Origin of the sequence: Staphylococcus sp. LCT-H4 (genome assembly GCF_001866145.1) — a bacterium.
Taxonomy (GTDB): Bacteria; Bacillota; Bacilli; order Staphylococcales; family Staphylococcaceae; genus Staphylococcus; species Staphylococcus succinus.
The window spans coordinates 1-230,686 of record NZ_MODY01000003.1; the positions used below are offsets into that span (position 1 = coordinate 1).

The following is a 230,686-nucleotide window of genomic DNA, read 5'->3' on the forward strand; positions in this document are numbered from 1 at the left end:
TTAGAGCAAAATGATAGAAGATTTTTAAAAGATATTCGAAAAGAAGATTTAGTACCAACAATTAATGGTAATTTAAATAAACAGAATACTTATGATAAATATGTCATTTGCAGCGATGAGGTACCGTTATATTACAATGAAACGAGCAGGATAGATGAACAAAATATTAATAAAATAAACGTGAAAGATAAGATGATTACATCACATCCAGAAGTCTCTCGAAACACAGTACCAGAACAGTTAACTATATTAAACTTATTATTAGGGTTAAGCAATATACTATAGATCTGAAGAACGGTGATTGCTACTATTGTATTACTTTAGGCAAGATGGAAAAAATAAGGAAAACTAGAAAAATAGCCTGTCTTTACATGAGACAGGCTATTTTTCTAATTTACTAAGAGTAAAATTTATTTAATGAAAGTAGTATGTTTTTGAATTAAATTGAGTTTAGTAATTTAAGGTGAATACAACGTTAGGCGAAAAATAGAAATAATATATAAAAATGTAGGGATGCTATATGCAGGTAGGAAAAATGATAAGGATAATAATCCAGTATATATTTGATTGGTTTTCCAATTTAAGTGATTCATCTTTAATATTGTTGGTGTCGTATATAATGATGTATCAATAAAATTTTTTGAAGTTTTTAGCCGTTTTACCGGGTCAAATTATATCAAGTGTCAACTATCCCGAACACTCACATTCTCTCATTCAATCCATCTTATCCAATTTTGCTCATACTCCACACAACAAGCTATCTCGTACCGATTATATAACAACACACATGACATGTTGTACATAAACCATATAGTTATTGTATTACGAATAAAATATAGTAAAGTCATGATAAAAAGTGGTGTATTATAATAAGCCTTTTATGATAATAGAAAAGGGATAGCAATAATAAACCCCACTTTATTAAAAGTGAAAGGCGGGTAAATTTGATAGATATGTATATATTGTAAAAAACAAAACAGATAAATAAAATTAACAGTTAAACAAGTTTTGGGGCGTTAAAAGTCCCTTTAAGTATAACGGTAATGTGTTATGAGTCATTGATTTTCTATGTGCTAACTATGAGACATACAACTAGAAATCAAGATATTTTTACCTTGTTTGAAATAAAATATAATTAGTTGCATAATCGTATTGTCATAAAATGATTCTTGTAGTAAGCTATAAATAATAAGAAATAACTTATGCTCAATAAGTGTACATATGTATAGAAGTAACATATTTTGTATTGAAATGAAATATAGTGATTTTACTAAACGTAATCACATTATTAAACGGAATTGAAAATATAATAAAGAAAGAATTAAACATAATTAATTAAAATATTGAAATCTAAATTAGAGGTAGTAATAATGGAAAAAAAAGAAATACTGTTAAATATTGTGGCTGAGTTAAAGAATCAAAAAAATGATGAATACATAGAAAAGATAGCTAAAAATATGAATTTTAATTACAGTGTCCCAGAAGGTGTTGCTATATCTTTTACATCACGTGAACTTGATGATAGCTTTTTTGCGAATACTGATATTAGATTAATCACTTTATATATTATGGAAGCGTTTAAAGTAATGGGTAGGGAAGAAATGCTTAATAAATATGTTCTAAAAGGTGAGCAACAAGAAGCTAAGCAATTTGATTTTACAGCTTACAAAAAGCAAGATGAAATTCAATTGCCCTATGAGTTTTCTCCGGCGTTACCAGTAAATGATGTTTATAGTACTAAGATGTCTGTTAAAGTAATTTCTGACTTTGTAAATAGTGGTATTATTAATTATAATTTTGATATTCAACGTGAGTCCAAATTGGAAAAAAGACTATCTTCAGTTGTAAAGATTCCAACGATCAACCAAAAAAATGTAAATGAAATAACAAAGCATCTTTTAAATGGTACATTAAAGGAAAGTACGTTATATTTAAACGCAGCTCCAACAACCTCAGACAGTGGAGATGAGCTGATGTATGATTCTAATGACCATAGCTTAATTGTTACTGAAGGTACACGCATAGATGTATTAGATGGTTATCATAGATTGTTAGCGACACAAAAAGCTTTTAGAGAAAATCCTACTATAGGTTTTGAATTCAATGTAGTATTTAGTAACTTTACAACTTCTGAAGCAATTAAATGGCAAGCGCAACATAGTAAAGCTACATCTTGGTCTAAAAATAGAGTGACTGAAATGCAACAAGAAACAAAATCTGCTAAAGTCGTTAAAGCTATAAAAGATTCTGATACAGAGTTTGATGAATTGATTTATACAGGACAATCAAGACAAGGACTCAGAAGTTCTTTAATCACGTATAACCAGTTAACCAAAGTGATTGATGAATGTTTTACAATTCAAAATAGAAGAGAAGAAGTAAAAATAGCTGATGACTTAAGTGGAATCTTGTTAATGATAAACGAAATTAAGAAAACAAATAAAACATTACGATCACAAATGTATATAAACGCTTTCGTTAAATTATATAAAGATGACTATAATAGCGATATTAAAAAATATATGGCTTTTTTAAATAATGTCTTAGAATATTCATATGATAAAGCGTATGATTTCGTGCTACATGAAAAACAAGATGCACAAGCTAAAAAAGCAGCTTACAATAAATTAAAAGAACTAGAACAAATGCTATAAGGTTAAAAGAAAATGAGGAGAGATTGAAAATGGCGTTTTATAACCACTTTTTTAAAGAAGAGTTTTTAAGTACTGTTTCAGAAAAAAACAGATATTACTATCGCTCATTATTCAATAGAAGTGCAACTTTAGAACAACAACTAAATAAAGACTTATATAACTTTACAGATGCAGAAGTAGAGATATTTTTATATAGTATTAATACATCACAAAAGAATACATTAGTAACTTATCTTAATCAAGCTAAAAACTATTGTGAGTATGCCATTGAAAAAGGTGGAAAGATTAGTAACATTAACGTATTCAAATCTTTTTCATATGGGTCGCTAGACAAATATACAGCTAAGCATAAAATGAAGCACCTTTCCAAAAATGATTTAGAAATTGCTTTAAAAGATATTGTTAACTCAAATGATTTTGCTTTGTACGTTGCGTTATTTGAAGGTGTAGGTGGTTTTGAATATACAGAGCTCTCAGAACTTAAAATTGACGATGTTAGAGAAGCATATAATAAACCTGTAGAAGATGGGTACGTCATAGAGTTAAGAAGTGAACAGAAGCATTCTAAAGAAATTAAAACTAGAAAATTAACTGTCACTAAAAACCTATTGAAATATTTAGAGCAATCACATGCACAAAAAACATATCTCTTAAAAAATGGGGCTTCTGAGTTCACTAAAAATGAAAGAGATATTATAGATGGTTCATACGTATTTAGGAATGTGACTACAACGAATAGACCAGATGGTAAAATAGATAAACAATTTATATATCGTAAAATCAAAGTGTTAAGTGAAGCAACAGAGGGAGAGATATCATCTATATCTACACTTATAAACTCCGGTGTCATTTACTATATGTATCTACTTGCAGATGAGGATAATAAAATAGATGTCAAAGACTTAAAATACGTAACTGATCGATTTGGTTTATCTGTGAATTCGCTATCACCACATTCTTCTTATAAAACGTTGGCTAAGAAACATAAAGAGGCATTAGAGGTTAATTATGGTGCTTCTTTTGCTAGTATATAAACCCTAAAAGTATTTAAGCTCATATTTAAAATATTGTAGATAGCTTGACTATTTTCGTTACAATCAGCTTGGTTAAATAATAATGATTGTGACGAAAATTTCTAATGAAGTGAAGTGTTTTTAATTTTTTTGATAAAGTGTTCAACTATACTCATTCAATGTTAAAGTTTATAGTCATTAAATAAACTTTTATGAGAATTTTTAAAAACAAAATATAGAATTAATTATTGTTAAATATAAGGATAAAAGGAATATTCCGAAAATTGAAACGTATTACAACATTTGATTGTTTACAGTGTAGTTATTATAAGTTATTGTTAATTAAAGTGAGAGGAATGGGTAACCTCTCCGCAAAGTTTTTCAGACATTCTATTTTTGGAGACGATTATTATACATGGGTACAAATTTTTTACATATGTTATAATCTAGCGTTTCCTAAGCTGTAAGGTATATACCTTACAGCTTTTTTGTATTTAATAAACGCTTTTAAAACACTAAAAACAAAATATGATATAATGGGAAAGTCAATTTATCTGCTTTTTATAACTGCAATTACATCAACGATTGTAACTTTCGTCTGCGCATCAATGCGTTCCTTCCTCAAGGGTTTACCCAATAATACATTAATTATACGTATTTAAAATACTTTTTAATTTATTTATATAGCTATTTTTAAGTTGTTCAGGATAGATGATTTTCACATGTTCACCTAATGAAATTAAATATTGCACCATATAAGTAAGTTCGTCTTCGTTATAGCCTCCAGTAATATAAGGGACATCATCAATATACACTAATTCCATATTTGGATAATTTTTCTTATGATATAATTCTACGCCCAAAGAGGTTAGCTGACACCTAAAAGAGATATTATGGTATGTATCTTCATAGTTAGTTTGAAACTGTTCTAACGCTTCTCTCGAATAAGGCGTAATTTCATGATTCTTGAATTTTAAAGCAGTGATATAATCACAGCGATAAGTTCCCCATTGTTCATTATTAATATCATACGCACTACAGAACCAGATGCCATTCCTATAAAACAGATCATAGATTTGAATATAAGTTGTTATATTTTTATGTTGCGTATAAGTTATTGAAACCACGTATTCGTTCATTATAGAAATTAATATATCAGATAAAAATGGGGATTTATTAATAGGGGCTATATTATAGTAATAAATGTAATTTAAAACTTTAGAAATATCTTGTTTCTTATTAAATGGTAAAGTAGCGAATAGTTTTTCTTTAATTTGAGTATAAGATTTTTCAAAAGGGGTGCTGGATAATATATCTAATGCTTTAAGTGCAAAAAAGATAGCTAATATTTCATCATTGCTAAAATAAACAGGAGTCAATAAATTTTGAGTAATCAATTTATATCCGCCATAGCGACCATTTTCAACATAAATACCTAGTCCCATAGCTTCAAGTTCTTGTATATCTCTTAATGCAGTTCTTTTGGATATATTAAACGCGTTCATAATATCTTTTAAATGAAATGAAGATTTATCACTTAAGAAAATGAGTTCTTGATTTAATCGCTCAGATTTTTTCATAATTTCTCCTTTAATGGTGTCGTATTTAGGCACCATTGAATTTTATACTTAGTTTATCAAGTAAGAAGGAGAATGTATATGCAAACATTAATCATTAATGCTCACCCAGATTGTGAAAATAAAGGTAGCTTTACTTATAAATTACAAGAGTTGTTTTTAGCAAAATATAAGGCTGAATTTCCAGATGATAACCCTGAAATATTGAACTTATACGCAATCAATTTACCCCGTATAGAAACAACAGAATTATTGCATATTTGGAATAAACAGCGTAACCAAGAAACATTAAGTGAAAAAGAAAAGGAAATTGAAGTCATTACTTCCGGATTATTAACCCAGTTTAAAAATAAGCACCGTATAGTCATCATTTCACCACTGCACAATTTTAACGTAACATCTCGTTTGAAAGATTACATGGATAATATATTACTTGCACGCCAAACGTTCCAATATACGAATGAAGGTTCAGTTGGATTAATGACTGATAATTATAAAGCGCTATATCTACAGGCTAGTGGATCAATATATACTAACAATGATCGCTATACTCCGCTTGAGTTCTCATATCAATACTTAAAAGCTATGTTTGAAGACATCATGGGCTTTGATGCGTTATACGTAGCTCGTGCTCAAGGGACAGCGATTTTACCAGAAGAAGAAGTTTTAGACAGTGCGAAAGAAGATTTAGCAAAGGTTTTCGAAAAATTTTACGATAAGCAACTTACTTTGTAACATTTAATAAAAATAATAAATAAAATTGAAGCAGAGAATTAACATTTGAACTTCAATGATCGATAATAAATTATAAAAAACCAACCTATGAAAGGTTGGCTTTTTTATTTTAATAAGGTTATAAACTATGCTTTTTTTCTGAATTTATTCAGCATAATTATGCTGATACCTAACATCAATACAAATGTACTATACAAAGTATGTTGAAAAGGTATAGATTCTCCGGATTCTGGTAGTTTATCTTCTGAATCTTTCTCAATCGTAAGTTGTTTACCAGACGGTGTAGTAATTTCATTATTTTCTTGTGCTAACTCATAGTCATCGAGTTTTAACGTACCAGATGTTTTAAAATCATTAGCATCTTTATCTCCAAATAATAATTGACCATTGGATTTATCCACTTTTATAATTTTTATACCACCGACGCCTGTAGATTGATATGTTGGAATAATATAATACGAATCTTTATCTTCCACTTCTCCTGTAGGTCTTAGTCCTTTATCTTGATAGTGAAATGTTTCGGAAACTTTCTCAATGGCATCATTTTTTAATTCAGTTTCACCCTCGACTGATGCTTCGATAGGATTATGTGTCAAAAACATTGTCGTTGCTAAAAGACTAGAACTAAGTGTAAAGATTTTTTTGTTCATAAAATAGTTACCCCTTTCTTTTAATGATTTAAGCATATCATAAGTGTATAAATAAATTAATATGTATAAATACATTAACAATATTCAAAGATTAAATTTACAATATATTGTACTAAGTTATACAAATTTAAAGAAGTAAACAATTTATGAGGTTAACTGCTGACGTACAAGAATGATAGGTGTCGTACTGTTGTATTAAAAATAGCTATAGCTATATTAGTTTAAATAATCTTAGTAAATACATTTCAAAGCATCAGAAAGCACCCCTCTAGGTAGAAAGGGATGCTCGAGAAATTATGAAATGTGTAGTATAGAAAGTTAACGCTGACAAGCAATAAGGAGTAATGTCCTTTTATGCTAGATTGATACTGAAACCTAGTACAATTTTGCTTTCGCATAATGATTAGACTGTTAACCCCAACAGTCATTAAAACCATGTGAAAGCTTAAACTTGAAGGTAAGGACAGGAACGGTTAACCTGCCCTTAAATACACCGTATCATTAATTGTTAAAAATACAATGGCAAGCTATATAATTATACATAAACTTAATAGTGCGAAACACAGAATTTACAATATCGTGTAGCACAAATAGGTATGCTGATGAAAAGGTTGTAAAATTTTTGGTTTTTAACAGGTTATGCTATAACCAATACCTCGCATAAAGATGTTCACAACAAATCGTATTTCTTATACTAAAGTACCAATCTAATAGCATTTCTTTAATGATAAGTGGAGTGAACAACTTGTAATGACACCTTCTCATATCAATTATTAATCATAAGCAGGTCATTTATTAAATAAAGGGAAATGTAACTTGATGCATTGAGATATAATCAGCTATTTCCTATTAAAAATTATATTTATTATTGTCTTGATGTGTAGGCTCAATGTACGATTTATTGTTTAACAATAAGAATAGTCAAATTTTGAAGTTGACAAAATCGAATTATACTTGTACCATACTAATTAATTACTTTCGCAACACAAGTTGCCATTTGGAAGATAACGTAGCATATATGTCATGTAGCAAGAAGAAAGCTAATGGTTGATGAAAATTAGCACTACATATATAGTGAATTGGGCTTTTAAATGAGATTAAAATTATAAATAAAGCAATTAAAGTGAACAGAATCTGTTAACTAAGGTGGCACCACGGTAACGCGTCCTTACAGTATGCGTTATTGTGGTGTTTTTTTGTTACAAAAAAACAAAATGAAGTAAGTGATGAATGGGTAGCAACAGAAAGTTAGTGGTTGATGAAAACTAACACGCACATCTACTGAAATTGGGTTTTGTTGGATTACAAATGAAAATGAATGAGTGAGTAGGTCAATATATCGATATGATGATATATCTACTAATTTAGGTGGTACCGCGCGTCAGCGTCCTTAACAATTATTGTTATAGGATGCTGATTTTTTTATGAGGAGGAAAGTAAATGAAACTACAATATCAAAAATTAAATGCAGAAGTAACGCCAGAAGCATTAGCAAGATTAAGAGAACAAAAAATCGTTTTGGAAAGTTCAGACCAATCTAAACTTAAAGGTCGCTATTCAATTGTTATTTTTGACACATATGGTTCAATTACATTGGATAATGAACACATGGTTGTGCAAACACCGAAGGAAACCCAAGTAGTCACAGAAGAGCCATACATCAAAATGAAAAAACTCATCGACGATTATAAAGCAGAAATAGCAGACGAAGCATTAACAGACTTACCATTTATCTCAGGTTTTGTGGGAACATGTAGCTTTGATTTAGTAAGACATGAATTTCCAATCTTAAAGGAAATTAATTTAGAAGACCATACACAACATGATGTTAAGTTTCACATGGTAGAAGATGTGTATGTCTTTGATCACTATAAAGAGCACCTTTACGTAATTGCAACAAATTTATTTTCTGGCCAGAGCGAGGATCAATTAAATGCACGTGTCAATACACGTATAGAAGAATTAAAACAAATCAATATCTATCCATCATATATAGAAAGTGAACAAAATGAAAAAGTTATTGAATCTAATATAGCACCAGAACAATTTATGGCAACAGTGAGTAAAATGAAAGCACTTATTCAACAAGGAGATATGTTCCAAGTCGTACCATCTATTATTTATAGTTATAAACATTATTTTTCTAGCCAAATACAACAATTGTCATATCAATTATATCAAAATTTAAAAAGACAAAATCCAAGTCCATATATGTACTATTTAAATATGGATCATCCGATTATAGTCGGAAGCTCTCCTGAAAGTTTTGTAAAAGTACAAGGTCAAACTGTAGTGACTAATCCAATAGCTGGAACAATAAAGAGAGGTAAGAATGAAGCAGAAGATCGGGCAAATGAAGACAAACTAAAAAATGATGAAAAGGAACTGAGTGAACATAGTATGCTTGTTGACTTAGGTAGAAATGATATTCATAGAGTATGTAAAATCGGGACATCCACAATAGAAAAATTAATGACAATTGAACGCTATGAGCATGTGATTCATATTGTCAGTGAAGTTACAGGCAAGTTGAAAGAGAATTATTCACCGATGTCCGTCATAGCAAGTTTATTACCAACTGGCACAGTATCAGGTGCACCTAAACTCAGAGCTATTCAACGTATTTATGAAGTTCAACCACATAAACGTGGTGTATATAGTGGAGGCATTGGATATATTAATTGTAATCACGATTTGGATTTTGCATTAGCTATACGAACAATGATGATTGATGAGACTTATATTAATGTACAAGCTGGCTGTGGTGTGGTTTACGATTCAGTTCCAGAAAAGGAACTTGAAGAAACAAAACTTAAGGCAAAAAGTTTATTGGAGGTATCACCATGATATTAATCGTCGATAATTATGATTCATTCACATATAACTTAGTAGATATGATTGCACGACAAGAAGAAGTCATCGTTAAATATCCAGACGACCCAACGATCTATAATTTAGATGTAGAAGCACTTGTTATTTCGCCAGGTCCAGGTCATCCTATGGATACAACGCATCTAGAACACATCATTGAGCACTATCATCACAAACCTATATTAGGTGTATGTTTAGGATCACAAGCATTAACGTGTTATTACGGCGGTGATGTGATACAGTGTGAAAATATAAAGCATGGTAAAAAAGATCAAATGAAAATTGTAGATGAGACATTGTTATATAAAGATATTCCAGAATATTCAGAAATAATGAGATACCATTCACTTATGAGTAACCCTGATACTTTCCCAGAAAGTTTAAAAGTGACGGCGCAAACAAAAGATTGTATACAGTCTTTTGAACATAAGATAAATTTACATTTTGGTATACAATTCCATCCTGAATCGTTTGCAACAGAATATGGTACTCAGATGATTAACAACTTTTTAACAGTAATGAAGGAGGTCAGAGACAATGGTGCTACAAACACAGTTGAAACAACATAAACCGTTAGATCAAAAACAAATGGATGAATTTATAGATATACTCATTGCTAAAGATATAGACGATCAAATGAAAATTGAGTTGTTAGAAGTGTTTTCTGAAAAAGAAATCACCCAAGAAGAATTAACATTTATTTCTAATAGTTTGATTCGTTCGATGTATCCTCAACAACCATATTATCCAAATAGCATGTGTGTATGTGGCACCGGAGGAGATAAATCGAATAGTTTTAATATTTCTACTACAGTTTCTTTTGTTATTGCAAGCTCTGGCGTACCTGTGGTTAAACATGGAAATAAAAGCGTTACTTCTTCATCAGGGAGTACAGACCTATTAAATGAAATGAATATTAAAACAACGTCAGTGAGTGATACAGCCGAAAAATTAGATAGTAATGGATTAGTATTTTTAAGCGCAACTGAAACGTATCCAATTATGAAGCATATCCAGCCATTAAGAAAAGCGTTACGTAACCCAACCATCTTCAATATTACTGGTCCAATCATCAATCCGTTTAAACTAGACTACCAAGTTATGGGTGTTTATGAAACATCGAAATTAGAAAAAATAGCACAAACATTAGGGGATTTAGGGCGTAAAAAAGCAATTGTATTGCATGGTGCTAATGGCATGGATGAGGCGACATTATCAGGTGATAATATCATTTATGAAGTGAATGACCATGGAGAAATTAGTCATTATACATTGAATGCTCAGGATATAGGTTTAAGTTATGCCTCTAATGATCAACTTGTTGGAGGTACACCTCAGGAAAACTTAATCATCACCAAAAATATACTGAATGGCACAGATCGCAGCGCTAAGAGGGATGTTGTAGTCTTAAATGCTGGGATTGCCCTTTATGTTTCAGAACAAGTTTCAACTATTCAAGCAGGTGTCCGCAAAGCTCAAGAATTAATAAACACAGGACAAGCTTTACAACAATACAACAAAATGGGAGGTAAGACATATGACTATATTGGATGAAATTGTAGCATATAAACAAACATTACTAGCACAAGGATATTATGAAGAAAAGTTAAAATCTTTAAATCATATAGATATATCGCATAAACCTAAATTCCAAACACTGATGGATCAATCGGATCAGTTAGCAGTCATAGCTGAAATTAAATCTAAAAGCCCTTCTTTAGATCAATTACCGGATAAAGATTTAGGACAACAAGTTCAAGATTACGAAGCTTATGGTGCGAACGCAGTTTCAATATTAACTGATGAAAAGTATTTCGGAGGTAGTTATGAACGTTTGCAAAAATTAACGACTGAAACATCGTTACCAGTATTATGTAAAGACTTCGTAGTAGATTCTATACAAATCGATGTCGCAAAAAAAGCTGGTGCTTCAATTATCTTACTTATCGTTAATGTGCTCAGTGACGAGCAATTAAGCGAGTTATATGATTATGCCACTGAACAAAACTTAGAAGTATTAGTCGAAGTACATGATAAAGCAGAACTTGCACGTGCATACAAACTTAATCCTCAAATCATAGGGGTAAATAATAGAGACTTAAAACGTTTTGTTACAGATGTCTTGCATACTAATGAAATATTAGAAGATAAAAAACAAGGATATTATTATATTTCAGAAAGTGGTATTCACACTAAAGAAGATGTCGAAAATATAGTTAAATCAGGCATTGATGGTCTGCTCATTGGTGAATCTTTAATGAAATGTGATGATTTAAGCCAATTCTTACCAAGCTTAAAGTTAAATAAGGTGCAGCAATGAAACTAAAGTATTGTGGATTTCGTACACTAGAAGATGTGAAAAAAGCAAAAGACTTAAATATCGATGCTATGGGCTTTATCCATTATCCTAAAAGTAAGCGATATGTTGATATCTCCACCATTAAACAACTTACAGATATTATACCTAATGATAAAGAGAAAGTAGTTATCGTTGTTAACCCTGAGTATAATACTTTGATACAATTAATAGAACACACCACCCTCACTACCATACAATTTCATGGTAATGAAACGTTAGAATTAATTCATGATATTAAGTTATATAAACCTACAATTAAAGTTATTAAGGCGTTGCCTGCAACAGATTATGAAACATTGGTGAAAGAAATTGACTATTATAAAGATAGCGTAGATCAATTTATCTTTGATACGCCATCATCTTCGTATGGTGGTACAGGTCGAACATATAATTGGGAACAGTTGAAACCCATTCAGCATATTGATTACTTAATTGCAGGTGGTATTAACTATGAACATATCAAAACAATCGAAGCATTAGATTTATCACATAGTGGTTATGATATAGCTAGTGGTATAGAAACAAACAATGAAAAAGATAGCGCTAAAATGCAATTAATTGTTGAACATGTGAAGGGAGAAAATAAATAATGATGAAAAATATACAGACAGAAACGGATGAATTTGGATTTTTTGGTGCATATGGTGGCCAATTTGTACCTGAAACGTTAATGCCAGCTGTACAAGAGTTAAAAAAAGAGTATCAAAAAGCGAAAGTAGATCCAGAATTTCAAAAAGAATTAGATGGTTATTTAAAAGATTATGTAGGTCGTGAAACACCACTTACCTATGCAGCATCGTATACTGAAAAACTTGGCGGTGCAAAAATTTATTTGAAACGTGAAGATTTAAACCACACAGGCGCACATAAGATAAACAATGCTCTAGGACAAGCATTGTTGGCTAAACGTATGGGTAAAAATAAACTTGTTGCGGAAACTGGAGCAGGACAACATGGGGTTGCTAGTGCTACTGTTGCTGCTTTATTCGATATGGAACTAGTTGTCTTTATGGGTGAAGAAGATATTAAAAGACAATCCTTAAATGTTTTTAGAATGGAATTGTTAGGTGCAAAAGTTGAACCGGTGACGGAAGGACAAGGTACATTGTCTGATGCAGTTAATAAAGCGTTGCAATATTGGGTAAGTCATGTTGAAGACACACATTATTTATTAGGTTCTGCGCTTGGCCCAGATCCATTTCCTACGATGGTCAGAGATTTTCAAAGTGTGATAGGGTCAGAAATCAAGACACAAATTGTTGAGAAAGAAGGCCGGTTACCAGACGCAATTGTTGCATGTATAGGTGGAGGTTCAAATGCAATAGGTACATTTTATCCATTCATTCAAGACGATGTGAAATTATATGGTGTTGAAGCTGCAGGAGAAGGCTATGATAGTAATAAGCATGCGTTAGCGATTAATAAGGGAAAAGAAGGCGTACTACACGGCACTAAAATGTATTTAATACAAGATGATGATGGGCAAATTGAGTTAGCGCATTCTATATCTGCTGGCTTAGACTATCCTGGTGTAGGGCCAGAACATTCATATTACCATGATATTGGTAGAGTAAAATACGAAACTGCCAGTGACCAACAAGCGATGGATGCACTAGTTCGCTTTACAAAAGCAGAGGGGATCATACCAGCGATAGAAAGTGCACATGCATTAAGTTATGTAGAAACGTTGGCACCAACAATGGATGAAGAAGCAATTTTAGTCGTCACTGTTTCCGGTCGTGGAGATAAGGATATGGAAACAATTAGAAATTATATGAGAGAAGAAGGTGAAACGCATGCGTAAATTATTTATTCCTTATGTAATGGGCAATAAAGCCTTTATAGAAAATGTGAAAACATTAAGTGATGCTGGAGCAGATATTATAGAAGTTGGGGTGCCATTTTCGGATCCAGTCGCAGATGGACCAGTTATCATGGATGCCGGTAGCAAGGCGATAGAAGAGGGCGTTAATGTTCAATATATATTAGATAAGCTAATGAAACATAAATCCTCTATATCTAGTGACTACGTTTTAATGACATATTATAATATTATTAATTTCTATGGAGAAGCAGAATTTTTAGCAGCCTGTGAAGCAGCAGGTGTTTATGGTTTAATCATTCCAGATTTGCCACATGAACTCATACAACAATTAAAGGCAAGGCATCCTGAGCGCAAAGTTAAGTTAATCTCGTTGATAGCTATGACAACTTCTGATGAACGTATGAATGAAATTGCTAAGCATGCGGAAGGATTTATATATACCGTTACTATGAATGCAACTACAGGAGAAAATGGTAAATTTCATCCCGAACTGAAAAATAAAATAGCACATATTAAAGCAATTGCTAATGTGCCAGTGGTTGCTGGTTTTGGTATTCGTACACCAGAACATGTATCCGATATTATAGAAGCTTCAGATGGGGTTGTAATAGGCAGTGAAATCGTAAAACGCTTTGCCAGTGATACACAAAAGGATACAGTCAAATACTTAAATTCAATTAGAACGGCACTTAATCAAGCAAACTAAATCAATTTTGTATGAATAAAATTAGTACATTCAGGGTATACAATGACGAGAGAATGATTAGTAAGACTGTAAATGTTAACTGGTCGAGTGTATTCTCTTATACTAAAAAAGAGGTGAAGGATTTTGAGTAAAAAAGTCTTATTCATACTAACAAGCAGAAATCAATATGATGATGGAACACCAACAGGATTATGGTTAGAAGAGGCAAGTGAGCCTTATAATATATTAATAAATGCAAACATTGATGTAGATATTGTATCTATTGAGGGCGGTGAAGTGCCAGTCGATCCTAATTCTACACAAAATGGAGAATTAGAGAAATATGCTCAATTTGCCGATAGCATTAAACAAGTACCTAGTTTAGGTGAAGTTAACACTTCAGAATATGATGCGGTATACTTACCTGGTGGACACGGAACTGTTTTTGATTATGCACATAACCAAAAATTAGCTTCAATGCTTGCAGATTTTAAATCAGAAGGTAAGATTATTTCTTCTGTTTGTCATGGACCAAGCGCATTTGTTGGTGCAAAAGATAACGAAGGAAACTTCTTGATAAACGGTGTAACGTTAACTGCGTTTACAGATGAAGAAGAGCGTGCAATGGGCTTAGAAGACAAAGTACCATTCTTAACACAATCAGAATTAGAAAATCAAGGCGCTAAATTTATTACAAAAGATAACTTTGTAGAGCATGTGGAAACTGATGGACAATTTATTACGGGTCAAAATCCACAATCAAGTGTTGCAATTGGTGAAGCATTACGCAAAGCATTAAGCTAACCATCATAAAAGCCTTTAATGAAGCATTAAAAAATTCTGAAATACGAAAACTGGAAAACAATATTGTTTTCCAGTTTTTCTTCTATTATAAATAATATTCAAGGTGTATAGAGTTAATAAGAATAACGCATTACCATACATATACTAAAATTTAACATTATTTTTAGTGGCTTATTCTTTGTTAATACGAAAGTAATGATATAATAAAGAAATACATAAAGTTCATATCAACCTGTGTTTTTCATAGGTGATGTATGTGCTATTGATTTAGTTTTATAAATGATTATTGTATAATAATTAAGATTGAAGTTTAAAGCTCGAGTTAAAGAACTATAGACAAATAGGAGTATATAAAATGAAATTTACGAATTTAACTGCAAAAGAGTTCGGGACATTTACAGACAAAATGCCAAATAGCCATTTCACGCAAATGGTGGGGAATTATGAATTGAAAATTGCAGAGAGTACAGAAACACATTTAGTAGGTATAAAAAATAATGACAACGAAGTCATTGCCGCTTGTTTATTAACTGCAGTTCCAGTTATGAAATTCTTCAAATATTTTTACACAAACCGTGGACCGGTTATTGATTTTGAAAATAAAGAACTTGTACATTACTTCTTTAATGAATTATCCAAATATGTTAAAAAGCATAACGCTTTATATTTAAGGGTGGATCCATACTTAGCATATCAATATCGTAACCATGATGGAGAAGTGTTAGAAAATGCAGGACATGACTGGATTTTCGACAAAATGAAGCATTTAGGATATAAGCATCAAGGATTTTTAACAGGTTTCGATCCTGTGATTCAAATCAGATATCATTCAGTTTTAGATTTAGCGGGTAAAGAGGCTAAAGACGTTTTAGCAGGTATGGACAGTTTACGTAAACGAAACACGAAAAAGGTACAAAAAAACGGTGTTAAAGTAAGATTCTTAGAAGAAGATGAATTACCGATTTTCCGTTCATTTATGGAAGATACTTCTGAAACGAAAGACTTTGATGATAGAGATGATCGTTTCTATTACCATAGATTAAGATACTATAAAAATCGTGTTTTAGTACCATTAGCTTATATGGATTTCAATGAGTATATAGAAGAGTTAAAAGCAGAGCGAGAAGTACTCAGCAAGGATATTAATAAAGCGATTAAAGATATTGAAAAGAGACCGGAAAACAAAAAATCTTACAATAAGAAAGATAACTTAGAACAACAATTAATCGCAAATCAACAAAAAATTGATGAAGCAAAAGCATTACAACAAGAACATGGCGACGAATTACCAATTTCAGCAGCTTATTTCATTGTTAATCCTTATGAAGTTGTATATTATGCTGGCGGTACATCTAATGAATTTAGACATTTTGCTGGTAGTTATGCAATACAGTGGACTATGATTAATTATGCTTTGGACAATAATATTGATAGATATAATTTCTATGGTATCAGTGGTGATTTTACAGAGGATGCAGAAGATGCAGGTGTAGTTAAGTTCAAAAAAGGATTTAATGCTGATGTCGTTGAATATGTTGGTGATTTTATTAAGCCGATTAATAGACCAATGTACAAAATATATACGACTTTAAAAAAATTAAAAGAGAAAAAGAAATAAACATAAATAATAGAAGGGAACTAAGCTAGAATGAAATTTACAGAGTTAACTGTCAAAGAGTATGACAATTTTGTACAGAATCCAGCATTAGAAAGTCATTACTTTCAAGTAAAAGAAAATATTGCGACAAGAGAAGAAGATGGATTTCAAGTTGTTTTATTAGGCTTAAAAGATGACGATAATCAAGTTATTGCTGCTAGTCTTTTCTCTAAAATCCCGACAATGGGAAGCTATGTTTATTATTCAAATCGTGGACCAGTCATGGACTATAATGATCTAGGTTTAGTGGATTTCTATTTACGTGAATTAGATACTTATCTACAACAGCATAATTGTTTATATGTCAAAATGGATCCGTACTGGATTTATCAAATTTACGATAAGGACATCAATCCGTTTCCAAATCACGACAAAAACGATGCATTAGTTAATCTATTCAAATCACATGGTTATACACATCATGGTTTCACAACTGAATATGATACCTCAAGCCAAGTAAGATGGATGGGGGTATTAAATCTAGAAAAAGAAACACCTACATCTATTAAAAAACAATTTGATAGCCAACGTAAACGTAATATTAACAAAGCAATTAATTTTGGGGTTAAAGTAAGACTGCTAACTAGGGAAGAGTTTGGCATATTCTTAGAATTGTATCGTGAAACAGAAGAACGTACAGGCTTTGTATCAAAAACTGACGACTATTTTTATAATTTTATCGACAATTACGGAGAAAAAGCCTTAATACCTTTAGCGTATATAGACTTAGATGAGTATATCAATAATACTCAAGACGCTATTTATGAAAAAGAGGCGCGTCGCGATAAAATGATGCAAAATGAAAATAAATCAGAAAAACAATTGAAAAAAATTGCTGAACTGGATAAACAAATAGAGCATGATAAAAAAGAGTTGTTACAAGCTAGTGAATTAAGACAAACAGATGGTTCAATATTAAACTTAGCAGCAGGGGTCTACTTTGCAAATGCATACGAAGTAAATTACTTCTCCGGTGGTTCTTCCGAGAAATATAATCAATATATGGGACCTTATATGATGCATTGGTATATGATGAACTATTGTTTTGATCATGGTTATGCACGATATAACTTCTACGGTTTATCAGGTGACTTCACTGAAAATAGTGAAGATTACGGTGTGTATCGTTTTAAACGTGGATTTAATGTTCAAATAGAAGAGCTTATTGGCGATTTCTATAAACCAATTAAGAAAACAAAATATTGGTTATTCAATACACTCAATAACATTAGAAAAAAGGTAAAAAAATAGAAATAAAGAAAGCACGCTGATGATAGTAATCATTAGGTGCTTTCTTTATTAATGTGGAACTTAATTCTTAGGTGTTAATTCTAGTTGCGTTCCACAAGTACAAGTATAGCATAGGCTTAAGTTATTGCAATGGTGCTATATTATGAATTTTTTATAGTAAAAAATATTATTATAATTTGATGATTTTAAATAAATTTTTATAGAATTATATTAAAAAACGTTCTGATAAATGCTACAGAGCGTTTTTTAATAACATAAATACAGGTGTCTATATTTATATTATGTAACCCTATATAGTACTTTGCAAGTTCAAGACAAAAATAAAGTAGTAAGGAAAGACCTATAAAAAATAAATAAGTTGAAGTAATAATAAAGCGATATTCCTCAGTGATTAGCACGTTAAAACATGTTTTAACGTGCTAATATACAGCGTTGAGTGTCTTTAAAGACGCAATGACAGCAATTTTCAGGATCGTAAGTTAGCGTAGTGTTATTAATATAAAAGTTAATAATCACAGCATTAATATTTAAGTATAATTGGACAATTTCAATTATTATTTACGATAATCGATGATATTTTATTAATTACGTGGTTTTACATTATACTTATATAGATGTCTATAACTATGTTATGTAACTTATATATAAATAATACCTTTATTTCAAAAACTTTTAACTAAGGACAGTACTTTTAGGTACAATTTATTACTTTCCCAGTTAGTAAGTTCTATGTGACTTGATTGAACGCTGAGATTTGGATTTGTGAGCATCTGAAAGCATTTTGGTTGATGAGTGTATGTATATTGTATCCATATGTATTTGTATCTGTTGGCTAAGCGTTTAGCTTAATAAGATTTTTGTATCGTTATAGTTGTTTAAGTACGTAAGTTCATATTAGATAATAAAACGCAGAGATTTATGGAATGTTGTTAATTATAGCATTGTATATTTAAAATTTCATTTTAGTTTACATAATATATATTATAGGAAGTTATATGTATATTGGAAAAGTGCACTACGATATCATTAATTTAGCAACCTACTTCTTCATAATAAATTAGAAAATCATTATTCATATATTGCTCGTAGTTAATTTGCTATAAACTACATATATTCAGAGGTATATATAATGTAAGTTCTATTTGATGTGTTAGTATATACGACTATCGCTATACATTACATATATACTTGGGATGTTTTATAATTATAGAGCTACTCATATATAAAGTATTTAAAATAACTAAAATACCTAATTGATAACTTTTATCAGTTAGTATATAATTAAATCTTACTATAAGGAGGATTTAAATGAAAAGATTATTGCTAATTATATTAAGTTTGTCTGTAGTATTGGCAGCTTGTAATACTGAGTCAAGCGAAACAACCAAACGCGATACTGTAAAGATTACACATACATATGAGTTTAAAGATAAAAATAAAGATCATAATAAAGGACAAATAAAAAAAGAATCTATAAATGTGCCTAAAAACCCTAAGCGTGTTGTTGTTATGGATTATGGTGCTTTAGATGTTATGAAAGCACTTAAACTTCAAAATCGTATAGTTGCAGTTGCTAAAGGACAAGGTGCATCTTTCTTGCCGCAAAGCTTAAAAGAATTTAAGAATAATAAGTATGATAATCTTGGTAATCCTGGACAGCCAGACTATAATCAATTAGCTAAAGCGAAACCGGATGTGATTTTTGCATCATTTAGGCAAGCACATACTAAAACGCTTGATGAAATGAAAAAAGCTGCACCAGATGCTAAAATAGTTTTTGTCAGCCCTAATAATGATGATTATATAGATTCTATTAAGAAAAACACTAACAATATCGGACATATATTCGGTAAAGAAAAAGAAGCACAAAAACTTACAACACGTTTAGATAATAAAGTTAAACAAACTAAAAAAGTAATCAATCAAGACACTGCTTTATTTTTAAATGTTGATGACAAAGGAATTAAATCGTATGGTTCTTCAGGAAGATTTGGTGGTTTCCTGAATAAAGATCTTGGTATTAAACATGCTGATAGCAAAATGAAAGCAAATTCAAGCGGTATACTAATATCAAATGAATATTTAGAAAAAGTAAATCCAGATAAATTATTTGTAATTAATCGCTCAACAGATTCTAACAAGCAACAAAATGACATACCACAGGCTTTGAATAATTCTGTGATCAAAAATGTTAATGCTATAAAAAATGAGGATGTCACGCCTTTTGAAGCTAATGCATGGTTCTTCGGTGAAGGTGGTATTGATTTAACAATTAAGCAATTGGATCAAATTAAACATGCATATATTTCTGATAAATAAACACTAAAAAAGAACTGCTGATACAAAATCAGCAGTTCTTTTTTAGTGTTTATAATGCTCTAGTTCTTCTTGTGGTATTCCCCCACGTTTACGAATTTCTTTATTTAGCTTCTTCTCTCTTCTTTTGCGTCTCCAATTACGTGTGAAATACCAAATTAAGAAACTTATAATTAAGCTTAAAACGGCCATAAATGCTGCAAAACCTAATAAAGGTTCATAAGTTATATCTTCAAAGTTAGGTATTAAGAACGCAGCTATAGCTAGTACAATAAAAGTAATTATTGCTGGAGTAAACCATTTAGTTAAAATAAGATTATAAAACATAGTCAACAAAATTACAGCAACTATAGTAATCCATAAAAAATTAGGCATATCAAATATTGTCATTTATAGTGCTCCTTATTTTATATTATCGAAATTTTAATTGTGTTACTTTCATTTTACTATAAAAATATATTAAAAGCTTCCGTCTTCAGTAGTATGATTTAATATTAGAATAATAGCGAATACACGTCAATATTATTTAACGCCTTCCCCACTTTCACTTGTTAAACATTCGATTGTATTTTATAAGTGATCTTCCTGTATAATCAGAGATGTATACACTACAAATGTACAGGAGTGAAGATATGACTAAATCATTACCGCTAAGAAATAACGTTCCTATAAATGAAACATGGGATATTACCGCGTTATTTGATTCAGATGAATCGTTTTATAAGCATTTAGATGAAGTTTTAACAAAGGCAAAAGCATTTAATTTACAATACAATCATAAATTGAATGATATTACTATAATTGAAGAAATGTTAAGTATGTATTCCGAAATATTAATTCAATTAGATCGCATGGCCAATTATGCAGAATTACGCTTAAGTGTTGATACAGCAAACACCGATGCTCAAACTTTAAGTGCGAAATTGTCTACGACTTATGGCAAAATCGCAAGTGAGTTATCATTTGTTGAATCTGGAATATTAGCGCTTTCTGACGAGTTATTCGAGACATTAATTGAACAATCTAACTATCCTCATTATTTAACTAAGCTAAAAGAGAAAAAGAAATATCAACTATCACCAGAAGTTGAAAAAGTTTTAGCTAGTTTATCCCCTATTTTTGAAAGTCCATATGAGTTGTATGGTACTACAAAAATGTTAGATATTGATTTTGAGTCTTTCGAACACCATGGTCAAATGTTTCCGTTAGATTATGCTACCTTTGAAAATGAATATGAAGATAATGCAAATGTAGCATTCAGAAGAAAAAGTTTTCAATATTTTAGTGATGCGTTAAGTAAATATCAACATACTACTGCTGCTACCTATAACATGCAAGTACAACAAGAAAAAATTGAAGCAAATTTAAGAGGCTATGACTCTGTAATAGATTATCTCTTGCAGGAACAAGAAGTTACACGAGACATGTTTGATCGACAAATTGATATAATCATGAGCGATTTAGCCCCTATTATGCAAAAATACGCAAAACTCATCCAACGTGTGCACGGGCTTGATGTCATGAATTTCGAAGATTTAAAAGTCTCAATTGATCCAGGTTATGAACCTGAAATTTCTATTAATGAATCCAAGGAATATATCTATGGTGCATTGAATGTACTAGGTAAAGATTATATCCAAATGGTTGAAAAAGCTTATACAGATAGATGGATTGATTTTGCTCAAAATAAAGGTAAAGAAACAGGTGCATATTGTGCTAGTCCTTATGCAACTCACTCTTATATATTTATTTCATGGACTGGAAAAATGGCTGAAACATTTGTCTTAGCACATGAATTAGGTCACGCTGGACACTTTACTTTAGCTCAAACACATCAAAATTATTTAGAATCTGAGGCTTCCATGTATTTTGTAGAAGCACCTTCAACGATGAATGAAATGTTAATGGCGAATTACTTATTTGAAAATAGTAAAGATGCTCATTTTAAACGTTGGGTAATAGGATCAATCGTTTCTAGGACTTATTATCACAATATGGTGACTCACTTATTAGAAGCAGCATACCAGCGTGAAGTATATACTAAAGTAGATAATGGTGAGTCCCTAACAGCGCCAGTACTTAACCAGATTATGCGTGATGTCTATGGCCAATTCTTTGGAGATAGCGTTAAACTTACAGATGGTGCTGAATTAACATGGATGCGTCAACCACACTACTATATGGGACTGTACTCATACACATATTCAGCCGGACTAACGATAGGTACTGTTATGTCACAACGCATCAAAGATGAAGGTCAGCCAGCCGTAGACGCTTGGTTAGATGTCTTGAAAGCAGGCGGTAGTCAATCTCCGGTTGAGCTAGCAGCTATTGCAGGCATAGATATTCGCACGGATCAGCCACTCAAAGCAACAATTGGTTATATTGGTAAGCTTGTGGATGAATTAGAACAACTAACAGATGAAATTGAAACTAAACATTAAATGAAAATAAAGCATCAAGACTATTGAGAGCTTATAGTTCTCTAAGTCATGATGCTTTATTTATGTTTAGGGTTGTTTTATTTATCATAGGATTCATAACGATTACCTGTAATAAAGTAATAAATATTTTCAGCCACGTTAGTGATATGATCGCCTATTCGTTCCAATTGTCTAGCAGCCAAATGTGCTTGTCCTGCCACAAAAGGATCGTTATCAATAAGGTAAGTAGTATTGACAATGTTTTTATATAAATCATCAATATCTCGATCTCGTGCAATGATTTCTTTTATTAATGTTATATCGTTATCATTTATGGCATCATTTAAATCTTTAAGCATTAAAAGTGCAAGTTTCCCCATCGTATTAAGTCTAGTAAGTACGTATTGATCAATGATTTTAGCGCGCAATCTAATCTCAGCTAAATTAGCTGCATTATCACCAATACGTTCTAAATCTGAAGCTATTTTCAATGCAGCCATCATTAAACGTAAGTCAGTAGCGATAGGCTGTTGTTTAGTAATGAGCATAATCACTTTTTCATTGATTTGAGTTTCCATTTCATTGATTTCTTTATCTTTAGCAATTGTTTCACGTGCATAATTACGATCTTCTTCACTTAACGAGGTTAAAGCATATTCAATATGATAATATACTTGAAGACCAAGTCGACGTAAATCTTTAATCAGTCCGTCTAGTTGGCCTTCGTATTTTTGTCTAATAATTGTCATTAGAATTTATCCAAATCTACCTGAAATATAATCTTCAGTTTGTTTATCAGATGGATTAGAGAAAATTTTATCTGTATCATCATATTCATTTACATACCCGTTAAGGAAGAAAGCTGTTTTGTCAGAAACACGTGCAGCTTGTTGCATATTATGTGTAACGATTATAATTGAATATTTCTCTTTTAAGTCTTGAACAAGTTCTTCAACTTTTAAAGTTGAGATAGGATCTAAAGCAGATGTTGGTTCATCCATTAAAATAACGTCAGGCTCAATTGCTAAAGTACGCGCGATACATACACGCTGCTGCTGTCCGCCAGATAAACTGTAAGCATTTGTGTCTAAGCGATCTTTTAATTCATCCCAAATTGCTGCGCCACGAAGTGATTTCTCAACAATTTCATCTAAAACTTTTTTGTTTTTAATACCATGAATTTTTGGACCATACGTAATATTATCATAAATTGATTTTGGAAACGGATTAGGTTGCTGGAACACCATACCTACGTTTGTTCTTAATTTTTCGACTGAATTTTTATCATCAAAAATATTTTCATCACGATATAAAATTTTTCCTGCAGTTTTAACAGAAGGTACAAGTTCTACCATGCGGTTGAGTGCTTTGATATATGTGGACTTTCCGCAACCTGATGGTCCGATGATGGCCGTCACATTATTCTCTAAAATGTCTAAGTTGATATTCTTTAAAGCATGGTTATCACCATACCATAAGTCTAAGTTTTTTGTTGAATAAACAATTTTCTTATTGCTATCTTTATTTGTATTATGTTCTAGATTCTCAGTATCAATTGTTGCGATGGGTGATGTTTCACGATTCGTATGTGTGTCTAATTCTGATTTATCGTCTACGTTTATTTTATCAGTCATAATTAAAACTCCTTTTTTAAATACTAGTTACAAAGTGTGCAGTAACTTTGTAATTCCCAATAACTAGCTTTGATTTAATATAGATATATTTAGAATTTTTTGCTGTATTTATTTCTTAAGAAAATTGCTACGGCATTCATTAATAATAAAATGATCAGTAATACAATGATTCCTGCTGAAGCAACGTTTTGGAACTCTTCTTGTGGTAATTTAGCCCAGTTATAAATTGCCATCGGTAAAGCTTGAAATTGATCAAATACACTTGATGGTAATTGTAATAAAACAGTCGGTATACCGATTAAAATTAATGGTGCTGTCTCACCTAATGCACGTGATAATGCTAATATAAATCCTGTTAAAATACCTGGAATAGCAGCAGGTAATACAACTCTGCGTATTGTTTGCCATTTATTACCTCCTAAACCATAAGAAGCTTCTCTAACAGAATTAGGAACTGCTCTAATCGCTTCTTGGCTGGCTACGATAATAACCGGTAAAATAAGTAATGACATTGTTAAAGCGGCAGCTAGAACTGAATTACTGAGTGCCAACGATTCGATTCCCATACCGCGTACAAAGATTGTCAAACCAAGTAGCCCAAATACTACTGAAGGGACGCCAGCTAAATTAGAAATGCTGACTTTGATAAAGTGTGTTAAAGCATTGTCTTTAGCATATTCTTCTAAGTAGATTGCTGTTCCTACACCTAAAATAATAGATATTGGAATAATAGTAATCATCAACCAAATTGTACCCATTAAGGCCCCTTTGATACCGGCCATGGATGGTGTTGATGAAGAAAAACTTGTGAAAAATGCTGGTGTTAAATGTCCTGCCCCTTTGATGAGTGTATCTATGATGAGTGCTGCTAATACGAGCAAGCCAATCATTGTACAAGCAAAAAATGCCCATTTATTTACCTTATTCGTCGTTAACCTTCCTGAGAGTTTCTTTTCTACAGTTTTTTGATCAACAAGTGTTTTGTTATTTGCTTCAGCCATAATTAATACTCCTCTCTAAAGCGTTTCGTAATCCATTGAGAGATTAAATTCATCGCTAATGTAAATAAGAATAATGTGAAACCTACTGCATAAATACTATAGTAAATGTCTGATCCGAATGTTGCATCCCCTGTTGCAACTTGAACAATATAGCCAGTCATCGTTTGTATAGAACCTGTTAAGTCTAAAGATGCAGTTGGCGTACTACCAGCAGCAAGTGAAACAATCATCGTTTCACCAATTGCACGAGAAATCGCTAATACAATTGAAGCCATAATTCCTGAAGTAGCAGCAGGTAATATCACTTTTGTAGCAACTTCAAACTTTGTTGCTCCCAAACCTAATGCACCTTCACGCATTTTGTTTGGAACAGAAGACATGGCATCTTCACTCATACTTGAAATTAATGGAATTATCATTATGCCAACTACGATACCAGGACTAATAGAATTAAAACTACCTAAGTCAGGAAATATAGAACGTAAGATTGGCGTTACAAAAGTTAATGCAAAGAAACCAAATACAATTGTTGGTATACCAGATAATATTTCTAAGATTGGTTTTATAATACTTTTTGCACGTTTAGATGCGTATTCACTTAAATATAATGCTGCGCCAAGACCCAATGGCACTGCAACGATTGTTGCAATAAGTGTTATTTTTAAAGTTCCTAGTATCAATGCCCAAATACCAAATTTAGGTGTTGATGAAAATGGATTCCATTCTGTAGTAAATAGAAAATCTGCAATTGAAACACGTGTGAAGAACGTGATAGTTTCTGTTAATAAAGTGACTATAATCCCAACTGTCGTTAATATAGAAAAAATTGCAATGATTCCTAAAATAATAGGAACAATTTTATCGCTCATCCCATTTTTCTTAGCGTTATTTTTTGCAATCATTTCGCTTACAGAGAGTTTCTTACTCGACATATAATTACCTTCTTTCTCATAGACTCCCAATTATTTAAAAAAAGGTTGGGAATGTTCGACATCTATGTTGTAGTCAAGTTTCAATGAAATACTTGAGTCTAATAATTAGATGAATTGAACATGGAACAGAAAAGCAAAGTGATAGATAAACTGTCATTTTGACTTCCCTATTCCAGAATCCCAACCTTTAAGATATAATGTTATGTTTATTTGTCTTCTTTTTTGTCGCTATCCTTATTGTCACTTTCTTTACCGATGATATCTTTTAACTTATCTTGTTGTTCAGAGTAGTCTTTCTTAGGTAATGCAACAAACCCTGCATCTTCTGCGGCTTTACCTTTATCATCTAGGATAAATTTCATGAATTCTTGGAATCCTTTATTCTCTTTTAATTTCTTCTCATTAGTATAAATATATAATGGTCTGCTTAATGCGTATGAACCATCTTGGATTGTTTTCTTAGTTGGTTCTGTCAGTTTGCCTTTATCATCTTTGATTTTAACTTCTTTTAATTTATCTTTGTTTTGTTCATAGAAGTTATAACCGAAGTAACCAATACCTTGTTCATTTTTTTGTACTGATTGCACAATTACGTTTGTATCAGCATTTTTTTCTGCTTTAATATCACCTTTATCCATAATTTCTTCAGTGAAGAAGTCATATGTTCCGTGTGATTGGTCGGGAGAATATGCTTTAATTTCTTTGTCAGGCCATTTTGGATTTACATCTTTCCATGATTTTGCTTCTCCTGAGTAAATTTCTTTCAATTGTTCTTTTGTTAATTCTTTAACAAAGTCATTTTCTTTATTAACGGTAATTGTTACACCATCTTGTGCGACTTTAAATTCATCATATTTAATACCTTTATCATCTAATTTTTTCTTTTCTTCATCTTTTATTGGTCGAGATGCATTTGAAAAATCAGTGCTTCCAGAAAGGAATTTTTCAAAACCGCCACCAGTACCAGAAGTACCATTTGAGACAGTTACATCTTGATTATCTTTTGCAAATTTTTCATTTAGTTTTTCAATGATTGGACCTACTGTTGATGAACCATCGCCTTTGACTTCCCCTTTTGCATTGTCTCCAGAACCTGATCCAGCGTTACCGCCACCACAAGCGCCTAGTAAAAGTGAAGCACCAACTACTGTAGTACCAAATAATTGCCATTTTTTCATTGAAACATCCTCCTAATAGATAAATAACCCATAAGTTATATGTATTTCTTACAGTTCCTATCTTACATTCCTTTTATTAATTGATAATGTAATTAATGTAAATGTTTTGTTAATTTGCTATTGACAACGCTTGCAAAGAGAGAATTAATAATATTTTTATTGTAAATAAAAGCGTTAAAGAGCTTGAAAAGAACTATTTTGTATAAACTAATATATGTAAAAAATAAAAAACCTGAAAAATTGCTACTATAATGTAAGTAGAATTTTTCAGGTTTTTATGTTCAATTACCTTATTAAATTAATGAGATTTCGTTTATTAGTAAATTTAACATATATTGCTTTTATAATAGAAAGAATTAGCTGTTTAATCTGTCCCAACCTTTTTTAGTTAAGGCGATTTTACCAGTTTCTATATTAATAATTTTATTTTTATAAAGGTGTCCAATAGCTCTCTTGAATGAACCTTTACTCATGTTAAAGACTTCTTTAATCGCATCTGGACTAGATTTATCCCAAAACGGAAGTTCACCTTCATATTCTACGAGTAGGTCAAAGATATGCTGTCCGTCTTCATCCAGTCTTTCATGAGCAAGTGGTAAAAATGAACCGTTTAATTCACCTTTTTCATTATGCCCAATGATACGAACTTTTACATTTTCGCCGAGACGTGGTTCTTCTTTACGCTCAGATTCATGAACGAAAATTTTATATCCATCTTTAGATAATAAAAATGTACCAATTCTTAATAATCGATATGGTCGTGCTTCGATGATTTTATTTTGTTTTTCTTCATCATGTACCGGTGAGAACTTCTGCTCAACGATGGTTTCTGTTGCTAGTCTTGCAAACATATTCTTATCTCTATCAATACGTAACGTTACGAATAATTCGTCGCCTTGTATTGGCCATACATCTTTTACTTTTGGTAAATCTTCCCAAGGTATTAATACTTCTCTTGGCAAGCCTACATCGACATGTGCACCGTCGCGATCAGTTTTCAAAACTTTTACAAAGGCGTATTTATCAGTAGTTATATCAGGCATATTTTGTGTTGCAAATAAATCACCTGATCTATTTGGGTAAATAAAGAAACTATATTCTTCCCCTATTTCTAATTCATCTTCATCTTTTATTTCGGATTGATTGAGTTTAACGTCTTCTCCGTTAGGTCCTTTTAACTTGTATGTGGATCCTTCTAATCCAACAACTTCAAGAAATTCTATAGAACCTACAATATCTTTTTCTTCTTGGGCCATACTTTTCTCCTTCGCACATGTATTTATTCTTACTTATTATAACATGCATAGAAGAAACAAGCATCACTCCATCGAGAATGGTCGAAACTCATGCATATATGTGTTATAATTTGTCCGGTAGATTAACGAAAAGGAGTAAATTCATGTTACAAGTTACTGATGTAAGTTTACGATTTGGCGATCGTAAGCTATTTGAAGATGTAAATATTAAATTTACAGATGGCAACTGTTATGGCTTAATTGGAGCTAATGGCGCTGGAAAATCAACATTCTTGAAGATTTTGTCTGGTGAGTTAGATGCTCAAACTGGTCATGTTTCCATGGGTAAAAATGAAAGATTAGCGGTTTTAAAACAAGATCACTTTGCTTATGAAGATGAGAAAGTTATAGATGTTGTTATTAAAGGGCATGAGCGTTTATATGAAGTAATGAAAGAAAAAGATGCAATCTATATGAAAGCTGATTTCAGTGATGAAGATGGTATCAGAGCTGCAGAGTTAGAAGGCGAATTTGCTGAAATGGATGGTTGGAATGCTGAAGCAGATGCGGGTTCCCTACTATCAGGTTTAGGCATAAGTGCAGATTTACAAGATAAAAGTATGTCCGAATTAGAAAATAACCAAAAAATCAAGGTGTTATTAGCGCAAAGTCTATTTGGTGAACCAGACGTTTTACTATTAGATGAGCCTACCAATGGATTAGATATTCCAGCAATGAGCTGGTTAGAAGATTTCTTAATTAACTTTGAAAATACAGTAATTGTTGTATCACATGATAGACACTTTTTAAATAATGTATGTACGCATATCGCTGACTTAGATTATGGAAAAATTAAAGTTTATGTTGGTAACTATGATTTCTGGTACCAATCTAGTGAATTAGCTATGAAAATGGCTCAAGATCAAAACAAGAAAAAAGAAGAAAAAATTAAAGAATTAGAAGAATTCGTTGCGCGTTTCTCAGCAAATGCATCGAAATCTAAACAAGCAACAAGTCGTAAAAAACAATTAGAAAAAATAGAACTTGATGATATTCAACCTTCTTCTCGCCGTTATCCATTTGTTAAATTTACACCTGAACGTGAAATCGGTAATGACCTATTATATGTTGAGAATGTATCAAAAACAATTGATGGTGTAAAAGTATTGGATAATATTTCATTTACTATGGATCCTAATGATAAAGCAGTGTTAATTGGAGATAGCGAATTCTCAAAATCAACACTATTAAAAATCTTAGCTGGTGAAATGGAACCAGATGAAGGTTCTGTTAGATGGGGTGTTACGACGTCACGTAGTTATTTACCAAAAGATAATTCAGACTACTTTGAAGGTATGGATACGAATCTTGTAGATTGGTTACGTCAATATGCACCTGAAGATGAACAAACAGAAACTTTCTTACGTGGATTCTTAGGACGTATGCTATTTAGCGGTGAAGAAGTTAAGAAAAAAGCGAGCGTATTATCAGGTGGAGAGAAAGTTCGTTGTATGTTAAGTAAAATGATGTTATCAAGTGCTAACGTATTATTATTAGACGAACCGACAAACCATTTAGATTTAGAAAGTATTACAGCTGTTAACGATGGCTTAAAATCATTTAAAGGTTCTATTATATTCACATCGTATGACTTTGAGTTTATCAATACAATTGCTAACCGTGTAATTGATTTAAATCCTGAAGGCAGTGTATCAAAAGAAATTTCATATGAAGCTTATTTAGAAGAATCTGGTCTTTTAAGTAAAAAATAATATGTAAGTCATATATTAATAAAGGTCTAATATCTTTTAAAAAAGGTATTAGACCTTTTTTAGTTAGAATAACGAGGTCCCCTGTCCTCTCTTAATAGAATGTATTCTTCCCCGTTCATATTAACCCCTATTTATAAAATAAAGCTTATAATATATAGTCTATATGATTACCTAGGCTAATTATTTTGATATTATATTTTAGAATTATATAATTATTATTAACAAAGTAATAGGAGGAATGATGTAATGGAAAATTTAAATATGTTAGATGGTCAAGTTATGCCTCAAATTGGGTTCGGTACATATAAACTCAATGGTACGCATGGGGTTCATGCTATTATAAATGCATTGAAACAAGGTTACTATTTATTAGACACTGCTTATAACTATGAGAATGAAGGCACTGTTGGACGTGCAATAGCTAATAGCCATATTTCGAGAGATCAAATCATAGTTACCTCTAAACTACCAGGTCGTTATCAAGATTATGACGCAGCATTAACTGCAATTCAGGAATCTATTTATCGTCTGAATGTGGAATATATTGATTTATATTTAATCCATTGGCCAAATCCTAAGCAAGAGAAGTACATTGAAGCATGGAAAGCATTAATTGCTGCTCAAAAAGCGGGATTAATAAAATCTATAGGTGTTTGTAATTTCTTACCAGAACACATTGAAAGATTAGAAAAAGAAACGGGTATACTACCAGCAGTGAATCAAATTGAATTACATCCTTACTTCAACCAAAAAGCAATGATACAATATCATAATGAGAAAGGTATCATTACACAAGCTTGGAGTCCTTTAGGTCGTGCTTCAGAAGTAATCAATGATAAAGATATTGCAACAATTGCTGAAAAATACAATAAAACAATACCGCAAATTATTTTGAAATGGCATGTGCAAAATGGCGTAGTACCTATTCCAAAATCCACTTCTATTTCAAGACAAATTCAAAATAAAGATATTTTTGATTTTTACTTAGAAAGTGAAGATTTAGATAAAATAGACGCTTTAACACAACAAGATGGTCGCCTAAAAGGACAAGATCCTGCAACATACGAGGAGTATTAATGACAAAACAATAGTGAAAGCCTTTTTTGTGTGAGGATATAGTGGTAATTTGCACTTTAATAGTGAAAAAGGTGATTGATTTGTTATATTTTCAGTAAATTTAAAAAACTTTGCAAAAAGCAGTTTACAGTATATAACTACGTATGTATAATATGTAGCATAAACAAAAAAATTAAATAAGTTTTTGATGAGGCGCATCAATCATTAGTAAATATTAGAAGAACCTGCCTGCTAGCAGCTAATTTTGAAAGGGTGAGATGCCGAAACAGTTATAATAGCAGCTTATAACAAGTTGGACTTTATGGTTAAGAGCTAAGAGTCTGTCATTATTTTAAAATAATGGAGTGCATCACTTGTATATATATTATAGAACAGGTTCGCATTCCGGACTTGTTCTTTTTTATATTACTGTGATTCTCCCCTATTCATTGAGGAGGATATAGAATTGGAAAGAAGTGTTTTGAAATTTGGAGGTTCTTCTGTAAGTGATTTTACTAAAATTAAAAATATAGCTGAAATGTTAAGTCGTAGAGTTGAGCAAGGTGAACAACTTATAGTCGTCGTAAGTGCGATGGGTAAAACAACTGATCAACTTATGGCTAACGTGTCGTCGTTGACTTCACAACCTAAAGATCAAGAACTGGCATTACTATTGACCACGGGTGAACAACAGACAGTATCATATTTGTCTATGGTACTTAATGATATTGGTGTTAATGCAAAAGCGATGACTGGTTACCAAGCAGGAATAAAAACAGTTGGACATCATTTGAAAAGTCGTATTGCAGAAATAAATCCTGAAACATTTGATCATGCTTTTATAGATAATGACATCTTAGTTATTGCAGGATTTCAAGGTATAAATGATGATTTTGAACTTACTACGTTGGGGCGTGGTGGTTCAGATACTACAGCGGTTGCATTAGCAGCTAGTAATGGTACTGCTTGTGAAATATACACGGATGTAGACGGTGTTTATGCTACGGATCCGAGGTTATATAAAGATGCCAAACGACTCGAATATGTTTCATATGAAGAAATGATGGAAATGAGTGCGTTAGGTGCAGGTGTACTAGAAACTAGAAGCGTCGAATTGGCAAATAATTATAATATTTCGCTGTATTTAGGAAGAACACTATCAAATGTGAGAGGAACATGGATTATGTCACAAACAGAATTATTAGAAAAAAAAGCAGTTACTGGTGTCGCATTAGACACACATATGATGCATGTTACAATCAGTTATCCCCTGCCTGATAACAAATTACTAACTGCATTATTCAACAAATTGGACGCAGGTTCCGTGAATGTTGATATGATTTCTCAGATAATTAACTTGGAAGGATTGCAATTATCCTTTACTATTAAAGATACTGATGCTGTACAAATTACAACTATCTTAGAATCATTAACTGAAGACTTTAGTGCTTTAGATTTTAAAATTAATGAAGCATACGTTAAAATTTCATTAATTGGCTCAGGAATGCGTGATATGTCAGGTGTAGCATCAAAAGCATTTATTACATTAATTGAAAATGATATTTCATTTTATCAGACAACCACCTCTGAAATTAGCATTTCATGTGTGATCGATGCAGACAATGGTGAACGTGCAGTTCGTAGCCTTTATCAAGCTTTCGATATCTGAATTTTCGAAATATAATCAAATTTAATAAAAATAATAATTGGAGTGTAGTGGATATGACAAAATTAGCAGTAGCAGGTGCAACAGGATTAGTAGGAAGAAAAATGTTAGAAACTATAGATCGTAAAGAAGTTCAATTTGACGAATTGGTATTATTTTCTTCAGCACGTTCAGCTGGTCAAGAAGTTGAATTTCAAGGTGAGACATACACAGTAAGAGAATTAACAGAAGATGCAGCAAATGAGGCTTTTGATTTTGTATTAATGAGTGCCGGTGGAAGTACAAGTGAGCACTTCTCCCCTATTTTTGAACAAGCAGGTGCAATAGTAATTGATAATTCTAGTCAATGGAGAATGACAGAAGGCATTGATTTAATTGTTCCAGAGGTTAATGAACCTATATTAGATCGCAAAATTATTGCTAACCCAAACTGTTCTACAATTCAATCAGTAGTGCCACTTAAATTATTACAAGAACAATATGGTTTGAAACGTGTTGCTTATACTACTTATCAAGCTGTTTCTGGTTCTGGTGTTAAAGGTAAACAAGACTTAGCAGATGGTCCAAGTGGTAAGGCGCCTGAAGCATATCCACACCCTATTTATAATAATGTATTACCTCATATTGATGTATTTCTCGAAGATGGTTATACAAAAGAAGAACAAAAAATGATTGATGAAACACGCAAAATTTTAAAAGATGATGATTTAAAAGTAACAGCGACTTGCGTTCGTGTACCAGTACAAGATAGTCATAGTGTACACATGAGTGTTACTTTAGAAAAAGATGCCACTGTAGAATCAATTCAAGAATTATTTAGTAAAGATGAGCGTGTAGTATTAATAGATGACCCTCAAAACAATGAATATCCTTTAGCAATTTATTCTACTGGTAAAGATGAAATATTTGTAGGACGTATTCGTCGTGATGAAACTTTAGATAATACTTTCCATGTATGGTGTACTTCAGACAACTTATTGAAAGGTGCAGCATTAAATGCAGTACAAATACTTGAACAAGTTATGAGTCTGAAAGGAGTAAAATAATATGAGTCATATTTTTGAAGGTGTAGGTGTTGCTTTAACAACACCATTTACCCACAATGAAGTAGATTATGATGCACTAAGAAGACATTTAAAATATTTAGTTGAAAATAATGCAAAATCGATTGTAGTTAATGGTACAACTGCAGAAAACCCAACTTTAACAGAAGATGAAAAAGAGCATATTTTAGAAGTAGTTGTGAATTATATTGATGGACGCATCCCAGTCATTGCAGGGACTGGTACAAATAATACTCAGAAATCTATTCAAGCTTCTGTTCGCGCACGAGAACTTGGAGCAGATGCAATAATGCTGATTACTCCTTATTATAATAAAACCAATCAACGTGGTTTGATTGAACACTTTACTACAATAGCCAATGCAGTTAAATTACCTGTAGTGTTATATAATGTGCCATCGCGTACAAATATGACCATTGAAGCTGAAACAGTTGAGACTTTAAGTCGCAATGAATATATTATCGCTATTAAAGATGCAACAAATGATTTCGACTATTTAAAAGAGTTGAAACAACGTCTTGATTTAGACAATTTTGCACTCTACAGTGGTAATGATGATAATGTAATTGATTATTTCGATAAAGGTGGACATGGTGTCATTTCAGTCGTTGCAAACGTTATACCAAAGGCTTTTCAAGCTCTTTATGATAATAAACAAAGTGGAAAAGATGTTGAATCACAATTCAAATCGATTCAAACAGTGTTAGATGCTTTATCTGTAGATGTAAACCCTATTCCTATTAAAGCTTTAACAGCTGTTGAAGGTTTTGGTGGTTATGAAGTGCGTTTGCCACTAGTACCGTTAGAAGACGATGATCGTAAAGTATTAGAAAGTGTATATGAACAATTTAAAGCAGGTGACAAAGCATGAAGATAGTACTTATTGGTTATGGCGCGATGAACCAACGTGTGGCAAGATTAGCTGAAGCAAAAGGACATGAAATTGTGGGCGTCATTGTAAGAGATGTAAATAAATCTTACCCCTACCCTACATTTGAACGTATCTCAGATATCCAATCAGCAGATGTAGCTATAGATTTTTCAAACCCAGAATTATTATTACCGTTATTAGATGACGATTTCAAATTACCTTTAGTTATTGCTACTACAGGAGAAAAGGAAGAAATCATTAATAAACTTAAAACGTTAAGTACACAAATGCCAGTATTTTTCAGTGCAAATATGAGTTATGGAGTGCATGCGCTTACTAAAATATTAGAAGCAGCTGTTCCCCTATTACAAGATTTTGATATTGAACTTACGGAAGCGCATCATAATAAAAAAGTAGATGCTCCAAGTGGTACACTGGTTAAACTATATGATGTTATTGAATCATTACGTGAACAATCTGTACCAATATATGATAGACATGAAAATAATGACAAGAGAACACAAGAAGAAATTGGTATTCATTCAGTTAGAGGTGGTACAATCGTTGGACAACACGATGTACTATTTGCAGGAACTGATGAAACAATTGAAATTACACATCGTGCTCAGTCAAAAGATATCTTTGCTAACGGCGCGATTGGTGCAGCAGAAAAGTTAATTCAAAAGACAAACAATTATTATACATTTGATAACCTATAAAATCTAAGGAGCGTATTTAATTATGGAACAACATTTAACGGCAGAAGAGATTATTCAATTTATAAGTGATGCAAAAAAATCAACACCACTTAAGGTATATGCAAACGGGAATTTTGAAAATGTAACCTTCCCTGAAACTTTCAAAGTATTTGGTTCAATAGATTCAAAAGTAATCTTTTGTGAAGCGGATGAGTGGAAGACATTTTATGAAGCGAATCAAACAAGTATTGAAGAATTAGAGATTGAGATGGATCGTCGTAATTCTGCGATTCCATTAAAAGATTTAACAAATACCAATGCACGTATTGAGCCAGGTGCTTTTATTCGTGAAGAAGCAGTTATTGAAGACGGCGCTGTTGTGATGATGGGTGCAACGATTAATATTGGTGCTGTGGTAGGCGAAGGGACTATGGTAGATATGAATGCTACACTAGGCGGACGTGCAACAACTGGTAAAAATGTACATGTTGGTGCTGGATCTGTGTTAGCAGGTGTTATTGAACCACCAAGTGCATCTCCAGTAATTATTGAAGATAATGTCTTGATTGGTGCTAATGCAGTCATCCTTGAAGGCGTTCGTGTTGGTGAAGGTGCAGTTGTAGCTGCAGGAGCTATTGTAACTCAAGATGTACCTGCTGGTGCAGTTGTTGCAGGCACACCTGCTAAAGTAATAAAACAAACGAGTGAAGTAGATGATTCAAAACGTGAAATCGTTTCTGCTTTAAGAAAATTAAACGACTAGATATCATTTACAATGTTTTCGTGCCATGCATGTAAAAACATTGTAAAGCAATTAATGATTAACACATATAAACATTAATATGGGAGGTTAAAGACGCGACAAAGCCTTTTTATCAGGCAGTAATTGATAATTTAAGTGTCATTTATGATGATCAATTACTTATGTCTCTGCTTAAGAAGATATATGAAATTCATTTCATATACTTGCATAAGTTGTCTTTACCTCCCAAATTTATAATATTATACATTTGAAACTATAGTTATATACATATGACTTTCATATCATAGACTAACAAAGATAAATGAATAAAATTAGAAGGATTTGATTTTAATGAATGAACTTGAATTCGTAACGAAACATAGACGTCATTTACACCAACATCCAGAATTAAGTTTACACGAATATGAAACAACAACATATATCGCTGCATTTTTAGATGAAATAGGAGTGAGTTATGAACGCCCTCTTGATACTGGTTTAATTGCTTATCTTCCTGGAAATGGTGAACATACAATTGCGTATAGAGCAGATATCGATGCCCTACCTATCAATGAAGAAAATGAAGTTGAATATAAAAGTTTGGTAGATAATGTGATGCATGCTTGTGGCCACGATGGTCATACAACGGCGCTCATGTTATTTGTGCAACGTTGTAAAGATTTGGCAGATGCCGGCACATTACCACAAAATACTGTATTTATTTTCCAACCTGCTGAAGAAACAGGTGGAGGTGCAAATCGTTTAATTCGTGCTGGAGCATTTGAAAAATATCCTATTGATGCTATATTTGGTATTCACGTTATGCCATTTGAAAATGAAGGTCAAGTTGTTATAAGAGATGAAGAGATTACTGCGAGCGCTACAGAATACAGATTCTTTTTGAATGGTCTTTCTAGTCATGTGGCGGATAAAGAACAAGGACATTCTTGCGGAGAAGCCTTACAGCATGTATTGAGTCAAGTAGGACAAATTCAACAGTACCATTTAAGTGGTTTGAAACGAAATATTGTACATATGGGACATTTTAAAGCGGGAGAAGCGATTAATACAGTTCCTAGTAACGGTTATTTAGAAGGAACCATCAGAACCTATGATGTTAAGGATTTAGAAATTGTAAAAGCGCAAATGCTGAAAATCGCAGAAAGTGTAAAATTATTGTTCAATGTGGACTGTGAAGTGAAATTTGAAGAAGGATATCCTCCTACCTATAATGATGTAAAACTAAGAAAGCATGTAGAACATGGTTTGAAAGATGCTGGGTTTGAAATTATTGATAAACCTACCCCTTACCTATTTGGAGAAGATTTTAGTTTTTATAGTCAGCTTGCACCTAGTTATTTTGTGTTTGTCGGTATACGAGATGAATCGAAAGGCTATGTTACAGGATTACATACGTCTCATTTAAATTTTAACGAACATATGCTAATTAAAGTTGCTGATTATTATGAACAAATTTTAACATCGTATAGTGAGGTGCGTGAACAATGACGGCCACTTGGTCTGTTGACACAGAAGAATTTTATAAAAATGCAGTGAATGTCGCGCAAGACAACTCAATTATGGCAGTGGTAAAAAATAATGCTTATCACTATGGATTAGAGTTTGCAGTCACTCAATTTCTACGTGCTGGTATACAAACGTTTAGCACAACTTCATTAAGAGAAGCCGTAAGAGTTCGAGAAATTGCTCCAACAGCAACAATATTTTTGATGAATGCCGTATATGATTTCGATGTAGTTAGAGACAATCACATTCATATGACTTTGCCCTCGCTCGATTTTTATTATGAACATTATGAAGCATTATATGATATTCATATACATTTAGAATTCGAGAATTTATTACATCGTTCTGGATTGAAATCTGCTGATGAAATGAGACAAGTACTTTTACATCATAGACATAATGAAAATCCTAATAAAATGATTATTGCCGGATTATGGACGCACTTTGGTTATGCGGATGAATTTGACGTACCTGATTATCATATTGAACGCACAGCATGGTTAGAAATTGTAAATACATTGCTAGATGAAGGTTACCAATTTCCAATGATACATGCACAAAATAGTGCAAGTTATTATCGTGAAGGTGGTGTGTTGCCTAATCATACACACGCACGTATTGGCATAGCGTTATACGGCTCAAGACCTTATAGTACTATAGATCATTCTATGATTAAGCAAGCTTTAACAGTTAAAGGTAATATCATTCAAATACGAGAAGTAAATGAAGGAGATTATTGTGGTTACAGTTTTGCATTTGAAGCAACACATAATCATACAAAATTAGCAGTAGTTGATGTTGGCTATGGTGATGGTATACTTAAATCAAGGGCGCAATTCGAGGCATTAATTCATGGTAAACGTTATCCTATTCGTGCATTAATGATGAGCCATATGTTTGTTGAAGTAGATGAACAAGTACATGCACAAGATGAAGTAATACTATATAATGATGATATACGTGTTGATGAGTTTACATTTAAAGGCGTGGGTGCAAATTCAGAACAATTAAGTGCGATGAACCACGACTCACTAATAAAGGAGTATAGATAAATTATGGTAATTGAATATAATAATAATGGCGAGCTCACTATGGGAGGTACGAGCCTAAAAACTGTAGCACAAAGTTTTGGTACCCCTACTATTGTATACGATGAAACGCAGATTCGTACGCAAATGAGACGTTTTCATGAGGCTTTTAAGAAGAGTGGTTTGAACTATAATATTTCGTATGCTTCTAAAGCATTTACTTGTTTGCAAATGGTCAAATTGGTCCAAGAAGAAGGCTTAGAATTAGATGTGGTCTCAGAGGGTGAGTTGTATACAGCACTGGAAGCTGGATTTGATCCTCAACATATACATTTTCATGGTAATAATAAGACGAAACACGAAATTCAATATGCTTTGGAAAGCAAAGTGGGTTATATCGTTATTGATTCTCTTGAAGAAATAGACCTTATTGATCGTTATGCTAGTGACGTTGTGAATGTTGTTATTAGGTTAAACCCTGGCGTTGAAGCACATACACATGAATTCATACAAACTGGCCAAGAAGATAGCAAATTTGGATTATCAATTAAACATGGCTTAGCAATTGAAGGTGTTCGTAAAGTTAAGAACTCTAAACGTTTGAACTTAAAAGGTGTTCATTTCCATGTAGGTTCTCAAATTGAAGGTACAGAAGCTATGATTGAAACAGCGAGATTAGTTATTCAATGGCTCAAAGAAAATGATATTGAAGTTGAACTTATTAATTTAGGTGGTGGCTTTAGTATAAAATATGTTGAAGGTGATGTCAGCTTCCCTATCGAAGATGGTATTGCTGAAATTACAGAAGCTATAATATCGATTGCTAAAGAAACAGGTTTCCCTATTCCTGAAATAGGTATTGAACCCGGACGCTCAATAGTTGGTGAAGCTGGTATTACTTTGTATGAGGTTGGAACGATTAAAACCATACCGAACGTGAACAAATATGTTTCGATTGATGGTGGTATGAGTGATCATATTCGTACTTCGCTTTATGATGCGAAATATGAAGCGCTACTCGTTAATAGAAATGATCAAGCGGATGAAACAGTTACAATTGCTGGTAAATTGTGCGAATCTGGAGATATTATTATTAAAGATGCTAAGTTACCAAGCACTGTTAAACGTGGAGATTATTTAGCAATATTATCTACAGGCGCTTATCATTATTCTATGGCTTCAAATTACAATCAAATGCAGAAACCTTCTGTATTTTTCTTGAAAGATGGTAAAGCACGTGAAGTTATTAAACGTCAATCTTTACGACAACTCATTATTAATGATACAAAATAAGTGAATATAAATTAAAACCCGATTAACTATAAAAGTTAATCGGGTTTTATTATATGTATATATTTAATTGGATTATTTTATATAGTACATCTATGGCTATTATTGGAGCTTCTGTTACAGTATTGAAAGCATACCCATAAGTAAAGCGACTTACTTAAAAAGTAAATCGCTTTACAAAAAAGAACCTTTAACAAGGTTCTTTAAATAGTCAATATTTCAATTTATAATTATAGTTTAGCAACGTTTGCAGCTTGAGGACCGCGGTCGCCTTCAACTACTTCAAATTCAACTGATTGACCTTCTTCTAATGATTTGTAACCTTCTTGGTTAATTGCTGAGAAGTGTACGAATACATCGTTTTCTCCTTCAACTTCGATAAAACCAAAACCTTTTTCAGCGTTAAACCATTTTACTGTACCTTGTTTCATAAGTGTGAAACCTCCAAGACTAAAATTCATTCAATATGCGTTATTCGCATATTACAAAAAATACAATTATTCATACGAATCTTGAATTACAATATCCTTTGCAATATGGAATAAAACAATTGCTTAATTAGAAGTATACTACATTTTAATGGAAATTGCAATATAAATCTGAAAAAACAATTTATTTAATATTTGGTAAATCATAATATACTTCATTATTATTTAAAACAATAAAACTATAGAATATTTGCAAATCTTCATCGCAGTCTTCACAAAAACCTAGTTCACAATTGTTATAAAATGCATGAATATTGTGTTTACCTATTAAGAAATTATCATATTGATTCTTACTTTTTGAAATTAGCGATTGATATTGATTTAACATTTCTTCATAAGTTTCAAAATCATACTGTTCGACAATATGATCTGTCCAATCACTAAATAACCACCAGCCCTCGTAGTCAGCTCGAATTTTTGCAACTGTCCACATGTTTGTTTCACCCTTTCATAGTTAACTCAAAATGAATTTTAAGACATAGCGGTAGTGTCTTATATTTTAAGTAAATAGAACAAGTCGATCATACCTATGTATGCAATACATACAAAATCATCTAATTAATTCCCCCATGTTTTAATTAGAGATAAATAAAAACGATTTATAGATTTCCTATAATTTTATTAGAGTCGCACAATTTGCCTATGTGTAATATTTTAACTAGATAATATACAAAATCAAGTTATCCGTCTCATACTTTTGGCCTATAGACAATTCATCTTTAAACTCAAATATTAGTTTTGTAGCGTGAAATTTCGTATAATGTTAATTAAGAGGTGATTATATGCAATGTAAACACATTAAAATATTTGGGATGGTACAGGGAGTTGGATTTAGATATTATACGGAAAAAATTGCTCGAAAGTATAATATAGTAGGTACTGTTGAAAATATTGATAATTATGTTGACATTTACGCTCAAGGTGATGAAGCGTCACTAGGACAATTTATTACAGCAGTTACTGATGGCGCATCTCCTGCATCACACGTTGAAGATTATGCAATAGAAGAAATTAACGTTGATCATTCATGGAAAAAATTCAAAACAATATAAAGGAAGATGAAATTGAGATATAATATTTCTCGTATATTTGGGACAATCACTGCTTTTCCAGCAGCTGTTATTGCTTGGTTTGTAAGTGTATATGCTTTAGATATATATATGCTTTTTGACCTAGCTATTTCGGCAGGAACATTTTTAGTGTTTTACTTCCCTACCCAACGTCTAACTTCTAGAAAATACTTGAATGAAATTGGTTTATCGCGCCGAGATTATCATTTTGTAAATAGTCAATTGAATAGTGCCCAAGATAAGAACAGAAGAATTATGAAGTCATTTGTTAAGGTGAGATCGATTAAAGATTTTAGACAAGTGAATGATATATACCGTATTTCACGTGCAATATACTTTGCCGTAAAACAACAACCTTCTTCGTTTTTTAAAGTTGAAAGTTTCTTCTATTCCCATATTGATAATGCACTAAATTTAATTGAATCATATACGAGGTTATCTAAATCACCTAAAAAGTCTAAAGAAGAGAAGCAAAAACTTGAGCAAACACGCATTACTTTAGATGAGGTTAAGAGAACTTTAGTTGCTGATTTGAAAAGGATAAACGCTGAAGATTATAGCAAGTTAGACATTGAGATGGAATTAAACAAAATGGAGCAAAAAAGACGTAAGTAATTAAGTATTATGAATGGAATGGAGTGGAATTGAATGAGTAGAGAACAAGACATTATAAATTCTCACCCATTGGACAAATATATTGATGAAGCATCAGCCGACAAAACTGATATCATCAACAAGACAAAACAATTTTCACAAGAAGATCAAAAGAAAATTGATCAGATTAGTGGAGAGATAAAACCAATGGATAATGATAGTTTATTGAATTATGGTACTCAAGCACAATCGAGTATGTCTCAATTCTCACATCGTATTTTAAACGAAGTGAAAACGACAGACGTGGGACCTGTCGGGGAATCACTTAATGGTTTAATGAGTAAATTAAAATCAGTGAATCCAGAAGAACTTAATCCGGAAAATCAATCAAAATTAAAACGCATATTTAGACGAACAAAAGCTTCTGTCAATGAGGTGTTCTCTAAAATGCAATCTGTCGGTTCACAAATCGATCGGATCTCGATTGAATTAGATAAGCACAAAAACAACTTAACAAAAGACGTTGAAATGCTTGATGAACTTTATGATAAGAATAAAGACTACTTTGATGAATTATCAATATACATTGAAGCAGCTAAAAAGAAACAATTTGAGTTACAAAAAGAAGAAATTCCAAAGTTAAGAGAAAAAGCTAAAGCTTCTGGAAATCAAATGGATGTCCAAGCTGCTTCAGATATGGAACAATTCATAGATCGTTTAGATAAGCGAATATATGATTTACAACTTTCAAGACAAATTGCAATTCAAACAGCGCCTCAAATTCGTATGATACAGAATGTTAATCAAGCCTTAGCCGAAAAAATTCAAAGTTCTATACTAACGAGTATTCCTTTGTGGAAAAATCAAATGTCTATCGCATTAACATTAATGAGACAAAGAAGTGCTGTTTCAGCTCAAAAAGCAGTTACTGATACAACAAATGATTTATTGTTAAAAAACTCAGAGCTATTAAAACAAAATGCACTGGAAACAGCAACTGAAAACGAGCGTGGTGTCGTAGATATTGAGACATTAAAAACAACGCAAAATGATATTATTGAAACAATTGAGCAAACACTTAGAATACAAGAGCAAGGTAGAAATAAACGTAAACAAGCTGAATCAGAACTTAATAATTTAGAAACTGAATTACAACAACAATTACTAGAAATGAAAGAAAAATAAGGAACACTCACTGTTTAACAGTAAAAGAAAAGGATGCATCTACTTTTATTAGTAGACGCATCCTTTTCTTTGTATTTATTGAACTGCTTTTATAAAAGTACTCTCGGCTCAAGATAGGTTTGTTTATAATTAATAAACTACAAGTTTCCCTTCATATTTATCATCAGATATGCACAAATTCATAATAATTCACATGAAAAAAGTACATCCTCATTTTAAATGAAGATGTACTTTTATTTTCAGTGATGTGCCTATATTACTGAACCGCAGCAAATAAAATAATAAACTACTTCTTTTTAATCTTTTTCATACACAATTGGAGATTGATGTTTCACAAGTACAGCAACAATATAACCTACTATAGTGAATACGACTGCAATTGGGAACCATTCAAGAGAATATTGTTTTAAAGGCAAGCTATCAATAAAGCTCATTTTAATCCAACCTTGAGTATGAATGACACTTAAGATTGATACGATAGTTACTACGGCTACCGGTATTTGCTGTGCGATTGGTTTTGTAGGTACAAAACGTGCAATTAATATCAATAATACCGAAGTAATCGCTATAGGATAAACAATGCTTAGTACTGGTACTGACATTGTAATTACTGAATTTAATCCTTGGTTAGCTAATATAAAGCTGATTAAAGTGAAAATGACTACATATACTTTATAAGAGATTTTCGGGAAAATTCTATGGAAGTATTCTGCGACAGAAACGACTAAGCCACATGCAGTTGTTAAACATGCAAGCGCAACAATAATACCTAGTAGATACTTGCCCAAGGTACCAAATCCTACACTTGCTACAGTCGTTAATAAGTAAGTGCCGATATTTTGATCATTTGCTGTTAAACTATCTATCTTGTCTTGAGATACTGCCATATGATTTCCAATATAGCCTAGTGAAACATATATAAATAATAAAGCAACAGCTGCAATAATTCCTGCAATAAACGTTTGTTTGAAAATTTGGTTCGCATGTGTAATTCCAGTAGCTTTCACCGCATTTACAACAATCATTGAGAATGCAATAGCTGCAATTGCATCCATTGTTAAGTAACCATTTGTAAAGCCTTGTGAAAAGCCTGTAAACCCAGAAGTAAATGCATCAGTAGCTTGACTATGATCATTACCACCAAAATCAACAAATCCTTTAACAATCATTGCTAATATTGTTATAAGTAATAACGGTGTTAAAAGCGAACCAATGCGATCAACCATTTTGTTAGGATTGATACATAAATATAATACAATCAAAAAGTAAATAACTGTAAATATAAATAATGCTAAATTACTATTAGTGTGTGCAATTGGTGTGACTGTCATTTCAAAAGACGTTGAAGCAGTACGTGGAATTGCAAACAATGGGCCAATTGTAAGATATATAATTATTAAAAATATTACTGAGAATTTCGGTGATATTTTATTTAACGACCCAATATAACCTTGTTTATCTAATGCGCCTACGACTACACCTAATAATGGTAATCCTATACCAGTAAGTGCAAAAGCTAAGATAGACGGCCAGAAATATTGACCACTCTCTAAACCTAAATTTGGTGGGAATATAAGGTTTCCAGCGCCAAAGAACATCGCGAATAATGTAAAACCTATAATCCATGTATTTTTATTCATTTGTCTTTCTCCTTCTAACCTATAAAATAGTATCATCTATTCTATCACGCTTTATTAGATTTAGTCTATATAAATTTCAGAATATTTAAATATATGGTGGTTTGTTTATAAAAAACAGCCTATTTAAAATGATTTTAATAAAAGTTTTTTTAATAAAGGAGATAATAGATTCGGGAGATTTTCTACACCTTCTACAAAAATAGAGTATTGTCCATAAATATTATGAATGGTTTGTTCAATATCTTCAGTGATTGCTTCTTGGCTTAGAAACACATTAAATACTTCTATACCCATTTTTCTGGCTGTTTCTACAGCTTCATAAGTGTCTAAGATACCATCTTGACTATAGTTATAAGCAGAAGGTTCTCCATCTGAAAAGACGATTAAAAAGCGTTGGTTATGTGAACGACGCATTAACCGATCACTGCCAATTCTAATTGCTACACCATCCCGATTATCATCTTGGGGCTCTAATGCCATAATACGCGGTCCATCTTTATCAAATGTTGAATGATCATAAGCAATGATTTCATCAATAACATTAGGCTGCTTGGTGTCATCGGCATCAAAGGCATCTTCATTGAAAGCTAATATTTCATGTTTTACATTTAATGATTTTAAGGTTTCGTGGAAAAGTACAACGCCTTTGATTGTTTCTTCCATCTTATCTTGCATACTTGCTGAAGCATCTACTAATAACGTAAATGTAGCATCAAAGGTCTGACTCAAGTCTTGTTTTTTATAAAACAATTTATATTGATCATCAATAAACCAATTGAGTAAGTTTTTCTGCAATCTACCTTTAGTAAGGTTACGACGTTTATCTTGGTATTCTCTATCTATTGTTTTTTTTATGATTTGTATTAAATCTTTAATTTCAAATTGTACTTCAGATTCTACCTTATGGTAGTCGATGATATAGTTTGGTTGAATATCTGGTCTATTCCATTTGATTTCAACATTTTGGTTAATCCCTTTTAGCGCGAAAGCTTGATTAAGACCGACAGAACCACCTTCATCATTCTCTACATTATCAGTAGACCCTTTCCCCTTTTTGGTTTGCATATCAGTCATGTCATCACTCGCATCACCATCACGCGCAGTGTCATTATCACTCATGACATCACTATTTTCTCCTTCATGCAATTCCATTTCTAGGTAAGCACCACCTTCTGATGCGCTATCTTGATTATTAGACTCTATTTCTTCGCTTACCACTGCTTCATCTTTTTGTTCTTCAGATTGTCCATCTGAATTACTTGCATCTGTTCTCGTGATATCTTCAAAACTAAGTTCCTGTATTGCTTCATAAACTTTCTTCGGTAAATGATAATATTCATTCAACATATCTTCTTTTAAAATGTCATCGATTTGGAACATTATACGCTCAGCTAAATACATATTATCTTCAGAAGATTCGTTGTAGAAAAAGTTTGGAAGATATTGATACATATGAATAAGCACATCATCAATTTGATGATGTATTTGAGGAACATCATAGAAATCTTCTTTTAGAAAAGATTTTTCAAGGTATAAAAATAATAAGTCTGTAAATGTGGCCTTTGTTTTATACACATTAATCTGAGTTTGAGTAAAGTTAAGCCTAGTTTCATTCCTCAATTTTAGAGCATTTGCTGTAGAAGGTCGAGATGTCATAATAGCATTCAAAACACGTTTATCTTCTAGTAATTTAAATAATTGTTGGAAGAATTTAGGATGCTTAAATTCATTATTATGGATGACCTTATTCACCACTTTTTCATCCATCATATGGTAGCCATAAGCAGCGAGCATCACATCGGATTTCAACCCTATAGTTTCTAATGATTTGTTTCTATGAGACCAAAATGCACTTGTCACCAACGTATTATTGATAGGATCGTAATAAGGGAATTTTTGTATTTTCACTTGTGTTTGTTCATTTTTTAGTAATAGACGAGCAAGATCTTGTAGCATCATTACCTGTTTAGCGTCTAACTGCTCATCATTAAATTTTATAAAACGATCACTCATAATAATTATCCCTCACTAAAAATTTAATTCAACCGCATTTAAAATGGCTTGTTGTTCGCGTTCATCTTCTAATTTATCAATAATTGTACGCTTAATTGCGCGTTCAATCGGCATAATTGTTGCTAGATCACTTAAATCTATTAATGCACGAATACTTGCTGCTTCTTCTGAAATTTGACCTTGCTTAGTCATCGTACGTAAATCTTCGTTGAATTTTATAATTGTTTTGATGAGTGATTCATCTTGTAATTGACTTTGATTTTTGATAACTTCACTTAAAATATCACCATCGATATAATCAACTTGAATAACTACGAAACGGTTTTTTAAAGCTTCGTTCATAGGTAATGTACCAATGTATCCTTCGTTAATGGCTGCGATAACATTAAATCCTGGCGCTGCATTGACAACTTCTCCAGTAAAAGGATTTGTTAATTTTCTACGGTAATCTAACACTCCATTTAAAATTGGCAATGTTTCAGGTTTAGCCATATTTATTTCATCAATATACAAAATATGCCCTTCCTTCATTGCTTGTATAACAGGCCCATCAATAAATACGATTTCTTGCGAACCATTTGCATTTGTTTGTATTGTTTTAAAACCAAGTAAGCTTTCTGCATCTAAATCAACTGAACAATTGACTTGATGCATTGGACGTTTTAATGTTTCGCTTAGCGTTTCAGCTAATTTTGTTTTTCCGGATCCAGTTGGTCCTTTGAGTAAAATATTCTTATTTAACTGCATTAGTGATCGAGCATCATTAAAAACAGTTTCATCTTTATTAATATATTGTGCATGCGTCATTATAATTCGCTCCTTAGTCAATTTAAATAGTGTATATTATTTTTGATGCCATTAAAAATAGACTGGGACAACGATACAATATCATATTATGTCCTAGTCTTATTTATATAGAGATGTATTTAAATTATACTTCTTTAAAATATTCTTTGTAATAGCCACCAACAAGGCCAGAATTATCGATAATCTGATAATATTCTTCTGTCTCATTAATCACATCATATTGTTTTCCAACCGTTAGCATATCAGATACTTTGAATTTTTTAGCATCTGTGTGTACTACTTCTACTTTCTTTACGGGTGTATTTGTCTTCCATGTTTCATGTAACATATATGAAAATCCTCTCTTTACTCATTGTTTTCTAAGGTTAATATAAATGTAAGACCACTATGTTCAGTGATACGTAATGATTTTTCACCATCTTGGTCTAAAGTTTGATAAGCAATCCCGATAACTTCAAGTTGTTGTATTGCGTTTTGGAATTGCGCTTTAGATTCAGTAGCAAACTCAATTTGTTCAACAATACCATGTTCCGGCATTTTTATGGGTTCTTCAGTGGCATAAATATGCAATTCTCCACCAAGTCCACCCTCGCCTATACGAAATACTTGAACTTTATAGTTTGCATCTGCATTTGGCGAATATTCTGCAAAAAGTGTGAGATCAAAAACTTTACTTAATATGGATTGAGTTAATAAAAGCTCGTTTACTTTAAGTAAAACTGGACCTAAACCTTGAATTTGGTGAAGTGGGTTAACAGTACTTTCCAGCGAAGGCATACCTAATGGGGCTCCAATATTATGCTCATTAGAAAAAATGTTGAAATATTGATCATTTTGATCGGTAAAATCAAAATATTTATGGCCATTTAAATCTGTTATAGATCCATGCTCAATTTGATGTTGATCTAAAATAGACTTGTACTCATCCAATCCTTCATCACTTGGTACGCGTAAGCCAATATTTTCAATGTGGTTATTAGTATTTGTATAGTTAGGAATTTCTACAAAATGTAAACGTGTACCAGAGCTTAAGTCAGCATCTCCAAAACGTAGCGCTTGTCCCTTGTTTGCTACATTGAGTCCTAATACATCTTTAAATAAATTTTTAGTTTTTTCTAAATCATTTGTCCCTGTGGTAACACTTCTTAGACCATTCATTATATTAACCCCTCTATCTTGTCTTTTCAACCTATTATAACGTATTTGCCCAGTTATTTGTATGATGAAGTTTATTATAGATAATAGTTTCACAAAATTATGACTAATATGCATTGGATATGGTAAACAAATGTATTAAAATAAAGATATATGAGAAGTTATTATTTTTAATACACATATAAAAATAGATTTATTTAAATTTTTGAAGGAGGTTTTGATGATGTCTAGTACTTGGGTCTTATTTGGACTAACTGTATTAATAACGGTATATTCAGGCATTACATTTTTTTCAAATCTGAATAGCAAAACTAAACAGAATGAAGCGAGTTCAGCGAGTAAAAAGAAAAATAATATATATGGTATTATTTTTCTCGTGTTTTTAATCATCGCTATTATTGAGCTGTTTGTATTTATTGCTTAGTATTAAGGTTCATCAGTTTTAAATATTAAAAAACAAGCGCTGTCTACGACTAATATCATTGTAGATAGCGCTTGTTTTTATTATAAATAATATATCAAAGCCATTACTAAACTATAATCATTAACTACTTTTTTTAAATAAGTAGTTAATGATTATAAATGCAATAACAATATAGATGACTGTATAGGAACAGGACAATATAAAGTTTACGTTGAGCATGTATAGTGTGTCTGAGTTCAAGAGGTTCATTATATTATTAATCGGTGGAAATATCCATAATAGCCATTGAGCGACTGGCACTTTATCAATAATCATTTCTTTTGTTAAAATAATAATAATAATAAAAATTGTAAATAACCAAGTATATTTTTTGTTAGCAATAGATGTGTTAGTAACAAAGGCACCCAATAGAATACCCAATGCACTTAATATAATATGTATGACGATACCAATGAACAATAAGTTAACTGTTACATGTTTATCAAAAACACCAACGATGATGGGATATAACAATGTTAAACAGATTAAGATGAAACTAAATAAAAATTGATAAATCATTTTAATCATTAAGTATCGTGTTTTGGTTTTCAGGTGAACGTACAATATATGTCGCTCATTTAGTGTATCTCTATTGAAATTGATAATAGAAATCCAAGTCATTGCTAAAAATAAAAGAATAGCGGTAGAGCCAAAACTGGATAAAACAGTGATATTTTTATATATATAAATACCTACCAGGCATAAAATATATATGAATACAGGAGCTATAAAAGCATATGATTTTAGAAACTTTGAATTTTCATATTTTAAGAAAGAATATAGCATATTATATGTCCTTTACTTCGATAATATCAAAATTATCGTTTATTAATTTTTGAATTACAGTGTTACTTTGAGATTGATAAACTTTAATCATTAATCTATTATTTTCATCACTATTAACACTCTGTATTAAATTCTGTATGTCTGGATGCAATGATTTATGATTAGGAATAGTTATTAACTTTAAGGCTTCCGTCGTTGTAATCCTATTAAATGAATGATCATCTAAATTTAGTGTATGTGTAACAGTTGAATTTTCAATATTATGATCATGTGCTGTTAAAATAATTGTTTTAGTCTTTGACAACACTTTCAAATGATCTATCAAGCGTTTTTCAGAATCGTAATCTAACCCAGAAAATGGTTCGTCTAAAATGATGATCTTAGCATCTGTTAACAAGCATTGTATAATATTCACTTTTTGTAATGATCCTTTTGACAGCTGGTGTAATGGTTTGTTTTGGAAATGCGTTAAATTTAATAAGTCTAAATAAAAACTCATTTTATCAATATTATTATTATTATTATTATTGGCGTTTAATTTATTCATATAACTGAGAAATGCTTGAACTGTTAGCTTAATGTTTTGGGGAAACATATCAGGGGCATAACTCAGTGAATGATGAACAGAAATCTTACCATTATTTGGTGCCATTAAGTTTGCGATCATTTTCAATGTTAAACTTTTCCCTACACCATTTTTTCCCTTTATTAAAGTAATTGAATGCTCAGGTATGTTAAATGAAAGTTTATTAATTATTAAGTTAGTACCTAGGCTTTTTGAAATATTTTCAGCTTCTACAGCAACATTCACAATGTATCATTCCTTTTATTCATTGATTTATTCTGTCATTTTTCGATAAATGAGTTGAACCACACCACTTTTATAAGTATGTGTATGGTGTAAAGCGATATTAAAACGATGATCTATATTTTCGAATAAAGGTTTTCCGTCACCTAAGATTGTTGGGTGTATAGATAAGCGATATTCATCAATAAGATTATGATTAATAAAAGCAGTAATAATACTTGATCCACCATATAACCAAATATCTTTATCGTGAGACTGTTTGATTTTATTTACTGACTTGATGATGTCTCCATTTAAAAATTGTGTGTTTTTGTCATTTGCTAAAGACTGATGTGTAAATACATATTTATCTTTACTATGAATGTGTTTCCACATTACACTATCTCCATTTGAAATATCGTGAGTATCAGGTGTATATGTCCCCCACAAGTCATAGCTTTTTCTGCCATATATAATTGCATCAACTTGATTTAAAAAACCTATAAAATCCATCTCTGGTTCCATGATACACCAATCTACTTCACCGTTTGGTCCTTCAATATAGCCATCTAACGTTACAGCAAGATCCAAAATTACTTTGTTAGTAGAGTTCATGTAAATCCCCCTTATTTAAATCACTTTACATTTATTGTATTGAAGCTTAATTAAAAATACAATAAATATAAAACATAACATTGTTTTTTATCAATTTAAAAATAAAAAGCACACTTCAATACCATTGACTGAAGTGTGTTGCAAAATTTAATTTAAATGCAGTGTTTTTATTAAATAACAAATGGAAGAGACTGTTCTAACTGGGATGATTGCGCAATAGTATCAACCATTGCTATAGAAGTTAATGCATCCTTTGCATGAATATAATGACTAGAATCAGTCAGTATGCAATGGTAAAAATGATTTATGAGTTTGGCATGGCTTGGACCATAATAGGATTTAGTTCCAGTTGCTTTAATATCTTCTAAGATAGGTATTTTATCTCCCTGATTATTTAAACGTGTAAGTATATTATCTTTAATAGTAAATTTTTCATTTTTAAATATAACTTGCAGTTCGACACTTGAATTACCAATACCTGCATTCGTTGCAAAATATAAACCATGGGTCCCATTTTCAAATTTGATTTGTGCAGAAGCTGTGTCTTCAACTTCAACATTGTAATCTAATAGCTGAGTAATACTTCCTTTAATCGAAATGATATCGCCGCAAAGATACTGCATCAAGTCGAGTGTATGGATAGATTGGTTTATCATAACGCCTCCACCAGCTGTTTTCATAACGCCTCTCCATGGTTTGCTAATATAGTAAGATTCAGGTCTATACCAAGTTACTACGCCCTTTATACCTATGGGACGTCCATATATACCACTTTCAACTATTTTCTTTAATTCAATCAATGTATCATTATAGCGATTTTGAAAACAAACACCAATTTTTACATTGGGGTATCGTTGTTCCAATGCTACTAATTCACGTCCTTCTTGGGTATTTAGAGCGAGTGGTTTTTCTTGAAGTACATGTACCCCTTTTTCTACGCACTTCTTAGTAGCGTAAGCGTGTAGGTAATGTGGTAAGCAAACATGTACGCAATCTAGTGATTCAGCTTCAAGCATATCGTCAATATTTGTGTAAAAACGAGAATGTTTAACTGAATGATTTAATAACGGATTGTTATCGCATATTGCAACTAATTGTGCTTTAGGATTTTGGTTAATCGCTTGAATATGAATCGAGGATATATCTCCTAATCCAATGATACCAATGTTCAACATTTTATCATCTCCATTGCTAAATAGTGACCAATCATATTATTCTTCTAAATTCATTTTATCTTGTAATAATTTATAAAATAAATTTGAGTCGACAGGTAATGATACTTCTTCCCCCAGCCAACTGGATAGATAGATTGCATTTACAAGGCTAACTCCATTAATACCATCCCTACCAGAGGCGATTAGAGGAGTGCCATCTATGATGTTGGCAGCAAAATTTTCTAACACATTGATATGTTGTTCACCCCAAACACTTTCAAATTCGATGACTTCTTGATCATAAATATCTTGAAGTTCATTGCCTTTAAAAATTTCAGAAGCTTCAGCCCACGTCATTGTATGATTTATAGAAGTTTCAGATTGTTTTAAGCGTGTAATTGTCATTTTTTTACTGTCTTCAACTAAAATTTTCCCTTTATCTCCAGTTATTTCTAAGCGATCGGTACCAATAATATCGTGTGTGCAAGTAATAAACACACCAGTAGCCCCATTACCATAATCTAAAATTGTTGTAACATCGTCATCGACTGCTATATCTCTTTGATAACCGTATTTAATATTAGCAAATACTTTTTTAGGCAATCCACATATCCATTGTAAAAGGTCAATTTGATGAGGTGCTTGATTTACTAATACGCCACCTGCTTCTTCTGTCCAAGTTGCACGCCAAGAACTTTGGTTATAATAAGCTTGAGGGCGCCACCAAGTTGTTATAATCCAGTTTGTACGTCTTATCTCACCTATTTCACCTGAGTCAATGAGTGATTTAAGTTTTTGATATAAAGGGTTTGTCCTTTGGTTAAAGAAAATTGCAGATGTTACATCTGGTTTGGTATCAGCGATTGTATTAATTTCTCTCACTTTACTTGCGTAGATATCTGCCGGTTTTTCCAATAAAGTATGAATATTTTTTGATAACGCAACTTTACCTATTTCTGTATGCAATAGATGCGGTACAGTTGTTACAATAGCATCGACATTGCCACTCTCCAACATCTCTAGATAATCATCATAAAATGGTATATCAGGATATGATGCTTTACAAATTAATTTCTTCTCTGGATCAGTATCACAGATAGCACCAATAGTTAAATTTTTCACTTTACCTTCACTAATAAACCCAGCATAAGTACTACCTTGTGCGCCAAAGCCTATAATTCCAATCCGTACATTATTCATTCCGCATTCTCCTTTGTTTCAATATCAGCTAAAATTTCCAATAGTGCATCATATTGCATCTTGTAACCTTCAGCCCCATCGTTAACAACATTTTGTATTGTGTCAGTGGAATGCTTAATTTCTAAATCTTTAATGGAATCAAATACAACAAGATGTGGCTCAAGTGTTAAGAAGCCGGTATATCCTTGGTCTATTGCCTGTTGTAATATTGATTTAATTTGCCCGTTGCCTTTCCCACAAACAACATTGGCATTATTCTCGTATACAGCGTCTTTAATATGAATATATTTAATATGGTCAGCCAACAAATCATAACAAGCTTGAGTATTTTCACCACATTGTACAAAGTTTGCAAAATCAAAAATAGCTTTGAAATGTGGCGATCCGACTTCAGTAAGTATCGTATTGCAACGCCTTGCGATATCACCATATATTTCTTTTTCATTTTCATGAAGTAGCGTAATATCGTACATTTTTGCAATGTTTGAAAATTGTTTGAGTTTGGCAATTACCTCGGCTTGATAATCATCAAAATTAGCAGTCTCTGGAATATAGAAACTAAAGATGCGTATATAGTTACATTCTAATACTTTTGCTATTTCACATAAGTTTTTTAAGCTGTGTAATTGAGATTTAAATGCTTCTTCATCATCAATGTAAATTTTACCAATTGGCGATCCAATGGAGGATACGCCAATATTGAATTTTTTTAATTTGGGTAATACATTGCTTTTAATGTTAGTTACCGAAAATTGACTGATATTGTAACCGTCTATACCTCTAAGAGAGATATAACGCATCCCTAATTTATGAACTGTAGCTAGTTGTACGTCAAAATCAGATGATATTTCATCTGAAAATCCAGATATTTCGATATTTTTTAACATAAATAATTTTGCCTTCTTTGCATTTATATAATCATAAACTAAGCATAGATATGATATTGCTGATAAATACCTTGTATAGCATATATTGCTAAAACCATGATTTATAGCCTGATGTTATTAAATAATCGCGACTAACTGTTAAACAGTTATAAGGGTCAGATCCGTATAGCTCATCTTGTTCTACAAAGAAATATTCGCTTCCGTTGTTTAACGCTGATGTGATAATATCTTTTAAGGGTAAAGTGCCTTGGCCCAATTCTGCAAATTGTGTAATCATATGTAACATATAATATATTTTTTCTTGCCCTTCTCCTGGATATTGCGTCATGTCAATTTCACCGATGCGATAATCTTTTAAATGAATCGCGCGAATACGGTTCTTATAATGAGGAATAATATCTATTGGATTTAATCCAGCTCTCCATAGCCAATGAATATCTAATTCAAAACCAAGTTGTTCTGTATGATCACGCATAATATCAAGCATAAATTTATCATCGTAGCGTACAAATTCTAAGTTATGGGCATGATAATATAAATCAATGCCTTCTTTTTTTAACTTTTTAGCATACTTTTCGCAAATGCTAGCAAATTGTAATGTTTTTTCTCTTGATCCCATATAATTAATAGGTAACATGCCTATTCTTAATATTGTACAATCAACAGCATGACAATCTGCAACAATTTTATTAAAGTTATGTTGTAAAGTATCGCCTGGGTATTTTTGAGTTGTTGATATATCTTCAACACCACAGGACATCGCCGCAATATTAATGTTAAAGTCATTAATTGCTCTTTGCATTTCAGATATATTGTGTTCTGTCATTTCTATTTGTGAAACTTCTACGGCATGATAACCTAATGTATCAATACTTCTCAAAACGTTATAAATACCTTTTTCTGCTACTTCTTGTTTGAGCATCATCATTTGTACACCTATTTGTGGTCGCATCATATAACTCACCTTTCCCTAAATAAATGATATAATATACATTATAAATTATTAGAAAATTATGAACATTGTAATTAAGGGGAAAAAGATTGTTTTTTGAGTAGGAGGAACTAAATTGTCATTCACAGGGGATTTTAATGTTAAATTAGATTCTATTTCTTTACCTAATGAAAATGAATATATTGCGTGGCATAAGATTAGTGATGGTCATTTTGGTAATGAATTACATTATCATGATCATTATGAAATATTCTTTTCATTATCTGGAAATATGCTTTACACAATAGAAGGAAGACAATACCAATTAGATGTCGGTTCAATGTTGATAATTGCACCCTATGAGTTTCATCAATTAAATGAACAAATGGATGGACACGCTGAACGTATTGGTTTAAGGTTTGATAGGAAATTATTAGCGTCTTTATCTAATTCAAATTGTCAGCTAGCTGCATGTTTTAATACACAAAATAATGATTTTAAAAGCAAATTACAATTTAAAGAATCAGAGAAACGAGAATTATACTATTTATTACAAGGATTAATTGATGAACAAGATCATCAACGTTTCGGGAAAAAATTAGCCGAGCAATCCTTACTCACCCAGTTTTTTATTATTTTAAACCGAGTGTTTCTTGAAAATACTTCTATAACTGTCATAGATGATCCAGAATCACAACTAGTGAGACAAGTATTAGATTATATGGAGTTACATTACGCTGAACCAATATCGTTAGAAGAACTGGAAAAGAAATTTTATGTGAGCAGACATAAAATCACCCAGCATTTTTCAAAATTAGTAGGATATCCACCTTATCGTTATTTAATACAGAAGAGGTTACAAAGTGCACAGTGTATGTTGAAAAATGGAGAAAGTCCTCAACAAGTTGCAGTTCTATGTGGTTTTAGTGATTATTCTAATTTTTATAGACGCTTTAAAACAACATATGGATGCAGTCCTCGGGACTATTATAAACAACATTTAATTTAATGTTGTTGCGCATTATAAAATTTAAAGGCAGTACATAGGAACGTTTTGATTTTTCTAACTCAGATTTTTAAACGTATGCTAAAGTTTTGCTTAAATTTTTAAGTGCGTTATTGGAATTTATAGTATTTCACGACATATATTTAGCAGTCTTAAGAGCTAAATAAGCTGTTATTTGTTAAATGTACACAGTCTATTATTTACTCAAGCAGTCATGTCATAAATTAGCGTCAATAGACAATGGAAGTCGATGATGATCAATATCAAAAAAGCCCTCACTTCTGGTAGAGTGAAGGCTTTTTATTAGCTATTACGGATTTAGTTATTAAAAGTAATATAATATTAAGTTAGTTGAAGGTATACACGCAAGTGATAAAGCATTAATTAATAAGACTTTTTATTAAATCATGTCTTATTATGTGTATGTAATTGAATTGAAAAATACAACGACGCTGAACGCCGTTGTATTAGGATTAATAAACTATTTTGTGTTGTGGATTAAGATTCTAATAATAAATCTTCAGGGTTTTCAATTAATTCTTTAATTGTTTTCAAGAATCCAACTGCTTCTTTTCCATCAATTATTCTGTGATCATAGCTTAATGCAATATACATCATTGGACGATTTTCAATTGTATCAGCATCTACTGCAATTGGTCGTGTAATAATTGAATGCATGCCAAGTATAGCAGCTTGGCTGCCGTTGATAATTGGGGTTGACATCATTGAGCCAAAAATACCACCATTAGTAATAGTAAATGAGCCATTGACCATGTCATCTAAACCAAGTTTTTTATCACGTGCTTTCTTAGCTAAATTAGCAATTTCGTTTTCAATTTCAGCAAAGTTTTTCTTGTCACAATCTCTAACGAAAGGTACGAGAAGACCATCCTCTGTAGAAACAGCGACACCAATATCATAATATTGTTTTGTAATCATGTCGTCACCGTCAATTTCAGCATTTACTTCAGGATATTTTTTCAATGCTGCTACTGCTGCTTTTGTAAAGAATGACATGAAGCCAAGTTTAGTACCATCATGATCTTTGATGAACTGTTCTTTTTTACGTTTACGTAAATTCATTACGTTAGTCATGTCTATTTCATTAAATGTCGTTAACATCGCTGTGTTATTTGATACTTCTAATAACTTTTTAGCAGCTGTTTTTTTACGACGAGACATTTTCTCACGTATTACAGGTTTAGTTGGATTTTGTTGTGCTGGTTTTTTAGCTTCTTCTTTAGCTGGCGCTTGCTGTGAAGCAGGTTGTTGTTGGCTTTGAGCAATATGTTCTTTTCTAACTACATCATTTGATTGAGAAGCAACTTCTGATAAATCAATGCCTTTCTCACGTGCATATTTACGTGCAGATGGAGTAGCATTAATACGCTGATTATTGTCTTGCTTAGCATCATCATTGCTTTGATTTTGCTCTTCTACTTGTTGTGATTGGGCATCATTTGAAGACGAATCATTTTTCTGTGAATCATCATTAGCTGATGATTCTGAACTATTACTTCCATTACCTTCGCCAACTACTGCGATTGCTTGTCCAACTTCAACAGTATCGCCTTCATTAGCTAGCAATTCTTGTAGAACACCTGCTTCTTCAGAAACTACTTCAACATTGACTTTGTCAGTTTCTAACTCTAAAATAGCTTCCCCTTTTTCTACACTGTCACCTTTTTGTTTTAACCATTCTGCAATGGTACCTTCTGTTATAGATTCTGCTAATTCTGGAACTTTTACCTCTGGCATGCTTGACTTCCCCCTATTTAATATTTGTACTTTGCTCTAGTATCATATTTTGAACGAGTTTGTGAATTTCGCCGTCTCCTTCGGCTGGAGCGGAACGTTGAATACGACCATGATAACTTAAGTCATATTTGTCAGTAGTTAATTCTTTTAGATACGGATAAACGAATGACCATGCGCCCTGATTTTTAGGTTCTTCTTGAACCCAAGCTACATTTTCGACATTAGGCAGTTCATTTAATAATGCTTCGACTTCAGCAACAGGGAATGGATACAATCTTTCAACTGCTACTATGAGAATAGAATCATTTGGATGTTTAGCTAGATATTCTTTTAAATCGATAAACATTTTACCGGAAGCTAAAATAACCTTTTTCACAGTGTCTTTTTCATGATTTTCTGGTAAAATCGCTTCGAATTTACCAGTAGTAAATTTGCTGATTGGATCTGCAACTGTTTTATTACGTAATAAACTCTTTGGTGACATTACAACTAAAGGTCTCATTGACTCAGTACCTAAATTCGCTGCTTGCGCACGTAATAAATGATAATAATTACTAGAACTAGATAAATTAACAATCGTCGCATTATTTTCGCCTGCAAGTTGTAAAAATCTTTCTAAACGCGCAGATGAATGTTCTGGACCTTGTCCTTCAAATGAATGTGGTAGGAATAAAGTAAGACCTGAGCGTTCGCCCCATTTAGCTCTAGAACTAAATAAGAAGTTATCAAAAATCATTTGAGCCATATTTGAAAAATCGCCATACTGGGCTTCCCATATAGTCATACAGGATTTATTTTGAACGTTATAACCATACTCAAAACCAACTACTGCAGCTTCTGATAATGGTGAATTGCGTACTTCAAAAGTCGCCTTTTGGTTTGGTACATGATGGAGAGGTACATATTTATCACCTGTATCAGGATCGTGTAATACTGCATGACGGTGACTGAAAGTACCACGTTCACTATCTTGACCAGTTAAACGAATAGGTGTGCCATTTTGTGTGATAGTAGCAAATGCTAACTGTTCTGCTTGTGCCCAATCAACTAAACCTTCTTCGCTTTCAAATGGTTCATTACGTTTTTCTAATACTTTGTTAAGTTTTTTCAACACTTTAAAATCTGATGGATATGAAAGCATCGCATCATTTATTTTCTTAAGGTTATCAAAACTTAAGTTTGTATCTTTAGTTTGTATAGGTTCAGCTAGACTTTCTGGTTTTTGCATGTCTGGGTTATCCATCTTATCGTTTTTATCAATTTTATCATGAGCAGTACGTAATGTTTTTTGAACGTCATCAAATATAGTATTCATTTGGTCTTCAGATATAATATTTTCACTTACAAGTTGTTTGCCATATAAAATATCTACAGATTCATGTTCACGTATTTCATGATATTGCAATGGGTTTGTTATGGATGGTTCATCCATTTCATTGTGTCCATAGCGACGATAACCAACTAGGTCAATGACAACATCCTTGTGGAATTCTTTTCTAAATGCCATTGCAATTTCTATAGCCTCTATAGTTGCTTCAACATTATCTGCATTGACATGCATGATAGGTACATCATACCCTTTAGCAACATCTGATGAGTATGTTGTAGAGCGACCATCATTGGGTTCAGTAGTAAAACCAATTCTATTATTTGTAATAATATGCAATGAACCACCAGTAGAATAACCATCTAGATTACCTAAATTCATTGCTTCAAAGTTAATACCTTGTCCAGGATAAGCAGCATCACCATGAATTAATATAGGCATAGATTTCTGGAATTCCGTAGAAACCTCACCAGACTGCTCCGTATTATCTTGTGTTGCACGTGTTTTACCAAGTACTACAGGTGCAACAATTTCTAAATGACTCGGATTATTAGCTAGAGATATCTGTTGTTCTATGCCGTAAGACTGAGTCGTTTTCACGCCGCCAAGATGATATTTAACATCGCCAGACCAACCAGAAGTTAATTTTAAACTTCCATCTTGTGGTAAGAATTTCATTGGATCAGTATGCATAAATTCAGAAATCATCATTTCATATGGCTTCTCTAATACATGTGTTAAGACATTTAATCTACCACGGTGAGCCATACCGATTTGAATATTTTGTATACCTTCATCACTTGCTAGCTTTAATGTTTGTTGTAGCATAGGTACTAATGTATCTACACCCTCGATAGAGAAACGTTTTGCTCCTACGAAGTTTTTGTGTAAATATTTTTCAAATCCTTCAACATGAGCTAAATTTTTAAATAGTTCAATTTTTTGTTTGTCATTTAATATTGCTTTGTATGGAGTTTCAATTCGACGTTTTAACCATACACGTTCTTTGTTGTTATTGATATGTGTATACTCAAAAGCAATTGGCCCTTTATAACGTTTTTCCATACGAACAATGGCTTCATAAGCGTTGTCATAGATATCTTTAAAATGCTCAGACACTATGCCAGCTGAGATAGACTCAAGCGTCTCTTGGTCTAAATTGAAGTCTTCAATATTTAATTTTGGAACGTGTTCTCTTGATGGTCTATTGACTGGATAAATATCTGCCAATAAATGCCCGTATTGACGAATATTATCTATCAATCTCATAACACGTTTGATAGTGCTATCACCTTTAGTCACAGTAGTTTGACCATCAGCTTTTGGTGCGATGTTAGCTTCACCGTTTTTAATTGTACTAAATAGGACTTGTAAATCTTCAGGGACTGAAGCTGGATCATTTAGATATATATCATATAAATCTAAAACATATCCAAGATTTGCCCCGAAATTTACAGGTGCCTCGGAAACCTGTTTTTCGTTGCTCATATTACACCCTCCACAAAATAGTTGAAACGCTTACAAATCAATAATATCATTAAATATCCTCAAATTAAAGTGCCAATAGCCTAGATATAAGAAAAAAGCAGCCCCTAATTTAAAATAGGACTGCTTTTTTTATCTTTTATATAATAGTGTAGGATATAATATTTAAAAATAAGCATTAAAATGTAATTTTAAACGTTGTATACTTTCCTAGTTCACTTTCTACGTGGATTGTACCATTGTTAAGTTCAATGATTTTTTTTGCTATAGATAAACCTAGTCCGTTACCACCTAGTTTACGAGAACGTGATTTATCCACCCTATAAAAGCGATCAAATATAAAATCAATGTCTTCTTTGGGAATACCTACGCCGTGATCAGTGATTTCAATAGATATTTGTTTATTTCTAAGGTTGGTTTGAATTTCTATGTGTTTATTGATTTGGTCATACTTCATTGCATTGTCTATAAAAATAATCAGTACTTGTTCTAATTGGTAACGATCAATATTTATATTAAGTGCTTTAGGATAAGCATTAAAGTCAAATGTGTAATCATAGTGAAGTTGTTCTAACGATTTTATACGCGAAGCAATTTCTTGATTAATTTCAACATTTTCCTGTTCACTTGCTGTACTATTTGTGTTGTCTTTAGTTAGCAAGAGCAATTCCTCAACCAATTTAGTTATTCTTTCCATTTCCTCTAAAGAAATATCTAATGATTCTTCTAATATAGCAGCATCTTTTTTGCCCCATCTTTGAATCAAATTCAAATGCCCTTGAATGATTTGAAGTGGTGTACGTAATTCATGTGAAGCATCTTCTACAAATTGGCGTTGTTGGTTAAATGATTCTTCTAATTGGAACATCATTGCATTAAAAGTAACAATTAAATTATCCGTTTCTTCATAATTCGTAGTGAGTTCTACTTTTTCTTGGAAACCATCTCTACGAATTTGTTGCATTTTATTCGACATCAACAATAACGGTTTTGTAATTTGTGATGAAAAAAAGTAACTAATAATAGCAGTAATAAATGTTGCAATGATTCCAAAAATGAGTGCGATAAAGTATAAAGAGTTTACAAGCATGTTGTAATCTTCTAAAGAATGAATGATTACACTATACCCTTGGAACTTTGGTGTATCTATATGTCTAGTTAATACCAAATAATTAGTATTATGGTTCTTTTTTACGGCAATATGATCTGTATCTTTTGTGGATAAATCCGGCGAAAAATTAATAGAATGATCATTAGATGTTTCAGTTATTTTGCTGCCTTGATCATTATATATAATAACTTTCTGAAAAGTACCAAGTGAAGCATTTAAGTCTAGTGGTGTGATTTCTTCAAAACGTTTTGTTTCTATAAGTTTAGCAATATCCTGAGAAGTCCGTTCTGCTTCGTTTAATTCATTGTGACGTAAAGAATTACTTAGAAAAAATATGATGATTAAACTAAAGAAAAAAATGGTTAAAAACGTAATTGTTGTAGTAATCATCATCCATTTAGTTCTTAATTTTCTTTGTTTCACTCTCTAATCACATACCCAACCCCACGAACTGTTTCAATATATTTTTCTTTACCATAGGGTCTTAGTTTATTTCTTAAATAACGGATATATACATCAACAACATTTGTCTCTACCTCACTATCATAGCCCCAGACATCTGCAATAATTTGTTCTCTTTGCAAGACATGGTTTTTGTTCTCAGCTAGTAGATATAGTAAGTCATATTCGGTTTTAGTTAGATCTAGTGATTCACTATCAACAGTAACCTTAAATGCATCTTTATCTATAATGATACCTCTAATATCAATGACATTTTTTTTCGGTTGTCGACGTAACATTGCTCTGATTCTTGCCAATAGTTCTTCAATATCAAATGGTTTAACAATATAATCATCAGCTCCATAATCTAATCCTGCTACTTTATCATAAGTGTCACTTTTGGCAGTGATAATTATTATGGGTGTGGTTTGCTTTTGCCTGATTTGCCTACATATTTCTAAGCCATTTATATTGGGAAGCATTAAATCTAAAAGTATAAGATCATAAGTATTTGATAATGCTTTTTCTAAACCAGGGCGTCCATCATATTCGATATCTACAGAATAATTTTCATGTTCTAATTCAAGTTCTATAAAACGAGCAAGATTTTGCTCATCTTCTACTATTAATATTTTAGTCATTAGCTGCACCTCAATTTCTATATTAAAGGAAAATGTATAATGTAGAAAGTCATCTGACGAAAATGTAAATATTTTGTTGATTTATAATTTTGTAATCACTTGAAATGAGAATGAATATCATTTATGATTAGAACATATCATTTGAGACCAGTGTTTATATGGTAAGAAAGACGAAATAAATAAATTTTCTCTTTCTAATTGACAATGATTCTCAATGATGTATAATGTAATTGAAAGTGATTCTCAATTCCAAACTAAGACATTCCCCCCCACACATATTTTGTTCTTAATTGGAATGATCATTTTCATAAATATCCCCTTTTATATGCCCGTAAAAGACTAACGTTGCGAGACAACGTGAAATATAAAAGCCGGTTTTACATTGTAAAATCGGCTTTTATAATAAATTTTGACACGAAAAAGCAGTTAGATGATTAATTCATCCAACTGCTTTTTTAATATGAATATTATCAATGATTCAATAGGCGTTTAACTTTGCAATTTATGCCTTAATATTAGAGACGATAAAATTACGCAAAAAGCGCCCCCAACAATTCCAGCAATAATATCAGTTGGGTAATGTACACCTAAATAGACACGAGATGAAGAAATCATGACTATAAACAGTGCTGAAATACCTATCATAAAGGCCTTTGATTTACCTTGCAATACTCGGTTTGCAATAAACATTGTACTTCCGAAGAAAGCAGCCGATCCCATTGCATGGCCACTTGGAAAACTGAAACCAGAAATATCAATTAACCTTAAAAGCGTTGGCCTTTCTCTATCAAAAACATTTTTTAATAGAGGGTTTAAAGTACTCGATAAACTCATTGCAATTGCAAAAAATAAAGCTTCTATATTTAGCCTTTTCAACATTAAATAAGCAATTAGCAATAAAGATAAGCATATCATAGCCCATACCTCGCCAATCTTTGTGACACCAAGGAAAAAGGAAGTAGTAATAAAACTTTCTGAAGAATATATAAATTCATATACTTCATTGTCTATCCATTTACCTAATCTCGATTCATGGAAGAATGCAATGATGCCAAATATTAAAGTGAAAATGATAAGTAAAGATATTCTTTTCCAACGACTCATTGCACACACCTCCAACTATTGTTGTGAATCTTTAATGATTTTATGAAATAAGTCTTGACGCGTATAACTTTCTTTATATGTTTGCATTTGCTCAACAATTGCATCACGATTCATCTCAATATCATTTAATTGTTCCATTAATTGTTGTTCAGTTAATGTATCTTCAGGGATTGTTCTGCCAAATCCTTTGCTCTCAAAATTCTTAGCGTTGTCAATTTGATCTCCACGTGATTGATCAAGACCTAATGGGATTAATAGCATCGGAATTCTAAGTGCTAAAAATTCATATATAGCGTTAGAACCTGCACGGCTAATGACAGTATCTGTAATCGCTAATAAATCTGTTAAATCATCTTTAACAAATTCAAATTGCGTATACCCTTCTTTATCAATCAATTTTTCATCTAATAAACCTTTACCTGTAAGATGGATTACTTGGTAAGATTCTAATAATGCATCTAAATTTTGACGAATAATATCATTTAATTTTTTGCTACCTAGACTTCCGCCCATAACTAATAATATTTTTTTATTATCATTAAATTTGGTTAGTTGGTAGCCTCTATTTTTATTACCTGTTTTTAAGTCTTCTCGCACAGTCGCACCCACAAAATCTGCTTTATCACTAGGTAAATATTGTAAAGTATCTTCAAAAGTTGTATATATTTTTTTAGCAAATTTTAGAGATATTTTATTGGCCAATCCAGGCGTAAGATCGGATTCATGTATGATAGTGGGTATTTTTAAAGTTTTTGCAGCAATTACAACTGGAACTGATACAAAGCCACCTTTGGAAAATAATAAATCAGGTTTCTCTTTTTTAAGTGCCTTTCGAGCATCAAAAATGCCTTTTAGAACTTTAAAGATATCTTTGATATTCTCCCATGAGATATACCGTCTTAATTTCCCACTAGAAATTGCATGGTAATGAATATTTGGCAATTGAGATTCAATCATTTCACGCTCTATGCCCTTTTTTGAACCGATATAGAAAGCTTCGTGACCTTCTTCTAAAGCTGTTGGTATTAAGCTTAAATTGACTGAGACATGTCCAACTGTCCCTCCACCGGTAAATGCGGTTTTCGTCATATTAAAACCTCTATTCTTCTAATTTTTTATAATAGGCATAAAAAGGTTCACCTTTATTATATGGGTGATAATCTATTTCTGCTTCGCCTATCTTATTAAAACCAAATTTTTTAAACAGGCCCTGAGCACGTTTGTTGATTGCAAACGTATCTGTCAACATAACATGAATTTGATCATCTAATGCTAGATTTACTGCAAAATCAAACAACTCAGAGGCAGCACCTTTATATCCTGATGCAACTGCTAGCCTATGTATAACATAGGCGTCAGTTCTATCTATTGGCCATTCTAATTTATCATACCACGCTGATTGCTGTTGGTCGACAACTATAAAAGCAATTATGTGAGAATTTTTTTCTAGTATAAATAAAGTTTCAGCAGCTATATCTTCTTCAAAATGTTCCTCTAAAGGATAATGATCGTCCCATTGATTATTATTATCTTGTTTCATAATAGCTTTAGCTTCTTCCACAATTTTCATAATGCTAGGTAAATCGTTAGTTGTTCCAATTCTTATCATTAGGGGTAGCACCTCTTGGTAATTATTGTAGTTTTTTTAAAAGTTTTTGTAGAACTGTATCTTCTTTATTTGCCTTATTAATGAGTTGTTTCGTGAATTGTTCATTTGTCTTTTTATCAAATGTACCATTAATATCTAAGTTGTTTTTCTTTTGAAAAGCCTCAATTGTAGATTCTAAATTGCTATCAAATGTCTTAGAATGATTATCTATGTTATACCCTAGTGCAGATAACCCTACTTTCATCGTTTTAACATTTTTGTTGTTATCACCCAACTTATAAGTTTTGTTATTTGGGATAACATTTAAAGATTGATAAGCAGGTTCACTTATCTTAGTATCTGGTTCGATACCTTTACCGTGAATATAGTGCGCTTTCGGTGTAAGCCACTTCATATTGGTGAATTTTAATAATGAACCATCATCGAATTCTTGGGTAGTTTGTACGATACCTTTACCAAATGTCTTAGTACCGTATACTTTTGCTTTATCATAGTCCATCATGGCTCCAGTAAATACTTCAGAGGCACTTGCAGATCCTTTATTTACAAGTATAGATACTTTCATATCTTTAGCTTCTTTTAAAGCATCATTTGACGCTTGAACTTTTTCTTTACTGTTTCCTTTTTCGAGCTGGACAACAGTATCGCCTTTTTCTATGAATATATTAGCCATTTTAACGGCTTCATCTAACAACCCACCTGGATTATTTCGTAAATCTAGAACAATTTTACGTACGCCATCTTTATGGGCTTTAATTATTGCAGATTTTAATTCTCCAGAGGTGCTATTTTGAAATTTATTTATTGTAAATACACCGATGTTGTTTTGTTTTTTATACTCTACGCTTTTTACATGGATTTTATCTCTTTTAATAGTAATATCATGAGATTGGTTGGAACGTTCTATTGTTAAGGTTACTTTTGAACCTTGTTTGCCACGTACTTTCTTAACGATAGCTTCTAAGGGTTGACCTTTGACGGATGTTCCATTCACTTTCGTAACGATATCTTTAGGTTGAAGTCCTGCTTTTTCAGCTGGAGAATGCTTCATTGGACTAGTGATTTCAATTTTATTATTTTTCTTTTGCATTTCTGCACCTATACCAACAAAATCCCCAGAAACATCTTCATTAAATGATGTCGTTTCTTTTTTAGTCATAAACTCAGAATAAGGATCATCTAAATCTTTAACCATTCCTTTTATTGCAGCTTCAGACAATTTTTCAGAGTCTGTTTTTTTATAATATTCGTTATTAAGGGTTTTATATACTTTTTCTATTTTCTTAACTTCAGTGCGTTGCTGGCTATTTAAACCACTACTCCAATTACTAAATGCAATAGTGGCGAAAATAGTTACTAACACAGTAATCATAATCGTTGCCAATAATAAGAATATAAAATGACTACGCTTAAATTTCACTTTTTTTGTAACTGGTGGTTCTTCATTTATGTCATTTTTTTCGGACATTTCATCACTTCCTAATACTTATGTAAAAATAGTTGCTGGCGCATTAAAATTAAAATAAAAGAGCAGGGATTGATCCTTATTCGATTAATCCCTGCTCCATATATGACACTTTAATATTGTAATATACTTAAAGATATATCTACAAACATGAAATGATTAAAATTTTAGCCATTCTGTATATTCTTCGTATAAATCGTCAAATACGGACATAGAAATTGTGTAGTTACTTTGCGTTTCAATATAATCAGATAAAACATGAAATTCTTTTGCATGTCTTGGAAAAGATAAATCGTCAAAGATTTCTTCTGCAAGCGTGCCTTTTTCATCCTTACGGCCTCTGACCGTTAACACAAATTGATAGAATGAATGATCTTTCATTAGTTCATTGTCACATCAACAATTTTTGTGTCGCCTTTAACTACAGAACTTACTTCAGAGACCGAAATAGATGAAGTATTGTCAGAGTTTGTAATAATAATTGGTGAAATAACTGATTTAGCATTTTCTTTAATATACTCTAAATCAAAACGTAAAATTGGATCGCCTACATTTACTGTATCGCCACTTTCAACTAATATTTCAAAACCTTCACCATCTAATTGTACAGTGTCTAAGCCAATATGAACCAATAATTCTAAACCGTTTTCAGCTTTCAAACCAATTGCATGTTTCGTTGGAAATACGTTATCTACTTTACCATCAATTGGAGAAACAACTTCTCCTTCTGTTGGATTAACTCCGAAACCTTCGCCCATCATTTTCTGTGCGAAAACTGGATCCGGAATATCTTCGATTTTTACATATTCACCTGTAATTGGTGCATAAATTGAGCTATCTTTATTAATTTCTTTACCTTTACCAAATAATTTTTTAAACATAATGTGTTCGCTCCTTATTTTTCAAAGTGTTTTTTTAATTCGCCATAACCTAATTCATCAAGCTTTTCAAACGGTATAAATTGTACTGCTGCTGAATTTATACAATATCTTAATCCGCCACTTTCTTTTGGACCATCGTTAAAGACATGTCCTAAATGACTATCAGCATCTTCTGAACGGACCTCAGTACGCACCATACCCATTGTTTTATCTACAAGTTCAACGATTTCGTCGTCATCTAATGCTTTCGAAAAACTTGGCCAACCACAATCAGATTCAAATTTTTCTTCTGAAGTAAATAAAGGCTTACCTGAAAGCTTATCTACATAAATACCTTTATCAAAGTGATTCCAATATTCATTTCTAAATGGTGGTTCAGTACCATTTTCTTGTGTTACTAAATATTCCATGTCATTTAAATCGTTTTTGTTTTTTTTAATCATTTTGTTTCCCCCAATGTTTTTCGATAAAACCTTTTCTACCTGATCCACGTTGATATTGTTCATAATGTAGTGGATTCTTTTTATAGTAGTCTTGATGATAAGACTCCGCAGGGTAAAAGTTTTTATATGGTTTTATGGGTGTTATTACAGGGCTATTAAATACATCTTGCTCATTTAATTGCTGTATTTTGGCTTCGGCAGCTTTTTTCTGATCAATGTCATGATAAAAAATTGCAGGTTCATAATGTTCGCCACGGTCAAAAAACTGACCTCCATTATCAGTTGGATCAAAAGTTTTAAAGTATACATCTAATATATTTTCAAATGAAGTTATTTCAGAGTCGTAAGTGATTTGGACAGCTTCTACATGTCCAGTTTGGTTCGTACTTACAGTTTCATAAGTGGGATTATCCACATGTCCACCACTATAGCCTGAAACAACACTTTCGATACCTGGATAAGAAGTAAATGGTTTAACTAAACACCAGAAACATCCTCCGGCTAATGTTGCATATGCCATATTAGTCCTCCTATATTTATTTTGTCATAAAGTTACCATTATTTTAAGAGATATGCTATAAAATTGATTGTATATATAATATTTAAGACTAAAGTATTAAAAAGAATGTAACTTATATAGCAAAATTGTATATTAAGATCTTAACACAACTAAACCAATAGCACCTTGACCAGTATGTGTTGTAATGACCGGTGTTGTAACATTTGTATCAAATTGCGTGAAATTGAATTCTTCAGAAAAGTGCTTTTTAACTTTATCTACAAATTCGATAATGTTAGCGTGCGCAATTCCAATAGATTTAATATTCTTGTTGCCAATAAACGTACTTATTTCTTTTTTTAGAAATTGTATACTAGCGTTCTGTGTACGTGAATTATGAACTAACTCAATCTTACCATCAACTAAAGTACCGACAGGTTTAATTTTCATCATGTTACCTATAAGACCTTTGGTTTTACTGATACGGCCACCTTTGATTAACTGGTTTAATTGGCCGATAACGACATAAAGTTTAATATTCTTCTGTAGTTCGACTAACTCAGAAATGATAGTCTCTGTTGGTAAGCCCTCATTATTCCAATCAACGATGTGTTGTATTTGATATCCTAAACCATATGAAATAGATTTAGAATCTATTACGGTAACATTGCTTTCTGTCATTTGGCTCGCTTGTAAAGCTGTTTGATAAGTTCCGCTCAGACCTGAAGTCATGTGAATACTAATAATTTCAGAGCCATCTTTCCCTAGTTCATCATATAGTTCAATAAATTTTCCAATTGCAGGTTGACTCGTCTTTACATCAGCATTGTCTTCGATTTTTTGAATATATTCTTCAGAAGAGATATCAATTTGATCAATGAACGCTTCTCCATCAATAGTTAAATTAAGTGGTACTACGTGAATATCATTTTCTCTTAAATACGATTGAGATAAATCTGAAGTAGAATCAGTTACAATTTTCTTTTTATTCATATTTTTCCTCCTATGAAGTTTCCTTACGTATTAAATGTAAAAAAGTGTGAGGAATCGTATTTTTATCATCTAATTCACCTTTAACCGATGATTCAATTTCCCAATTTTTAAATGTATAAGGTGGGAAAAAAGTATCTCCATTATATTTATCTTCAATGACTGTAATGTACATGTCATCAACTTTATCAATCATTTCTTCAAATAAGGATTGTCCTCCAAATATGAATACATGCCCGGGTAAAGACATAATTTCATCCATTGAATGAATGACATCTACACCTTCATGTTTAAAAGATTTATTTCTTGTTAACACTACATTCTTTCTGTTCGGAAGTGGTTTTCCGATGGAATCAAATGTAGCACGCCCCATAACAAGTGTGTTGCCTGTAGTTAAGGACTTGACATGTTTAAGATCATTAGGTAAATGCCAAGGTAATTGGTTGTTCACCCCTATGACACGTTGTTGATCATGTGCTACAAGTATTGAAAGTGTCATAATTTTCCTCCTTGTTGTTTGAATTTAATATTTTAATAAAATTATACTGCAATTGGTGCTTTAATTGATGGATGCGATTTGTAATTAATGATTTCTAAATCTTCGTAATTAATATCAAATATGGATGCGTCAGTATTAATTTTCAATTGAGGTGCATCAAAGCTATCACGAGATAGTTGCGTTTCAATCGCATTGATATGATTCGAATAAATATGGGCATCACCAAAAGTATGAATAAACTCTCCAACTTCTAAGCCACATTCCTTCGCAATTAAATGTGTTAATAAACTATAACTCGCAATATTAAAAGGAACCCCTAAAAATATATCAGCACTTCTTTGATATAATTGACAACTCACCTTCCCATCTTGTACATAAAATTGAAACATCGTATGACAAGGTGGTAAGGCCATTGTATCAATTTCTGTTGGATTCCATGCTGATACTATATGACGACGAGAATTAGGGTTATGCTTGATTTGTTCGATGACAGTTTTAAGTTGATCAAAACGGTTCCCATCTTTATCTACCCAATCTCTCCACTGTTTACCATATACATTACCTAAATCTCCATATTTTTTTGCAAAATCATCATCGTTTAAGATGTTATATTTAAATTTTTGCATTTCTTCTTTATATAGTACATTAAAAGCTTCATCTGATTGAGCTCTGTGACCAAAATCAGTCATGTCAGGGCCACTATAATCAGAAGAATGAATATATTTTTCAAAAGCCCATTCATTCCAAATATTATTATTATAGTGAAGAAGATATTTAATATTAGTATCCCCTTTAATAAACCATAATAATTCAGTTGCGATTAATTTAAAGGACACTTTTTTTGTAGTTAACAAAGGAAATCCTTTTGTTAAATCAAATCGTAATTGATGCCCAAATTTAGAAATAGTGCCTGTATTAGTACGATCATTTTTTTGCTTTCCTATTTCTAAAATTTCTTCGCATAAATCATGATACGATTGATCAAACGTATTTAGCATAACAGCCACGCGCCTTTCCATTCCATAGTTATTTATATTTATCTTATTTGAATTTGGTGGTAATTAAAAGAAATACCTATTAATTGTGTAAAAATAACTTAAGTTAAATTGAGTATACAACATTTTTAATGAAAACGTTTGAAAAATAAAGAATAACATAAAAAAACAGCCCCCAAAAGCCTTAGCGCTAGTTTCAGGATTTGGGAACTGATTCAAATATTTAGATATTTGAGCTTGAAAAACAATGATTAACTGATTGTATAATTAGCAATGTTCATCAAAAGCATCTTTTATGTCCATGCAAATATCTTGTATATCTCTACCTTCAATATGTTCACGTGGGATAAAGTGTTGCAATTCTTTTCCTTTGAATAATGCGTATGATGGACTTGAAGGGATTTGTTGGATATAAGATCTCATCTCTTCAGTTGCTGCTTTATCCTGTCCTGCAAATACAGTAACTTTATGTGTTGGTTTTTTATCGTTTTGTTCAACCACTGTAACTGCAGCAGGTCTAGCTAAACCAGCTGCACAACCACATGTAGAGTTTATTACAACAAATGTAGTGTCATCTGCTGCTACATTATTCATATGGTTAATAACATCGTCTGGTGTTTCTAGACTTTGAAAATCTCGACCTGTCAGTTCACTACGCATTTGTGTAGCTAATTCGTTCATATAAGCTTCATATGCATTCATTTATAACACTCCTATATTTCTAAGATTATTTCATTACTTATTTCTGTTAGCAATTTGTTTCCAAACAGAGCCTAATGCTTCATCACCATTTTCAATTCTAGAAATAGCCATTTCTATTTGAAGTTTTACATCGTAAGCTGGATCATCTATATGTTTTTTTAAAGACGCTAATTGTTCAGGTCCACCTTCATCGAATATAAACATAGCAGCTCTCCAACGTACAATTTTTTGAGGATCCTCTAAAGCTTTTTCCATTTCTGGTAAGGCTTGTTTGAAACCTAAATCGCTTAAACAATCTCCTGCTGTACGTCTTACTGCAGGACTTTTGTCTTGCAGTCCTTTATATAGATAAGGCAACACAGATTCATTTTCAATCATACCAAGTAGTACAACTGCTTCACGTCTTAACGGTACTTTTTGTTCTTCATTTAACGCCTCACCTAGTAAAGGGAAATCTTGTTCTGTGGGTGTCGGAAATGATTTTAACATTCTAAGACGTTCTTTCCAGTTATCTGCTGCTTGATATTCTTCTAACGTCACATGTTGATATTGTTTTTGAGGTACTACGATGTCTGTTTTTAGTGCTTCATCAACAAGAGACTTTAATTTTTCGTCAGGATAGAGTGCTATGATTTCGTCAAAAACTTCATTTAAGATATCATCTAGCTCCCCATAACGTATGCCTAGGTCTTCCCACTTACGAAGAAAAACAATATTATCAGAATCTTTTTGTGCTGCTAACATACTATCAATAAAAATCTCTGGTAATTGTTTACGTTTTTCTTCATTACTTGTAGTAAGCTTGATTTGATACGGAATACCTTTGAATGTTAAGACTTCTGCTTTAACTTCACCAAAATGTTCATCTGGTATTGGCTGGCTAGCAGTTTCTTCTTCGGCATTAAGCATAGCAGTCACGCTAGGCAAAACATCCTCCCAATCAAATTTAGGTTGCTTATCAACAGCTAAAAAATCCATAACATAAAATATAGATTTGACGCCTTCGATTGCTAATATGTCATTAATAAATTTAGGTTGTTCATCTTTAACTGACGTATACGTATTTGATTTATTGTCTTCCCTTTTCTCACTCAATACAATTTTCATTGTGTTTGGGCTCGGTGTTGGTTCAACACGAATTATTTCCATTAAAGGAACCTCCTTATTATGTTTCGCTTAAAGTAGCTGTAACTTTAGGTATTACTTCGTCCCAATCAAATTCAGGAGATTTATCAACAGCTAAAAAATCCATGACATGAAATATAGATTTAACGCCTTCTACTTCTAAAATATCGTTAATAAATTTAGGTTGTCCTTCTTTCACCACTGTATAGGTATTTGATTTATTATCTTCTCTTTGTTCACTTAATACAATTTTCATTGTATTTGGGCTTGGTGTTGGTTCAACATTTATGATTTCCATCTAAAGGACCTCCTTATTGTAATTCGTTTCCTATTTGTTTAATTTGCTTACCAATAGAACATTCATTTATACAAAAATGATGTGCTTGGGCTTTGCCTTCGTTCTTTCGAATGTGGTGTTTAAGTAGACATTGATTGCAGTAGGTGTTCATTAAATGATCTATTGCACCAATAGCTTCCTTCTCAGAGTAAGTAAGAATAATAGTCACTCTCCTGTATTACTAAAAATGAAGTGAAAGTACATCGTAAATGTACAATAATATGATTTGACACTTGGTCGTATTATATCATTTGTGGCTACGATTGTTTAATATTAAATTTGTGTTTATAACATTTATACAAATCAAATATTATAGAATTGAATGCTTTCTTGCAATTTTATAGTTTTCTGGTAAAATGATGCAGTTGTTAATTTTGCGGTTTCTAAACACCCGCACTATCAAAATTTAGGAGGAACTTAAATTGTTTAATGAAATATTCGGTGTTTTAACTTTCTTTGTAACATTTTTATTATTAATAGCTATGTATCGTCTCTTTGGTAAACATGGCTTAATTGCTTGGATAGCAATCGGAACAATTATTGCAAATATTCAAGTGATTAAAACGGTAGATCTTTTTACGATTTCAGCTACATTAGGAAACGTCATGTTCGCTTCTATTTATTTAGCGACAGATATATTAAATGATATTTATGGACGTAAAATTGCTAAACGTGCTGTGTGGATTGGTTTTAGTTCAACATTAGTTATGATTATTGTCATGCAAATGTCTCTACATTTCACACCTGCAGCAGTGGATACTTCGCAAGGCGCATTAGATGCAATATTTAATCTGGTCCCAAGAATTGCGCTTGGTTCAGTGATAGCATATATTATTGGGCAACATTTGGATGTCTTAATCTTTTCGCTTATCAAGAACGTATTTAGTTCAGATAAGACTTTTATTATTAGGGCATATGGTAGTACAATTTTTAGTAACATTATTGATACGGCATTATTTGTGGCGATTGCTTTTTATGGTACTATGCCAAATGCAGCTGTATTTGAAATATTTATTACTACGTATCTCTTAAAAATAATTTCAACAGTTTTCAATGTGCCATTCGGTTATTGGGCAAAATCAATGCACCGTAAAGGCAAAATACAAAAATTAGATGAAGGTTATTAATAAACACAGAGATTGGTTACATACCAATCTCTGTGTTTATTTTATTTAGTATAGCAATAATTTGATCTTTTAAAAATTCAAAGGTGTGATAGCCCTCTGTATCAAGGAAATGGCCATTATGAGTGATAATTTGAGTTGATACTCCTAATTCATTAGACAAACGCTTAGTAGCTTCTACATCCACTATAGGATCTTCACTAGCAGCAATAGTTACAACGTTTTGGGAATTAACTTTATCACATCGTACATTGGTTTGTTTAATATAGGTATCTAACTCTGGTAAGTTATCAAGGGTTTCATTAAAACCAGATATTAAAAACAACCCTTTAATTTTTGGGGTAAATTGTTGATGGGATAAGTAATTGAGTATGGTAATCACCCCGAGACTATGTGCAACAATAAGTGTGTTTTCATTTAGTTTGTCTTTTAAACGATCATCTAAAGCTGCATACCAATTTGAGGTCTGTGGGTGATGCGTATTAGGCAAATAAATAATTTCTACTTGATAATGATAATACGCCATTTCTTTGGCTAACCAATCGAACCAATGGCTATTTATATTTGCTTGATACCCATGTATGATAAACATATTATTCATTGTATCACCTTCCATTTTCTAAATCCGACTAATAGAGTATGCATTATTTATATATCATAAAAGATTCAGTTAGAAATGCCAAATGATTTGATTATCGAAATATATAGTATATCAATGCAGCATTTGATAAGATGAGAGTATCTTTAATGATGTGGGTGAAAATATGGCGAAAATATATTTTGATGCTGCCACAGCTGGTAATCCGGGTGAAAGTGCTTGTGCAGTTGTGATAATAACAGATGAACAGCGGATACAATACGATACAAATTTAGGAATAATGGATAATCATAGTGCTGAGTGGGCTTCATTAGTTTTTGCATTAGAATGTGCGTTAGAACATAATATTACAACAGCATTAGTTTACACAGATTCTAAGTTAATTGAAGATAGTTTGACTAAAAGACAAGTTAAGAATGAAAAGTTTAAGTATTATTTTAATATGGTGCTCAACTTAGAACCACGATTTGATTTGTTTTTTGTTAAATGGATTCCTAGAAATCAAAATAAAGAAGCAAATCATCATGCTAAAAATGCATTATATAAAATTACTAAATCCAAAAAATAAATATAGCGCATTGATTACATAATAATCAATGCGCTATATTTTTATTCATCTTAACTGAAGTGTGTTGATAAGTATTTACCAGATACATACAACTCATGTTCATTACATACATTTAAAATCTTAGAAATATCTGTTCCAAATTTCATATCTTGTAATAATTCATGCGTGTCCAAAGGAACCTCAGTATGAATTTTAGCAAGCGACTTAGATAATTTGAGGTTTTGCATATCTGCTTCAATTTTCTTTTGTTGGCCTGGTGTAAGTTCATTTAAAGCATCAAGTACGGACTCTACAGAACCGTGACTTTGTATTAATTTTATAGCAGTTTTTTCACCTATTCCCTTAACACCTGGATATCCATCTGCGCTATCTCCCATAAAAGCTTTTACATCAATAAGTTGTAGAGGAGTTAATCCATATTCGCTTTGAAATCTATCAAGTGTATAGCGATTATAAATATTGAAGCCTTTTTTAGTTAACCAAATTTCTACATTAGGATTAATACATTGGAGAATATCTTTATCTCCAGTGATGACATAAACTTGATTGTCCTCTGAGTATTGATGTGCTAGTGTTCCAATCACGTCATCGGCTTCATAATTTTGTACACCAATATTCACAAATCCAAATTGATTAGACACTTCTTTTACATAATCAAATTGTGGAATGAGTTCATCAGGAGGTGCTGGTCTATTTTGTTTGTATCCATCAAACATATCATTTCTGAAGGTTGATTTCCCCATATCCCAACATACAGCAACATGTGAAGGACTAATTTCATTTATTGCTGTGAAAACGTGACGTACGAATCCTTGTATACCATTTGTCGGTGTCCCTGAAGAATTGCGCATAAATTGATTGTGAAGGCTCGTAGCATAATAATGGCGAAATAATAATGCCATACCATCTATCAGTAATATTTTGTTAGACATTTTGTGAAGTACCTCTTTCTTTTTTACAATAATGGTTTTAATTGGGCATTTGTATGTTGTAATTGTTCAACAAGCGCATGATCAATTTCAAATGATAATAATTGTTTAATTTGCTTATGAATATCTTGTTCAAATTCATAGAATCTTGCTTCAGCATTTTGGTTCATCTTAACAACAATTTCTATGAGCGCTTGTCTTAAATCTCCAATGCAAGGCGCTAAAAGGTTAACTGTTGAATAGGTAATTTGCGTTTGTATTTCATTTTGTGTTTTAGCTTGTAGTATATTTTTCTTAGATAAAGATTTTGGTAGTGAATCAATCATTGTAGTTAAATCTAATTTTAAATAGGGTTCATCTAAATTGATATCACTTTTATTAAATTCTGGTTCGAAAAATATGTGAATCTGTTCCAATTTTTGTTTTAAAGGCGCGATTTCAATATGAAGTTGTTCATGGAAGTATTTCTTAACACGTTCAACTAACAAAGATTGTTCTAAATAAAGACGTTGATGTATTTGATCTAAGTATATCTTGGTAGATTGACGTTTTTCTTCAGAAAAATTACTGTTTTTTGTCATCTGTCCATTATAAATCGATTTGACTTCATCAAGCAATTGTAATTTTAATCGTTCATTCAGATGATATATTTGATCTTCGACTTCATTTGACGCACGTTGTTCTGCAATCTGTAATATATCATAACCTAGTACGTTAGACTGATCGTACCGCTTCAATTGTTTTTTACGTTGCTCGATTTGAGCTTGATTGTTCTTTGAGTCTTCTATCATTTGATCAAACGCTTCGGAAATATGCATCAGTTGTTGTAACATTTGTTGTTGCAGTATGTCTTTAGACTCCACTTGAGAAAAATATTGTATGCTTTCTTTAAGCTTTTCAATGCCTTCATTATGAGATTGCAAGGCTTGTCTACTAGAAACAGCAAAAATGTCCGAATCCATATTGACTTGTGTTAATGCATCCCCTACATATTCAATCACATCGTTTAAGTCTTCGTCAGTTTCTGCTAAATCAGTAGCGTTGATAATCATTTTAAACGCTTGGTTTTCGTTTAATTGGTTCATTTCTTTCATATGTTCAATAAAGCGCTTATCATTTTCAGTAAATGAATGATTAAAATAACTTACATATAAGATTAAATCAGAAGAAGTTAATATTTTTTCGGTTTCATTCGTGTGTCGTTGATTATTAGAATGTAACCCTAATGAATCAACTATAATTTTATCTTTTAGCCAATCTAGTGGTAATTTAAGATGTACAGTATTAACGAATGTGGCAAATTCGTCTTCTGCACTCCATTTTTTTATTTCTTCTTGTTCTATGGTATGCGTAAGACCTTGAGAAATCATGTCTTCGTACATGTTGTAGTGATTTTCAATTGCATTGACAAAAGCCAATTTATTTTTTTCCAAAGTCGCTTTAAGTTTACTTGTGTTTTTATTTAAAAATGCTTCTATACTGTCGAAATTTTGATTTTCGATTTCAAAAACTTGATTTAATTCTTCTAGTAATTGTTCACTTGATTTTAATGTAATTTGACTTTCGTTACCATATGATAATTCTGTCATAGCTGCAGTTGTTGGATTAGGAGAACTTACTAAATAATTATCACCGAGTAAAGCGTTAATTAAACTACTTTTACCAGCACTAAATGTCCCAAAGACACCGATTTTCACTACTTTTTGTTCTAATCTTTCTAACGTGTCGTTAATATCCTGCTTTGTCTGAGCAAACAGTGGGATATCTTTAATCAAGTCGAGCGCTTGCTCTATCGTTCTTGTATTATCTTGATTACTGTAGTGTTTTTCAGTAGTAGCTTGATGAGTTGCTTTTATTGAATCTGGTTGAGTTTTTGCTTCATAATTAATTTCAGTACGGTCTATCAATCGATCTAACGAATCATCTATATGAATGTAATAGTGCATATAATTTTGTGTCGCAAGTGATTCTCTAAGATTACGTAATTCGATAAATTTAACATAGTCATTATAATCGTCTTCTTGTTCCGTACCTATATCGTTTGCTTTTGAATATTTTATAGCCTTTTTAAAAAGTGGATCTGATACTTTAGCGATGTATTGTTTCAGTGATTTCATTAAATCATCTGCAAAAGTAAGTACATATTGATTACTAATACTAATTTGCATTTGATATAAATCAGTAATAAGCTCTGGATGGATGGTGTAGTGTTGGTTTAATATTTCATCATTGATTTCAGATGAATTAATAAAGCGAGTTAAGAATGACATATCACCTCTGAGTGGTTGTCTTATTTCTTGATTCACTTTTTCTTGTATATGTCCTACTAAATCATCTAAACGAGATTGTTGTTCTTCGATTGTTTTACTTTTTTTATTGAATAACCCGCCTACTTTAAAATCTTTTGTACGGCTTTCTAAGTAAAACCTGATTTTCTCCCTTGTATCATGAGTCATGATATATGCATTTTCTAAGATAGTTTTGCGCTTTTGCTTTAAAAATTCATAAAGACGTTCAGGATTGTTTAACAGCTTTGCTTCTTCACTTACTTGTTGGTGCTGTTGAAAATTTAAATATGCTTGATCAAAATCCGCTTCAAATATATCGAGTTTATCTAATAAATCTTGTATTTCATATTGTATATAGGATAACTGCTCATCAGTGATAAATGTCACAATTCTATCTACATAATCTTCGATGGACTCTCTGTTGTTATCCTTGTCAACGAGGTAATGAGAAAGCGAGTCAATTTCATTATACTCATGTTCAAATTTAGACACATAGTATATGCGATCTAAATTGATTTCCCATTCTGCAATGGACTTTTCAACACGTGATTTAAAAGTATCGAAACTAATTTCTGCTTCGTTATGTTTATCTATTTGGTTAATCACAAATACAACAGGCACCCCAGCATGATTCAATTGTTTCATAAACTGAAAATTTAATGCTGATTGCACGTGGTTATAATCCACCGTGTAAAAGAGAACATTACTTGTATACATAAATTCTTCTGTGCTGGATTGGTGCGTTGCTACATTTGAATCTACCCCCGGTGTATCTTGTAATGTGAATCCTTTATTGAATTTATCTGAAGGACATTTAATCTCTACAGATTCTACATCAATATTTTCTCTATTCATTTGTTTAACTTCATCATAGTTATTGAGTAATGTATATTGTTTGTTGCTTAAGTTAGCGATAATTCCTTTTTCATCTGTAACGGAAACTATGGCTGTGTTACTAGTAGTTGGTACAGGTGAACTTGGTAATATATTTTCTTCTAGTAGTAAGTTAATGAGTGTAGACTTTCCAGCAGAAAAGTGGCCTACAAATGTAGCAGTATACTGTTCTAAGTATACTTTTTTAATAACTTGATTAATAATATGGACCAATCTTGTATTCTTTGATTTTTCGACTTCTTTTTTTAATTTGTATAAAATATCGAGTTGCTCAGTATTAGACATCATACTATCCCCTTTGTTACTTCTATATAATTATCCTTATTGTATAACAAATCGTTCAATGTCAAAAGTAAGTTTGTTCAATTCACCTGTTAATATATAATTAATAGTACTTTTGCATAAGCAGTTCATTGGTTGAGCTATGCGTTGCTTTTTTAATAAAAACGTCATTCCCTATATTAAGGAATGACGTTGTAAGGATTACATGTAAATTATGTGTTATGCATAATTTATGATTTAGTCACTTCAGATATTAAACTTACTTCCATCTAGGCTTATCAAAATCAGTATTAGGTTTGTTAATACCAATATTTTCTTTTAGATGGAGTGCTGGGTTTTTAGCAATGTTAACAGCTACAGCTGCTACACTCTTTCTTGATACTTCTGTCCCCTTAAATGCTTCATCTTTTTGCGTGATTTCATAATCAATTTCATTTGTATCTGTTAACCATGCTGGTCTAAAAATAGTATAGTCCAATCCAGAATTTTCAATGATATCCGCTGCTTTTTTATAAACCGGAGCATATTCACGCGTATGCTGTTCTACCCATTCACCAAATTTACCAGGTACTTCATTGTATATACCCAAAGATGTAACAAATATAAGTCTTTTAACACGCTTCTCTTGCATTGCTTTTACAATAGTTACCGCTTCTTTGTCTAAATCACCTGATAAACTTGCTAACACAATGTCTACATCGTCCATAGCATTATATACATCTTCATAATTCGTTGCATCCCCTTCACGAACTCTAATACGATCTGACGCATAGTCAGGTAATCTGTTCGCATCTCTCAGGAATAATCGTAAGGTATATGATGTATTTTCTAAAAATGAGTTGATTGCTGCTTTAGAAATTTCACCATTAGCACCTAAAATAAGTACTCTTGTCATCAAATCACTCCTATAATTGTTTGTTTTGATATCGTATTATCATTAAATTGTGCCGTTCACACTTTTTAGTGTCTAGTTCGAATAGCACGTTAGTATTTAATATAACATTATCCTGTTTAAGTCCACACTACTACAGTTAACCTTTTTGCACCAATATTAAACTCAAATTTAATACTTACTATAACGTGGGACATCCACTTATTATATTTAAAACACTTTTATGTTTATCGCTCATTTGAATTTTTGGATTCTCTGCCTTATTGATCATTGGCTATAACGAAAAAATCCCCTGAATGTATAGACGTAATTAACATGAGTTCACTACATTCTATATTCAGGGGAGATACCTATTTTATACATTGTTATTGTATAACAGGGTTTTTGCTTTTTTTAATTTTCAAATATTGAGAAATACTATATATAATAATTCCTAACCAAATAAAGATAAATGTAATTAATTGATCTACATCAAAATGTTCTTTAAATAGGAATATACCTAATATGAACATAATCGTTGGTCCAACGTATTGTATAAAGCCAGTTAAAGATAACGGTATTCTACGTGCACCAGCTGAGAATAAGATTAACGGGATAGCTGTTACAGCGCCAGAGAACAATAGCCAAAATGATGAAATATTCATGCCGAAAGTTAATCCACCATGTTGCCATATGTACCATAAATAGATAAGTCCAGCTGGAGCAGTCACGATACATTCTATAGTTATACTGCTAATGGCATCTATAGGTATAAGCTTTTTAATTAAACCGTAGATACCAAATGAGCCAGCCAGTAATAATGAAACGCCAGGGAAAATACCCATTTTTAATGTCATGTATAAAACACCAATCACTGCAAATGCAATAGCAATCCATTCAAATTTAGTGAAACGCTCTTTTAAGAATATAACAGCGAGTAATATACTAACTAATGGATTGATATAATACCCTAAGCTAGACTGTAACACATGTCCATTGGATACTGCCCAAATAAAGGTGCCCCAATTGATTGTGATGACATAACCTGCTGCAATAATTGCAATAAGCTGGATGGGGTTTGAAAATAGTTTCTGTATATCACGTTTAAAGGGTTCTGTGTTTTTGGTAATCACTACTACAAACAACATGAATATCATAGAAAGTACAATTCTGAATGCCAATACTTCGAAAGGCCCAATATCATTAACTAATTTCCAATATGCAGGGAGAATGCCCCACAAAATGTAAGCACCAAAAGCAAAAATGATACCTTTTTTAAACTCAGTGTTCAAGTGAAACACCACCTTTCACTCACGACTAGTCTCGTGTTTTAATTCTGAGGTTTTCTTTTACCCCAATATTGATAATACGTACATTCAATATAGCCATTAAATAATTTTCTGCGTTTTGTTGCCTTTTTATTTACTAAATGCTCAAACTCAGTACTGCTTGTTAATACATAAGTAGATAAATGTGGATTGTGATTCATGAGTTCGCCTAGGTAACGATACATTTGTTCTACCTCATCACGATCTCCAATACGCTCACCGTATGGAGGATTACCTATTAAAGCAATAGGCTCATCTGTTTCAATAGTTAGCGTATTTACATCTTTGACGCTAAATTGAATAATATCAGCTAAACCAACCTCTTCTGCGTTACGGCGTGCAATTTCAATCATTTCTGGATCAATATCTGAAGCATAAATTTCTAACTTTCGATCGTAATTTGCTTGTTGATCAGCTTCATCTCTCATTTCATCATAAAGTCGATCAGGCATAATGTCCCATGACTCAGAAACGAAATCACGATTGAATCCAGGCGCGATGTTTTGTGCGATTAAGCTCGCTTCAATAGCAATAGTACCAGAACCACAGAAAGGATCGATTAATGGTGTATCGCCTGTCCAATTGGCTAAACGTATTAAACTTGCAGCAAGCGTTTCTTTGATTGGCGCTTCACCTTGAGCAAGTCTATAACCACGTTTATTTAATCCGGAACCTGACGTGTCTATTGTTAATAAAGCATTATCCTTTAATATTGAAACTTCTACTGGATATTTGGCTCCTGTTTCGTTTAACCAACCACGTTCTTGATACGCACGTTTCAAACGCTCTACAATAGCCTTTTTAACAATAGCTTGGCAGTCTGGCACACTGAACAAAGTGGATTTCACACTACGTCCTTGTACCGGAAAGTTACCATCCTGTTCTATAATAGCTTCCCACGGTAGAGATTTTGTTTTTTCAAATAATTCATCAAATGTAGTGGCTTTAAATTGACCAACTACAATTTTAATTCTATCTGCTGTACGTAACCACAGATTACATTTGACGATTGCAGTTTCATCGCCTTCAAAAAATATTCTGCCATTTTCTACAGTTGTGTCATAACCTAGTTCTTGAATTTCTTTGGCAACAACTGCTTCTAATCCCATTGGGCATACGGCTAATAATTGATACATTGATTTGCTCCTTCGTAAATAATGATATGTATTTATTTTATCAAAAGTTTTTTTAAATAGATATGACAATGCAATAACTTATTTATTATAGTTTATTATTACATATGTATACTAAGACAATTAAAAAAGCTCTCCTTTTTGGGAGAGCTTGGGTCTAGTGATGATGCTTCTGTAAGCCATGTTTTGTACCGTTGTACTACTGATGTGTACTAGCTACACTCGTACGCTGGTGGTAACCATCTGTCTACCGATATTTACATTTAAATATCGGTCTTAATTATACGTTGAATTCCGCTAAAAAAGTGCTCCTACCTAATTTGGATTGCTCACTCGAGGGGTTTACCGCGTTCCACCTTTTATATTTCTATAAAAGCTACGTCACTGTGGCACTTTCAAACTATTCTAACCATATTATAATAACTTAGGTTATTTCATTGCCGTCAACTTAATGCCTTGACTTATTGTTTCGTCAAGCACGAACACTACAATCATCTCAGATTGTGTGAGCATGGACTTTCCTCTATATCTCTATAGCGATTACCCGAAACACCATCTTTAAAAGTATAGCATCTTTTAAGTCTTGAAACAAATAAAAATAAGTCAAGTTTTGAATTCTTTCAAAACTTGACTTTATGTAGATGAAACTATATCTACAAATGTCATACTCTTAAATTAAGATATGGTATGTTATTTGCCGAATACTGCTTTTTCTAAGTTAGAAATTCTTTTTAGAATATCTACGTTGTTATTGCTATTATTAGTGCTCTTGCTGGCAGCATTACTATTTGAAGAGAAGTTTTTATTTTCTTGTGGTCTCGATGTAGCTACACGTAATCTTAACTCTTCAAGTTCTTTTTTTAACTTATTGTTTTCTTCTGAAAGTTTTACGACTTCATTATCTAAGTCTGCCATTTTTTGATAATCTGCTATGATGTCGTCTAAAAAAGCATCGACTTCTTCTCTTCTATAACCACGCGTCATAGTTTTTTCAAAATCTTTTTCATAAATATCTTTTGCTGATAATTTTAATGAAACATCTGACATTTTTTCCACCTCATTCAAAACTTTGTTTTTGAGACCACTGCAAGTCGTTGATAAATTCTGTTAATTCATCGAACGTCACAATGTCACAAGTATAGTTTGTTTTTTCTATAAAATCAACTAACATTTGTTTAAAGAATTTCGGGCTAGCTTCTTGTTCCTCATCATAAATCAAAAGTGTTTTATCCGTGTGATCTAACATAAATTGATCGGTTTGCTTAAATTGATGAGGACCTTCGTATGGTGAGTGAAAAACACTATCTACAAAATCTGCTTGTTGAGTAATGTTTTTATACTTTGCCTGATTTTGTTCATTCCATCTATCGCTATGGCCATAAAAAGGAGTAATAATACCAAGCTTTAACTCTGGGTGTGTTGCCTTTAACTCAAGTACTACCTCAGCTGTCCATAACTCTATACCCATCTGTCCTTGTATTAATACCCATTCCAATCCTTCTTCAATCAATTGATTTAATTTATGTGCAATAAATTTTTTTAAATAGGAAACTTCTGGGGCATCATCTTTGAAGATATTGAGTTCAAATGATTTATATCCCGTAACATAAATTGTTTTTATCATAGGCTTCATTCATTTCTTTGAATATAAGTTAAATCATATTGTACTGCTTTAATTTTTTCTGTAAATAATTTTCGACTAGTACGTTTAAAGTGACATTCTACAGATAATGATTCAATGTTAGAAATTAATAGATCAAATTTCTTTTTATTCATGTACTGGAGTTGTAAAATTTGCGATTCATATTTGGCTAACGCATTGAGCGTGTTATCGATATGTTCAGCAAAAGGAATGACAATAGAATAAAAATCATAATCTATTTCGCTTTGTTTGACAGCTTCAAATTTTTCTTGCATAACTTGTACGTCTTTTAATAATTGGGTAATGTATTGTTGCATGAAGTTTCCTCCTACACATCAAATTTACCATAAAAAAGGGTGAACGTCATTTCGTAACTAATTTCCTTTCATATATAGTAGTTAAGATGGTTATGCGTATTACAATATTGTTTAATTCGTAAAAGCACGTTAAAATATACATGGTGTAATGTTAATTACATAGAATGCACATTTCCTATAGCATAGTTTGGAAAAATTCCACAAAGTCAGTTATAATGGAAAAGGTTTTGAATACCAAACTAAAGTGGTGAAGAAACAATGAATTATCCAAATGGAAAGCCATTTAAAGGAAATAAGTCTCAAGTCGGACGAACTTATGAGGATAAACCTAGTAAAATAGACTATGGTGGCAGAGGCATGTCATTAGAAAGTGATATCGAACTGTCGAATAGTTATTATTTGAATCATGGTGTGGCAGTAATACATAAAAAACCAACACCAGTTCAAATTGTAAATGTTCGTTATCCTATGAGAAGTAAAGCTGTGATTAATGAGGCTTATTTCAGAACACCGTCTACAACCGATTATAATGGTATATATAATGGACATTATTTAGACTTTGAAGCGAAAGAAACTAAAAATAAAACTTCTTTTCCATTAAATAATATGCATGAACACCAAGTGTTACATATGGAAGCATGTTATCAACAAAGTGGAATTGTTTTTTTATTAATAGGTTTTAAATCGCTGAATGAAGTTTATCTCCTTCCCTATTCCAAATTCAAATATTTTTGGGATAGGCATAAAAAAGAGATTAAAAAGTCTATAACGGTTGAAGAAATAAGAAAAAATGGTTACTATATTCCTTATCAGTATCAACCAAGATTAAATTACATCATAGCAGTTGATAAGTTGATATTAGATGAAAGTGAGGACCGCGTATGACGGAGAAGAAAAGGACTTCCCAATCTAATAAGAGTGGTGAGTCTGAGCAAAAAAAGAATAGGAATATAAAAAGAACGGTTATTAAGATTATTGGTTTTCTCATTATAGCCTTTATCGTTCTAGCTTTAATAGGAATCTTGTTATTTGCTTATTATGCTTGGAAAGCACCAGCTTTTACAGATTCTAAGTTACAAGACCCTATCCCAGCTAAGATTTATGATAAAAATGGTGAGTTGATTAAGACCATTGATAATGGGCAGCGTCGTGAACATGTAGACTTAGACGAAGTGCCTAAGACTATGAAACAAGCTGTATTAGCTACTGAAGATAATCGTTTTTATGATCATGGCGCTTTAGATTATAAACGTTTATTTGGAGCTGTTGCTAAAAACGTTACAGGTGGATTTGGTTCACAAGGTGCATCGACTTTAACACAACAAGTAGTTAAACGTTCATTCTTAACAGACCAAAAATCAATCGCTCGTAAAGCCCAAGAGGCATACTTATCATACCGTTTAGAACAAGAGTATAGTAAGGATGAAATATTCCAAATGTACTTGAATAAGATTTATTATTCTGATGGCGTATATGGTGTGAAAGCTGCTGCTAAATACTACTTCAATAAAGACTTGAAAGATTTGAATTTAGCTGAGTCAGCATATCTTGCAGGTTTACCACAAGTACCGAATACGTATAATATTTACGATCATCCTAAAGAAGCGGAATCTCGTAAAAATACAGTGCTTTATCTAATGGAGTATCATAATAGAATTACTAAGAAACAAAAAGAAGAAGCACAAAGCACTTCAATTGAGGATAATTTAGTTCAACGTACAGCAAAACAACGTGAAGTAACTAAAGATGAGTCTAACCAAGAGTATGATTCATATATTAACTTTGTTAAATCAGAACTGATGAACAACAAAGCATTCAAAAATGATGATTTAGGTTCTGTACTGAATAGTGGTGTTAAAATTTACACGAACATGGAAAAAGATGTTCAACAAACGTTGCAAGATCGTGTGAATAACGGTAGCTACTATAAAAATGACGATCAACAAGTTGGTTCTTCAATTGTAGATAGTGAAACTGGTGGACTTGTTGCAATATCTGGTGGTAGAAACTATAAAGATATCCAAGATAGAAACTTAGCAACAGATGCACACCCTACTGGTTCATCCTTAAAACCATTCTTAGCATACGGACCAGCAATTGAGAATATGCAATGGGCTACAAACCACGCTATTAAAGATGAAGAATCATATCAAGTAGATGGTGTAGAATTTAAAAACTATGACACTAAGAGTCATGGTACAGTAAAACTTTATGATGCATTACGTGAAAGTTTCAATATTCCTGCGCTTAAAGCTTGGCAATCAACAAAAGAAAATGCAGGCAATGACGCACCGAAAAAATTTGCTTCAAAAGTAGGATTAGATTATGAAAGTGATATTGGACCTTCTGAAGTATTGGGTGGTTCTGCATCTGAATTCTCCCCTACACAATTAGCATCAGCATTTGCAGCGATTGCAAATGGCGGTGAGTACAATAATGCACATTCTATTAAAAAAGTTGTAAAACAAGATGGCGAAACAATTGAATATGATCATACAAGTAAAAAAGCAATGAAAGATTATACTTCGTACATGTTAGCTGAAGTACTTAAAGGTACGTTTGAAGCATATGGTTCAGCTTATGGACATGGCGTTTCAGGTATTAATTTAGCTGCTAAAACTGGTACTGGTACTTATGGTGAACAAACTTACCAACAATATAACTTGCCAGATGATGCCGCTAAAGATGTTTGGATTAATGGTTTCACTCCTAAATACAGTATGTCTGTATGGATGGGCTTTAACCAAGTGAAACAAGGTGGCGTAAACTCCTTTGTTGGACACGACGAACAAGAATACCCACAATACCTATTAGAAGATGTTATGTCTGATATTTCTCCTAAAGATGGAAAAGATTTCAGCAAACCAGATTCAGTGAGTGGCGATGATAAAGACAACTTATCAGTGAAGAGTAATCCAGATGATAATACAACTGATAACAAACCTGAAGGTCAAGGCAGTAGTTCATCTAGCTCAAGTAGCGATGATGACAACGATGATAACTCATCTAGCTCAACTAGTGCTTCAAGTAATAGTAGCAATAATAGTAATAGCACAACTACAAATGGAGCTACGACTCAACAACAAGGTAACAATAGTTCAAGTAACACGAATGCATTAACTAAGTTATTTAACTTAAATGCGATACTTGATACTAAAAAATCTTCATAAATTTCAAACCCGTTTTCCCTAATCATTGGGAAGCGGGTTTTTTAATATACATATTTAATAGCGAATTACTATAACTCAAAAAACTAGCACTCATCATTATTGATGAGTGCTAGTTTTTAATTTAAATATATAATCAAGCTTGAACTAGCTGTGATTGTTTTTTCTTCGTATTTGATAAGAGGCATTCATTTTAATAAGTTCACTTTTTAATGTTTTCATTTGGCTGTATCCCATAAAGTGATATTTACGAGCAATCATATAATCATAACGTTCTTTAAAATTCATAGGAACAACAGCATAATTAGACAAATTACTGAAATCAAGGGTATTTTGATCATTAATTTGTTTAAAGTAGTCAATGATCAAATCAAAATATTGATCCAATAATGATTTGGCTTCTATTGATTTTAATTTTTTCTCTTTAGCATACTGATCCAATGTATGCTCCAAATGGATGAAATCTTCTTTAACTATCATTATTTTCACGCTTCTTTCAAACTAGCTTTATACCGTTTTTGTCCTTCTCTACAATCTTCGAATAATGGACAAACATCACATTTTGGACTTCTGGCCAAACAATGGTAACGTCCAAAGAATATGAGTTGATGATGTGTCTTATTCCAACGTTCACGAGGAACTACAGTACATATTTTGTCTTCTACCTGTCGCACATTATCTTTCCAACGGCATATGCCTAAACGTTTTGATACACGTTCTACATGAGTATCGACAGCTAATGAAGGTTCTCCAAAGGCTACACTCATGACAACATTAGCTGTTTTGCGCCCTACACCAGCCAGACTTTCTAATTCTTTATGCGTTTCAGGTATCTTTCCATCAAATTGGTCAATCAATGATTGGCATAGCTTTTTTATATTTTTAGCTTTGTTTCTATATAAGCCAATCGTGCGTAAATCATTTTCTAAATCAGAAATATCTACTTTTAGATAATCTTCTGGAGTTTTATACTTTTGAAATAGATTTTTAGTCAATTTATTAACAGAAATATCAGTCGTTTGTGCTGATAGTAATACTGCTATTGTTAGTTCAAATGCATTATCATGAACGAGTTCACATTCTGCATTTGGAAACATGTCAGCAATTACATCTATCATTTCAAGTGCTTTTTTATTACTTATCATTTGGATTCTCCCCATTGAGCCAATCAAATTTAGGAACCTTACTTATCGTATGTTTCATTTTAGGTTGTTTAAATTGGCTGCTTATTTTTTTGGAATCTTCAATGGTTTTGACATTATTTTTTTTCCAGTTCAGTAAAATACGATCAATATATTTAAGGCTCATCTTGTTTTGACTTGCTGCTTCGTCTAAAGCTGCTTGTATGACAGCCAAATCATGTTTATCTACATCTAACCATTGATTTAAAGTCTCAATCTCATAAGGTGATAACGGCCTGCCAAAAGCTTGCTCAATTTTCTGGAACAATGTGTTAAATTCAAGTTCTGTTTCATGTTCATCTTGTTGAACATGTATTTGTTGCATAATTTCACTTAATCTATCATAAAATTTATCGAGATTCATATATTCAGTGAACTTACCTTCTTCATCTTTATTAACATTTAATTCTAGCAAATCATGTTGTATTAACCCCTGAATGATAGATGTAATCTCTCTTGAATTTAGGGAAGTTCCTTGTTGAAGTGATTCAATCGATGGTTGCTTATCGGACATTTCTGAAGCATGTATTAGCTTTATTAAAATGACTAATTCCGTTTCATTAAGTCCGAGTTCATTATAATGGTCAAGCAACTCTTTTCTAATCACAACAGGTCTTGTCTTTAATTGTTCTCTATTCAAATTAACACCTCCTATTGTGATGCTATTTTATAAAAAAGCCCAGCCATCATAATGTGTGGACTGGACGTTTTAGTAAAATTCATTAAAAATACTATGGGTATAAACGATTAAGTAAACGTGGGAATGGTGCTGTTTCGCGTACATGCTCTACGCCAGATAGCCAAGCAACTGTTCGCTCTAAACCTAAGCCAAAACCACTATGTGGGACACTTCCATAGCGACGTAAATCTAAATAGTAACTGTAACTTTCAGGGTCTAATTCAAATTCATTTATACGTTGTTCTAATAATGCTAAATCATTAATACGTTCAGAACCACCTATAATTTCACCATATCCTTCTGGTGCGATTAAATCGGCACAAAGAACTGTATCTTCGTTTTCAGGATTTGGTTGCATATAGAAAGGCTTGATTTTAGTTGGATAGTTAGTAATGAAAACTGGTAAATCATAATGATTTGCAATAGCAGTCTCGTGTGGTGAACCGAAATCTTCGCCCCATTCAATATCATCAAATCCCTGTTCTTTTAAGAATTCAACTGCATCATCATAAGTGATACGCGGGAATGGAGTTATAACTTTTTCAAGTTTAGATGTATCACGTTCTAAAGCGTTAAGTTCAAGTTTACAATTGTCTAGTACAGATTTTACAACGTGTGTAACATATTGTTCTTGTACCTCTAAACTTTGAATGTGATCACAAAAAGCCATTTCTGGTTCAATCATCCAAAATTCTATTAAATGACGGCGTGTTTTAGATTTTTCAGCTCGGAAAGTAGGACCGAATGAAAATACTCTGCCGTGAGCCATTGCTGCTGCTTCCATATAGAGTTGTCCACTTTGTGATAAGAAGGCATCTTGATCAAAGTACTTCGTATAGAACAATTCACTTGTACCTTCAGGTGCGCTTGCTGTTAATATTGGCGGATCAATCTTAGTGAAGCCATTATCATTAAAGAATTCATATGTAGCACGGATAATTTCATTTCTGATCTTCATTACAGCATGTTGTTTTTTAGAACGTAACCATAAATGACGATGATCCATTAAAAACTCAGTACCATGATTTTTAGGTGTAATTGGATAATCATGTGCATCCGATATCACTTCAATCGATTTCACTTGCATTTCGTAACCTATATCAGAGCGATTATCTTCTGTAATAGTACCTGTGATATAGATTGAAGATTCTTGCGTGATTTCTTTTGCAAGTTGGAATATTTCTTCCTCTACTTCTGCTTTCGCTACAACACCTTGCATAAAGCCAGTGCCATCTCGCAATTGTAAAAATGCTATTTTACCACTTGAACGTTTATTTGTTAACCACGCACCAATTGTGACTTCTTGGTTAAGGTATTGCTTCGCTTCTTTAATCGTTGTCTTCATAAAAAGTCTCCTATTATATTGTTATCTTCTTTTTTAATCCTTATATATTTTAACAAAATGCATGTATAAGTTCTAGTTGCATGTGTTAACTTTTACGATTGTTCGCTTCATCTTTTTTTAATTTTTTAAGTATACTAGAAAATTGTTTGACGTCGCCTTTCTTTTGGCGATAACTCTCTAATGACTGTTCGAAAAATTGTTTGTAATTACTACGTATTAATCGATCATCAAATGATACAATAATACCTTTATCGTGCTCATTACGTATTAATCTACCGAGGCCTTGTCTGAATCTTGTTACTGCATCCGGTAGTACATATTCTTTGAATGTGGAAGTGAACTCAGATTCCATCAGCCAATACTTTGTATTGTTCTGATTCATGAATGGTAATTTAGCTATCATTACGCACTTGATTCCATTGGATTGGAAATCAAATCCTTCAAAGAATGTACCTGTGCCCAGTAAAATCGACTTATCAAAGCTATTAAATTGCTGCACAATCTTATAATTTTGATTTTGTTGTTGAGTGAGAATTACATAATCCTCAAATTCCGGTAGTTCATTTAATAATTCTTGCACCATGTGCATCATTTTATAACTTGTAAATAATATTAAACATTTGGATTCCACAATATTTACGTATTCTATAACATAATTAACAATTGAACTCACATAATCTTCAATATTTTTATAATTGTATGATGAGACATCATTAGGGACGAATACAGTGGTCTGATTAGGCGACATCACTGTAGTATCAATCTCATATGTGTTAAATGCTACATCTTTATTAAACCATTGTTTAAAATGATCAAAAGAATGGTTGAAAGTTAATGTGCCTGAAATAAAAGTGAGTGATTTAAATTTATCTAACACTTGCTTAGTTAGTATTTCTTTAACGTTATAATCTTTCACATTTAGTCTAATTGTTGACTTCTGGCTTAAATTTTTAATTGATAAATAACTTGTATGATTATTTTTTAAACTTTGTTCCATTGCTTTGAATCGATCATTAATGTATAGCATTTGTTTACGTACAGACTTAATTGTTTTATGACTCATTCCATTGAAAAACTCTAAAGCCATATTTAGTTTATGTGTAATTGCATGTAAGTCATTTAAAATTGGAGTTGCGTCAAAATGATATACAAAATGCAGTTTATGTACTTCATCATCGTGAATATCGGCAGTTTGTATTAAATCAAACATCGTTTTAAACAACTGTTCATTTAAATCATGTATTTCATTTACTGTTGTTTTTAACCCAAAAACATCTATAGGTGGGATGTCTAGCTTTTCTAAAATTCTTTGCTGTTCTAAATGATCGATAGCCTTTAGTAATTTATCATTTTCAGTCTTACCTATGAGCCCAAGCTGATATTTAATGTCTGAGTAGCTTAGTTCATTTGTAACTTGGTTTAAAGCATAGTCAGGTAAACGATGTGCTTCATCAATGATGCAATCATCAAACAATTGATAAATTGAATTGTCATGTGCTGCATGGATTAAGTGTGCATGATTTGTAATACCAATTTGAATATTTTGAGCGTTACGTTTAATAAAATTGAAATAATGGATATCATTGCGTACTGGTACATAAGTTTCAAGTTTTTGATCAAAGTACATTTGTTGTCCGCCTTTAAGATCTAACTCTTGTATGTCTCCTGTCTCAGTTTCAGTAATCCAAATTAATAATTGCATTTTCAAAATAGTGACTTCGTAATTATTTGATTCATCTTTTAAAATTTGACTAATAAGACCTAAGGAAATATAATCGCGTTTACTTTTTATTAAAGTAGCATTAATTTTAAAGTTCAATGCTTTTTTAAGTGCAGGTATATCTTTTTCCAATAATTGGTTTTGTAACAATTTAGTGTTTGTAGAAATCATTACATGCTTACCTGTTTCAATATTGTACATAAGTGATGCAAGTAGATAAGCAATTGATTTTCCGCTTCCTAACGGTGCTTCAATCATCGCCTTTTCACTGTGCATTAATTGTTCGAGAATAATCTCTGATAAATACAATTGTTGAGGACGATACGTCAGATTTAATTCTTTAGTCACTAAGGTATATAATTCTTTCAAAGTACCATTAAAATTTACCGTTGGTGCTTTGAAATCTATTTGCTTTTTATAAATGATTTGTTCAAATTGATCATAAGCATCATCTAGTATTTTATCGTCATGATTACGGACCATTTCAAACAATATATCATGTAAGTCATACTTTAAATTTTTACTTAAATAATATAATTGCTTTAAAGTGTCTAATGGTAATGTTTCAAATTTATTAAAAGCGAGTATCATTAATTGAGCTGTAGTTGCAGCATCTTCATCCGCACGATGAGCATTATTCAATATAATCCCATGCGCTTCAGCTAACTCACTTAATTGGTAACTTTTATCTGTAGGAAAGGCTACTTTAAATAACTCTAAAGTATCCATAACTTTTTTAGGGCGATATTTAATATTACAATTTTTAAAAGACATTTTGATGAAATTTAAATCAAATGCGACATTATGTGCGACAAATATACAACCTTCTATTTGTTTATATATGTCATCGGCAATTTCATGAAAATATGGTGCTTGATTTAGCATTTCTTCTTCTATTGAAGTTAACGCCTGTATAAAAGGAGGAATTTCTAAATCTGTTTTAATCATTGAATGGTATGTACCAATGATTTTATTTTCACGAACAAATGTAATACCGATTTGAATAATTTCATCATATTCTAGTTGATTACCCGTTGTTTCTAAATCCACAACAGCATAACAAGGTTGCGTCATGTCTATTCCTCCTTTCCGTGGTTTTACAATTCAATATCTGCGCTGATTAAACAATGTTGTTCTTTATTTTCATCTATAACAATCAAAAAGCCACTGTTATCAATGTCTAGCGCTTCACCAAAGAATTGTTTGCCATTTTCAGTGAATCTTAATTGTTTATTCCAAATATTTGAGGCAGCAATATATTCTTCACGTATAGATGAAAAAGGTGTATTGAGAAATTGTGTATAACGCTGCTCTATGTGATTAACCAAAGCCTGTAAAAAATAATAACGATTTACTTTTTCACTTGCATGTATGCGAACACTTGTAGCCTTTTGGGATAAATCTTCAGAGAAATCTTCAGGCAAGTGATTCATATTGATACCAATACCGCAAATTACCGCTTCAATGCCATCACTGTTTGCTACCATTTCTGTTAAAAAGCCACATACTTTCTGGCCTTTAATATAGATATCATTTGGCCATTTAACTTCCACCTGTTCATTACTAAACTGTTGTATAGCATCTCTTATTCCTAAAGCCATAAATAAATTAAACTTAGTTATCATATCGAAGGCAACGTTAGGTCTTAGTACAATAGACATCCATAAGCCTTTGCCTTTAGATGAAGACCAAGGTCTGTTAAAACGGCCTTTACCTTTTGTTTGTTCATCGCTTAATATTAAAAATGTATCATTATTCCCAACTAATTTTTGTTTAGCAAGTAATTGTGTGGATTCAGTGGTTTCTAATACCTCAACGTGTTCGAAGACGTTTTGTTCTTTAATCATCGGTAGCACAATGCCACTATACCATTTTTCTGGTAGTTGAATTAACCGATGCCCTTTGTGATTAATCGATTCAACTTTGCATCCTTCTATTTTCAATTGATCAATAACTTTTTTTACAGCTGTACGTGAAATAGACAATTGTTCAGCGATGAATTGACCTGAAATATATTCAGGTTGATATTGATATAACATTTGGATAACATCTTTACTATATTTTGACATGCCTTTTCACCCACTCTATTAAATCTTCTTTAATGTTTTTGACGTCACCAGCTATGACGGCACATTCAATTTGGCGTAATGCTATTTTTACCCATGCGCCACTAGGTGCATCCATCGTTTGTATCAAATCTTTCCCATTAATATTTAACTCTTTTCTAGAAATGATAGGTAATTGCTGAACTACTTCATTAATAGTTATTGTATTTATTATTAATGGAGAAATAGTCACAATGTCATTATGATTGATTACATCTAAATAGGTTAACACTTGTAGTATATCTTCTTTCCCATAATCGTAAACAAATAATTTCAATGCATCTTTATCATGAACTTGTGGCATATAACGTACTAATTGTTCTAGCCTGTGAATACGCCTTTTGTCATTATTACTTATTTTCAATGCCGCTAGTTTTCCATCAATGGCTGGTTGTTGTACTTTTAATAAAGCAACAAACATTTCGAAAGGCAGAGGCATTTCTAGCATAAATCGCGAGATATCATATTCTTTAAAGAAAGGAATGTACTTAAATGCTTCAAAATCCTTCAAATTAGAAAAGCTTTGGGCAACATAACGACCTAATGTTAATTTTTTAAGTTCTACGATAATACGTTCAATGGATAGATGCGCGATATCGGCGATGTGTGCATACATACCTTCATAGGTCTCTTTTTCCAAAGAGAATCCAAATTGAGATTGAAAACGTAATCCTCTAATTATACGTAATGCATCTTCATTAAAACGTTCATCTGCTTTACCCACTGTTCTAATGATGCGATTTTGTATATCTTTTTGGCCTTCAAAATAATCATGTATCTGATAATCAATATCCATTGCGATTGCATTCATTGTAAAGTCTCTTCGTTTAACGTCTTCGTATAAATCTCTTACAAAAAACACTTCATTTGGTCTACGGTGATCGTCATATTCACCTTCAGCTCTAAAAGTAGTTACCTCGTATTGATCATTGTTGTAGACGACATTAATCGTGCCATGGTCCCTACCGATGGGAATGGTTTTATCAAAGATTGATTCAATTTCATCTGGGGTTGCACTGGTTGTAATATCAATATCATGTATTTCTTTATCCATAATATAGTCTCTCACTGAACCGCCTACAAAAAAAGCTTCAAATTGATGTGCTTGCAGTTGTTTTAAAATTGGTTTGGCTATTTCGAATAATGATTTAGTCATTGTTACCCTCTAACATTTTTTTGTAATAATACTCATATTGGTCAGCGATTAAGTCTGATGAAAAACGTGCTGCCACGTCCTCTAACATACGCGATTGCATCGTTTTATATAAATCATTATCAGTTAATAATTTTATGGCATATTCATATGCAGCATCACTATCACCGATGTCCACAATAAAACCAGTTTCTTCATGTTTAATGACCTCTTTAATCCCACCGGCTGTTGAACCAATAGGTACCACGCCAGACTTCATAGCCTCAAGCAAGGTCAGCCCAAAACTTTCTTTTTCACTTAATAATAATACTAAATCTGAAATTTGATAAAATTCGCTCACCCAATCTTGTTTACCTAGGAATAATACGGAATCTTCAACTGAGAGTTCACGCGCTTTTTCTTTCATATCCATGAGTTCAGGCCCATCACCCAATAACAATAATTTAGAAGGCAATGTTTTGTGAACCTTTGCAAATGTATCGAGTATGGTATCAATACGTTTCACTGTTCTAAAGTTAGATACATGGATTAATACTTTTTCTTCCGGTTTGATACCATAACACGCTTTTAATTCCTCACTTTGAGTCGTTGGTTGGTCTGATTTTGTTGGAAATTCATTCTCTCTGACAAAATTATAAATAGGAATGATCTCTTTGTCTGTTTCTATAATATCATTGGTTTGTTGTGCTAAAGATTTACTGACACTAGTCACTATATCACTTTCTTCGATACCAAATTTAATCGCATTTTTTAATGAATGGTCATAACCTAATACAGTGATGTCTGTACCGTGTAAAGTGGTCATAATCTTAATGTTCTCATTACCGGACATATGTTTTGCTAAAATTCCACAAACCGCATGAGGTACTGCATAGTGCATATGTAATATGTCTATATCGTATTCGTTAATAACTTCAGCGATTTTTGTACTTAATGTAATATCATATGGTGGGTATTGAAAGACAGCATATTGATTTACTTCAACTTGATGGAAAGTAATATTAGGTAATGGTTTACGTATCCTAAAAGGAATATTAGATGTTATAAAATGGATATCATGGCCCCGTTCAGCGAGTTTGATTCCTAACTCAGTAGCAATAATTCCAGAACCACCCATGGAAGGGTAACAAGTAATTCCGATTTTCATAAGGTGGAACACCCTTTCTCTATCTTTTAATTATTTTCGTTCAAAACGATTTTTATCACGTGTATTAAATTTATTCATAGTTTCATTAAAACTATCAGTCATGTCTATATCTAAGGAATTGGCAATACATAATAAAACGAATAAATTATCACCCAATTCAGCTTTAATTGTATTTTCAGCTTCTGATGTTTTTTTCTTTTTTTCACCATAATAATGATTGATTTCTCTAGATAGTTCCCCTACTTCTTCAGTGAGTCTTGCAAGGTTGGCTAATGGAGAGAAATAACCTGTTTTAAATTGACCAATATAGTCATCAACTTCTTTTTGCATATCATTTATTGATTTCATATTTATACGCCTCACATTCTAACAATATCTTATATAGTATAGCTTAATTTTAGGCTTCATGCATTATTCCTGCAACAGTTAAACACTATAGGCGTTTGTTAGTTATATTAATGATTGATTTGAGTTGTAGGATTATTCTAAAAATAGAAAATGAATGTATATAGATTATCGCAAAGTGCATGATGATTTGTAAGAAATAAAATCTAACATTTCAATACATAAAAAAACATCCTATTGTTATAAACAATAGGATGTTAAGACATTATTCACTTGATCTAGCAATAAGAATAAAGCGTGCAAGTTCTGCTAAAGCGACTGCTGTTGAAGCAACATAAGTCATTGCTGCAGCTGTAAGTACTTTTTTAGCATGGCGATATTCATTTTCGTTCACAATGTCTAAACTTTGAATTTGTTTCATTGCTCTACTACTTGCGTTAAATTCTACGGGTAGTGTAACAATCGAGAACAATACGGCAAAGGACATAAACGCAATACCTATCCAAAGTGCTGTAGAACCTAATGTGCTTTGTAAACTTGTTAAAATAATACCAGCAAACACTGCTAAGTAACCAATAGAGCTACCTATGTTAGCGAGTGGTACTAATGACGTTCTAAATCTTAAGAAGAAATATCCTTGTGCATGTTGTATTGCATGTCCCACTTCGTGAGCTGCAATCGCAGTACCAGCAACTGATGGTCTACTAAAGTTAGCCGGTGATAGTACAAGTACTTTTTTTCTAGGATCATAATGATCAGTTAGAAAACCTTTCCCTTCGATGACATCGACATCATAAATACCGTTTGCATGTAATATTTCTAGGGCAACTTCTTGCCCTGTCTTACCACTTGTTGATCTTACTTGTGAATATTTTTCATAATTAGATTTCACTTTGTGCTGTGCCCATAGAGGGAGTACCATTAAAATAACAAAGTATACTATCATATAGATAAAAGACAAAAATCCTCACTCCTTTATTAACATTTTACTGTGAACGTTAATGATGGTCAAATATTTTAGACTTTTTAAATCGAGTTAAATATAAATATAATACTAATGGAATGACACTTAATACAAATGCAAGATAAGCTACACTTTCCAAATGACTACCAATAAAATCGTAAAATGGATATTGCATAAATACATAGTCAATCATGTCGTTGTGGAAAACCCAAATCATAGCAACTATAAAGGCAGGCCCTGTTATTTTAAATCGTGGATAAAACAAGAATCCTTCCAATGCCATTATACCATGAGATAAAATAAGCATACATCCAATCATTGTTACTGAATCATATTGAATAAACATCACGATATTCATAATAACTGCCCAAATACCATACTTTATGAGTGATACAAAGGCAAGTGCTTCTATTATTGAGAAGTTTTTGCCAATGATGAAGCCTACTATTGCAATACATAAGAATAGTGATGCTGTTGGGCTATCTGGAACAAATGGTATAAATTGCCAACTTGTGACTTTTAATTGTGTACCATACCAAATATAGCCATAAATAGTCCCTAATATATTACAAATAAGCAGAAAATAAATAATGATTTTGTGATAAATAATCATATGCCATAGCGATGTTAGGTTCATAGTGTCAATCCTTTGTCGTTATATTTACATCTCTTAATTTAAAAGTATTAAGGATTTGAGATAGTTGATAAAATAATTCTTTATCATGTAATTGTAAACTTAAATCAATATTCTCTTGTAAGTGCTTAATAATAGAAGATTCACTTTGCTTTGTTAACGGTATACTATAAATATCTTGCATATACATTGCATAATAAGGAGAGTTTAATAATTGTGCTAATAATAACTCATCAAGCCTAGACTCTCTATGCTGATTTTCATTAAAATATATCTTAATATCGAAAGGTACAGATTGACTTACAACAAAATTGAAAATCTCATCAGTATTTATAAGTTGCTTATCTTTAAGTGTGAGCTTGATACCTTGTTTATCGGTATCAATTACAGCAATTTCTAATGTGTTGTGGCTTGAAATGACTTCGTCAACAAAGTGTATTTGTTGTAAAGCATCTAATGAGCTTTTAATATAATTTAATATCCACACACTAATCCGCGACTTGAAGTCATAATGAAAAAGTATATATTCAATAAATGTTACTTTAGTTTGTTGTAATTGCAATGTATCAGTCAATCTATTCGCCTTCCTTATTTAGAAAGATTGTAACCTTTCAGATTCATCATGCCATGTTTCATTACTTGGTTCAATCTCAAGCAAGTTGTTTAAAATCACTTTCCCTTGATCAATCTGACCGATTTCAATAAGGTAGAAATAGTAGTCACTTAAAAAGGCAGATTGTGTTTGTAGCGTTGGAAAAGCTAATTCATAGAAGTGTTGTGCTTCTTTATCACGTTCTTCATGACCTAATGCATAAGCTAAATGCCACATGAAGACTGGGTCTAAGTCTTCTTCATCGACATATTGTAACAATCCTATTAATGCTTCATAATCTTCTTCTTGTCTATATAAATCACTTAAAATGAGTAATGGTTCTTGGTATGCATTATCAACTTCTAACGCTTGAATTAATAATTGTACGCCTTCATTAGCATCACCATGCTCGATTTCTATACTACCGGTAGATACCATTAATTCTTTATAGAATTGACTTAATCTTAAACCTTCTTTACCAATCTCTATAGCATCAGCATGATTATGTTCATTTTCATAGAGTTGCTGTAAATAGAAGTAACCTTGTAAGAAATCTGGATCTTTGGATAATAATGATTGGATAAGCTTAATGGCTTCTAAAGTTAATTCATTTTTTTCATAAGCGATAGCTTTTTTCAAGTAATCTTCTGAATCCATCTCGTCTTCATTAATCTCATCAAACATTTTAATTGCATCACTGTAGTTACCACTCTGCAAACTACAATCCGCTAAGCGTGAAAAGAGATTAATACCATTTACTTCATATTCACCTGTTTCAAGCACTGTTTCATATTCAGAAGTAGCTCGTAAATATTGTCCATCATAATAAAGTATTTCTGCTAAAGCAAAATGAATGATCGGATCGTTAGGTTCGATTTCTATTGCTTCACTTAATTTATCAATTGCAACTTCTAACATATTTAATTGTTGATATAAATCCGCTTCTAACATTAAACGTTCTGTCGATAATTCTACTTCGTTTAAATATTCTAAAGCCTCATCAGTTTGATTTTCAGACATTAAACCTTCGATGAAATAAATTAATAATTCACTTTCATCAGGATATTTATGGTATAACGTACGGAACACTTCAAGTCCTTGAGGCATTAAACCATAATTATATAACGTTTCACCAAGTACAAAAAGCGCATCATCGTTTGGTGAACTCAACGCTTCATTTACACGTGAATCTAAGTTATCTAATTTTTGCAAGTTGATATCATCTATAAGTTTGTAGATATCTTCCATACTTTTTATCCCTCATTTTCTAATTGTTTTAGCTTAGGTAAGAAACCTGGGAAGGAAACGTTAACTGCATCAAATTGATTAATTGTTAAAGTCTCATCGGTTAATAAGGACGTTATGGCTAGCATCATTCCAATACGGTGATCAGTAAAGCTATCCACTGTTGCAGTTTGTTCTAAGGCAGATGGATGTATAACCATACCGTCATTGGTAGGCTGTAATGTAAAACCTAATAAATTTAACATATTCGCAGTTGTGTCGATACGATTTGTTTCTTTAACTTTCAATTCTTCAGCATCTTTAATAATACTCGTAGCATTGGCTTGAGTACATAAAAGTGCAATGATTGGAATTTCATCAATTGCTCTCGGTACTAAGTCACCATCGATATGAGTAGCCTTCATATTCGGTGAGTATTGTACACGAATAGACGCTGTAGGTTCCGGACCATCAGTTTGATTAAATAACGTAATATTCCCTTCCATTTGTGTCACGATATCAATAATACCTGAACGAGTCGTATTAACGCCAACATTGTGAATTGTAATATCACTGCCTGGTGTAATCAAGCCAGCTACTATGAAATAAGCAGCAGAAGAGATGTCTCCTGGAACATGAAAATCAGCAGGTTGTATATGTTCAATACCGTTAGCTGGCATTGAAATTGTAGATGCCTCTGTTTTTATAGGAATATTAAAGTGTTTGAACATTGTTTCGGTATGATTTCTTGTTGTATCTTTTTCTTTAATTGTTGTAGTTTCTTCAGCAAACAAGCTTGCAAATAAAATTGCACTTTTAACCTGTGCACTGGCAACTTCCATTTCATATGAGATGCCTTTTATCTTAGCTGGTTTAATGATTAATGGTGTGAAATTATCGTTAATGCCATTAATATTCGCTTGCATGAGCCTCAATGGCTTCATAATTCTGTCCATGGGTCTTTTACCAATGGATTCATCACCAGATAAGACGGTCTCTATCCCAAGACCACATAATAAGCCAGCCACTAATCGTGTTGTAGTACCTGAATTACCGGTATACAACACTTGATGAGGTGTATTAAATTGTTTATAACCAGGTGAAGTTATAACAATTTTATCTTCATTAACTGAGATGTCTACACCTAACAGTTTGAATATTTCTACAGTGCGTAAACAATCTTCTCCAAGAAGCGGTTTGTATATCGTGGAAGTACCAGTAGCTAAAGAACCAAGTATGATTGCCCGATGTGTCATAGACTTATCACCTGGAACTTCTAACTCACCTATTAATGGACCATTTATATCAATCGTTTTACTATTTACCATTTAAGCCACCTACTTTTTAAAATATGTTAGTAATGTTGTGTATGCTTGTAGAAGTGCCTCTTTATCTACATGTTTTACTACAGGATGACCAATGCCATCTAATAACACCATTTGTACACCTTGTTGATCATTTTTCTTATCTTTGAGCATTAAATGATAAAGCGTTTCGAAGTCGAAAGTATTTATAATGTCTAAAGGATAATTTAAAGCACTTAAATAATCGATGTAGTGCGCAATGTCAAAATCTTGATTGAGTTGCTGATTAGCTACAATGAATTGGTAAATCATACCAATCATTACTGCGTGGCCATGTGGAATTTTAAACGTATATTCTACAGCATGGCCGAATGTATGCCCTAGATTTAAGAATTTACGTACATTAGTCTCTTTTTCATCCTTGATAATAATATTAAGTTTAGTTTCGATACCTTTAAATATATAATATTCTATTTCATTTAGTGATGCTAAAGCAGTGGCATTTGGAAATTGTGTTTCTATATTTCGCACTGCTTCTGCACTACTTAATAAGGCATGTTTATATACTTCAGCATAACCGCTTAAAACTTCAGAGTATGGTAAAGTGTCTAAAAAGTTCAAATCATAAATGACAGCTTTAGGTCTATAAAAAGCGCCAATTAAATTTTTACCATGTTTAGAATTAATACCAACTTTACCACCAACACTAGAGTCATGCGCAAGAATTGTTGTAGGGACTTGTATAAAATCAACACCACGTAAAAGTGTTGCAGCAAGAAAGCCTGTAAAGTCTCCAGTCGCTCCACCACCAACAGCAATTAGGCACGTATCACGAGTCAATTGTTTACTTAATAATGTTTCCATCATTTCTTCATAAAAACTAAATGACTTGGTTGTTTCCCCTGAAGGAATGACGAGCTTATGTGCGCCATATTCTGTAGTTATAAATTCTAATGTGCTTTTCCAATTAATATCTACGGTAGCGTCGACAACTAAGACTATATCTTGATAACCTTCAATATAATTGTGTAGTTGATCTAGCGCTTGATGTTCTACAACAATTGGATAGTTGTTTGATTTATAAGTAGTTTCTAATTTCATCATTTCACCTAATCACTTTATTGATTTTAAATACAAATTAGTATTCTATGTTTAATAAGCGTTGTTCATCAATTTGTTTTTTTAATTGATCGATATGATTTGAATGGAACTCTTCTAAAATAGCTTTTGCAATTTCAAATGCCACTACATTCTCTACAACTACACTAGCTGCTGGTACTGCACAACTATCAGAGCGTTCTATTGAAGCTTTAAATGATTCTTTAGTATTAATGTCAACTGAATTTAATGGTTTGTATAGTGTTGGGATAGGTTTCATTACACCATTTACAACAATAGGCATACCATTGGACATACCACCTTCAAATCCACCTAAGTGATTCGATCCTCTGTAATAACCATGTGATTCATCATAAAGTATTTCATCTTGTATTTCACTACCAGGTTTTTCTGCAGATCTAAATCCTTCACCGAAACTTACACCTTTAAATGCATTAATGCTCACAACGCCTTGGGCGATTCTGCCATCTAGTTTACGATCATAGTGGACATAGCTTCCAATACCTACTGGCACGCCTTCAATTACAGTTTGTACCACGCCACCAATAGTATCTCCGGCTTTTTTAGCAGCGTCTATCTTGTCACGCATTTGTTGTGCGACTTCATCATTTATTACACGAACATCATTTTTATCGATGTTCGATTTAATAGTTTCAATGTCGTACTCTACGTCATCTTTAATACCACCAATTTCAACGACTCTACTATATAAATTAATATCAAGTTGTTTTAATAGAATTTTTGATACTGCCCCTACTGCAACACGTGCTGCAGTTTCTCTAGCAGATGAACGCTCTAACACATTTCTTAAATCTCTGTGATTATATTTCATGCCCCCAATTAAGTCAGCATGGCCAGGACGTGGTTTAGTGATTACACGTTTCATGTTTTCTTGATCTTCTTCACTAATAGGATTTGCGCCCATAATATTCTTCCAATGTGTAAAGTCATCATTAGTGACAACAAGTGTGATTGGACTTCCTAATGTATAACCATTACGTACGCCTGAAACAATCTCTACACTATCTTTTTCAATTTGCATACGTCGACCTCTGCCGTAGCCGCCTTGACGTTTAAACATTTCTTCATTAATTTCTTCTACTTTAATCTCTAAATTTGCTGGTACACCTTCAATAATAACTGTTAACTGTGGTCCATGTGATTCCCCAGAAGTTAAATATCTCATACTTTACCCACTCCGTTCTTTAGTACTTTAAATTGTTATATGTTCTATATCTTATCATATTCATTTAAGCAAATTAATAGAAAAATTAACAAATCATAAATCTTATGAAAATTCTATCATTTTATCTATCTATAAGTGTAACATTTGTAGTTTCATTTATAATATAAACAAGAGATTTTAATATGGTTGAGAACTTTTTTAATTAACTATTTAAACACATAAGTGATATTTACGCAATCGGCTAGTAACATTGTTTTTTACACTTCGGATAAATGCTTAAGTATTTCGAAATTTTAACATATAAAAAAACAAACTGATATGGATTATTAATATCCAACCAGTTTGTTTATACTTATTATTAAAATAGTTGCTTGTTATGCAATCTATGTATGATTAATTTATTCGTATAACCATGCTTCACGTGATTCTGTATAATCACTTAACTCTTCAGGTTTAAACCAAAGTTTAATTTCTTTATTTGCAGATTCCACTGAATCAGAACCATGTATGATATTTCTACCAACTGTTAAGCCTAAGTCTCCTCTAATTGTTCCAGGTGTGGCTTCAGATGGGTTTGTCTTACCAATGATGTGACGTGAAATATTCACAGCATCTTCAGCTTCAACCACCATTGCAAAAACGGGTGCAGATGTAATGAATTCAATCAGATTATTGTAGAATGGCTTTTCTTTATGTTCTGAGTAATGCTCCTCGGCTAACGATTGAGGTACAGTCATAAATTTTCCGCCTACTAATTTTAGTCCCTTTTGTTCTATACGAGAAATAATTTCTCCTACCATATTACGTTGAACCGCGTCCGGTTTGATCATTAGAAATGTTCTTTCCATTGTGTGTTTATCCCCCTGTTTTATGTATCAATATTAAACGATGTCGTTATACTCAATAAATATGTATCAATATAAAACAACTATCAGATACATTAATATACTAACAGGTAATTAAAGCGCTTTCAACGCTTTTCACACAACTTACACATTTCTTTTGCCAACTTTTTTAATCAGTTTTTTGAATAGTACTTTTGCGCTATCATTTTCTAACTCATCAATTAGGTTTAAAGCTTTATCTAAATACTTATTACTAATACTTAGGCATTGTTGAATGACATCAGATGATCTAACTGTGTCAATACAGTATTTAAACGTTTCTGGGCTACTATTAGGATTTAATTGTTGTATCTGCTGTTTAAACGCACTATTTTTTTTCATTTCTAATAAAACAGGTAATGTAATATGACCATTCATCAAATCACTGCCCACAGGTTTACCTAATTGCTTTTCTGTACTTGTAAAATCTAATATGTCATCTACAATTTGAAAACTCATACCAATGTAATGACCAATCATTTTTAGATTATGGACAGTTTTAATATCAGCACCAGAAGCGATGGCACCTACTTCAGTAGATAATTGAATCAGTAATGCTGTTTTCCGATTAATTCTACGTAGGTAATTAGTGATAGACTGATGCCCGTTGAATTGATCCTGGAACTGAAACAACTCCCCCATGCACACATCTATAATTGAATTAGATATAATTGTATGAACACGATTATCTTCAATGCCTGATATATGTTCAAGTCCTAAAGCGAGTAAGAAATTACCAGTTAGTATAGCTGTGCTTTGATTCCATTTTTTAGCAATAGTAAGTCTACCGCGACGCTTATCACTTTTATCAATGACATCATCATGCACCAAAGTTGCCATGTGTATGAGTTCTAAAGCTACTGCAACACGGTATACATCTTCGTTCATTTCTTTACCAAATTGACTACTTAAAATTGCAACAGCAGGTCTAACGCGTTTTCCTCCTGAAGAAAATAAATGAAAGGCAGCTTCTTCAAGCACTTTATCTTCGCTTTTTATAGCCTGCTCTAATCGTTTTTCGATTTTTTTTATTTCGCTATTCATATTTAACTTTGACACGCTAATCACCTTTGGTTGATTCATTTTTATTTATAGCCAAGGTGCATTGCTGCAACGCCACCTGTAAAGCTACGGACTTTGATATTACTGAAACCTGCTTGTGTAAAGAGTCGTTTTAATTTTTCCTTACCAGGAAAATCAAACGTTGATTGTTGTAACCACTCATATTCATCTTTTGATTTGGCGAAAATCTTGCCAAAAATCGGCATTACAAATTTAAAGTATAGTTTGTATAATTGTTTGAAAACAGGTGTTGTAGGCTGACTTGTTTCTAAACAAACGACCATGCCTCCTGGCTTAAGTACTCTATTTAATTCTTTGAGTGTAGCTAGGTAATCAGGCACGTTTCTCAAACCAAAGCCAATAGTTACATAATCGAATTCATTATCTTCAAAGGGTAGATTCATTGCGTCACCATGAACAAGTTTTATATTGTCCATATCTTTAGTCTTTTCTTTACCCACTTCTAGCATGTTCTCACTGAAGTCAACGCCAGTAACTTCGCCATTGGGACCAACAGCTTTACTAAGTGAGATCGACCAATCAGCAGTGCCACAGCATACGTCTAACGCTTTACTACCTGGCTTGACGTTCATTTCTTTCATAACACGCTTTCTCCATGTTTTGTGTTGTTCAAAGCTAATAATATTATTAAGGCGATCATATTTACCTGATATATTCTGGAAAACATTATGTACTTGTTCTTTCTTTGCTTTATTATCTGCCATTTCAATTACCTCTTTTTTATATTATTTCAGATGCTATACCATCTAAAAATGATTGTATTTCTGTTTCAGTATATTCACTTAAGTAAGAAGGGGGATTTTCTTTTAAATTAGCTATTAATTTATGATTTATTTCTTGTATATTAGCATCAGGTATGTAGCGTTGAATAGTCACAATTGGAAATCTATTTTCCAATTTTAAAATACTATCGCCCATTCGACTTTGGCTTATGTTGCCATTTTGAATAGATGATTTAATTTCGTTTATTTCAACTATGGCTGAACTAATTTTTTTTTGAAATGTTAAGTCATTTAATTTTGCTAATAATGTATAAGAATGCGCACTCAACAAGTCACCAATTAAAATGGACTTTTTAGACGATAATGTCACAGAGACTTCGTCTAAATGGCGCATTGCAGTATCTATTGTGAGGCAAGCTAGTTTAGCTTCTTCAGGAATATCATATGAATCAAGTATCTGACTTAAAATTCTATTGATATATATTGATTCATAATGATTCACACCGCTAAGTCGCTGTGCTATTTGTTTTTCTAATATGCTTAATGTCGTTTCCATGTTCACACCTCACGTTATTATCCATATACATATTAACATTATATAGAGAAAATTAAAATCAACGAAGATTAAAGTTATAAATATTTATGTTATGTGTTCCAAAGGGAAAAGTTTATATTTGATTTGTTGTATGTATGCTTCGTTCGAAAAATTTATGATTATTGAATATGTAATATGTTAGTTATGTACATCGTTATACCGAATCATATCATATTAATATAAGGGATATGTAAATATATTAAAGTTCTGTAGTTAAAAAAGGAATATAAAAAGAAAAAGCCCCTTATAAAAGGGCTTTACTTTAAGTAAAGAATTATTTTACTGCGTCTTTTAAAGCTTTACCAGCTTTGAATGCTGGAACTTTGCTTGCAGGGATATCAATTTCTTTACCAGTTTGTGGATTACGGCCTTTACGTGCAGCGCGTTCGCGTACTTCGAAGTTACCGAATCCAATTAATTGTACTTTTTCACCTTTAGAAAGTGATGATTGAATTGATTCGAATACTGCATCAACAGCTAAACCAGCTTCTTTTTTAGTTAAGTCAGCTTGTTCAGCAACAGCATTGATTAAATCTGTCTTGTTCATTATGAATTCACCTCCCCTAGGGTTTATAATGATATTATAATCATTATGCTATGACTTTAACACAACGATTACTGCTACTGCAACGATTTATGTGTAAAAAACGTTGAAATAATGGGATTTAGATGCCAAATTGTTATATATTTTTTAAATTGTGTAATAATACCTTTTTATTCTGCTTTTTTTCCGCGTCCCATTAAATCTTTGACACTTTCAGTAACGGGTCTATTTTCGAATAAAACGCTGTAAAGCGCTTCAGCGATAGGCATTTCTACACCCTGTTCTTTTGCTAAGTGATAAACAGATTTCGTTGTATACACACCTTCTACTACCATATTCATTTCATTTAGTGCTTCATCTAAAGATTTACCTTCACCTAACTTATATCCTAAAGTGAAATTTCTTGAATGTGTGGAAGTACATGTAACAATTAAATCACCAATGCCTCCTAGGCCTAAGAAGGTAATCGGATCTGCACCTAATTTTTCGCCTAAACGACTAATTTCTGCTAATCCTCTTGTCATTAAGGCAGCTTTAGCATTATCACCAAAGCCCATACCTGTGATAACTCCACTAGCGACAGCTATAATATTTTTAAGTGCTCCACCTAATTCTACCCCTACAAGATCATCATTAGTGTAAACACGTAAATAATCATTCATGAATAAATCTTGCGTTAATAGACTTACCTCAGCATTTTTAGAAGAAGCAGCAACCGTTGTTGGTTGTTTAATCACTACTTCTTCCGCGTGACTAGGTCCTGATAACACGCCAATACCCGCGTTATGAGCTGGCGATATAGAATCTTCTAACATCTCTGAAACACGTTTGAACGTATCATTTTCAATCCCTTTTGCTACGTGTATAAATGTTTTTTTAGATGATAAAAGTGCATCGATTTCAGTGGCCACTTCTCTCATTGCTTTTGTTGGCAATGCCATTAAATATATTTCTGAAAAATGCGTAGCTTTATTTATATCTAAAGTAGCTTCAATTGATACATCAAGTTTCGCTTGTTTCAAGTATTTACTATTCATATGTTGTTCATTAATTTCTGAAACAGTGTGTTCATTTTTCCCCCACATAAGTACTTGATGCCCATTTTCTGCTAATACATTAGCTAGTGCTGTACCAAAACTTCCTGTGCCAAAGACTGTAACTTTAGTCATTAAATCCCCTCCGTTAACTAATTTCTTTTTCTCGGTATAATATGCACTGGTGTGCCTTCAAATCCAAATGCTGCTCTGATTTGATTCTCAAGATAACGTTTATAAGAAAAATGCATTAATTCTACATCGTTTACAAACACTATAAATGTTGGTGGCTCTATCGCTACCTGTGTAGAATAGAAAACGTTAAGTCTTCGACCTTTATCAGTTGGTGTTGGATTCATTGAGATAGCATCAGTTACTACTTCGTTTAACGTTGAACTTTGCACACGTTTTTTATGATTTTCACTAGCTTGTTGAATATATGGGAATAAAGTTCTCAATCTTTGTTTTTCTTTTGCAGAAACAAAGGCAACTTCAGCGTAATCTAAAAACTGAAATTCTTTACGAACTTCATCTTTAAATTTCTTCATAGTATTTGTGTCTTTATCAACTGTATCCCATTTGTTAACTACTATAACTATTGCTTTACCTTCTTCATGAGCATATCCAGCTACGCGTTTATCTTGTTCAATGATGCCTTGATCAGCATCAATAACAACTAAGATCACATTTGAACGTTCAATCGCCTTTAAGGCACGTAAAACAGAATATTTTTCTGTATTTTCATACACTTTACCTTTTTTACGCATTCCCGCAGTATCAATTAATACGTAATCTTGCCCATCATAACTATATTCAGTATCCACAGCATCGCGTGTTGTGCCAGCTACGTTTGATACGATTACACGGTCTTCACCGAGTATTGCATTTACTAAGCTAGATTTACCAACATTAGGACGTCCAATAATGGACAAACGGATTGTATCGTCATCATAAGGGTCTTCTTCTTCTTCTTTAAAGTGTTTAACTACTTCATCTAGTAAATCACCTAAACCTAATCCATGTGACCCAGAAATTGGATAAGGGTCTCCAAAACCAAGTGAATAAAAATCATAAATTTCACTTCTCATTTCTGGATTATCTACTTTGTTTACTGCTAAAACAACTGGTTTCTTTGATTTATATAGCATTTGTGCTACAACTTCATCACTTTGTGTCAATCCTTCTCTTACATTCACCATAAATATAATTACATCAGCTTCATCAATTGCGATTTCTGCTTGAGCTTTAATTTGTGTTTGGAATGGTGCATCTCCAATTTCAATACCACCTGTATCAATAACATTGAAATCATGTGTTAACCATTCACCTGATGAATAAATTCTATCACGAGTCACACCTGGTGTATCTTCTACTATAGATACACGTTCACCTACGACTCTGTTAAAAATTGTTGACTTACCCACATTGGGCCTGCCTACAATTGCTACTATAGGTTTAGTCATAACTAACTTCCTCTCTTATTTAATCTCTATAATTCTATCATAAGGGGTATGTAAATCAAAAGAAATATTAAATACTTGAATGGTGTAATATTAGCGTCATTTTTATTTTAAGTTTTTGCATAAAAATAAATCTTATCCTAAATAAAGGTTAGGACAAGATTTAAAGTTTATAAAACACTTGTATTAAAATTTAAAATCTTTTAATTTATCTCCGAATACGTCACCTAAAGTTGGATTATCTTCTTCATCAGAACTGCTATCCAAATAAGATTTTGTTGTTTCTTTGTCACTTTCGATGACATCTTCTGAAGGTAATGTAGCTTTAATAGATAATGAGATACGTTCACTTTCAATATCAACACTAAGCACTTTCACACTAACAACTTGACCAGGCTCTAATGCTTCACTAGGTGTGCCAATGTGTTTATGACTTATTTCAGAAATATGCACTAAACCTTGAACGCCAGGTTTAATTTCAACAAATGCACCGAAGTCAGCTAATCTTACAACTTTCCCTTCAATAACATCGCCCTCGTTGAATTCACCTTTAATAGATTCGAAAGGACTTGGTAGCGTGTCTTTAATAGATAATGAGATTCGCTCAGAATCTTTATCTATTGACTTAACTTTGACTTTAACTTTATCTCCAATCGCAACTACATCTTCTGGTGATTTGACATGTTCATGTGATAATTCAGAAACGTGAACAAGACCATCTACACCACCAATGTCGACAAATGCACCAAAGTTAGTTAAGCGAGCTACAGTTCCTTCGATGACATCATTTTCATTAAGTGAATCTAATAATGCCTCTTTTTTCTCTGCGTTTTCTAAAGCTTCTACTGCTTTACGACTAAGTATGACACGATTATTTGCAGGATCTAATTCTTCAACTTTTAATTTTAAAATTTGTCCTTCAAAATCAGAAAAATCCTCAATGAAGTCAGTTGAAATTAATGAAGCTGGTACAAAGCCTCTTTGGCCTACATCTACAACTAATCCGCCTTTTACGACTTCTGTAACTTTAGCTTCAATTGTTTCATTATTATCTAATTGTTCTTGTAAAAATTCATATGATTTTTCTGTTTCAAGTTGACGTTTAGAAAGTATATATGCACCTGTCTCATTTTCTTCGTCATACTCTACTTTAGTAACATATGCACCAATTTCGTCCCCAACTTTAACTGCATCACTTGGATTGTCGATATGATGCGTAGAAAGTTGACTTATAGGGATGATTCCGTTAAATTTACTACCATTAACGTGCACAATTACTTGCTTTTCTTCAATTTCAAGAACCTCGCCAGTAACTTTGTCCCCTTCTTTAATATCATTAATCATTGATTCGTTAAATTCTTCAGTCATCTTGTCTGCCTCCTTATTACACTACATAATTATAACATCTTATAATTTGACAGAATTGTCAAGAAATTCCCCTCTATTTAAAGATTGACAATTCTACTTGTTAAAAAGTTGTAATATAGGGTTTTTTCAATTACTAAAAGTTAATGATTTTTACCCAATATTTACATTTATTTATAAATGTAGTTCTAAATTCTTTGAAATAATGTACCTTATTTATATACCCATTAAAAATATAATATAACAAAAATACACAATTTATTATAGAAGTGAGATATTACTGGAAGAAATACGCTTTAAATCCTCAGATTGCATCAACCATTTTTAAAATTTCATTTGTAACTGTGTCTATGTCTTTTCCAGTTGTATCAAGCGTAATTGCATCATCCGCTTTTTTCAATGGTGAAATTTCACGATTCATATCATAATGATCTCGCTCAGCTATTTCTTGTTCAAGTTGTTCTACTGTGGATTCGATACCTCTGAGTTCATTATCTTTTTGTCTACGTATTGCACGCTCTTCCACAGAAGCAATCATATAAACTTTTAAATCTGCATCTGGTAAAACGACCGTACCTATATCTCTACCATCCATTACTATACCTTTTTTCGCAGCAAGTTCTTGTTGTTTCTTGACCGCAAAAGTTCTTACTGGTTCTTTAGAAGCTACGTAAGAAACGTTGTTTGTGACATCATTTTCTCTCAAGTAATCTGTGACATCCTTATGATCTAATATAACCCTTTGGCCTTTACCTTCTTCATAAGTTAACGCTAATTCAGAAGTGTTTATAAGTTGATCAAAGTCTTCAGTTTTATTTTGCTGTAAATATTTATACGTTAAAGCGCGGTACATTGCACCTGTATCTACGTAAATCATAGATAATTTAGCAGCAACGAGCTTTGCTATTGTACTTTTTCCTGCAGCTGCAGGTCCATCTAATGCAATATTAATTAGTTTCATTTCAGTAAACCTTCCTTGTTGTTTGATGAATAATATTTTATCATAAATATGTATTATATTAATAGGAGGAATGCCCGCATGAAAAAACTTCTGGTCATACATACAGGTGGTACCATAAGCATGTCACAAGATGAATCAAATAAAGTTGTGACAAATGAAGATAATCCAATATCCAATCATCAAGATGTCATTAAGCAATATGCTGATGTAACCGAAATAACACCATTTAATGTCCCATCGCCACATATGAATATTCAGTATGTTGAAAAATTGAAAGACATTATTGAGGATGCATCAATAAACAGTGAATATGATGGTTTTGTAATCACACACGGTACGGATACTTTAGAAGAAACAGCATATTTGCTAGATTTGACTATAAATATTTCTAAACCTATAGCAATAACAGGTGCGATGCGTTCCTCTAACGAGATTGGTTCTGATGGATTATACAACTTTATTTCAGCAATTAGAGTTGCAACGAGTGAGGAGTCATTAGATATGGGCGTAATGGTTGTATTTAATGATGAAATTCATACTGCTAGAAATGTAACTAAAACACACACCTCAAATACTAACACTTTCCAAAGCCCTAATCATGGCCCTCTAGGTGTAGTTACTAAAAACAGCGTACAATTTCATCATAAACCATACGAACATTTGATTCTAAATGATATAAATCATAATTTAAATATACCTTTAGTTAAAGCTTATATGGGGATGAATAGTGATGTTCTCACATTTCACAGTGAGCAGAAAGTTGATGGTATTATCATCGAAGCTTTAGGTCAAGGTAATTTGCCACCAACATGTATCGATGGTTTAGATAAGTGCTTAGAAAAAGACATCCCTATCATTCTTGTATCTAGATCATTTAATGGTATCGTCGGTCCGATTTATGCTTATGAAGGTGGTGGCGTTACATTAGCAAACAAAGGCGTAATTTTTTCGAATGGATTAAACGGTCCTAAAGCAAGATTAAAACTTTTAGTCGGTTTAAGTAATGCATTGAGTATGGAACAATTAAAGCAATATTTTGAATCTCAATTATAAAGCATATAACAAAAGCGCCAACCTTTTAACAAATAAAAGGTTGGCGCTTTTGCTTTAAAATATTCTGAATGATACGAAGTACCTTATTCTAAATATTTTTATGATTCTAAAGGTGTTTGCTTTTTGGATAAAATACTTTGTGTAATTATACCACCATGGTATTTACCATTTTCAATAAAAATAGTGTTTGCATCATTACCAGCTGCTATGACTCCTGCTATATAACAATTTTCAACATTTGTTTCATAAGTTTCTTTATTGTAAACGGGTGCAGTGCCAAATGCATTTGTATTAATATCAATACCTATAGATTCCAAGAATTCATAATCAGGATGATAGCCAATCATTGCAAAAACGTAATCATTCGGAATCTCAATGCTTTGATTATCTTGTTCATAAACCACACTATCTTCAGTGATTTTTGTCACATTTGAATTGAATGCCATCTCTATTTTTTCATGACGTACTAGTGACTCAAAATTTGGTAATATCCACGGTTTTATCGCTTTAGGATAGTCTGAACCACGATAAATCACAGTGACATTGGCACCTGCTTTTTCTAATTCTAAAGCTGCATCAACTGCCGAGTTCTTACCACCAATAACAACGACGTTTTGATCAAAATACGGGTGCGCTTCTTTGAAGTAATGTTTAACTTTAGGCAATTCAGCACCTTCAACTTCAAGTGAATTATGATGACCATAATAACCAGTGGCAACAGTAAGGAATCTACATTGATAGACATCTTCTGTTGTTGTAATTGTAAATCGGTTATTAATTTTTTTCACTGTGAGGACTTCTTCAAAAGCATTGATACGCAATTGATGATACTTAACCACAGCTCTGTAATATACTAGAGCCTGATTCCGGTGTGGTTTGCTATCTTCTACTATAAATGGAATATCCCCAATACTAAGCTTATCACTGGATGAAAAGAATGTTTGATGTGTAGGATAATTGTATATTGCGTCTACAACATTTCCTTTTTCAATCACTAATGTGTCTATACCTTTTTTCTTTTGTTCAATAGCAGCACTTAATCCACAAGGACCGCCACCAATGATTATACTTTCAACTGTTTGCATAATTGATTGTCCTCCTTTAACCACCAATACATTATACCAGTAGTTTTAGAAAAACCAAATGAAAGAAGTTGAAATTTTATAACTCTATACTTCTGAGCAATGCACATTTAATTATATATATAGCGCTCTTATCCATAGTTATAAATCATGTTTACAATAATATAAAAACTGCCAACTTTAATCATTAAAAGTTGGCAGTTTTTATAGAAATTTTATTGTGGAATAACTAAGCGTTGTCCATTATGAATGTCGTTACCTTGAATGTTATTCGCTGCTCTAATTTTTTCAACATTTTCTGGTGTACCTTCACCATAGTATTGAATTGCAATTCTGTATAAGTTTTGACCGTTTACAACATGTGTTCTTTGACCAGAAGTGCTGTTTGATTGATCGCTACTTTGTTGGCTATCTTGTGCTTGGCTTGAAGAACTATTGTTTTGAGCGTCTGATTGACTACTTTGACTTTGATCTGTTTGGTTTTGTCCACTTTGATTATTTTGTGTACTTTGTGAATCTGATTGATCAGTTGATCCCCCAGTTGTCGTGCTTTGTGAGTCTGATTGCTCAGTTGAACCACTATTTTCTGAACTTTGCGAATCAGCATTACCTTGGTCAGATGAAGAATTATCAGCGCTACTATTACCTTCTGATGAAGCACTATCAGAATCTGAACTAGTATTGTCATCAGAAGAAGATGCGGCTTTGTCTTTATCATCATTATTCGCTTTGTCATTATCTTTGTTAGAATCTGAATCTTTTGCTTTATCTTTGTCTTTATCTGAATCTGATTTTTTATCTTTATTATCTGCTGTTTTTTGATCATCGTTTTTACTATTATCATCATTGTTGCCAGTTAAAGCCATGCCACCGAAAATTCCGATTGCAGCTAATATTAAAATTGCAGCTAATATAGGTAATAGCTTACCTAATAAGCCACCTTTTTTCTTTTTATTTTTATCATCATCGTTATTGTTGTGGTTACTATTATTTCCGCCGTTACCGCCATTACCATTTGAATGACCTGCTCCAGCAGCGCCTGCACCTGCGGCAGCGGCACCAGCAGTAGCACCTTTTTTATTAGTAGAACTTTTATCTTTATTATTTTGCTCTGATTTTTCTTCTTTATTTGCATCTTTGTCTTTATGTTTACTAGCTGCATATGCACCAGCGCCTGCAGCGGCAGCACCACCAGCTACAGCGGCACCTTTTGTCTTAGAACCTTTTCGGCTATCATCCGAATTCTTATCTTCAGATTCGCGCGAATCATTACCTTTTTGATTGTCTTGTTGACGTTCATTATTTGATTGATTCTCACTATTTTCTTTACTATCTTGCGGCGCTTGATCTTTATGTTTGCCAGCTTCAGATGTACCCGCTCCAGCGGCAGCACCACCTTTTGTCTTAGAGCCCTTTTGATTTGTATCTAGATTTTCATCTTCATGTACGCGTGAATCATTATCTTCTTGATTGTCTTGTGTGTCATTAGATTCTCGTTGACCTTTATTATGCTCATTGTCATCAACTTGTGATTCTTGCTTGCCATCGTGCTTACTAGCTGCATATGCACCAGCGCCAGTCGCGGCAGCACCACCGGCTACAGCGGCACCTTTTTTGCTGGATTCATTATCATTTTGTACATGAGTATCAACTTCAGAATGGTCTTCATTCACATCATTTGTTTGACGTTCATTTTTAGACGTTTGATTTAAGTTGTTATCACGTGAATGATCATTGTCTTCATATTCACTTTGTGAGTTTGATGATGAATGTGCATCTTGATGTTGATTTGATTCGTCTTGAACATCCTCATGTTGTTCGTCTTGTTCAGGCTGTTCTTGTGAATTTTGATGCGTTGCAGTATCACGTCTGCGTTGTCTACGTTGTGCATTTCTAGGAGGAAATTGTTCATCTGATTTATCAGACACTTCCTCTTTTACATTGTCAACTGAGTTGTTAACTGAATCGTTGTTATTGTCTGGATGTTCTTTTGGATCAATGGATTGACGATTTTTCTCAAAATCATCTTTAAAATTGTTGTTAGACAAATTCATCATCCTTCCTTGTTTTTATTTTAAGTATATACTGTTTTACCCTAAAAGGTAGTAAATATGTATATATTTATTTAATATATTTACTTTCATACAAGCCTATAGTTCGTATTATAGCTTGTTTGAAAAAGTGAAGTAAAGTAATAGTCGATTATTCAAACAAATTTTGTAACTTTTCAGTATAATTTATTTTTCTTTTTACTTTTTTACGGTTTAAATGATGAATTGAATGTAATTCAGAATCATTATCGCAGCATTGATTCGGCTTCTCTTCAATAGACTCACCAAAAAACTCCATCATATATGACCTTCTACATTGATCTAAATTTTTATAACCTAGCATTCTTATATACCCTTTACGTTTACGTTGATATGTCGCTTCAAAAATTGTTCTTAGCTGAGAAAAAGAATAGTAGCTATTTAATATTTCTAGAATATCTTGCTTATCTGGAGGTAGAAAAGTACCTATTTCAAAAGCATTGATATCATCAGAGGAAATCATATCCGTAAATAATAAAGTTTCGAGTAAAAAACTGTCATCCGGCTGAAACAGACTAATTGCTTGGCTATGCGTACCATCTCTGCCAGCCCTACCAATTTCTTGCATATAATTAGAGGGGCTTGTGGATAAATGATAGTGAATAATTGTTCGGATATCTTTTTTATTGATCCCCATACCAAAGGCACTTGTGGCAACTATGATAGGGATTTCGTTATTAATAAATTGATGTTGCACCGTGTGTCGCTCTTGATAAGATAAATCACCATGATAAATTCCAGTCAAAAAACCATAATTATAAATTTCCTTTGCTAAGTTTAGACATGTCTTTTTAGATGATACATAAATAATTGTAGGTCCTGTGGTTTCTAATGCTGGTAACAACCACTTTAATTTCTCATCGTCATCAGGAAAATTTTTATGCGTTAATGAAATGTTATCTCTATTCATACTCGTTTTAATAACATGGAATGTTTTATTTAACATTTGATTTAAATCAAATGTTAAATGTGGTGGCGCTGTCGCAGTTAAAGCGAGCACTGCCGCTTTAGGAAATTGATTAATAATTTTACCAATAAGTGCATAATGGGGTCTGAAATCATATCCCCATTCTGATAAACAGTGCGCTTCATCTAAGACAACCATCCCAATATTCAATGTTTTAATAAGTTTGAAATTTTGTGGCTGTAAAATAAATTCTGGACTTAAATAGATAAAGCGGCTGTTTGATAAAGCGTTGATATTTAACCTTCTTTCATCTTCATCCATACCAGAATGAATACAACTGACTTTATGTTCTCCATGTGACTTAAGTTGCATCACTTGGTCATCCATTAGAGATATGAGTGGAGAAATAATGAGTGTGGGTTGTTGTTTTATATATGTAGGTAATTGATAACAAAGACTTTTACCACTTCCTGTAGGCAAAATACCGAGGGTATCTTTATCAGCAATTACACTTTCTATAATTTCTTGTTGGCCAGGTTTAAACGATTCAAACCCAAACCATTTTTTCAGCTCATGTTGTAACATTTAATTCTCCCCTTTCTATGCCAACAATCACTAATTTAATGTTAAAGTAGCTAAGATTTGGAAACAGCGCTTTATATTCGCGTAATCTTTGATTACGGTGTGTTTCATAGTATTTCAAAAATTCTATATAGTTTGTCGTTTCAAGGTAATTTGTATAATCCTTAATATAGCCTTTGATAAATAATTCTAATATATGATCTTCAATTGTATTTATTTTTACTTGTTGTTGCGCAGCAAGTTGCTCAAAATCTAACCCTTGTTGTAATCCTTTATACGTTAGTTCAGTTTTATTTAATATGGTTGGTAAAACGATAAGTTTATGTAAAATTGGGTACTTTTCTTTATTTTCAATAGTATATAATAATGTAACTAAATCGATCATTTCGAGTTCAAATAAGCGCTCTTGTGAAATGTCTTCGATTAAACTGACTTGCTGTCTGGTATACATGCTTTCTTCATACCCCTGTAAATAATAATGTAAATAGGTTGTGCCATTAGTAGTAACGATTGCTTCAAATAATGCATGAAGCTCTTTAATAAAATCCTCATGTAAGTTATTATTAATTATTTCGTTATATACATTTTTAACTTTCTGGTGTACATTACTATGTTGAGTAATAGGTATAAATTGATATATGTTATGTTTAGTATTGGAAATAGTTTGTGTTAAAAGTTGTAATGCTTTAAACGTATTCATCAAACTATCATAGGTATGTCGAGGATGTGTTGTAATACTATCGTTTGGATTACTTTCTGCACTATCTTGAGTAAAATATCGCTCGAATGACGGATATTTTAAGTTAGGCATGCTGTGATATAATGATAGTAATTGTTGGCTACACGCATCAAAAAAGGTTTGATGTGATTTTTTTCCTATGATAATATTAAATATACTTTTTTCTGTTTTATAACTATGTGCGTGAGTTTGTGTAAATTGAATTATATTATACATGTATCATCCCTCATTCTATTAAACGAAAACATTTGAAAAAACTAAAAACAGTGATTACAATGATAATTGTGTTATTATTGTAGCATTTTTGTCAAAGGAGGCGAAGAAATTGGCTAAATATACAATTGTCGATATGGATACATGCATTGCATGTGGTGCTTGTGGTGCCGCTGCCCCTGATATATATGACTATGATGACGAAGGTATTGCATACGTAATACTAGACGACAATAAAGGTACAGCAGAAGTGCCCGAAGAATTATACGAAGATATGGAAGATGCATTAGAAGGTTGTCCAACTGATTCAATTAAGATTGAAGAAGAATCATTCGATGGAGATGCACTAAAATTTGAATAATAACTTTTAAGTTATTATTCAAATTTTATTGGGATTTTACAAGATATCTAAAAGACCTTTAAGACAAACTCTATGGTAGCATAAAGTTTAAATTTGATATAAAGCAACGATATGAGTTAGTGTGCCCAAATTCCATTGGGCATGCTAATTTTTATTTATAAATAAATAGAAGCAGCACTTTAACATAAATGCTAAAGTGCTGCTTCTATTTTTGTTATTGATAGCGCTGATGTATGCTAATTTATTTTGGTAATACATTTTTTAATCGTCTATATAAAATAATAAATATGAACGAAATAATAGCGCCTTTAATGATATTAAATGGTATTACACCTGAAACAATTACTATTTTAATATTTTCAACGACATGGGATAAATTCATTATCATGCCATATAACGGTAATAATACAAAATAGTTTAAAATACTTAATACGATGGTCATTACTAACGTAGCCACAGTTAAACCTGTTATTAAAGATTTCAAATTATGTTTTTGTTTAGTTACGAAATAAGCAGTAATCAAGAAGCTGGTTGCAGCTAAGAAGTTAGCTATTGGACCTACTGGGTCACCTACATTAAATAAAAAGTTCAATAAGTTTTTAATAAATTCCACTATAATACCTGCTACCGGTCCTAAAGTAAAAGTAGCCAATAGCGCTGGCACATCACTAAAATCTAATGTTAAATAAGGTGGTAAAAAAGGTATTGGGAATTTTATAAACATCAATATAAAAGCTACAGCACTCAACATGCTTATTGTAATAAGTCGTTTGGTTTGTTGTTGCATATTCAATTATCTCCTTCCATTCATCTTACACAGAATAGGAGGATTTAACCGCATAACAAACAACCCTCCATCTTCTCCCATCCAGACTATACTGTCGGCTCTAGATTCTCACTAGATCAGCCACTCATTTTGTGAAACATAAGTGGGTCGCAGGCTTTCATTACTGCCGGTTGGGAATTACACCCTACCCCGAAGACGAATATTATAAATTTTATAAATATATCATAGCTTAATACTCAGGTAAAAACAATAGAATTGCTCTAAATATATATAATCAAACATAGAAAACAAAAGAGACATATGACGTTCAACTAAGTGCTAACGAATTAAAGCATAGCGTCCATTATGGTATTACAATAAAAACAGCACCAAAGGTCTGGGTGAGTTTACCAATACCTTTAGTGCTGTTTAGCGTATAAACTGTTATTTATCTGTATTGACTTTAGGCAATTTAATGATAAATTGAGTGCCCTTACTAAGTTCACTTTTAACATCGATGCTACCATCGTGACCATCTATAATCATGCGACAAATGAATAGACCTAACCCAGTTCCTTGTTTACCTCTTTTACGTGAAGCATCTACTTTGTAAAAGCGATCAAAAACTTGTTGTAAATGTTCAGGTGCAATGCCACTACCTGTATCAGTGATGTATAAGATGTTTTCGGTGTCCGTTTCACCACAACTAATAGTAATCGAATCTCCGGGGTCTGTATATCTTGTAGCGTTATCGATTAGATTAGTTAACACTTGCTCTATTCTATCCGAATCATAAAACCAAAGTTCACCGTCTGTATTTGGATTTAAATCAATACTTAATTCCAAATCTAAGGCTAGTTTTTGATATTTGAGTTGCATTTTATTCAATAGTCTATCAATTGGCTGTACTTTTTTATCGACCGTTAGGCCCTCAGCATCCATACGAGCAACATTGAGCAATTCATTTACCAATCTATTAAGACGTTTCGTTTCATCTAAGACAATAGACAATGATTCATGTATTTCATCGGGTTCTGTTACAATGCCATCTACAATTGATTCTGTATATCCTTGTAGTAAAGAAATAGGCGTGCGAAGTTCATGTGACACATTCGCAATGAAATCTTTTTTCATCTGATCCATGTTATGTTCATTTGTCATATCACGTATTACTGCAACAATACCACTGGTGCCATCTGGTTGAATTTGTTCAATGTAACTCGTTATGATTACAAAGTAACGTGTATTTATTTCATATTCTTCAAATTGTGTTTTTTGATCTTTAAACGTTAACTCTTTTTGTCTATCTAATTTATCTAAAGAATAATCATCAAGTATTTGAATAATATTTTGAGCCATGTCATTAGAAAGGATAATCTCTTTTTTATCATTAAAGCCTAATACCCCTTCAACCATTGAATTAATCAAACTATCTCGAATATTTTTGGAAGAAGATAGCGCATCTATATGTTGTTGTATTTCTGAGCTCATTGTATTAAAAGCGCGAGATAATTCACCGATTTCATCCCGAGAATTTACTGGAACGATTTGTGAATAATCGCCTTTTGAAACTTTCAAAGCTTGTGTTCTTAAATTACGTAAAGGCTTAGTAATCCTAGAAGATAAGAAAAAGGCAAATACAGTTGTTATTGCTAAAGATATAATTGCAATGACTAAAATAATAATTGTAATGAGGTTATTTGTATCTTCGAGCGTTTTTAAATCTTGATATATAAACACTCCGCTATAGTTGTTGCCTTTCTCGTTATTTGCATTTAAATTTTTTGAAGGATAACCAATGAGCACATAAGTACGTTGCTGCCCATTGACACTAACTGGCACGTGTTCTGAAATTTGCTTGCCTTCATCAAATACGCGATTGTAATCCTTGTTCGATTTGATTTCTTTGAACATTTTTCTCTTAGTCACATCTTGATTATTATTGGGCATATGTTTGTCATTCATAATAATCAAACCGACTGGTCCTTCGATAAGTTTCCGACTATGTTCAACTGCTGTGGCTTTGTTATCTGATGTTGCAACTAATTGGCTAATCCGTTTAGCATCTTTAAGTAAAGAGTCTTCGGTTTCTTGCGTAAAATAAGACTGTATAAACGTAACTAGCGTTGCGCTAAGTAAAATTAAAACTGTCGTTACTATAAAAATAATAGTTAACCACAGTTTTATAACTACATTATTGAGTCGGCTCATCGTTAGATTTTACCTCAAATTTGTAACCGACACCCCACACGGTTTGAATCATGTAAGCCGCTTCTTCAGACACACGATTAAGCTTCTCTCTTAAACGTTTAACATGAGTATCTACGGTACGCAAGTCACCATAGAATTCATAATGCCAGACTTCCTTTAATAGTTGTTCGCGATCAAAAACTTTGTTTGGCGTTTTGGCTAGAAAAATTAAAAGTTCATATTCTTTTGGTGTCAAATTGACTTGATTTCCATCTGCTAATACCCTATGTGCATCGTTATCAATAACAAGGTGATCAAATTCTATTAAATCACGTGTATGTGGTTCACTCTGTTCTGTATGAGCAACTTGTGTACGTCGCAAGAGTGCTTTAACACGTAATACGACCTCACGAGGAGAAAAAGGTTTCACAATATAATCATCAGCACCAGATTCAAATCCTTCTACACGGTTAGTTTCTTCACCTTTAGCAGTAAGCATGATTATTGGTGTTTCTTTATGCTCTCTTAAACGAGATGCGACTACGATACCATCCATTTCAGGAAGCATCAGATCTAGTAATATACATGAATAATCATGTTCCATCGCCATTTTAAAGGCTTCTTTACCGTCTCTTGCTTCGTGTATTTCAAAAGATTCTCTTTCAAGATATAATTTGAGCAATCTTCTAATTCTATCTTCATCGTCTACGATTAATATTTCATTTGACATACATATGTACCTCCCACACTGCTAACTTTCAAATTCAATCACATTATAGCATATGTTAAACAAGAAAAGTGATTATACACGAAAAGTTTGTGAATTTTTTCTCATTCTATAAAATTTGTTATAAAATATTCACAATTATTTACCGTGTTCAGCTAATTGACGTATCACTTTTACTTCATGAGGTGTTAAAACTCTTCCTTCACCAGCATTAAGCCCTTTTAAATCTAATGGACCAAATTCGATACGCTGTAATTTAGTTACTTCATGACCAAAATGTTCAAACATACGACGTACTTGGCGATTACGTCCTTCTGTAATAGTAATTTCTACAAGTGTAGTATTTCTATCTTTATCTTGATTTTTCACTTTAACTAATGCTGGTTGTGTTTTACCATCTTCTAAATCGATACCATGTTCTAATGCTTTAACTTCCTCACGCATCAAATACCCTTTTAGCTTAACAATATATTTTTTCTTAATTTTATAACGCGGGTGTGTCATAAGGTTTGTAAATTCACCATCATTTGTTAATAAAAGTAAACCGGATGTATCATAGTCTAAACGTCCAACTGGATAAATTCTTGTTTTAATTTGTTTGAAATAATCAGTGACTACTTTTCTACCTTTATCGTCTGATACGCTAGTAATAACTTGGGAAGGTTTGTAGAACAAGATATATATCTTATCTTCTTGCTCTAATCTTATGCCTTCAACATCAATGTTATCTGAGGGTTTTACTTTTGTACCTAATTCTGTAACTACAGACCCATTTACTTTTACCTTACCTTCTGAAATTAAGGCTTCGGCTTTACGACGTGAAGTATACCCACTATTTGCAATTCGTTTTTGTAATCTCTCTAAATCTTTATTCATTATTTTCTCCTTTTTGATTCACTAAATTACTGAAAAATGCTTCTATTTCTTCATCTTCTTCATCAGTAGTTGGCAAATCATCTAAATGTTCAATACCGAATACATTTAAAAATAATTCAGTAGTATAAAGTTGTTGGCTTCTTGAATCGGCTTCATCTCTCGCTTCGATTAATCCTCTTGCAATTAATGTTTTAACAGCACCATCAGAATTTATACCTCTAATCATTTCTATATCACTTCTCGATAAAGGTTGGTTATATGCAATAATGGACAAAGATTCCATTGCTGCTTGTGATAATTTCATTTTTGACTTTTGTTCAATTAAACGTTCTATATAGTCCGAAGCCTCTTTCTTAGTTGTTAACACATAAGTTTGACCAAAGTGTTGAATCACTAAACCATCCGCTTCATATTCAGCAACAATTTGTGACAACGTAGATCGATCTATTTCTAGTATTTCAAGTAATTGTTTTTCTTCTAAGCCTTCATCACCGGCTGTATAGAGTAATGCTTCTAGTATACCGTTATAGTTCAATGCCATAGTTTACTCCTCTTAATATATTGATATCATCAAAACTTTTCAGTTGTTCAATGTTAACAACCCCTGATTTAGACATTTCTAAAATCGCTAAGAAATGCGTAACCACCATTTCTATAGGTTCAGTAAAATTGAACAAACTAAAAAAATTGAACGAATCATGTTGTTGTAAACGGTCATTAACTTGTGAGGTTGCTTGTTGTATTGTAAAAGTTTCTTTACGTATGTCCACAGTTTTTGGGGTATTAAAGTCAACGCGGTTTTTCACTTTTTGATATGCGATGATTAATTCAGTTAAATCAATAGTATTGTCGGGATTCCAAGTTTCATTAGATTCTAAATGTGTTAAATCCGTTGGGTGCTTTGAATAATAGTTGGCGCGTTCGGATTTTTTATCATTCAATATTTCTGTGTATGCTTTGTAGTTTTGATATTCGATTAACCTTCCAACTAAATCATCACGTGGATCATCATCTAATTCATCCACTTCATCTGATTGCGGTAATAGCATTTTACTTTTAATCATAAGTAATTCTGAGGCCATAACTAAATATTCACTGGCAACATTAATCTCTAATTGATTCATGGCGTGAATATATTGCATATATTGTTCAGTTAAAGATTTCATCGGGATATCATAAATATCAATTTCAATTTTTTGTATGAGATGCAATAATAAGTCTAAAGGACCATTAAAAGCATCTAGTTTTACTTCGTACATATTTATCTACCTCATATTGCAAGTTAAGTGCGTATTTCACTAAAATATTATAGCATGTTTACAGTAAACATTTAAATTTGGAGCGGTTTTTATTATGGAAAATGCATTACAAGAATTTTATTATCAATTTCATACCAAGCAACACTACTTTCTATGCCATGATATTTTAGAAGAGGCATGGAAAGAGAACCCTTATTATAGTAAAGATGATGCTGTCGTCAGTTTAATTTTACTGGCTACAGGTTGTTATCACTATCGTCGTGAAAATAATGTCGGTGCAGTCAGATCTTTTAATAAAGCGTTACGTGTGATTAACCATAGTACCATCACTCATCACCTAGGCATCCAAATAGACGCTTATGAGAAAGTAATTCAAACACTAATAACAGCTGTTGAAAAGGGAAATCCATTTCTGCCAATTCAATTACCTTTAACTAAGACTATGAAACAATCTGTATTAGAACGCTATCCTGACTTTACATTAGTCCCTATCAAAGTTGAAGATAGTTATATTGTCAATCATCATCTAGAAAGGGATCGAACTGAAGTACATCAGGCCCGCCAACAAGCATTAAATAATCGACGCGCAAAAAGATAAATATCTACCAACAATTAACATTGTAATTATTAACCATACAATTACCTCGAACATCTTAAAAACACAAAAACACAGACAAGCTATTCGCCGAATAAACTTGTCTGTGTTTATGCACGTGGATGAAATTCATTATACATTTTGCGAATTTGTGATTTAGAAACGTGCGTGTATAATTGTGTAGTTGAAATGTCAGAATGTCCAAGCATTTCTTGTACAGCACGTAAATCAGCACCATTCTCAAGTAAGTGCGTGGCAAATGAATGCCTTAATGTATGTGGTGTTAAAGTTTTGTTAATATTAGCCTTGATACCATACTGTTTAATCATTTTCCAGATTGCTTGTCTGGATAATGGTTTACCATGCATATTTAAAAATAATACATTGGTTACAGTGTGTTTCAATAATTGGGGGCGTATATTTTCCATGTACAGAGTTAAGTATTCAATGACCGCATCACCAAGTGGGACAATACGTTCTTTATTACCTTTACCAAATACCTTAACAAAGCCCATGATAAGATTTACATCCTCTAGCTCAATTTGTATCAGTTCTGATACACGCATACCTGTTGCATATAATAATTCTAGCATTGTGCGGTCTCTATAACCATTGTTTTTTGAAAGATTAGGTGTTTCTAATAAATCAATAACTTCATTTATTTCTAATACATCAGGTAATTTCCTATCATACTTCGGCGTTTCTATTAATACTGTTGGATCTTTAGCAGCGTATTTTTCACGTAAAGCAAATTGATGAAAATTTCGAACTGTAGAGATAAAACGTGCTAAAGATTTTGCAGAAGCGCCTTCGTCGTGCAAATGACCTAGACATTGCTGAATCATTTGTCTATCAACAAAATCTATGTGACTTATTTTTTGGTCTGCTAAAAATGTTTCGTATTTGCGTAGATCTCTTCTATAAGCCCCGATAGTATTAGCACTTAATCCTTTTTCTAGCTGAATGAATTTTAAAAATTCATCAATAATCGTATCCATTTAACCACCTCTATTTATAAAAGCGTATGAATTTCTGTGATTATTTACCTTTGGCTTGGCAATCTGAACATACGCCATGAAACGTAAGACGATGATCTAATATTCTAAAGTTAAAATCATGTTCAACTTTATCTTCGACCTTAGGCAATAAATCTTCTTCTATTTCATCTACTTTGCCACATTCCATACATACAAGATGATGATGGAAATGCTTTGCACCTTCTTTACGTAAATCAAAGCGAGCTACACCATCTCCGAAATTAATTTTATCTACTACTTTCAATTCTGCTAACAATTCTAGTGTACGATAAACAGTAGCTAGTCCGATTTCCGGCGCCTTATCTTTAACTTTTAAATAGACGTCTTCAGCGCTTAAATGGTCTTTTTCATTTTCAATTAGAACTCTCAAAGTCGCCTCACGCTGTGGCGTTAATTTATAAGATGATTGTTGTAATTGTTGCTTCACGCGATTTAATCGTTCTTCCACGGAAGCCTCACTCCCCTACTAATAATTATAATCATTTTAATTTACATAATGATTTATATATAAAATACCAGTAATTGATAAAATACGCAAGTATGTTCGGCACCTTAATTGTAATGATTATAATTAAGTAATAGATGTTGTAAGGCAATAATCGTCTTAGCATCTTCTAATTCCTGGCTTTGTAATAACTTATTTATATTTTTTAAGTGATAAAATTCAAGTTCTATGAATTCATCATCATCTAAATTCATTTCGCCTTTTTTTAAATCTTTTGCTAAATAAATAGATATTTTTTCATTTGAAAATCCTGGTGAACCGTACATTTCAGTAATTAACTCTAAATTTTCTGCAATATACCCAGTCTCTTCTTCTAATTCTCGTTTGGCTGCCTCTTCTCTAATTTCATTTAGCTCTAATTTGCCAGCTGGAATTTCTAGCATTACCTTTTCTGCAGGCTTGCGAAATTGTTTTACAAGGATAACTTCGTTGCTCGGTGTTATCGCACATACAGCAACAGCACCATTATGATACACCAATTCTCGTTTAGATGTCTGACCATCGGGTAACACTACATCATGAACTTCTAAGTCAATAATAGCACCGTTGTAAATAGAATTTTTATGTATTGTTTTTTCGTATAAGTTCATTGCAATCACGTTCCTTTTAATTAATTTGAGTTATTGTTAAGATTAACATGTTGGTTAACATGGGAATAGTAAAATTAATTATCGGTTAATATTTACTTGGAATTACTTTATGATACGTTATCGTATTGATAATAGCTTTTAATACTTAGTTTTTATGAGAAATTTAATCTATTTCAAATGAATTTATGTAATTTTATTATGTTCCTAACCTATAGAATAGTGTATCGAAAGGGGAAAAGACATGCAAAAAAATATATTAAAAAGTGGTATTGAAATTTCTGAAATAGGTTTAGGTTGTATGAGTTTAGGTACAAATTATGCACAAGCAGAACCTATCATTGAACGTGCCATCGAACACGGTATCACTTATTTTGATACAGCGGATATATATGATAAAGGAATAAATGAAGAAATTGTTGGTCAAGCACTTAAAAAATATCAAAATAGAGATGATATTGTCATTGGTACAAAAGTTGGTAACCATTTAGCAGATGATGGTTCAACGTTTTGGGATCCTTCTAAAAAGTACATCAAAACTGCCGTTAAATCTTCCTTACAAAGATTAGGTCTAAATCATTTAGATTTATATCAATTACATGGTGGCACAATTGATGATCCACTAGATGAAACAATAAGTGCCTTTGATGAATTAAAAAAAGAAGGCGTGATACGTGCTTACGGCATCTCTTCTATTCGTCCAAATGTCATAGATTATTATTTAGAGCATAGTGAAATTGAAACATTGATGTCTCAATTAAATTTAATTGATAATAGACCAGAAGCATTATTGAATGCTATCCACGCTAAAAATGTTAAAGTATTAGCGCGAGGACCAGTGTTTAAAGGGTTGTTAACTGCCAATAGCAATCATGCATTAGATAGTAAATTCAGAGATGGTGTTTTTGAATATAGTAATCAAGAATTAGGCGAAACGATTGCTTCTGTTAAAGAGGTAGAAAGCAATTTAACTGGACTTACTTTTAAATATCTTACTTCTAAAGATCCAATCGGTTCAATTATTGTTGGGGCTAGTAGTATTGAACAACTAGATGAAAACATCAACAATTATGAGGCTTCTAAAGAAATAAGCTTCGAGATATTAAAAGCTGCTCGTGGACGCGTTAAAAACTTAGAATATACGCAACACCTTAAATAAACTTAATTAAAAAGCGTTAACACAATTCTGTCTGGATAATAATATTTCCATATAGATTGCGTTAACGCTTTTTAATTTATCATATTACCTATGTGACTAGCCTTTGTTTTTAAAAAATGAAGTAAAGTATTTTTCTAGTAATCTAGGAGCTAATTGATATAGTTTTAACATTCTATGCATCCACTTAGGTTCATTAATTTCATATTTACCATATATCATTCCATTTACGATTTGTTGCGCTAATTTATTAGGTTCCAACATAATAGCTTTATATTTTTGCGCATACATTAACGAAGGGTCTGCTTTTTCATGAAAAGGTGTTGCTATCGGACCAGTATTTACAGTAAGTATATGGTAATTGGGATGCTCAAGTCTCAGAGCATTGAGTACTTGATTAAAAGCAGCTTTACTTGCACCATAATGTGCAGCATAAGCTTGCGTTAAAAATGCAGACTGACTCCCTATGCCAACAATCGTTGGATAAGCGCTAAAATAAGGTTGGATGGTAGCTAAAAGTATATTGAAATTGATGATATTCAATGTGTATGTTTCAGTCATTTCATCGAGTGAATGTTGAGCTATTGATTTAAAATAACCTAAACCAGAACTATAAATCAAACCATCGATATTTTGGTTTTTAAAATAATTTTTGAGATTTAATATTTGTGATTTAGATTGTAAATCGCATTGAATGATGTTCAAGTGCTCAGTGCCGTATTGTACTTTCAGGTCATCTAATTTGTATGGATTTCGTGCTAATATTGTTACATAAGCTTTTTTATTTAATAAGTTACATAATATCGAGCGTCCTAGCCCGCTCGTACCTCCAGTTAATACATAATGCTTACCTATCATTGTTATCCCTACCCTTTATCGGTTTATACATATTATAAGTGAAATATCAGTAATCTGTCATGTCTTCAATGAAAATATTAGCCATATTTCAAAACTATGTTACGATAGGAACATAAAAACTTAGAGGAAGTGAAAAGTTCACATGAAACTAGTATTTTATGGTGCTGGTAATATGGCACATGCAATATTTACAGGTATCGTAAATTCAAAAATTATTGAATCTAACGATATTTATTTAACAAACAGGTCTAATGAAGTTGCACTCAAAGCGTATGCTGATGAATTGGGTGTCAATTATAGTTATGATGATGAAGCCTTACTTAAAGATGCTGATTATATATTTTTAGGCACTAAGCCTTATGATTTTGATGCATTAGCTGAGCGTATTCAACCTTATGTAAGCGAGAAAAATAAATTCATCTCTATTATGGCTGGATTACCAATGAGTTACATTCGTGAGCAACTGGGTTCAGATAATCCGATTGCGCGTATTATGCCTAATACAAATGCACACGTAGGCCATTCTGTAACTGGAATTAGTTTTTCAAGTAATTTCGGACCGAAATCCAAAGATGAAGTAGACGATTTAATTAACGCCTTTGGTTCAGCAATTGAAGTATCTGAAGATCATTTACATCAAGTAACTGCAATTACTGGAAGTGGCCCTGCATTTCTTTATCACGTATTTGAACAATACGTAACAGCAGGCACACGTTTAGGACTTGAAAAATCACAAGTTGAAGAATCTATCCGTAACTTAATTATTGGAACGAGTAAAATGATTGAACGTTCAGATTTAAGTATGGAACAATTACGCAAAAACATTACTTCTAAAGGCGGCACAACACAAGCTGGTTTGAATGCACTTTCGCAATATGATTTAGAAAGTATATTTGAAGATTGCTTGCGTTCTGCAGTAAATAGAAGCGTTGAATTAGCAAGTCAAGATGAAGATTAAGCACTTTAAATAAATTTATAACAAATAAAAGCTGATGAACACGTTTATGGTGTTCACCAGCTTTTATTTGTTATATTAAGTCAGTTATTTAAAATGACCAAGCATCAAAATCTTTAACAAAGATAAACGGTGGTGTCGAAGCTTTTGCCTTTAAAGATTGACTAATCGCTTCAACTTCAGTTGCTGTATAACGATTACTAATATGTGTAATAAGCGTATACCCTACATGAGCTTCTTCTATTAAATTAAATACATCATCTATATGACTATGATGGTAATTATTCGCTAACATTTTGTCACCGTCAATATATGTACTTTCATGAACCATAACCGTCGCATCACGAGCGATTAAAAATTCATTTCTACATGGCATAGTGTCTCCAAATATTGCAATTACAGGCCCTTTTATCGCATCACCTTTAAATTGATTTGAATTATAAATGAGACCATTATACTCAAAAGTTTCGTTATTCTTCACATCTTGGTATTTTGGACCTGGTTCGAGGCCAATTTTCTTCAGTGCCTCAACATCAATTTTACCTGATGTATAAGGTGCTTCTATTCTATAACCAAAAGATGGGATGCCATGATTTAACATATGTGCTTCAACGTTAAATCCATTGTGCTGATATGAAAGGTGATCTTCTATTTCTATATATGTGATTGGATAATTTAATTTAGATTCAGATAACTTTAATGTTGTTTCAATAAAGGATTTTATACCTTTTGGTCCCACAACTGTCAAAGGCTTACCTTCCCCACCCTGAAATGACCGACTAGTTAATAAGCCAGGCAAACCAAAAATGTGATCACCATGCATATGCGTTATAAATATATGATCTACTTTGCCTAATTTTATAGAGTGATGTAGTATCTGATGCTGTGTTCCTTCCCCTACATCAAATAACCAAATACTATTTGAATAAGGCTCTAAATTTAATGCAATCGCTTGTGTATTTCTTTCTTTAGTTGGTAGACCTGCACTCGTACCAAAAAATGTGATTTCCATGCATATGCCTCCTCTTCTTGTTCACATTTTATCATATTAAATATAAAAAAATATATTAAATTTGAATACTTTTAAGCAAAAAGGTATGAACATTAACGAATATTGTTCTATAATAAACAGAGATTTATAAAAAGAATTGAGGTTTTGATCTTGAATACTAGAAATAAAGATATTCCATGCTTAATAACAATATTTGGAGCGACTGGTGATCTAAGTCATAGAAAATTATTTCCATCATTATTCCACTTATATCAGCAAGAAAATTTAAATGAACAAATTGCAATTATTGGAATTGGTAGAAGAGACTTAACAAATGATGACTTCCGTAGTCAAGTGAAGTCATCAATTCAAGAACATGTGAAAGATACGAAACATCTTGATAAATTTATGGAGCATGTTTTTTATCATAAACATGATGTGAGTGATGAAGCGAGCTATCAGTCATTATTAGAAGTAAGTAATAAATTAGACACAGAATTCCAATTACAAGGTAACAGAATGTTTTACTTAGCGATGGCACCGAAATTCTTTGGTGAAATTTCTGATTACTTGAAATCTTCTGGATTAACAAATACAGATGGATTTAAACGTTTAGTTATTGAAAAACCATTTGGTAGTGATCTTGAATCAGCAGAACAACTAAATGAACAATTACGCCGTTCATTTAAAGAAGAAGAAATTTACCGTATTGATCATTATTTAGGTAAAGATATGGTGCAAAATATAGAAGTACTTCGCTTTGCTAATGCAATGTTTGAACCACTATGGAATAATAAATACATTTCTAATATCCAAGTAACATCTTCAGAGGTCTTAGGTGTTGAAGATAGAGGTGGCTATTATGAATCTAGTGGTGCTTTAAAAGATATGGTACAAAATCATATGCTACAAATGGTTGCGCTTTTAGCAATGGAAGCTCCTATTAGTTTAAATAGTGCAGATATTAGAGCTGAAAAAGTAAAAGCATTAAAATCATTACGTAAGTTAGAAGCTGAAGAAGTTAGACAAAACTTTGTTCGTGGTCAATATGATGAAGGCACGATTAAAGGTGAAACAGTTAAACGTTATAGAGATGAGGATCGTGTTTCAGAAGATTCAACGACGCCTACTTTTGTTGCAGGTAAATTAACAATTGATAACTTCAGATGGGCCGGCGTACCTTTCTATATCAGAACTGGTAAACGAATGAAGAGTAAGACAATACAAGTTGTAGTTGAATTTAAAGAAGTTCCTATGAATTTATACTATGAAACTGAGAAAAAATTAGACTCTAACTTACTTGTAATCAATATCCAACCAAATGAAGGTGTTTCATTACATTTAAATGCGAAGAAAAATGTTCAAGGCATCGAAACAGAACCCGTTCAATTATCTTATGCTATGAGTGCTCAAGATAAGATGAATACTGTTGATGCATACGAAAACTTATTATTTGATTGCTTAAATGGTGATGCAACAAACTTTACACATTGGGAAGAATTGAAATCTACATGGAAATTTGTAGACGCAATACAAGAAGAATGGAATCAAAATGAACCTGAATTCCCGAACTATCAATCCGGTTCAAATGGACCACTTGAAAGTGATTTACTCTTGAGTAGAGATGGCTTCCATTGGTGGGATGACATTCATTAAACTACTATTTTAGTGAATTTCATCAAAGCAATAACGCATGTGTAAAAATACATTTGTGTTGTTGCTTTTTTCTTATGCTAATTTTGTGTTATGATTTAATCTATTCAGTATCTACGCTACATATAAAGGGATTTGTATTTACATTTTACCCCATTTAACTTTATTAGATGTAAGCAACACAATAATAATGTAAAATATAATTACTTAAGTAATTCTTAGATTAAAGATATAAAGTTAAAAGATAGTTATAACAGTAATTGTAAAATTAGGAGTGAAAGTTTTGGACGTTATCAAGCAAATACAACAGGCAATTGTTTATATTGAGGATCATTTGCTAGAGCCTTTTCATTTGCAAAAACTCAGTGATTACGTTGGTCTTTCACCTTATCACCTCGATCAATCTTTTAAGATGATTGTAGGACAATCTCCAAGTGAATATGCAAGAGCACGTCGTATGACCGTAGCTGCTAAGGAGATTATTAGTGGCTCAAGTCGTTTGATTGATATAGCTAAAAAGTATCATTATAGTGATGCGAACGAATTTGCTAATGATTTTAGTGATTTTCATGGCGTTTCGCCTATTCAAGTGAATACAAAACGCGAAGATCTTCACATGTTACCTAGACTCTATATCAAACTAACAACTACAGAAAAACCACCATACCCCTATCGTTTGGAAGATACACCAAACCTTTCGCTTGTTGGTTACGCGCAATTTATCGATGCGAACGAGTTAGAAAACCCATTTAAAGTACCTGATATACTAGAAGATTTATTAGTTGAAGGTAAGATAGAGGAGTTACAACACTATAATGATGTGAGTCCTCATGAATTATTTGTTGTGAATTGTCCTTTGGATCAGGGCATGGAAGTATTTGTAGGCGTTCCAAGCGAAAGATACCCAGATCATTTGGAAAATCGAATTCTTCCTGAAAGACAATACGCTAAGTTTAATTTACAAGGTGATATAGATTATGTCATTAATGAAGCTTGGTATTACATTGAAACAAGCTTACAAATGACGCTTCCTTATGAACGTGACAGTTTATATGTAGAAGTTTATCCCTTTAATTTATCTTTTGACCACAGTTTTACTAAAGTTCAATTATGGATGCCTGTCGACCAGGAACAATATGATTATTATGATGAATAAAACATCCCTCTAACAAATGGTAATGTGCTTAGAACTATATATGTTAGAGGGATGTTTATGTAAAAATTTGATTACAAAGTCACTATAAAGGCTTCATACGGCCTTAGTTCATTTACATGAATAATTCTATCGTTATAATTATGAAGCAATACGCAGTTTGATGAAAAAATGAATGTTTCCGGTAAGTTGAGAGTTGCTGTTTGGTCTGTTAAATTACCTACTATTAACATGCGTTCATCATTGAATTCTCTTAAGTAAGCAAAGACGCGCTCATTTTCTTCATCGACAAGTGTAAAAGAACCATACGTTAAGATATCATGCGTTTTTTTGACTTGTATCATGGATTTATAAAAATTTAAAATTGAATTTGGATTTTGTTGTTGTGCTGCTACATTTATCTTTCTATAGTTTGGGTTAACTGGAAACCATGGTTCATGCTTAGAAAATCCAGCGAATGAACTATCATCCCATTGCATGGGTGTGCGTGAATTATCTCTGTTTTCCATTTTATGTTTTTCTAATAATGCATTAACATCCCCGTGTTGATCCTTAACAATATTATATTCATTAACTACTGCAACATCATTAAATGTTTCTATATTTTTGAAAGGATAGTTTGTCATACCGATCTCTTGTCCTTGATAAATAAAGGGAGTCCCCTTTTGCAAGAAATAAACTAAGGCATGACTTGTAGCAGATTCATACCAAAAATTTTTATCATCCCCCCACGTTGAAACGCGACGAGGTTGATCGTGGTTTTCAATAAACAGAGCATTCCACCCTATGTCATCTAAATTGTTTTGCCAAGCATTCAAAACTGCTTTGTATGCTCTAACATCAAATTGCACATCCCCAGTATTCCATAATCCTAAGTGTTCAAATTGGAAAATCATATTAAATTTCCCTTTTTCTTCGCCTACCCATGCTTCGGCATTATTAGGTGTCACACCATTAGCTTCACCTACAGTCATAATGTCATATTTACTTAATGATTTATCTTTCATTTCTTGAAGCCACGTTTGAATGCCGGGTTGATTCATATCTACGTCAAATGCAGGTGCATATGTTTTCCCTTCAGGCACAGGTAGGTCACCAGCTTCAAATGTTTTTTTAATATGCGTAATAGCATCAACTCTAAAACCATCTATACCTTTCTCGAACCACCAGTTCATCATTTTATATATTGCTTCTCTTACATCAGGGTTAGACCAATTTAAATCAGGTTGTTTTTTACTAAATAGATGGAAATAATATTGTTCTGTTTGTGCATCGTATTCCCATGTTGAACCATTAAATATACTTTCCCAATTATTGGGTTCTGAACCATCTTTTTTTGGATCTTGCCATATATACCAATCTCTTTTAGGATTATTTTTATTAGATTTAGATTCTATAAACCATGGATGTTCATCAGACGTATGATTTACAACTAAGTCTAGTATTAACTTCATCCCTCTTTGATGAATACCTTCTAATAATTGGTCAAAGTCATCCATAGTACCAAATTCTGACATGATGGCCTGATAATCACTAATATCATATCCATTGTCATCGTTAGGTGATTGGTACATAGGGCTAAGCCAAATAATATCAATACCTAATGCTTCGATATAATCTAACTTTTCAATAACACCTTGTAGATCGCCAATACCATCATTATTGGAATCATTAAAACTACGAGGATAAACTTGATATGCTACTGCTTCTTTCCACCATTTTTTATTCATCACATATCTCCTTCATTCGATTTTTTGTAGAAATTCGATGAACTATATTTGTTTTTATGAATCTATTATATTGTTTTATAGGTTGTCCTTGTATAAGATCAATAACTGATGCCCCGGCCACTTCCCCTAATAGCTTAGGATTAATATTCACAGCAGTTTGAGGAGGAGAAGCAAATTCATTTAAATAAGAATCATTAAACGTCGCTGTATGGAGATCATCTGGTATTTTGATTTTTAATTCGTATAACACACTTAATACCATATGGTTCAGCATCGTATCAGATGTGATTATAGCAGTTGGCAACTGGTTATCGCTGCACAATTTTTTAAAATATGCCAGTATATCATCGCGTTGCATTTCAAAATGAATAATATTTGAAATAATGTCATTTTGCTGAACAATATCTTTAAATCCCTCTATACGATCATTCACAACCTCATAATCGCCTTTTTCAGCGACAAATAGTATATTTGAATGCCTAGACTCAATTAACGATTGTGTAAGCTCTCTTGAAGCCTTTACATTATCATTATCAATATGTATTGCTTTATTGTTTCCAAGTGCTTTACCTATTACAACATAGGGGATTTCTTGTTCGATAAGAATATTTTCAATCTCATCGTTTTGTTTAGAATATAATAATATAAACCCATCTAAAGAATGATAATTAATCATACGATCAACTTCATTTTGCAAATCTTCATAAGCTTCGCTAGTCGTAGATATTGTCGCATAGTTACACGCTTTACATTTATTGTAAATTCCAATAAGCACATCAATCATAAATGGGTTTTGTTTTATTTCATTATGTCCACTTTTTTGTATAATGCCTATTGTATTGGACTGTTTTGTAACTAAAGTCCTAGCCGCATTATTGGGTTGATATTCTAATTGTTCCATAGCAGCTTTAACCTTAATTTTAGTCTTCTTACTTATATGAGGATTATCACTCATTACACGTGAAACAGTTGATGGAGCTACGTTGGCAGCTTTTGCAACATCTTTAATTGTAACCACTAGAATCATCCTTTAACATTGATTTTAAAGCGCTTTCTTCCAACTATATTAGAGTGAAAGTATAATGTCAAAAGATAAATGCAATCGTTTGCATTTATAGATAATTATTGCTTTTTAAAATAATTCACAAAAAAAAGACTCGAAATAAATTTCGAGTCTTGAGTAATACTTATCGTTTATTCTTCAATCCATTGCGTGTGGAATACGCCTTCACGATCTTTACGTTCATAAGTATGAGCGCCAAAATAATCGCGTTGCGCTTGGATTAAGTTTGCTGGTAAGTCCTCTGAACGATAACTATCATAATAATTGATACTTGCAGAGAAACCAGGTGTTGGTACACCATTTTGTACGCCAGTTGCCACTACATCACGTAACGCATCTTGGTAATTTGTAACGATATCTTTGAAGTAAGGATCTAATAATAGATTGTTTAATTCAGTATCATTGTCATACGCTTCTTTAATTTTTTGTAAGAATTGCGCACGAATAATACAACCTTCACGCCAAATCATTGCTAATTCTCCAAGTTTTAAATTCCATTCATTGTCATCGCTAGCTTTTCTCATTTGAGCAAAACCTTGTGCATATGAACATATTTTACTCATGTAAAGTGCTTTGCGAATTTTTTCTAAGAATTCTTCTTTATTACCTTCGAATTTAGAAGATGGTCCATTTAATTGTTTTGAAGCATTTACACGTTCTTCTTTAATTGATGAGATAAAACGAGCAAATACAGATTCAGTAATAATTGTTAATGGAATACCTAATTCTAAAGCGTTAATTGAAGTCCATTTACCTGTACCTTTTTGTCCAGCAGTATCTAAAATCTTTTCAACTAAAGGACCATTTGTTTCATCATCCAATTTAGTGAAGATATCACCAGTTATTTCAATTAGGTAACTTGAAAGTTCACCAGCGTTCCAATCTTTAAAAGTTTTAGATATTTCTTCATGAGACATACCAAGTAAATCTTTCATCATAGCGTAACTTTCTGCAATTAATTGCATATCCGCATATTCGATACCGTTATGCACCATTTTTACATAGTGACCAGCACCGTTTGGACCGATATAAGCTACACATGAAGCGCCATCTTTAGCCTTAGCTGAAATAGCTTCTAATATATCGCTTACTTTATCGAAAGCTTCTTGTTGTCCACCTGGCATTAATGAAGGTCCAGTTAAGGCACCAACTTCTCCACCTGATACACCCATGCCGATAAAGTTAACACCACTTTCAGCTAACGCTTTATTACGTCTGATTGTATCTTGATAATTAGTGTTACCACCATCGATTAAGATATCATCATTATCTAATAATGGTAATAAGCTTTCTATTGTAGCATCCGTTGCAGGACCTGCTTTTACCATTAATAAAATCTTGCGGGGTTTTTCTAAAGAATTTACAAACTCCTCAATAGAGTATGTTGGATGGATATTCTTCCCTTCAGATTCTTTAACCATTTCATCTGTTTTTTCAGAAGAACGGTTAAAGACTGAAACGTTATATCCACGTGATTCGATATTCCAAGCAAGGTTCTTGCCCATTACAGCTAAACCTACTACACCAATTTGTTGTGCCATTATACTAACCTCTCTTATTAAAGTTTTCTAGTACATTGTATCATAAAGCGTATATAATAATCACTAAATCAGTTTTCAGATTTTTTTGTAATAATTTCTACGATTTTTAAAAGCTGTTCTGCCAACAGATTTAACGACTCAATTGGCATACGTTCATTTGTTGTATGAATATGCTCATATCCCACACCTAAGATTACTGTAGGTATACCTAAACCATTGATTATATTACCGTCTGAGCCACCGCCTCCAACTGTTGTTTTAGGGTTTAATCCTAATGAGACTGCGCTAGCTTTAGCAATATTTGTAACTGTTTCTGTATCTGATACTGTGAAACCAGGATAGCTTTTAGTAATTTGAACTTCTGCGGAGCCGCCATATTTATTTGCTACTTTTTCAAATACAGCTTTCATATGTTCGACTTGTTCTTGTATACTTTCGTCCGAATGTGAACGAGCTTCAGCATTAAGGGTAACTTTATCAGCTACAATATTTGTAGCTGATCCACCTTCAAAGCGCCCAATATTGGCCGTTGTATATTCATCAATTTTACCTAATTTCATTTCACTTACTGCTTTAGATGCAATATTAATCGCACTCACACCTTTATCTGGCATACTAGCATGTGCTTTTTTACCATAAATGGTTGCATCAATCTTCATCTGTGTCGGTGCTCCAATTACAGTAGTGCCAACGGGCATGCTGGCATCAACTGCGTATCCAAAATCAGCATCTAATAATGATTGATTTAAATGCTTAGCGCCCTCTAATCCTATTTCTTCAGCCACAGTAATAACAAATTGAATTTGCCCGTGTGGAATCCCCTGTTCAATAAGTGTTTGAACCATCTCTAATATAGACGCTAAACCTGCTTTATCATCTGCACCTAATACCGTTGTACCGTCAGAATAAATGTAACCATCTTCTTTTATTATAGGTTTGATATCAATACCTGGTACAACTGTATCCATATGGCTAGTAAAATATATTTTATTTATGTATGGATCATTAATATTAGATTTTAAAGTGCAAATTAAATTATTAGCACCCAACCCTTCATTTTCTGCTGCTTGATCTTCTACGACATCTAATCCTAATGCTGCGAATTTTGCTTTAAGTACTTTTTGTATTTCAGTTTCATTACCACTTTCAGAATTAATTTGAACTAATTCTAAAAATGTATCTAATAGTCGTTGTTTATTTATCATGTATATCCCCCGTCAATTATGCAAAATAATATAATCTCTTTTTTTAATTTTAAGTCATGCCTTTAAGTTTATCGAAATATCGAATAAATCAAAACTAATCTGTTTCTAATTTAAATTCGTCCTATGATATAATACAATGGTAAATGTAGTATAGATAAGTAAATAATATTGCCATTAATGTACTATTATATAATATATTTAAGATTTGGAGGAATAATCTTTGAGTAATAACAAAGTGTTGAGAGTTATTATCGTAGTGATGTTAATAGCTGTTATACTTGCCTTAGTTTTAACAAGTGTAGTTCCATTGGTAAACTAAGTATTGAATTTTATAAGTATACATCGAATCGAGTCTTTTTATTAATTAAATAACTTAACAGTAACCACATTTTATTCTATTACTGTAAAGATGCATCTTATTACATATTGATGTTTCATTTACTCCAATGAATGACTTGTGGTTTTTAATTCTTTCTTCTCTTAACATATCCTAAACGCTATTTTCTACTTAACCAATAAAAAAAGTAACTTCGAAATAATAATCGAAGTTACTTTTTACTTATTATAAGTAGGTTGCTTTAGCGTCATTATGCAGAACCAGTGAACCAAATTGTGATTTTATCACTAAGTACTCTTCAAGTTCGTTAATAAGCTGTATTAAGCTAGCACGAGTCCTAAACGATGCATGAGAGTTTGGTAATTCAAGTTCATTCATTTCCAATCGTATTTCATATAATGAATGTAACCTTAAGACAGTATAATCATTACTATTCACATTACTTGCAACTTCCGCAAACAAAGCAGATAGTTTGGATAATAAGCAATCCTTCGTTTCTATATTTTGAATCATTAAAGCCATTCTGCGTAATAATTCTAACTGCTCTTCTCTCATATCAAAATAATGATAATAAGAATTTTCATTGCGAACAAAGTGATTTTTAACATCTCTAAATGCTATAGATTTCGCTTTTCTAATTGTAAATTTTAAATTTTCAAAAGATATATCTAAAGTTTGACTTGGATTTTGACAAGTTTTGCTATATGTTTCAAAAATAGATGTAAATTGATCTTCAATTTGTTGTTTATATTGTTTTAAGGTGCTATCTAAGCTTGGCATAATTAAATTCATTAAAAATGCAATCCCTAAACCTATAACCAATAATAGAATTTCATTAAAAATCAAGTGCATATCTATGGTTTTAGCGTTAAAGACATGTAGTAAAATGACACAACTAGTGACTACACCTTCTTGAACATTAAAAACGACTGTAAGTGGGATAAATAGTAATACAATTAGCCCTAAAACAATCGCATGTTGCCCTAATAAATTAAAAATTAATGAACCGATAGCGAGTATCATCAGGCAAGATACAAAACGAGACACAATCGCTTGGACAGAATGCACTTTTGTATGTTTGATACAAAGCACAACTAGTATTGCACTAGAAGCAAAATTATCGAGTCCTATTAACTTAGCAATAATAATTCCTAGTGCCATACCGATTGCTGTCTTGATCGTTCTAAATCCGATTCGATATGGATTTAAACGCTTCATATTCACTCCCTATCTTTCGTCACAATATGAGTCAAATAAGTTTTGTAATTGCGAGATAACATCCATTACATCATGACCTTCAATTTGATGACGTTCAATCATTTGTGCAATTTTGCCATCTTTAATTAATGCGAATGATGGGCTAGATGGTGCATAACCCTCAAAATAATCTCTAGCTTGTTGCGTAGCTTCTTTATCTTGTCCCGCAAAAACTGTAACAAGACGGTCTGGTAATTTATCATAATGTAAGGCATGCGTAGCTGCTGGTCTTGCAATACCTCCAGCACAACCACATACAGAATTCACCATCACTAATGTAGTGCCTTGTTGTTGTAATACTTTATCAACTTCATCAGCAGTTGTTAATTGCTCATAGCCTGCTTCTTCAATTTCATTTCGTGCTTGATTAACAACATCTGTCATATATAAATCAAAATTCAAATCCATAATAACGTCACCTTTCATTTCATAATTATTACTTTAATTCTACTAATATATATACAATAGTTCAACATGTGTGTTTAGACTGATTAAATAAATTTGCAATTGATTTAAAAATTAAGGGTAATCCACATAAAATTATTAATTATATAGTTATGTTTTAACTAGAAAAATCTTTGAATTAAAAAAACATTTACAAAAGTTAATAATTTGTATTTTTTAGCATTTAAAGAACTGTCCTTAATAAAAGGTTTTGGTTTAAATATTTAACTACAAAGGTTAACATAACATAAATATAGGTAACTAATATCGTTAAAAAACGCACGCTTCGACTTATTTATCGAAGCGCGCTTGTTAAAATGAGTTAGATTGTGCTATAAAAACGTAAAATACTTTAATAAATACTTGTATGTTCAACTGAATATTGTTCAATACGTGTTTTGACAAAATTCATGAACCTACCTGCTTGTAAACCATCTAATATACGATGGTCAATCGATAGACATAAGTTTACCATATTGCGAATAGCGATCATATCATCAATTACAACTGGTTTCTTGATTACTGACTCAATTTGTAAAATTGCAGCTTGGGGATGATTGATAATCCCCATTGATGATACAGAACCAAAAGTTCCAGTGTTATTCACTGTAAATGTACCGCCTTGCATGTCCTCTGAACGTAATTTTTTATTACGTGCTTTCTGTGCAAGCTCATTAATTTCACGTGCGATACCTTTAATTGATTTTTCATCTGCATTTTTAATCACTGGCACATATAATTTATCTTCATCTGCCACTGCTATAGAAACATTCACATCTTTATGCATAATAATTTCTGAATCCTGCCAACTACTATTTAGTAATGGATATGCTTTTAATGCTTCAGCGACAGCTTTGACGAAGAATGCAAAGAAAGTTAAGTTATATCCTTCACTTTCTTTGAAACTCTGTTTGTGATGATTACGTGTTTTGACAAGGTTTGTTGCATCAGCTTCAACCATCATCCAAGCATGTGGAATTTCATTCACACTGTTTACCATATTTTGAGCGATTTGTTTACGTACACCGTTAACTGGTATTGAAGAACCAGGAGAAGGTTCATTGTATTTTGCTTGATGCGTTACTTTTGGTGAATCTTTAGGCGCAACTGCCGTTGATGGTGTCTTATTTGTACCTTCTTTGATTACTTTCTCAATGTCTTTTTTAGTTACGCGGCCTTCAAAGCCCGTACCAATAACTTGGGATAAATCAATTTGATTTTCGGAAGCAAGTTTAAAGACTACTGGCGAATAACGGCCATTATTTTTAGCTTCATTTCCATTTGCTGTGCTTTCATGTTCAGATGAAGTAACGGCCGTTGTTGTTTCTTTAGGCGTGTCATTGTTATTATCTGTTGCGCTATCTTTTACTGTTTCTTCAGCAGTATCAAGATGACATATTACGCGTCCTACTTCAACAGTTGTACCTTCTTCTACTACAATTTCTGTGATTGTTCCAGCATAAGATGAAGGTACCTCTGCTGTAACTTTATCTGTAATAACTTCACATAAAGGGTCATATTCTTCAACAATATCGCCTACAGAGACAAGCCATTGTTCGATTGTACCTTCATGCACACTTTCGCCAAGTTTAGGCATTTTAATTTCCATGATTGTGCCTCCTTAGAATTCTGCAAGTTCTCGCATTTTAATTTTTATCTTATCGGGATTAATCATAAACTCATCTTCAAGTGTCGGCGCAAAAGGCATTGAAGGTACATCAGGCCCTGCAAGCCTCATAATTGGTGCATCTAAATCAAACAAACAATTTTCAGAAATAATGGCAGAAACTTCCGAAATAATACTGCCTTCTAAATTATCTTCAGTTACAAGCAAAACTTTACCTGTTAATTTAGCTCTTTCAATAATTGTTTCCTTATCTAATGGATAGACAGTACGTAAATCAACCACTTCAACATTGATACCATCTTCTGACAACATATCAGCAGCTTGGATGCAATAATTCACACATAATCCATATGTAAATACTGTAATATCATCACCTTCACGTTTCACATCTGCTTTTCCAATTGGTACCGTATAGTATGCTTCTGGAACTTCTTCTTTAAGCAAGCGATAAGCTTTTTTATGTTCAAAGTATAATACTGGGTCATTTGACTCAATAGATGCAAGAAGTAATCCTTTAGCATCATATGGTGATGATGGAATTACAATAGTTAAGCCTGGCGTAGAGGCAAAAATGGATTCTACACTTTGAGAATGGTATAGTGCTCCATGAATACCTCCTCCAAATGGTGAACGAATCGTAATTGGACTATGGAAATCGTTATTAGAGCGATAACGCATTTTTGCAGCTTCACTCATGATTTGATTAGTAGCTGGCAAAATGTACTCTGCAAATTGAATTTCTGCAACTGGTCGCTTGCCTAACATTGCAGCACCAATACTCGTACCTACAATATTAGATTCTGCCAATGGTGTATCTAACACACGTGCTTCTCCATACTTTTCTTGTAAGCCTAAAGTAACACCAAATACGCCACCTTTTTTACCTACATCTTCTCCTAAGATAAATACATCATTATCCTTTTCCATTGCTTGATCTAAGCCTTGGTGGATAGCGTCTAAGTAAGATAATTTAGCCATTATTTATGCTCCCTTCTTCATATACATGTGTATACGTCTCTTCTGGCGATGGATAAGGTGCTTTTTCAGCTTCTTTGGTAGCTTGATTAATAATATCTTTGTGTTCTTTTTCAATTTCTGACAACCAATTATTATCAATAATTCCTTCTTCAAGTAAAAATTCTTTGAATCTAAGATTACAATCTAAAGATTTTAATTCATCTCGTTCTTCTTTCGTACGATATTTGTCATCATCATCAGAAGAGTGTGCGGTCATTCTCGTACACATTGCTTCAATAAGTGTTGATCCACCACCATTTAAGCCGCGTTCTCTCGCTTCTTTCATCGCTTTATACATTGCAATAGGATCATTTCCATCCACAGTTTCACCATGCATACCATAACCGATAGCTCGATCTGATAGTTTTTCTGCACCATATTGTAATGAATTCGGAACTGAAATTGCATATTTATTGTTCTCAATCACACAGATGAATGGCAAGTCATGAACACCGGCAAAATTTAAACCTTCATGAAAATCACCCTGGTTTGAGCTTCCTTCACCTACTGTTGTCATTGCGATATTGGATTTATTATCCATTTTTAAAGCTAATGCAGCACCAACAGCATGTACAATTTGTGTACCTACTGGTGAACTTTGTGAAAGTATACCTTTTTCTCTTTTACTAAAATGTGATGGCATTTGTTTACCACCCGAGCTAATATCATCTCGCTTACCAAATGCAGACAACATTGTTTCCAAAGGTGTCATACCTAAATAAGTTACTAGTGCTAAGTCTCGGTAATATGGCGAAGAAATATCTCCTTCTTCCATTGCATACGCCATGCCTATTTGGGCTGCTTCTTGTCCCTGGCAGCTTATAACAAAAGGTATTTTGCCCGCGCGGTTTAATAACCACATACGTTCATCAATTTTTCGTCCTAAATCCATCCATTTGTACATTGCTTGTAAGTCTTCTTTTTCAAGACCTACTGATTTATAATCAAACATGCTATTTCCTCCTTAATTAAACATGAATCGATCTATTTTCCACTTTTAAGCCTAATTCCATCAATACTTCAGATAGAGAAGGATGTGCGTGTGTTGTTAATCCAAGTTCTAATGTTGAACCATTCATAAACTGGAGTAAAGATACTTCATTGATAAGTTCTGTAACATGTGGTCCTATCATATTAAGTCCCAATACAGTATCCGTTTCTTGATCGATTACAATTTCACAAAAACCGCTTTGGTTTTTAGTATCTTCAATAACGGCTTTTCCTATTGCTTTAAATGGCACTTTAAAAGAACGTGCCTTACTGTTTTCCGCTTTAGCTTGCTCAATATTTTTACCGATGCTTGCTACTTCCGGTTGCGTATATATACATCTAGGCATTTTATTATAATCAATTGGCAACGGTGATGCATCAAACATATGCTCAATTGCGATAATACCTTCTTTTGAACCTACATGAGCGAGTTGTAACTGACCAATACAATCACCAGCAGCATAAATATGAGTATCTTCAGTTTGTTGATATTCATTTACAATAATATGCTGTTTATCTGTTAACTTAATCTTAGTATTATTTAAACCAATATCATCCGTGTTAGGTTTACGACCAATTGAAACTAAGGCTTTTTCAAAAATTACATCACTATCATTTAAAGTGATTGTAATTTGGTTGTCTTCAACTTTGATATTGTCTCCAGACAACTGTGTATTTTCATAAAAAGTAACACCACGTTTAGTTAAGTCCTGTTTCAATGTTTGAGCAACCGATTTACTCTCCGTTGGTAAAATACGCTCGCCTGCTTCTATGATTGAAACTTCAACGCCAAAATCACACATCAATGATGCAAATTCTAAACCAATGACTCCGCCACCGATAATAGCAAGGGATTGTGGTAGTTTTTCAATTTTTAAAATATCATCACTAGATAACACAACATTATGATCGAATGGTAAAAATGGTAGTGCCATTGGTGTAGAACCAGTACAAATTAGCACATTATTATTAGGTATTAATTCTGATTCTCCATCTTCATACTCTACTGAAATCGTTCCACTTTGAGGTGAAAAAATTGATGGGCCTAGAATACGTCCTGTTCCATTAAATACATCAATTTTATTATGTTTCATTAAATGGTTCACACCATTATACATTTGGTTAACTACTTCGCTTTTACGTTCTTGTATACGCGCAAAATTTAATTTGAACGCATCTATATCTATACCATATTCACTTGCTTCCGTTACTGTTTGCATAACTTCTGCTGATTTTAAAAGTGCTTTTGTAGGTATACATCCTTTATGTAAGCAAGTACCGCCCAGTAGTGAATTTTCAACAAGCGCAACCTTTTTTCCAAGTTGCGACGCCCTAATTGCGGATACATAACCTGCTGTGCCACCACCAAGTATTACTAAGTCATATTGTTCTTCTGACATGTTTTGACTCCTAACTATTTGTTTTAGCTTAGTCGAATGCATTTTCTATAAATAATATGCGGACTGCTAAAGTTATATTTCTTATTCACCGAGAAACATGATTACTCAATCTATATAGAATGAATAACACCGCTTATTTAACATTAAAAAATAAGCGCTCAGTCATGCTACGATAATTGTTTCATTTTAAAACGCAGCCGCTTTTAGTACGTTACGTTTAGACATATGATGCATTCCAACATCATATGGAATGATTTGTCACCGGATTATTACACCAAAAACAGTAATCCATTTATTTTAAACATAGCAATGAAACCACCTTCTATAATCAAAAAGTGATTCATTAATCTATCATATCCTCTTATAGTTTACATCAAATAACTGAGTTATAAAATTAAAAACTCACTTTTAATTGAAATTATTAATTATTTAAAATTAAAAATTAACTTAAAATTAACTAATTACTCTAAGTGCTAATAATAAAGACTCTAATTTATTTTGCTTAGTATCTGTCCTAGAAGTAAGTACAATCGGAAATTTTGCACCTAACACTAGACTTGCAACACTTGCATTACCAAAGTATATGAAGGATTTATATAATGCGTTCCCAACATCTATATGTGGAACAACCAAAGCATCCACATCCCCAGCTACAGAGGACTTTATATTTTTTTTAATAACACTTTCCATACTTATAGCGTTATCAAATGCTAGTGGACCGTCCACAATAAGATGGGGATTATTGTCCCGATTAAATGTATACTTAATTTTTTCCGCATCTGTAGAGGAAGGAATTTTTCTTGATGGTGCTTCCACAGAAGATAACAAGCCCACTTTGAACTGTTGATAACCTAAATCTTCACTGAATTTCGCTAAATTTTTTATAATTTGCTTTTTTTCCTCTACTGTTGGCATGTGATTAAGTGCTACATCACTCAACATCAAAGTCTTATGATAATTTGGAATATTAAAGCACGCAACGTGGTTTATAAAACCACGATCACTTATAAAATTTCGATTACTCAGGATAAATGATAACATCGTTGAGGATTTCAAATTACCTTTCATAAGTAAATTAATCTTACCTCTTGATAAATGTTCAGCACATGCTTTAAACATCTTGTATTCATCTTCATACGTTAATATATGAATTCTATTGAGAAGCTGGGCATCTACATCAAATGATCTAATGATTTCAGTCGGGTCTTGTGTATCGTAAAGAAAAACGTCTATTTTTGTCATAGTGAGTGCCGACATAACGACGGATAGCATTTTTTCATCATTGGCATAAATAATAGCTACGTTACCGTCTAATATCTCGGAATGTTCAATTAAATGTTGGTATTGCATTTAAATCAACACCTTTCTATTTTTGTAAAGCAACTTCTAGACTTCATTTTATAGCGTTGTTGAATACACTTATTGATTTTGCAGATGATTTTGATCAATCATCTCTTTCGCATTTTGACGTGTTAATTTTGTGACGCTCGCGCCAGATATCATTCTTGCTACTTCATCAATTCTTTCTTCTCCTGTAAGTTCTTTAATTTGAGTTGTGGTCCTATCATGATGAGCTGCCTTACTAATCAGTAAATGATGGTCACTCATTGTAGCAACTTGTGGTAAATGAGAAATACAAATTACTTGAATATGCTGAGCTAAATCTTTCATTTTTTCAGCCATTTTCTGAGCGGCTTGACCCGAAACACCTGAATCTACTTCATCAAAAAGTATTGCTGTTTGTCCTCTTGATTTAACAAAAATAGATTTAAGTGCAAGCATAATCCTAGAAAGTTCCCCACCAGACGCTATTTTATTTAAACTTTTAAGTGGTTCTCCTTTGTTAGGACTAATTAAAAACTCTACATATTCAATACCTTCACGATTAGGCTGTTCTAAAGGTTGAAATGAAATTTCTAAATTGGCATCCTTCATTTGAAGATTCTGTATTTCATCAACAATATGGTCACGAAGTGTTTGAGCTACAATTCTCCTCTGTTGTGATAATTGTTGACCTATCTCCATAATTTCATTGTAGAGTGTATCAATTTCATCTCTCAATTGCGAGGTACTCTCTTCGTAATTCTCTATTTTATTAATTTCATTTTCTAACTTATCTTGGTAAGTGATTAGTTCATTAACATCTTTACCATATTTTCTTTTAAGATTGTTTAAGACATTCATTCTTTCTTCTAATTCATTAAGATATTGTTCATCAAATTCTGTATTCGTTATTTCATCGTATAGCTGATGTTTGGCATCCTCTAATGTATAGTAAAATTGATCAACATCTTCTTTTAAACGATCATATTTATCAGGTAAAATTTCGCTTACTGACTGCAATTGATTACTCAATTCATATAAGCGATCTGTAATTGCGTGTTCATCTGTTAAAGTGAGGTGAGCGTTATTCAATGCTAAGCTTAAATTTTCAGAGTTTTGAATTCGCTTGATGTCAGCTTCTAGCTTATCCACTTCCCCATCAATTAATTGTGCTTCTTTAATTTCTTCATGTTGAAATTTAAGCAAGTCCAGTCTTTGAAGTAACGCTTGGTCTGCTGTTTCTAAATCTTCAAGTTCTTTCTTTTTGGCTTTATATTTATCAAAAGTCATAACATAAGTACTTAATATTGATGCATACGTATCTTCAGCATAATTATCAAGTAACTGTAAATGATATTTTTGTTTGAGCAGAGATTGCGTCTCATGCTGTCCATGAATATCTAATAATTCTTGCATGATTTTCCTTAAATCATGCAATGTTACGATTTGGTTATTGATTCTACAAATACTCTTGCCTGAACTAAATATTTCTCTTTTTACTAATAAGAAGTCTTCATCTACATCTATTGATAAATCATGTAAAAGTGAAATAGCCTCTTTACTTTCATCAATATCAAAAACGCCCTCAATAACAGCTTTTTTTTCACCATGTCTTACATAATTAGAAGAAGCACGCATTCCAATTAATTGGCCAATAGCATCGATGATGATTGATTTTCCTGAACCAGTTTCACCGCTTAAGACGGTTAAACCGTCGCCAAAGTGTATTTCCAGCTCATCAATGATTGCAAATTGTTTAATGGATAAGGTCTGCAACATCCCTAAATCACTTCCTTATATTTATAATAAATTAAAGATGCGTGTTTTAATATTTTCACTTGCTGTTTCGTCTCTACAAATAATTAGACATGTATCGTCTCCACAAATTGTTCCTAGGACTTCTTCCCAGTCAATTTGGTCTAAAATTGCACCAATAGACTGTGCGTTACCTGGTAATGTTTTTAATACTAATAAATTTCCTGTGCCATCGATATTAACGAAAGAATCCATTAAATAACGCCCTAATTTTTCTAGAGGATGATATTTTCTATCATTAGGTAAACTGTAAACATATTGTCCAGCTGGAGTTGGGACTTTTATGAGTTGAAGTTCTTTAATATCTCTGGATACGGTAGCTTGTGTCACATTCAATTCATATTCATTTAAACGTTTTACTAATTCATCTTGAGTTTCTATTTTTTCATTTGAGATTATTTCTCGTATTTTTATATGTCTTACTGATTTCTTAGCCATGTAATACACCTCTGTAAACGAATATTTATACATTGATTTTAACACATGGCTTTTAATACTACTACTAAAGTTCATCTGTAATTTTACTCAGCACAAACTGTTATTACGCATATTATTGGTGGATAGAGGTGTTTATTAACGAGATAAAAGTACCATAAGCACACTGAATTTTAGGAATTTTTAGAAAATTGATGAATAATTATTAAATCATTTATAAATTACAAACAATAAAAAACCATACTACATTGACGCAGTATGATTTTTACTTGATGGATATGTGTTTAAAGCAAACATATCTTTGATTATAAATGATTGCATATCAAACGTTTTAAGACTCTCTGTTATTGAAAAGTTGTATAATAGCCTCTAAATTTTCTGTATTGTAATGGTCAGGTAATTGAGCCAGACATTGATGTGCCGCTTGGGTATGGTATGCTAATTTATCTTCGGCACCACTACGCCCTAATAATGATACATATGTACTTTTATCATTTTCAATATCACTACCTACTGCTTTACCTAATTTTTGTTCATCACCATAGATATCAAGCAAATCATCTTTAATTTGAAACATTAACCCTAAGTGCTCACTATATTGTTCTAAAGCAGTAGCCACTAGGGTTTCTGGTTCAGCAATGTCAACTGCTGCCATTACAGCGAATTTGAGTAATGCACCTGTTTTAGCATTGTGAATTTGTTCTAGCGTAGTAAGATCAATTGCCGAACCTTCACTTTGCATATCTAATGTTTGACCACCAACCATACCTAAATGTCCACTAGAAAATGATAAGCGTCGGATAAGTTTAACTTTAATAGCATCATCCAGTGTCGTATCATTTATAATCACATCAAATGCTTTAGTTAATAATGCGTCACCAGCTAAAATTGCTTTCCACTCACCAAACACTTTATGATTTGTGAGTTTCCCTCTACGGTAATCATCATCATCCATAGCCGGCAAATCATCATGTATCAGCGAATACGTATGAATCATTTCTAAACCAAGCGCTGATGAAAACCCTAATTTATAATCATTGGATAACATATCTAAAGTTAAAAGTAATAACACAGGTCTAATTCTTTTACCACCTGCATTTAATGAATAACGCATACTCTCTTCTAAATTAGTATCAAGTAAAGATTCTTCTATCGATGTCGCAAGTAGCTGATTAATTTCTTCTGTTAAATGATTAATCTTTTGATTCATCGTTATCTACTTCTTTCTCGGCATCATCGTCAGATATGAGTTCGTTTACTTTTTTTTCAGCGTCTTTCAAAGTTTCATCGCAAGTAGCTGATAATTTCATCCCACGTTGATATAAATTTAAAGATTCTTCTAACGATACATTTTCGTTATCGAGTTTTTGAACAATATCTTCTAGTTCTTTCATCATTTCTTCAAAACTTTGTGTATTACTATTACTCATCATTACACCTTACTTTCTTAACCTGTGCATCAACAACGCCATCTTTCATTGTTAATACAATGTTATCATTTTCACTTAAATCGTTTGTACTCGTAATTACATCGTCACCTTTATTCACAATCGTATAACCGCGTAACATTGTATTCGTAGGACTTAGGTTATTTAATCCTTCCAGTTTCCTAGCCAGATCATTTTTTTGATTGATAAAATAATTATGCATGACTTTATTTAATTCATTATATCTTTGCTTTGTTATTAACTGTTCTCTGTTAATACTAGCTTTAAATTTTTTTAAATTAAACTGATTTTTCAACAATTCTAAACGTTGTTGCTCATTATTAATATTTTGATTAATTGCTAGTTTTAATTGTTTTTCCAAATCATCTCGTTTTTGTATTTGTTGGTCATACAACAATGTCGGTGTTTTAAATTTATAATAAGAGGATACATGCTCTAAGTGCTTTCGCTGTTGGTGCAAGTGTTGTCTAATAAAGCGTGTAAGCGATAAATTTGTTTGTTTTAAATATTGACGTAGTTCATGTTGATCAGGCGTTGCAATAACTGCCGCCTGTGTTGGGGTAGCAGCTCTGACATCAGCAACAAAATCGCTTAAAGTATAATCTGTTTCATGGCCGACCGCAGAAATAACTGGTGTTACACAATTATATATAGCCTTAACAACGTCTTCTTCATTAAAATTCCACAAATCTTCTATAGAACCACCACCGCGGCCGATAATAATTGTATCAACATCTAATTCATCCGCTTGTTGAATCTTATCAATAATATCGTTCTTGGCTTGAGCCCCTTGAACTAATGTATTAATTTGTATTTGTTCAGCTAAAGGGTATCTACTATTAATTGTAGTATGAATATCTCTAATAGCCGCACCAGTTCCTGCTGTTAAAACAGCTATTTTTTTAGGAAACTTAGGAATCAATTGCTTCTGACTTTGGTCAAAGAAACCTTCTTTAGTTAACTTTTTCTTAAGTTGTTCTAATTTTTGATATAAGTTTCCTACACCATCTATATGCATTTTATTAACATAAATTTGATAATTACCTCTACGCTCGTACACAGAAACACGTGCTTCCAAAAGAACTTCGTCACCTTCTTTAGGATCAAAGTCCATTTTAGAGGCATTACCTTTAAACATCATTGCACTAATGACGCTATTTTTATCTTTGACATTAAAGTATAAATGACCACTGCTGTGTTTTTTAAAGTTAGATAACTCCCCTTTAATTAACACCGACTGTAGATGCGGGTCTTGATCAAACTTATACTTTATATATTTAGTTATTGCTGAAACACTTAAATAATCTGACATATTGTATCACTCTTTTATTCAATATTGCTCAATACACCATTGATAAATTTATAATGATCATCATCGCTGAATTGTTTTGCTAATTCAACAGCTTCATTTATGATTACTTTTTGTGGTGTTGAACTATGTAACAATTCAAATGTAGACATACGTAAAATAATACGATCTGTTTTTAATAAACGTTCTAATTTCCAATCTTTTAAATGCGGTTGGATTTTTTCATCTAAAACTGTTTCGTGATCTTTAACACCTGTGACTAACCAATTAATAAATTCTAAATCTAAATCTTTATTTTCTTCTTTAATGAAACTAATCGCTTCTTCAATTGTTAAATCACTATTCATCATTTCAAGTTGAAATAGAGTTTGAAAGGCTTGCATTCTAGATTCTTTTCGACTCATTATAAACTCCTTCAAGCATTGTATTATTTGTAAATCATCAGTGAAGTAAATGCTATATAATCATTATATACTGTTACTTCACTCAATGAATTTAAAGTAAATTTGCTTTATTTAATTTTAATTTTCTGGTTCTATATGTGTAATATGGACATTGATTTGACTTGGTTCTATTGTAGTCATTGTTGTTAAAGAGTTGAAAATAGCTTGTTGTATATTTTTGGCAGTAGCGGATATATTAACTCCGTAGCTTAAAGCACAATATACATCAATAAAAATACCATTTTCTCTAGCATCAACTTTTACGCCTTTATTGAGTTGCTTTTTACTAATACTCTCAATATCCGTATCTCGTAATGCTTTAAAGTGACCTTGTATGCCTTTAACTTCTGCTGTTGCAATACTAGCTATAACTGCCAATACTTCCGACGCTATCTCTATTTTTCCCAAGTTGGAATGTGAGGTTTCAGAAACTTTGACCATGTCACACGCCTCCTATTCAGTTTGTTCATCCATAATATTATAAGTTTCTAAAAACTTAGTATTAAACTCTCCGCTTCTAAAAATACCATTATTTAATAGGCGGATATGGAATGGAATTGTAGTATCAATACCTAATACTAAAAATTCATTTAATGCACGCAAACCTGTCATAATGGATTCGTCTCTAGTTGGTTCATGAACGATTAATTTTGCTACCATAGAATCATAATATGGCGGGATCGTATAATTAGTATAACATGCAGATTCAATTCTGACTCCAAAACCACCTGGAGCTAAATATTGTGTAATCTGTCCTGGAGATGGCATGAAATTCTTATATGGGTTCTCCGCGTTAATTCGGAATTCAATAGCATGTCCGTTGATTTGAATATCTTGTTGTTTGAACGGTAATTTTTCACCCATAGCAACTTTTAGTTGCAATTTCACTAAGTCTATTCCTGTTACCATTTCTGTTACCGGATGCTCTACTTGGATTCGAGTGTTCATTTCCATAAAGTAGAAGTCATTAGTATTCAAATCATAAATAAATTCTATTGTACCTGCGTTTTCATAGTTAACAGCTTTTGCAGCTCTTACAGCCGCGTTACCCATTTCTTGGCGTTGCTCTGCCGATAATATAGGTGATGGCGCTTCTTCCACAAGCTTTTGCATACGACGTTGAATTGTACAATCACGTTCTCCTAAATGTACAACATTACCATAGCTATCGCCAATCACTTGTATTTCGATATGTCTAAAGTTTTCTATGAATTTTTCTAGATAAAGCCCACCATTACCAAATGCTGTTTCAGCCTCTTGCTGGGTCATTTTAAAGCCAGTTTCTAATTCTTTTTCATCTCTAGCTACGCGGATGCCTTTCCCACCACCACCAGCTGTTGCTTTGATGATAACTGGATAACCAATCTTGTTGGCAATATTTTTAGCGTCTTGAATGTCAACGACTAAACCTTCACTACCTGGAACAACTGGTACTTCTGCACGTTTCATTTCTTCTTTAGCTACATCTTTAATACCCATTTTTTGAATGGATTCATAACTTGGGCCGATAAATTTCAGTTGACATGCATCACACAATTCTGCAAAATCGCCATTTTCAGCTAAAAATCCGTATCCTGGATGGATACCATCACAACCCGTAGAAGTAGCGATAGACAATATGTTTGGGATATTAAGATAAGAATCTTTGGATTGAGTCGGACCAACGCAATATGCTTCATCAGCAATTTGAGTATGTAATGCGTCTTTATCTCCTTCTGAGTAGATGGCCACAGTTTGTATTCCTAAGTCATGACATGCACGAATGATTCTTACCGCAATTTCTCCTCTATTTGCAATTAAAATTTTATTCATTATTTCACCTTAAATAACGGTTGGCCATACTCTACCATTTGACCGTCTTCTACTAAAATTTCAGTAATTTCTCCAGTTACTTCGGCTTGTATTTCGTTAAATAGTTTCATTGCTTCTAAAATACATACAGTAGATTCATTAGTAACGGAATCACCTACTTGTACATAAGCACTTTCTTCTGGAGAAGGAGATTTATAAAATGTTCCAACCATCGGCGCGTTTATTGTTTGTGAATCATCTGCAGCACTACTTTTTTGCGTATTGTCTGGTTCTTGCGTTCCAACAGGAGCTGATGCTACACCTTGTTGAGTTGCAACTTGTTGCATTGGTTGTTGATTAATTTGTGGTGTGATTATTTCAGTTTCTTTTTCTTTTTTTAAATTAACGACATTACCTTTATCTTCTATATTAATTTCAGTCAAGCTAGATTGATCAAGAATTTCTATTAATTCTTTAATTTCTTTAAAATTCATAAATTCTGACTCCTTTAGATTGTTATCATTTACCTATTTTATTTTACTTTAGTGAAATGTTCAATTCAAGCATATACATACTTTCTATAATAAAGAGATTATCTTAAATAGCGTTCTATTTATAAATGTTTCGTTAATTTTACTGTTAACGTTAACAAATATTATTATATTTGGTCTTACTGTCGTTTTGATTTAGTGATATATATGACAACCTGGAGTAGTTTATTTCAATCGTTACTTTGGAATTTATCAACATATATCAGTAGGTCGTAATGAAGAAATATCTATTATGACGCGTCTTTATTATAATAGTTGTTTATCAATTTAAACATATGTCACTTTTAGAAAGATTGCCATAAAATAAAAACCTTTCCAAAACACATGTAATTGGAAAGGTTTAATACTCTTACTATTAACTCAAAGCGCTAACCAAATATTCAAATAAACTTTATGATTACGCTCTTGAAATGTAACTACCGTCACCTGTGTTAATTAAAAGTACGTCACCTTCGTTAACAAACAAAGGTACGTTTAATGAATAACCAGTTTCAACTGTTGCGGATTTAGTCGCCCCGTTAGCAGTATCACCTTTGATACCAGGTTCAGTTTCTGTAACTTTAAGTTCAACTGTTTTAGGTAATTCAATACCAATTGTTTCACCTTCATAAGTTTGAATTTGAACTTCCATATTAGCTTTTAAATATTTCAATTCATTTTCTAAGTAATCTTCTGGTAGCTCAGTTTGATCAAAAGTTTGATTGTCCATAAATACATGTACATCTCCGTCAGCATAAAGGTATTGCATACGACGATTTTCAATCATTGCTGGCTCAACTTTTTCACCAGCTCTAAAAGTTTTTTCTTGAATCGCACCAGTTCTTAAGTTACGTAATTTTGAACGTACAAATGCTGATCCTTTACCTGGTTTTACATGTTGGAAGTCTATAACTTTCCAAATTGCATTATCTACAGATATTGTTAAGCCTGTTTTAAAATCATTCACCGAAATCATTCAGTTTCCTCCTCGATTATAAGGTCTTCTATAAAATAATAAGGTTTTTAGAGCATTTAGTAAAGCATTCACAGCCATTTTCTGTAATTAAAATATCATCTTCTATACGAACGCCGCCTAAACCATCTAAATAAATGCCGGGTTCAATTGTAACACAGTTGTTAATTTCTAATTTAGACTCAGATTTTTTCGATAAATTAGGCCCTTCGTGAACATCTAAACCGATGCCATGTCCTAATGAATGACCAAACGCATCACCATATCCTTGTGACGCTATATAATCTCTAGCCACAGCATCTAATTGTTTTCCTGTAACCCCCTTTTTAGCCGCCGCTATACCTTTCATATTAGCTTCTAATACTATATTATATATTTCTTTAAGTTTAGGGTCTGGTTCACCAATTGCGAACGTACGTGTTATATCTGAAGAATATCCTTTATAATAAGCTCCAAAATCTAAAGTGATGAGTTCACCTTTATTAATAACTTTTTCGCTGGCAACACCATGTGGCAAAGCTCCTCTATGTCCAGATGCAACAATCGTGTCAAAAGAAGTACCTTCAGCACCAAGTTCTAATAACTTACTTTCTAATTTCGCTTTAAGTTGTTGCTCTGTCATGCCTGCTCGTGCAACTGTTAAAATATATTCATATGTTTCATCTACTATTTCGGAAGCTTTTTGTATAAGTTCAATTTCAGAATCATCCTTAACCTCTCTGATCTTTTCAATCAATCCTGAAATACTTATTAAACTGATATATGACTTACTTAATTGTAAATAGGTATCATAGCTCACAAGATGACCTTCAAACCCCACATTTTGCACATCTAAACTTTCTAGTTGTGCTTTCACCTCATCGATTAAAGCTCCGCTTTGTTTGACAATTTCAAATTCTGGCGCCTGAGAAGTGGCTTGCTCTATGTATCTAAAATCTGTAATTAATAATTTATGCTCTTTTGTAATAATTAGTGCACCACTTGTGCCTGTAAAACCTGATAAATATCTTCTATTAAAATCTGTTAACACTACTACAGCTTCTAAATGTTTTGCTTCTAAGGCAGAATTTAGTTTTTCTATTCTAGTCATCTGTCTTCCTCCTATTCAATTAATTTGTACATTTTCCTTATATACATTAAAATGATAGCATATATATAATAAAAAATTATAGTTTTTGAATTAGGAGAATATATATAATGAAGAAAAAAATTGTAGCTATAATTAGTGCTTCATGCTTATTAGTTGGTTGTGGGAGTCAAAATTTAGGTCCATTAGAAGAAAAAACAACCAAACTACGTGATGATAATCATAAACTAAAAAGTAATATTCAGGACTTAAAGCAAAATATCAGTAAAGAAAAAACGAATCTGAATTCTTTACAGAAAGATAAAGACAATTTAAGTAAAGCCAAAAGTAATAAAAAGAAAGTTACAAATTTGAAAGCAGCTTCTACATATTACCAAAATATAGCAAAAGCACTCGATCAATATAATCAGATTGAAAGTGATGTCACGCAAAACAAAGGTAATAAGGAGATCCAAAACAAACTCACTGATATTACGAATAAGATCGACACTGCAAAAACAACATATAGTAACGATATCGATAAAGAAAAAATGAGTGCAGATGACAAAGCAAAAAACAAAAATATTAGTAAATTAAATAAAGAACTTAACTCTGCAATGTCAGATATTCGTGATGGCTATAATGCTAAAGATCAGAAAAAGATTGAAAAAGGCCAAAAATCATTATCATCAATTAGTATGACAAATGGATAAAGGTAACAATTAAATAGGAGTGTTAGAAGTGAAACAGGTTTTATTTTATATAGTGATTGCGATCGCTATAGTAGGCTTAGTACTTAATTTAGATGCGTTTTTATTTAGCTTTGTGAGTATGGCAATTAGTTTCGCAATTTTTGCAGGAATTATATATTTAATATACTATTTCTTCTTTTTAACAGAAGATCAGAGGAAATATAAACGCGCACAAAGAAAATATAGAAAACAAAATAAAAAAAGATAAGCAATATCATATAAAAAGTGGTCGAAGTCATGTATACTTCGACCACTTTTTATAATGTCACACATTTTTATAACATCTTTATTTACGATAGTTCCATTCATCAGCTTTATATTTCTCAGTCAATTCCTTGATTTCATTCTGTTGTTGTTGTGTTAATTCAAGCGGCTTAAAATCTATATTCAGCCCTTTTCTAAATCCTTCTTCAAAAGCCACTTCCATATCTTCAATAGTGATATGACGATTAGAAATATCATTGATGGCAACAGCTTTTTCTACAAACGCTTGTTTCATTTTATCTTTCAGACGGTCATTTTTAAATTTAAACATATCGAACAAATCATCTACATCTACATCTTGAAGCAGTGAGCCATGTTGAAGAATAACGCCTTTTTGACGTACTTGAGCACTACCAGCGATTTTTCTACCTTCTACAACTAACTCATACCAACTCGGCGCATCAAAGCACACTGCACTTCGAGGCTGCTTTAATTTGTCTCTTTCTTCTTTAGAACGAGGAATAGCAAAGTATGTATCGAAACCCAACAATTTGAATCCTTCTAACAATCCCTCCGAAATAACTCTATACGCTTCTGTAACGGTAGACGGCATGTCCGGATGTGATTCTGGAACAATAACACTATATGTAAGTTCCTTATCGTGTAGCACCCCTCTGCCACCCGTTTGACGTCTAACCATGCCATAACCTTTTTCTTTTACTTTCTCAATATCTATTTCTTTAGTCAGTCTTTGAAAATAACCAACAGATAAAGTTGCAGGATTCCATGTGTAGAACCTTATTACTGGGTCAATTTCACCTCTTGATACGAAATTGAGTAACGCTTCATCCATTGCCATATTATAATATGGATCATTACTTCCTGTATTTATAAAATTCCATGTCTCAGTCACACTAAAAACTCCAATCGAAAAATTAAATTGTTATAATTGCTATTTTATGTTATCGTTTGCAATAATTGTCAAGTTTGTCAGCATTACCTTGAGTATCAGAATAAAATATTTTGATAAATTGTGCTAACAGTCTTATAATATATAATATCGGTTAATTAGGGAGGATGCAAGATGAGTAATTTTTGGTTTATAGCGTTAGCAGTTTTAATAATAATCATCGCTTACATGCTAATCAATTATCTTCTTAACAAGAGAGCAGTCACAGAATTAAACCAAAATGAATTCCATAATGGTTTGCGCAAAGCTCAAGTTATTGATGTAAGGGAAAAGGTTGATTATGAATACGGACACATTAATGGTGCTCGTAACATTCCAATCACTATGTTTAAACAGAGATATCAAGGTTTGAGAACAGATCAACCTATATACCTTTGTGATGCCAATGGAATTTCCAGTTATCGTGCCGCTCGTACGTTAAAGAAAAATGGTTATACAGACATTTACATGTTAAAAGGCGGTTACAAAAAATGGACTGGTAAAATTAAGTCAAAAAAATAAATTATATCAATTTATTTTAATTGAATGATACATGACGATAGTATTACAGTCTAATAGCGATAGATTTCCTAGTAAAATGGAAATCTATCGCTTTTTGTTATACATGGCTGTATTTTCAGCTGAACAATGTATCTCATACCATTATCCTAAACTAAACCAACTCAAACAGGGTGTATTCAGTTGAAGATTGAATACACCCTGTTTGATTAGGATTAAAAATATATAGAGTTAAACCATCATTCTTTTTCAGAACGTAAATTTTCAAATTTCAGTATTGGTTGACGTGCAGCTTTCGTCTCATCTAAACGATCAATAATTGTCGTGTGAGGTGCCTCCAGTACCTTGTCTGGATCCTCTTTTGCTTCATTAGCAATTTGAATCATTGTATCGCAAAAGTGATCTAACGTCTCTTTAGATTCCGTTTCTGTTGGTTCTATCATCATACCTTCCTCAACATTTAAAGGGAAATATATTGTAGGTGGATGAACACCAAAATCTAATAAGCGTTTCGCCATATCTAATGTACGTACACCATGCTCTTTTTGTTTAGAACCACTAAGTACAAATTCATGTTTGCAATATTGTTCATAAGGAATTTCAAAATGATCTTTCAAACGTGCTTTAATATAGTTTGCATTCAAAACAGCCGCTTCCGATACTTCTTCTAAACCTTTATTACCCATTGAACGTATATAAGTGTATGCTCTTAAGTAAATCCCGAAATTACCATAAAATGGTTTGACGCGACCAATTGAATTTTCAATATCATTATCATATTTAAATTCATTATTTTCTTTAATGACCATCGGCTTTGGTAAATAACTAGCAAGTTCTTTTTTTACGCCTACCGGTCCAGATCCAGGACCTCCGCCGCCATGTGGTCCTGTAAATGTTTTGTGTAAATTTAAATGAACTGCATCAAATCCCATGTCCCCTGGTCTAACTTTATCCATAATTGCATTCAGATTTGCGCCATCATAGTAAAGTAAGCCACCAGCTTCATGAACAATGTTACGTATTTCCATAATGTTCTTTTCGAAAATACCTAATGTATTAGGATTTGTAAGCATAATTGCAGCGGTATTGTCATTTACTACGCGTTTTAAATCATCTATGTCAACTTCACCGCGCTCATTTGACTTCACTGTAACTGCTTTAAATCCTGCAAAAGCAGCAGATGCTGGATTAGTGCCATGTGCTGAATCAGGTACGATAACTTCATCTCGATGCCCTTCTCCAATTTTTGCATGATATGCTTTAAAAATCATTAAAGCAGTCCACTCACCGTGTGCACCTGCAGCAGGCTGTAAAGTAACTTCATCCATTCCTGTAATTTCTTTTAACTCTTCTTGTAAGCTATAAATAATTTCTAGCGATCCTTGAACTTGTGATTCATCTTGCAATGGGTGTGACTCAGCAAACCCAGGTATTCTAGCAATCTTTTCATTTATTTTCGGATTATATTTCATTGTACATGAACCCAATGGATAAAAACCTGAATCTACACCAAAGTTTTTATTAGAAAGTTCTGTATAATGGCGAACTAAATCTAATTCTGATACTTCAGGCAATTCTGCTTTGTTTTTTCGAATAAATTTTTCATCTAATAAATGCTTGACTGCATCATTTTCAATTTCCTTTTTAGGTAACGAATACGCATAACGGTCTTTTTTCGAACGTTCAAAAATTAATGGACTCGATTTACTTACTACCATTTATTTCACCCGCTTTCTTCACAAATGTATCGATTTCATCTTTTGTTCTTAATTCTGTCACAGCAATGAGCATTTGGTTTTCAAATTCAGGTACAACTTCACCTAAATCAAATCCACCGATAATACCTTCATCAAGTAACGCATTATTAACTTCTTTCACAGGCTTGTCATATTTCACAACGAATTCATTAAATGATGTTTCTTCTGACACTTCAAAACCTGCTTTTTTAAATTGGTCTTTAGTATAATTAGCGTTTTCAAAATTTTGCTCAGCTATTTCATATATGCCTTGTTTTCCTAATGCAGACATACAGATAGAGGAAGCTAAAGCATTTAATGCTTGATTCGAACAAATATTTGAAGTCGCTTTATCTCGTCGAATATGTTGTTCGCGCGCTTGTAAAGTAAGTACAAACCCTCTATGCCCATCAGCATCTTCTGTTTGACCAACTAAACGACCTGGTATTTTTCTCATTAATTTCTTAGTCGTTGCAAAGAATCCACAGTGTGGCCCCCCAAATTGTGCTGGAATACCAAAAGGTTGTGTATCTCCAACAACGATATCAGCACCGAAACTACCTGGTGGTGTTAATAAACCTAATGCCAGAGGATTACTATACACAATAAATAATGCTTTTTTATTTTCTATAAATGATTGGATTTTCTCTAAGTCTTCGATTGATCCATAAAAATTAGGATATTGTACAGCAACTGCAGCTGTATCATCGTCAATTGCTTTTTCTAATTTATCTAAATCTGTAATTGTACCATCTAAATCGACTTCAACTACTTCAAATTCGTCACGTGTTTTCACATAAGTGTGCAATACTTGTAAAGCTTGATAATGCAGCGCTTTAGATACTACAATTTTATTTTTACGCGTTTGATTAAATGCTAAAATACATGCTTCAGCAAAACTTGTAATACCATCATACATTGAAGAATTTGCGATATCCATGTCAGTTAATTCACATATTAATGTTTGAAACTCAAAAATTGCCTGTAATTCGCCTTGCGAGATTTCTGGTTGATATGGTGTATATGCAGTATAAAATTCTGAGCGTGAAATCATTGCATCTACAACCGATGGCGCATAGTGATCATATACACCTGCCCCTAAGAATGATGTATGTGTCTCTTTAGTAATATTTTTACTTGCAATTCTACTCAATCGTTTAGTTAGTGTTGTTTCAGCTTCTCCATCTGGAATTGCTAATTCTCTATCTAATAATATTTCTTTCGGTACATCCCCAAAAAGTTCACTAATAGAATTTGCGCCAATTGTATTTAGCATTTCTTTTTTATCTTGTTCAGTTAATGGTATATATCGATGACTCACAGTAACACCCCTTTGAATTATTTAGTGATTTGATTTTTCTTAACAATTTTTGCTCTAACTTTTCTTTTTCTTACTTGTACGATGACTTCTTTTCCCATTTCAAAAGCTTCGCGATCAATTAAAGCTAATCCAATAGATTTGCCAGACAACGGAGATTGGGTACCAGAAGTGACTTCTCCTATTTCATTTTCTTCTGAATCATAAACGATGTAACCTGTTCTCGGTATACCTTTTTCTATCATTTCTATTCCAACAGCCCTACGTTGCGATCCATTTTCTTTTTGATCTTTCAATACTTCTTTCCCAATGAAATCAACTTCTATGAGTGGTTTAGCAGCGAAACCTATACCAGCTTCATAAGGTGAGATACTTTCATTCAAATCTTGTCCATGCAATGGTAATCCGGCTTCTAATCGTAATGTGTCTCTTGCGCCTAATCCACAAGGTTGAATATTATTTTCCAATAATTTTTCCCATAAATATGGCGTGTCTTCTGCTTTACAATAAATTTCAAATCCATCTTCACCTGTATAACCAGATTGTGAAAGAATTATATTTTTATCAAAAAACTTAACTCCTTGTTTAAAATCAAAAGGTTTCATATCTGTTACTTCAACATCAACATGCGCTTTAACAAATTCACGAGTGTTTGGTCCTTGAATTGCTAGTTGTCCATATTCATTTGAAACATTGATAACTTCAACATCAAATTCAGTTGCATGCTGCTTCATCCATTCAAAATCTTTTTCAGTATTACCTGCATTAACAACTAATAAATACGTATCTTCTTCAAGCATATATGTAATTAAATCATCAATGATGCCGCCACTTTCATTACATAATGCAGTATATTGCGCTTTGGTTGTCGTTAATTGTTCAGTATCATTCGAAAGCAAATATTGTACCAAGTGTTTGGCATCAGGGCCTTTTATAAGAATTTCTCCCATGTGACTGACATCAAATACGCCCATTTCAGTTCTTACAGCATTATGTTCTTCCTTAATACTTGAAAATTGAACTGGCATGGCCCAGCCACCAAATTCTACAATTTTAGCCCCAGCATCAACAAAGTTTTGATAAAGTGGTGTTTGTTTTAGTTCGTTAGACATGAAGAAACCTCCTAATATTTATAATAAAAAAACAGGGTAGACAACGTAGTCTACCCTGTTTAAATGTTCCAGGAATGCGTCACAATATTATCCTTTTGCCTGAGAGTTTCGTTAAACTTGCACCTTCGGCGATGGCATTATGTCATAATGAATTACAACATACCATTCTCTCTAATATTGATCATTCGCACATTAACTCTTCCATAATCACGTGTTGCAACTCTGAAAGAGGCTTATTACTATTCAATTTGATGAATGCGATTTCATTATATCTTGAAACTCTAGATGAATACAAGCTTTTTAATTCAAAAAGAGATTTATTATTCGCATTTGGTCTATTACTATCATTTTTGATTCTGTCATAGATGACTTCCAAATCACAATCTAACCAAATCACATGCTTTAAATACTTTAAAAGTTCAAAAGAATCATTTCCTTCAATGATACCACCACCCGTAGAGATGATGTCAAAACGTGAAATACATTCTTTTAAGCATTGATGCTCTAATTTTCGAAAACCACTTTCTCCATCTTGTTCAAATATTTCAGGTATTGTTTTCTGTTGTTGTTCTACAATATAGGCATCTAAATCAACATAAGAAAGGTTATTATTTTTAGCAAGATATTCACCTAATGTTGTTTTACCAGTTCCCATAAAACCTACAAGTATTAATGGGTCTAAATTATCATTTTTCAAAAATATCTTCCTTTTTAATTAATATATTAATCTGTCTATCATAATAATGTTCCAGGTTGTCTAATATTTTCAAGAACATAGTATGATGAAATAAATATGTAGCTATTAAAGATAAATATAGCATAAAAATTCCCATTACAAAAGGATATAAATAAGCTGGAATATTATAAATATATTTCTTTTTCAATGACATAACCTTCTTCAAAGATTTTCAACATTATCTTTATTGTATTAAATTTCAATATTTTAAAATTGATCGCTTTTACATTATTTAACATCGTAATATTACCTCGCCCCTGAATTGTTTTAATGACTTTATCATTTTTCAATTCATAACTTATTTCTTTTTCACCATTTGAAAACAGTAAATATTTTCCATTTGCCTTTGTATGCGTTGTCCCGCTTCTTATTGCTATTAAATCGTTAGTTAAATCTCTGGCAAAGAATTCAATTTCAGTATTTATATGATATAGGTTCTGAGGTTTTAATAATGTAGTTGTTTTAATTAAACTTGGAATAGCAGATAAAATAATAAGCGTAATCATTAGCGAAAACAGTAATTCAATATAGGTAAATGCTTTAATATTGTATTTGATAACATATCTCACTTTTAGTTTCCTTCTTTGTTATACATAATTTTTTATTACTCAGTATCAGGTAATAATCATCTACTAATATACCGTGTCTTAATGCTTTATAGTTATTATGATATAACGTATTTAATACAATACGTTTCATTTCAATTTCATTTAATTTATCCTTAGCAGTGTTATTCAATTGAAATAATAGAGGTAAAAAGATTAAGTATATACTTGTAACAAGTGAAAAGGAGATTAATGCATCTAGCAATAAAGAAGCTTCTAACTTAAACTTCTTCATAACGAGCACGACCTTTTTCAATGTGAAATATAATTTTATAAAGTTGGTCATTACATGCTATATATACAGTTCCAAATTTATTTATATGCCCATTTTTATCAAAGGTTAAATACTTTATATTAGTACGTGGATGTATAAAGCTGTTTTCTGTTAACTTTATAGTAGTCCGTGGATGATGTGGTTCATTCAAAATGATTTCTTTTGAGAAGTTATTGAAGATTAAAGTTATTGGTAAATTATCCTTTATTGCTTTAGCCTTCAAATAATTAAATTGCATGATTAAATTATTTAAAAATTTATGATTTGTATAAGTCACTGTTTGATTAGTAGGAACATACTTGAATTGTAAAATAAGTAATATACTTACAATAGCAAGTACAAACACCATTTCTATATAAGTAAATGCTTTGCTAGTTCGCAATAGCTTCACCATTACTAATTGTTATCATAGCACCTGACTTACATTGTTTCTGATTTTCTTTTATGTAACCTTCAGTGACCAAATCTTCTACAGATGTAGGTTTTTTATTGAATTTTAATGTATAAGCTTCTATTTGGCTGTCTATCATTTTAAGTTGCGCTTCACAACCTGTAGCTTGTATATGTTTAGATTGTTTTGCAATATTTGGAATAATTAAAATTAATAATAAACTGATAATGAGTAGTACTAGCAACATTTCAATTAATGTAAAAGCATCTTTGTTAAAAATTTTAAAGCGTTTTTTCATATTCCTATACTCCTTGCTTTTATTCACTTGATTGTTTGCATTAAATCAAACATAGGTAACATAATGACTAAATACAACGATACAATAAAAAAAGCTAATAACGTAAAAATACAAGGCTGTATGAATTTTATAAGAAATTGAAGATATTTTTCTATTTTAGATAATATCATTTCACTGTATAGTTTCAATTCAATATCAAGTCGTCCTTTCTTTTCCCCTTCTTTTATAAATGAAATAAGTTCTTTTTCAAAACAAGATACACGAGTCAGTATTTCACTAAGGTTATACCCTTTTTGCGTTCCAATTTTAATTTCATTTGCTAAATATTTTAAAAATACATCATCACTTTGATGCGTATATATATCCACTATTTTTTGTAAATTAATACCATTTTTATAGAACAAAGAAAATTCTGAAGCAATACGGTACGTCTTATAAAGTTTAAATATTTTACTTAATATAGGGATAGTTAAAACTAATTGATGCTTATATTTTATTGGCAATTTACGGTATAGGATTTTTACTATTACAATAACCAATAATATCATGAATATAAAATAGCATATGATAGAAGGTAAATTAACAATAGTTTGAGTTAAATAAAGTTGGACAGTTGATATTTGAACATCCATACTTTCATATAAGTCGTGAAATTCCGGAATGATGGTATGATTTATGACTACAAGCATAGTTATAAATACTGTCATTAATACTACAGGATATTGCACAGTCTTGATTAATGATTGTTTTGCTTTATAATTTTTAGCAAGATAATCTTGCGCGTACATTAAGCTTTCTCTTAAATCACTAAACATTTCAGCAAAATATATTAGCATGACAACAGTATTAGGATACTTTAGTATTTTTAGTATTTGATAACAATTTGCTCCATTTCTTAATTCCGAAAGAATAGTTTGTGAGACTAATGAAGATTTTATCTTTATATGTTTAATTAAAAATTCAAATGATTCCGACAAGGTAAATCCATAATTCAGCAAGTCATATAACCTGTGTATTAATTCTATTTGCTCCTTATCATTAAGCTTCTGAAATCTTGATAAGTTAAATATATCGATCCACGGTTTCTTCACAAATAACACCTGCTCTCGACATTCCGTTTAAATAATAAGATAACTTATTAAAATCTTTAGGTAATGAGTGATTGTTTTCAAAAAAATAATTAATATCTTGTTGGTTTAGCTGTTCATATATTAACTGTCTATTATGTTGCAAAGTGGTAACTAGCCTTTGGTTAATGATACTTTTTATAGATTGGCAGATTTCCTGAACACTGATATTCATTTCTCTTAACCTTAATAAAGCGCCTTTACAATCATTAGCATGAATTGTTGATAGTACTAAATGTCCACTTAAACTTGCTTGAATAACATATTTCGCTATGGAAGCATCTCTTATCTCACCAATAAGAATCACATCTGGATCACACCTTAATATCGCTTTAAAAGAAGTTTCGTAATTAATACCTGCCTTTTCATTTATTGAAACCTGTGTCACACCTTTGATCAATTGCTCTACAGGGTCTTCAACCGTGATAATATTTAAGTCTAATTGTTCTTTTGCATACATTACCATGTGATACATTAACGTACTTTTTCCTGATCCAGTAGGACCACTAAATAAAATAAGCCCTTGCTTCTTATTCATTAAACTATACAAGCTTTTAATACTGCTACCGTGACTTTGCTTTTGAAAATACTGAGGGATGATTCTAATTACACAGCTTTCATTTCCTAAAGATAAAGGTAATGTCGAGATTCTTAAGTAAAATAATTGTTTCATTTTGTAAATGTATCTTCCAATTTGTGCTGTATTATGATTGGAAACATCTAATCCAGCTTGATATTTCATATAAGTGAGTAACTTTTTATAAAGTTCTAGTTGAATCGTGTCCTGTAATATTAAATTGTCTTGTATTCTAAACTTAATATAGACCTCTTGCTCAGAAGGAATGAAATGAACATCTGTCGCCTCCCTATCTATTGCTTTATTAATTACGTTTTTAAACAATAGCTTCAAAAAATCACCTCCTACATTTATACACGTAGGAGGTGATGAAATTACTTTATATAAAATTATATTATTTAATACTTAACTGTTAAGCTTAATAGGTTTGGGCTCGGTATACGGTCATAAAGTAGAGCTAGTAAGGTTAACCATGTAAATAAGGATTTAATTGCTCATCTTCAACGGTTGTATAATCTCCATGCCCTGGGAATAGTGGTAAATCATCTTCAAGCGCAAACAATTTATCTTGTATCGCATCTACTAATGTCTCATAATCGCCTTTATATAAATCCGTTCTACCAATACCTTGTTTAAATAAAGTATCTCCAACCACTGCAAATTCATCAAATACAAATGTTAAACTACCAGGAGAATGACCGGGTGTATGTAATACTTGAAATTCAAAGTTTGCAACCTGCGCTTGTCCTTCATCTAAAGCTGTCGGAGTAACGTTACTAACAATTGATGGCATCCCATATTGTTTAAATTTCGAAGAACCATTTTTTTCAGTATCAGTTAAAAAATCAAATTCTGATTTATGCATATATACAGGAACATGATATTTATTAACAATATCATCTAAAGCGCCTATATGATCGAAATGTGCGTGTGTCAATAACACTGCTTGTAATGGTTTATTGATTTGATTTAACTTTTTAATGATTCGCTCGCTTTCACTAGCTGGATCTATGAGAATGACTTGCTCATCATTTTCGATAAAATACGTATTCGTATCAACTAGTCCTAATGTTAAACTGGAAATCCTCATTTTATTTGCCTCCATCAGTGAGATGGTCTTGCACAGCTTTAACTTTATCGTTCATCTTACGTGATTTATCACGGCGGTCATCAATTCTGATATTCGTACAAACACGATCCAATCCCTTATCAAACGGAAGTTCATGTATCGCTTGTACCACTTCAAATAAATCTTTTAATTCACCTTCTATAAGTGTGTTCATAGGCGTTAATTGATAATCAATCTTGCCTTGTGCTTTAAACTCTTTTAATTTTGTTTGTATTTCTGCAATATATTTACTGACACTCGGTCCATCTGTACCTACAGGTATAACAACAACATCGACAATAGCCATTACTTAACGCCTTCCTTCTCAATAATATAAGTATAAATCAGTCCTGCTGCGCCGGTAATACCAGCATCATTTCCAAGTTGTGCTTGAACAATTTCAGTTTCATCTTGTGCTGGTGTAAATGTTAAATTATGATATTCAGTTTTGATATTTTCAATTAAAATCAATCCTGCTGTAGACATACCGCCACCTAAAACAATATATTTTGGATTACTTGTAACACTAATGATGCTACATAAGTATGCTATATAATTCGCTACACGTTCAGTAATAAAGATACAGAACTGATCGCCAGCTTTAGCTGCATCAAATACTGCTTTCGCAGAAACTTTATTATCTTTAATCAACTGCAAGATAGATGATTTAAATGTTAATTTCGGATAATAAAAATTAACCAAATTAACTACACCAGTTGCAGAAGCTACAGTTTCGATACAGCCTGACTTACCACAATTACATTTAAAACGTTGATCATGATCTACTCTAAAGTGACCAATTTCAGCACCAGAACCATTATGACCATGTACGATTTCTCCATTAGAAATAATGCCGCCACCAAGGCCTGTACCTAATGTAATCGCAACAACATCATCGGCACCTTGTCCAGCTCCTTTATGTTTTTCCCCTAATGCAGCTACATTAGCATCATTATCTACATAGACAGGACAATCTACAAATTGTTTGAATATACTTCTCACATCTACATTGTCACTCCAATATAAATTGACCGCACCATGTACAACACCTGATTCAAAGTCTACTGGACCAGGTACGCCAATACCAACGCCTAAAACATCTGAAAAAGTATATTCTGAATCATCTACTTGTTGTACGAAAGAATCGTAAATATTTTTTAAAAGTAAATATCCTGTCGAATCAGTTGTATCAGTATCTATAGTCCATTTAGATATACGCTCTAGATTTTCGTCAAAGATACCTAATTTACATGTTGTTCCACCAATATCTGCTGCTAATATAATTTTTTTCATTTATTTACTCATCCTTCTCTATTTTAAATTGGATTTTATAGTATTGCACTACAGTTTAATTAAAGCTATTAAATCAACGTTTTGAGAAGCTTTTTCTATATATACATTTCATTGCTTTTAACTGTTTTAGAATATTTTGCTTCTTAATTTGCCTTTAAAAATCAATTCAGTTTTATCAATGACAAAACTGTTTATGAATACTACTATAAGCTATTATTAAAACAATAACAAAGTAAGTTCAATGTAATAAGGCATATACATCTATTTTAATATTATTTGTTTCATAATTGCAATAATAATAGATTCTAATATTATGTTCTTAATAAATTAAATTGACATTTGTGACAAATAAAAACCATCTTTGTACTTTAATTGGTTCGAATTTATTAAAATACAATACACGTATTGAAAATGACTATAAGCATCGTTAAAATTCAGATGTTTAAAATTATGAAAATCATTCTGATGCCACTGATACTTCAACGCTATATAGAAGTGTACGCATACCTCGATCGTTAGTTACTGTTTCTAGATTAATGCTCTACACTGTTACATATTTACAAATAGCATCATAATAAACCTCCCTCATAACCATCGTAGCTATGAGGGAGGTTCAAATTTATTTATCTATCTTTCTTTGGTTAATGATTAATCTACATTTCAAATAATCATCTTTAGATAATAACTCATACTGATACAGCGTTCTTATCTCTTGTTCCATCATTTCATACATATCTTTTTTATCTTTAAAATAAATAATAAATCCAAATTGCTTTAAAAGTTGAAGTACATCATAAAAATTGTCAATCTTTCGGTTCACTGTCATCGCTCAATTCTTTATCTAAATTGATATAATCATTATTTCCAGGATCTACCTTAAGTGCAGCTTTAATGTATTTTTTAGCCTTATCTTTATCACTTAAAGATCGATTAGCGATTGCAAGTTGATAATTCAATATCGCTGAGTCTGGATAGTATCGTAAGCCTCTCTCCCAATCAGAGATGCCTTCAGCTTTAGAACTCAATGTCGTAGTAATTAAGCCATTTAAATAATACGTTTCATCATCAGCATATTTCTTTTTTATCGTCTGTTTAACCATGGTCTTTGCTTCTTTATAATTTCCGTTTTTCATTTCATTAGAAATAATCGTATTATAAATATTATCTTCTTTAATTGTAAAAATCCTAATTTGTGAAGCTACAAATAGTGCAAGTGTAATAATAATTAAAATCCAAAAACGATTTTGATTTCTCTTATAATAATATCCAATTAAAGTTATGAGTATGCCACCAATAAAACCACCGATATGAGCTACAATATTAATGTTTTGCATAAATAATGAAAGTCCAATCATAATGACAAGCACCATCAGTAGCTGACCAATCATTTTACGATTAAATTTTTGACTCACATACATAAATGCAAAGATGGCCCCTATCAATCCAAATATGGCACCACTTGCACCAGCTGAAACAGTATCAGTATTAAATGATAGTGAAGCAAAGTTGCCGAATATACCTGCTACAATATAAATTGTAAACATCCGCCAATGACCAACGATAGCTTCTACAATCTTACCAAATATAAATAGACTTAACATATTCATCAATATATGCTCAAAATTATAGTGTAAAAAGATTGAAGTAATTAGTCTATACCATTCTCCATGAACAACATTAAAATGAACAAGTCCACCCACATCTAATAATTTTAAATCTGAAAAACGATTTAAAAATAATACCATAGATAACCAAATTAATATATTAATAACAATCAATGAATATGTAACTGGCGCAAATTTTATCATGTGCTTTTCTATCGGGTTATTATTTAAAGCGCGTTCTTTAAAATATGTTTTCGTTTGCTTGTGATTCCTATTATATATTTTCTTCATCACAAAGTTAGGCATGATTCTTTCTATTTGTTTGTCGTCTCGAATGATTTTCACTTTGAATTTTCGTGGATGTAATTCATCTAAATTTTCATCTGTAAAGATTTTATCTGTAAATATATATAATTCATAACTTTTGGGCTGATAACCTAAAAAAGTAGTAATGTCTTCCTGATGATCTTGAATTCTACTCTTATCAAATCTAACTTCTTGAGTTGAATTGGCACCGTACTTAAATATCGTTATTGTCTGCTTTTTCTTATTTGATAACCATATTTCGTTATCATCTTTATTACGATGCACGACATGATAGTTTAGGTATTTGACCCAAGTATATATACACTTCCAAAAATGTTTCTCTGTAATCATTTCTGCCTCCATTATTTAGTTGTCGCAATTATTAATTTTTCAACGGGTTCATCGTGTGACTCCGCCTCAAAGACATCGAGTTGAAAGTCATAAAGCAAACTAATGGTGGATTGCTTATAATGACTTAAAAATTTATCGAAATACCCACCACCATATCCTATGCGATATCCGGTTGTACTAAACACTACGCCAGGTACGACTAACAAATCTAGTTGGTTTGTTATATCTGCTTCTACAGTCACATGATTAATGCCTTTTACATCTGGACCAATATGTTCAAGATTACTGAGGGCTTTAAACAACATCCTACAATGCTCGTAATCTGTTTCAGGAACAAAAACAGTTTTCCCATCATTTAACATATGCTCAATAATAGAATATGTATCTACTTCATGTGGCATTGATAACACAATACCTATACGTTCTGCATTTTTATATTCACTAGTTTGATAAAGATGGTCAGCAAGATAACGGTCTGATTCCACTTTATAACTATTTGTTTGAAATGATTTCATTAATTTTAATTTCTGTTGGCGTAATGATTGTTTAGTCACAAAAACACCTTCCCATGGTTCATACTATTCTCATTATAACGTTATTAAATTATAATGTCATTAAACTGTAATTTTTTAAAGCGAATTAAATTAATATACTACGAAAAAAAATAACCAGATTCTAAAATAGAATCTGGTTTAAAATAATTATTATTTTGTTTCACGGTGCATTGTGTGTTTGTTGTCACGAGCACAGTGTTTTTTCATTTCTATACGTTCAGGATTAGTACGTTTATTTTTTTTAGTAATGTAGTTTCTTTCCCCACACTCTGTGCAAGCTAGTGTTACGTTTACGCGCATGCTAATTCCTCCTTACCTTTTCAAAATACGACTTATTAATCATACCATTTACTCTTAAAATTGAAAAGTATTAATTTTTCAATAAAAGCCACTATATCAGTATTTCATTAAATTCAGTGGATAAAAACTTAATTAGTCTTTCTTTTCATCTTTAAAATAATAGTTAATAACATCTCTACCTAAATCTCCACCATTCAACCATGGTTCTGGTACAGGTTGGTTTGTATAAACGATTGAAAAAGCAAGCTTAGGATTTTTGATTGGAGCATATCCTATATAAGTTGAGTTAACTCTAGGTTCTCCATCTTGGAAGACTTCTGCTGTCCCTGTCTTACCAGCTGATGGTACGACTGTATCTTTAAAGCTCTGATATCCTGTACCATCTACTTTATTAAATGCCATGTCGAATCCACCTTTCACTTCGTCTATTTCATCTTGCGAATTATTAACTTTATTCAATACTGTGCCTTTAACTTTTTCTTTCACAGGGCCTAACGTATCTTTGTTTGTTGCTTTTCTGACTTCTAATCCAATGTGTGGTTGAACTCTATAACCATTGTTACCTATTGTAGACACATATTGAGATAACTGCATCGGCGTATAAGTATCATACTGTCCAATAGCTAAATCAAGGTAGTTACCAGGATTATTAGTAAGTGGTTCAGTCTGACCACTTGTTTCGTTCGGTAAGTCTATACCCGTTTTAACGCCAAGACCGACTTGATTTAAGCCTTTGCGTAATTTTTGACCAGCAGCAGTAATATCTGATGGTAATGTCATATTAGGCGTATAGGGAGTGCCTGCCATTTTCAACGCAGTTTTAAACATATAAACGTTTGATGAATGCATTAAAGCTTCTTTATCATTAATTCTGACTTTTCCATCTTGGTTAAAGTATGAATGTTTCGATAGACCACCAGCAAATTTCAATGGCTCGTCAATCATCTCTTCACCTATTTTAATTGCATTATTTTGATAGCCCGCTAATAATGTGCCACCTTTTACAGATGAGCCAACAGCATATTGTGCTGTAAATGTACCAATATCATAATCAGTTAAATCACCGTTCTTGTCGATTTGTTTACCAGCCATGGCTAAAATATCACCATTATTAGGATTTTGAACAACTATTAAAGCATTATCCATATCCTTAGCGCCTTCACTACGTAATTTTTGAATTTGTTCTTCTAAATATTTTTCAGTTTTTTTCTGAAGATCAATGTCAATACTTAGTACAAGATCATCACCGCGAGAACCTGGGTTAATTACTTTTGAATCAATAACATCTCCTGATTTATCAGTTGTGTATTTCATTTCTTTCTTTTTACCTTTTAAAATGTCATCATATTGATACTCCAAGTAAGATTTACCTACACGGTCATTTCTCGAATATCCTTTAGATAAATACTTTTCAGTTAACTCTTTAGGTATACCTTCTTCAGTGGTTGACACATCTCCAAAAATGCCTCTCAATGTATCATCATAAGGGTATTTCCGATCCCAATCCGTTGTCGTATTTACACCAGGCAAATCAGAAAGTTTTTGTGAAACTGCAGCATATTCTTCATTGCTCACATCTTCATTTTTGATCGTTTGTGGGTCTAAAGTTGAGCCTGCCATCATCTCTCTATAAATTGCTAATATTTGTAAATCCTTATTAGTCAGGCTGTCCGTTTGTTTGGCACCCACTTTTTTATAAAGTGCTTTATCATAATCATCTTGAGAAATACTACCATCATCAAGCAGTTGTTGCTCAGATTGCATTAAACTTTTGGCTTTATTAGGATGAATTTGTATCCAATAATCTTGTTTATCTCTGTCTGTAATTTTAATAGTATCCATTTTGATTAGTTTCGACAGATCCTTTGCGGTTTTCAACACTTCAGATTGAGAAGTTTTTCTACCACGTGTATATGTAATCGCCTTTTTCGACGCATTGTCTACGAGAACCTTACCATTTCTATCTAAAATGCGTCCTCTAGGCACAGCTTCATTTACGGTTAAGTTTTCACTATTTTTTATAAGTTGTTTGTAATGAGAACCTTGTGCAATTTGCAAATAGCCTAATCTTAAAACAATTACTGCGAATATAAATACAATAACACCAAATATAAAACCAATTCTCTTATTCATTGTATTACTAATTTTTTCGTCATTTGATTTCTCTTTTAATCTTTTCAACACAATAACATACCTCTATTCAAAAGTTCTCACTACAAATGATAAATGAAATTAGTGAATATTTCTATTATTTTACTAAAAAAAATGACGACCTTTGATAAGGCCGTCATAATCGCTTACTTAATTATTTAGCAGCGTTATATAATTCGTCAACTTTTTCCCAATTTACTACATTCCAGAAAGCACCGATATAATCTGGACGTTTATTTTGGTATTTAAGGTAATAAGCATGTTCCCATACATCTAAGCCTAGGATAGGTGTTTTACCTTCTGTTAATGGGTTGTCTTGGTTTGGTGTAGTAACGATTTCTAAGTTACCGTTATTTACTACTAACCATGCCCAACCTGAACCGAAACGTGCTGCAGCTTTATTCGCAAATTCTTCTTTGAATGCGTCTAAAGAACCCCATTGTTCTTTAATTTTATCTACTACAGTACCTTTTTCTTCAGAGTTAGGAGTTAATAATTCCCAGAATAATGAGTGGTTTAAGTGACCTCCACCATTATTGCGAACAGCTGTTTGAATGTTTTCTGGTACACTGTCTAAGTTAGCAACAATTTCTTCTATTGATTTAGATTCTAAATCAGTTCCTTCAACTGCTGCGTTTAATTTAGTTACATAAGTGTTATGGTGTTTGCCATGGTGAATTTCCATAGTTTCTTTGTCAATATGTGGTTCCAATGCATCAAAACCATAAGGTAAGTTTGGTAATTCAAAAGCCATAAATAATCATCCTCCTAATTAATCTTTAAATAAAGCATAACAAGTAATATGAATGACAACAATTAATATGCTTAAAAGCATTAAATTAAATTGTCATATAATAATGTTTGTCATCTTTAGTTACTATATTAGTATATCTCAAATTAGTTATTTTTAAACATCATAAGCTAACAATTTCAAAAATTCTAACTAATTCATACTATTGACCTATGTTTAATTAACTCATCAAAAGTAGAAAGGATGTTTTTGTGTTTTTTTACACCTAACTGTAATACACGCTTACGCTTGCTGACAAGATTCACACACGCCATAAACTTCCAATTTATGAGTATGGATAGCTACTTCTGGCAGATATTTTTTAACTTCTTCTATTGGACAAAAATCAATAACTTTAGTGTCCCCACACGACTCACATATAAAATGATGATGATGATGATCTTTACATGCAATTCTAAACTTCATTTCACCATCCATCTCAGTACCTTCAACAATGCCCAAACTTTTAAACAAATGTAAATTACGATAAATTGTATCAAAAGAAATACCCGGATAATTTTTATCCATACTTTGTTGAATATGTTTCGCATTAATATATTTATCTTCTGCTACGAATATATCTAACATTTCTCGTCTTTTATTCGTATATTTATGTCCATGTTCTTTAATAATGTTAATTGCTTCTTCTGTTTTCATTTTTAACATCACCTTTCATCGAGCTTACTTTGAACTTTTGATATATCATCGTAATCGCAAGAATAAGAACAAGTAATACTACAATTACACCGCCCGGCGATATATTCATGTAAAACGCTAGAACTAAACCACCAACGACAGATAATTCTCCAATAATTACACTTAGAATAATGAGTTGTTTAAATCCTTTCGTAATTCTCATAGAAATTGCAACAGGCAAGGTAATTAAAGCACTAACCAACAGAATTCCTACGACACGCATAGATGCTGATATCACCATAGCAACTATGATAATAAATAAGAATTGTATCCATTTAGGTATACCAATAACCTTACTGTATTCTTCATCAAAGGATAGAATAAACATTTCTTTGTAAAGTGAAAGGATGAATATAAGTACAATTACAACGATAATGATAATTGTCGTTAAATCACTCTTTGTCACAGCACTAATAGATCCAAATAGTAAGCCCACAATTTCTTGATTAAAGCCATCTGCAAGTGATATAAATATCGCACTTAATGCGATACCAGCACTCATAATAATCGGTATAGCAATCTCCTGATAGTTACTATACGATGTTCTAAGGTTTTCAATCAGTAATGCTCCTATAATTGCGAATAATATACCAAACCACATCGGGTTGATAAACGTAAGTATCGGAAACACAGTCACAACGAACATGCCGAATGATATACCTCCAAGTGTAACGTGACTAAGCGCATCTGCTATCAACGATAATCTTCGTACGACAATAAAAGCACCAATAAGTGGTGCGATGAGCCCAATAAGCACGCCACTAATAAGAGAGTAACGCATGAAATCAAAATTCATTAATGCATCTATCATGATGAACAACACTCCCTACTATGCTGATGATCAACAAATTGAATGGGATGCCCATATATTTTAGAAATTTCAACTTCATCCAATGATTTGAAATCTTCCGTTGAACCATGAAAATGTAAATGTTTATTTAAACAAGCTACTTCTGTAGCTGTGTCAGCCACTACTCCAATATCATGAGTAACTAATATAATGGTTACCCCTTCATGTTTAAGTGTCTCTAATGTTTCATAAAATTCACTCACGTGCTTTGCATCAATTCCACTTGTTGGTTCATCAAGAATGAGTACAGATGGATTACTAATCAATGCTCTTGCAATAAGAACACGCTGCTGTTGCCCTCCTGATAATTCTGCTATATTTTTATCAATCAAATGTTCAATATTTAATCGTTTTAATACAGTATTCACTTTGGAAACATCTTTTTTGTTAAACCATTGCAATAATTTTTTGCGCTTTGTTAGTCCACTTAAAACCACTTCTTTAACACTTGCAGGAAAACCAGATTTAAATGCTTGTGCTTTTTGAGAAACATAACTAATTTTTAGTGTGGACTGTCTCCCATTGTAATCCGTACCATCAACATAAATTTGGCCTTTTTGTATAGGCAATAACCCAAGTATAATTTTCAACAAAGTCGACTTACCGGCACCATTAGGTCCAACAATTGCTAAAAATTCACCACGATTGATTTTTATATTTATATTTTCTAGTACTTGTTTGTTGTCAAAATAATAATCAATATTTTTTAATTCGAATACTGGTGTAGACATGTTTTCACCTCGTTTAATACTATACAACGTGAAAACTATTATGTAAATAGTAATGTTTACGACTTAATAAAAAAACTAATCACCTTTATACATGTAATAAAAGTGATTAGTTTTAAATATATTATTCTGCTAATAATTTGTTTTTTAACTCTGGATCGAATTGTTGCTGTTTTAACATTTCAATTTCTAGTTTGTAAGGAGGCTTTTTATTCTTTTTATCTTCCCCTACAAATGGTGTTTCTAATATTTTAGGAATATCTTTAAAGGCATCGTGATGAACTACATAATTCAAAGCATCAAAACCAATATATCCGAATCCTATGTTTTCATGTCTATCTTTGTGTGCACCAATATCATTTTTACTATCGTTAACATGGACAACTTTTATTCGGTCTATACCCACAATTTTATCAAATTCATTTAATACGCCATCAAAGTCTTCTTTGACATTATAACCAGCATCATGTGTATGACATGTGTCAAAACATACTGATAAGCGCTCATTGTGGTTGACACCGTCAATAATTTGAGCGATTTCTTCAAAGTTTCTTCCAATTTCAGAACCTTTGCCTGCCATAGTTTCTAATGCAATTCTAACATTATTATCATTTGTTAAAACTTCATTTAGACCTTCAATAATTTTTTTAATACCGACTTCTGATCCTTCACCTACATGAGAACCAGGATGGAGTACGATATCTTTTGCTCCAAGTGCTTGCGTGCGCTCAATTTCACTTTGTAGGAACTCGACTCCAAGTTCAAATACGTGTGGCTTTAACGTATTTGCGATATTAATAATGTAAGGCGCATGAACTACAATATTAGATAGTCCATGTGCCTCCATGATTTCATGACCTTTTTCAATATTTAATTCTTCGATCGGTTTTCTTCTAGTGTTTTGAGGAGCACCTGTATAAATCATGAAAGTAGATTCGCCGAGTCTATGTGCTTCTTCAGCAGAACCTTGCAACATTTTTTTACCATTCATAGATACATGAGAGCCTAATAACATAAAGGTCACCTATCCTTTTTTATTTTTTCTTTCTTGTCGATTTTGACGTTTGCTAAATTGTTTACGTTCTTTTTGTTTCAAATCATCTAAATCACGTTTGAATTTCTTTTTATAACCAGGTTTAACTTTTTTCTTGTTACTTTTAACTTTATATTTTAATTGATTTGTTAAATGATCGTCTTTATTTTTACGTGTTTGACGCGTGTTGTGTGCTTTAATTGGTTTTAGCTCATTATCTTTTATGTCAACATTCTCAAAATGATACCCTTGTTGCTCAATTAAAGCTACATGTGCTTCTTCATCTGGACTATATAGTGTAATAGCTACACCTTTATATTGTCCACGTCCTGTACGTCCAACGCGATGCGTGAAAAAGTCTATATCTTTCGGCACGTCAAAATTAATTACATGACTCACACCATCTATATCAATACCACGAGAAGCTAAGTCACTTGCGATTACAAATTGAAACTCTAAATTTCTGATACGTTTCATTTGTTGTTTACGTTCCCTTGGCGTAAGTCCACCATGAATCATACCAAGTTTAACTCCAGCAGCATTAAGTTGTTTCGCTAATTCATCTGCACTGTCTCTACTATTACAGAAAATGATACATAAATATGGATTTAGGACATCCATTAATTTTAAAGTTTTTTCTACTTTAGCTTCACCTTTAGTTGGTATTAAATAAAATTCAATATTTTTCTTATTTTTCTCAGTATTTTCTATTTCAATAAACTCTGGATTTTCTAGATACTTGGTTAAAAATGGATGCAATGATCTTGGAATTGTAGCACTGAACACTGCGATATTTGTGTTTTCATCTAATCTCGAAGCTATATGGTCTACTTCTTCAATTAAACCTAAGTCAATCATTAGATCGGCTTCATCAATGACTAAATAAGAAGCTAAGTGGACATGTAAATCACCATGTTTAGCTAAATCATTAATACGTGTTGGTGTGCCAATAATCAGTTGCGGTTGGCTCTTAGCACGTTGACGATCTTTTTCTATATCTGTTCCACCAATAAACAATTTAACAGACACTTCTTTTTTGAACTTAGCTAAATGACTTGCTACGTCAAATAATTGCTGTGCTAATTCCCTAGTAGGCGCCACAATTATCGCTTGTGGCTCTTTTACATTAATATCAATAGAATGCATTAATGGTAATAAAAACGCATGTGATTTACCAGTACCTGTTTGCGATTGACCTATCAAACTTGCTTGCTTTATTATTTTTGGAATTACTCGCGTTTGAATTTCAGTCGGTTGACTAAAATTCAAGTCCTTCACAGCATCTATCAGACTTGGTTCTAAATTAAAATTCTCAAATGGGTGATTCGCCATGTCTTGGCCTCCTTAAATCTTCATCTTTACTATTATAAAGCATTCATCTACAATTTTGAACTAAATTATTATTTCGTTTCAACTGATTGCGCTCATGCTCGTTGTATTTCTGGCATTACAATGTATATTCAATGCCTCGTTAGAGACATGAATAATTATAAATATTCAAACGGGTCCGTATTTAAACGTGATGTTTTTATTTCACATTTAATATCTTCATCATATAACCATTTTGTTAATAACTGGTTTAGACCGTCCTTCATAACATACTCACTATAATGATTTATATCTAATAAATTGATACCTGCTATTTTGGCATCTAATGCGTCATGATGTTTTATATCTCCAGTCACAAAAATATCAGCACCTTGACTCGCTGCAGCATATTCAAAGCCTATGCCTGAACCACCTATAACTGCAACTGTTTGAATTGAGCTGTCTTGATTCCCTGTAAAACGTACACTAGGCATGTTTAATTGTGACTTAACTAAATTAACAAATGCTTGTACTGTCATCGGTTCTGAAAGTTCACCAATCATACCTAAGCCATAGTTTGCTTCTTGTTCCATTTCTATGAAATCGTACACCGGTGTTTCGTAAGGATGGTGGGTGTGAATGAGTTGTTGTGTTAATTTCTTTTGTGAGTGATTTATCATAAATTCTAATTTATATTCATTAACATGCTCAATTTCATTCAAAACGCCTAGATGAGGATGAGCATCACCAACTGGTTTGAATTGCCCAGTACCTGGACTTTCGAAGAAACAATATTCATATTCTCCTTCTTTTGCTAATCCGGCTTCACTTATTTTGTTTTTAAAAGTTTCAATATTAGCTTTCGGTATAAATACTTGCACTTTATAATAATTTACAATTTCCGGATTTAAAATTCGTTGATCCAATAATCCAAATTTATCTGCTAGCATCGCATTAACACCTTCAGGGTATACATCCAAATTTGTATGAAGTGCAATAAGATTAATATCATTTTGGATGAGTTTGCGTATAATTGCCCCAGAACCTTCTTGCTGAGTTATATTTTTTACACCTTTGAAAATGAGTGGATGATGACAAATGATTGTATTACTTTGCGTAGTTATTGCTTCCTCTACAACTGCTTCAGTACAGTCTAAAGCAGTTAATATTCCTTCAACCTCAGCATTTTGGTCTCCAATAAGTAAACCAACATTATCCCATGATTCTGCAGTATTTAATGGCACATGTTTATCAATAATTCGCATTAATTTATCAATATTCATTTAAATCACCTCATTAATTAAATTAATTTCTTCATCAATTTCTTTTAAGCGATCGTGATGCTGTTGTGGATTTAAATTTTGCTTTATTTTATAAAGTGAGTTTAGTTCGTGCTTCCACTTTTTATAAAACAATTGATTTTTATTCATAACAAGTTTCGGTCCAAATTTCTCCTCAATTTCAGTTAATTGAATTTGTTGTTTAGTAAAATCTGCCACAATAATTTCATATATATGACCTTTTTCTTCTAATATATCTTCAGCTATAACTTCATAATTTAATTGCGCTAAACATTTTCTAATCGCACTAGATTGAATATTGCTCTGTAAAATTAATCTAGGCCGATTTTGTAATTTATCGGAACCTTCACTAATAATTTTAGCAATTAAAGGGCCGCCCATGCCACATATCGTTATGGACGAAATGTCATCCTTTTCTTCAATCACAGACAATCCATCACCTAATCTTACATCTATAACGGAATTCAACTGATGATCACTTACGCTTCGCTTCGATGCATCATATGGTCCTTTAATTACTTCACCAGCAATTGCTGTTTTAACAATATTATTGTCGATAGCATAGATAGGTAAATAGGCATGATCTGAACCAATATCAGCTAAACAATCGCCTTTAATATAACTACTCACTTTTTTTAATCTTTGATTTAATGGAATCATAATAGTTCTCCTCTATGTAAAAGTAAAAAGCTCTTTTGTACATCAATGTACAAAAGAGCTGGAAAATTAGTCCATAAAGTCTTTCAGACGTTTACTTCTGCTTGGGTGTCTTAATTTTCTAAGTGCTTTAGCTTCTATTTGACGAATTCGTTCTCTTGTAACACCAAAGACTTTACCAACTTCTTCTAATGTACGAGTTCTTCCATCATCTAAGCCAAAACGTAAGCGTAAGACATTTTCTTCACGATCAGTTAATGTATCTAAAACATCTTCTAATTGTTCTTTTAATAACTCATAAGCTGCATGATCTGAAGGACTTTGAGCCTCTTGGTCTTCTATGAAATCACCTAAATGACTGTCATCTTCCTCACCGATTGGCGTTTCTAATGAAACGGGTTCTTGTGCTATTTTTAGTATTTCTCTAACTTTTTCAGGTGGTAAATCCATCTCTTCACCAATTTCTTCTGGTGCTGGATCACGGCCTAAATCTTGTAATAACTGTCTTTGTACACGAATCAATTTATTGATTGTTTCTACCATATGAACTGGAATACGAATGGTACGTGCTTGGTCAGCAATTGCACGTGTGATTGCTTGACGAATCCACCACGTTGCATAAGTTGAAAATTTAAACCCTTTACTGAAGTCAAATTTTTCAACCGCTTTAATTAAGCCCATATTCCCTTCTTGTATTAAGTCAAGGAATAACATACCGCGACCTACGTATCTTTTGGCAATACTAACTACCAGACGTAAGTTAGCTTCGGCTAAACGTGATTTAGCAATTTCATCGCCTGTTTCAATTTTCTTAGCTAATTCAATCTCTTCTGCAGCACTTAATAAATTCACACGTCCAATTTCTTTTAAATACATACGGACTGGATCATTTATTTTAACACCTGGAGGTGCACTTAAGTCATTAGGATTTAATTTATCATCGGTATCAGAACTATCTTTTTCATTCACTAAACTAATATCATTGTCAGTGAGTTGGTCAAAGAATTCGTCCATTTGATCAGAATCCATTTCAAAGTTTTGCATTTTCTCAGCAATTTTTTCATGGCTTAGGTGACCTTCTTTTTTACCTTTTTCAATCAATTGTTTTTTTACATCTTCCAAAGTTAGAGATGGGTCTATGGTTTGTTTTTTAACTTTAACTTTATTTCCAGACATGAAATGGCCTCCCGAATATAATATCAACTGAATACTAAAATATTTTTAAGACAAAATAAGTGAAATCTACTCAAAATCATACCCTAGTACACATGTTGTTAATTCCATTAATATACAGATATATTCATTATCGAATTAATTCATTCTATTTTTATTATGATTTACAATTTTTTCTAAATAATATTTTTGCAATTCTAAATCACCTAACCTTGAAGCCTCCCGGAGCTTTTGATTAAGCGATTCTATCGTTTCTTCATTTCTATTAGTTGTTAATGTATTTATATAGTCATCGATTTCATATTCAAATGGTTCTTCATTTATCATATAGTTGTCTAATGATATAAATGCTTCCTTGATTTCATTGGAATCGATGTATTGCAATACATCACTAATATTGAACGTATCATTTTCAGAGTAAAACTCGTGTAAAATATTAAATATACGCTTAAAAAACTGATTTGTAAAGTCTTCTAACTGAAGAGATTTGTGATAATTTAAGAAAATGTCTTTATCGTTCATAAAATGTTTAAGTAAAGCACGCTCCGCCTTTTCTTGTTTACTTAGATTATTAAATTGCGGAAGTGATGGCATTTGATAATTTTGCGGTTCATAATAATCTTGTTGGTGTCCTACTTCATTATTTAGACTATCCAAGCTAACTTTAAACAATTCAGATACGTCTTGCAATATCTTTTTACGTAGAATAGATGATTTCATTAAGGAAATGTCATTTGTTATCTCTTTTAAATACCTTTCATATGCTAGATCATTATTCTCAATTTCATCTTGATGAATATGAACTTTATATAAAATAAAAGATTTTTTTTCGTGTTCGACATAATAATTAAAAGCATCAGCTCCATGTTTACCAATATATTCATCTGGATCCATATCTTTAGGAAGTTGCACTACAAAAACATTAAACCCTTGCTGTAATAAAGCTTGTCCTGTTTTAATTGTAGCTTCACTACCCGCAAAATCCCCATCAAACATAAGTGTGACATTTGAAGTTAATTTTTTTATAAACGCTATATGCTCTTGTGATATTTGCGTTCCCATACTAGCTACGACTTGCTTTAAGCCTGCTTGATCAGACTTAATGACATCCATAAAACCTTCTAATAATATAATTTCATCCACTTTACGTATTGTCTTACGCGCTTGGTCTACATTATAAAGAAGTCTACGTTTTTGGAAAATAGGTGTTTCTGGACTATTTAAATATTTAGGTTCTTGGTTTGTATATGTTCTACCAGAATAACCTACCGTTCTTCCTTGAGCATTATTTAAAGGAAACATGATACGATCTCTAAACCGATCGTAGTAACTAAAGTTCTCCTCATTTCTAGATAACAGACCCGCTTCATATGCTAATTGGATATCATAGCCTTTTTTTTGTAAAAAGTCATGGCAGAAATGTGATGTATTAGGCGCGTAACCAATTTTTCGTGCATCGATAAGCGCATCTGTAAACCCACGTTCTTTTAAATAGTTTAACGCTGCTTCACCTTCGACTGTTTTCTTTAATGCATAGTGATAATATTCTTGCATGAGTTCATGCATTTCAATCATTTGCAAATCTTCAGAGGCAACTTGGTGCGTGGCTTCGTTATTAGCTGAGTGAGTGTCTGTCTCTACTTTAATATTTACCCGTTCACCTAGTTCTTTGACCGCTTCTGTAAAAGGAATATCTTTGATTTCTTGTGTAAACTGAAAGACATTCCCCCCTTTTTTACAGCCAAAGCAATGACATATTTGTTTATCTTCTGAAACAGTAAAAGAAGGCGTTTTTTCATCATGAAAAGGGCATAAGCCAATATAATTACGCCCTCTTTTTTCTAATTTCACATACTCACTTACGAGATCTAGTATGTCAGTCTTATCTTTTATTTCGTTTATTGTTGATTGTTCGATTCGCAAATTAATCACCTATAAAATATTAGTCATAATATTATAATTGTTTCCTTTATTTTTTAAAACTATTTTGCTCAATAATACTGATAATATCATTAGCAGTTTCTTCTATTGCTTTGTCTGATACATCAATAATCGGACAACCAATTTTATCAACTAATTCATGAAAATAATTGAGTTCTTCTTCGATTCTCTGTTCTGTAGCATACCTCGCGCTATCACCAAGGCCTAATTGCTTTAAACGCTCCTTACGAATTTTATTTAACTTTTCTTCACTTATTTTTAAGGCAATACACTTTGAAGCATCTGTATTAAATAATTCATCCGGTGGTGTAACCTCAGGGACAATAGGAATATTCATCACCTTGTAACTTTTATGTGCAAGATACTGAGATAAAGGTGTTTTTGAAGTTCGAGAGATACCTAATAATACGATATCAGCTTTTGATAAACCTTTAGGGTCTTTACCATCATCATACTTTACTGCAAACTCAATGGCATCAATTTTTTTGAAATAGGCTTCATCTAATTGATGAACTAACCCCGGCTCAAAATAAGGTTGATCATCTATTTTATCTAGTAAGATATTCATCAGAGGGCCCATGATATCTACAGATTTCACTTCAAGTTCTTTTAATTTTGCTTCCATATACTTTCTTATTTCGGGTTTAACTAACGTATAAACAACAATGGCATCTGTATCTTTCGCCACCTGTATCACTTCATCAACATTTTCCAAAGATTCAATATAAGGATATCTACTTATTTCACTATCACATTGGTTTGGATTGAATTGTGAAATACATGCTCTAGCTACTAATTCAGCTGTTTCTCCTACTGAGTCAGATGCGACTATAATTTTAATATTTTCCATATATATTAACCACCTATTCGTTAAATAATGATACAAAAATCTTACTAATTGTCGTTTTAGAGACGCGACCTTTCACTTCATATTTACCATTCTCTTTTTTTGTCACAATAGGCAAGGAATCTATTTCCTTTTCTATCATAAGATTTGCAGCATGTATAACTCTCTCGTCTTCAAGTACAAAGTGTAAGTTAGGCATGCGTGTCATAATTATATTTACAGGCATAGTGTGTATATCTTCGCCAATCATAGACGCCCTTAACAAATCTTTACGGGAACAAACGCCCATAAAATCTCCATCATTATTAATGACGAATAATGTGCTTACATCCTCTAAAAATATAGTACATATCGCATCATAAATAGTCATTTCACTTTTTACTACAACTGGATGTGACGCGTAATCTTTTACAATATATTGTTTTAATTGATCAGCAATCAATTTATTTTTCGGTTTACCTGAATAATAGTAACCTACACGTGGTCTTGCTTCCAGAATTCCCGACATAGTAAGAATCGCTAAATCAGGTCTCAAAGTGGCACGTGTCAAACTCAGTCGTTCTGCGATGTGCTCACCTGTAATAGGTCCATTGTTTTTGACAATCTCAACTATTTGTTGTTGCCTTTTACTCAGTTCTATACGACTTCACCCCTTTACTCATTCTTCTCAATTATACATTGAATTTTTAATTGCTACAAATACATATATTTACTTGCTTATAAACCATCAATACATTAAAATTATATTTGAAGCGAGTTAAGGATGGTGCAAGCTTAACAAGTAACAATGGCCACAATTAAATGATTATCAAAAGCGAGTGTACACACTAATTTGGGTGGAACCGCGGGTTAACAAGAAATTTTCAAATAAGCACATATTACATATGTGATTAAAAAGATTAACTCGTCCCAAGACTTTGATAGAGCTTTTAGGCTCATTTCTTTGTCTTGGGGCGTTTTTATGTAAAAAAGGAGTGTATTTTATAATGGCAAAAGATATGGAAACAATTGTCCAATTAGCGAAACATAGAGGTTTTGTATTCCCTGGTAGTGAAATTTATGGTGGTTTATCAAACACATGGGATTACGGCCCTCTAGGTGTAGAACTAAAAAATAATGTAAAAAAAGCATGGTGGCAAAAATTCATCACGCAATCTCCATACAACGTTGGTATAGATGCGGCTATTTTAATGAATCCAAAAACTTGGGAAGCTTCTGGTCATTTAGGTAACTTTAATGATCCAATGATCGATAACAAAGATAGTAAAATACGTTATCGTGCTGATAAAATCATCGAAGATCACATGTTACAGGTTAAAGGTGATGAAAACTTTGTAGCTGATGGTCTTAGCTTTGATGAAATGAAGCGCATCATTGATGAAGAAGGTATCGTTTGTCCTGTAAGTGGAACTGCAAATTGGACAGATATTCGTCAATTCAATTTGATGTTCAAAACATTCCAAGGTGTGACTGAAGATTCAACAAATGAAATTTTCCTACGCCCTGAAACTGCTCAAGGTATTTTTGTAAACTATAAAAATGTTCAACGTACGATGCGTAAAAAATTACCATTTGGTATTGGACAAATCGGTAAATCTTTCCGTAATGAAATTACACCTGGCAATTTTATCTTCAGAACACGTGAATTCGAACAAATGGAGTTAGAATTCTTCTGTAAACCTGGTGAAGAAATTGAATGGCAAAATTATTGGAAGAACTATGCTAGCCAATGGTTAAAAGACTTACATTTAAGCGAAGCGTATACACGTTTACGTGACCATGACGATGATGAGCTATCTCATTACTCTAACGCTACAACAGATATCGAATACCGCTTCCCATTTGGTTGGGGAGAATTATGGGGTATTGCAAGTCGTACAGACTTTGACTTGAAAAAACACAGTGAGCACTCTGGTGAAGATTTCCAATATCATGACCAAGAGACAGGCGAAAAATATATCCCTTATTGTATAGAGCCATCTTTAGGTGCTGACCGTGTAACATTAGCATTTTTATGTGATGCCTATGATGAAGAAGGTGTTGAAGGAAGCAAAGAAGCTAGAACAGTTTTACGTTTCCATCCAGCATTAGCACCATATAAAGCAGCAGTATTGCCATTAAGCAAGAAATTATCTGGCGAAGCGATTAAAGTATTTGAACAATTAAGCGCTAACTTCTCAATTGATTTTGATGAGTCTCAATCAATTGGTAAACGTTACCGTCGTCAAGATGAAGTTGGTACACCATATTGTATTACGTTTGACTTTGATTCATTAGAAGATCAACAGGTTACTGTACGTGATCGTGATTCAATGGAACAAGTACGTATGCCAATTTCAGAATTAGAAGCATTTTTAACTGAAAAAGTTAAATTCTAATTTAACTTGATATCATATTAAAAGCTGATAGAGTGACCATATGGTCATCTATCAGCTTTTTTTAATCATGAACTTAATGAATAAATGAAATTATAAAAGTGCAGCCCGTTTTATACGAACTGCACTTTTATGTTGAACAAAAAACTTCATATTTCATTACGCTATCTCATATTTTAAATCAATTAAGAAAGATGATCTAATCTAAGTAATTGGTTTATTAATTTCTGACTTTTAAAATACATTCCAGCATATTCACTGTATAACATAAGCATTAATTCAGACATCTCATCAACGATATGATCATGTATACGTAGCGTACTCATCTGATGAATTGGTAATTTTTGTAAGATATCTAAAAGATACAGGGTTTTATTAGATAAAATAAGGGCGTGAGGATCTTCATATCTTGCGCTTTCAGATATGGCGCCACCAAACTTAAAACTATAACCGATTAAATCAGATTGACTTGTATTACCTGTCACAATACATTTATCAAAAATAGCGTTAAATCCAAATTTTGTCATACATTTTAATAAGGCGAGCACTGACATAAGTTGAGCAGACACACCCTCTTTAATTTTCTCTAAAATGAAATGCAATAAGTCATAACTATATTGTGATACTTCCTCATGCTCAATAGACCGATCTATTACTTCTGTACATAAGCTGGCAAAGCTGCTTTCATATATATCTAGGCGGAGATGATAGTTTTGTTCTATTACATCAACAGAACTCAATGTCCCCATTCCTTTCCACTTAGAATAAATAAACAAGCCATACACAAATAATTGTGTATTAGCTTGTAAGCCGCTCTTGCTTTTTTTAGCTCTTCGGACCATTAATGGCACTTTCGCGCCAAATTCATTTAGAATCGTAACAATTTTATCGGATTCGCCATAATCAACCGTTTTTATAATAATACCTTTTTGTTTGATTAACACATTAGCTCACCGACTCTCGAATTAGTCTTGATCTTCTAAATAACCCATTTGACGAATGAAATTCACTTTATTACGCCAATCTTTTTGTACTTTTACCCATAGTTCTAAGTAAACTTTAGACCCTAATAATCTTTCAATATCTTGTCTAGCGCGTTTACCGACTTCTTTAAGTTTTTTACCGCCTTTACCAATTACAATACCTTTTTGAGAATCTCTTTCTACATAAATCGTAGCCTCAATTCTCACTCTATCTTCATCCTCTTTAATCATACGATCCACATTGACACCGATAGCATGAGGAATTTCTTCACTCGTTAAGTGTAATATTTTTTCGCGGATGAGTTCCCCAACGACAAACTGCTCAGGGTGATCTGAAATTTGATCATCAGGGTAATACTTAGGTCCTTCAGGTAAATATGATTTTAATACACCAATAAAGTGGTCTACGTTCAAACCTTCAAGTGCAGAAATCGGCACTATTTCTGTGAAGTCCATATACTTTTTATATTTTTCGATTCTTGGCATAAGTTCATCTGGATGAACTAAATCAATTTTATTTAATACTAAAAACACCGGCGTTTTAATTGATTTCAGCATATCCATGATAAATTCATCACCTCGACCAATATCTTCATTAACATTGACCATAAACATAATCGCGTCTATTTCAGATAGTGTATTTTTAGCAACATTCATCATATAATCGCCTAGTTTGTGTTTAGGTTTATGAATACCTGGTGTATCTAAAAATATGATTTGAGCATCGTCTTGTGTCATAACGCCCTGTATTTTATTTCTTGTCGTTTGCGCTTTATCAGACATGATTGCTATTTTATGACCGATTACACGGTTCACAAAAGTAGATTTCCCAACATTGGGTCTGCCTATTATTGATATAAATCCTGATTTATGTGCTGTCATTAATTTAAATCCTTTCCAGAGAATCCTAGTGGTAATAAATCCCCCACCGTCGATTCTATTAAATCTCCATTTTGATTTGTCATATATACGGGCATGTCATCATCACAGAGTTCTTTCATAAATTGACGACATGCACCACATGGTGAAGATGGTTTATCCGCATCAACAGTAATAGTGATTGACTCAAAATCACCTGGCTTATAGCCTTCTGATATTGCAGATACTAAACTAGATCTTTCTGCACAAATAGCCATTGGATATGCTGCATTTTCGACATTGGCACCGTGAAATGCCTTTCCATCTTTCGTCCGCAAATAAGCGCCCACTTTGAAATTACTATAAGGTGCGTAAGCATTGGCTTGTGCAGTTCTAACTTCTGTTAAATAATGTGGTTGATATCCCACAGTTAATCTCTCCCATTCAGTGTTAATATTTAATAGTTTAGTACTTTTGGAAAACAACTTTATGAAAAATTTCTATATATTTAAAATACATATGGCAGAAATATTAAAAGGCCTATAGCAAATGCAATAGCGGATGCAATCATTACGCTAAAAGCTGCAACATCTTTAGCTTTTTTTGCCAAAATATGATAATCATCTGTCACTAAATCAACCACGTATTCTAATGCTGTATTTATCGCTTCGAAGGCAAGGACAATCCCAATGGCTAAGATTATGAAAATCCAATCTACACGCGATATACCAAACCATACGCCACAGATAACTACAATGAGTGCACTTATTAAATGCAACAAAAATTTATTGTCTTTGTTTAATAGCACGTGCATACCTTGTAATGCATAATTAAATCGTTTCATATGTGCCTCTAATCTCTCGTTAATCCATATGCGTTTAGAATTCGGTCTTGGCGACCAAACATTTCTTTTTCATCTTGCTCATTCATATGATCGTAGCCTAATAAATGTAAGAATCCATGTAGCGCAAGGAAACCGAGTTCTCTTTCAAAAGAATGTCCATAAGATTCTGCTTGTTCATTCGCAACATCAGTACAAATAATAATATCGCCCAATACTCTTGGCATGTCAAGCCCCGTAATTTCAGGTTCATCTTCTTCTAAAGCAAAAGAAATAACATCCGTTACTTTGTCTTTATCACGATACATTTTATTTATTTCTTGAATTTCTACTTTATCCACAAAGGTAACTGAAAGTTCTGCTTCACCATCAATATTTTCCTGTGTTTTTGCGAATGTCAGAAGGCTATCTATTTGTTCAAACCATTCTTGTTTTACTAAATCTGTATGATCACTAAAATCTATAGTAAACATTTACTCCTCTCCCTCGTAACGATCAATAATTTTACTTACTAATGGATGACGTACAACATCACTTTGATCTAAATGATGAATACTTAGCCCTTTAACATCTTTAAGTTTCTTTATAGCTTCTTTGAGTCCACTTTTTACGCCTTTAGGTAAATCTATTTGCGTATGGTCACCCGTCACTACCATTTTTGAACCAAAACCTAGTCGAGTTAAAAACATTTTCATTTGAGCGTGTGTCGTATTTTGTGCTTCATCTAATATCACAAACGCATCATCTAACGTTCTGCCTCTCATATAAGCTAAAGGTGCGATCTCGATTATTCCTCTATCTATAAATCTGGCTGTCTGTTCTCTACCTAAAACAGTATTCAACCCATCATATAACGGACGTAAATAAGGATCTACCTTTTCTTTTAAATCCCCAGGTAAGAAACCTAAGGACTCTCCAGCTTCCACTGCAGGTCTTGTCAGCACAATACGCTTTACATTTCCTTTACGCAATTGTTTGGCAGCATAGACAACCGCTAAGAATGTTTTTCCTGTTCCTGCTGGTCCAACGCCAAATACCAAATCGTTATGATGCATTGCATTTACGTATAAACGTTGTCCCATTGTCTTAGCACGAATAGTCTTACCAAATGCATCTTTAGTAATTTCATCATCATATAAATCTAATAAGTATTGAATCGTCCCATTTTTCGCCATTTTAATAGCCGCTTCAACATCTTTTATAGAAATCGAAACACCTTGTTGAATTACTTTCAAAAGATTAATGAGTACTGATTCTGCTTTTTCTACATCCTCGATTACTTCACCTTTTACAGCAATTTCTTGACCTCGAGCATGTACAATGACATCAAACCCTTCCTCAATTGCTTTAAGGTGTTCGTCGTTATTACCAATGAGCGCTTGAGCTTCATTGATGTCATTTATTTGAATAATACCAGGCATATATGTGCTCCTTTACAAATATATTCGATTCATCTTATTTTATCTTATTAGATTTTAAGTTACAAAAATTATTATTCACTAGCGTAGCATTTTCTAGCAATACGATAATGTATTTACTCGAAAAAACTATTGTATTTACATACCTATTATATCACGAATTGTCTATTTATTATTTCAAAGAGTTTTTAAATCGAGATATATTCATTAAATTTAACAACTATTTTACATATATGTATACAAATTCAATTAAGCTTTACTTTTCATGCTAATATTTATATATTTTTCGGTGTAAACGAATGACATTATTATTTAAATTAAAAACACCACACAAAGTCTATAATTACTGACTTTGTATGGTGTTCTTTTAAAGACCTATTATATATTACAGTTTTTTGGGTCTATCTAATATTTCTGACCAAATAATACCATTCACAACCTCATCTTCATCAAATCTCAAACGTTCATTTGTACCTGAACTTTGTATAGCGTGCGCATTCATTAACTGTTTTAAACGATAACGCTTAGCTTTTTCAGACAAATTTTTATCTGCAATAATTGCACGCGCTTTTCTTTCAGTTCTTTGTAATTTTTTTTCGTTTTCACGATCTATTTCAGTACGTACATTTTGTAGTTTGCCTACCAGGTCAGCTTCAAGTTGTCTCTGTAATTCTGAATTTTGTTGTTGCTTCGACATTTTTTCTTTTTCAGCTTCAGTTTGGTTGTCTGTTCTAGTTGTTCTTTGAGATGTTCGTGGCTCTGACGTTTCCATTTTTTCTACACGTGTCTCAACTGGTTTAGTTGGTTGTGCTGGACGCTCTTCTTTCATTGTAGGTCCTTCATTCATTTGCTTTTCTATTTCTTTGAATGTTTTTCCTATTTCTTCAAGAAAACCACGTTTTTCAGGTCGTCCGCCACGATTATTAGGTTGTTTGTTTACTGGTGGTTTTTGGTTTTGTCTTTCTTTGTGGCTTTTGTCATTAATAGCACCAATAATTGTTACTATTACAGATATTACAAAGATAATAATACCTATATTCATTTAATCACCCCTAATTATTTATCCGGTGATTCATCATCTTCTTGATTTGTTCGTTCGTTAATTGAATTTCTCATACCTGTATCTGCTTCGATATTTTTTAAATTGTAGTAATCTTTAACACCAAGATTACCTGAACGTAGTGCTTCAGCCATCGCGAGTGGTACTTCTGCTTCTGCTTCTACAACTTTAGAACGCATTTCTTGAACTTTCGCTTTCATTTCTTGTTCTTGTGCAACAGCCATTGCTCTACGCTCTTCCGCTTTAGCTTGGGCGATATTTTTATCTGCAAGTGCTTGTTCAGTTTGTAAATCTGCACCAATATTTTTACTAATGTCTACATCAGCAATATCGATAGATAAAATTTCAAATGCTGTACCAGAATCTAGGCCTTTACTTAAAACAGTTTTAGAAATGTTATCAGGGTTTTCTAAAACTTGTGTATGGTGTTCACTAGAACCTATTGTAGATACAATACCTTCACCTACACGGGCAATAATTGTTTCTTCACCAGCACCACCGACTAAACGAGCGATGTTAGCACGTACAGTAATACGCGCCTTAGCTTTTACTTCGATACCATTCATAGCTACACCAGCAATAAATGGTGTTTCTATAACTTTTGGATTAACTGACATCTGCACAGCTTCTAATACATCACGACCAGCTAAATCAATAGCTGCGCCACGTTCAAACGGTAAATTGATATCAGCTCTTTGCGCTGCGATGTTCGCATCAACAACTCGATCAACATTACCTCCAGCTAAATAATGTGATTCCAATTGGTTTGTAGTTAAATTCAAACCAGCTTTGTGTGCTTTGATTAATGGCGAGATTACTCTACGTGGAGAAACTCTACGCAGTCTCATACCAACTAATGTTCCAATACCTACTTTTACTCCAGCAGCAATTGCTGAAATCCATAAGCCCACTGGAACGAATGAAAATAGTAATAAAAGTGCTATTACTACTATAGCGACAATAATAATTAATCCGATCATACTTTCTCTCCTTTATGATTCGTTTTCTCTTACAACAACTCTAGTACCTTCAACTTCTAATATGGTCACTTCTTTATTCCGTAAAATAAATGACCCATCAGAAACTGCGTCAATACGTTCATCATTGTATGTAATGATTCCTGCTGGTCTTAAATCTGTAGACGTTGTAGCAGTTTGCCCAACTAAATGAGAGCGATCTTCATGTGAAGTGTAGCCTGCCTCTGCATTTGTAGAATCTTTTAAAACAACTTTATCTAAAAATGGAATATTTCGCTTAAATATTCTCACAAGTACCACCCATTCTATGATTGATAATATTAATGCTACGACAACATTGGCAATCATAAAAACTAAATTGTCACCTAATGTAATAATACTGAAAACGATAAGGCCCATACCTATAATACCAATAATTGCACCTACGACAAAAAGTTCAATTATTATAAATATAACCCCAACTCCAAATAAAACTACCGAATAAAAATTAACATCTCCTTTTACAAAAAAGCCTAAGAAGAAAATTAATAAGGCTAATGTAGCAATAATCCCTACAAGATTGATTTTATTTGAATATAATTGATATAAAAAACCCATAAAAATAATACAAGTTAAAATTAAAGTGATAAACGGATTGACAATTAGGTTTGCTGCGTTATCTATCCAGCTATTATTTTCAATAAAGTTGGACGAAAAGATATTATGTATACTACTCAAAGAAATCACTCTATCACCTCGCTCTCTATTTAATTATACATGAAATCAGTGTTTGTTTATAGCGTTTGCATTATAAAATACCATTAAATTATAAATAGATTAACTTTGAAGTAATATAGTAATTATAAAATAGAATCTTTATTTGATAGATGATCAACACATTCGTTCAAATTTTAATAAACTATCTTTTCTAATTAGTAAATTTCCTGAAATTCACTAATAATATTTCAAAACAGTGACTCATTTTGTATTTTTAACTACGCTAAAATTTGCTCCATTATTAATGACTTTAAAAAAATTAAAGTAAAAAAATAATAGCCTTCGTTGTTAAACAACGAAGGCTATTATGATTTATAATTAATGTTGGTGTTGAGGGAGTCAACGAAACAATTAATTATTTGAATTTACGTTTACGCGCAGCTTCAGATTTCTTTTTACGTTTAACGCTAGGTTTTTCGTAAAATTCACGTTTACGTACTTCTTGAATTGTACCGCTTTTAGAAACTGTACGTTTGAAACGACGTAACGCATCTTCAAGTGATTCGTTATTTTTGACTACTGTTTTAGACATGTGTATTTCCCTCCCTCCAAATATCAACGAAACTTTAGTATCATTACATGGTAATGAACCATGTATAATTTAGTATAATATATCTGATTAATGTGGTCAATTAGTAAATTTATTTTTTTAAATTTAAATCTAAACTGTGTAGGCACTAGTATTTGTAATATCATACACTAACGCGAAAAATCACACTTTTCCACGTAATTATTTAATATTTTTAGTTAAAATAACAATATCCCTATTACAAATCACCCTAATAATTCTTTTTGAAAACTTATAGCGCTAAGGACATATAATGGTGCTGTCTCAGCCCTTAAAATTCTAGGACCAAGCCCAATTTGAGAACCTGCTTCATCAAACAAGCTTACTTCCTCTTCAGAAAGTCCACCTTCTGGACCAAATATAACTAATATACGAGCTCCAGGTTTAAATTTTTGAAGAAGTGCTTTAAAATTACTAATCTCTCCATTTTTCGCTGCATCTTCATAAGCAATAAGGACATAATCATATGTTTCTATATGATTATAGATTATTTTCAAACTAGGTTGATAGGTTATGTTAGGAATGGTTAACCTATAACTTTGTTCAGCAGCTTCTTTAATAATTTTTTGCCAACGCTCTAATTTTTTTGCAACTTTGTCGTTATTTAGCTTCACTATAGAACGTTCCATACCGACAGCGATAAATTCACTCGCTCCTAGTTCCGTTGCCTTTTGTAGCATCCATTCATATTTATCAGCTTTAATTAATCCACTACATATAGTAATACTTTGTGGTAATTCTGTATCTATTTTTAGATGTTCAACTAACGCTACTTCAATACTATCTATGTTTATATTGGTAATCTTGCATCTGTATACAGATTGATTGGCAAACGTGAGTATAATTTCATTACCTATTTGATGCCTCATAACATTAGTTATATGGTGGATATCACCTGTGTCTGTAATAAAAAAACGCTGATGTACATCAGCGTTTTGGTCAATAAAGTATCTTTGCATAATTATTCGCTCACTTTCTGGCCAACGATAGAAACCCAACTATTATCGTGACTTATCGAAATAATTTTAAAACCACTACGCTTCATATGATCCAATATAGCCTCATGTTTTTCTTCAATAATACCAGATGTTATAAAATAACCATCTTGATTTAATGTATTATAAGCATCTTCAATCATTTCATCAATTATATGAGCTAAAATATTCGCAATAACAATATCGAATTTTTCTGTTTCGCCTTTAAGCAAGTTTCCCGGTACAGCTTCAATTGCATTTTCACAATGATTTTTAGCAAAATTTTCTTTAGCAACTTTGACTGCCATTTCATCTACATCTAATGCCTTGATACGTTCAACACCAAGTAAATGAGAAGCTATACTTAAAATACCTGAACCTGTACCAACATCAATAACCGAATCACTAGGTTTTACATACGTCTCAATCGCTTTTAAGCACATACTCGTTGTTGGATGGTCACCAGTACCAAATGCCATTCCAGGATCTAATTCAATACACAATTCACTATCATCTTCACGCTGATATGTTTCCCAACTCGGAACAATGGTAAATAATTTTGACGCACGGAAAGGATGAAAATAGTTTTTCCATTCATTTTCCCAATCCGTTTCACGAATTGTTTGTTCGTCAAATTTAAACAGATTATGATCTAATGACTCAATGTCAGAAATCCGACTATATAAGTCATTTTTAAATTGCATTGTATACTTCATTTCATTGAAATATGCCTTCAACCTTACCCCTTTTTCAGGATAGTCAGTTTTACTGAGCTCATATATTTCACCAAATTTATCTTCAAAATCATGGTTTAAATCATTAGAATCTTCTATAACTACACCATTCGATCCAGAATCCTCTAATATATTAGAAATAATTGGTGACACCTCATGGTTAGCAGTTATTGATACTTCGGTCCAGTTCATATACTAGTCTCCTTTAAAGAATCTTTTAGCTTTATCTCTGAAATTATTAGGTTGTTCTGTAATTTCTTCCCCATCAATCTCTGAGAATTCTCTTAATAATTCTTTTTGTCGATCATTCATCTTAGTCGGAGTTACAACATTTATATTAATAAACAAATCTCCATAGCCATAACCATGAACATTCTTAATCCCTTTTTCTTTAAGACGGAATTGTTTTCCAGTTTGAGTACCTGATGGAATTGTCAACATCACACTACCTTTAAGTGTAGGTACTTTAACCTCGTCACCTAATGATGCTTGTGCAATACTAATATTAAGCGAGTGATAGATATCATCTCCATCTCTTTCAAATGTTTCTGAAGGTTTAACTCTGAACACAACATACAAATCACCTTGTGGACCGCCGTTTTCACCTGGAGCACCTTCACCTGCTAAACGGATTTGCTGTTCATTATCTACACCTTCTGGGATTGTAACACTGATTTTGACGCTTTTATTTTCAGTACCTTTACCTTTACATGTTGGACATGGTTCTTCAAATTCTTGACCTGAACCACTACATACTGGGCAAACTTTTTCTGTTCTAACTCTACCAAGTATTGTGTTTTGTTCTACTGAAACATGACCTGAGCCACTACAATATTCACATGTTTTTTTCTTAGTGCCAGGTTTAGCACCTTCACCATGACAAGTATGACAAGAAACATCTTTGCGAATTGAAATTTCTTTTTCACTACCAAAAACAGCCTCATCAAATGTTACGGTCATCGTATATTGTAAGTCGTCACCTTTTCTAGGTGCATTTGGATCACGTTGACGTCCGCCTCCAAAGAACGAACTGAATATATCCTCGAAACCGCCGCCTCCAAAGCCACTGAAATCTTGACCGCCAAAGCCTTGGCCTCCAAAGCCACCTTGCGGGCCGTTATGTCCAAATTGGTCATAATTTGCACGCTTATTATCGTCGCTTAAATTTTCATATGCTTCAGAGATTTCTTTGAATTTCTCGTCGGCACCTTCTTCTTTATTAATATCTGGATGATATTGTTTTGATAATTTACGGTAAGCCTTTTTAATTTCATCTTTAGAAGCATCTTTACTAACACCTAAGATTTCATAATAATCTCTTTTGGCCACTGTTATCTCTCCTTTTACTCTGTTTTGTTAAATCACTGATAAAAAAAGAAAAAGTCAAAGCCAATGTTCAATTGACTTTGACTTAATTTGGCTAAGCAATTGTGTCATATTTTTCTATCATTAACAATTAATTAGTCTATGACTCAACTTATTTTTGATTATCTTTGCTGTCGTCATCTTTCACTTCTTTGAAATCTGCATCTTCAACGTTGCTATCTTGTGCTTCGTTTCCTTCTTCACCTTGAGCTTGTTGTTGAGCTTGCGCAGCTTGCTCGTAAACTTTTGTTGATAAGTCTTGAACAACTTTTTCTAATTCTTCTTTTTTAGCTTTGATATCTTCAATATCTTCGCCTTCAAGCGCTGATTTTAATGCATCTTTTTTATCTTCAGCATCTTTTTTATCTTCTTCACTGATGTTTTCGCCTAAGTCAGTAATTGTTTTTTCAACTTGGAATACTAAGCTATCAGCTTCGTTTCTTAAGTCACTTTCTTCACGACGTTGTTTGTCAGCTTCAGCATTTTCTTCAGCATCTTTAACCATACGATCGATTTCATCATCTGATAGTGAAGAACTTGATTGAATTGTGATATTTTGTTCTTTATTTGTGCCTAAGTCTTTTGCTGTAACGTTTACGATACCATTTTTATCAATATCAAATGTTACTTCGATTTGAGGCACGCCACGTGGAGCTGCTGGAATATCAGTTAATTGGAATCTTCCAAGTGTTTTATTGTCTGATGCCATTGGACGTTCACCTTGTAATACATGAATATCAACTGCCGGTTGGTTATCTGCTGCTGTTGAGTAAACTTGTGATTTAGATGTTGGAATAGTCGTATTTCTTTCGATAAGTGTATTCATACGTCCACCCATAATTTCAATACCTAATGATAATGGTGTTACGTCTAATAATACTACGTCTTTAACATCACCAGTGATTACGCCACCTTGAATTGATGCACCCATAGCTACTACTTCGTCTGGATTCACACCTTTATGAGGTTCTTTATTTACTTCTTTTTTAACTGCTTCTTGAACAGCTGGAATTCTAGTAGAACCACCAACTAAGATTACTTCATCAATGTCAGAACTTGATAAACCAGCATCTTTCATTGCTTGACGAGTAGGTTCCATAGTTCTTCTGATTAATGAGTCAGATAACTCTTCAAATTTAGAACGTGTTAAGTTGATTTCTAAATGTAAAGGACCATTTTCTCCTGCTGAGATGAACGGTAATGAAATTTGTGTTTGAGATACACCAGATAAGTCTTTTTTAGCTTTTTCAGCTGCGTCTTTTAGACGTTGTAATGCCATTTTATCTTGTGCTAAATCTACGCCATTTTCTTTTTTAAATTCAGATACTAAATAGTCAATAATTACTTGGTCAAAGTCATCGCCGCCAAGTTTATTGTCGCCAGCAGTTGATAGTACTTCAAATACACCATCGCCTAATTCTAAAATAGAAACGTCGAATGTACCGCCACCTAAGTCAAATACTAATACTTTTTGGTCAGTTTCAGTTTTATCTAAACCATATGCTAAAGCAGCTGCTGTTGGTTCATTGATAATACGTTCTACTTCTAAGCCAGCAATTCTACCAGCATCTTTAGTAGCTTGACGTTCACTATCATTAAAGTATGCAGGAACAGTAATTACTGCTTTTTCTACTTTTTCACCTAGATAGTCTTCAGCTGTACTTTTAAGATTTTGTAAAACCATCGCTGAAATTTCTTGTGGTGTATATGATTTACCTTCAACGTCAACTTTATATTGTGTACCCATATGACGTTTGATTGATTGAATTGTGTTAGGGTTTGTAATTGCTTGTCGTTTAGCAACTTCACCTACTTGAGTTTCACCATTTTTAAATGCTACTACTGATGGTGTAGTTCTAGCACCCTCTGGATTTTGGATTACTTTTGGCTCATCGCCTTCTAAGATTGCTACACATGAATTTGTTGTACCTAAGTCAATGCCTATTACTTTACTCATAATTAATTTCCTCCTGTATGTTTGTTTAAAATTATTGGTATTTTCATCAATATTAAAGGTTATTGATTTACTTTAACCATTGAAGGTCTTAATACTCTATCTTTTAATTTATAACCACGTTGCAATTCTTGAGTGATTTCTCCTGATTCAAAATCTGGATTATCATCTTGAACAACAGCTTGGTGAACATTTGGATCAAATTGTTGACCTTCAGTTTCAATTTTTTCTAAGCCATTATTTTTTAAAGCGTTAATTAAGCTTTCATGAACCATTTCAACACCTTTTTTCAGTGATTTGAATTGTTCATCTTCGCCATCGATTTGTAACGCACGCTCAATGTTATCGATAGTTGGTAAAATATCGTTTAACACATCTTGAGCTTTATATTCTTTCATTGTTTGATTTTCTTTTTGGATTCTACGTTTATAATTTTCGAATTCTGCGTACAATCTTAAGTATTTTTCTTCTTTTTCTTGAACATCTTTTTTCAATTGTTCAATTTCTTCATCTTTAGGATCTACATCTGATTCTATCTCTTCTGTATTGTCCTCTTGCAGATTGTCTTTTACTTTGTCATTATTAGTGTCGTCAGCATTTTCAACTGTTTCATTTTCAGATGTCTGAGATTGATCTTTAACTTCTTCATTTTCTGCAGCTTGATCAAATACTGATTCATTTTTTTCTGTCATTGTCTGCCCTCCAATACAATTCTTAATTACCAAATCGTATTTAGTAATCGTATTACGTTCTGATAATTCATTGCCGTAGGTCCAATAACCGCAATTTGACCTTTAAGCCTATCATCAATGTGATATTCACTTGTGATGATAGAAATATCACTCAAACTCGATTCAATTTCATGTCCTATTTTGACGTTAATCGTCGAATGAGACATATCATCAAGTAGTTGTGTGATTTTATTTGATTCTATATATTGCAATATAGGTTGAATTGAGGAAACATTTGATTCATTTAATGCATCAATTAGTTTAACCTTTCCACCCATAAAAATGCCATTACTTTGATTATCAAAGTGGATTTCAATTGTGTGTAACATCTCTTTGATAAATTGCTTTTCAAGTTCTGATTTCACAAACGTATTTAATTCACTTTCAAATTGTTGATTATTCCATTTATTATACTTAGTAGTAACAAAATTCGATATCTTTGTGAGCTTATCATTAGATAACGGAACTTGTGTAGCTAAATGTAAATGTTCAACATGACCAGAAGTGAATACAACCACCATAATAACCAAGTGGGCATTTGCTCGAATCAAATGAATGTTGTTAATTATATCTTTTTTATGATTTGGACGCATTACCAACGTTGTATATTGAGATGCAATCGAAAGTTCATTAGCAAATGCACTCAATGTAGTAGAAATATCATAATGATTCTCGACTAGTAAATCTCTTAAACGTTGTATTTTAGTTTGTTGTTGATGAGATGTTTGTTGCAATAATTGATTCACATAATATCTAATACCTAACTCTGATGGTGAACGTCCTGACGAAGTATGTGTCTTCTCTATCAACTCTAAATCTTCGAGATGTTTCATCTCATTTCTAATAGTAGCAGGACTAACATTCAATTTGTGTCGTTCAATCAAAGTCTTAGAACCAATTGGCTGACCTAAATCAACATAATCTTCAACAATTGCATTCAGAATGCTTAATTGTCTATCACTAATCATGCTTTCACCTCATTAGCACTCTTTTGTTTCAAGTGCTAATTATAATTTATCAAATTGGTCAAAGTAAGTCAATGTTAAAGCATCGTTTTTTTTAAAATTTTAAACATTTAACAAAAACGACTCAAATACAACGTTTCCTATCACTTTTCCGCGTTCCGTCATCGAGATGTATCCTTCTTGTTCAATAATAAGTTCGCGTTCTATCAAATCATTAATAACTGTACCAAATATATTATCTATGCTTGTATTGAATTTTTGCTGAAATCTAGATTTATTGACTCCCTGATTCATTCTCAGTCCTAAAAACATTTCTTCTTCCATTTGTTCCGATAAAGTTGGGAACGTCGAATCTAAAATAGGACGTTCCTTATTTTGGATTTTTTTAATATAATGGTTTACCGGATTAACATTATTATAACGTTCACCGTTAACATAACCACTTGCACCTGCACCAAAACCATAATACCCTTCGTTTTTCCAGTACACTTTATTATGTTCTGACTCATGCCCATCTTTTCCAAAATTAGAAATTTCATACTGATGCATATCGGATTGTTCCATTCTTTCTAAGAGGTATTCATACATTTCTTCACCAATATCTTCGTTAGGAACTTTCAATTGGCCTTTACGATACATATTATAAAATTTTGTCTTAGGTTCTAATATCAATCCATAGCTAGAAATGTGATCAATATCAAGAGCCAACGCCTTTTCTAAACTATCTTTAAAATCTTCAATTGTTTGATGTGGCAAATGGTACATCAAATCTAAACTAATAGAAGGTATACCAACTTGACGTGCATTAGCTACCGATTGGTAAATATCTTCTGTTTTATGTGTTCTTCCCAGAATTTCTAATAATTCTGGATTAAATGTTTGTACTCCCATAGACAATCGGTTAACCCCAAAATCTTTAAGTAATTGAACTTTTTCTATCGTTAATTCATCTGGGTTAGCTTCGAAACTAAACTCACCTTTGATTTTAAAAATACGCGTAATAGCTACGAGTAACTTTTTAAGTTGATCATAATTTAGTGCTGTTGGGGTACCACCGCCAACAAATACAGTTTCTAATTGTCTAACATCACTTTGTTCCATTTCTTCTATTAAGCAATCTAAATACTGATCTACCGGCTGATTTTGTATAAAATACTTATTAAAATCACAATAGGTACAAATTCTTACGCAAAAAGGAATATGGATATAAGCACTTTTCACTTCCATATTGCGTTCACCTTCTTTCATTTTTTGAAGATAAGTCTATTCAACAAAAAACTGGGGCATAAATCGAATGGATTTAAGGCCCCAATGTTTAATTTATATTAATCTTCGTCCATCTTAAGCACAGCTAAAAACGCATCTTGAGGAATTTCTACATTACCTACTGCTTTCATTTTAGCTTTACCAGCTTTTTGTTTTTCTAATAATTTTCTCTTACGGCTAATATCTCCGCCATAACATTTTGACAATACATTTTTACCCATTGACTTGATGTTTGTACGTGCAACAATTTTTTGTCCAACAGCTGCTTGAACTGGCACTTCAAACTGTTGTCTTGGAATAAGTTTTTTCAATTTATCAACTAACACTTTACCACGATCATAAGCAAATTCTTTATGTACAATAAAGCTTAATGCATCTACTTTTTCACCGTTTAATAAAATGTCCATTTTCACAAGGTCACTTTCTTTATTATCAATAAATTCATAATCAAATGAAGCATATCCTTTAGTATTAGATTTAAGTTGATCAAAGAAATCGAATACTACTTCTGACAACGGTATCTCATAAATGATATTCACTCGGATATCATCCATATATTCCATGTTTACAAATTGACCACGTTTACGCTGACATAATTCCATTACTGCACCCACATAATCATTAGGAACCATCATCGTAGCCCTAACGAAAGGTTCATAAATCGTTTCAATTTTATCTCTTTCAGGCATATTTGCTGGATTATCGACTGAAACTTCTTCTCCGTTTTTCATAATACATTGGTAAATAACAGATGGTGCAGTTGCAATAAGTTCAATACCAAATTCACGCTCGATACGCTCTTGAATTATTTCCATGTGAAGCATACCTAAGAATCCTGTACGATATCCAAACCCTAACGCTTGTGATGATTCTGGTTCAAATTCGAGCGAAGCATCATTGAGTTGTAATTTTTCTAATGCATCACGTAAGTCGTTATAATCTTTATTATCTATTGGGAATAGACCACAGAAAACCATAGGATTCATTTTTTTATATCCTTGTAACGCTTGTTCAGCTGGTCGTTCCGCATGTGTAATCGTATCACCGACACGAGAGTCATCTACGTTCTTAATGCTAGCTATAATATAACCTACATCACCGACAGTTAGTTCCTCTACCGGCAATTGTTTGGGAGTATTAATCCCCACTTCAGTTACTTCGAATTCTTTACCCGTCGCCATCATCTTAATACGATCACCAGCTTTAACTATACCTTCCATGACTCTAATACCTGATACTACACCTCGATAAGGATCGTATTCAGAATCAAAAATCAAAGCTTTCAATGGCGCTTCAGGATCGCCCTCTGGTGGTGGTATAACTTCAACTATTTTTTCTAATATATCTTCAATACCAATATTAGATTTTGCACTAGCAAGAACCACATCATCTTGATCTATACCAATAACATCTTCTAATTCTTGTTTAACACGTTCTGGTTCAGCAGCAGGCAGGTCAATCTTATTAACAACAGGTAATAGCTCTAAGTCATTATCCAGTGCTAAATACACATTTGCTAAAGTTTGTGCTTCGATACCCTGTGCAGAATCGACTACCAATATTGCACCTTCACAAGCTGCCAATGATCTTGATACCTCATAAGTGAAATCTACATGTCCTGGTGTATCAATAAGATGGAATGTATATGTTTCCCCATCCTTAGCTTCATACTTTAATCGTACAGCATTTAATTTGATTGTAATACCGCGTTCTCTTTCTAAATCCATGGAATCTAGTAATTGTGCTTGCATATCTCTTGATTCAACTGATTTCGTATTTTCTAAGATTCTATCAGCTAAAGTAGATTTACCATGGTCTATATGTGCGATAATAGAAAAGTTTCTTATATTTTTACGTCTATTATAACGTTCTTGTTTATCCATGTATTATCCTTCCCACTTTCATAATTCTAGCCCGTATATGTATGACATTCTTTGATATGATAACGTTTTTGTTCTATAATTGCAAACTTACGACGCTTATACTTTAAGTTATATCATAAAAGTGGCTACTTAATTTGCCATTCCTCTTTATAGTATAGAGTGAAAGTTGCTCATTTCCAAATAGAAATGTATTATTTTCATGCTTTTAAGCGCATTGCGTAAATAAATGATTGCAGAAACCGGCTGGTTTTGATAAAATATTTCTTGTTGTAATCAAATCAAATTTGATAGCGAAGTTCATTTTTAGGAGGTGACACACATGCCAAACATTAAATCTGCAATTAAACGTGTTAAAACTACTCACACTGCTGAGGAGCGCAACATTTCTCAAAAGAATGAAATGCGTACAGCGGTTAAGAGAGCTCAATCAGCTACTGCTTCAAATGCTGATAACAAAGCTGAATTAGTTAGTTTTGCTTTGAAAAAAGTAGATAAAGCTGCTCAACGCAACTTAATCCACACTAACAAAGCTGCTCGTATCAAATCTTCACTAATGACAGCTAACAAATAATAAGAAAGTTCAAGCTATGGCTTGAACTTTTTTATTTATAATTTTAAATAAAGTTTGTGAGTAATCGATGATTACTCACTTTTTTTATGAATTTTTTATAAAGATAAAATAAAAAGTTCTAAAATGAGTTGTTTATCCATATAAGAAGATTTTAATTTATAATCTGTTTCTGCACAGCTATCTATAATATTCAACAAACTCTCTAAATGATAATGTCTTGCTTGGTTAAGTGCTAACTTCACTCTATAAGGATGAACATTAATCGTTTTTGCAATTTGTTGGCCACTATACCCTTTTTGAGACAGTATTTTACTTTGATAGAAAAGTCGATAGTTACTTGTTATAAGTGCTAAAAGTTTAATCGGTTCTTCTTTCATCGCAATCAAATCTTTGACAAGTTGTATCGCCTTTACCTTATTATTTTTTTGAATATATTCTGTTAATAGAAACACATTTTGTTCTAAACTTCTATTTACAATTTGGTCCACATCTTGTTTATTAATTGTTGCTCTTTCACCTAGAAAAAGGACTAATTTTCCTATCTCTTGCTTGACGATATTAAAGTTAATACCAGTTAATTCAATAAATAAGTTTAACGCATCTTGTTTAATATCTTTATAGTTTGAATGTAATTCATTTTTTATCCATTTTTTTATCTCTTCTTCTGACATTTGCTCTATTTTCTTTAACTGAGCTTTCTTTTTTAATGTTTTCACTAATTTTTTACGTTCGTCTAATTTGGGTTGATAGACTTCGAATACAATCATACTTTCACCATCATATTTTTCTATGAATTCTAAAAGTAAATCAATATTATGATTTAAGTCTTTAGGTGGTTTTTCTCCAGTAAAGACATATGCATTTTGTACCAAAACGGCCTTTTTATCAGAGAAAAAAGGCATTGTTAATGTCTCTTCTATTACGGATGATAAATCACTGTCATATAAATTATACTTAACAAAGTTAAAATCATCTTTGGGAGCATCTAAATAATTTTCGATAATCTCGGTCGATTTTTTTTCAATCAATTCAGGTACTTCTCCGTATACTGTAATTATATTATCGCTCATATGTAGCACCCTTTCATCACTATTACACATTAAAACATTATAGCATGCAGCTATACATCTCACTAGTTAAAATCATTACTTCCTTTCTTTTTTGATATACATATTTTCTTTGAAATCAATTGTAACTTCTCCGTGATTAGCTGTTTGATAAACTTGAGAATGATAACTAATTAATCGGTTTATAGTTTCTTGATTGGGTAAGTTATATCGGTTTTTGTGTGCTACAGAAATCAAGCTTATCTTAGGGTTAATGGTTCGTATAAAGGCCTCACTGGTACTCGTTTTACTTCCATGATGTCCAATCTTCAGCACATCAACTGCTTTTAAATTGAACTGCTTTAATAACTCATTTTCATTATTTTTGGTCGCATCGCCCATCAGTAACATTTTATATTTTTCATAGGTTATCAATGTCACAATAGAATGTTCGTTTAAATCATCTGAGGCATTTATTGTTACATCTAATAAATTTATGACTGCTTTATCTAATTTAAAATTTTGCTTTTCTCTAAAATCATACAATGGTATTTCATTATTTCTACATTGTTTTTTCAAACTGTTTAACTGCTCACTTTTCATACTCGCACTATTCAATATAATGTTTTCAATTCGATATTTTTCAATTAAATAATTTAATTCCCCTATATGATCTTGGTGTGGGTGGGTTATAATTAAATAATTAATTGTTTTTATAGCTCGTTTTTTTAAAGTTGGCAATATGTGGTATCTAGCGATATTATGTGTAGCCTTTTCGCCCTTTTCAAGTAACTTACCCCCAGTATCTATGAGCAATGTGTGCTGTTTATTTGTTTCAAATAAAATTGCATCACCTTGACCTACATTCAACATAGTTAGTCGATAATCATTAGTACTTGGTAGTACTGTCACTATGATATATATAAGTATCATTAGACCAGTCAAAATTTTGAACTTTTTATGTACAAGCGCTACTAATGCAGCTAATATCATTGCCAACGCTATTACTAAAAAATATTCATTCAATTCTGGTATATACCATTTATGCCGGCTTAAACTATAGAATATATCAACAATAATATCGTGTATTTTAATAACTAAGTTCAATAATCCTGTGAGTAATTGAATTTCAATTGGCAAATGATTGATAATGAAATAAATAAGTGTAAGAGGATATAATATAAAAACATAAAAAGGTACAAAGAATAAATTAGATATAAAGCCTATCCATTGTATTTGGTTAAAATAATGTGCACTTATAATAAGTGACCCTAATTGAGCAACAAAAGTGATATAAAACGTAGATTTAAATGCAGTCAATTTCTCTAATAAAGGTAAAGATAATAAAATAAAGAAGGTAATCATAAATGAGAATTGAAATCCTATATGATAAATTAAAGATGGGTAAATTAAAGTTAACGTTATAAAACTAAACGCTAGAATATTCATAGTATTTCGGAATATTCTTTTTGGGAGAACAATGACTATGATTGTTACTATAACTGCCCTCATTGCACTCGGTGCTAATTCTGTATATAAGACATATAATGGCAGTAATATTAAAATTACAAATTTAATAAAAAACAGTGGCATTCTAAAAAGGTTTAATACATAAAAAATAATACCTATTATAATCGCTACATGAGTGCCACTAATTGCCAAGAGATGATAGATACCAATTTCTTTATACTTCTCTAAATCATTCACATCAATATTCGTTGTATCACCGCTAATTAGCGCAATGATTTTTTCAGGACCTTTGATATGGGTCGCCTTCAATTTGTCGAATATATAGGCCTTATGCCTTTCTAAAAGGTATTGATGGCCTGATTCATTACTTTTACAACTATCCAAATCAATCGCTTTAACAAACAATGTAGCTTTATCATTGAAGCGATTATTGATTGATGACAATTCTCCCCTAACATAACATGATTTTTGGAATAATTTATTTTCTATATTATCTTTGGTGCCATGCTTTAAATAGTAATAAAATGTAAAAATTTGGTGATTAATCTCCACTTTCCCTCGTAGTTTTTGATGCTTCAATACTGGTTTAGTTAGAAAATAAGCTTGGCTTTGTAAATGCGTATTGTTATATTGCATAGTTCGTTGCTCTCTTGTATGTACTAAATCATTTTGAAACATCATAAAACTTAAAATAGGGAGTATAACGATTGATATGAATTGAATCAACTTCAATTGTTTTCTAATTGCTATGAATAATAACAATATGAAAACAAATAGTGCCATTAATCTAACATGTAACCATAAAATACCTACTAAATATGCAATTGCATAATAAATCATAATCTACTTGTTAACGAGATATTGTGCTACATGTTCTTGATTAAATTCGATTTTTTTATAATCTATACCTGATTGTGTTAATAATTTCAATGCATATTGATGATTGTGATAATCTTCAGCATAGTATATCGTTTGAATACCTGCCTGTATAATGGATTTCGTGCAGTTCAAACAAGGGAAGTGTGTAACGTAAATAGTTGCTCCTTCTGTTGAAACTCCCTGTTTAGCACATTGTAGCAACGCATTCATTTCAGCATGAATGGTACGTATACAGTGACCATCTTCTAATAAACATCCATCATCGATACAATGTACTTCCCCAGAGACAGAACCATTATATCCGCCAGCTATAATTCTATTGTCCTTGACAATCGTTGCACCTACAGACAATCTTTCACAAGTAGAGCGTAAAGCTAGTAAATGGCTTTGAGCCATAAAGTATTCTTCCCATTTAATGCGATCCATGCTGTTAAACCTCCGTTTAAATATGTATTATTAATAGAATAATTTTAATTGTAATATAAAGCAACCCATTTCTATACTGTAAAGTAACCACTTAATTTTTCAAATGTTTTATCACCAATACCTTTTATTTCTTTCAATTGCTCAACTGAATCAAAAGATCCACGCTCTTCTCTATATTCAATAATTGATTTAGCTTTCATAGGTCCTATACCAGGAATTGATAACAACTCTGTTTCAGTAACTTGATTTAAATTCAAAGTATCACTTGCCGCCATCGAACGTGAGGTATTATTTTTACTATTATCTAAATTATTATGATTATTGGATATACTTTTTTCACTTTCTCCCTTTGCAGGTATGTAAATCAACTTTTGGTCTGATAGTTTTTCAGCAAGATTTACTTTATTTAAATCCGCGTCCTTTGTGACAACTGCTTTATCTAATAATTGCTTGACCCTATCTGTTGATTTCATTTCATATACATTAGGGTGTTTAACAGCGCCTTTAATGTCGACGAACACACTAACTGTATTGTGCTCATTCATTACTTGTCGCTTACTATTAGACAAACCGCCTTCTTTAGTTGAAGATGGTTTTGGCGATGTAGCTATGTTGTCATTTGATTTATCAGTATATGTCTCAAAATCTGATTCATAGTCTTTTGTCATTATAAATTGGGAGATAATTAACAATAAAACTACTATACTTATAGACAAAATAGTGATCAATAGCTTGTTTTTTATAATCAAGCCTTTTAAAATATCCCATTGATTAAACATAAAAATCACTCCTCTATACTAAACACGTATAAAGGAGTGATTTTACTTTATTTTTTAGCAATGAAAAACAATCTATATCCTTCATCACTTGAGTTATTTATATCAAAATCAACAAATGTATGAACTTTATTGAAACCTACATGCTCTAACATATCAACATACTCACGTTTTGTATAAGTACGTTGATAATGCGATTCATTAAATCTAGCGTATTGCTCATCCTTTTGCTTAATAAAGAATGACATATCATGCCAAACACTTAAAGGTTCTTCACCTTGAACCGCTTCCCAACCAAGAAACACATTTTCCGATTCATCTATATAACTTTGGTTGTTAAATAATGTGTTCATTTTATAAACAGTATGAACATCAAACATAAAAACCCCATCAGATGATAAATGCTCAAAAACTTGGTTGAAAGTTGCCAATACATCGTCTTGTTCAGGTAAATAATTAAGTGAATCACAAAATATTGTAATTACATCAAAAGACTGATTAAGACCGAATTCAGTCATATCGCCTTCAATCCAGTTTACTTTTTTAGATTTTTGAGCTGCTATTGAAAGCATATCAACACTTAAATCCATACCCGTTACATCATCAAATTCTGTTAATAATGAAGTGAAACTGCCTGTCCCACAACCAATATCTAAAATAGATGACTTGTGCTCAGCAAAATGATTTACGATATCTAGCCAAGATTCGTAGGGCTGGTCTAAGGTTAATTGATCATAAAACAAGCTCATTTCTTCATATTGGACCATAATTAATAAACAGCCTGTACGTAAGTTTCTAGTGGTGCATCACGATACAATTTCTCTAGATTGTAATAATCGCGCTCGTCTTTGTGGAATACATGCACAACAACTTCAGATAAGTCTATAAGAATCCATCTTGCTTCATTAAAGCCTTCCATTCGCTTAACTTCAACTTCTGCTTTGTTCGCTGCATCTTTAACTGCTCGAGCTATGGATTGTACTTGTCTTTCATTGTTTCCATGACATATCACAAAATAATCCGCTACATCACTTATTTCTTTCATTTTCAAAGAAATTATATCTTCTGCTTTTTTATTCTCTGTTGCTTCGACAGCTATGTTTAATAATTGATCTGAACTCATTTAATCATCCTTTACTCTTTCGTCACTATAATTGTAATAATTCAAGCATGCAATCGTCGCGTCATAAACATTAATATCTTTACTAATTAAATGCAAAACTGTGCGCTTAGAAATTTCATAAATTGCAATATCTAAACTACCTTGATTGTATGCTAAATCTCTAATTTCTTCAACGCCTGGGGTCTGACGACCTGGCTCAATATAATCGGCAACAAACACAAGTTTCTCAGTTGGAGTCATTTGCGCCCTGCCAGTGGTATGGTTTTTTATAGCAAGTAATATTTCCTCATCTTCAATACCATACTGTTCTTCCATAATTATAGCGCACACAGGCCCATGTAATATTTCTGATCCATAACTTAATAAATTACTATCTAAATTGTGCTGTTGAACAATTTGATACATAGAACCTAAGTCGTCATATTTAGAATAATCATGAAGTATACCTGCAAGTTCAACTTTATCTTTATCGCCATCATAGATATCTGCCAACTTCACTGCAGTTTCAGCCACTCTTAGCGAATGATTAAAGCGTTTTTCAGGTAATTTTTCTTTAACTAAATCTATTGCTTGATCAATTTTCATATAATCCTTCCTCTCTGATATAACGTTCAACACTTTGAGGAACTAGCACCTGTATGTTTTCTTTATTTCTAACTCTGTCTCTAATTAATGTTGAACTAATATCAATACGTGGAATATTAACTGCTAACATGTCGTGATCGACTTCTTGTGTCGATTGATCTCTATTAACAATGATAAAAGTAATCTTAGCTTTCAATTCATTAATCTTATACCACTTATCAAGTTGATTGTACTGGTCTGTACCAATAACAAAATATATTTTAGCTTGAGGGTAATCCTTTAAAACATGCATCACTGTATCATAAGTATAACTTTGTCCTTCTCGTTCAATCTCATCAAGATAAATTTCGCCAAACCCAAGCTCACCAATAGCACATTGTATCATTTTCACTCTATCAGAAGCATTCAAGTATTCTTTATGTACTTTTAATGGTGACATAAAGCTTGGTATAAAATAAAATTTATCTGGGTTTACTCTATGATGAACCTCACTTGCTACAGCCATATGAGCAGTATGAATCGGGTTGAATTGTCCACCATATAATACAATTGATTTAACCATTATGGTAATTGAATGTGTTTGTTGTCTTGTGATTCTTTATACAATACAATCATTGACCCGATAACTTGAACGATATCACTGCGTGTTGCATCACTTAAACTTTGGGCTAAATCATTTTTATCCTCAGAGTTATTTTGCAATACATGTATTTTTATTAATTCTCTATTTTCTAATGTATCTTTAATTTGAGTCACCATATTATCACTAATGCCTGATTTTCCTATTTGAAAAACTGGATCTACATTATGTGCCTTACTACGTAAAAACCTTTTTTGTTTACCTGTTAACATATTTTTTCTCCTTTTATAAGCGTTTTAAAACAGCATCTTTCATGACTTGAATTTGCGATGTTTTTCCTGTCCATATTTTAAAACTCTCAGCGCCTTGATATACAAACATATCCAACCCATTGTGTACGGGGTTTCCTTTGGCCTCAGCAACTTTCAAAATAGGTGTTTTAAAAGGAATATACACGATATCACTAACCAAAGTATGTGCTGATAATTGATCTAGACTGATAACGACGTCTTTATTATCTTTCATACCAGCTGGTGTAGTATTGATTACAATATCAAATTCCGAAAGCGCAGCTTCCGCTTCTTTTAAACTTATTTTATTTACTTCTAAATTCCAATGCTCAAATCTATCTAGAGATCTATTTGCGACAGTTAAAGTCGGTTGTACATATTTCGCAAGTTCACTAGCTATACCTTTACTTGCTCCACCAGCGCCTATAATTAAAATATGTGCACTTTTCAAATCTGGATAAACTTGTTTAAGACCAGTTACATATCCAATACCATCTGTATTATAACCAATCCATTTACCATTTTCGATTTTTACAGTATTGACCGCACCTACCGTTTTGGCTTGATCATCTATATCATCTAAATACGGTATAATACGCTCTTTATGCGGTATCGTAACATTAAATCCAGATAAGGACTTTTCATTAATAATCTCTTTTATAAGATGGAATTGCTTTTCCGAGATATTAATTGCTTCGTATGTTGAATTATCATTTATCGCTTCAAAATTTGCATTATGCATAACTGGTGATAATGAATGATCAATAGGGTTACCTATTACTGCATACTTCATATTAAATCCACCTTACATTATTGAATTTCTTAAAACAACATCGACATTTTTAGGAACACGTACTATCACTTTAGCACCTTCGTCGATTGTAATAAATCCTAATCCAGAAATCATAACATCTCGTTTTTCCTTACCAGTTTCTAACCTAACTGCTTTAATATCTTGTAAATCAAAATTTTCAGGGTTATTAGGTGGTGCTAGCAATGAACCGAGTTGATTACGCCATAACTCATTAGCATTTTCTGTTTTAGTTCTATGGATATTAAGCTCATTTGAAAAATAACATACTAATGGTCTTCTGCCGCCACTTACATAATCTATACGCGCTAAACCACCAAAAAATAAAGTTTGTCCTTCATTTAATTGGTATATGCGTTGTTTAATTTCCTTTTTAGGCATAATGGTTTTAAGTTCATTTTCGGTAACGAAATGTGTCATTTGATGCGCTTGTATAACACCTGGCGTATCATACATAAATGTTTTTTCGTCCAATGGAATATCTATCATATCTAAAGTAGTACCCGGGAATCTTGAAGTTGTAACGACATCTTTCTCTCCCACACTGCGTTCAATCAATTTATTGATTAGTGTAGATTTCCCAACATTTGTAGTACCAACAATATAAACATCTTCATGATTACGAAGTGTATTAATGGAAGTTAATAAATCTTCAATACCTTCATTCTTTTCAGCAGAAATCAATACCACATCTTCAGCTTCTAAGCCATATTTACGTGCCGTTTTCTTAAGCCATTCTTTAACGCGACGTTTATTAATTTGTTTAGGTAATAAATCCATTTTATTACCCACAAGTATAATCTTTTTGTTTCCAACAATTCTTTTAATCGCATTGATAAAAGAACCCTCAAAATCAAATACATCTACAACATTAACAATAATGCCATTTTTTTCTGCTAAACCATTCAATAAATTTAAAAAGTCCTCACTCTCTAAACCTACATCCTGTACTTCATTATAATTTTTCAACCTAAAACATCTTTTACATATTACATCTTCTCGATATAAATTATGCTCAGGTACATATCCTGGTGCATCTGGATCTTCGGCTTGCAATGGCGCGCCGCATCCTATACATTTTAAAATTTCAGTTTCATTCAATCAATTTTCCTCCCATGTGATATATCCTTTTTTACGAAAATGCTGTAATAATCTTCGTTCAATCATTCTATTGAATTTAGTAATAAAACCATCTGTTTGTTTGACTGGCACTACCATTATTGTAAACAAGCCACGTCTATTTCCACCAAAAACATCTGTCAGCATTTGATCGCCAATAACCACTATTTCAGAAGGGTCTAATTGCATTGATTTTGCAGCTCGGTCAAATGCACGTCCACGTGGTTTTTTAGCTTTGAAAATATAATCAACATTTAATGACTTCGAAAAACTACCTACGCGTTTTTCGTTATTATTAGAGACTATTGTTACAGTAATGCCCAATGCTCTAGCTTTATCAAACCAATTTTTAACCGCTTCTGTTGGTGCGGCTTCATCCCAACCTACTAACGTATTATCTAAGTCAGTAACAATACCTTTTACACCTGATGCTGAAAGTTTTTGAAAATCGATTTGAAAAATCGATTGTACATATTCATTTGGCATAAAATAATTCTTTATCATACCCATTATTTATTTTCACCTTTTTATATAGATTTAATTAAGCTTTCTACAATTTTACTAGAAGAAATAGCTGCTTTTTCTAAAAATGCTTCAAAAGTAATACCTGCATCGCCATCAGCCAAATCAGAAATCGCACGAGTGATAATAAATGGCAAATTAAATTGATAACACGTTTGTGCAATTGCAGTGGCTTCCATTTCTGCTGCCATTGCTTGTGGGAAATTTGTTTTTATTTGTAGTCTTTGTTCACTTGTTCCAATAAAACTATCACCACTTACAATCAAACCAGTTTTAGCAACAAGATTTTGTTCATTAATTGCAATTATAGCCTTATCATAAAGTTGCTTATCCGCAGTAAATTGAGCCGGCATTTGTGGGATTTGTCCTAATTGATATCCAAACGCTCTTGCATCTGCATCATGATAAGATACCATATCGCTCACTACAATATCACCAACATTTAACGATGTATCTAATGCGCCAGCTGATCCAGTGTTAATAACTAATTCTGGTTTGAATTTTTCAATTAGTAATGTAGTAGAAATTGCTACATTCACTTTACCTATACCACTTTGTGTGAGTACTACTTCTTTACCTTGTAATTTCCCTTTATAAAATATCACATGCGCAATATTGATTTCTTCTAATTCTATAAGTTTATCTTTTAAGATTGCTACCTCTTCTTCCATAGCACCTATAATACCTATCATTATAATTCACCTCATCTTAAAATCCTAGCCTTTGCTATTCTACCACATTTATATTGATACCTCGATCATTGTTACAATATTTATATTAAATTCTATGCATTCATTAGCTAGCATATATACTACCTCAATAACTACTTATTGTAACCGCTCTACTTAGGATAAATTGTTACATAGACTCTTACTTAATTTCATAAATTGTATACATAAAATCAAAAACTCTAAATAATACAGATTTGGCTGTACCATTTAGAGTCATTTTAGAAATAAGTATTTAACTACCCCATAATTCTGTTAAACCTTGAAGTGAAAAAATGCCTGTAACGAGTGTAACCACAACTGCAACAATTCCAAAAATCAACATCCAAGTCGGGTGGCGATAATCGCCAACTATAGATTTCCGTTTACTCGCTACTAATACTGTTCCTAAAGTAATCGGCAAAATCAAACCATTAAGCGCACCTGCAACAATAAGCAATGTAACTGGTTTGCCTAGTGATAAAAATACTAATGTAGAAATAACGATAAATGTTATGACAATGATATTCGTTTTATCATATACAGATTTATGCAGTGTCTTTAAAAACGTTGCACTTGTGTATGCAGATCCTATCACTGAAGACATTGCTGCAGCAAAAAGTACTATACCGAATATGTTTCTACCGACTGGGCCTAAAACATGTTCAAACACTGACGCAGGTGGATTTTCTGAACTTAATGAAACACCCGTCACAACTACACCAAGTACTGCTAAAAACAATAAGGTTCTCAATACACCTGTAGTTAAAATTCCAGAAACTGCAGCTTTATTTACAAACGGCAAATATTCTTTACCTTTAATTCCAGAATCTAGTATTCTATGTGCACCTGCAAATGTAATATAACCACCGACTGTCCCTCCAACCAATGTAATAATTGGCAATACAAGTGCGAGGGGTTGTTCAGGCATAACTAGATGTTTGGCTGCTTCTGCATAAGGGGGATTCGCTTTAAACATAACAAATGCTACCACGACAATCATCAATATCCCTAGAGACATTGTGACTACATCCATAATCTTTTGACCACTTTTACTTATAAATATACCTATTGATAAAATCGCGGTAATCGCAGCGCCCACTTTAACATCTAAACCAAAAATTGCATTTAAACCTAATCCTGCACCTGCAATATTACCTATGTTAAATGCTAAACCGCCAATAGCGATTAATATTGAAATAAAAGTACCAAGACCACTAACAATTTCGTTAGCTACTTCTTGGCCACGTTTACCTGTAACAACTAATACTCTCCAAATATTTATTTGTGCTCCGATATCTATAAGAATAGATAATAAAATAGCAAACGCAAAACTCGAAGTAAACTGAGCCGTAAAAACCGCTGTTTGCGTTAAGAATGCTGGCCCTATCGCTGATGTTGCCATTAAAAATACTGATCCTAATAGTAGTCTTTTATGTTCTTTTGTAAACTCAAAATCTTTACCTTGAGCTTTCAACTTTTTCCCCATAAATAATTTATCCCCCTAATTTCGTTATAGAAACGCCTTCTTTCGATAATCTTTCCTTGATTTCAGATACAAATTCAAGTGCATGTGCACCATCACCATGTACACAAATTGTATCTGCTTCTATGTCTATTTCTCGATTATTTTTTGTGATTACGCTTTTCGACTTAACCATTTTAACCACTTGTGCTATTGCTTCGTTAGTATCAGTGATTAATGCATCATCCGCTTTACGGCTGACAAGTTGGCCATCGTCTTCATATCTTCTATCTGCGAATACTTCAGAAGCTGTTTTGAGACCAATTTTTTGGGCTTCTGAAATTAACAAAGTATTAGAGAGACCTACATAGTATAGTGATTCATCAAAATCATATACTCCTTGAGCAATCGCATGCGCAATATCTTTATCTCTGGCTCCCATTTGATAAAGAGCGCCATGTGGTTTCACATGATTAATTTTAACATTATGAATTTTACAAAAACCACTTAATGCACCAAGTTGATAAATGACAGTATCATAGATTTCATCAGGCGATAAGTCCATATTCCGTCGTCCAAACCCTTGAAGGTCCGGTAACCCTGGATGCGCGCCAATACCTATATTATGTTCTTTTGCGCGTTTAATCGTTTGATTCATAACATGCTGATCACCAGCATGAAAACCACATGCAACATTTGCAGAAGTAATAAGCGGAATAATTTGTTCGTCCCCGCCAAATGAATAATTACCGAATGCCTCACCTAAATCACAATTTAAATCAACTTTCATTATGATACCCCCTTGATAATTTGATGTCTATCCAAAAATTTAATATCTACATCTTTAGCGTCCCCATCTGCATATAACGGATAAGATAATACTGCATACAGAAAGTCGGCAGTCGTTGTAAATCCATCTATCACCATTTCATCCAATGTAACTTTTAATTTCTTTATGGCTAATTCACGATTCGGCGCTTTTACAATCACTTTGGCTACAAGCGAATCATAATGAGGTGATACAGTGTAACCTTGATAGAGCAAACTATCCACACGCACATTAAACCCTTGAGGTAAATGTAACTGTTTCACTGTGCCTGGAGAAGGTTGGAATTTACGTTCTGGATTTTCGGCATTAATTCTTGCTTCAATAACATGTCCATCAAACTGCACATCCTCTTGTGTGAATGGTAATGTGCCATGTTGTAAAAGGTATAATTGTGCCTGCAACAAGTCTCTATTTGCTCTCATCTCTGTCACAGTATGCTCTACTTGAATACGTGCATTCATTTCAATGAAAAAATAAGCTTCTTTTGTTACTAGAAATTCTATAGTTCCAGCACTTCTATAATTTGATGCTTTTGCAACTTTGACAGCATCATTACACATAGCTGCTCTCGTTTCTTCAGATATCGCTGCACAAGGCGATTCTTCGATTAATTTTTGATTCTTTCTCTGCACTGAACAATCTCTTTCGCCTAAGTGTATGTATGCGTTACTACCATCACCCATGACTTGTACTTCTACGTGTTTGGCAACTGGTATAAAAGCTTCCACATAAATTCGATCATCATCAAAGTATTTTTTACCTTCGCCCTTAGCTTCCTTATATGATTGTTCCAACATATCTTCTGTTTTAACAATTCTGATACCTTTACCACCGCCACCACTTGCCGCTTTTAATACAAGTGGGAAACCAATGTCCTTAGCAATCGTCTTCACTTCATCTAATGATTTAATATCATCCGTAGATCCAGGAATAATTGGAACGCCTGCTTTCTCAACTGTTTGACGGGCAGTTATTTTATCTCCCATCATTTCCATTGTTTTTTTAGTGGGACCAATAAAGTAAAGGCCATTCTCTTCAACTTTTTCAGCAAAAGATACGCTCTCTGATAAAAATCCATAACCTGGATGTATAGCATTGGCTCCGCTAATTTTTGCAGCACTGATAATTCGATCTTGATTTAAATAACTGTCTAATGGATTAACATCACCTATACAAATAGCTTGGTCCGCTAAACTTACATGTAAACTAGTTTCATCCCCTAAAGCATAAATAGCAACTGTTTTAATATCTAATTCTCTACATGCTCGAATAATACGAACAGCTATTTCACCTCTGTTTGCAATTAACACACGATACAAGAAAAACACCCCTTTTTTGAACTTATTTTACTTTGACGATTGTTTGATTATATTCTACATTTGAACCATGTGTAACGAGGATTTCATCAATGACACCATCAACTTCACTCGTAACCTCATTCATGACTTTCATCGCTTCAATATAACCAATTGTATCCCCTTGTTTGATTGTATCTCCTACTTTAATTAATGGATTGGTCAGTTCTTTTTCATCTTGCAGGAAGAATGTTCCTACCATAGGCGCTTTTACAGCTTTGAATTGCTCTACACTTTGCACTTGATTTGAGTCATTACTATATTGGCTTTCTAAAGTGCTTTGTTGAGTTGCCCATCCACTTTCATTATTTTCAGAAAAATCAAGCTCTATTTCACTATCCTGATCTTTATACTTAAATTTCTTTACCTTATTAGATTTCACTAAATTTATTAATTGCTCTATTTTTTCAATGTTCATTGTGATTCCCCTTTTAATAACTTTTTAATTCGTATAGATGTAGATCTTAGTTGTGATATATCATAAATTGGCATAGTTTCAATTCTTTCAAGTTGCGTTTTGAAATCAACTTCTTTTTGTTTTAATTTTTGAGTTGCTGCTTCTACAGAAATCCATTCAAAATAAATTACGTCCCCTGGTTTTTTTTGAGCCAAAATTGATAAATCGATAGCACTAACTGTTGCAATTTTTGTATATCCACCTACTGTTTGTTTATCATTCAGCAAAATAATAGGATTTCCATCGTTAGGTACTTGAATACTCCCTAAAGCTACAGGTTCAGAAATGATATCTGCACCATTTTGGGGAGGGATGGTTTTACCATGCAAACGAAAACCCATGCGATCTGATTTTTCAGAAATCTTATATTCTGTTGATGTTAAAGTAGCTATCTTAGCTTGAGTAAATGCATTAATCTGCGGACCTTCAATAATATGAATTGTTTGTTGTTTAAAAATATCTGTATCCCGTTGAGCGCTATATCCTAAATGTACTGCATAGTTTTCGTTACAAATACAATGAATAGTATCATTTTGTTTTAAACTACGACCTTGAAACCCACCAATTTTACTTCGCACATGGGTTGCATAACTATTAGCTACTTTAGGTATATCTATTGGATTTCCGAACAAAATATAACCTCTAGCCCCTTCAATTGCAGACCCTAACGTTAAGACGTCTCCTTTTCTTGCTTTTATCACTGTATGACTAGGTATGTTGCAATCATTTAATTGGGAATTAAAGTCTGCACCAGTGATAACAAATGTATTTTCTTCTAAAAATTGAATTACAGGACCTATAACGGTACATTCTATCGCTGGCCCTTTATTACCAATCAATGTTTGGCCTAGCATGAAAGCATAAATATCTAAGGCACCAGCAGTGGAAAAACCTTGATCTTGATAACCAATTCTCCCCTTATCTTGCACCGTACTAAACAGTCCTGGTTTAATTATTTTTATACTCATATTAATTTTCCACCCACTTATCTATATTAAAATTATTATGCCTTTGTTCTTCCACTATTTCATGGTAAGTTTCTTCTGTTATAGAATAAAATTTAATATAGTCCCCAGCTGCATATAAACACATTACTTCTCTATGAATATCGAAGACATTGAGTGGTGTTCTTCCTATAATTTGCCACCCGCCTGGTGACTCTTTTGGATATAGTCCTGTCTGATTGTTCGCAATACCTACAGAACCTGCAGGTATACGTGTTCTAGGGTCTTGACGCCGCGGTGTATGCAACTTTTCATTCAAACCCCCTAAGAATGGAAAGCCTGGCATAAAACCAAGCATATAAATTAAATATGTATTATTCGTATGCATTTGAACAACAGCATCGGTCGATATTTTATTATAGTTCGCTACTTCCTCTAAATCTTGACCATACTCTCCACCGTATAGCACTGGTATATGTACGGTTTTATGATGACTCACTTCGTTGTTGAATTGCGTTAAATCAAGCTTGTCTAGTTCCAACTCAGATACAATTTTTTTTATATCGCTTTGATTTGTATCTATATACAACAAAATCGCTCGATACGAAGGTACTATTTCAATAATTGCTGGATTATTTTGTAATTTAATATATTGCTCTACTTGTTGTACTTTTTGGAACGTTTCAGCCTCGATGTGATTGTTAAAGTAAATCATAATCGATTGTTCGTTAATAAACTTAAATTCCAAAACATACTCCCCTTTGTTATATGCTTAATTAATTTTATAAAACAATAAATTGAGCACTTAATATTTTCATTGTATCATCGATAGAAAATAAACTTAATTTCATTAACTTATTAAAAGCAATAAGTTAATTTAATAGTTAAATGACTCTAATATATTCAAATATTTCGTAGTAATTTTTAAAGTTTTAAATTGTTTATTGCTAATAATTTACCAAAAAATACATAACAAGTATATAAATATATCAATTAACATAAAACCCCCTTAATACATTAAATGTATTAAGGGGGTTTTATGTTTTATTTAATATTAACTATTTTAACGTTGATTTCGCCGCCATTTGGCAATGGCACGCGTACTTCATCATCTAATTTTTTACCGATTAAACTTTTAGCTAAAGGAGATTCATTAGAAATTTTACCTTTAAAGGCATCTGATTCTGCTGAACCAACGATTTGGTAACTTTCCTCTTCATCTCCAGGTAATTCAATAAATGTCACTGTTTTACCGATTTGTACTTGGTTGTTATCTCCAGTATCTTCAATAATAAGTGCATTACGTAACATATGTTCTACGCGCTGGATATCTTGTTCAATAAAACCTTGCTCATCTTTAGCAGCATCGTATTCTGAATTCTCTGATAGATCGCCAAATGAACGCGCAATTTTAATTTTTTCAACAACTTCTGGTCGTTTAACTGTTTTTAACTCTTCAAGTTCAAGTTCTAATTTCTCAAAACCTTCTTGAGTCATTGGATATTGCTTTTGATTTTCCATTGTGTCATCTTCCTTTACATATACATACTATTGTTTACTTACTAATGTTTGAATCTTTGTTGTCATTATGTCGATAGCTACTTTATTGCTTCCACCTTCTGGAATAATAATGTCTGCATATCGCTTAGTTGGTTCTATAAACTGATTATGCATTGGTCGAACCACATTTAAATATTGATTAATAACAGACTCCATTGTACGGCCTCTTTCTTCTGTATCTCGTAAGAGTCGTCTTAAAATACGTAAATCAGCATCTGTATCAACATAAATCTTAACATCCATTAAATCTCTTAATGTTTTGTTCTCTAATGCAAATATACCTTCTACGATGATAACATCTTTTGGCTCAAATGCAATCGTTTCATCGCTTCTTGTATGGTTCGAATAATCATATGTTGGTACTTCAATTTGAATTCCATTTCTTAAATCATTTAAGTTATCTATTAATAAATCATTATCAAAAGCAAATGGATGATCATAATTGGTTTCCAAGCGCTCTTCAAATGTTAAATGTGATTGGTCTTTATAATAATAGTCTTGCGCTAATAGTGCAACACTATGACCTTCTAAATTTTTCATAATTTCGTTTGTTACTGATGTTTTGCCTGATCCAGAGCCACCAGCAATCCCAATAATAGTCGTACTTTTCATTATCCAATTTCCTTTCTCATCATGTTGTTCGTATAAATTGGATGATCGACTTTAATTTGCACGATTTGTAACGGGTGACGTGCAGCATCAAGTTCATTACCCTCTTCATCATAAATTGTATCTATTACTTGTCTAAAGGTTTCAATTTCAGGACCAAAGAATTCTATTTCTTGGCCTGGTTCAAATTTATTACGTTGTTGTACTGTAGCAATATGCGTCGTTTCATCATAGTCTAACACAAGACCACAAAAATCAAAGGGTGATTTTTTAGCGCTTTGTTGTCCAAACATCTGTTCTTCATAGCCTGGGGTACCTACGATAAAGGATGAAGCAGTATCTCTATTTGCACATTTATCTAACTCAATTAGCCATTCACGCTTAATCGTGAAGTTTTCTGGATCTTCTGCATAAGCATCAATCACTTTTCTATATACAGAAACAACTGTTGCAATGTAATGAATTGATTTCATACGCCCTTCAATTTTGAGTGAATCAACCCCTATATCCATCATATTAGGTATAGATTCTATTAATTTTAAATCTTTAGGGCTCATCGCAAATGGTGTTACATCATTTGCGTCATAAAATAGATCTAATTCACCATCATCTTCAACTTTTAATAAATCATAATCCCAACGACAACTTTGACAACAACCTCCACGGTTAGAATCTCTTGCTGTCATATGATTACTTAATGTACATCTTCCAGAATAAGCAATACACATAGCACCGTGTATAAATGATTCAATTTCTATATCGACCTTAGCTTTCATTTCTTTCATTTCCATAGCACCTGTTTCGCGTGCTAAAACCACTCTATCCAAACCTTCTTCTTTCCAAAACTCAACGGCTTTATAATTTGAAAGTGATTGTTGGGTTGATAAATGAATTTCTAATTTCGGTGCTACTCGTTTACACGTCTCAATTATCAGAGGGTCTGCAACGATAATACCTGTTGCACCTGTTGATTCTAAGTCACGTAAATAATCATCTAGTCCTTTTATATTTTCATCATGTGCAATAATATTAGTCGTTACGTAAATTTTGGCATTATAACGTTTGGCGAATTCTACGCCCTCTCTTATTTCTGCCATAGTGAAATTATCAGCATTTGATCTTAACCCATATTCTTGTCCACCAAGGAAAACAGCATCTGCACCATAATGTACAGCAATTTTAAGTTTTTCTAAATTTCCTGCAGGCGCAAGCAGTTCAGGTTTTTTCATTTTAGGTTTTTTATTGGTATTTTCTTTTTCTAAAACTTTCACTGTTAAGCCTCCCTTAATATACAGTTTGTTTATATAAGAATCCTTCATCAAACGGCCTATGCTCTGGTTGAATCGCTTCAATTGGATCAACTAGCATGAATTTTTCATCTTCATAAGCTTCAGGGTCTTCAAGATATAAATCGATTGCTTCTCTATATTGTTCAGTGCACACATTAATATATTCTTCAGTATGTAATACACCATCAATTTTCAAGGCGTCTATTCCAGCTTCTAACAGTGGATCTAATTCTTCAATTAAGCAAATGTCATTAGGAGACATGATATGCGTTCCGTTATAATCTTCATATACTGGATACTTATTGTCACGTTCCTCATCATAAAGTAATAATTCATTTGCTTCTTGATTTCTTTCAATTTTCATTTGGCGTTCTTGGAAAGTGAAATAATTACCTAACAACATACGTTTAGATTGGAACATACATGTCATTCCATGGATTTGTACTTCTATTTCAACGTTCGCATGCGCTTTAATGTTTATTATTTCTTCTAAACTTAATTCTCTCGCTAATTGTGCACGTGCAGCACCTTTTTCTCCCCAATAATTACATTGAAAATAGTTTGTCACTAGCGTTTCAGCATCCCAATGTAATGGAATTGGATGCTTTTGCTGTTTAACATACATCACAACTGCAGGATCCCCGAAAATAATTCGATCTACATTAATCTCGTGTAGAAAATTGATGTACGATTCCAACGCATT

232 protein-coding genes, 1 other RNA gene, 2 pseudogenes and 3 riboswitches (1 of these 238 cut by a window edge) are annotated in these 230,686 nt (G+C 32.4%); of the genes and pseudogenes, 49 read left to right on the plus strand and 186 right to left on the minus strand.

From position 1 onward, the window contains the following. The 3 genes and pseudogenes from BK821_RS13490 to BK821_RS08910 all read left to right on the plus strand — a co-directional run. Positions 1 to 285: pseudogene (locus BK821_RS13490) on the plus strand (accessory Sec system protein Asp2); the annotation flags it as partial. Between the two features lie 1,085 nt (positions 286 to 1,370). After that, positions 1,371 to 2,654, plus strand: coding sequence for a ParB N-terminal domain-containing protein (locus tag BK821_RS08905; RefSeq protein ID WP_071331575.1), 1,284 nt, complete (start codon positions 1,371 to 1,373; stop codon positions 2,652 to 2,654). Positions 2,655 to 2,683: 29 nt separating this feature from the next. Further along, positions 2,684 to 3,688, plus strand: coding sequence for a phage lytic cycle repressor MrpR family protein (locus tag BK821_RS08910; RefSeq protein ID WP_046838159.1), 1,005 nt, complete (start codon positions 2,684 to 2,686; stop codon positions 3,686 to 3,688). A 623-nt stretch (positions 3,689 to 4,311) separates the two neighbouring features. On the opposite strand, the gene BK821_RS08915 is transcribed toward BK821_RS08910, so the two are convergent. Then, entirely contained in the window at positions 4,312 to 5,247 is a 936-nt protein-coding gene (locus BK821_RS08915; protein ID WP_046838158.1) for a helix-turn-helix transcriptional regulator, read from the minus strand. Positions 5,248 to 5,325: 78 nt separating this feature from the next. Between BK821_RS08915 and BK821_RS08920 the strand changes: the two genes are divergently transcribed. After that, entirely contained in the window at positions 5,326 to 5,979 is a 654-nt protein-coding gene (locus BK821_RS08920) for an FMN-dependent NADH-azoreductase (protein WP_046838157.1), read from the plus strand. 125 nt (positions 5,980 to 6,104) lie between these two features. Here BK821_RS08920 and BK821_RS08925 read toward each other — a convergent pair whose 3' ends face one another. Next, on the minus strand, positions 6,105 to 6,629 hold the full coding sequence (locus tag BK821_RS08925; protein ID WP_046838156.1) for a hypothetical protein: 525 nt from the start codon (positions 6,627 to 6,629) through the stop codon (positions 6,105 to 6,107). A gap of 1,440 nt (positions 6,630 to 8,069) precedes the next feature. On the opposite strand from BK821_RS08925, the gene BK821_RS08930 reads away from it, so the two are divergent. The 11 genes from BK821_RS08930 (at position 8,070) to BK821_RS08980 (ending at position 20,400) form a co-directional block, all read left to right on the plus strand. Next, the gene (locus BK821_RS08930) at positions 8,070 to 9,476 is read left to right on the plus strand and encodes an anthranilate synthase component I (RefSeq protein ID WP_071331576.1); all 1,407 of its coding nucleotides are present in this window, start codon (positions 8,070 to 8,072) and stop codon (positions 9,474 to 9,476) included. Beyond that, a complete protein-coding gene (locus BK821_RS08935; protein WP_063410258.1) occupies positions 9,473 to 10,069 on the plus strand; it encodes an anthranilate synthase component II in 597 nt (198 codons plus the stop codon). The genes BK821_RS08930 and BK821_RS08935 overlap by 4 nt, the downstream gene beginning before the upstream one ends. Then, on the plus strand, positions 10,038 to 11,054 hold the full coding sequence (trpD, locus tag BK821_RS08940) for an anthranilate phosphoribosyltransferase (protein ID WP_063410260.1): 1,017 nt from the start codon (positions 10,038 to 10,040) through the stop codon (positions 11,052 to 11,054). The genes BK821_RS08935 and trpD overlap by 32 nt, the downstream gene beginning before the upstream one ends. After that, positions 11,038 to 11,820, plus strand: a complete 783-nt coding sequence (trpC, locus tag BK821_RS08945) for an indole-3-glycerol phosphate synthase TrpC (protein WP_046837471.1) — start codon at positions 11,038 to 11,040, stop codon at positions 11,818 to 11,820. The genes trpD and trpC overlap by 17 nt, the downstream gene beginning before the upstream one ends. Then, on the plus strand, positions 11,817 to 12,449 hold the full coding sequence (locus BK821_RS08950; RefSeq protein ID WP_046837470.1) for a phosphoribosylanthranilate isomerase: 633 nt from the start codon (positions 11,817 to 11,819) through the stop codon (positions 12,447 to 12,449). The genes trpC and BK821_RS08950 overlap by 4 nt, the downstream gene beginning before the upstream one ends. Further along, entirely contained in the window at positions 12,449 to 13,663 is a 1,215-nt protein-coding gene (gene trpB, locus BK821_RS08955; protein WP_046837469.1) for a tryptophan synthase subunit beta, read from the plus strand. The genes BK821_RS08950 and trpB overlap by 1 nt, the downstream gene beginning before the upstream one ends. Further along, on the plus strand, positions 13,656 to 14,390 hold the full coding sequence (gene trpA / locus BK821_RS08960) for a tryptophan synthase subunit alpha (protein WP_046837468.1): 735 nt from the start codon (positions 13,656 to 13,658) through the stop codon (positions 14,388 to 14,390). Before trpB ends, trpA begins: the two co-directional genes overlap by 8 nt. 123 nt (positions 14,391 to 14,513) lie before the next feature. Further along, positions 14,514 to 15,173 (plus strand): type 1 glutamine amidotransferase domain-containing protein, encoded by a 660-nt coding sequence (locus BK821_RS08965; RefSeq protein WP_046837467.1) that lies wholly within the window; start codon positions 14,514 to 14,516, stop codon positions 15,171 to 15,173. Positions 15,174 to 15,528: 355 nt separating this feature from the next. Then, positions 15,529 to 16,791 (plus strand): aminoacyltransferase, encoded by a 1,263-nt coding sequence (locus BK821_RS08970; protein ID WP_046837466.1) that lies wholly within the window; start codon positions 15,529 to 15,531, stop codon positions 16,789 to 16,791. 30 nt (positions 16,792 to 16,821) lie between these two features. Then, positions 16,822 to 18,081: an aminoacyltransferase gene (locus BK821_RS08975; RefSeq protein WP_046837465.1), complete on the plus strand. Its 1,260-nt coding sequence runs from the start codon at positions 16,822 to 16,824 to the stop codon at positions 18,079 to 18,081. A 1,308-nt stretch (positions 18,082 to 19,389) separates the two neighbouring features. Beyond that, on the plus strand, positions 19,390 to 20,400 hold the full coding sequence (locus BK821_RS08980; RefSeq protein WP_046837464.1) for an ABC transporter substrate-binding protein: 1,011 nt from the start codon (positions 19,390 to 19,392) through the stop codon (positions 20,398 to 20,400). Positions 20,401 to 20,442: 42 nt separating this feature from the next. On the opposite strand, the gene BK821_RS08985 is transcribed toward BK821_RS08980, so the two are convergent. Further along, positions 20,443 to 20,787, minus strand: a complete 345-nt coding sequence (locus tag BK821_RS08985; protein WP_046837463.1) for a hypothetical protein — start codon at positions 20,785 to 20,787, stop codon at positions 20,443 to 20,445. A gap of 242 nt (positions 20,788 to 21,029) precedes the next feature. Between BK821_RS08985 and pepF the strand changes: the two genes are divergently transcribed. Beyond that, the gene (gene pepF, locus BK821_RS08990) at positions 21,030 to 22,841 is read left to right on the plus strand and encodes an oligoendopeptidase F (RefSeq protein ID WP_071331577.1); all 1,812 of its coding nucleotides are present in this window, start codon (positions 21,030 to 21,032) and stop codon (positions 22,839 to 22,841) included. A 77-nt stretch (positions 22,842 to 22,918) separates the two neighbouring features. Here pepF and phoU read toward each other — a convergent pair whose 3' ends face one another. From phoU to cvfB, 6 genes are all read right to left on the minus strand, one after another. Further along, complete coding sequence (gene phoU, locus BK821_RS08995; protein WP_046837461.1) at positions 22,919 to 23,569, minus strand: phosphate signaling complex protein PhoU; 651 nt, start codon at positions 23,567 to 23,569, stop codon at positions 22,919 to 22,921. Positions 23,570 to 23,575: 6 nt separating this feature from the next. Then, positions 23,576 to 24,454 carry a phosphate ABC transporter ATP-binding protein PstB gene (gene pstB, locus BK821_RS09000; RefSeq protein ID WP_071331578.1) on the minus strand — a complete coding sequence of 293 codons (879 nt, stop codon included), beginning with the start codon at positions 24,452 to 24,454 and terminating at the stop codon, positions 23,576 to 23,578. A gap of 89 nt (positions 24,455 to 24,543) precedes the next feature. Continuing rightward, positions 24,544 to 25,455, minus strand: a complete 912-nt coding sequence (pstA, locus tag BK821_RS09005; RefSeq protein WP_071331579.1) for a phosphate ABC transporter permease PstA — start codon at positions 25,453 to 25,455, stop codon at positions 24,544 to 24,546. 2 nt (positions 25,456 to 25,457) lie between these two features. Next, positions 25,458 to 26,387 carry a phosphate ABC transporter permease subunit PstC gene (pstC, locus tag BK821_RS09010; RefSeq protein ID WP_071331580.1) on the minus strand — a complete coding sequence of 310 codons (930 nt, stop codon included), beginning with the start codon at positions 26,385 to 26,387 and terminating at the stop codon, positions 25,458 to 25,460. Positions 26,388 to 26,593: 206 nt separating this feature from the next. After that, positions 26,594 to 27,565 carry a PstS family phosphate ABC transporter substrate-binding protein gene (locus BK821_RS09015; RefSeq protein ID WP_046837457.1) on the minus strand — a complete coding sequence of 324 codons (972 nt, stop codon included), beginning with the start codon at positions 27,563 to 27,565 and terminating at the stop codon, positions 26,594 to 26,596. A gap of 356 nt (positions 27,566 to 27,921) precedes the next feature. Further along, the gene (gene cvfB, locus BK821_RS09020; protein ID WP_046837456.1) at positions 27,922 to 28,821 is read right to left on the minus strand and encodes an RNA-binding virulence regulatory protein CvfB; all 900 of its coding nucleotides are present in this window, start codon (positions 28,819 to 28,821) and stop codon (positions 27,922 to 27,924) included. A gap of 143 nt (positions 28,822 to 28,964) precedes the next feature. On the opposite strand from cvfB, the gene BK821_RS09025 reads away from it, so the two are divergent. The 10 genes from BK821_RS09025 (at position 28,965) to lysA (ending at position 40,517) form a co-directional block, all read left to right on the plus strand. After that, entirely contained in the window at positions 28,965 to 30,572 is a 1,608-nt protein-coding gene (locus BK821_RS09025; protein WP_046837455.1) for an ABC-F family ATP-binding cassette domain-containing protein, read from the plus strand. Positions 30,573 to 30,818: 246 nt separating this feature from the next. Further along, a complete protein-coding gene (locus BK821_RS09030) occupies positions 30,819 to 31,649 on the plus strand; it encodes an aldo/keto reductase (RefSeq protein ID WP_046837454.1) in 831 nt (276 codons plus the stop codon). Between the two features lie 179 nt (positions 31,650 to 31,828). After that, positions 31,829 to 32,007, plus strand: a riboswitch (Lysine riboswitch). A gap of 87 nt (positions 32,008 to 32,094) precedes the next feature. Continuing rightward, on the plus strand, positions 32,095 to 33,297 hold the full coding sequence (locus BK821_RS09035) for an aspartate kinase (RefSeq protein WP_046837453.1): 1,203 nt from the start codon (positions 32,095 to 32,097) through the stop codon (positions 33,295 to 33,297). A gap of 53 nt (positions 33,298 to 33,350) precedes the next feature. Then, a complete protein-coding gene (locus tag BK821_RS09040; RefSeq protein WP_046837452.1) occupies positions 33,351 to 34,340 on the plus strand; it encodes an aspartate-semialdehyde dehydrogenase in 990 nt (329 codons plus the stop codon). Position 34,341: 1 nt separating this feature from the next. Beyond that, entirely contained in the window at positions 34,342 to 35,229 is an 888-nt protein-coding gene (gene dapA, locus BK821_RS09045) for a 4-hydroxy-tetrahydrodipicolinate synthase (protein WP_046837451.1), read from the plus strand. Next, positions 35,226 to 35,948, plus strand: coding sequence for a 4-hydroxy-tetrahydrodipicolinate reductase (dapB, locus tag BK821_RS09050; RefSeq protein ID WP_046837450.1), 723 nt, complete (start codon positions 35,226 to 35,228; stop codon positions 35,946 to 35,948). Before dapA ends, dapB begins: the two co-directional genes overlap by 4 nt. Before the next feature lie 22 nt (positions 35,949 to 35,970). Next, the gene (gene dapD, locus BK821_RS09055) at positions 35,971 to 36,690 is read left to right on the plus strand and encodes a 2,3,4,5-tetrahydropyridine-2,6-dicarboxylate N-acetyltransferase (protein ID WP_046837449.1); all 720 of its coding nucleotides are present in this window, start codon (positions 35,971 to 35,973) and stop codon (positions 36,688 to 36,690) included. 330 nt (positions 36,691 to 37,020) lie between these two features. Continuing rightward, complete coding sequence (locus tag BK821_RS09060) at positions 37,021 to 38,178, plus strand: amidohydrolase (protein ID WP_046837448.1); 1,158 nt, start codon at positions 37,021 to 37,023, stop codon at positions 38,176 to 38,178. Then, complete coding sequence (locus BK821_RS09065; protein ID WP_046837447.1) at positions 38,175 to 39,248, plus strand: alanine racemase; 1,074 nt, start codon at positions 38,175 to 38,177, stop codon at positions 39,246 to 39,248. Before BK821_RS09060 ends, BK821_RS09065 begins: the two co-directional genes overlap by 4 nt. A gap of 3 nt (positions 39,249 to 39,251) precedes the next feature. Continuing rightward, a complete protein-coding gene (gene lysA / locus BK821_RS09070) occupies positions 39,252 to 40,517 on the plus strand; it encodes a diaminopimelate decarboxylase (RefSeq protein ID WP_046837446.1) in 1,266 nt (421 codons plus the stop codon). A gap of 227 nt (positions 40,518 to 40,744) precedes the next feature. Here the strand turns inward: lysA and cspA are convergent, their stop codons facing one another. Together cspA and msaA are read right to left on the minus strand one after the other, a co-directional pair. Next, complete coding sequence (gene cspA, locus BK821_RS09075; RefSeq protein WP_002507639.1) at positions 40,745 to 40,945, minus strand: cold shock protein CspA; 201 nt, start codon at positions 40,943 to 40,945, stop codon at positions 40,745 to 40,747. 181 nt (positions 40,946 to 41,126) lie between these two features. Further along, positions 41,127 to 41,435 (minus strand): regulatory protein MsaA, encoded by a 309-nt coding sequence (gene msaA, locus BK821_RS09080; RefSeq protein ID WP_046837445.1) that lies wholly within the window; start codon positions 41,433 to 41,435, stop codon positions 41,127 to 41,129. Positions 41,436 to 41,784: 349 nt separating this feature from the next. Between msaA and BK821_RS09085 the strand changes: the two genes are divergently transcribed. From BK821_RS09085 to BK821_RS09095, 3 genes are read left to right on the plus strand one after another with little or no spacing between them, the layout of a single operon-like run. Then, a complete protein-coding gene (locus BK821_RS09085) occupies positions 41,785 to 42,054 on the plus strand; it encodes an acylphosphatase (RefSeq protein WP_046837444.1) in 270 nt (89 codons plus the stop codon). Positions 42,055 to 42,066: 12 nt separating this feature from the next. Continuing rightward, positions 42,067 to 42,687 (plus strand): 5-bromo-4-chloroindolyl phosphate hydrolysis family protein, encoded by a 621-nt coding sequence (locus BK821_RS09090; RefSeq protein ID WP_071331581.1) that lies wholly within the window; start codon positions 42,067 to 42,069, stop codon positions 42,685 to 42,687. 33 nt (positions 42,688 to 42,720) lie between these two features. After that, entirely contained in the window at positions 42,721 to 43,851 is a 1,131-nt protein-coding gene (locus tag BK821_RS09095) for a toxic anion resistance protein (protein WP_046837442.1), read from the plus strand. A 296-nt stretch (positions 43,852 to 44,147) separates the two neighbouring features. Here BK821_RS09095 and brnQ3 read toward each other — a convergent pair whose 3' ends face one another. The 5 genes from brnQ3 to BK821_RS09120 form a co-directional block, all read right to left on the minus strand. After that, on the minus strand, positions 44,148 to 45,491 hold the full coding sequence (brnQ3, locus tag BK821_RS09100) for a branched-chain amino acid-like transporter carrier protein BrnQ3 (RefSeq protein ID WP_046837441.1): 1,344 nt from the start codon (positions 45,489 to 45,491) through the stop codon (positions 44,148 to 44,150). A 123-nt stretch (positions 45,492 to 45,614) separates the two neighbouring features. Further along, entirely contained in the window at positions 45,615 to 47,504 is a 1,890-nt protein-coding gene (locus BK821_RS09105) for a vWA domain-containing protein (RefSeq protein ID WP_071331582.1), read from the minus strand. 15 nt (positions 47,505 to 47,519) lie between these two features. Further along, positions 47,520 to 48,311: an ATP-binding protein gene (locus BK821_RS09110; RefSeq protein WP_046837439.1), complete on the minus strand. Its 792-nt coding sequence runs from the start codon at positions 48,309 to 48,311 to the stop codon at positions 47,520 to 47,522. A 124-nt stretch (positions 48,312 to 48,435) separates the two neighbouring features. Continuing rightward, the gene (locus tag BK821_RS09115; RefSeq protein WP_046837438.1) at positions 48,436 to 48,639 is read right to left on the minus strand and encodes a DUF6501 family protein; all 204 of its coding nucleotides are present in this window, start codon (positions 48,637 to 48,639) and stop codon (positions 48,436 to 48,438) included. A gap of 17 nt (positions 48,640 to 48,656) precedes the next feature. Continuing rightward, complete coding sequence (locus BK821_RS09120; RefSeq protein ID WP_071331583.1) at positions 48,657 to 49,469, minus strand: VOC family protein; 813 nt, start codon at positions 49,467 to 49,469, stop codon at positions 48,657 to 48,659. 220 nt (positions 49,470 to 49,689) lie between these two features. On the opposite strand from BK821_RS09120, the gene BK821_RS09125 reads away from it, so the two are divergent. After that, the gene (locus BK821_RS09125) at positions 49,690 to 49,890 is read left to right on the plus strand and encodes a hypothetical protein (RefSeq protein WP_046837436.1); all 201 of its coding nucleotides are present in this window, start codon (positions 49,690 to 49,692) and stop codon (positions 49,888 to 49,890) included. A gap of 120 nt (positions 49,891 to 50,010) precedes the next feature. Here BK821_RS09125 and BK821_RS13635 read toward each other — a convergent pair whose 3' ends face one another. From BK821_RS13635 to BK821_RS09160, 7 genes are all read right to left on the minus strand, one after another. After that, positions 50,011 to 50,457 carry a hypothetical protein gene (locus tag BK821_RS13635; protein ID WP_169922582.1) on the minus strand — a complete coding sequence of 149 codons (447 nt, stop codon included), beginning with the start codon at positions 50,455 to 50,457 and terminating at the stop codon, positions 50,011 to 50,013. A gap of 259 nt (positions 50,458 to 50,716) precedes the next feature. Continuing rightward, positions 50,717 to 51,526, minus strand: a complete 810-nt coding sequence (locus BK821_RS09135; RefSeq protein WP_071331584.1) for an ATP-binding cassette domain-containing protein — start codon at positions 51,524 to 51,526, stop codon at positions 50,717 to 50,719. 27 nt (positions 51,527 to 51,553) lie between these two features. Further along, complete coding sequence (locus tag BK821_RS09140; RefSeq protein WP_046837433.1) at positions 51,554 to 52,117, minus strand: dihydrofolate reductase family protein; 564 nt, start codon at positions 52,115 to 52,117, stop codon at positions 51,554 to 51,556. Positions 52,118 to 52,287: 170 nt separating this feature from the next. Further along, positions 52,288 to 53,292, minus strand: coding sequence for a Gfo/Idh/MocA family protein (locus tag BK821_RS09145; RefSeq protein ID WP_046837432.1), 1,005 nt, complete (start codon positions 53,290 to 53,292; stop codon positions 52,288 to 52,290). A 36-nt stretch (positions 53,293 to 53,328) separates the two neighbouring features. Next, positions 53,329 to 54,471 carry a Gfo/Idh/MocA family protein gene (locus BK821_RS09150; RefSeq protein WP_071331585.1) on the minus strand — a complete coding sequence of 381 codons (1,143 nt, stop codon included), beginning with the start codon at positions 54,469 to 54,471 and terminating at the stop codon, positions 53,329 to 53,331. Then, entirely contained in the window at positions 54,468 to 55,358 is an 891-nt protein-coding gene (locus BK821_RS09155) for a sugar phosphate isomerase/epimerase family protein (RefSeq protein ID WP_046837430.1), read from the minus strand. The genes BK821_RS09150 and BK821_RS09155 overlap by 4 nt, the downstream gene beginning before the upstream one ends. A gap of 88 nt (positions 55,359 to 55,446) precedes the next feature. Beyond that, a complete protein-coding gene (locus BK821_RS09160; RefSeq protein WP_046837429.1) occupies positions 55,447 to 56,313 on the minus strand; it encodes a sugar phosphate isomerase/epimerase family protein in 867 nt (288 codons plus the stop codon). Between the two features lie 112 nt (positions 56,314 to 56,425). On the opposite strand from BK821_RS09160, the gene BK821_RS09165 reads away from it, so the two are divergent. Then, positions 56,426 to 57,298, plus strand: coding sequence for an AraC family transcriptional regulator (locus BK821_RS09165; RefSeq protein ID WP_046837428.1), 873 nt, complete (start codon positions 56,426 to 56,428; stop codon positions 57,296 to 57,298). A 495-nt stretch (positions 57,299 to 57,793) separates the two neighbouring features. On the opposite strand, the gene sucB is transcribed toward BK821_RS09165, so the two are convergent. From sucB to BK821_RS09260, 19 genes and pseudogenes are all read right to left on the minus strand, one after another. Next, on the minus strand, positions 57,794 to 59,053 hold the full coding sequence (sucB, locus tag BK821_RS09170) for a dihydrolipoyllysine-residue succinyltransferase (protein WP_046837427.1): 1,260 nt from the start codon (positions 59,051 to 59,053) through the stop codon (positions 57,794 to 57,796). Between the two features lie 13 nt (positions 59,054 to 59,066). Beyond that, positions 59,067 to 61,868 carry a 2-oxoglutarate dehydrogenase E1 component gene (locus BK821_RS09175; RefSeq protein WP_046837426.1) on the minus strand — a complete coding sequence of 934 codons (2,802 nt, stop codon included), beginning with the start codon at positions 61,866 to 61,868 and terminating at the stop codon, positions 59,067 to 59,069. Positions 61,869 to 62,043: 175 nt separating this feature from the next. Further along, positions 62,044 to 63,399 (minus strand): HAMP domain-containing sensor histidine kinase, encoded by a 1,356-nt coding sequence (locus tag BK821_RS09180; protein WP_046837425.1) that lies wholly within the window; start codon positions 63,397 to 63,399, stop codon positions 62,044 to 62,046. Further along, positions 63,396 to 64,058 (minus strand): response regulator transcription factor, encoded by a 663-nt coding sequence (locus tag BK821_RS09185; RefSeq protein WP_046837424.1) that lies wholly within the window; start codon positions 64,056 to 64,058, stop codon positions 63,396 to 63,398. Before BK821_RS09185 ends, BK821_RS09180 begins: the two co-directional genes overlap by 4 nt. Positions 64,059 to 64,547: 489 nt before the next feature. Then, positions 64,548 to 65,162 (minus strand): phosphatase PAP2 family protein, encoded by a 615-nt coding sequence (locus BK821_RS09190; protein ID WP_046837423.1) that lies wholly within the window; start codon positions 65,160 to 65,162, stop codon positions 64,548 to 64,550. 15 nt (positions 65,163 to 65,177) lie between these two features. Then, positions 65,178 to 66,251 (minus strand): undecaprenyldiphospho-muramoylpentapeptide beta-N-acetylglucosaminyltransferase, encoded by a 1,074-nt coding sequence (locus BK821_RS09195; protein WP_046837422.1) that lies wholly within the window; start codon positions 66,249 to 66,251, stop codon positions 65,178 to 65,180. 10 nt (positions 66,252 to 66,261) lie between these two features. Continuing rightward, positions 66,262 to 66,771, minus strand: coding sequence for a GNAT family N-acetyltransferase (locus tag BK821_RS09200; RefSeq protein WP_046837421.1), 510 nt, complete (start codon positions 66,769 to 66,771; stop codon positions 66,262 to 66,264). A 22-nt stretch (positions 66,772 to 66,793) separates the two neighbouring features. After that, positions 66,794 to 68,239 carry a S41 family peptidase gene (locus BK821_RS09205; protein WP_046837420.1) on the minus strand — a complete coding sequence of 482 codons (1,446 nt, stop codon included), beginning with the start codon at positions 68,237 to 68,239 and terminating at the stop codon, positions 66,794 to 66,796. Between the two features lie 156 nt (positions 68,240 to 68,395). Next, entirely contained in the window at positions 68,396 to 68,617 is a 222-nt protein-coding gene (locus tag BK821_RS09210; protein WP_046837419.1) for a YozE family protein, read from the minus strand. After that, entirely contained in the window at positions 68,617 to 69,117 is a 501-nt protein-coding gene (locus tag BK821_RS09215; protein ID WP_046837418.1) for a PTS sugar transporter subunit IIA, read from the minus strand. The genes BK821_RS09210 and BK821_RS09215 overlap by 1 nt, the downstream gene beginning before the upstream one ends. Positions 69,118 to 69,131: 14 nt before the next feature. Further along, the gene (gene msrB, locus BK821_RS09220) at positions 69,132 to 69,560 is read right to left on the minus strand and encodes a peptide-methionine (R)-S-oxide reductase MsrB (RefSeq protein WP_071331586.1); all 429 of its coding nucleotides are present in this window, start codon (positions 69,558 to 69,560) and stop codon (positions 69,132 to 69,134) included. Next, complete coding sequence (gene msrA / locus BK821_RS09225) at positions 69,553 to 70,080, minus strand: peptide-methionine (S)-S-oxide reductase MsrA (RefSeq protein ID WP_046837416.1); 528 nt, start codon at positions 70,078 to 70,080, stop codon at positions 69,553 to 69,555. The genes msrB and msrA overlap by 8 nt, the downstream gene beginning before the upstream one ends. 132 nt (positions 70,081 to 70,212) lie before the next feature. Further along, the gene (locus BK821_RS09230) at positions 70,213 to 71,052 is read right to left on the minus strand and encodes a DegV family protein (protein WP_046837415.1); all 840 of its coding nucleotides are present in this window, start codon (positions 71,050 to 71,052) and stop codon (positions 70,213 to 70,215) included. Positions 71,053 to 71,062: 10 nt separating this feature from the next. After that, entirely contained in the window at positions 71,063 to 71,548 is a 486-nt protein-coding gene (locus tag BK821_RS09235) for a dihydrofolate reductase (RefSeq protein WP_046837414.1), read from the minus strand. A 41-nt stretch (positions 71,549 to 71,589) separates the two neighbouring features. Further along, positions 71,590 to 72,546, minus strand: coding sequence for a thymidylate synthase (locus BK821_RS09240; protein ID WP_046837413.1), 957 nt, complete (start codon positions 72,544 to 72,546; stop codon positions 71,590 to 71,592). Positions 72,547 to 72,810: 264 nt separating this feature from the next. Next, positions 72,811 to 73,245 (minus strand): bacilliredoxin BrxA, encoded by a 435-nt coding sequence (gene brxA, locus BK821_RS09245; RefSeq protein WP_046837412.1) that lies wholly within the window; start codon positions 73,243 to 73,245, stop codon positions 72,811 to 72,813. A 33-nt stretch (positions 73,246 to 73,278) separates the two neighbouring features. Further along, entirely contained in the window at positions 73,279 to 74,394 is a 1,116-nt protein-coding gene (locus BK821_RS09250) for a conserved virulence factor C family protein (protein WP_046837411.1), read from the minus strand. Between the two features lie 25 nt (positions 74,395 to 74,419). After that, positions 74,420 to 74,668: pseudogene (locus BK821_RS09255) on the minus strand (NifU N-terminal domain-containing protein); the annotation flags it as partial. 13 nt (positions 74,669 to 74,681) lie between these two features. After that, on the minus strand, positions 74,682 to 74,876 hold the full coding sequence (locus BK821_RS09260) for a zinc-finger domain-containing protein (RefSeq protein WP_046837409.1): 195 nt from the start codon (positions 74,874 to 74,876) through the stop codon (positions 74,682 to 74,684). 253 nt (positions 74,877 to 75,129) lie between these two features. Between BK821_RS09260 and BK821_RS09265 the strand changes: the two genes are divergently transcribed. Then, a complete protein-coding gene (locus BK821_RS09265) occupies positions 75,130 to 75,834 on the plus strand; it encodes a queuosine precursor transporter (RefSeq protein ID WP_046837408.1) in 705 nt (234 codons plus the stop codon). Between the two features lie 16 nt (positions 75,835 to 75,850). On the opposite strand, the gene BK821_RS09270 is transcribed toward BK821_RS09265, so the two are convergent. Further along, entirely contained in the window at positions 75,851 to 76,432 is a 582-nt protein-coding gene (locus tag BK821_RS09270; RefSeq protein WP_046837407.1) for an RBBP9/YdeN family alpha/beta hydrolase, read from the minus strand. Between the two features lie 163 nt (positions 76,433 to 76,595). Here BK821_RS09270 and BK821_RS09275 point away from each other — a divergent pair, with 163 nt between their 5' ends. Continuing rightward, entirely contained in the window at positions 76,596 to 76,997 is a 402-nt protein-coding gene (locus BK821_RS09275) for a ribonuclease HI family protein (protein ID WP_071331587.1), read from the plus strand. A 50-nt stretch (positions 76,998 to 77,047) separates the two neighbouring features. Here BK821_RS09275 and BK821_RS09280 read toward each other — a convergent pair whose 3' ends face one another. The 9 genes from BK821_RS09280 to BK821_RS09320 all read right to left on the minus strand — a co-directional run bounded on the left by BK821_RS09280 (position 77,048) and on the right by BK821_RS09320 (position 86,681). Further along, on the minus strand, positions 77,048 to 77,929 hold the full coding sequence (locus BK821_RS09280; protein WP_046837405.1) for a 5'-3' exonuclease: 882 nt from the start codon (positions 77,927 to 77,929) through the stop codon (positions 77,048 to 77,050). A gap of 23 nt (positions 77,930 to 77,952) precedes the next feature. After that, complete coding sequence (locus tag BK821_RS09285; protein WP_071331588.1) at positions 77,953 to 81,393, minus strand: dynamin family protein; 3,441 nt, start codon at positions 81,391 to 81,393, stop codon at positions 77,953 to 77,955. 256 nt (positions 81,394 to 81,649) lie between these two features. Next, positions 81,650 to 82,285, minus strand: coding sequence for an SDR family oxidoreductase (locus BK821_RS09290; RefSeq protein ID WP_071331589.1), 636 nt, complete (start codon positions 82,283 to 82,285; stop codon positions 81,650 to 81,652). A gap of 362 nt (positions 82,286 to 82,647) precedes the next feature. Then, the gene (gene rarD / locus BK821_RS09295) at positions 82,648 to 83,553 is read right to left on the minus strand and encodes an EamA family transporter RarD (RefSeq protein WP_046837402.1); all 906 of its coding nucleotides are present in this window, start codon (positions 83,551 to 83,553) and stop codon (positions 82,648 to 82,650) included. 38 nt (positions 83,554 to 83,591) lie between these two features. After that, positions 83,592 to 84,725: a THUMP domain-containing class I SAM-dependent RNA methyltransferase gene (locus BK821_RS09300; RefSeq protein WP_046837401.1), complete on the minus strand. Its 1,134-nt coding sequence runs from the start codon at positions 84,723 to 84,725 to the stop codon at positions 83,592 to 83,594. Positions 84,726 to 84,892: 167 nt separating this feature from the next. Then, positions 84,893 to 85,274: RNase P RNA component class B (gene rnpB, locus BK821_RS09305), an RNA gene on the minus strand. A gap of 138 nt (positions 85,275 to 85,412) precedes the next feature. Next, complete coding sequence (gene gpsB, locus BK821_RS09310; protein WP_046837400.1) at positions 85,413 to 85,769, minus strand: cell division regulator GpsB; 357 nt, start codon at positions 85,767 to 85,769, stop codon at positions 85,413 to 85,415. 10 nt (positions 85,770 to 85,779) lie between these two features. Further along, a complete protein-coding gene (locus BK821_RS09315; RefSeq protein ID WP_063410323.1) occupies positions 85,780 to 86,346 on the minus strand; it encodes an SLOG family protein in 567 nt (188 codons plus the stop codon). Between the two features lie 5 nt (positions 86,347 to 86,351). Beyond that, positions 86,352 to 86,681, minus strand: coding sequence for a DUF1798 family protein (locus tag BK821_RS09320; protein ID WP_046837399.1), 330 nt, complete (start codon positions 86,679 to 86,681; stop codon positions 86,352 to 86,354). Between the two features lie 258 nt (positions 86,682 to 86,939). Here BK821_RS09320 and recU point away from each other — a divergent pair, with 258 nt between their 5' ends. After that, positions 86,940 to 87,566: a Holliday junction resolvase RecU gene (recU, locus tag BK821_RS09325; RefSeq protein ID WP_046837398.1), complete on the plus strand. Its 627-nt coding sequence runs from the start codon at positions 86,940 to 86,942 to the stop codon at positions 87,564 to 87,566. After that, positions 87,563 to 89,851 (plus strand): transglycosylase domain-containing protein, encoded by a 2,289-nt coding sequence (locus tag BK821_RS09330; protein ID WP_046837397.1) that lies wholly within the window; start codon positions 87,563 to 87,565, stop codon positions 89,849 to 89,851. Before recU ends, BK821_RS09330 begins: the two co-directional genes overlap by 4 nt. A gap of 144 nt (positions 89,852 to 89,995) precedes the next feature. On the opposite strand, the gene BK821_RS09335 is transcribed toward BK821_RS09330, so the two are convergent. The 25 genes from BK821_RS09335 to cmk all read right to left on the minus strand — a co-directional run bounded on the left by BK821_RS09335 (position 89,996) and on the right by cmk (position 115,194). After that, complete coding sequence (locus BK821_RS09335) at positions 89,996 to 90,328, minus strand: YpoC family protein (RefSeq protein WP_046837396.1); 333 nt, start codon at positions 90,326 to 90,328, stop codon at positions 89,996 to 89,998. 5 nt (positions 90,329 to 90,333) lie between these two features. Further along, on the minus strand, positions 90,334 to 90,993 hold the full coding sequence (gene nth / locus BK821_RS09340; RefSeq protein WP_046837395.1) for an endonuclease III: 660 nt from the start codon (positions 90,991 to 90,993) through the stop codon (positions 90,334 to 90,336). Then, the gene (locus BK821_RS09345) at positions 90,983 to 91,669 is read right to left on the minus strand and encodes a DnaD domain-containing protein (RefSeq protein WP_071331590.1); all 687 of its coding nucleotides are present in this window, start codon (positions 91,667 to 91,669) and stop codon (positions 90,983 to 90,985) included. The genes nth and BK821_RS09345 overlap by 11 nt, the downstream gene beginning before the upstream one ends. Positions 91,670 to 91,760: 91 nt before the next feature. Further along, positions 91,761 to 93,053 carry an asparagine--tRNA ligase gene (gene asnS, locus BK821_RS09350; RefSeq protein WP_046837393.1) on the minus strand — a complete coding sequence of 431 codons (1,293 nt, stop codon included), beginning with the start codon at positions 93,051 to 93,053 and terminating at the stop codon, positions 91,761 to 91,763. An 85-nt stretch (positions 93,054 to 93,138) separates the two neighbouring features. Next, entirely contained in the window at positions 93,139 to 95,847 is a 2,709-nt protein-coding gene (locus tag BK821_RS09355) for a helicase C-terminal domain-containing protein (protein ID WP_071331591.1), read from the minus strand. Between the two features lie 23 nt (positions 95,848 to 95,870). Continuing rightward, on the minus strand, positions 95,871 to 96,842 hold the full coding sequence (locus BK821_RS09360) for a biotin--[acetyl-CoA-carboxylase] ligase (RefSeq protein ID WP_046837391.1): 972 nt from the start codon (positions 96,840 to 96,842) through the stop codon (positions 95,871 to 95,873). Further along, entirely contained in the window at positions 96,829 to 98,034 is a 1,206-nt protein-coding gene (locus BK821_RS09365; RefSeq protein ID WP_071331592.1) for a CCA tRNA nucleotidyltransferase, read from the minus strand. The genes BK821_RS09360 and BK821_RS09365 overlap by 14 nt, the downstream gene beginning before the upstream one ends. After that, complete coding sequence (gene bshA, locus BK821_RS09370; protein ID WP_071331593.1) at positions 98,027 to 99,178, minus strand: N-acetyl-alpha-D-glucosaminyl L-malate synthase BshA; 1,152 nt, start codon at positions 99,176 to 99,178, stop codon at positions 98,027 to 98,029. Before bshA ends, BK821_RS09365 begins: the two co-directional genes overlap by 8 nt. Positions 99,179 to 99,208: 30 nt before the next feature. Continuing rightward, entirely contained in the window at positions 99,209 to 99,526 is a 318-nt protein-coding gene (locus BK821_RS09375; RefSeq protein WP_071331594.1) for a nucleotide pyrophosphohydrolase, read from the minus strand. A 262-nt stretch (positions 99,527 to 99,788) separates the two neighbouring features. Continuing rightward, on the minus strand, positions 99,789 to 100,484 hold the full coding sequence (locus tag BK821_RS09380) for a zinc metallopeptidase (protein WP_046837387.1): 696 nt from the start codon (positions 100,482 to 100,484) through the stop codon (positions 99,789 to 99,791). A gap of 37 nt (positions 100,485 to 100,521) precedes the next feature. Beyond that, a complete protein-coding gene (locus BK821_RS09385; protein WP_046837386.1) occupies positions 100,522 to 101,124 on the minus strand; it encodes a DUF1405 domain-containing protein in 603 nt (200 codons plus the stop codon). Between the two features lie 4 nt (positions 101,125 to 101,128). Further along, positions 101,129 to 101,695 carry a YpiB family protein gene (locus BK821_RS09390; RefSeq protein WP_046837385.1) on the minus strand — a complete coding sequence of 189 codons (567 nt, stop codon included), beginning with the start codon at positions 101,693 to 101,695 and terminating at the stop codon, positions 101,129 to 101,131. An 18-nt stretch (positions 101,696 to 101,713) separates the two neighbouring features. After that, positions 101,714 to 102,961, minus strand: coding sequence for a tetratricopeptide repeat protein (locus tag BK821_RS09395; protein ID WP_046837384.1), 1,248 nt, complete (start codon positions 102,959 to 102,961; stop codon positions 101,714 to 101,716). Between the two features lie 5 nt (positions 102,962 to 102,966). Beyond that, on the minus strand, positions 102,967 to 104,265 hold the full coding sequence (gene aroA, locus BK821_RS09400; protein ID WP_071331595.1) for a 3-phosphoshikimate 1-carboxyvinyltransferase: 1,299 nt from the start codon (positions 104,263 to 104,265) through the stop codon (positions 102,967 to 102,969). Positions 104,266 to 104,274: 9 nt separating this feature from the next. After that, on the minus strand, positions 104,275 to 105,342 hold the full coding sequence (gene aroB, locus BK821_RS09405) for a 3-dehydroquinate synthase (RefSeq protein WP_046837382.1): 1,068 nt from the start codon (positions 105,340 to 105,342) through the stop codon (positions 104,275 to 104,277). 37 nt (positions 105,343 to 105,379) lie between these two features. After that, positions 105,380 to 106,546 carry a chorismate synthase gene (gene aroC / locus BK821_RS09410; protein WP_063410262.1) on the minus strand — a complete coding sequence of 389 codons (1,167 nt, stop codon included), beginning with the start codon at positions 106,544 to 106,546 and terminating at the stop codon, positions 105,380 to 105,382. A 398-nt stretch (positions 106,547 to 106,944) separates the two neighbouring features. Next, entirely contained in the window at positions 106,945 to 107,394 is a 450-nt protein-coding gene (ndk, locus tag BK821_RS09415) for a nucleoside-diphosphate kinase (RefSeq protein WP_046836479.1), read from the minus strand. A 141-nt stretch (positions 107,395 to 107,535) separates the two neighbouring features. Next, on the minus strand, positions 107,536 to 108,489 hold the full coding sequence (locus BK821_RS09420; protein WP_169746233.1) for a polyprenyl synthetase family protein: 954 nt from the start codon (positions 108,487 to 108,489) through the stop codon (positions 107,536 to 107,538). Between the two features lie 26 nt (positions 108,490 to 108,515). Further along, positions 108,516 to 109,217: a demethylmenaquinone methyltransferase gene (locus tag BK821_RS09425; RefSeq protein ID WP_046836481.1), complete on the minus strand. Its 702-nt coding sequence runs from the start codon at positions 109,215 to 109,217 to the stop codon at positions 108,516 to 108,518. 16 nt (positions 109,218 to 109,233) lie between these two features. Continuing rightward, positions 109,234 to 109,791, minus strand: a complete 558-nt coding sequence (locus BK821_RS09430; protein WP_046836482.1) for a hypothetical protein — start codon at positions 109,789 to 109,791, stop codon at positions 109,234 to 109,236. Between the two features lie 313 nt (positions 109,792 to 110,104). Further along, positions 110,105 to 110,377 carry an HU family DNA-binding protein gene (locus tag BK821_RS09435; RefSeq protein ID WP_002483248.1) on the minus strand — a complete coding sequence of 91 codons (273 nt, stop codon included), beginning with the start codon at positions 110,375 to 110,377 and terminating at the stop codon, positions 110,105 to 110,107. Positions 110,378 to 110,544: 167 nt separating this feature from the next. Beyond that, a complete protein-coding gene (locus tag BK821_RS09440; RefSeq protein WP_046836483.1) occupies positions 110,545 to 111,543 on the minus strand; it encodes an NAD(P)H-dependent glycerol-3-phosphate dehydrogenase in 999 nt (332 codons plus the stop codon). 17 nt (positions 111,544 to 111,560) lie between these two features. Continuing rightward, positions 111,561 to 112,871: a ribosome biogenesis GTPase Der gene (gene der, locus BK821_RS09445; protein WP_046836484.1), complete on the minus strand. Its 1,311-nt coding sequence runs from the start codon at positions 112,869 to 112,871 to the stop codon at positions 111,561 to 111,563. Positions 112,872 to 113,054: 183 nt separating this feature from the next. Further along, positions 113,055 to 114,236, minus strand: coding sequence for a 30S ribosomal protein S1 (rpsA, locus tag BK821_RS09450; protein ID WP_046836485.1), 1,182 nt, complete (start codon positions 114,234 to 114,236; stop codon positions 113,055 to 113,057). A 301-nt stretch (positions 114,237 to 114,537) separates the two neighbouring features. Then, entirely contained in the window at positions 114,538 to 115,194 is a 657-nt protein-coding gene (gene cmk / locus BK821_RS09455) for a (d)CMP kinase (protein ID WP_046836827.1), read from the minus strand. 78 nt (positions 115,195 to 115,272) lie between these two features. Here cmk and BK821_RS09460 point away from each other — a divergent pair, with 78 nt between their 5' ends. Further along, complete coding sequence (locus BK821_RS09460) at positions 115,273 to 116,247, plus strand: asparaginase (protein ID WP_046836486.1); 975 nt, start codon at positions 115,273 to 115,275, stop codon at positions 116,245 to 116,247. A gap of 98 nt (positions 116,248 to 116,345) precedes the next feature. Here the strand turns inward: BK821_RS09460 and ypdA are convergent, their stop codons facing one another. The 4 genes from ypdA to BK821_RS09480 form a co-directional block, all read right to left on the minus strand. After that, positions 116,346 to 117,332: a bacillithiol disulfide reductase YpdA gene (gene ypdA, locus BK821_RS09465; RefSeq protein WP_046836487.1), complete on the minus strand. Its 987-nt coding sequence runs from the start codon at positions 117,330 to 117,332 to the stop codon at positions 116,346 to 116,348. A 212-nt stretch (positions 117,333 to 117,544) separates the two neighbouring features. Then, a complete protein-coding gene (locus BK821_RS09470) occupies positions 117,545 to 119,383 on the minus strand; it encodes a LysM peptidoglycan-binding domain-containing protein (protein WP_256201627.1) in 1,839 nt (612 codons plus the stop codon). 148 nt (positions 119,384 to 119,531) lie between these two features. Further along, positions 119,532 to 120,911: a RecQ family ATP-dependent DNA helicase gene (locus BK821_RS09475; protein WP_046836489.1), complete on the minus strand. Its 1,380-nt coding sequence runs from the start codon at positions 120,909 to 120,911 to the stop codon at positions 119,532 to 119,534. Then, positions 120,898 to 121,863, minus strand: coding sequence for a helix-turn-helix domain-containing protein (locus BK821_RS09480; protein WP_071331597.1), 966 nt, complete (start codon positions 121,861 to 121,863; stop codon positions 120,898 to 120,900). The genes BK821_RS09475 and BK821_RS09480 overlap by 14 nt, the downstream gene beginning before the upstream one ends. Positions 121,864 to 121,972: 109 nt before the next feature. On the opposite strand from BK821_RS09480, the gene BK821_RS09485 reads away from it, so the two are divergent. Next, positions 121,973 to 122,221, plus strand: coding sequence for a ferredoxin (locus BK821_RS09485; RefSeq protein ID WP_046836491.1), 249 nt, complete (start codon positions 121,973 to 121,975; stop codon positions 122,219 to 122,221). A 241-nt stretch (positions 122,222 to 122,462) separates the two neighbouring features. On the opposite strand, the gene BK821_RS09490 is transcribed toward BK821_RS09485, so the two are convergent. From BK821_RS09490 to BK821_RS09515, 6 genes are all read right to left on the minus strand, one after another. Beyond that, positions 122,463 to 123,008 (minus strand): ECF transporter S component, encoded by a 546-nt coding sequence (locus BK821_RS09490; RefSeq protein WP_071331598.1) that lies wholly within the window; start codon positions 123,006 to 123,008, stop codon positions 122,463 to 122,465. 65 nt (positions 123,009 to 123,073) lie between these two features. After that, positions 123,074 to 123,209, minus strand: a riboswitch (FMN riboswitch). Positions 123,210 to 123,431: 222 nt separating this feature from the next. Further along, positions 123,432 to 125,198 (minus strand): ATP-binding protein, encoded by a 1,767-nt coding sequence (locus tag BK821_RS09495; RefSeq protein WP_046836493.1) that lies wholly within the window; start codon positions 125,196 to 125,198, stop codon positions 123,432 to 123,434. Next, positions 125,182 to 125,907: a response regulator gene (locus BK821_RS09500; protein WP_071331599.1), complete on the minus strand. Its 726-nt coding sequence runs from the start codon at positions 125,905 to 125,907 to the stop codon at positions 125,182 to 125,184. The genes BK821_RS09495 and BK821_RS09500 overlap by 17 nt, the downstream gene beginning before the upstream one ends. A gap of 135 nt (positions 125,908 to 126,042) precedes the next feature. Then, positions 126,043 to 126,780: a pseudouridine synthase gene (locus BK821_RS09505; protein ID WP_046836495.1), complete on the minus strand. Its 738-nt coding sequence runs from the start codon at positions 126,778 to 126,780 to the stop codon at positions 126,043 to 126,045. After that, a complete protein-coding gene (gene scpB / locus BK821_RS09510) occupies positions 126,773 to 127,321 on the minus strand; it encodes an SMC-Scp complex subunit ScpB (RefSeq protein ID WP_046836496.1) in 549 nt (182 codons plus the stop codon). Before scpB ends, BK821_RS09505 begins: the two co-directional genes overlap by 8 nt. Then, a complete protein-coding gene (locus BK821_RS09515) occupies positions 127,305 to 128,039 on the minus strand; it encodes a segregation and condensation protein A (protein WP_046836497.1) in 735 nt (244 codons plus the stop codon). Before BK821_RS09515 ends, scpB begins: the two co-directional genes overlap by 17 nt. 94 nt (positions 128,040 to 128,133) lie before the next feature. Here BK821_RS09515 and BK821_RS09520 point away from each other — a divergent pair, with 94 nt between their 5' ends. Next, the gene (locus BK821_RS09520) at positions 128,134 to 128,637 is read left to right on the plus strand and encodes a DUF309 domain-containing protein (protein WP_046836498.1); all 504 of its coding nucleotides are present in this window, start codon (positions 128,134 to 128,136) and stop codon (positions 128,635 to 128,637) included. A gap of 107 nt (positions 128,638 to 128,744) precedes the next feature. Here BK821_RS09520 and xerD read toward each other — a convergent pair whose 3' ends face one another. The 3 genes from xerD to BK821_RS09535 all read right to left on the minus strand — a co-directional run bounded on the left by xerD (position 128,745) and on the right by BK821_RS09535 (position 130,766). Further along, a complete protein-coding gene (gene xerD / locus BK821_RS09525; protein WP_046836499.1) occupies positions 128,745 to 129,632 on the minus strand; it encodes a site-specific tyrosine recombinase XerD in 888 nt (295 codons plus the stop codon). A 40-nt stretch (positions 129,633 to 129,672) separates the two neighbouring features. Then, complete coding sequence (gene fur, locus BK821_RS09530) at positions 129,673 to 130,119, minus strand: ferric iron uptake transcriptional regulator (protein WP_046836500.1); 447 nt, start codon at positions 130,117 to 130,119, stop codon at positions 129,673 to 129,675. 104 nt (positions 130,120 to 130,223) lie between these two features. Next, complete coding sequence (locus tag BK821_RS09535) at positions 130,224 to 130,766, minus strand: NUDIX hydrolase (protein WP_071331600.1); 543 nt, start codon at positions 130,764 to 130,766, stop codon at positions 130,224 to 130,226. Between the two features lie 241 nt (positions 130,767 to 131,007). On the opposite strand from BK821_RS09535, the gene BK821_RS09540 reads away from it, so the two are divergent. Next, complete coding sequence (locus BK821_RS09540; protein ID WP_046836502.1) at positions 131,008 to 131,922, plus strand: aldo/keto reductase; 915 nt, start codon at positions 131,008 to 131,010, stop codon at positions 131,920 to 131,922. 96 nt (positions 131,923 to 132,018) lie between these two features. Here BK821_RS09540 and BK821_RS09545 read toward each other — a convergent pair whose 3' ends face one another. After that, positions 132,019 to 132,777 carry an SDR family NAD(P)-dependent oxidoreductase gene (locus BK821_RS09545; protein ID WP_071331601.1) on the minus strand — a complete coding sequence of 253 codons (759 nt, stop codon included), beginning with the start codon at positions 132,775 to 132,777 and terminating at the stop codon, positions 132,019 to 132,021. A gap of 142 nt (positions 132,778 to 132,919) precedes the next feature. Between BK821_RS09545 and proC the strand changes: the two genes are divergently transcribed. After that, positions 132,920 to 133,735, plus strand: a complete 816-nt coding sequence (proC, locus tag BK821_RS09550) for a pyrroline-5-carboxylate reductase (RefSeq protein ID WP_046836504.1) — start codon at positions 132,920 to 132,922, stop codon at positions 133,733 to 133,735. An 88-nt stretch (positions 133,736 to 133,823) separates the two neighbouring features. Here proC and rnz read toward each other — a convergent pair whose 3' ends face one another. Then, the gene (gene rnz, locus BK821_RS09555; RefSeq protein WP_046836505.1) at positions 133,824 to 134,744 is read right to left on the minus strand and encodes a ribonuclease Z; all 921 of its coding nucleotides are present in this window, start codon (positions 134,742 to 134,744) and stop codon (positions 133,824 to 133,826) included. 150 nt (positions 134,745 to 134,894) lie between these two features. Between rnz and zwf the strand changes: the two genes are divergently transcribed. Both zwf and BK821_RS09565 read left to right on the plus strand, forming a co-directional pair. Further along, positions 134,895 to 136,379, plus strand: coding sequence for a glucose-6-phosphate dehydrogenase (gene zwf / locus BK821_RS09560; RefSeq protein ID WP_046836506.1), 1,485 nt, complete (start codon positions 134,895 to 134,897; stop codon positions 136,377 to 136,379). Between the two features lie 280 nt (positions 136,380 to 136,659). Further along, on the plus strand, positions 136,660 to 137,532 hold the full coding sequence (locus BK821_RS09565; protein ID WP_046836507.1) for an AraC family transcriptional regulator: 873 nt from the start codon (positions 136,660 to 136,662) through the stop codon (positions 137,530 to 137,532). A 71-nt stretch (positions 137,533 to 137,603) separates the two neighbouring features. Here the strand turns inward: BK821_RS09565 and BK821_RS09570 are convergent, their stop codons facing one another. The 4 genes from BK821_RS09570 to BK821_RS09585 form a co-directional block, all read right to left on the minus strand. Continuing rightward, on the minus strand, positions 137,604 to 139,259 hold the full coding sequence (locus tag BK821_RS09570) for a glycoside hydrolase family 13 protein (RefSeq protein WP_071331602.1): 1,656 nt from the start codon (positions 139,257 to 139,259) through the stop codon (positions 137,604 to 137,606). Then, on the minus strand, positions 139,252 to 140,277 hold the full coding sequence (locus BK821_RS09575; protein ID WP_046836509.1) for a LacI family DNA-binding transcriptional regulator: 1,026 nt from the start codon (positions 140,275 to 140,277) through the stop codon (positions 139,252 to 139,254). Before BK821_RS09575 ends, BK821_RS09570 begins: the two co-directional genes overlap by 8 nt. Before the next feature lie 176 nt (positions 140,278 to 140,453). Then, positions 140,454 to 141,863, minus strand: coding sequence for an NADP-dependent phosphogluconate dehydrogenase (gene gndA / locus BK821_RS09580; RefSeq protein ID WP_046836510.1), 1,410 nt, complete (start codon positions 141,861 to 141,863; stop codon positions 140,454 to 140,456). A gap of 68 nt (positions 141,864 to 141,931) precedes the next feature. Next, positions 141,932 to 143,068, minus strand: a complete 1,137-nt coding sequence (locus tag BK821_RS09585) for a M20/M25/M40 family metallo-hydrolase (protein WP_071331603.1) — start codon at positions 143,066 to 143,068, stop codon at positions 141,932 to 141,934. Between the two features lie 220 nt (positions 143,069 to 143,288). Here BK821_RS09585 and prli42 point away from each other — a divergent pair, with 220 nt between their 5' ends. Beyond that, the gene (gene prli42, locus BK821_RS13495) at positions 143,289 to 143,387 is read left to right on the plus strand and encodes a stressosome-associated protein Prli42 (RefSeq protein ID WP_153019309.1); all 99 of its coding nucleotides are present in this window, start codon (positions 143,289 to 143,291) and stop codon (positions 143,385 to 143,387) included. A gap of 243 nt (positions 143,388 to 143,630) precedes the next feature. Here prli42 and BK821_RS09590 read toward each other — a convergent pair whose 3' ends face one another. From BK821_RS09590 to BK821_RS09675, 18 genes are all read right to left on the minus strand, one after another. Then, positions 143,631 to 144,623 (minus strand): aromatic acid exporter family protein, encoded by a 993-nt coding sequence (locus BK821_RS09590; protein ID WP_071331604.1) that lies wholly within the window; start codon positions 144,621 to 144,623, stop codon positions 143,631 to 143,633. Between the two features lie 9 nt (positions 144,624 to 144,632). Then, positions 144,633 to 145,070, minus strand: coding sequence for a bacilliredoxin BrxB (brxB, locus tag BK821_RS09595; protein WP_046836513.1), 438 nt, complete (start codon positions 145,068 to 145,070; stop codon positions 144,633 to 144,635). 388 nt (positions 145,071 to 145,458) lie between these two features. Beyond that, positions 145,459 to 146,715, minus strand: a complete 1,257-nt coding sequence (locus BK821_RS09600) for a dihydrolipoamide acetyltransferase family protein (protein WP_046836514.1) — start codon at positions 146,713 to 146,715, stop codon at positions 145,459 to 145,461. Positions 146,716 to 146,727: 12 nt separating this feature from the next. Continuing rightward, positions 146,728 to 147,711 carry an alpha-ketoacid dehydrogenase subunit beta gene (locus BK821_RS09605; protein ID WP_046836515.1) on the minus strand — a complete coding sequence of 328 codons (984 nt, stop codon included), beginning with the start codon at positions 147,709 to 147,711 and terminating at the stop codon, positions 146,728 to 146,730. After that, positions 147,704 to 148,702, minus strand: coding sequence for a thiamine pyrophosphate-dependent dehydrogenase E1 component subunit alpha (locus BK821_RS09610; protein ID WP_046836516.1), 999 nt, complete (start codon positions 148,700 to 148,702; stop codon positions 147,704 to 147,706). The genes BK821_RS09605 and BK821_RS09610 overlap by 8 nt, the downstream gene beginning before the upstream one ends. A gap of 16 nt (positions 148,703 to 148,718) precedes the next feature. After that, the gene (gene lpdA, locus BK821_RS09615) at positions 148,719 to 150,140 is read right to left on the minus strand and encodes a dihydrolipoyl dehydrogenase (protein ID WP_046836517.1); all 1,422 of its coding nucleotides are present in this window, start codon (positions 150,138 to 150,140) and stop codon (positions 148,719 to 148,721) included. Between the two features lie 453 nt (positions 150,141 to 150,593). Next, positions 150,594 to 151,490: a phosphate acyltransferase gene (locus BK821_RS09620; protein WP_046836518.1), complete on the minus strand. Its 897-nt coding sequence runs from the start codon at positions 151,488 to 151,490 to the stop codon at positions 150,594 to 150,596. A gap of 69 nt (positions 151,491 to 151,559) precedes the next feature. Then, complete coding sequence (recN, locus tag BK821_RS09625; RefSeq protein WP_046836519.1) at positions 151,560 to 153,242, minus strand: DNA repair protein RecN; 1,683 nt, start codon at positions 153,240 to 153,242, stop codon at positions 151,560 to 151,562. 21 nt (positions 153,243 to 153,263) lie between these two features. Beyond that, positions 153,264 to 153,716 carry a transcriptional regulator AhrC/ArgR gene (gene ahrC / locus BK821_RS09630; RefSeq protein WP_046836520.1) on the minus strand — a complete coding sequence of 151 codons (453 nt, stop codon included), beginning with the start codon at positions 153,714 to 153,716 and terminating at the stop codon, positions 153,264 to 153,266. 328 nt (positions 153,717 to 154,044) lie between these two features. Next, positions 154,045 to 154,923 (minus strand): polyprenyl synthetase family protein, encoded by an 879-nt coding sequence (locus BK821_RS09635; RefSeq protein ID WP_046836521.1) that lies wholly within the window; start codon positions 154,921 to 154,923, stop codon positions 154,045 to 154,047. Continuing rightward, positions 154,907 to 155,143: an exodeoxyribonuclease VII small subunit gene (locus BK821_RS09640; protein ID WP_046836522.1), complete on the minus strand. Its 237-nt coding sequence runs from the start codon at positions 155,141 to 155,143 to the stop codon at positions 154,907 to 154,909. The genes BK821_RS09635 and BK821_RS09640 overlap by 17 nt, the downstream gene beginning before the upstream one ends. Further along, entirely contained in the window at positions 155,136 to 156,473 is a 1,338-nt protein-coding gene (gene xseA / locus BK821_RS09645) for an exodeoxyribonuclease VII large subunit (RefSeq protein WP_046836523.1), read from the minus strand. The genes BK821_RS09640 and xseA overlap by 8 nt, the downstream gene beginning before the upstream one ends. A 14-nt stretch (positions 156,474 to 156,487) precedes the next feature. Then, positions 156,488 to 156,874, minus strand: coding sequence for a transcription antitermination factor NusB (nusB, locus tag BK821_RS09650; protein ID WP_046836524.1), 387 nt, complete (start codon positions 156,872 to 156,874; stop codon positions 156,488 to 156,490). Positions 156,875 to 156,991: 117 nt separating this feature from the next. Continuing rightward, entirely contained in the window at positions 156,992 to 157,354 is a 363-nt protein-coding gene (locus BK821_RS09655; protein ID WP_071331605.1) for an Asp23/Gls24 family envelope stress response protein, read from the minus strand. A gap of 12 nt (positions 157,355 to 157,366) precedes the next feature. Continuing rightward, on the minus strand, positions 157,367 to 158,725 hold the full coding sequence (gene accC / locus BK821_RS09660) for an acetyl-CoA carboxylase biotin carboxylase subunit (protein WP_046836526.1): 1,359 nt from the start codon (positions 158,723 to 158,725) through the stop codon (positions 157,367 to 157,369). Continuing rightward, positions 158,725 to 159,198: an acetyl-CoA carboxylase biotin carboxyl carrier protein gene (gene accB / locus BK821_RS09665; RefSeq protein WP_046836527.1), complete on the minus strand. Its 474-nt coding sequence runs from the start codon at positions 159,196 to 159,198 to the stop codon at positions 158,725 to 158,727. Before accB ends, accC begins: the two co-directional genes overlap by 1 nt. 454 nt (positions 159,199 to 159,652) lie before the next feature. Further along, positions 159,653 to 160,210, minus strand: a complete 558-nt coding sequence (gene efp, locus BK821_RS09670) for an elongation factor P (protein ID WP_046836528.1) — start codon at positions 160,208 to 160,210, stop codon at positions 159,653 to 159,655. A gap of 28 nt (positions 160,211 to 160,238) precedes the next feature. Then, complete coding sequence (locus BK821_RS09675) at positions 160,239 to 161,297, minus strand: M24 family metallopeptidase (protein ID WP_046836529.1); 1,059 nt, start codon at positions 161,295 to 161,297, stop codon at positions 160,239 to 160,241. A 107-nt stretch (positions 161,298 to 161,404) separates the two neighbouring features. Between BK821_RS09675 and BK821_RS09680 the strand changes: the two genes are divergently transcribed. Then, complete coding sequence (locus BK821_RS09680) at positions 161,405 to 161,986, plus strand: hypothetical protein (RefSeq protein ID WP_046836530.1); 582 nt, start codon at positions 161,405 to 161,407, stop codon at positions 161,984 to 161,986. Positions 161,987 to 162,014: 28 nt separating this feature from the next. Beyond that, positions 162,015 to 162,233: an SA1362 family protein gene (locus tag BK821_RS09685; RefSeq protein ID WP_046836531.1), complete on the plus strand. Its 219-nt coding sequence runs from the start codon at positions 162,015 to 162,017 to the stop codon at positions 162,231 to 162,233. Between the two features lie 78 nt (positions 162,234 to 162,311). On the opposite strand, the gene BK821_RS09690 is transcribed toward BK821_RS09685, so the two are convergent. Then, positions 162,312 to 163,142: a lipoate--protein ligase family protein gene (locus BK821_RS09690; RefSeq protein ID WP_046836532.1), complete on the minus strand. Its 831-nt coding sequence runs from the start codon at positions 163,140 to 163,142 to the stop codon at positions 162,312 to 162,314. Between the two features lie 171 nt (positions 163,143 to 163,313). Here BK821_RS09690 and BK821_RS09695 point away from each other — a divergent pair, with 171 nt between their 5' ends. Both BK821_RS09695 and BK821_RS13500 read left to right on the plus strand, forming a co-directional pair. Then, positions 163,314 to 163,700, plus strand: coding sequence for a rhodanese-like domain-containing protein (locus tag BK821_RS09695; RefSeq protein WP_046836533.1), 387 nt, complete (start codon positions 163,314 to 163,316; stop codon positions 163,698 to 163,700). Between the two features lie 31 nt (positions 163,701 to 163,731). Then, positions 163,732 to 163,884, plus strand: coding sequence for a hypothetical protein (locus BK821_RS13500; RefSeq protein WP_156168125.1), 153 nt, complete (start codon positions 163,732 to 163,734; stop codon positions 163,882 to 163,884). A gap of 52 nt (positions 163,885 to 163,936) precedes the next feature. Here BK821_RS13500 and gcvPB read toward each other — a convergent pair whose 3' ends face one another. From gcvPB to ccpN, 30 genes are all read right to left on the minus strand, one after another. Next, on the minus strand, positions 163,937 to 165,415 hold the full coding sequence (gcvPB, locus tag BK821_RS09700) for an aminomethyl-transferring glycine dehydrogenase subunit GcvPB (protein WP_071331606.1): 1,479 nt from the start codon (positions 165,413 to 165,415) through the stop codon (positions 163,937 to 163,939). Beyond that, positions 165,402 to 166,754 carry an aminomethyl-transferring glycine dehydrogenase subunit GcvPA gene (gene gcvPA / locus BK821_RS09705; protein WP_046836535.1) on the minus strand — a complete coding sequence of 451 codons (1,353 nt, stop codon included), beginning with the start codon at positions 166,752 to 166,754 and terminating at the stop codon, positions 165,402 to 165,404. The genes gcvPB and gcvPA overlap by 14 nt, the downstream gene beginning before the upstream one ends. Positions 166,755 to 166,771: 17 nt before the next feature. Beyond that, positions 166,772 to 167,863: a glycine cleavage system aminomethyltransferase GcvT gene (gene gcvT, locus BK821_RS09710; RefSeq protein ID WP_071331607.1), complete on the minus strand. Its 1,092-nt coding sequence runs from the start codon at positions 167,861 to 167,863 to the stop codon at positions 166,772 to 166,774. Between the two features lie 77 nt (positions 167,864 to 167,940). Next, positions 167,941 to 168,048: riboswitch (glycine riboswitch) on the minus strand. Further along, a complete protein-coding gene (locus tag BK821_RS09715) occupies positions 168,045 to 168,560 on the minus strand; it encodes a shikimate kinase (RefSeq protein ID WP_046836537.1) in 516 nt (171 codons plus the stop codon). (Overlaps the previous riboswitch by 4 nt.) Before the next feature lie 164 nt (positions 168,561 to 168,724). After that, a complete protein-coding gene (locus BK821_RS09725; RefSeq protein ID WP_082104711.1) occupies positions 168,725 to 169,105 on the minus strand; it encodes a ComGF family competence protein in 381 nt (126 codons plus the stop codon). Positions 169,106 to 169,139: 34 nt separating this feature from the next. Continuing rightward, a complete protein-coding gene (locus tag BK821_RS09730) occupies positions 169,140 to 169,439 on the minus strand; it encodes a hypothetical protein (protein WP_046836540.1) in 300 nt (99 codons plus the stop codon). Then, on the minus strand, positions 169,426 to 169,869 hold the full coding sequence (gene comGD / locus BK821_RS09735) for a competence type IV pilus minor pilin ComGD (protein ID WP_235602285.1): 444 nt from the start codon (positions 169,867 to 169,869) through the stop codon (positions 169,426 to 169,428). The genes BK821_RS09730 and comGD overlap by 14 nt, the downstream gene beginning before the upstream one ends. After that, complete coding sequence (gene comGC, locus BK821_RS09740) at positions 169,850 to 170,167, minus strand: competence type IV pilus major pilin ComGC (protein WP_046836542.1); 318 nt, start codon at positions 170,165 to 170,167, stop codon at positions 169,850 to 169,852. The genes comGD and comGC overlap by 20 nt, the downstream gene beginning before the upstream one ends. Before the next feature lie 23 nt (positions 170,168 to 170,190). Next, a complete protein-coding gene (gene comGB, locus BK821_RS09745) occupies positions 170,191 to 171,258 on the minus strand; it encodes a competence type IV pilus assembly protein ComGB (RefSeq protein WP_046836543.1) in 1,068 nt (355 codons plus the stop codon). Next, on the minus strand, positions 171,230 to 172,204 hold the full coding sequence (gene comGA / locus BK821_RS09750; RefSeq protein WP_071331608.1) for a competence type IV pilus ATPase ComGA: 975 nt from the start codon (positions 172,202 to 172,204) through the stop codon (positions 171,230 to 171,232). Before comGA ends, comGB begins: the two co-directional genes overlap by 29 nt. A gap of 133 nt (positions 172,205 to 172,337) precedes the next feature. Then, a complete protein-coding gene (locus BK821_RS09755) occupies positions 172,338 to 172,961 on the minus strand; it encodes an MBL fold metallo-hydrolase (RefSeq protein WP_071331609.1) in 624 nt (207 codons plus the stop codon). A gap of 1 nt (position 172,962) precedes the next feature. After that, positions 172,963 to 173,286: an MTH1187 family thiamine-binding protein gene (locus BK821_RS09760; RefSeq protein WP_046836546.1), complete on the minus strand. Its 324-nt coding sequence runs from the start codon at positions 173,284 to 173,286 to the stop codon at positions 172,963 to 172,965. Continuing rightward, positions 173,286 to 174,272 (minus strand): glucokinase, encoded by a 987-nt coding sequence (locus BK821_RS09765; RefSeq protein ID WP_046836547.1) that lies wholly within the window; start codon positions 174,270 to 174,272, stop codon positions 173,286 to 173,288. The genes BK821_RS09760 and BK821_RS09765 overlap by 1 nt, the downstream gene beginning before the upstream one ends. A 619-nt stretch (positions 174,273 to 174,891) precedes the next feature. Continuing rightward, positions 174,892 to 175,092 (minus strand): YqgQ family protein, encoded by a 201-nt coding sequence (locus BK821_RS09770; protein WP_071331669.1) that lies wholly within the window; start codon positions 175,090 to 175,092, stop codon positions 174,892 to 174,894. Further along, on the minus strand, positions 175,076 to 176,533 hold the full coding sequence (locus BK821_RS09775; RefSeq protein ID WP_071331610.1) for a rhomboid family intramembrane serine protease: 1,458 nt from the start codon (positions 176,531 to 176,533) through the stop codon (positions 175,076 to 175,078). Before BK821_RS09775 ends, BK821_RS09770 begins: the two co-directional genes overlap by 17 nt. Positions 176,534 to 176,544: 11 nt before the next feature. Continuing rightward, positions 176,545 to 177,087 carry a 5-formyltetrahydrofolate cyclo-ligase gene (locus tag BK821_RS09780; protein WP_071331611.1) on the minus strand — a complete coding sequence of 181 codons (543 nt, stop codon included), beginning with the start codon at positions 177,085 to 177,087 and terminating at the stop codon, positions 176,545 to 176,547. A 150-nt stretch (positions 177,088 to 177,237) separates the two neighbouring features. Beyond that, positions 177,238 to 177,387, minus strand: coding sequence for a 50S ribosomal protein L33 (gene rpmG / locus BK821_RS09785; protein ID WP_046836550.1), 150 nt, complete (start codon positions 177,385 to 177,387; stop codon positions 177,238 to 177,240). A 132-nt stretch (positions 177,388 to 177,519) separates the two neighbouring features. Next, positions 177,520 to 179,571, minus strand: coding sequence for a peptidoglycan D,D-transpeptidase FtsI family protein (locus BK821_RS09790; protein WP_046836551.1), 2,052 nt, complete (start codon positions 179,569 to 179,571; stop codon positions 177,520 to 177,522). A 121-nt stretch (positions 179,572 to 179,692) separates the two neighbouring features. After that, on the minus strand, positions 179,693 to 180,292 hold the full coding sequence (locus tag BK821_RS09795) for a superoxide dismutase (RefSeq protein WP_046836552.1): 600 nt from the start codon (positions 180,290 to 180,292) through the stop codon (positions 179,693 to 179,695). A gap of 279 nt (positions 180,293 to 180,571) precedes the next feature. Continuing rightward, positions 180,572 to 180,985 (minus strand): Fur family transcriptional regulator, encoded by a 414-nt coding sequence (locus tag BK821_RS09800; protein ID WP_069823951.1) that lies wholly within the window; start codon positions 180,983 to 180,985, stop codon positions 180,572 to 180,574. Further along, positions 180,963 to 181,835: a metal ABC transporter permease gene (locus BK821_RS09805; protein ID WP_046836554.1), complete on the minus strand. Its 873-nt coding sequence runs from the start codon at positions 181,833 to 181,835 to the stop codon at positions 180,963 to 180,965. The genes BK821_RS09800 and BK821_RS09805 overlap by 23 nt, the downstream gene beginning before the upstream one ends. Next, positions 181,832 to 182,605: a metal ABC transporter ATP-binding protein gene (locus BK821_RS09810; RefSeq protein WP_046836555.1), complete on the minus strand. Its 774-nt coding sequence runs from the start codon at positions 182,603 to 182,605 to the stop codon at positions 181,832 to 181,834. Before BK821_RS09810 ends, BK821_RS09805 begins: the two co-directional genes overlap by 4 nt. Positions 182,606 to 182,726: 121 nt before the next feature. Further along, on the minus strand, positions 182,727 to 183,617 hold the full coding sequence (locus BK821_RS09815; RefSeq protein WP_046836556.1) for a deoxyribonuclease IV: 891 nt from the start codon (positions 183,615 to 183,617) through the stop codon (positions 182,727 to 182,729). Between the two features lie 9 nt (positions 183,618 to 183,626). Then, the gene (locus tag BK821_RS09820; RefSeq protein WP_046836557.1) at positions 183,627 to 184,967 is read right to left on the minus strand and encodes a DEAD/DEAH box helicase; all 1,341 of its coding nucleotides are present in this window, start codon (positions 184,965 to 184,967) and stop codon (positions 183,627 to 183,629) included. A 155-nt stretch (positions 184,968 to 185,122) separates the two neighbouring features. After that, positions 185,123 to 186,226, minus strand: coding sequence for a Nif3-like dinuclear metal center hexameric protein (locus tag BK821_RS09825; protein ID WP_046836558.1), 1,104 nt, complete (start codon positions 186,224 to 186,226; stop codon positions 185,123 to 185,125). After that, entirely contained in the window at positions 186,227 to 186,904 is a 678-nt protein-coding gene (locus tag BK821_RS09830; RefSeq protein ID WP_046836559.1) for a tRNA (adenine(22)-N(1))-methyltransferase, read from the minus strand. It abuts the gene before it with no gap. A gap of 66 nt (positions 186,905 to 186,970) precedes the next feature. Beyond that, on the minus strand, positions 186,971 to 188,077 hold the full coding sequence (rpoD, locus tag BK821_RS09835) for an RNA polymerase sigma factor RpoD (protein WP_046836560.1): 1,107 nt from the start codon (positions 188,075 to 188,077) through the stop codon (positions 186,971 to 186,973). A 135-nt stretch (positions 188,078 to 188,212) separates the two neighbouring features. Beyond that, entirely contained in the window at positions 188,213 to 189,997 is a 1,785-nt protein-coding gene (gene dnaG / locus BK821_RS09840) for a DNA primase (protein WP_046836561.1), read from the minus strand. 46 nt (positions 189,998 to 190,043) lie between these two features. Further along, positions 190,044 to 190,865, minus strand: a complete 822-nt coding sequence (locus BK821_RS09845; protein WP_071331612.1) for a pyruvate, water dikinase regulatory protein — start codon at positions 190,863 to 190,865, stop codon at positions 190,044 to 190,046. 13 nt (positions 190,866 to 190,878) lie between these two features. Continuing rightward, positions 190,879 to 191,502, minus strand: a complete 624-nt coding sequence (gene ccpN, locus BK821_RS09850; RefSeq protein ID WP_082104706.1) for a transcriptional regulator CcpN — start codon at positions 191,500 to 191,502, stop codon at positions 190,879 to 190,881. A gap of 346 nt (positions 191,503 to 191,848) precedes the next feature. Here ccpN and BK821_RS09855 point away from each other — a divergent pair, with 346 nt between their 5' ends. Then, positions 191,849 to 193,240: a glycine--tRNA ligase gene (locus tag BK821_RS09855; protein WP_071331613.1), complete on the plus strand. Its 1,392-nt coding sequence runs from the start codon at positions 191,849 to 191,851 to the stop codon at positions 193,238 to 193,240. Positions 193,241 to 193,422: 182 nt separating this feature from the next. Here BK821_RS09855 and recO read toward each other — a convergent pair whose 3' ends face one another. The 18 genes from recO to lepA all read right to left on the minus strand — a co-directional run bounded on the left by recO (position 193,423) and on the right by lepA (position 210,570). After that, positions 193,423 to 194,181 carry a DNA repair protein RecO gene (gene recO / locus BK821_RS09860; RefSeq protein ID WP_046836565.1) on the minus strand — a complete coding sequence of 253 codons (759 nt, stop codon included), beginning with the start codon at positions 194,179 to 194,181 and terminating at the stop codon, positions 193,423 to 193,425. A gap of 21 nt (positions 194,182 to 194,202) precedes the next feature. Beyond that, the gene (gene era, locus BK821_RS09865; RefSeq protein WP_046836566.1) at positions 194,203 to 195,102 is read right to left on the minus strand and encodes a GTPase Era; all 900 of its coding nucleotides are present in this window, start codon (positions 195,100 to 195,102) and stop codon (positions 194,203 to 194,205) included. Further along, entirely contained in the window at positions 195,102 to 195,506 is a 405-nt protein-coding gene (gene cdd / locus BK821_RS09870) for a cytidine deaminase (RefSeq protein WP_046836567.1), read from the minus strand. The genes era and cdd overlap by 1 nt, the downstream gene beginning before the upstream one ends. An 80-nt stretch (positions 195,507 to 195,586) precedes the next feature. Next, positions 195,587 to 195,922 carry a diacylglycerol kinase family protein gene (locus tag BK821_RS09875; RefSeq protein ID WP_071331614.1) on the minus strand — a complete coding sequence of 112 codons (336 nt, stop codon included), beginning with the start codon at positions 195,920 to 195,922 and terminating at the stop codon, positions 195,587 to 195,589. An 8-nt stretch (positions 195,923 to 195,930) separates the two neighbouring features. Then, positions 195,931 to 196,392 (minus strand): rRNA maturation RNase YbeY, encoded by a 462-nt coding sequence (ybeY, locus tag BK821_RS09880; RefSeq protein WP_046836569.1) that lies wholly within the window; start codon positions 196,390 to 196,392, stop codon positions 195,931 to 195,933. Next, entirely contained in the window at positions 196,393 to 197,340 is a 948-nt protein-coding gene (locus BK821_RS09885; RefSeq protein ID WP_046836570.1) for a PhoH family protein, read from the minus strand. It abuts the gene before it with no gap. 382 nt (positions 197,341 to 197,722) lie between these two features. Further along, positions 197,723 to 198,379, minus strand: coding sequence for a hypothetical protein (locus BK821_RS09890; RefSeq protein WP_046836571.1), 657 nt, complete (start codon positions 198,377 to 198,379; stop codon positions 197,723 to 197,725). 14 nt (positions 198,380 to 198,393) lie between these two features. After that, entirely contained in the window at positions 198,394 to 199,377 is a 984-nt protein-coding gene (floA, locus tag BK821_RS09895; RefSeq protein WP_046836572.1) for a flotillin-like protein FloA, read from the minus strand. Between the two features lie 12 nt (positions 199,378 to 199,389). Beyond that, complete coding sequence (locus tag BK821_RS09900) at positions 199,390 to 200,082, minus strand: NfeD family protein (RefSeq protein WP_371261103.1); 693 nt, start codon at positions 200,080 to 200,082, stop codon at positions 199,390 to 199,392. A gap of 403 nt (positions 200,083 to 200,485) precedes the next feature. Beyond that, positions 200,486 to 200,662 (minus strand): 30S ribosomal protein S21, encoded by a 177-nt coding sequence (rpsU, locus tag BK821_RS09905; protein WP_046836574.1) that lies wholly within the window; start codon positions 200,660 to 200,662, stop codon positions 200,486 to 200,488. 242 nt (positions 200,663 to 200,904) lie between these two features. Continuing rightward, positions 200,905 to 201,657: a 16S rRNA (uracil(1498)-N(3))-methyltransferase gene (locus BK821_RS09910; protein ID WP_046836575.1), complete on the minus strand. Its 753-nt coding sequence runs from the start codon at positions 201,655 to 201,657 to the stop codon at positions 200,905 to 200,907. A gap of 2 nt (positions 201,658 to 201,659) precedes the next feature. Then, positions 201,660 to 202,598 carry a 50S ribosomal protein L11 methyltransferase gene (prmA, locus tag BK821_RS09915; protein WP_071331615.1) on the minus strand — a complete coding sequence of 313 codons (939 nt, stop codon included), beginning with the start codon at positions 202,596 to 202,598 and terminating at the stop codon, positions 201,660 to 201,662. A 3-nt stretch (positions 202,599 to 202,601) separates the two neighbouring features. Next, complete coding sequence (gene dnaJ / locus BK821_RS09920; RefSeq protein WP_046836577.1) at positions 202,602 to 203,735, minus strand: molecular chaperone DnaJ; 1,134 nt, start codon at positions 203,733 to 203,735, stop codon at positions 202,602 to 202,604. Between the two features lie 148 nt (positions 203,736 to 203,883). Then, positions 203,884 to 205,728 (minus strand): molecular chaperone DnaK, encoded by a 1,845-nt coding sequence (gene dnaK, locus BK821_RS09925; RefSeq protein ID WP_046836578.1) that lies wholly within the window; start codon positions 205,726 to 205,728, stop codon positions 203,884 to 203,886. A 59-nt stretch (positions 205,729 to 205,787) separates the two neighbouring features. Further along, entirely contained in the window at positions 205,788 to 206,417 is a 630-nt protein-coding gene (gene grpE, locus BK821_RS09930; RefSeq protein ID WP_046836579.1) for a nucleotide exchange factor GrpE, read from the minus strand. Positions 206,418 to 206,443: 26 nt separating this feature from the next. Next, on the minus strand, positions 206,444 to 207,424 hold the full coding sequence (gene hrcA, locus BK821_RS09935) for a heat-inducible transcriptional repressor HrcA (RefSeq protein ID WP_046836580.1): 981 nt from the start codon (positions 207,422 to 207,424) through the stop codon (positions 206,444 to 206,446). A gap of 99 nt (positions 207,425 to 207,523) precedes the next feature. Further along, positions 207,524 to 208,648 carry a radical SAM family heme chaperone HemW gene (hemW, locus tag BK821_RS09940; protein ID WP_046836581.1) on the minus strand — a complete coding sequence of 375 codons (1,125 nt, stop codon included), beginning with the start codon at positions 208,646 to 208,648 and terminating at the stop codon, positions 207,524 to 207,526. 98 nt (positions 208,649 to 208,746) lie between these two features. Next, a complete protein-coding gene (lepA, locus tag BK821_RS09945; protein WP_046836582.1) occupies positions 208,747 to 210,570 on the minus strand; it encodes a translation elongation factor 4 in 1,824 nt (607 codons plus the stop codon). Between the two features lie 319 nt (positions 210,571 to 210,889). On the opposite strand from lepA, the gene rpsT reads away from it, so the two are divergent. After that, the gene (gene rpsT, locus BK821_RS09950; RefSeq protein ID WP_046836583.1) at positions 210,890 to 211,141 is read left to right on the plus strand and encodes a 30S ribosomal protein S20; all 252 of its coding nucleotides are present in this window, start codon (positions 210,890 to 210,892) and stop codon (positions 211,139 to 211,141) included. A gap of 95 nt (positions 211,142 to 211,236) precedes the next feature. Here rpsT and holA read toward each other — a convergent pair whose 3' ends face one another. The 23 genes from holA to BK821_RS10065 form a co-directional block, all read right to left on the minus strand. Next, positions 211,237 to 212,211, minus strand: coding sequence for a DNA polymerase III subunit delta (gene holA / locus BK821_RS09955; protein ID WP_046836584.1), 975 nt, complete (start codon positions 212,209 to 212,211; stop codon positions 211,237 to 211,239). Between the two features lie 75 nt (positions 212,212 to 212,286). Then, a complete protein-coding gene (locus tag BK821_RS09960) occupies positions 212,287 to 214,497 on the minus strand; it encodes a DNA internalization-related competence protein ComEC/Rec2 (protein WP_256201628.1) in 2,211 nt (736 codons plus the stop codon). Positions 214,498 to 214,500: 3 nt separating this feature from the next. Then, the gene (locus BK821_RS09965) at positions 214,501 to 214,962 is read right to left on the minus strand and encodes a ComE operon protein 2 (RefSeq protein ID WP_046836585.1); all 462 of its coding nucleotides are present in this window, start codon (positions 214,960 to 214,962) and stop codon (positions 214,501 to 214,503) included. A 71-nt stretch (positions 214,963 to 215,033) separates the two neighbouring features. Next, positions 215,034 to 215,630 carry a helix-hairpin-helix domain-containing protein gene (locus BK821_RS09970; protein WP_177165132.1) on the minus strand — a complete coding sequence of 199 codons (597 nt, stop codon included), beginning with the start codon at positions 215,628 to 215,630 and terminating at the stop codon, positions 215,034 to 215,036. A gap of 158 nt (positions 215,631 to 215,788) precedes the next feature. After that, the gene (locus BK821_RS09975) at positions 215,789 to 216,505 is read right to left on the minus strand and encodes a class I SAM-dependent DNA methyltransferase (protein ID WP_046836587.1); all 717 of its coding nucleotides are present in this window, start codon (positions 216,503 to 216,505) and stop codon (positions 215,789 to 215,791) included. A gap of 2 nt (positions 216,506 to 216,507) precedes the next feature. Further along, positions 216,508 to 216,861, minus strand: a complete 354-nt coding sequence (rsfS, locus tag BK821_RS09980; RefSeq protein WP_046836588.1) for a ribosome silencing factor — start codon at positions 216,859 to 216,861, stop codon at positions 216,508 to 216,510. Further along, positions 216,862 to 217,446 (minus strand): bis(5'-nucleosyl)-tetraphosphatase (symmetrical) YqeK, encoded by a 585-nt coding sequence (gene yqeK, locus BK821_RS09985; protein ID WP_046836589.1) that lies wholly within the window; start codon positions 217,444 to 217,446, stop codon positions 216,862 to 216,864. Then, a complete protein-coding gene (gene nadD / locus BK821_RS09990; protein ID WP_046836590.1) occupies positions 217,436 to 218,008 on the minus strand; it encodes a nicotinate (nicotinamide) nucleotide adenylyltransferase in 573 nt (190 codons plus the stop codon). The genes yqeK and nadD overlap by 11 nt, the downstream gene beginning before the upstream one ends. Then, positions 218,008 to 218,298, minus strand: a complete 291-nt coding sequence (yhbY, locus tag BK821_RS09995) for a ribosome assembly RNA-binding protein YhbY (protein ID WP_046836591.1) — start codon at positions 218,296 to 218,298, stop codon at positions 218,008 to 218,010. The genes nadD and yhbY overlap by 1 nt, the downstream gene beginning before the upstream one ends. A gap of 13 nt (positions 218,299 to 218,311) precedes the next feature. Beyond that, complete coding sequence (gene aroE, locus BK821_RS10000) at positions 218,312 to 219,109, minus strand: shikimate dehydrogenase (protein ID WP_071331617.1); 798 nt, start codon at positions 219,107 to 219,109, stop codon at positions 218,312 to 218,314. Positions 219,110 to 219,121: 12 nt separating this feature from the next. Continuing rightward, positions 219,122 to 220,228 (minus strand): ribosome biogenesis GTPase YqeH, encoded by a 1,107-nt coding sequence (gene yqeH, locus BK821_RS10005; protein ID WP_046836593.1) that lies wholly within the window; start codon positions 220,226 to 220,228, stop codon positions 219,122 to 219,124. After that, positions 220,229 to 220,756, minus strand: a complete 528-nt coding sequence (locus BK821_RS10010; protein ID WP_046836594.1) for a YqeG family HAD IIIA-type phosphatase — start codon at positions 220,754 to 220,756, stop codon at positions 220,229 to 220,231. A gap of 17 nt (positions 220,757 to 220,773) precedes the next feature. Continuing rightward, entirely contained in the window at positions 220,774 to 221,460 is a 687-nt protein-coding gene (gene mtnN, locus BK821_RS10015; protein WP_046836595.1) for a 5'-methylthioadenosine/S-adenosylhomocysteine nucleosidase, read from the minus strand. Between the two features lie 271 nt (positions 221,461 to 221,731). Further along, positions 221,732 to 222,964: an NRAMP family divalent metal transporter gene (locus BK821_RS10020; RefSeq protein ID WP_046836596.1), complete on the minus strand. Its 1,233-nt coding sequence runs from the start codon at positions 222,962 to 222,964 to the stop codon at positions 221,732 to 221,734. Positions 222,965 to 222,971: 7 nt separating this feature from the next. Continuing rightward, complete coding sequence (gene pxpA / locus BK821_RS10025) at positions 222,972 to 223,730, minus strand: 5-oxoprolinase subunit PxpA (protein ID WP_071331618.1); 759 nt, start codon at positions 223,728 to 223,730, stop codon at positions 222,972 to 222,974. Continuing rightward, the gene (locus BK821_RS10030) at positions 223,730 to 225,088 is read right to left on the minus strand and encodes an acetyl-CoA carboxylase biotin carboxylase subunit (protein ID WP_071331619.1); all 1,359 of its coding nucleotides are present in this window, start codon (positions 225,086 to 225,088) and stop codon (positions 223,730 to 223,732) included. The genes pxpA and BK821_RS10030 overlap by 1 nt, the downstream gene beginning before the upstream one ends. A gap of 22 nt (positions 225,089 to 225,110) precedes the next feature. Next, entirely contained in the window at positions 225,111 to 225,542 is a 432-nt protein-coding gene (locus tag BK821_RS10035; protein WP_046836599.1) for an acetyl-CoA carboxylase biotin carboxyl carrier protein, read from the minus strand. Continuing rightward, positions 225,539 to 226,549, minus strand: a complete 1,011-nt coding sequence (locus BK821_RS10040) for a 5-oxoprolinase subunit C family protein (protein WP_071331620.1) — start codon at positions 226,547 to 226,549, stop codon at positions 225,539 to 225,541. The genes BK821_RS10035 and BK821_RS10040 overlap by 4 nt, the downstream gene beginning before the upstream one ends. A 1-nt stretch (position 226,550) precedes the next feature. Next, positions 226,551 to 227,273, minus strand: a complete 723-nt coding sequence (gene pxpB, locus BK821_RS10045; RefSeq protein ID WP_046836601.1) for a 5-oxoprolinase subunit PxpB — start codon at positions 227,271 to 227,273, stop codon at positions 226,551 to 226,553. 296 nt (positions 227,274 to 227,569) lie between these two features. Next, positions 227,570 to 228,046, minus strand: a complete 477-nt coding sequence (gene greA, locus BK821_RS10050; RefSeq protein ID WP_046836602.1) for a transcription elongation factor GreA — start codon at positions 228,044 to 228,046, stop codon at positions 227,570 to 227,572. 27 nt (positions 228,047 to 228,073) lie between these two features. Beyond that, positions 228,074 to 228,697, minus strand: a complete 624-nt coding sequence (gene udk / locus BK821_RS10055) for a uridine kinase (RefSeq protein ID WP_046836603.1) — start codon at positions 228,695 to 228,697, stop codon at positions 228,074 to 228,076. Continuing rightward, on the minus strand, positions 228,697 to 229,923 hold the full coding sequence (locus BK821_RS10060; RefSeq protein WP_107544925.1) for a peptidase U32 family protein: 1,227 nt from the start codon (positions 229,921 to 229,923) through the stop codon (positions 228,697 to 228,699). The genes udk and BK821_RS10060 overlap by 1 nt, the downstream gene beginning before the upstream one ends. A gap of 55 nt (positions 229,924 to 229,978) precedes the next feature. Next, positions 229,979 to 230,686: the 3' portion of a peptidase U32 family protein gene (locus BK821_RS10065; RefSeq protein ID WP_046836605.1), read on the minus strand. Its footprint extends 216 nt past the window's final position; only the last 708 of its 924 coding nucleotides appear in the window; the start codon falls outside the window, past its right edge; its stop codon occupies positions 229,979 to 229,981.

Coding starts and splice junctions, on each gene's coding strand:
- BK821_RS08905 (WP_071331575.1), top strand. CDS start 1,371: ATGGAAAAAAAAGAAATACTGTTAAATATTGTGGCTGAGTTAAAGAAT.
- BK821_RS08910 (WP_046838159.1), top strand. CDS start 2,684: ATGGCGTTTTATAACCACTTTTTTAAAGAAGAGTTTTTAAGTACTGTT.
- BK821_RS08915 (WP_046838158.1), bottom strand. CDS start 5,247: ATGAAAAAATCTGAGCGATTAAATCAAGAACTCATTTTCTTAAGTGAT.
- BK821_RS08920 (WP_046838157.1), top strand. CDS start 5,326: ATGCAAACATTAATCATTAATGCTCACCCAGATTGTGAAAATAAAGGT.
- BK821_RS08925 (WP_046838156.1), bottom strand. CDS start 6,629: ATGAACAAAAAAATCTTTACACTTAGTTCTAGTCTTTTAGCAACGACA.
- BK821_RS08930 (WP_071331576.1), top strand. CDS start 8,070: ATGAAACTACAATATCAAAAATTAAATGCAGAAGTAACGCCAGAAGCA.
- BK821_RS08935 (WP_063410258.1), top strand. CDS start 9,473: ATGATATTAATCGTCGATAATTATGATTCATTCACATATAACTTAGTA.
- trpD (WP_063410260.1), top strand. CDS start 10,038: ATGGTGCTACAAACACAGTTGAAACAACATAAACCGTTAGATCAAAAA.
- trpC (WP_046837471.1), top strand. CDS start 11,038: ATGACTATATTGGATGAAATTGTAGCATATAAACAAACATTACTAGCA.
- BK821_RS08950 (WP_046837470.1), top strand. CDS start 11,817: ATGAAACTAAAGTATTGTGGATTTCGTACACTAGAAGATGTGAAAAAA.
- trpB (WP_046837469.1), top strand. CDS start 12,449: ATGATGAAAAATATACAGACAGAAACGGATGAATTTGGATTTTTTGGT.
- trpA (WP_046837468.1), top strand. CDS start 13,656: ATGCGTAAATTATTTATTCCTTATGTAATGGGCAATAAAGCCTTTATA.
- BK821_RS08970 (WP_046837466.1), top strand. CDS start 15,529: ATGAAATTTACGAATTTAACTGCAAAAGAGTTCGGGACATTTACAGAC.
- BK821_RS08975 (WP_046837465.1), top strand. CDS start 16,822: ATGAAATTTACAGAGTTAACTGTCAAAGAGTATGACAATTTTGTACAG.
- BK821_RS08980 (WP_046837464.1), top strand. CDS start 19,390: ATGAAAAGATTATTGCTAATTATATTAAGTTTGTCTGTAGTATTGGCA.
- BK821_RS08985 (WP_046837463.1), bottom strand. CDS start 20,787: ATGACAATATTTGATATGCCTAATTTTTTATGGATTACTATAGTTGCT.
- pepF (WP_071331577.1), top strand. CDS start 21,030: ATGACTAAATCATTACCGCTAAGAAATAACGTTCCTATAAATGAAACA.
- phoU (WP_046837461.1), bottom strand. CDS start 23,569: ATGACAATTATTAGACAAAAATACGAAGGCCAACTAGACGGACTGATT.
- pstB (WP_071331578.1), bottom strand. CDS start 24,454: ATGACTGATAAAATAAACGTAGACGATAAATCAGAATTAGACACACAT.
- pstA (WP_071331579.1), bottom strand. CDS start 25,455: ATGGCTGAAGCAAATAACAAAACACTTGTTGATCAAAAAACTGTAGAA.
- pstC (WP_071331580.1), bottom strand. CDS start 26,387: ATGTCGAGTAAGAAACTCTCTGTAAGCGAAATGATTGCAAAAAATAAC.
- BK821_RS09015 (WP_046837457.1), bottom strand. CDS start 27,565: ATGAAAAAATGGCAATTATTTGGTACTACAGTAGTTGGTGCTTCACTT.
- cvfB (WP_046837456.1), bottom strand. CDS start 28,821: ATGGCCCAAGAAGAAAAAGATATTGTAGGTTCTATAGAATTTCTTGAA.
- BK821_RS09025 (WP_046837455.1), top strand. CDS start 28,965: ATGTTACAAGTTACTGATGTAAGTTTACGATTTGGCGATCGTAAGCTA.
- BK821_RS09030 (WP_046837454.1), top strand. CDS start 30,819: ATGGAAAATTTAAATATGTTAGATGGTCAAGTTATGCCTCAAATTGGG.
- BK821_RS09040 (WP_046837452.1), top strand. CDS start 33,351: ATGACAAAATTAGCAGTAGCAGGTGCAACAGGATTAGTAGGAAGAAAA.
- dapA (WP_046837451.1), top strand. CDS start 34,342: ATGAGTCATATTTTTGAAGGTGTAGGTGTTGCTTTAACAACACCATTT.
- dapB (WP_046837450.1), top strand. CDS start 35,226: ATGAAGATAGTACTTATTGGTTATGGCGCGATGAACCAACGTGTGGCA.
- dapD (WP_046837449.1), top strand. CDS start 35,971: ATGGAACAACATTTAACGGCAGAAGAGATTATTCAATTTATAAGTGAT.
- BK821_RS09060 (WP_046837448.1), top strand. CDS start 37,021: ATGAATGAACTTGAATTCGTAACGAAACATAGACGTCATTTACACCAA.
- BK821_RS09065 (WP_046837447.1), top strand. CDS start 38,175: ATGACGGCCACTTGGTCTGTTGACACAGAAGAATTTTATAAAAATGCA.
- lysA (WP_046837446.1), top strand. CDS start 39,252: ATGGTAATTGAATATAATAATAATGGCGAGCTCACTATGGGAGGTACG.
- cspA (WP_002507639.1), bottom strand. CDS start 40,945: ATGAAACAAGGTACAGTAAAATGGTTTAACGCTGAAAAAGGTTTTGGT.
- msaA (WP_046837445.1), bottom strand. CDS start 41,435: ATGTGGACAGTTGCAAAAATTCGAGCTGACTACGAGGGCTGGTGGTTA.
- BK821_RS09085 (WP_046837444.1), top strand. CDS start 41,785: ATGCAATGTAAACACATTAAAATATTTGGGATGGTACAGGGAGTTGGA.
- BK821_RS09095 (WP_046837442.1), top strand. CDS start 42,721: ATGAGTAGAGAACAAGACATTATAAATTCTCACCCATTGGACAAATAT.
- brnQ3 (WP_046837441.1), bottom strand. CDS start 45,491: ATGAATAAAAATACATGGATTATAGGTTTTACATTATTCGCGATGTTC.
- BK821_RS09105 (WP_071331582.1), bottom strand. CDS start 47,504: ATGAGTGATCGTTTTATAAAATTTAATGATGAGCAGTTAGACGCTAAA.
- BK821_RS09110 (WP_046837439.1), bottom strand. CDS start 48,311: ATGACGCATGCACAATATATTAATAAAGATGAAACTGTTTTTAATGAT.
- BK821_RS09115 (WP_046837438.1), bottom strand. CDS start 48,639: ATGTTACATGAAACATGGAAGACAAATACACCCGTAAAGAAAGTAGAA.
- BK821_RS09120 (WP_071331583.1), bottom strand. CDS start 49,469: ATGAATGGTCTAAGAAGTGTTACCACAGGGACAAATGATTTAGAAAAA.
- BK821_RS09125 (WP_046837436.1), top strand. CDS start 49,690: ATGTCTAGTACTTGGGTCTTATTTGGACTAACTGTATTAATAACGGTA.
- BK821_RS13635 (WP_169922582.1), bottom strand. CDS start 50,457: ATGATTAAAATGATTTATCAATTTTTATTTAGTTTCATCTTAATCTGT.
- BK821_RS09140 (WP_046837433.1), bottom strand. CDS start 52,117: ATGAACTCTACTAACAAAGTAATTTTGGATCTTGCTGTAACGTTAGAT.
- BK821_RS09145 (WP_046837432.1), bottom strand. CDS start 53,292: ATGTTGAACATTGGTATCATTGGATTAGGAGATATATCCTCGATTCAT.
- BK821_RS09150 (WP_071331585.1), bottom strand. CDS start 54,471: ATGAATAATGTACGGATTGGAATTATAGGCTTTGGCGCACAAGGTAGT.
- BK821_RS09155 (WP_046837430.1), bottom strand. CDS start 55,358: ATGTTAAAAAATATCGAAATATCTGGATTTTCAGATGAAATATCATCT.
- BK821_RS09160 (WP_046837429.1), bottom strand. CDS start 56,313: ATGATGCGACCACAAATAGGTGTACAAATGATGATGCTCAAACAAGAA.
- sucB (WP_046837427.1), bottom strand. CDS start 59,053: ATGCCAGAGGTAAAAGTTCCAGAATTAGCAGAATCTATAACAGAAGGT.
- BK821_RS09175 (WP_046837426.1), bottom strand. CDS start 61,868: ATGAGCAACGAAAAACAGGTTTCCGAGGCACCTGTAAATTTCGGGGCA.
- BK821_RS09185 (WP_046837424.1), bottom strand. CDS start 64,058: ATGACTAAAATATTAATAGTAGAAGATGAGCAAAATCTTGCTCGTTTT.
- BK821_RS09190 (WP_046837423.1), bottom strand. CDS start 65,162: ATGAGTCGTTGGAAAAGAATATCTTTACTTATCATTTTCACTTTAATA.
- BK821_RS09195 (WP_046837422.1), bottom strand. CDS start 66,251: ATGACGAAAACCGCATTTACCGGTGGAGGGACAGTTGGACATGTCTCA.
- BK821_RS09200 (WP_046837421.1), bottom strand. CDS start 66,771: ATGATAAGAATTGGAACAACTAACGATTTACCTAGCATTATGAAAATT.
- BK821_RS09205 (WP_046837420.1), bottom strand. CDS start 68,239: ATGTCCGAAAAAAATGACATAAATGAAGAACCACCAGTTACAAAAAAA.
- BK821_RS09210 (WP_046837419.1), bottom strand. CDS start 68,617: ATGAAAGATCATTCATTCTATCAATTTGTGTTAACGGTCAGAGGCCGT.
- BK821_RS09215 (WP_046837418.1), bottom strand. CDS start 69,117: ATGTTTAAAAAATTATTTGGTAAAGGTAAAGAAATTAATAAAGATAGC.
- msrB (WP_071331586.1), bottom strand. CDS start 69,560: ATGATTAAAAAAAACAAAAACGATTTAAATGACATGGAATATTTAGTA.
- msrA (WP_046837416.1), bottom strand. CDS start 70,080: ATGGCATATGCAACATTAGCCGGAGGATGTTTCTGGTGTTTAGTTAAA.
- BK821_RS09230 (WP_046837415.1), bottom strand. CDS start 71,052: ATGAATAAAAAGAAAATTGTAACTGATTCTACTTCAGATTTATCTCAA.
- BK821_RS09235 (WP_046837414.1), bottom strand. CDS start 71,548: ATGACACTTTCAATACTTGTAGCACATGATCAACAACGTGTCATAGGG.
- BK821_RS09240 (WP_046837413.1), bottom strand. CDS start 72,546: ATGCTAAATACGTTTGATCAATCGTATCATGATTTATGCGAAGAAATT.
- brxA (WP_046837412.1), bottom strand. CDS start 73,245: ATGAATGCATATGAAGCTTATATGAACGAATTAGCTACACAAATGCGT.
- BK821_RS09250 (WP_046837411.1), bottom strand. CDS start 74,394: ATGGAAATAATTCGTGTTGAACCAACACCGAGCCCAAACACAATGAAA.
- BK821_RS09270 (WP_046837407.1), bottom strand. CDS start 76,432: ATGAATAATATGTTTATCATACATGGGTATCAAGCAAATATAAATAGC.
- BK821_RS09275 (WP_071331587.1), top strand. CDS start 76,596: ATGGCGAAAATATATTTTGATGCTGCCACAGCTGGTAATCCGGGTGAA.
- BK821_RS09280 (WP_046837405.1), bottom strand. CDS start 77,929: ATGTCTAACAAAATATTACTGATAGATGGTATGGCATTATTATTTCGC.
- BK821_RS09285 (WP_071331588.1), bottom strand. CDS start 81,393: ATGTCTAATACTGAGCAACTCGATATTTTATACAAATTAAAAAAAGAA.
- BK821_RS09290 (WP_071331589.1), bottom strand. CDS start 82,285: ATGACAAGAGTACTTATTTTAGGTGCTAATGGTGAAATTTCTAAAGCA.
- BK821_RS09300 (WP_046837401.1), bottom strand. CDS start 84,725: ATGTATCAATTATTAGCCGTATGCCCAATGGGATTAGAAGCAGTTGTT.
- gpsB (WP_046837400.1), bottom strand. CDS start 85,769: ATGTCAGATGTTTCATTAAAATTATCAGCAAAAGATATTTATGAAAAA.
- BK821_RS09315 (WP_063410323.1), bottom strand. CDS start 86,346: ATGATAAAAACAATTTATGTTACGGGATATAAATCATTTGAACTCAAT.
- BK821_RS09320 (WP_046837399.1), bottom strand. CDS start 86,681: ATGCAACAATACATTACCCAATTATTAAAAGACGTACAAGTTATGCAA.
- recU (WP_046837398.1), top strand. CDS start 86,940: ATGAATTATCCAAATGGAAAGCCATTTAAAGGAAATAAGTCTCAAGTC.
- BK821_RS09330 (WP_046837397.1), top strand. CDS start 87,563: ATGACGGAGAAGAAAAGGACTTCCCAATCTAATAAGAGTGGTGAGTCT.
- BK821_RS09335 (WP_046837396.1), bottom strand. CDS start 90,328: ATGATAGTTAAAGAAGATTTCATCCATTTGGAGCATACATTGGATCAG.
- nth (WP_046837395.1), bottom strand. CDS start 90,993: ATGATAAGTAATAAAAAAGCACTTGAAATGATAGATGTAATTGCTGAC.
- asnS (WP_046837393.1), bottom strand. CDS start 93,053: ATGAAGACAACGATTAAAGAAGCGAAGCAATACCTTAACCAAGAAGTC.
- BK821_RS09355 (WP_071331591.1), bottom strand. CDS start 95,847: ATGACGCAACCTTGTTATGCTGTTGTGGATTTAGAAACAACGGGTAAT.
- BK821_RS09360 (WP_046837391.1), bottom strand. CDS start 96,842: ATGTCAAAATATAGTAAAGATGTTATCCAAATGTTATATCAATATCAA.
- BK821_RS09365 (WP_071331592.1), bottom strand. CDS start 98,034: ATGACTAAATCATTATTCGAAATAGCCAAACCAATTTTAAAACAACTG.
- bshA (WP_071331593.1), bottom strand. CDS start 99,178: ATGAAAATCGGAATTACTTGTTACCCTTCCATGGGTGGTTCTGGAATT.
- BK821_RS09375 (WP_071331594.1), bottom strand. CDS start 99,526: ATGAAATCAATAAATGATATGCAAAAAGAAGTTGATGACTATATTGGT.
- BK821_RS09385 (WP_046837386.1), bottom strand. CDS start 101,124: ATGAACCTAACATCGCTATGGCATATGATTATTTATCACAAAATCATT.
- BK821_RS09395 (WP_046837384.1), bottom strand. CDS start 102,961: ATGGAAGATATCTACAAACTTATAGATGATATCAACTTGCAAAAATTA.
- aroA (WP_071331595.1), bottom strand. CDS start 104,265: ATGGTAAATAGTAAAACGATTGATATAAATGGTCCATTAATAGGTGAG.
- aroB (WP_046837382.1), bottom strand. CDS start 105,342: ATGAAATTAGAAACTACTTATAAATCAAACAACTATCCAATTGTTGTA.
- aroC (WP_063410262.1), bottom strand. CDS start 106,546: ATGAGATATTTAACTTCTGGGGAATCACATGGACCACAGTTAACAGTT.
- ndk (WP_046836479.1), bottom strand. CDS start 107,394: ATGGAAAGAACATTTCTAATGATCAAACCGGACGCGGTTCAACGTAAT.
- BK821_RS09425 (WP_046836481.1), bottom strand. CDS start 109,217: ATGGCAGATAATAAAGCAAAGAAAGAACAAGTACATAATGTTTTCCAG.
- BK821_RS09430 (WP_046836482.1), bottom strand. CDS start 109,791: ATGGAAACGACATTAAGCATATTAGAAAAACAAATAGCACAGCGACTT.
- BK821_RS09435 (WP_002483248.1), bottom strand. CDS start 110,377: ATGAACAAGACAGATTTAATCAATGCTGTTGCTGAACAAGCTGACTTA.
- BK821_RS09440 (WP_046836483.1), bottom strand. CDS start 111,543: ATGACTAAAGTTACAGTCTTTGGCACAGGAAGTTTTGGTACAGCACTA.
- der (WP_046836484.1), bottom strand. CDS start 112,871: ATGACTAAACCTATAGTAGCAATTGTAGGCAGGCCCAATGTGGGTAAG.
- rpsA (WP_046836485.1), bottom strand. CDS start 114,236: ATGACTGAAGAATTTAACGAATCAATGATTAATGATATTAAAGAAGGG.
- cmk (WP_046836827.1), bottom strand. CDS start 115,194: ATGAAACTAATTAATATTGCATTAGATGGACCTGCAGCTGCAGGAAAA.
- BK821_RS09460 (WP_046836486.1), top strand. CDS start 115,273: ATGAAAAAACTTCTGGTCATACATACAGGTGGTACCATAAGCATGTCA.
- ypdA (WP_046836487.1), bottom strand. CDS start 117,332: ATGCAAACAGTTGAAAGTATAATCATTGGTGGCGGTCCTTGTGGATTA.
- BK821_RS09470 (WP_256201627.1), bottom strand. CDS start 119,383: ATGAATTTGTCTAACAACAATTTTAAAGATGATTTTGAGAAAAATCGT.
- BK821_RS09475 (WP_046836489.1), bottom strand. CDS start 120,911: ATGTTACAACATGAGCTGAAAAAATGGTTTGGGTTTGAATCGTTTAAA.
- BK821_RS09480 (WP_071331597.1), bottom strand. CDS start 121,863: ATGTATAATATAATTCAATTTACACAAACTCACGCACATAGTTATAAA.
- BK821_RS09490 (WP_071331598.1), bottom strand. CDS start 123,008: ATGCAACAACAAACCAAACGACTTATTACAATAAGCATGTTGAGTGCT.
- BK821_RS09495 (WP_046836493.1), bottom strand. CDS start 125,198: ATGAGCCGACTCAATAATGTAGTTATAAAACTGTGGTTAACTATTATT.
- BK821_RS09500 (WP_071331599.1), bottom strand. CDS start 125,907: ATGTCAAATGAAATATTAATCGTAGACGATGAAGATAGAATTAGAAGA.
- BK821_RS09505 (WP_046836495.1), bottom strand. CDS start 126,780: ATGAATAAAGATTTAGAGAGATTACAAAAACGAATTGCAAATAGTGGG.
- scpB (WP_046836496.1), bottom strand. CDS start 127,321: ATGGCATTGAACTATAACGGTATACTAGAAGCATTACTCTATACAGCC.
- BK821_RS09515 (WP_046836497.1), bottom strand. CDS start 128,039: ATGTACGAAGTAAAACTAGATGCTTTTAATGGTCCTTTAGACTTATTA.
- BK821_RS09520 (WP_046836498.1), top strand. CDS start 128,134: ATGGAAAATGCATTACAAGAATTTTATTATCAATTTCATACCAAGCAA.
- xerD (WP_046836499.1), bottom strand. CDS start 129,632: ATGGATACGATTATTGATGAATTTTTAAAATTCATTCAGCTAGAAAAA.
- BK821_RS09535 (WP_071331600.1), bottom strand. CDS start 130,766: ATGAACTTATACGAAAAAACAATACATAAAAATTCTATTTACAACGGT.
- BK821_RS09540 (WP_046836502.1), top strand. CDS start 131,008: ATGCAAAAAAATATATTAAAAAGTGGTATTGAAATTTCTGAAATAGGT.
- BK821_RS09545 (WP_071331601.1), bottom strand. CDS start 132,777: ATGATAGGTAAGCATTATGTATTAACTGGAGGTACGAGCGGGCTAGGA.
- proC (WP_046836504.1), top strand. CDS start 132,920: ATGAAACTAGTATTTTATGGTGCTGGTAATATGGCACATGCAATATTT.
- rnz (WP_046836505.1), bottom strand. CDS start 134,744: ATGGAAATCACATTTTTTGGTACGAGTGCAGGTCTACCAACTAAAGAA.
- BK821_RS09570 (WP_071331602.1), bottom strand. CDS start 139,259: ATGAATAAAAAATGGTGGAAAGAAGCAGTAGCATATCAAGTTTATCCT.
- gndA (WP_046836510.1), bottom strand. CDS start 141,863: ATGGCACAACAAATTGGTGTAGTAGGTTTAGCTGTAATGGGCAAGAAC.
- BK821_RS09585 (WP_071331603.1), bottom strand. CDS start 143,068: ATGATAAATAAACAACGACTATTAGATACATTTTTAGAATTAGTTCAA.
- BK821_RS09590 (WP_071331604.1), bottom strand. CDS start 144,623: ATGAAGCGTTTAAATCCATATCGAATCGGATTTAGAACGATCAAGACA.
- brxB (WP_046836513.1), bottom strand. CDS start 145,070: ATGGATTTGAATTTTGATTTATATATGACAGATGTTGTTAATCAAGCA.
- BK821_RS09600 (WP_046836514.1), bottom strand. CDS start 146,715: ATGGAAATTAAAATGCCTAAACTTGGCGAAAGTGTGCATGAAGGTACA.
- BK821_RS09605 (WP_046836515.1), bottom strand. CDS start 147,711: ATGGCTAAATTATCTTACTTAGACGCTATCCACCAAGGCTTAGATCAA.
- BK821_RS09610 (WP_046836516.1), bottom strand. CDS start 148,702: ATGTTTGATTATAAATCAGTAGGTCTTGAAAAAGAAGACTTACAAGCA.
- lpdA (WP_046836517.1), bottom strand. CDS start 150,140: ATGTCAGAAGAACAATATGACTTAGTAATACTTGGTGGTGGCACAGCA.
- BK821_RS09620 (WP_046836518.1), bottom strand. CDS start 151,490: ATGCAATACCAACATTTAATTGAACATTCCGAGATATTAGACGGTAAC.
- recN (WP_046836519.1), bottom strand. CDS start 153,242: ATGTTGCAGACCTTATCCATTAAACAATTTGCAATCATTGATGAGCTG.
- ahrC (WP_046836520.1), bottom strand. CDS start 153,716: ATGGCTAAGAAATCAGTAAGACATATAAAAATACGAGAAATAATCTCA.
- BK821_RS09635 (WP_046836521.1), bottom strand. CDS start 154,923: ATGAATCAAAAGATTAATCATTTAACAGAAGAAATTAATCAGCTACTT.
- BK821_RS09640 (WP_046836522.1), bottom strand. CDS start 155,143: ATGAGTAATAGTAATACACAAAGTTTTGAAGAAATGATGAAAGAACTA.
- xseA (WP_046836523.1), bottom strand. CDS start 156,473: ATGTCAGATTATTTAAGTGTTTCAGCAATAACTAAATATATAAAGTAT.
- nusB (WP_046836524.1), bottom strand. CDS start 156,874: ATGAGTCGAAAAGAATCTAGAATGCAAGCCTTTCAAACTCTATTTCAA.
- BK821_RS09655 (WP_071331605.1), bottom strand. CDS start 157,354: ATGGTCAAAGTTTCTGAAACCTCACATTCCAACTTGGGAAAAATAGAG.
- accC (WP_046836526.1), bottom strand. CDS start 158,725: ATGAATAAAATTTTAATTGCAAATAGAGGAGAAATTGCGGTAAGAATC.
- accB (WP_046836527.1), bottom strand. CDS start 159,198: ATGAATTTTAAAGAAATTAAAGAATTAATAGAAATTCTTGATCAATCT.
- efp (WP_046836528.1), bottom strand. CDS start 160,210: ATGATTTCGGTGAATGATTTTAAAACAGGCTTAACAATATCTGTAGAT.
- BK821_RS09675 (WP_046836529.1), bottom strand. CDS start 161,297: ATGACTAGAATAGAAAAACTAAATTCTGCCTTAGAAGCAAAACATTTA.
- BK821_RS09680 (WP_046836530.1), top strand. CDS start 161,405: ATGAAGAAAAAAATTGTAGCTATAATTAGTGCTTCATGCTTATTAGTT.
- BK821_RS09695 (WP_046836533.1), top strand. CDS start 163,314: ATGAGTAATTTTTGGTTTATAGCGTTAGCAGTTTTAATAATAATCATC.
- BK821_RS13500 (WP_156168125.1), top strand. CDS start 163,732: ATGACGATAGTATTACAGTCTAATAGCGATAGATTTCCTAGTAAAATG.
- gcvPB (WP_071331606.1), bottom strand. CDS start 165,415: ATGGTAGTAAGTAAATCGAGTCCATTAATTTTTGAACGTTCGAAAAAA.
- gcvT (WP_071331607.1), bottom strand. CDS start 167,863: ATGTCTAACGAACTAAAACAAACACCACTTTATCAAAACTTTGTTGAT.
- BK821_RS09725 (WP_082104711.1), bottom strand. CDS start 169,105: ATGATTACGCTTATTATTTTATCTGCTATTCCAAGTTTAATTAAAACA.
- BK821_RS09730 (WP_046836540.1), bottom strand. CDS start 169,439: ATGAAGAAGTTTAAGTTAGAAGCTTCTTTATTGCTAGATGCATTAATC.
- comGC (WP_046836542.1), bottom strand. CDS start 170,167: ATGAAAAAACGCTTTAAAATTTTTAACAAAGATGCTTTTACATTAATT.
- BK821_RS09755 (WP_071331609.1), bottom strand. CDS start 172,961: ATGAGGATTTCCAGTTTAACATTAGGACTAGTTGATACGAATACGTAT.
- BK821_RS09760 (WP_046836546.1), bottom strand. CDS start 173,286: ATGGCTATTGTCGATGTTGTTGTTATACCTGTAGGTACAGATGGACCG.
- BK821_RS09765 (WP_046836547.1), bottom strand. CDS start 174,272: ATGAAAAAAATTATATTAGCAGCAGATATTGGTGGAACAACATGTAAA.
- BK821_RS09775 (WP_071331610.1), bottom strand. CDS start 176,533: ATGATTACAGAGAAACATTTTTGGAAGTGTATATATACTTGGGTCAAA.
- rpmG (WP_046836550.1), bottom strand. CDS start 177,387: ATGCGCGTAAACGTAACACTAGCTTGCACAGAGTGTGGGGAAAGAAAC.
- BK821_RS09795 (WP_046836552.1), bottom strand. CDS start 180,292: ATGGCTTTTGAATTACCAAACTTACCTTATGGTTTTGATGCATTGGAA.
- BK821_RS09800 (WP_069823951.1), bottom strand. CDS start 180,985: ATGAAAACAGAAGAAGCAATTAACATTATTAAAGAACATGGACATAAA.
- BK821_RS09805 (WP_046836554.1), bottom strand. CDS start 181,835: ATGATAGATGCATTAATGAATTTTGATTTCATGCGTTACTCTCTTATT.
- BK821_RS09810 (WP_046836555.1), bottom strand. CDS start 182,605: ATGTCTACACCAGTATTCGAATTAAAAAATATTGATTATTATTTTGAC.
- BK821_RS09815 (WP_046836556.1), bottom strand. CDS start 183,617: ATGTTATTAGGCTCTCATGTATCTATGAATGGTAAAAAAATGTTGCAA.
- BK821_RS09820 (WP_046836557.1), bottom strand. CDS start 184,967: ATGGCGAATCACCCATTTGAGAATTTTAATTTAGAACCAAGTCTGATA.
- BK821_RS09825 (WP_046836558.1), bottom strand. CDS start 186,226: ATGAATATTGATAAATTAATGCGAATTATTGATAAACATGTGCCATTA.
- BK821_RS09830 (WP_046836559.1), bottom strand. CDS start 186,904: ATGATTCCATTAAATCAAAGATTAAAAAAAGTGAGTAGTTATATTAAA.
- rpoD (WP_046836560.1), bottom strand. CDS start 188,077: ATGTCTGGAAATAAAGTTAAAGTTAAAAAACAAACCATAGACCCATCT.
- BK821_RS09845 (WP_071331612.1), bottom strand. CDS start 190,865: ATGGAAAATATTAAAATTATAGTCGCATCTGACTCAGTAGGAGAAACA.
- BK821_RS09855 (WP_071331613.1), top strand. CDS start 191,849: ATGGCAAAAGATATGGAAACAATTGTCCAATTAGCGAAACATAGAGGT.
- era (WP_046836566.1), bottom strand. CDS start 195,102: ATGACAGCACATAAATCAGGATTTATATCAATAATAGGCAGACCCAAT.
- BK821_RS09875 (WP_071331614.1), bottom strand. CDS start 195,922: ATGAAACGATTTAATTATGCATTACAAGGTATGCACGTGCTATTAAAC.
- ybeY (WP_046836569.1), bottom strand. CDS start 196,392: ATGTTTACTATAGATTTTAGTGATCATACAGATTTAGTAAAACAAGAA.
- BK821_RS09885 (WP_046836570.1), bottom strand. CDS start 197,340: ATGCCTGGTATTATTCAAATAAATGACATCAATGAAGCTCAAGCGCTC.
- BK821_RS09890 (WP_046836571.1), bottom strand. CDS start 198,379: ATGAATATAGGTATTATTATCTTTGTAATATCTGTAATAGTAACAATT.
- floA (WP_046836572.1), bottom strand. CDS start 199,377: ATGATCGGATTAATTATTATTGTCGCTATAGTAGTAATAGCACTTTTA.
- rpsU (WP_046836574.1), bottom strand. CDS start 200,662: ATGTCTAAAACAGTAGTCAAAAATAACGAATCACTTGAAGATGCGTTA.
- BK821_RS09910 (WP_046836575.1), bottom strand. CDS start 201,657: ATGCAAAGATACTTTATTGACCAAAACGCTGATGTACATCAGCGTTTT.
- prmA (WP_071331615.1), bottom strand. CDS start 202,598: ATGAACTGGACCGAAGTATCAATAACTGCTAACCATGAGGTGTCACCA.
- dnaK (WP_046836578.1), bottom strand. CDS start 205,728: ATGAGTAAAGTAATAGGCATTGACTTAGGTACAACAAATTCATGTGTA.
- grpE (WP_046836579.1), bottom strand. CDS start 206,417: ATGACAGAAAAAAATGAATCAGTATTTGATCAAGCTGCAGAAAATGAA.
- hrcA (WP_046836580.1), bottom strand. CDS start 207,424: ATGATTAGTGATAGACAATTAAGCATTCTGAATGCAATTGTTGAAGAT.
- hemW (WP_046836581.1), bottom strand. CDS start 208,648: ATGGAAGTGAAAAGTGCTTATATCCATATTCCTTTTTGCGTAAGAATT.
- lepA (WP_046836582.1), bottom strand. CDS start 210,570: ATGGATAAACAAGAACGTTATAATAGACGTAAAAATATAAGAAACTTT.
- rpsT (WP_046836583.1), top strand. CDS start 210,890: ATGCCAAACATTAAATCTGCAATTAAACGTGTTAAAACTACTCACACT.
- holA (WP_046836584.1), bottom strand. CDS start 212,211: ATGAGCGATAATATAATTACAGTATACGGAGAAGTACCTGAATTGATT.
- BK821_RS09960 (WP_256201628.1), bottom strand. CDS start 214,497: ATGATTTATTATGCAATTGCATATTTAGTAGGTATTTTATGGTTACAT.
- BK821_RS09965 (WP_046836585.1), bottom strand. CDS start 214,962: ATGGATCGCATTAAATGGGAAGAATACTTTATGGCTCAAAGCCATTTA.
- BK821_RS09970 (WP_177165132.1), bottom strand. CDS start 215,630: ATGACAAAAGACTATGAATCAGATTTTGAGACATATACTGATAAATCA.
- BK821_RS09975 (WP_046836587.1), bottom strand. CDS start 216,505: ATGGTCCAATATGAAGAAATGAGCTTGTTTTATGATCAATTAACCTTA.
- rsfS (WP_046836588.1), bottom strand. CDS start 216,861: ATGAGTTCAGATCAATTATTAAACATAGCTGTCGAAGCAACAGAGAAT.
- yqeK (WP_046836589.1), bottom strand. CDS start 217,446: ATGAAAATTGATCAAGCAATAGATTTAGTTAAAGAAAAATTACCTGAA.
- nadD (WP_046836590.1), bottom strand. CDS start 218,008: ATGGTTAAATCAATTGTATTATATGGTGGACAATTCAACCCGATTCAT.
- yhbY (WP_046836591.1), bottom strand. CDS start 218,298: ATGTTAACAGGTAAACAAAAAAGGTTTTTACGTAGTAAGGCACATAAT.
- aroE (WP_071331617.1), bottom strand. CDS start 219,109: ATGAAGTATGCAGTAATAGGTAACCCTATTGATCATTCATTATCACCA.
- BK821_RS10010 (WP_046836594.1), bottom strand. CDS start 220,756: ATGGGTATGATAAAGAATTATTTTATGCCAAATGAATATGTACAATCG.
- mtnN (WP_046836595.1), bottom strand. CDS start 221,460: ATGATAGGTATTATAGGTGCTATGGAAGAAGAGGTAGCAATCTTAAAA.
- BK821_RS10020 (WP_046836596.1), bottom strand. CDS start 222,964: ATGGGGAAAAAGTTGAAAGCTCAAGGTAAAGATTTTGAGTTTACAAAA.
- pxpA (WP_071331618.1), bottom strand. CDS start 223,730: ATGAAAGTTGATTTAAATTGTGATTTAGGTGAGGCATTCGGTAATTAT.
- BK821_RS10035 (WP_046836599.1), bottom strand. CDS start 225,542: ATGAACATTGAAAAAATAGAGCAATTAATAAATTTAGTGAAATCTAAT.
- BK821_RS10040 (WP_071331620.1), bottom strand. CDS start 226,549: ATGAGTATAAAAATAATTAAACCAGGACTGTTTAGTACGGTGCAAGAT.
- greA (WP_046836602.1), bottom strand. CDS start 228,046: ATGGAAAATCAAAAGCAATATCCAATGACTCAAGAAGGTTTTGAGAAA.
- udk (WP_046836603.1), bottom strand. CDS start 228,697: ATGAAAAGTACGACTATTATTGGGATTGCTGGTGGCTCTGGATCAGGC.
- BK821_RS10060 (WP_107544925.1), bottom strand. CDS start 229,923: ATGAAAAAACCTGAACTGCTTGCGCCTGCAGGAAATTTAGAAAAACTT.